The sequence below is a fragment of the Stenotrophomonas sp. YJH_SMC_40 genome, from assembly GCF_059368615.1.
The window spans coordinates 281613-503135 of the sequence record NZ_JCAFRX010000001.1; the positions used below are offsets into that span (position 1 = coordinate 281613).

Annotated in this window: 221 protein-coding genes, 9 tRNA genes, 1 other RNA gene, 2 pseudogenes and 1 riboswitch (2 of these 234 running past the window's edge); of the genes and pseudogenes, 130 read left to right on the top strand and 103 right to left on the bottom strand. The window is 65.9% G+C overall.

The window, feature by feature from the left end; genetic code table 11:
* From AC5P6X_RS01325 to AC5P6X_RS01340, 4 genes are all read left to right on the top strand, one after another.
* On the top strand, positions 1–554 hold the 3' end of the coding sequence (locus AC5P6X_RS01325; protein WP_329756919.1) for a Z1 domain-containing protein. 2107 nt of this gene lie to the left of the window's left edge; only the last 554 of its 2661 coding nucleotides appear in the window; its start codon lies off the left edge, out of view; its stop codon occupies positions 552–554.
* Complete coding sequence (locus tag AC5P6X_RS01330; protein ID WP_329756920.1) at positions 547–1512, top strand: PD-(D/E)XK motif protein; 966 nt, start codon at positions 547–549, stop codon at positions 1510–1512. Before AC5P6X_RS01325 ends, AC5P6X_RS01330 begins: the two co-directional genes overlap by 8 nt.
* Positions 1512–3584, top strand: a complete 2073-nt coding sequence (locus tag AC5P6X_RS01335; protein ID WP_432230955.1) for an AIPR family protein — start codon at positions 1512–1514, stop codon at positions 3582–3584. The genes AC5P6X_RS01330 and AC5P6X_RS01335 overlap by 1 nt, the downstream gene beginning before the upstream one ends.
* A gap of 110 nt (positions 3585–3694) precedes the next feature.
* Positions 3695–6322 carry an AAA family ATPase gene (locus tag AC5P6X_RS01340; protein ID WP_329756922.1) on the top strand — a complete coding sequence of 876 codons (2628 nt, stop codon included), beginning with the start codon at positions 3695–3697 and terminating at the stop codon, positions 6320–6322.
* 89 nt (positions 6323–6411) lie between these two features.
* Here AC5P6X_RS01340 and AC5P6X_RS01345 read toward each other — a convergent pair.
* Positions 6412–6816 (bottom strand): annotated as a pseudogene (locus AC5P6X_RS01345) (TIGR03747 family integrating conjugative element membrane protein); the annotation flags it as partial.
* A gap of 213 nt (positions 6817–7029) precedes the next feature.
* Between AC5P6X_RS01345 and istA the strand changes: the two are divergent.
* Together istA and istB are read left to right on the top strand one after the other, a co-directional pair.
* Positions 7030–8574, top strand: coding sequence for an IS21 family transposase (gene istA, locus AC5P6X_RS01350; RefSeq protein ID WP_086250723.1), 1545 nt, complete (start codon positions 7030–7032; stop codon positions 8572–8574).
* Positions 8575–8610: 36 nt separating this feature from the next.
* On the top strand, positions 8611–9348 hold the full coding sequence (istB, locus tag AC5P6X_RS01355) for an IS21-like element helper ATPase IstB (protein WP_011805003.1): 738 nt from the start codon (positions 8611–8613) through the stop codon (positions 9346–9348).
* Positions 9349–9502: 154 nt separating this feature from the next.
* Here istB and AC5P6X_RS01360 read toward each other — a convergent pair.
* The 14 genes and pseudogenes from AC5P6X_RS01360 to AC5P6X_RS01425 form a co-directional block, all read right to left on the bottom strand.
* Positions 9503–9823, bottom strand: a pseudogene (locus AC5P6X_RS01360) (IncC plasmid conjugative DNA transfer DtrJ family protein); the annotation flags it as partial.
* Positions 9820–11982 carry a type IV conjugative transfer system coupling protein TraD gene (gene traD, locus AC5P6X_RS01365; protein WP_329756923.1) on the bottom strand — a complete coding sequence of 721 codons (2163 nt, stop codon included), beginning with the start codon at positions 11980–11982 and terminating at the stop codon, positions 9820–9822. The gene traD and the pseudogene AC5P6X_RS01360, both read right to left, overlap by 4 nt.
* A 10-nt stretch (positions 11983–11992) precedes the next feature.
* Positions 11993–12544: an integrating conjugative element protein gene (locus tag AC5P6X_RS01370; protein ID WP_329756924.1), complete on the bottom strand. Its 552-nt coding sequence runs from the start codon at positions 12542–12544 to the stop codon at positions 11993–11995.
* Positions 12541–13119 (bottom strand): lysozyme family protein, encoded by a 579-nt coding sequence (locus AC5P6X_RS01375; RefSeq protein WP_329756925.1) that lies wholly within the window; start codon positions 13117–13119, stop codon positions 12541–12543. Before AC5P6X_RS01375 ends, AC5P6X_RS01370 begins: the two co-directional genes overlap by 4 nt.
* On the bottom strand, positions 13104–13850 hold the full coding sequence (locus tag AC5P6X_RS01380; protein ID WP_329756926.1) for a TIGR03759 family integrating conjugative element protein: 747 nt from the start codon (positions 13848–13850) through the stop codon (positions 13104–13106). Before AC5P6X_RS01380 ends, AC5P6X_RS01375 begins: the two co-directional genes overlap by 16 nt.
* Positions 13851–13864: 14 nt before the next feature.
* The gene (locus AC5P6X_RS01385; RefSeq protein WP_329756927.1) at positions 13865–14512 is read right to left on the bottom strand and encodes a hypothetical protein; all 648 of its coding nucleotides are present in this window, start codon (positions 14510–14512) and stop codon (positions 13865–13867) included.
* Positions 14509–15093 carry a PFGI-1 class ICE element type IV pilus protein PilL2 gene (gene pilL2, locus AC5P6X_RS01390; RefSeq protein ID WP_329756928.1) on the bottom strand — a complete coding sequence of 195 codons (585 nt, stop codon included), beginning with the start codon at positions 15091–15093 and terminating at the stop codon, positions 14509–14511. Before pilL2 ends, AC5P6X_RS01385 begins: the two co-directional genes overlap by 4 nt.
* 138 nt (positions 15094–15231) lie before the next feature.
* Complete coding sequence (locus AC5P6X_RS01395; RefSeq protein ID WP_495215292.1) at positions 15232–17505, bottom strand: helicase-related protein; 2274 nt, start codon at positions 17503–17505, stop codon at positions 15232–15234.
* Between the two features lie 100 nt (positions 17506–17605).
* Positions 17606–17911, bottom strand: a complete 306-nt coding sequence (locus tag AC5P6X_RS01400) for a hypothetical protein (protein ID WP_329756930.1) — start codon at positions 17909–17911, stop codon at positions 17606–17608.
* 102 nt (positions 17912–18013) lie between these two features.
* Positions 18014–19123 carry a DUF6094 domain-containing protein gene (locus AC5P6X_RS01405; protein ID WP_329756931.1) on the bottom strand — a complete coding sequence of 370 codons (1110 nt, stop codon included), beginning with the start codon at positions 19121–19123 and terminating at the stop codon, positions 18014–18016.
* 65 nt (positions 19124–19188) lie between these two features.
* The gene (locus AC5P6X_RS01410) at positions 19189–19839 is read right to left on the bottom strand and encodes a hypothetical protein (protein ID WP_329756932.1); all 651 of its coding nucleotides are present in this window, start codon (positions 19837–19839) and stop codon (positions 19189–19191) included.
* Positions 19840–19923: 84 nt separating this feature from the next.
* Positions 19924–20289, bottom strand: coding sequence for a hypothetical protein (locus tag AC5P6X_RS01415; RefSeq protein ID WP_329756933.1), 366 nt, complete (start codon positions 20287–20289; stop codon positions 19924–19926).
* A gap of 89 nt (positions 20290–20378) precedes the next feature.
* Complete coding sequence (locus AC5P6X_RS01420; RefSeq protein WP_329756934.1) at positions 20379–20990, bottom strand: DUF3275 family protein; 612 nt, start codon at positions 20988–20990, stop codon at positions 20379–20381.
* Between the two features lie 55 nt (positions 20991–21045).
* Entirely contained in the window at positions 21046–21597 is a 552-nt protein-coding gene (locus AC5P6X_RS01425) for an STY4534 family ICE replication protein (RefSeq protein WP_004255052.1), read from the bottom strand.
* A gap of 566 nt (positions 21598–22163) precedes the next feature.
* Between AC5P6X_RS01425 and AC5P6X_RS01430 the strand changes: the two genes are divergently transcribed.
* On the top strand, positions 22164–25529 hold the full coding sequence (locus tag AC5P6X_RS01430; protein ID WP_329756935.1) for a hypothetical protein: 3366 nt from the start codon (positions 22164–22166) through the stop codon (positions 25527–25529).
* 148 nt (positions 25530–25677) lie between these two features.
* Here the strand turns inward: AC5P6X_RS01430 and AC5P6X_RS01435 are convergent, their stop codons facing one another.
* From AC5P6X_RS01435 to AC5P6X_RS01500, 14 genes are all read right to left on the bottom strand, one after another.
* On the bottom strand, positions 25678–26070 hold the full coding sequence (locus AC5P6X_RS01435; RefSeq protein WP_329756936.1) for a hypothetical protein: 393 nt from the start codon (positions 26068–26070) through the stop codon (positions 25678–25680).
* Positions 26071–26095: 25 nt separating this feature from the next.
* The gene (locus AC5P6X_RS01440) at positions 26096–26422 is read right to left on the bottom strand and encodes a hypothetical protein (RefSeq protein WP_427916876.1); all 327 of its coding nucleotides are present in this window, start codon (positions 26420–26422) and stop codon (positions 26096–26098) included.
* A gap of 732 nt (positions 26423–27154) precedes the next feature.
* A complete protein-coding gene (locus AC5P6X_RS01445) occupies positions 27155–29191 on the bottom strand; it encodes a DNA topoisomerase III (RefSeq protein ID WP_329756937.1) in 2037 nt (678 codons plus the stop codon).
* Positions 29192–29485: 294 nt separating this feature from the next.
* Positions 29486–29869 carry a single-stranded DNA-binding protein gene (locus tag AC5P6X_RS01450; protein ID WP_095377268.1) on the bottom strand — a complete coding sequence of 128 codons (384 nt, stop codon included), beginning with the start codon at positions 29867–29869 and terminating at the stop codon, positions 29486–29488.
* On the bottom strand, positions 29866–30414 hold the full coding sequence (locus AC5P6X_RS01455) for a DUF3158 family protein (RefSeq protein WP_329756938.1): 549 nt from the start codon (positions 30412–30414) through the stop codon (positions 29866–29868). Before AC5P6X_RS01455 ends, AC5P6X_RS01450 begins: the two co-directional genes overlap by 4 nt.
* Positions 30411–31199, bottom strand: coding sequence for a PFL_4669 family integrating conjugative element protein (locus AC5P6X_RS01460; protein WP_329756939.1), 789 nt, complete (start codon positions 31197–31199; stop codon positions 30411–30413). Before AC5P6X_RS01460 ends, AC5P6X_RS01455 begins: the two co-directional genes overlap by 4 nt.
* Positions 31200–31387: 188 nt before the next feature.
* Positions 31388–32140, bottom strand: coding sequence for an OST-HTH/LOTUS domain-containing protein (locus AC5P6X_RS01465; RefSeq protein WP_329756940.1), 753 nt, complete (start codon positions 32138–32140; stop codon positions 31388–31390).
* A 237-nt stretch (positions 32141–32377) separates the two neighbouring features.
* The gene (locus AC5P6X_RS01470; RefSeq protein WP_329756941.1) at positions 32378–33571 is read right to left on the bottom strand and encodes an STY4528 family pathogenicity island replication protein; all 1194 of its coding nucleotides are present in this window, start codon (positions 33569–33571) and stop codon (positions 32378–32380) included.
* 3 nt (positions 33572–33574) lie between these two features.
* Positions 33575–34135 (bottom strand): DUF2857 domain-containing protein, encoded by a 561-nt coding sequence (locus tag AC5P6X_RS01475; RefSeq protein ID WP_019372857.1) that lies wholly within the window; start codon positions 34133–34135, stop codon positions 33575–33577.
* A gap of 17 nt (positions 34136–34152) precedes the next feature.
* A complete protein-coding gene (locus AC5P6X_RS01480) occupies positions 34153–35811 on the bottom strand; it encodes a ParB family protein (RefSeq protein WP_329756942.1) in 1659 nt (552 codons plus the stop codon).
* Complete coding sequence (locus tag AC5P6X_RS01485) at positions 35804–36052, bottom strand: hypothetical protein (RefSeq protein WP_048939778.1); 249 nt, start codon at positions 36050–36052, stop codon at positions 35804–35806. The genes AC5P6X_RS01480 and AC5P6X_RS01485 overlap by 8 nt, the downstream gene beginning before the upstream one ends.
* On the bottom strand, positions 36036–36902 hold the full coding sequence (locus AC5P6X_RS01490) for a ParA family protein (RefSeq protein ID WP_048939779.1): 867 nt from the start codon (positions 36900–36902) through the stop codon (positions 36036–36038). The genes AC5P6X_RS01485 and AC5P6X_RS01490 overlap by 17 nt, the downstream gene beginning before the upstream one ends.
* Positions 36903–36943: 41 nt before the next feature.
* Positions 36944–37162, bottom strand: a complete 219-nt coding sequence (locus AC5P6X_RS01495; RefSeq protein ID WP_009461157.1) for an AlpA family transcriptional regulator — start codon at positions 37160–37162, stop codon at positions 36944–36946.
* Positions 37163–37272: 110 nt separating this feature from the next.
* Entirely contained in the window at positions 37273–38034 is a 762-nt protein-coding gene (locus AC5P6X_RS01500; RefSeq protein ID WP_329756943.1) for an ATP-binding protein, read from the bottom strand.
* Positions 38035–38817: 783 nt separating this feature from the next.
* Between AC5P6X_RS01500 and AC5P6X_RS01505 the strand changes: the two genes are divergently transcribed.
* The 8 genes from AC5P6X_RS01505 to AC5P6X_RS01540 all read left to right on the top strand — a co-directional run bounded on the left by AC5P6X_RS01505 (position 38818) and on the right by AC5P6X_RS01540 (position 46498).
* Positions 38818–39195 (top strand): helix-turn-helix domain-containing protein, encoded by a 378-nt coding sequence (locus tag AC5P6X_RS01505; protein ID WP_495215293.1) that lies wholly within the window; start codon positions 38818–38820, stop codon positions 39193–39195.
* Positions 39196–39317: 122 nt separating this feature from the next.
* Positions 39318–40118: a TIGR04255 family protein gene (locus tag AC5P6X_RS01510; protein ID WP_329756945.1), complete on the top strand. Its 801-nt coding sequence runs from the start codon at positions 39318–39320 to the stop codon at positions 40116–40118.
* Positions 40119–40132: 14 nt separating this feature from the next.
* Entirely contained in the window at positions 40133–40777 is a 645-nt protein-coding gene (locus AC5P6X_RS01515; RefSeq protein WP_329756946.1) for a hypothetical protein, read from the top strand.
* A 15-nt stretch (positions 40778–40792) separates the two neighbouring features.
* Positions 40793–41647: a hypothetical protein gene (locus tag AC5P6X_RS01520; protein ID WP_329756947.1), complete on the top strand. Its 855-nt coding sequence runs from the start codon at positions 40793–40795 to the stop codon at positions 41645–41647.
* 595 nt (positions 41648–42242) lie between these two features.
* On the top strand, positions 42243–43706 hold the full coding sequence (locus AC5P6X_RS01525) for a TolC family protein (RefSeq protein ID WP_164222325.1): 1464 nt from the start codon (positions 42243–42245) through the stop codon (positions 43704–43706).
* The gene (locus tag AC5P6X_RS01530; RefSeq protein WP_005412828.1) at positions 43703–44842 is read left to right on the top strand and encodes an ABC transporter permease; all 1140 of its coding nucleotides are present in this window, start codon (positions 43703–43705) and stop codon (positions 44840–44842) included. The genes AC5P6X_RS01525 and AC5P6X_RS01530 overlap by 4 nt, the downstream gene beginning before the upstream one ends.
* Before the next feature lie 10 nt (positions 44843–44852).
* Positions 44853–45581 (top strand): ABC transporter ATP-binding protein, encoded by a 729-nt coding sequence (locus AC5P6X_RS01535; RefSeq protein WP_049402552.1) that lies wholly within the window; start codon positions 44853–44855, stop codon positions 45579–45581.
* Positions 45578–46498 (top strand): HlyD family secretion protein, encoded by a 921-nt coding sequence (locus AC5P6X_RS01540; protein WP_088436350.1) that lies wholly within the window; start codon positions 45578–45580, stop codon positions 46496–46498. The genes AC5P6X_RS01535 and AC5P6X_RS01540 overlap by 4 nt, the downstream gene beginning before the upstream one ends.
* 2 nt (positions 46499–46500) lie before the next feature.
* Here the strand turns inward: AC5P6X_RS01540 and AC5P6X_RS01545 are convergent, their stop codons facing one another.
* Complete coding sequence (locus tag AC5P6X_RS01545) at positions 46501–46950, bottom strand: hypothetical protein (RefSeq protein WP_005408902.1); 450 nt, start codon at positions 46948–46950, stop codon at positions 46501–46503.
* Positions 46943–47344: a hypothetical protein gene (locus AC5P6X_RS01550; protein ID WP_088436351.1), complete on the bottom strand. Its 402-nt coding sequence runs from the start codon at positions 47342–47344 to the stop codon at positions 46943–46945. The genes AC5P6X_RS01545 and AC5P6X_RS01550 overlap by 8 nt, the downstream gene beginning before the upstream one ends.
* Positions 47345–47474: 130 nt before the next feature.
* On the opposite strand from AC5P6X_RS01550, the gene AC5P6X_RS01555 reads away from it, so the two are divergent.
* The 4 genes from AC5P6X_RS01555 (at position 47475) to AC5P6X_RS01570 (ending at position 48367) form a co-directional block, all read left to right on the top strand.
* Positions 47475–47550 (top strand) — tRNA-Gly (locus tag AC5P6X_RS01555).
* Positions 47551–47692: 142 nt separating this feature from the next.
* A tRNA-Gly gene (locus AC5P6X_RS01560) sits at positions 47693–47768 on the top strand.
* Positions 47769–47835: 67 nt separating this feature from the next.
* Positions 47836–47909 (top strand) — tRNA-Cys (locus AC5P6X_RS01565).
* A gap of 104 nt (positions 47910–48013) precedes the next feature.
* Positions 48014–48367 carry a nuclear transport factor 2 family protein gene (locus AC5P6X_RS01570; RefSeq protein WP_049449119.1) on the top strand — a complete coding sequence of 118 codons (354 nt, stop codon included), beginning with the start codon at positions 48014–48016 and terminating at the stop codon, positions 48365–48367.
* A gap of 49 nt (positions 48368–48416) precedes the next feature.
* On the opposite strand, the gene AC5P6X_RS01575 is transcribed toward AC5P6X_RS01570, so the two are convergent.
* The gene (locus AC5P6X_RS01575) at positions 48417–48821 is read right to left on the bottom strand and encodes an NUDIX hydrolase (protein WP_049449121.1); all 405 of its coding nucleotides are present in this window, start codon (positions 48819–48821) and stop codon (positions 48417–48419) included.
* Between the two features lie 107 nt (positions 48822–48928).
* On the opposite strand from AC5P6X_RS01575, the gene AC5P6X_RS01580 reads away from it, so the two are divergent.
* From AC5P6X_RS01580 to AC5P6X_RS01590, 3 genes are all read left to right on the top strand, one after another.
* Positions 48929–49426 (top strand): GNAT family N-acetyltransferase, encoded by a 498-nt coding sequence (locus tag AC5P6X_RS01580; protein WP_049449123.1) that lies wholly within the window; start codon positions 48929–48931, stop codon positions 49424–49426.
* A gap of 43 nt (positions 49427–49469) precedes the next feature.
* Complete coding sequence (locus AC5P6X_RS01585) at positions 49470–50018, top strand: GNAT family N-acetyltransferase (RefSeq protein WP_495215294.1); 549 nt, start codon at positions 49470–49472, stop codon at positions 50016–50018.
* A gap of 74 nt (positions 50019–50092) precedes the next feature.
* Entirely contained in the window at positions 50093–50638 is a 546-nt protein-coding gene (locus AC5P6X_RS01590; RefSeq protein ID WP_049449127.1) for a DUF4124 domain-containing protein, read from the top strand.
* Positions 50639–50648: 10 nt separating this feature from the next.
* Here AC5P6X_RS01590 and AC5P6X_RS01595 read toward each other — a convergent pair whose 3' ends face one another.
* Complete coding sequence (locus AC5P6X_RS01595) at positions 50649–51290, bottom strand: flavin reductase family protein (RefSeq protein WP_329755911.1); 642 nt, start codon at positions 51288–51290, stop codon at positions 50649–50651.
* A gap of 103 nt (positions 51291–51393) precedes the next feature.
* Between AC5P6X_RS01595 and AC5P6X_RS01600 the strand changes: the two genes are divergently transcribed.
* Both AC5P6X_RS01600 and AC5P6X_RS01605 read left to right on the top strand, forming a co-directional pair.
* Positions 51394–52098, top strand: a complete 705-nt coding sequence (locus tag AC5P6X_RS01600; RefSeq protein WP_108270451.1) for an ArsR/SmtB family transcription factor — start codon at positions 51394–51396, stop codon at positions 52096–52098.
* Between the two features lie 124 nt (positions 52099–52222).
* Positions 52223–52492 carry a hypothetical protein gene (locus tag AC5P6X_RS01605; protein WP_005408911.1) on the top strand — a complete coding sequence of 90 codons (270 nt, stop codon included), beginning with the start codon at positions 52223–52225 and terminating at the stop codon, positions 52490–52492.
* Between the two features lie 259 nt (positions 52493–52751).
* On the opposite strand, the gene AC5P6X_RS01610 is transcribed toward AC5P6X_RS01605, so the two are convergent.
* Positions 52752–53828: an alpha/beta hydrolase family protein gene (locus AC5P6X_RS01610; RefSeq protein ID WP_108270450.1), complete on the bottom strand. Its 1077-nt coding sequence runs from the start codon at positions 53826–53828 to the stop codon at positions 52752–52754.
* Positions 53829–54089: 261 nt separating this feature from the next.
* Between AC5P6X_RS01610 and AC5P6X_RS01615 the strand changes: the two genes are divergently transcribed.
* On the top strand, positions 54090–54608 hold the full coding sequence (locus tag AC5P6X_RS01615) for a P-loop nucleotide/nucleoside kinase family protein (protein ID WP_123958401.1): 519 nt from the start codon (positions 54090–54092) through the stop codon (positions 54606–54608).
* 10 nt (positions 54609–54618) lie between these two features.
* Here AC5P6X_RS01615 and AC5P6X_RS01620 read toward each other — a convergent pair whose 3' ends face one another.
* Positions 54619–55536 carry a LysR family transcriptional regulator gene (locus tag AC5P6X_RS01620; protein ID WP_065183382.1) on the bottom strand — a complete coding sequence of 306 codons (918 nt, stop codon included), beginning with the start codon at positions 55534–55536 and terminating at the stop codon, positions 54619–54621.
* A 103-nt stretch (positions 55537–55639) separates the two neighbouring features.
* Here AC5P6X_RS01620 and AC5P6X_RS01625 point away from each other — a divergent pair, with 103 nt between their 5' ends.
* The gene (locus AC5P6X_RS01625) at positions 55640–56659 is read left to right on the top strand and encodes an aldo/keto reductase (RefSeq protein WP_005412841.1); all 1020 of its coding nucleotides are present in this window, start codon (positions 55640–55642) and stop codon (positions 56657–56659) included.
* A gap of 20 nt (positions 56660–56679) precedes the next feature.
* Positions 56680–57090 carry an SRPBCC family protein gene (locus AC5P6X_RS01630; RefSeq protein ID WP_329755910.1) on the top strand — a complete coding sequence of 137 codons (411 nt, stop codon included), beginning with the start codon at positions 56680–56682 and terminating at the stop codon, positions 57088–57090.
* 58 nt (positions 57091–57148) lie between these two features.
* Here the strand turns inward: AC5P6X_RS01630 and AC5P6X_RS01635 are convergent, their stop codons facing one another.
* Positions 57149–57643: a DUF6265 family protein gene (locus tag AC5P6X_RS01635; protein ID WP_164223036.1), complete on the bottom strand. Its 495-nt coding sequence runs from the start codon at positions 57641–57643 to the stop codon at positions 57149–57151.
* Positions 57644–57777: 134 nt separating this feature from the next.
* Here AC5P6X_RS01635 and AC5P6X_RS01640 point away from each other — a divergent pair, with 134 nt between their 5' ends.
* The gene (locus AC5P6X_RS01640) at positions 57778–58611 is read left to right on the top strand and encodes an AraC family transcriptional regulator (RefSeq protein ID WP_024956612.1); all 834 of its coding nucleotides are present in this window, start codon (positions 57778–57780) and stop codon (positions 58609–58611) included.
* A gap of 3 nt (positions 58612–58614) precedes the next feature.
* Here AC5P6X_RS01640 and crcB read toward each other — a convergent pair whose 3' ends face one another.
* Together crcB and AC5P6X_RS01650 are read right to left on the bottom strand one after the other, a co-directional pair.
* Positions 58615–59007 (bottom strand): fluoride efflux transporter CrcB, encoded by a 393-nt coding sequence (gene crcB / locus AC5P6X_RS01645; protein ID WP_005412844.1) that lies wholly within the window; start codon positions 59005–59007, stop codon positions 58615–58617.
* Positions 59008–59089: 82 nt separating this feature from the next.
* Positions 59090–59153: riboswitch (Fluoride riboswitch) on the bottom strand.
* Between the two features lie 22 nt (positions 59154–59175).
* The gene (locus tag AC5P6X_RS01650; protein ID WP_005408921.1) at positions 59176–59577 is read right to left on the bottom strand and encodes a transcriptional regulator; all 402 of its coding nucleotides are present in this window, start codon (positions 59575–59577) and stop codon (positions 59176–59178) included.
* A 111-nt stretch (positions 59578–59688) separates the two neighbouring features.
* On the opposite strand from AC5P6X_RS01650, the gene AC5P6X_RS01655 reads away from it, so the two are divergent.
* Positions 59689–59898 (top strand): helix-turn-helix domain-containing protein, encoded by a 210-nt coding sequence (locus AC5P6X_RS01655; protein ID WP_005408922.1) that lies wholly within the window; start codon positions 59689–59691, stop codon positions 59896–59898.
* Between the two features lie 352 nt (positions 59899–60250).
* Positions 60251–60487: a hypothetical protein gene (locus AC5P6X_RS01660; RefSeq protein ID WP_005408923.1), complete on the top strand. Its 237-nt coding sequence runs from the start codon at positions 60251–60253 to the stop codon at positions 60485–60487.
* Position 60488: 1 nt separating this feature from the next.
* Here the strand turns inward: AC5P6X_RS01660 and AC5P6X_RS01665 are convergent, their stop codons facing one another.
* The gene (locus AC5P6X_RS01665) at positions 60489–61532 is read right to left on the bottom strand and encodes a 4Fe-4S dicluster domain-containing protein (protein WP_049449142.1); all 1044 of its coding nucleotides are present in this window, start codon (positions 61530–61532) and stop codon (positions 60489–60491) included.
* The gene (locus tag AC5P6X_RS01670) at positions 61529–61816 is read right to left on the bottom strand and encodes a hypothetical protein (RefSeq protein ID WP_005408925.1); all 288 of its coding nucleotides are present in this window, start codon (positions 61814–61816) and stop codon (positions 61529–61531) included. The genes AC5P6X_RS01665 and AC5P6X_RS01670 overlap by 4 nt, the downstream gene beginning before the upstream one ends.
* 178 nt (positions 61817–61994) lie before the next feature.
* Between AC5P6X_RS01670 and AC5P6X_RS01675 the strand changes: the two genes are divergently transcribed.
* Entirely contained in the window at positions 61995–62432 is a 438-nt protein-coding gene (locus AC5P6X_RS01675) for a group III truncated hemoglobin (protein WP_033834669.1), read from the top strand.
* Between the two features lie 44 nt (positions 62433–62476).
* The gene (hemN, locus tag AC5P6X_RS01680) at positions 62477–63886 is read left to right on the top strand and encodes an oxygen-independent coproporphyrinogen III oxidase (protein WP_043034401.1); all 1410 of its coding nucleotides are present in this window, start codon (positions 62477–62479) and stop codon (positions 63884–63886) included.
* Positions 63887–63909: 23 nt separating this feature from the next.
* Here the strand turns inward: hemN and AC5P6X_RS01685 are convergent.
* Positions 63910–63996, bottom strand: a tRNA-Leu gene (locus AC5P6X_RS01685).
* Positions 63997–64124: 128 nt separating this feature from the next.
* On the opposite strand from AC5P6X_RS01685, the gene AC5P6X_RS01690 reads away from it, so the two are divergent.
* From AC5P6X_RS01690 to AC5P6X_RS01705, 4 genes are all read left to right on the top strand, one after another.
* Positions 64125–64559, top strand: a complete 435-nt coding sequence (locus tag AC5P6X_RS01690) for a BLUF domain-containing protein (RefSeq protein ID WP_005408981.1) — start codon at positions 64125–64127, stop codon at positions 64557–64559.
* Positions 64560–64701: 142 nt separating this feature from the next.
* The gene (locus AC5P6X_RS01695) at positions 64702–65988 is read left to right on the top strand and encodes a nucleotide sugar dehydrogenase (protein ID WP_005408982.1); all 1287 of its coding nucleotides are present in this window, start codon (positions 64702–64704) and stop codon (positions 65986–65988) included.
* Positions 65989–66043: 55 nt separating this feature from the next.
* Positions 66044–67666: an FMN-binding glutamate synthase family protein gene (locus AC5P6X_RS01700; protein ID WP_109813829.1), complete on the top strand. Its 1623-nt coding sequence runs from the start codon at positions 66044–66046 to the stop codon at positions 67664–67666.
* A gap of 126 nt (positions 67667–67792) precedes the next feature.
* Positions 67793–68254 carry a GNAT family N-acetyltransferase gene (locus tag AC5P6X_RS01705; RefSeq protein WP_164223042.1) on the top strand — a complete coding sequence of 154 codons (462 nt, stop codon included), beginning with the start codon at positions 67793–67795 and terminating at the stop codon, positions 68252–68254.
* A gap of 53 nt (positions 68255–68307) precedes the next feature.
* Here the strand turns inward: AC5P6X_RS01705 and AC5P6X_RS01710 are convergent, their stop codons facing one another.
* Together AC5P6X_RS01710 and AC5P6X_RS01715 are read right to left on the bottom strand one after the other, a co-directional pair.
* Positions 68308–69555: a TIGR03862 family flavoprotein gene (locus AC5P6X_RS01710; protein WP_111108377.1), complete on the bottom strand. Its 1248-nt coding sequence runs from the start codon at positions 69553–69555 to the stop codon at positions 68308–68310.
* Positions 69542–69976: an FKBP-type peptidyl-prolyl cis-trans isomerase gene (locus AC5P6X_RS01715; protein WP_049449157.1), complete on the bottom strand. Its 435-nt coding sequence runs from the start codon at positions 69974–69976 to the stop codon at positions 69542–69544. Before AC5P6X_RS01715 ends, AC5P6X_RS01710 begins: the two co-directional genes overlap by 14 nt.
* Before the next feature lie 70 nt (positions 69977–70046).
* Between AC5P6X_RS01715 and AC5P6X_RS01720 the strand changes: the two genes are divergently transcribed.
* From AC5P6X_RS01720 to AC5P6X_RS01735, 4 genes are all read left to right on the top strand, one after another.
* Positions 70047–70412 (top strand): DUF6164 family protein, encoded by a 366-nt coding sequence (locus AC5P6X_RS01720; protein WP_108270445.1) that lies wholly within the window; start codon positions 70047–70049, stop codon positions 70410–70412.
* Positions 70413–70705: 293 nt separating this feature from the next.
* Positions 70706–71473, top strand: a complete 768-nt coding sequence (locus tag AC5P6X_RS01725; protein ID WP_033834118.1) for a sulfurtransferase — start codon at positions 70706–70708, stop codon at positions 71471–71473.
* 223 nt (positions 71474–71696) lie between these two features.
* Entirely contained in the window at positions 71697–72692 is a 996-nt protein-coding gene (locus AC5P6X_RS01730; protein ID WP_049449161.1) for an LLM class flavin-dependent oxidoreductase, read from the top strand.
* A 68-nt stretch (positions 72693–72760) separates the two neighbouring features.
* On the top strand, positions 72761–73258 hold the full coding sequence (locus AC5P6X_RS01735) for a pyridoxamine 5'-phosphate oxidase family protein (RefSeq protein ID WP_049449163.1): 498 nt from the start codon (positions 72761–72763) through the stop codon (positions 73256–73258).
* Between the two features lie 92 nt (positions 73259–73350).
* Here AC5P6X_RS01735 and AC5P6X_RS01740 read toward each other — a convergent pair whose 3' ends face one another.
* Positions 73351–74010: an exopolysaccharide biosynthesis protein gene (locus tag AC5P6X_RS01740; RefSeq protein WP_049449166.1), complete on the bottom strand. Its 660-nt coding sequence runs from the start codon at positions 74008–74010 to the stop codon at positions 73351–73353.
* Positions 73994–75298, bottom strand: a complete 1305-nt coding sequence (locus AC5P6X_RS01745; RefSeq protein ID WP_032966609.1) for a hemolysin family protein — start codon at positions 75296–75298, stop codon at positions 73994–73996. Before AC5P6X_RS01745 ends, AC5P6X_RS01740 begins: the two co-directional genes overlap by 17 nt.
* A gap of 292 nt (positions 75299–75590) precedes the next feature.
* On the opposite strand from AC5P6X_RS01745, the gene AC5P6X_RS01750 reads away from it, so the two are divergent.
* Positions 75591–76217: a DUF47 domain-containing protein gene (locus AC5P6X_RS01750; protein ID WP_004152833.1), complete on the top strand. Its 627-nt coding sequence runs from the start codon at positions 75591–75593 to the stop codon at positions 76215–76217.
* A 13-nt stretch (positions 76218–76230) separates the two neighbouring features.
* A complete protein-coding gene (locus AC5P6X_RS01755; protein WP_005408993.1) occupies positions 76231–77352 on the top strand; it encodes an inorganic phosphate transporter in 1122 nt (373 codons plus the stop codon).
* Positions 77353–77722: 370 nt separating this feature from the next.
* On the opposite strand, the gene AC5P6X_RS01760 is transcribed toward AC5P6X_RS01755, so the two are convergent.
* From AC5P6X_RS01760 to parE, 3 genes are all read right to left on the bottom strand, one after another.
* Positions 77723–79219: a S10 family peptidase gene (locus AC5P6X_RS01760; RefSeq protein ID WP_329755909.1), complete on the bottom strand. Its 1497-nt coding sequence runs from the start codon at positions 79217–79219 to the stop codon at positions 77723–77725.
* Between the two features lie 110 nt (positions 79220–79329).
* A complete protein-coding gene (locus AC5P6X_RS01765; protein WP_024956351.1) occupies positions 79330–79908 on the bottom strand; it encodes a GNAT family N-acetyltransferase in 579 nt (192 codons plus the stop codon).
* A 172-nt stretch (positions 79909–80080) separates the two neighbouring features.
* The gene (gene parE / locus AC5P6X_RS01770) at positions 80081–81970 is read right to left on the bottom strand and encodes a DNA topoisomerase IV subunit B (protein ID WP_005408996.1); all 1890 of its coding nucleotides are present in this window, start codon (positions 81968–81970) and stop codon (positions 80081–80083) included.
* 172 nt (positions 81971–82142) lie between these two features.
* Between parE and AC5P6X_RS01775 the strand changes: the two genes are divergently transcribed.
* The 10 genes from AC5P6X_RS01775 (at position 82143) to truD (ending at position 90036) form a co-directional block, all read left to right on the top strand.
* Positions 82143–82376, top strand: coding sequence for a hypothetical protein (locus AC5P6X_RS01775; RefSeq protein ID WP_005408997.1), 234 nt, complete (start codon positions 82143–82145; stop codon positions 82374–82376).
* 400 nt (positions 82377–82776) lie between these two features.
* The gene (gene pyrG / locus AC5P6X_RS01780) at positions 82777–84441 is read left to right on the top strand and encodes a CTP synthase (protein ID WP_005408998.1); all 1665 of its coding nucleotides are present in this window, start codon (positions 82777–82779) and stop codon (positions 84439–84441) included.
* A gap of 89 nt (positions 84442–84530) precedes the next feature.
* Complete coding sequence (gene kdsA, locus AC5P6X_RS01785; RefSeq protein ID WP_005408999.1) at positions 84531–85361, top strand: 3-deoxy-8-phosphooctulonate synthase; 831 nt, start codon at positions 84531–84533, stop codon at positions 85359–85361.
* Positions 85358–85705: a hypothetical protein gene (locus AC5P6X_RS01790; protein ID WP_329755908.1), complete on the top strand. Its 348-nt coding sequence runs from the start codon at positions 85358–85360 to the stop codon at positions 85703–85705. The genes kdsA and AC5P6X_RS01790 overlap by 4 nt, the downstream gene beginning before the upstream one ends.
* Positions 85705–86034, top strand: coding sequence for a hypothetical protein (locus AC5P6X_RS01795; RefSeq protein ID WP_049448394.1), 330 nt, complete (start codon positions 85705–85707; stop codon positions 86032–86034). Before AC5P6X_RS01790 ends, AC5P6X_RS01795 begins: the two co-directional genes overlap by 1 nt.
* Positions 86035–86130: 96 nt before the next feature.
* A complete protein-coding gene (eno, locus tag AC5P6X_RS01800) occupies positions 86131–87423 on the top strand; it encodes a phosphopyruvate hydratase (RefSeq protein ID WP_329755907.1) in 1293 nt (430 codons plus the stop codon).
* A gap of 4 nt (positions 87424–87427) precedes the next feature.
* Positions 87428–87781 (top strand): cell division protein FtsB, encoded by a 354-nt coding sequence (ftsB, locus tag AC5P6X_RS01805; RefSeq protein ID WP_005412924.1) that lies wholly within the window; start codon positions 87428–87430, stop codon positions 87779–87781.
* The gene (ispD, locus tag AC5P6X_RS01810; protein ID WP_005409004.1) at positions 87778–88476 is read left to right on the top strand and encodes a 2-C-methyl-D-erythritol 4-phosphate cytidylyltransferase; all 699 of its coding nucleotides are present in this window, start codon (positions 87778–87780) and stop codon (positions 88474–88476) included. Before ftsB ends, ispD begins: the two co-directional genes overlap by 4 nt.
* 34 nt (positions 88477–88510) lie before the next feature.
* Positions 88511–89008, top strand: a complete 498-nt coding sequence (gene ispF, locus AC5P6X_RS01815; RefSeq protein WP_005409005.1) for a 2-C-methyl-D-erythritol 2,4-cyclodiphosphate synthase — start codon at positions 88511–88513, stop codon at positions 89006–89008.
* Positions 89005–90036 carry a tRNA pseudouridine(13) synthase TruD gene (truD, locus tag AC5P6X_RS01820; protein WP_149500908.1) on the top strand — a complete coding sequence of 344 codons (1032 nt, stop codon included), beginning with the start codon at positions 89005–89007 and terminating at the stop codon, positions 90034–90036. The genes ispF and truD overlap by 4 nt, the downstream gene beginning before the upstream one ends.
* A gap of 123 nt (positions 90037–90159) precedes the next feature.
* On the opposite strand, the gene AC5P6X_RS01825 is transcribed toward truD, so the two are convergent.
* Positions 90160–90699, bottom strand: coding sequence for a Smr/MutS family protein (locus AC5P6X_RS01825; RefSeq protein WP_005409007.1), 540 nt, complete (start codon positions 90697–90699; stop codon positions 90160–90162).
* A gap of 209 nt (positions 90700–90908) precedes the next feature.
* Here AC5P6X_RS01825 and surE point away from each other — a divergent pair, with 209 nt between their 5' ends.
* The 5 genes from surE to AC5P6X_RS01850 all read left to right on the top strand — a co-directional run bounded on the left by surE (position 90909) and on the right by AC5P6X_RS01850 (position 94951).
* Positions 90909–91688 (top strand): 5'/3'-nucleotidase SurE, encoded by a 780-nt coding sequence (surE, locus tag AC5P6X_RS01830; RefSeq protein WP_010485979.1) that lies wholly within the window; start codon positions 90909–90911, stop codon positions 91686–91688.
* Positions 91685–92362 (top strand): protein-L-isoaspartate(D-aspartate) O-methyltransferase, encoded by a 678-nt coding sequence (locus AC5P6X_RS01835; protein ID WP_005409009.1) that lies wholly within the window; start codon positions 91685–91687, stop codon positions 92360–92362. The genes surE and AC5P6X_RS01835 overlap by 4 nt, the downstream gene beginning before the upstream one ends.
* 18 nt (positions 92363–92380) lie before the next feature.
* Complete coding sequence (locus AC5P6X_RS01840) at positions 92381–92995, top strand: YqaA family protein (RefSeq protein ID WP_005409010.1); 615 nt, start codon at positions 92381–92383, stop codon at positions 92993–92995.
* Positions 92992–93783 carry a peptidoglycan DD-metalloendopeptidase family protein gene (locus AC5P6X_RS01845; RefSeq protein ID WP_005409011.1) on the top strand — a complete coding sequence of 264 codons (792 nt, stop codon included), beginning with the start codon at positions 92992–92994 and terminating at the stop codon, positions 93781–93783. The genes AC5P6X_RS01840 and AC5P6X_RS01845 overlap by 4 nt, the downstream gene beginning before the upstream one ends.
* Before the next feature lie 637 nt (positions 93784–94420).
* Positions 94421–94951 carry a hypothetical protein gene (locus tag AC5P6X_RS01850; RefSeq protein ID WP_099605596.1) on the top strand — a complete coding sequence of 177 codons (531 nt, stop codon included), beginning with the start codon at positions 94421–94423 and terminating at the stop codon, positions 94949–94951.
* On the opposite strand, the gene AC5P6X_RS01855 is transcribed toward AC5P6X_RS01850, so the two are convergent.
* Both AC5P6X_RS01855 and yhbY read right to left on the bottom strand, forming a co-directional pair.
* Positions 94935–95309 (bottom strand): Mth938-like domain-containing protein, encoded by a 375-nt coding sequence (locus AC5P6X_RS01855; protein WP_005409013.1) that lies wholly within the window; start codon positions 95307–95309, stop codon positions 94935–94937. The two genes, AC5P6X_RS01850 and AC5P6X_RS01855, sit on opposite strands and share 17 nt — an antisense overlap.
* Before the next feature lie 13 nt (positions 95310–95322).
* Positions 95323–95628, bottom strand: a complete 306-nt coding sequence (gene yhbY, locus AC5P6X_RS01860) for a ribosome assembly RNA-binding protein YhbY (protein ID WP_004152868.1) — start codon at positions 95626–95628, stop codon at positions 95323–95325.
* Positions 95629–95693: 65 nt separating this feature from the next.
* On the opposite strand from yhbY, the gene rlmE reads away from it, so the two are divergent.
* The 15 genes from rlmE (at position 95694) to AC5P6X_RS01935 (ending at position 110959) form a co-directional block, all read left to right on the top strand.
* The gene (rlmE, locus tag AC5P6X_RS01865; protein ID WP_005409014.1) at positions 95694–96326 is read left to right on the top strand and encodes a 23S rRNA (uridine(2552)-2'-O)-methyltransferase RlmE; all 633 of its coding nucleotides are present in this window, start codon (positions 95694–95696) and stop codon (positions 96324–96326) included.
* Between the two features lie 69 nt (positions 96327–96395).
* Positions 96396–98330: an ATP-dependent zinc metalloprotease FtsH gene (ftsH, locus tag AC5P6X_RS01870; RefSeq protein ID WP_005409015.1), complete on the top strand. Its 1935-nt coding sequence runs from the start codon at positions 96396–96398 to the stop codon at positions 98328–98330.
* A gap of 102 nt (positions 98331–98432) precedes the next feature.
* Complete coding sequence (locus AC5P6X_RS01875; protein ID WP_021202558.1) at positions 98433–98618, top strand: hypothetical protein; 186 nt, start codon at positions 98433–98435, stop codon at positions 98616–98618.
* Positions 98619–99202: 584 nt separating this feature from the next.
* The gene (folP, locus tag AC5P6X_RS01880) at positions 99203–100099 is read left to right on the top strand and encodes a dihydropteroate synthase (RefSeq protein WP_099606054.1); all 897 of its coding nucleotides are present in this window, start codon (positions 99203–99205) and stop codon (positions 100097–100099) included.
* Positions 100099–101052 carry a tRNA (adenosine(37)-N6)-dimethylallyltransferase MiaA gene (gene miaA, locus AC5P6X_RS01885; protein ID WP_005412933.1) on the top strand — a complete coding sequence of 318 codons (954 nt, stop codon included), beginning with the start codon at positions 100099–100101 and terminating at the stop codon, positions 101050–101052. The genes folP and miaA overlap by 1 nt, the downstream gene beginning before the upstream one ends.
* A gap of 96 nt (positions 101053–101148) precedes the next feature.
* Positions 101149–101424, top strand: coding sequence for an RNA chaperone Hfq (gene hfq, locus AC5P6X_RS01890; RefSeq protein WP_004152891.1), 276 nt, complete (start codon positions 101149–101151; stop codon positions 101422–101424).
* Between the two features lie 14 nt (positions 101425–101438).
* A complete protein-coding gene (gene hflX, locus AC5P6X_RS01895) occupies positions 101439–102749 on the top strand; it encodes a ribosome rescue GTPase HflX (RefSeq protein ID WP_005412934.1) in 1311 nt (436 codons plus the stop codon).
* A 120-nt stretch (positions 102750–102869) separates the two neighbouring features.
* Complete coding sequence (locus AC5P6X_RS01900; protein ID WP_005409020.1) at positions 102870–103364, top strand: CinA family protein; 495 nt, start codon at positions 102870–102872, stop codon at positions 103362–103364.
* A gap of 34 nt (positions 103365–103398) precedes the next feature.
* On the top strand, positions 103399–105081 hold the full coding sequence (gene ubiB / locus AC5P6X_RS01905; RefSeq protein WP_088436848.1) for a 2-polyprenylphenol 6-hydroxylase: 1683 nt from the start codon (positions 103399–103401) through the stop codon (positions 105079–105081).
* A 118-nt stretch (positions 105082–105199) separates the two neighbouring features.
* Positions 105200–105835, top strand: a complete 636-nt coding sequence (gene lexA / locus AC5P6X_RS01910) for a transcriptional repressor LexA (protein WP_005412936.1) — start codon at positions 105200–105202, stop codon at positions 105833–105835.
* Positions 105836–106039: 204 nt separating this feature from the next.
* Positions 106040–107077, top strand: coding sequence for a recombinase RecA (gene recA, locus AC5P6X_RS01915; RefSeq protein WP_005412937.1), 1038 nt, complete (start codon positions 106040–106042; stop codon positions 107075–107077).
* Between the two features lie 110 nt (positions 107078–107187).
* Positions 107188–107679, top strand: coding sequence for a recombination regulator RecX (recX, locus tag AC5P6X_RS01920; RefSeq protein ID WP_005409024.1), 492 nt, complete (start codon positions 107188–107190; stop codon positions 107677–107679).
* A 109-nt stretch (positions 107680–107788) separates the two neighbouring features.
* Entirely contained in the window at positions 107789–110437 is a 2649-nt protein-coding gene (alaS, locus tag AC5P6X_RS01925; RefSeq protein WP_033834136.1) for an alanine--tRNA ligase, read from the top strand.
* Positions 110438–110584: 147 nt separating this feature from the next.
* Complete coding sequence (gene csrA / locus AC5P6X_RS01930; protein ID WP_004152909.1) at positions 110585–110788, top strand: carbon storage regulator CsrA; 204 nt, start codon at positions 110585–110587, stop codon at positions 110786–110788.
* Positions 110789–110866: 78 nt separating this feature from the next.
* Positions 110867–110959, top strand: a tRNA-Ser gene (locus AC5P6X_RS01935).
* A 74-nt stretch (positions 110960–111033) separates the two neighbouring features.
* Here the strand turns inward: AC5P6X_RS01935 and AC5P6X_RS01940 are convergent.
* Both AC5P6X_RS01940 and AC5P6X_RS01945 read right to left on the bottom strand, forming a co-directional pair.
* The gene (locus tag AC5P6X_RS01940) at positions 111034–111495 is read right to left on the bottom strand and encodes a DUF4189 domain-containing protein (RefSeq protein WP_080353081.1); all 462 of its coding nucleotides are present in this window, start codon (positions 111493–111495) and stop codon (positions 111034–111036) included.
* Between the two features lie 120 nt (positions 111496–111615).
* On the bottom strand, positions 111616–113946 hold the full coding sequence (locus AC5P6X_RS01945) for a TonB-dependent receptor (protein ID WP_495215295.1): 2331 nt from the start codon (positions 113944–113946) through the stop codon (positions 111616–111618).
* Between the two features lie 226 nt (positions 113947–114172).
* Here AC5P6X_RS01945 and AC5P6X_RS01950 point away from each other — a divergent pair, with 226 nt between their 5' ends.
* Entirely contained in the window at positions 114173–114655 is a 483-nt protein-coding gene (locus tag AC5P6X_RS01950; RefSeq protein WP_033834139.1) for a hypothetical protein, read from the top strand.
* Positions 114656–114713: 58 nt separating this feature from the next.
* On the opposite strand, the gene aceE is transcribed toward AC5P6X_RS01950, so the two are convergent.
* Together aceE and AC5P6X_RS01960 are read right to left on the bottom strand one after the other, a co-directional pair.
* Complete coding sequence (gene aceE / locus AC5P6X_RS01955; protein ID WP_049449790.1) at positions 114714–117386, bottom strand: pyruvate dehydrogenase (acetyl-transferring), homodimeric type; 2673 nt, start codon at positions 117384–117386, stop codon at positions 114714–114716.
* 245 nt (positions 117387–117631) lie between these two features.
* Positions 117632–118030 (bottom strand): hypothetical protein, encoded by a 399-nt coding sequence (locus tag AC5P6X_RS01960; protein WP_043035001.1) that lies wholly within the window; start codon positions 118028–118030, stop codon positions 117632–117634.
* Between the two features lie 38 nt (positions 118031–118068).
* Between AC5P6X_RS01960 and AC5P6X_RS01965 the strand changes: the two genes are divergently transcribed.
* From AC5P6X_RS01965 to AC5P6X_RS01980, 4 genes are all read left to right on the top strand, one after another.
* Positions 118069–118584 carry an RNA polymerase sigma factor gene (locus AC5P6X_RS01965; protein ID WP_005409031.1) on the top strand — a complete coding sequence of 172 codons (516 nt, stop codon included), beginning with the start codon at positions 118069–118071 and terminating at the stop codon, positions 118582–118584.
* Positions 118581–119603 carry a FecR family protein gene (locus AC5P6X_RS01970; protein WP_049449792.1) on the top strand — a complete coding sequence of 341 codons (1023 nt, stop codon included), beginning with the start codon at positions 118581–118583 and terminating at the stop codon, positions 119601–119603. Before AC5P6X_RS01965 ends, AC5P6X_RS01970 begins: the two co-directional genes overlap by 4 nt.
* Before the next feature lie 141 nt (positions 119604–119744).
* Positions 119745–122678 carry a TonB-dependent receptor gene (locus AC5P6X_RS01975; RefSeq protein ID WP_495215296.1) on the top strand — a complete coding sequence of 978 codons (2934 nt, stop codon included), beginning with the start codon at positions 119745–119747 and terminating at the stop codon, positions 122676–122678.
* 10 nt (positions 122679–122688) lie between these two features.
* Complete coding sequence (locus AC5P6X_RS01980; RefSeq protein ID WP_108270679.1) at positions 122689–124284, top strand: alkaline phosphatase D family protein; 1596 nt, start codon at positions 122689–122691, stop codon at positions 124282–124284.
* Between the two features lie 23 nt (positions 124285–124307).
* On the opposite strand, the gene AC5P6X_RS01985 is transcribed toward AC5P6X_RS01980, so the two are convergent.
* The 4 genes from AC5P6X_RS01985 to AC5P6X_RS02000 all read right to left on the bottom strand — a co-directional run bounded on the left by AC5P6X_RS01985 (position 124308) and on the right by AC5P6X_RS02000 (position 131193).
* Entirely contained in the window at positions 124308–126416 is a 2109-nt protein-coding gene (locus AC5P6X_RS01985; protein WP_329755904.1) for a phosphocholine-specific phospholipase C, read from the bottom strand.
* Positions 126417–126424: 8 nt separating this feature from the next.
* Positions 126425–128803 carry a TonB-dependent receptor gene (locus AC5P6X_RS01990; protein WP_329755903.1) on the bottom strand — a complete coding sequence of 793 codons (2379 nt, stop codon included), beginning with the start codon at positions 128801–128803 and terminating at the stop codon, positions 126425–126427.
* Positions 128804–128923: 120 nt separating this feature from the next.
* On the bottom strand, positions 128924–129850 hold the full coding sequence (locus AC5P6X_RS01995; RefSeq protein WP_329755902.1) for a c-type cytochrome: 927 nt from the start codon (positions 129848–129850) through the stop codon (positions 128924–128926).
* Positions 129847–131193 (bottom strand): c-type cytochrome, encoded by a 1347-nt coding sequence (locus AC5P6X_RS02000; protein WP_329755901.1) that lies wholly within the window; start codon positions 131191–131193, stop codon positions 129847–129849. Before AC5P6X_RS02000 ends, AC5P6X_RS01995 begins: the two co-directional genes overlap by 4 nt.
* Positions 131194–131376: 183 nt before the next feature.
* Here AC5P6X_RS02000 and AC5P6X_RS02005 point away from each other — a divergent pair, with 183 nt between their 5' ends.
* Positions 131377–132495 carry an alpha/beta hydrolase gene (locus AC5P6X_RS02005; protein ID WP_164223061.1) on the top strand — a complete coding sequence of 373 codons (1119 nt, stop codon included), beginning with the start codon at positions 131377–131379 and terminating at the stop codon, positions 132493–132495.
* Positions 132496–132576: 81 nt separating this feature from the next.
* On the opposite strand, the gene AC5P6X_RS02010 is transcribed toward AC5P6X_RS02005, so the two are convergent.
* Complete coding sequence (locus AC5P6X_RS02010) at positions 132577–133716, bottom strand: MFS transporter (RefSeq protein ID WP_012479749.1); 1140 nt, start codon at positions 133714–133716, stop codon at positions 132577–132579.
* Positions 133717–133900: 184 nt separating this feature from the next.
* On the opposite strand from AC5P6X_RS02010, the gene AC5P6X_RS02015 reads away from it, so the two are divergent.
* Positions 133901–134596 (top strand): alpha/beta hydrolase, encoded by a 696-nt coding sequence (locus AC5P6X_RS02015; protein WP_495215297.1) that lies wholly within the window; start codon positions 133901–133903, stop codon positions 134594–134596.
* Positions 134597–134727: 131 nt separating this feature from the next.
* On the top strand, positions 134728–136932 hold the full coding sequence (locus tag AC5P6X_RS02020) for a TonB-dependent siderophore receptor (RefSeq protein ID WP_329753307.1): 2205 nt from the start codon (positions 134728–134730) through the stop codon (positions 136930–136932).
* Positions 136933–136976: 44 nt separating this feature from the next.
* Here AC5P6X_RS02020 and AC5P6X_RS02025 read toward each other — a convergent pair whose 3' ends face one another.
* Positions 136977–137678, bottom strand: a complete 702-nt coding sequence (locus tag AC5P6X_RS02025) for a pirin family protein (protein ID WP_005409043.1) — start codon at positions 137676–137678, stop codon at positions 136977–136979.
* Positions 137679–137818: 140 nt separating this feature from the next.
* On the opposite strand from AC5P6X_RS02025, the gene AC5P6X_RS02030 reads away from it, so the two are divergent.
* Entirely contained in the window at positions 137819–138739 is a 921-nt protein-coding gene (locus AC5P6X_RS02030; protein ID WP_108270684.1) for a LysR family transcriptional regulator, read from the top strand.
* 703 nt (positions 138740–139442) lie between these two features.
* Here AC5P6X_RS02030 and AC5P6X_RS02035 read toward each other — a convergent pair.
* The 10 genes from AC5P6X_RS02035 to AC5P6X_RS02080 form a co-directional block, all read right to left on the bottom strand.
* Positions 139443–139519 (bottom strand) — tRNA-Arg (locus tag AC5P6X_RS02035).
* Between the two features lie 32 nt (positions 139520–139551).
* A tRNA-Arg gene (locus AC5P6X_RS02040) sits at positions 139552–139628 on the bottom strand.
* Between the two features lie 58 nt (positions 139629–139686).
* A tRNA-Arg gene (locus tag AC5P6X_RS02045) sits at positions 139687–139763 on the bottom strand.
* Entirely contained in the window at positions 139754–140680 is a 927-nt protein-coding gene (locus AC5P6X_RS02050; RefSeq protein WP_088437125.1) for an alpha/beta hydrolase family protein, read from the bottom strand. Before AC5P6X_RS02050 ends, AC5P6X_RS02045 begins: the two co-directional genes overlap by 10 nt.
* Positions 140677–141486, bottom strand: coding sequence for a bifunctional hydroxymethylpyrimidine kinase/phosphomethylpyrimidine kinase (gene thiD, locus AC5P6X_RS02055; RefSeq protein WP_049451020.1), 810 nt, complete (start codon positions 141484–141486; stop codon positions 140677–140679). Before thiD ends, AC5P6X_RS02050 begins: the two co-directional genes overlap by 4 nt.
* Before the next feature lie 64 nt (positions 141487–141550).
* Entirely contained in the window at positions 141551–142219 is a 669-nt protein-coding gene (locus tag AC5P6X_RS02060; RefSeq protein ID WP_049451022.1) for a YoaK family protein, read from the bottom strand.
* A 12-nt stretch (positions 142220–142231) separates the two neighbouring features.
* Complete coding sequence (locus AC5P6X_RS02065; protein WP_329757258.1) at positions 142232–142738, bottom strand: hypothetical protein; 507 nt, start codon at positions 142736–142738, stop codon at positions 142232–142234.
* Positions 142735–144135 (bottom strand): PhoH family protein, encoded by a 1401-nt coding sequence (locus AC5P6X_RS02070; RefSeq protein ID WP_005409049.1) that lies wholly within the window; start codon positions 144133–144135, stop codon positions 142735–142737. The genes AC5P6X_RS02065 and AC5P6X_RS02070 overlap by 4 nt, the downstream gene beginning before the upstream one ends.
* Positions 144136–144219: 84 nt before the next feature.
* Positions 144220–144699, bottom strand: a complete 480-nt coding sequence (locus AC5P6X_RS02075; protein ID WP_088437122.1) for a peroxiredoxin — start codon at positions 144697–144699, stop codon at positions 144220–144222.
* 92 nt (positions 144700–144791) lie between these two features.
* Positions 144792–145352 (bottom strand): glycine cleavage system transcriptional repressor, encoded by a 561-nt coding sequence (locus AC5P6X_RS02080; RefSeq protein ID WP_005409051.1) that lies wholly within the window; start codon positions 145350–145352, stop codon positions 144792–144794.
* Between the two features lie 164 nt (positions 145353–145516).
* Here AC5P6X_RS02080 and dapA point away from each other — a divergent pair, with 164 nt between their 5' ends.
* Together dapA and AC5P6X_RS02090 are read left to right on the top strand one after the other, a co-directional pair.
* Positions 145517–146410: a 4-hydroxy-tetrahydrodipicolinate synthase gene (gene dapA, locus AC5P6X_RS02085; RefSeq protein WP_088437121.1), complete on the top strand. Its 894-nt coding sequence runs from the start codon at positions 145517–145519 to the stop codon at positions 146408–146410.
* 32 nt (positions 146411–146442) lie between these two features.
* Positions 146443–146958, top strand: a complete 516-nt coding sequence (locus AC5P6X_RS02090; RefSeq protein ID WP_005409053.1) for a hypothetical protein — start codon at positions 146443–146445, stop codon at positions 146956–146958.
* A gap of 228 nt (positions 146959–147186) precedes the next feature.
* Here the strand turns inward: AC5P6X_RS02090 and fdxA are convergent, their stop codons facing one another.
* Positions 147187–147510, bottom strand: a complete 324-nt coding sequence (fdxA, locus tag AC5P6X_RS02095) for a ferredoxin FdxA (protein ID WP_123958416.1) — start codon at positions 147508–147510, stop codon at positions 147187–147189.
* A gap of 192 nt (positions 147511–147702) precedes the next feature.
* Between fdxA and AC5P6X_RS02100 the strand changes: the two genes are divergently transcribed.
* Positions 147703–149127 carry a sugar porter family MFS transporter gene (locus tag AC5P6X_RS02100; RefSeq protein WP_088437120.1) on the top strand — a complete coding sequence of 475 codons (1425 nt, stop codon included), beginning with the start codon at positions 147703–147705 and terminating at the stop codon, positions 149125–149127.
* 365 nt (positions 149128–149492) lie between these two features.
* Here AC5P6X_RS02100 and AC5P6X_RS02105 read toward each other — a convergent pair.
* A tRNA-Glu gene (locus tag AC5P6X_RS02105) sits at positions 149493–149567 on the bottom strand.
* Positions 149568–149619: 52 nt separating this feature from the next.
* Here AC5P6X_RS02105 and pcnB point away from each other — a divergent pair.
* The 7 genes from pcnB to pgi all read left to right on the top strand — a co-directional run bounded on the left by pcnB (position 149620) and on the right by pgi (position 155717).
* Positions 149620–150999, top strand: coding sequence for a polynucleotide adenylyltransferase PcnB (gene pcnB / locus AC5P6X_RS02110; protein WP_032965757.1), 1380 nt, complete (start codon positions 149620–149622; stop codon positions 150997–150999).
* Between the two features lie 3 nt (positions 151000–151002).
* Positions 151003–151488: a 2-amino-4-hydroxy-6-hydroxymethyldihydropteridine diphosphokinase gene (gene folK, locus AC5P6X_RS02115; RefSeq protein WP_033833062.1), complete on the top strand. Its 486-nt coding sequence runs from the start codon at positions 151003–151005 to the stop codon at positions 151486–151488.
* A 34-nt stretch (positions 151489–151522) separates the two neighbouring features.
* Positions 151523–152338, top strand: coding sequence for a 3-methyl-2-oxobutanoate hydroxymethyltransferase (panB, locus tag AC5P6X_RS02120; protein ID WP_033833063.1), 816 nt, complete (start codon positions 151523–151525; stop codon positions 152336–152338).
* Positions 152335–153174: a pantoate--beta-alanine ligase gene (gene panC, locus AC5P6X_RS02125; RefSeq protein ID WP_005409059.1), complete on the top strand. Its 840-nt coding sequence runs from the start codon at positions 152335–152337 to the stop codon at positions 153172–153174. Before panB ends, panC begins: the two co-directional genes overlap by 4 nt.
* 66 nt (positions 153175–153240) lie before the next feature.
* Positions 153241–153738, top strand: a complete 498-nt coding sequence (locus AC5P6X_RS02130) for a hypothetical protein (protein ID WP_285309353.1) — start codon at positions 153241–153243, stop codon at positions 153736–153738.
* An 87-nt stretch (positions 153739–153825) separates the two neighbouring features.
* A complete protein-coding gene (panD, locus tag AC5P6X_RS02135) occupies positions 153826–154206 on the top strand; it encodes an aspartate 1-decarboxylase (RefSeq protein WP_005409061.1) in 381 nt (126 codons plus the stop codon).
* Complete coding sequence (pgi, locus tag AC5P6X_RS02140) at positions 154203–155717, top strand: glucose-6-phosphate isomerase (protein ID WP_329757257.1); 1515 nt, start codon at positions 154203–154205, stop codon at positions 155715–155717. The genes panD and pgi overlap by 4 nt, the downstream gene beginning before the upstream one ends.
* Positions 155718–155892: 175 nt before the next feature.
* On the opposite strand, the gene AC5P6X_RS02145 is transcribed toward pgi, so the two are convergent.
* Both AC5P6X_RS02145 and AC5P6X_RS02150 read right to left on the bottom strand, forming a co-directional pair.
* Positions 155893–156456, bottom strand: a complete 564-nt coding sequence (locus AC5P6X_RS02145; RefSeq protein ID WP_005409063.1) for a response regulator transcription factor — start codon at positions 156454–156456, stop codon at positions 155893–155895.
* Positions 156453–157679, bottom strand: a complete 1227-nt coding sequence (locus tag AC5P6X_RS02150; RefSeq protein WP_049451033.1) for an ATP-binding protein — start codon at positions 157677–157679, stop codon at positions 156453–156455. The genes AC5P6X_RS02145 and AC5P6X_RS02150 overlap by 4 nt, the downstream gene beginning before the upstream one ends.
* A gap of 114 nt (positions 157680–157793) precedes the next feature.
* On the opposite strand from AC5P6X_RS02150, the gene ispG reads away from it, so the two are divergent.
* From ispG to AC5P6X_RS02165, 3 genes are all read left to right on the top strand, one after another.
* Entirely contained in the window at positions 157794–159059 is a 1266-nt protein-coding gene (ispG, locus tag AC5P6X_RS02155; protein ID WP_005409065.1) for a flavodoxin-dependent (E)-4-hydroxy-3-methylbut-2-enyl-diphosphate synthase, read from the top strand.
* Positions 159040–159789 (top strand): phosphatase PAP2 family protein, encoded by a 750-nt coding sequence (locus AC5P6X_RS02160; protein WP_005409066.1) that lies wholly within the window; start codon positions 159040–159042, stop codon positions 159787–159789. Before ispG ends, AC5P6X_RS02160 begins: the two co-directional genes overlap by 20 nt.
* A gap of 200 nt (positions 159790–159989) precedes the next feature.
* Positions 159990–160637 carry a response regulator gene (locus AC5P6X_RS02165; protein ID WP_445394655.1) on the top strand — a complete coding sequence of 216 codons (648 nt, stop codon included), beginning with the start codon at positions 159990–159992 and terminating at the stop codon, positions 160635–160637.
* A 332-nt stretch (positions 160638–160969) separates the two neighbouring features.
* Here AC5P6X_RS02165 and eda read toward each other — a convergent pair whose 3' ends face one another.
* The 5 genes from eda to zwf form a co-directional block, all read right to left on the bottom strand.
* A complete protein-coding gene (gene eda / locus AC5P6X_RS02170) occupies positions 160970–161629 on the bottom strand; it encodes a bifunctional 4-hydroxy-2-oxoglutarate aldolase/2-dehydro-3-deoxy-phosphogluconate aldolase (protein ID WP_005409068.1) in 660 nt (219 codons plus the stop codon).
* Positions 161630–161835: 206 nt separating this feature from the next.
* Entirely contained in the window at positions 161836–163752 is a 1917-nt protein-coding gene (edd, locus tag AC5P6X_RS02175; RefSeq protein ID WP_005409069.1) for a phosphogluconate dehydratase, read from the bottom strand.
* Positions 163753–163810: 58 nt separating this feature from the next.
* Entirely contained in the window at positions 163811–164533 is a 723-nt protein-coding gene (gene pgl, locus AC5P6X_RS02180; RefSeq protein ID WP_005412970.1) for a 6-phosphogluconolactonase, read from the bottom strand.
* Positions 164530–165537, bottom strand: coding sequence for a glucokinase (gene glk / locus AC5P6X_RS02185; protein ID WP_005412971.1), 1008 nt, complete (start codon positions 165535–165537; stop codon positions 164530–164532). Before glk ends, pgl begins: the two co-directional genes overlap by 4 nt.
* Complete coding sequence (zwf, locus tag AC5P6X_RS02190; RefSeq protein ID WP_005409072.1) at positions 165534–166970, bottom strand: glucose-6-phosphate dehydrogenase; 1437 nt, start codon at positions 166968–166970, stop codon at positions 165534–165536. Before zwf ends, glk begins: the two co-directional genes overlap by 4 nt.
* A gap of 352 nt (positions 166971–167322) precedes the next feature.
* Here zwf and AC5P6X_RS02195 point away from each other — a divergent pair, with 352 nt between their 5' ends.
* Entirely contained in the window at positions 167323–168405 is a 1083-nt protein-coding gene (locus AC5P6X_RS02195) for an ABC transporter ATP-binding protein (RefSeq protein WP_005409073.1), read from the top strand.
* 127 nt (positions 168406–168532) lie between these two features.
* Here the strand turns inward: AC5P6X_RS02195 and ygfZ are convergent, their stop codons facing one another.
* The gene (gene ygfZ / locus AC5P6X_RS02200) at positions 168533–169408 is read right to left on the bottom strand and encodes a CAF17-like 4Fe-4S cluster assembly/insertion protein YgfZ (RefSeq protein WP_329757256.1); all 876 of its coding nucleotides are present in this window, start codon (positions 169406–169408) and stop codon (positions 168533–168535) included.
* Positions 169409–169447: 39 nt separating this feature from the next.
* On the opposite strand from ygfZ, the gene AC5P6X_RS02205 reads away from it, so the two are divergent.
* The 10 genes from AC5P6X_RS02205 to AC5P6X_RS02250 all read left to right on the top strand — a co-directional run bounded on the left by AC5P6X_RS02205 (position 169448) and on the right by AC5P6X_RS02250 (position 176514).
* The gene (locus tag AC5P6X_RS02205; RefSeq protein ID WP_495215298.1) at positions 169448–169618 is read left to right on the top strand and encodes a DUF1674 domain-containing protein; all 171 of its coding nucleotides are present in this window, start codon (positions 169448–169450) and stop codon (positions 169616–169618) included.
* 56 nt (positions 169619–169674) lie between these two features.
* Positions 169675–170067, top strand: a complete 393-nt coding sequence (gene sdhC / locus AC5P6X_RS02210; RefSeq protein WP_005409076.1) for a succinate dehydrogenase, cytochrome b556 subunit — start codon at positions 169675–169677, stop codon at positions 170065–170067.
* A complete protein-coding gene (gene sdhD, locus AC5P6X_RS02215) occupies positions 170064–170450 on the top strand; it encodes a succinate dehydrogenase, hydrophobic membrane anchor protein (protein WP_005409077.1) in 387 nt (128 codons plus the stop codon). The genes sdhC and sdhD overlap by 4 nt, the downstream gene beginning before the upstream one ends.
* Before the next feature lie 31 nt (positions 170451–170481).
* Positions 170482–172272 (top strand): succinate dehydrogenase flavoprotein subunit, encoded by a 1791-nt coding sequence (gene sdhA, locus AC5P6X_RS02220; RefSeq protein ID WP_005409078.1) that lies wholly within the window; start codon positions 170482–170484, stop codon positions 172270–172272.
* Positions 172273–172338: 66 nt separating this feature from the next.
* Entirely contained in the window at positions 172339–173124 is a 786-nt protein-coding gene (locus AC5P6X_RS02225) for a succinate dehydrogenase iron-sulfur subunit (RefSeq protein WP_005409079.1), read from the top strand.
* A 99-nt stretch (positions 173125–173223) separates the two neighbouring features.
* Positions 173224–173472, top strand: coding sequence for an FAD assembly factor SdhE (locus AC5P6X_RS02230; RefSeq protein ID WP_049451040.1), 249 nt, complete (start codon positions 173224–173226; stop codon positions 173470–173472).
* Positions 173423–173872 carry a hypothetical protein gene (locus AC5P6X_RS02235; RefSeq protein WP_049451041.1) on the top strand — a complete coding sequence of 150 codons (450 nt, stop codon included), beginning with the start codon at positions 173423–173425 and terminating at the stop codon, positions 173870–173872. The genes AC5P6X_RS02230 and AC5P6X_RS02235 overlap by 50 nt, the downstream gene beginning before the upstream one ends.
* A gap of 23 nt (positions 173873–173895) precedes the next feature.
* Complete coding sequence (locus AC5P6X_RS02240) at positions 173896–175137, top strand: lipoprotein-releasing ABC transporter permease subunit (protein WP_005409082.1); 1242 nt, start codon at positions 173896–173898, stop codon at positions 175135–175137.
* Entirely contained in the window at positions 175130–175843 is a 714-nt protein-coding gene (gene lolD, locus AC5P6X_RS02245; RefSeq protein WP_005409083.1) for a lipoprotein-releasing ABC transporter ATP-binding protein LolD, read from the top strand. Before AC5P6X_RS02240 ends, lolD begins: the two co-directional genes overlap by 8 nt.
* A 221-nt stretch (positions 175844–176064) precedes the next feature.
* Entirely contained in the window at positions 176065–176514 is a 450-nt protein-coding gene (locus AC5P6X_RS02250; protein WP_049451042.1) for a DUF6491 family protein, read from the top strand.
* A gap of 74 nt (positions 176515–176588) precedes the next feature.
* Here the strand turns inward: AC5P6X_RS02250 and AC5P6X_RS02255 are convergent, their stop codons facing one another.
* The 3 genes from AC5P6X_RS02255 to ftsY form a co-directional block, all read right to left on the bottom strand.
* Positions 176589–176858, bottom strand: coding sequence for an oxidative damage protection protein (locus tag AC5P6X_RS02255; protein ID WP_005409085.1), 270 nt, complete (start codon positions 176856–176858; stop codon positions 176589–176591).
* 5 nt (positions 176859–176863) lie between these two features.
* Entirely contained in the window at positions 176864–177988 is a 1125-nt protein-coding gene (mutY, locus tag AC5P6X_RS02260; protein ID WP_495215299.1) for an A/G-specific adenine glycosylase, read from the bottom strand.
* 84 nt (positions 177989–178072) lie between these two features.
* A complete protein-coding gene (gene ftsY, locus AC5P6X_RS02265) occupies positions 178073–179389 on the bottom strand; it encodes a signal recognition particle-docking protein FtsY (RefSeq protein ID WP_012479774.1) in 1317 nt (438 codons plus the stop codon).
* Between the two features lie 129 nt (positions 179390–179518).
* On the opposite strand from ftsY, the gene AC5P6X_RS02270 reads away from it, so the two are divergent.
* On the top strand, positions 179519–179818 hold the full coding sequence (locus tag AC5P6X_RS02270) for a hypothetical protein (protein ID WP_108270159.1): 300 nt from the start codon (positions 179519–179521) through the stop codon (positions 179816–179818).
* A 197-nt stretch (positions 179819–180015) separates the two neighbouring features.
* Here AC5P6X_RS02270 and htpG read toward each other — a convergent pair whose 3' ends face one another.
* A complete protein-coding gene (htpG, locus tag AC5P6X_RS02275) occupies positions 180016–181908 on the bottom strand; it encodes a molecular chaperone HtpG (protein ID WP_088437110.1) in 1893 nt (630 codons plus the stop codon).
* Between the two features lie 658 nt (positions 181909–182566).
* Here htpG and rsmD point away from each other — a divergent pair.
* The 6 genes from rsmD (at position 182567) to AC5P6X_RS02305 (ending at position 187382) form a co-directional block, all read left to right on the top strand.
* The gene (rsmD, locus tag AC5P6X_RS02280) at positions 182567–183175 is read left to right on the top strand and encodes a 16S rRNA (guanine(966)-N(2))-methyltransferase RsmD (protein ID WP_495215300.1); all 609 of its coding nucleotides are present in this window, start codon (positions 182567–182569) and stop codon (positions 183173–183175) included.
* Positions 183172–183681 carry a pantetheine-phosphate adenylyltransferase gene (coaD, locus tag AC5P6X_RS02285; protein ID WP_005409091.1) on the top strand — a complete coding sequence of 170 codons (510 nt, stop codon included), beginning with the start codon at positions 183172–183174 and terminating at the stop codon, positions 183679–183681. Before rsmD ends, coaD begins: the two co-directional genes overlap by 4 nt.
* Positions 183682–183741: 60 nt before the next feature.
* Entirely contained in the window at positions 183742–184233 is a 492-nt protein-coding gene (locus tag AC5P6X_RS02290) for a hypothetical protein (RefSeq protein ID WP_005409092.1), read from the top strand.
* A gap of 132 nt (positions 184234–184365) precedes the next feature.
* The gene (locus AC5P6X_RS02295) at positions 184366–184647 is read left to right on the top strand and encodes a YfhL family 4Fe-4S dicluster ferredoxin (protein ID WP_004153175.1); all 282 of its coding nucleotides are present in this window, start codon (positions 184366–184368) and stop codon (positions 184645–184647) included.
* Positions 184644–186374 (top strand): gamma-glutamyltransferase, encoded by a 1731-nt coding sequence (ggt, locus tag AC5P6X_RS02300; protein ID WP_049449194.1) that lies wholly within the window; start codon positions 184644–184646, stop codon positions 186372–186374. The genes AC5P6X_RS02295 and ggt overlap by 4 nt, the downstream gene beginning before the upstream one ends.
* Positions 186375–186494: 120 nt before the next feature.
* A complete protein-coding gene (locus AC5P6X_RS02305) occupies positions 186495–187382 on the top strand; it encodes an MBL fold metallo-hydrolase (protein WP_005412984.1) in 888 nt (295 codons plus the stop codon).
* A 307-nt stretch (positions 187383–187689) separates the two neighbouring features.
* On the opposite strand, the gene AC5P6X_RS02310 is transcribed toward AC5P6X_RS02305, so the two are convergent.
* A complete protein-coding gene (locus AC5P6X_RS02310; protein ID WP_005412985.1) occupies positions 187690–187983 on the bottom strand; it encodes a PsiF family protein in 294 nt (97 codons plus the stop codon).
* A gap of 128 nt (positions 187984–188111) precedes the next feature.
* On the opposite strand from AC5P6X_RS02310, the gene AC5P6X_RS02315 reads away from it, so the two are divergent.
* Together AC5P6X_RS02315 and AC5P6X_RS02320 are read left to right on the top strand one after the other, a co-directional pair.
* On the top strand, positions 188112–188471 hold the full coding sequence (locus AC5P6X_RS02315) for an ArsR/SmtB family transcription factor (RefSeq protein ID WP_012479781.1): 360 nt from the start codon (positions 188112–188114) through the stop codon (positions 188469–188471).
* Complete coding sequence (locus AC5P6X_RS02320) at positions 188452–188931, top strand: SRPBCC family protein (RefSeq protein WP_005409098.1); 480 nt, start codon at positions 188452–188454, stop codon at positions 188929–188931. Before AC5P6X_RS02315 ends, AC5P6X_RS02320 begins: the two co-directional genes overlap by 20 nt.
* 63 nt (positions 188932–188994) lie before the next feature.
* On the opposite strand, the gene upp is transcribed toward AC5P6X_RS02320, so the two are convergent.
* The gene (upp, locus tag AC5P6X_RS02325; protein ID WP_005416149.1) at positions 188995–189627 is read right to left on the bottom strand and encodes a uracil phosphoribosyltransferase; all 633 of its coding nucleotides are present in this window, start codon (positions 189625–189627) and stop codon (positions 188995–188997) included.
* 216 nt (positions 189628–189843) lie between these two features.
* Here upp and AC5P6X_RS02330 point away from each other — a divergent pair, with 216 nt between their 5' ends.
* The 4 genes from AC5P6X_RS02330 to AC5P6X_RS02345 are packed head-to-tail and all read left to right on the top strand — an operon-like array spanning position 189844 to position 195485.
* Positions 189844–192378, top strand: coding sequence for a TonB-dependent receptor (locus AC5P6X_RS02330; RefSeq protein WP_407073042.1), 2535 nt, complete (start codon positions 189844–189846; stop codon positions 192376–192378).
* 29 nt (positions 192379–192407) lie between these two features.
* On the top strand, positions 192408–193493 hold the full coding sequence (locus tag AC5P6X_RS02335; RefSeq protein WP_088435621.1) for a phytase: 1086 nt from the start codon (positions 192408–192410) through the stop codon (positions 193491–193493).
* 14 nt (positions 193494–193507) lie between these two features.
* Positions 193508–194857 (top strand): purple acid phosphatase family protein, encoded by a 1350-nt coding sequence (locus AC5P6X_RS02340; RefSeq protein ID WP_217482223.1) that lies wholly within the window; start codon positions 193508–193510, stop codon positions 194855–194857.
* A 13-nt stretch (positions 194858–194870) separates the two neighbouring features.
* Positions 194871–195485 carry an inorganic diphosphatase gene (locus AC5P6X_RS02345; RefSeq protein WP_012479786.1) on the top strand — a complete coding sequence of 205 codons (615 nt, stop codon included), beginning with the start codon at positions 194871–194873 and terminating at the stop codon, positions 195483–195485.
* Between the two features lie 19 nt (positions 195486–195504).
* Here the strand turns inward: AC5P6X_RS02345 and AC5P6X_RS02350 are convergent, their stop codons facing one another.
* Positions 195505–196089 (bottom strand): hypothetical protein, encoded by a 585-nt coding sequence (locus tag AC5P6X_RS02350; protein ID WP_123958422.1) that lies wholly within the window; start codon positions 196087–196089, stop codon positions 195505–195507.
* Between the two features lie 109 nt (positions 196090–196198).
* Between AC5P6X_RS02350 and AC5P6X_RS02355 the strand changes: the two genes are divergently transcribed.
* Both AC5P6X_RS02355 and AC5P6X_RS02360 read left to right on the top strand, forming a co-directional pair.
* Positions 196199–197614 carry a cryptochrome/photolyase family protein gene (locus AC5P6X_RS02355; protein WP_329756967.1) on the top strand — a complete coding sequence of 472 codons (1416 nt, stop codon included), beginning with the start codon at positions 196199–196201 and terminating at the stop codon, positions 197612–197614.
* Positions 197615–197753: 139 nt separating this feature from the next.
* The gene (locus AC5P6X_RS02360; protein WP_005409106.1) at positions 197754–198449 is read left to right on the top strand and encodes a YiaD family glycine zipper/OmpA-like lipoprotein; all 696 of its coding nucleotides are present in this window, start codon (positions 197754–197756) and stop codon (positions 198447–198449) included.
* A 179-nt stretch (positions 198450–198628) separates the two neighbouring features.
* On the opposite strand, the gene AC5P6X_RS02365 is transcribed toward AC5P6X_RS02360, so the two are convergent.
* Positions 198629–199660, bottom strand: a complete 1032-nt coding sequence (locus AC5P6X_RS02365) for a LysR family transcriptional regulator (protein ID WP_005409107.1) — start codon at positions 199658–199660, stop codon at positions 198629–198631.
* A gap of 147 nt (positions 199661–199807) precedes the next feature.
* Between AC5P6X_RS02365 and AC5P6X_RS02370 the strand changes: the two genes are divergently transcribed.
* From AC5P6X_RS02370 to AC5P6X_RS02395, 6 genes are all read left to right on the top strand, one after another.
* On the top strand, positions 199808–200035 hold the full coding sequence (locus AC5P6X_RS02370; RefSeq protein ID WP_088435616.1) for a hypothetical protein: 228 nt from the start codon (positions 199808–199810) through the stop codon (positions 200033–200035).
* Positions 200032–200802: an SDR family NAD(P)-dependent oxidoreductase gene (locus AC5P6X_RS02375; RefSeq protein WP_005409109.1), complete on the top strand. Its 771-nt coding sequence runs from the start codon at positions 200032–200034 to the stop codon at positions 200800–200802. The genes AC5P6X_RS02370 and AC5P6X_RS02375 overlap by 4 nt, the downstream gene beginning before the upstream one ends.
* A gap of 91 nt (positions 200803–200893) precedes the next feature.
* Entirely contained in the window at positions 200894–202117 is a 1224-nt protein-coding gene (locus tag AC5P6X_RS02380) for an efflux RND transporter periplasmic adaptor subunit (protein ID WP_049449210.1), read from the top strand.
* Positions 202118–202229: 112 nt separating this feature from the next.
* Entirely contained in the window at positions 202230–205400 is a 3171-nt protein-coding gene (locus AC5P6X_RS02385) for an efflux RND transporter permease subunit (protein WP_005409111.1), read from the top strand.
* 64 nt (positions 205401–205464) lie between these two features.
* Complete coding sequence (locus AC5P6X_RS02390; RefSeq protein WP_005409112.1) at positions 205465–206202, top strand: SDR family oxidoreductase; 738 nt, start codon at positions 205465–205467, stop codon at positions 206200–206202.
* Positions 206196–207617, top strand: coding sequence for an efflux transporter outer membrane subunit (locus tag AC5P6X_RS02395; RefSeq protein WP_169448731.1), 1422 nt, complete (start codon positions 206196–206198; stop codon positions 207615–207617). Before AC5P6X_RS02390 ends, AC5P6X_RS02395 begins: the two co-directional genes overlap by 7 nt.
* Before the next feature lie 41 nt (positions 207618–207658).
* Here the strand turns inward: AC5P6X_RS02395 and AC5P6X_RS02400 are convergent, their stop codons facing one another.
* Positions 207659–208036 (bottom strand): VOC family protein, encoded by a 378-nt coding sequence (locus AC5P6X_RS02400; RefSeq protein ID WP_005409114.1) that lies wholly within the window; start codon positions 208034–208036, stop codon positions 207659–207661.
* Positions 208037–208175: 139 nt separating this feature from the next.
* Between AC5P6X_RS02400 and AC5P6X_RS02405 the strand changes: the two genes are divergently transcribed.
* Complete coding sequence (locus tag AC5P6X_RS02405; protein ID WP_049395953.1) at positions 208176–208439, top strand: hypothetical protein; 264 nt, start codon at positions 208176–208178, stop codon at positions 208437–208439.
* 50 nt (positions 208440–208489) lie between these two features.
* Here AC5P6X_RS02405 and AC5P6X_RS02410 read toward each other — a convergent pair whose 3' ends face one another.
* The 7 genes from AC5P6X_RS02410 to AC5P6X_RS02440 all read right to left on the bottom strand — a co-directional run bounded on the left by AC5P6X_RS02410 (position 208490) and on the right by AC5P6X_RS02440 (position 214874).
* Entirely contained in the window at positions 208490–209446 is a 957-nt protein-coding gene (locus AC5P6X_RS02410) for a toll/interleukin-1 receptor domain-containing protein (RefSeq protein ID WP_088435613.1), read from the bottom strand.
* 35 nt (positions 209447–209481) lie between these two features.
* Positions 209482–210333, bottom strand: a complete 852-nt coding sequence (locus AC5P6X_RS02415; protein ID WP_088435612.1) for an endonuclease/exonuclease/phosphatase family protein — start codon at positions 210331–210333, stop codon at positions 209482–209484.
* Positions 210334–210488: 155 nt separating this feature from the next.
* On the bottom strand, positions 210489–210731 hold the full coding sequence (locus AC5P6X_RS02420) for a hypothetical protein (RefSeq protein WP_005409117.1): 243 nt from the start codon (positions 210729–210731) through the stop codon (positions 210489–210491).
* 133 nt (positions 210732–210864) lie between these two features.
* The gene (locus AC5P6X_RS02425; protein ID WP_006433851.1) at positions 210865–211098 is read right to left on the bottom strand and encodes a hypothetical protein; all 234 of its coding nucleotides are present in this window, start codon (positions 211096–211098) and stop codon (positions 210865–210867) included.
* 87 nt (positions 211099–211185) lie between these two features.
* A complete protein-coding gene (locus AC5P6X_RS02430; protein ID WP_049449221.1) occupies positions 211186–211890 on the bottom strand; it encodes a PA1136 family autoinducer-binding transcriptional regulator in 705 nt (234 codons plus the stop codon).
* Between the two features lie 5 nt (positions 211891–211895).
* Positions 211896–212768 carry a glyoxalase III HchA gene (gene hchA / locus AC5P6X_RS02435; protein ID WP_049449252.1) on the bottom strand — a complete coding sequence of 291 codons (873 nt, stop codon included), beginning with the start codon at positions 212766–212768 and terminating at the stop codon, positions 211896–211898.
* A gap of 84 nt (positions 212769–212852) precedes the next feature.
* Positions 212853–214874: an esterase/lipase family protein gene (locus AC5P6X_RS02440; RefSeq protein WP_088435611.1), complete on the bottom strand. Its 2022-nt coding sequence runs from the start codon at positions 214872–214874 to the stop codon at positions 212853–212855.
* Positions 214875–215027: 153 nt separating this feature from the next.
* Here AC5P6X_RS02440 and AC5P6X_RS02445 point away from each other — a divergent pair, with 153 nt between their 5' ends.
* Positions 215028–215489 (top strand): methyltransferase family protein, encoded by a 462-nt coding sequence (locus AC5P6X_RS02445; RefSeq protein WP_043035469.1) that lies wholly within the window; start codon positions 215028–215030, stop codon positions 215487–215489.
* A gap of 13 nt (positions 215490–215502) precedes the next feature.
* Here the strand turns inward: AC5P6X_RS02445 and AC5P6X_RS02450 are convergent, their stop codons facing one another.
* The 4 genes from AC5P6X_RS02450 to AC5P6X_RS02465 form a co-directional block, all read right to left on the bottom strand.
* A complete protein-coding gene (locus tag AC5P6X_RS02450) occupies positions 215503–215985 on the bottom strand; it encodes a hypothetical protein (RefSeq protein ID WP_043035468.1) in 483 nt (160 codons plus the stop codon).
* A gap of 81 nt (positions 215986–216066) precedes the next feature.
* The gene (locus AC5P6X_RS02455; RefSeq protein WP_133050682.1) at positions 216067–217557 is read right to left on the bottom strand and encodes a hypothetical protein; all 1491 of its coding nucleotides are present in this window, start codon (positions 217555–217557) and stop codon (positions 216067–216069) included.
* Positions 217558–217618: 61 nt separating this feature from the next.
* Positions 217619–217972, bottom strand: a transfer-messenger RNA (tmRNA) gene (ssrA, locus tag AC5P6X_RS02460).
* 141 nt (positions 217973–218113) lie between these two features.
* Positions 218114–218875: a hypothetical protein gene (locus AC5P6X_RS02465; RefSeq protein ID WP_229302634.1), complete on the bottom strand. Its 762-nt coding sequence runs from the start codon at positions 218873–218875 to the stop codon at positions 218114–218116.
* 408 nt (positions 218876–219283) lie between these two features.
* Between AC5P6X_RS02465 and AC5P6X_RS02470 the strand changes: the two genes are divergently transcribed.
* A complete protein-coding gene (locus AC5P6X_RS02470; RefSeq protein WP_049397837.1) occupies positions 219284–219691 on the top strand; it encodes a type II toxin-antitoxin system HicB family antitoxin in 408 nt (135 codons plus the stop codon).
* Between the two features lie 292 nt (positions 219692–219983).
* On the opposite strand, the gene AC5P6X_RS02475 is transcribed toward AC5P6X_RS02470, so the two are convergent.
* Positions 219984–221168 carry an Arm DNA-binding domain-containing protein gene (locus tag AC5P6X_RS02475; protein ID WP_251103680.1) on the bottom strand — a complete coding sequence of 395 codons (1185 nt, stop codon included), beginning with the start codon at positions 221166–221168 and terminating at the stop codon, positions 219984–219986.
* On the bottom strand, positions 221111–221314 hold the full coding sequence (locus AC5P6X_RS02480; protein WP_495215301.1) for an excisionase: 204 nt from the start codon (positions 221312–221314) through the stop codon (positions 221111–221113). Before AC5P6X_RS02480 ends, AC5P6X_RS02475 begins: the two co-directional genes overlap by 58 nt.
* A gap of 139 nt (positions 221315–221453) precedes the next feature.
* Between AC5P6X_RS02480 and AC5P6X_RS02485 the strand changes: the two genes are divergently transcribed.
* Positions 221454–221523 carry the 5' portion of a hypothetical protein gene (locus AC5P6X_RS02485; protein WP_495215302.1) on the top strand. 665 nt of this gene lie beyond the right edge of the window, so the window shows 70 of its 735 coding nt (coding positions 1–70); it begins with the start codon at positions 221454–221456; its stop codon lies beyond the right edge, outside the window.

Consider the following 221523-nt stretch of genomic DNA (forward strand, 5'->3'; position numbering starts at 1 on the left):
AGGTGATCGACGATTTTCTCACTAGATTCGAATGCCATTCGACCTTTGCGGGACAGAAATCAGACGTGGTGAGCTATCTCGAACGGATCGCGACGAAGCGTCCGCTTGCTGATGTCCTGCTGATTTCTCCCCCGGGTGGGTCGGGCGGCGAACGCCCATACACCTTGAGGAATCAGGTGCGTGTCGTCGGGAAGAATCAGCCGAATGGCACTGCGTGGCGCCTGAACAAGGACAGGGTTGCTTCGCGTGGTGACGAGAAGCTCGGGCTCAGCGACGAGCAACGCGCTGAGGCGAGAATGGTCGCAGGCGACGACGACGGCTCGGGGGCGGTATCCGACACACATTACCGGATGGTGAGGGACAGGCCCCTCCTCATGATTCACAGTCTGGAGCCCAAGGGCGATGCCGTGATGGGGCCGATCGCTGCCTTTGGCATGAGCTTCCCATACGGGGACTACTCGACAACCATCAATGTCGTCGTCAACAAGGTCTGGCTCCAGCAGATGCAGGGCTATGTGGACGATCCTGACGAGGAGGAAGACTACGATGCCTGAAACCTCGCCATGGGATGAAATTGCCGTTCCTGGCACGGACTTCAATGTCCGCCAGGTTGCGGCGAAAACGGCCGTGCCCTGCTTCTGGGGACGTGATGTCAGTGGTGCCTGCCTGTTCATTGTGGAGCTGCACGGCGACCACACAGCCCAGTACCGGAAGAACGCGGTCACGGTGAACGGCGTCGATGTCGATCTTCGTGCCGGAGATCAGGGGCAGCAACACCTGGTCCTCGCTCTTGAAAGACAGGTTGATCGCGATCTTTTCGAGGGACTGTGCCGTACCCTTGCATTCGCGCTGGAGCACGCCACCGATTCGGCCAGCTCTCTGGCAGTCTCGCTGGCGCACATCCGTCGTTGGAAGACGTTCCTCTCGGGCCGAAGTCAGTATCTGTCCGCAGAGGATGTTCGAGGCCTCTTCGCCGAAATCGTCTTCCTGACGGAACTGATCGATCGGGAAATGTCGAGCAATGCCGTCGTCGAAGCCTGGCTCGGCCCGGAACGGTCACATCAGGATTTCATCTTCGGGAACACGGCTGTCGAGGTCAAATCGCTCTCGGGTGCCGAACGGAGCAGTATCCGCATTTCGTCGGAAGACCAGCTCGAATCCCTGAACGATGCACTGTTCCTGCGCGTGTACCGGCTGAGCAATCTGACTGACGCGGCAGGTGCCCGCTCGCTCAACGAGCTTGTCGCCGCCGTCCAGGCGCGGCTCGGCAAGGCAGAGGCCGTCGAGGCCTTTGACCAGAAGCTGGTTGCACACGGCTACGCGCCGCTCCCTGACTACGATGAACCGCGTTTTGTCGTCAGCGACGTGCGCAGCTATCGGGTCGCCGGTGATTTTCCGCGTCTCATGCGATCACAATTGCCGACAGGGATTGCCAAGGTAGCCTACGACATCAGACTGGAAACAATTGCTCAATACGAGTGCGACGGGGCTGCTGTCTTCGGAGGCGAGTGATGGAGCAAACCGGCGAAGAGTTCTTCCACGACTTCCGGCAGGAACTGCTGGCGGGAGCCGAGGCCAATGGCAGATTTCAGCTCGACGAGTTCATGGAAACCATCGCTGCAGAGCTTGTCGAAACAGGCTTCACGGAAGGCTTCGAACTTTGTCATTTCCGGGCGCAACGTGGCATGCGCGTGGACGGCTACTGGTTCAATGATGAGGGAGTCCTGCACCTCTTCATCGCAGACTTCGAGTCCCGCAACGAACTGGCGTCCCTGACAAAGACGGACGTGGATGCGGCATTCAAGCGTGTTGCCAACTTCTTCGATGCAAGTATCGACAGGAATCTGGCTGACGATCTGGAAGTCACTTCGCCGGAATACGGCCTTGCCAGACAGATTGTCGATCGCAGAGGTGCCATCGGCTCGCTCAACCTTGTTCTGTTCTCCGAGCGCACGCTCAGCGGGGCAGTGCAGAGCCTTCCGGATGGAGAAGTTGCTGGCGTTCCCACGAGTTATCACGTATGGGATATTTCGCGTCTTCATCGTCAGCGAAGTTCACGCAGCCACAAGGAACCACTCGATCTCGACTTCGAGCAGATGTTTGGCCAAGGCATCGCCTGCCTTCCCGCTCACTTGACAACCGATGCCTATCAGTCCTACCTCATGGTCATGCCAGCAGATGTGCTGGCGACCCTGTACGGAAGTTTCGGAGCGCGCCTGCTGGAGCAGAACGTCCGGACATTCCTGCAGGCTCGTGGCAATGTGAACCAGGGCATACGGGCAACGATCCTGAATGAGCCGGGAATGTTCTTTGCCTACAACAATGGGATCACGGCCACTGCGCAGAGTGTCGAAACCGAGGCAACGGATTCCGGTCTGGCGATCACAAGGATTGTCGATCTTCAAATCGTCAATGGTGGGCAGACCACTGCATCCCTGTTCCATACGCGGAAGCGGGACAAGGCGGACCTTTCCCAGATATTCGTTCAGATGAAGCTGTCCGTCATTGACAGCCAGCAAAGCGAGATGGTTGTGCCGAAGATATCGGAGTATGCGAACACCCAGAATAGGGTGAATGCTGCCGACTTCTTCTCGAATCATCCGTTCCATGTCCGGATGGAAGGGTTCTCGCGGCGCATATGGGCGCCGGCGCAGAAGGGGTCCCCCCGCGAGACGCGCTGGTTCTACGAGCGCGCACGCGGTCAGTATGCCGATGCACAGTCAAAACTGACACCAGCAGAGCAGCGTCGCTTCAAGGCCGAGCATCCCAAGCCGCAAATGTTCACCAAGACAGATCTCGCAAAGTTCGAAAATGTCTGGGATGACCATCCGAGATGGGTCAATCTTGGCTCGCAGAAGAACTTTGCGCGCTATGCTGCGAGAATCGGCAGCGAGTGGGAAAAATCGTCCGATGCCTTCAACGAGTTCTACTTCAAGAGAGCCGTCGCGCGCGGACTGATCTTCCGTGCCACCGAGCGCATCGTTTCTGCGCAATCTTGGTACAACGGTGGGTATCGAGCAAACATCGTGGCCTACACGCTGGCGGTATTGGCCGATATCACGAAGCGAAGAAAGGCGAGCATCGATTTCCTGGGCGTCTGGAATGCACAGATGGTTGATACCGTGTTGGAGGATGCCATCGCTGTCGTGTCTGGCGTGGTGAACGATGACATCACCAAGCCACCACACGGTATCTCGAACATTTCCGAATGGTGCAAGAAGGAGGCATGCTGGACGAGGATACAGGCTCGTACCGACGCCATTGCCAATCTTCTCCCGCTGGAGTTCTACGATCGACTTGTTCCGCAGGATGATCAGGCAGCGATCGTGAAGACTGCGAAGCAGACGCAGAGGATTGACAACGGCATCGAGGCGCAGCGAAAAGTGCTGGCTGTTCCCGCTGCGGAATGGGCTCGCATCCATCAGTTGCTGCTTGAGAAGGATCTGCTCACGCCAAAGGAAGACGGCGTGCTTAGGGTTGCCATGCAGATTCCCTCCAAGCTCCCGACAGAGAAGCAGAGCGTGGTGCTACTAGAAATTCTGGAGAAAGGTCGTCCTGAGGGCGTGGTTGTGCGTGATTCCTAAGTGCCGCAGGTTGGCTGTCATGGGAACTTTTTGAAGGTCTCCATAGAGAATCGAATCGGGCGCTTAGAGACACTTTGCCATCATCTTGGAGCCCGACGAAGGAGCAAAAAATGCAGAAGCCCGCCGCACAGCAGAAGACCGTCCTGGAGACGATTCTGGACTGGTCAAAGGATCGTCCACTCTGGCAGCGTGATGCCCTGCGCCGCATCATCGCAAACGGCCGTCTGACGGACGCCGATATCGGCGAACTCGTGGACCTTTGCAAACAAGGCAAAGGTGCACCCGTTGGCGCGCTGAAAGCGATACCGCTGGAGAAGGACCACCTTCCGGCCAACCCCGGTCAGACCGCCGCGGTATCGCTTCTGTCGATCGCCGACGTGACCGGCGTGAACAACCTTGCCGCCGGTCAGACCCTCGGCTTCGAGCCGAATGGAATCACGATCATCTACGGCGACAACGGTGCGGGCAAGTCCGGCTACGCACGCATCCTGAAGCGCGCATGTCGTGCAAGGCATGCCGGAAAGATCGAACCCAATGTGTATGCCGATCAGCCCCCAAAGCGCGTCGGCGCGAACATCGCGTACGAGGTCGGCGGTGTGCCGCAGCCGGCCGAACAGTGGCAGAACGGCGCAAATCCGCATGCAACGCTGTCAGCGGTGAGCGTGTTCGATAGCGACTGCGCCTCAGTCCATATCCGCGAGAAGAACGAAGTTGCATTCCGGCCCTTTGGCCTGGACGTGCCGGATGAGCTTGCTGCAGCCTGCCAGGCGGTAAAGGACGCCCTCGCAGCTGAGCAGAAGCAGCTTGAGAAGGCCCGCCATCCGATCTTTGCGGCGCCGACCTGGAAGGCCACCACGGCCGTGGGAAAGGCGCTGGCCGCGCTGAACGCCAATACTGACGCAAAGAAGATCGAAACCCTGGCGGCGCTCTCGGCAGACGAAAGCGCCCGTCTTGAGCGTCTGCGGGCAGACCTGTCGAAGAATCCGACCAAGGCAGCGGCGGAACAGACCGTCAAAGCCGACAACGTCATGCGGCTGATTACCGCGGTGAACAGCATTGCAGCCAGAACCACCGATGAGGAGCTGCTGGCGGCCGCTGCCCTCGCCAGGGACGCACGGTCGAAACGGGACGCCGCACGTCTTGCCGCGGAGAAGGCCTTCACGGGCGAACCCCTTGCCGGCGTCGGCGGCGAGACATGGCGGGCGCTTTGGGATTCCGCTCGACGCTACTCGACGGAGATTGCATACCCCGGACAGCCGTTTCCGCCGTCGGCCGAAGACGCGCATTGCATGCTTTGCCAGCAGCCATTGGAAGCTGAGGCACGTGCACGGATGGCACGCTTCGAGGATTTCATCCAGAAGGACACGGAACAGCTGGCACGCGAGGCAGAGAAGGCAGCTCAGACCGCACGTCAGGCCATAGCTGCCGGGGCAATCGGCACGCGGGCTGTGAAGGCCAGTCTTGATGAGCTGGGCCTCCAGAATGAGGCGCTGCAGCAGCAGACGCGCCGCTTCATCGCCGCAGCCCGGCTGCGGCGCCACGTTCTGCTCAAAGCCCTGGGCGGAAACGGCGAGGTACAGCTTCCGCCCGTTCCAATGTCGCCGCTACCTGATCTCGACCAGCTTCAGACCACGATCCGCAATTACGCCGCCGAGCTGCGCAAGTCCGCTGACGCGGATGAACGCAAGAAGCTCGAAGCCGATTTCACCGAGTTGAGCGATCGAGCGCTGCTCGCCGGCATGCTGCCGGTCGTCACCGACGAAATCCAGCGACTGAAGACCATCCGGTTTCTGACCGAGTGTGCGGGCGACACGGCGACGAACACCATCACCAAGATGGGCAATGACATTGCCGACACCGTGATTACGCCTCGGCTGCGCGACAGGTTTCAGGAAGAGATTGTCCGGCTTGCGGCCTCGAAGGTTCGCGTCGAAATCGTGCGCTCCGGCGGCAAGTACGGCTCACCGCAGTATCAGGTGCGCCTCTTCGCCAAGCCGGATGCCAAGGTCCACGAAATCCTGAGCGAAGGGGAAAAGACCTGCGTGGCGCTGGCCGCCTTCATGACCGAGCTTGCCACTGCGATGCACCGCTCTGCTCTGGTCTTCGATGACCCGGTGTCCTCATTGGACCATCGCTGGCGCGGGCAGGTGGCCAAGCGTCTCGTGGAAGAAGCGGAGAACCGTCAGGTCATCGTCTTCACGCATGATCTGGTGTTCGTGAACGATCTGAATGACCACGCGACGAAGACCGGGCGGGCCGTGCGGCTCACGACGCTCAGTCGTGGCGCCGCGGGAGCCGGTATGGTGGCCGACGGCCTGCCCTGGAAGGCCCAGAGCGTCGAAGATCGCATCGACAAGCTGGAGAAGGCGGCACGTGCGGCAAAGCTGCTGCATGACAACAACCAGGAAGACGAGTACGCGGTCGAGGTGGCAAAGCTCTACAACTCGCTGCGCGCCACATGGGAGCGCGGCCTGGAGGACATCGCTTTCGTCCGCGTTATTCAACGCCACAGGGACTACATCAACGCCAAGGACCTGAAGAAGGTCAGTGCGCTCAACGAGGCTGACTGCGATGCTTTCGCCGCCGGATTCAAGAAGTGCTGCGACATTGTTGACGCACACGATCCATCCAGCGGCAGGAATGCCGCGCCACCACCACCTGCAGATCTCTTTCAGGACATCCAGGCTTTGAAAGACTGGGCCGTGTCTCTGCGTGACAGGCAGAAGAAGGTTTCCTAACCCGAAGTCTCTCGCACACATGCTCACGTTGTTTGCGCAGAGAGGTATCGGTAACTGAGTCATGCGTACTGTTTCGCACGGCGTATTTTCTACAGGTACTTCTTGAAACTACTGGCGGCGATATTCATTGCCACCCCGAGCATTGCTGCACTCGGCAGCAGGATCACCAATGGGTGCAAGGAAACCGGCAAAGCCAGGTAAGTCACCCACGGTAACACCGCCAGCGGCATCAAGGCCGCCTTCGCCCGGTGGTAGACGAAGCCCGATTCCCGCCCGGCGCCGAACTTGCGGATGTCGCGGCGAACCAGTCCATCGACCAGGCCGACGAAGGCCGCGAGCAGGAACAGCGGCAGCGTGAGCACCAAGACCAGCAGGCGGACGATGAACGTCAGTACGGTGAAGCCGGCGGCAATCAGATAGCGCTCGGTCCAGACATAGACCTGGGCGAGGTAATAGCGGAAGTCTCGGTGCGCGCCTTGACTGGGTGCGCTGGCCTGCGCCGAGGCGTCGCGCATCCAGTCCAGTGCGTATTCCACGCGATGGCGGACACGATTCCATGCTGATGGCGGACAGTGTTCCAGCGTGATGGCGGACAGTGTTCCACGCTGAAGGCGGACAGCATTCCAAACTGATGGCGGACACCTGCGGGGTGTTCTGAGTGACCCGAACGCGGCATACGCTGCCCGGTTTTTTGACCGGAACCAGCGATGCCCACACCCAGGGTCACCATGAGCAAACTACGACACACACTGCAACTGCTGCACCGCGGGGCCTTGAGCACCCGTCAAATCGGTGCCGCCCTCGGCATCTCCAAATCCACTGTCAGCGAGATAGCCAGCTACGCGCGCGTGGCCGGCGTGGACTGGGCACTGGCCCAGAGCCTGAACGACGACGAACTCCAGGCCCGGCTCTACAAGCCACCCGTGGCGCGCGAGTCCCGGCACCTTGAACCCGACCACGCCCACATCCACCGCGAACTGCGCCGACCTGGCGTGACGCTGCAGTTGCTTTGGGAGGAATACCAGCAACAGCACAGCGGGCAGGCGTACAAGTACAGCGCCTTCTGCGAGAAGTACAAGGCCTGGGCCCGGCGCCTGCAGCGCTCCATGCGCCAGACCCACACGGGCGGTGACAAGCTCTTTGTGGACTACGCCGGCCAGACCGTTCCCGTGGTGGATGCCGACACTGGCGAGATACGCCAGGCCCAGGTCTTCGTGGCCGTGCTGGGCGCATCGAACTACACCTACGCCTGCGCCACCGCCAGCCAGAAGGCCACCGACTGGGTGGCCAGCATCATTAGCGCGCTGGAGTTCATCGGCGGCGTGCCCCGCCTGCTGGTGCCTGACCAGCCGCGCGCCCTCATGGCCCGACCCGACCGTTACGAGCCCACCGCGCACCGCCTGCTCGAAGAGCTCTGTGCGCACTACAGCCTGGCCGTGATGCCCGCGCGCCCGGCCAAGCCACGCGACAAACCCAAGGTGGAGGTCGCTGTGCAGGTGGTCGAGCGCTGGATTCTGGCCAGGCTGCGCCACCAGACCTTCTTCAGCCTGGCCGAGCTCAACCGGGCGATTGCCGCCTTGCTGGTGGACTTGAACCAGCGCGCGTTCAAGAAGCTGCCGGGCAACCGCACCAGCGCCTTCGCCGAACTCGACCGGCCAGCCCTGCGCCCCCTGCCGCCGGTGCGCATGCCCATCGCGCGCTTCAAACCCGCCCGCGTCAACATCGATTACCACGTTGAGCTCGATGGCCACTACTACTCGGTGCCCCACGCCCTGGTGGGTGAGCCGGTGGAGTTGCGCATCACGGCCGGCACGCTCGAAGTCCTGCACGGCAGCAAACGCGTGGCCGCCCACGCCCTCAATCCCCGACGGGGTGCACACACCACCACGCCCGAGCACATGCCGGCCTCGCACCGGGCGCACCTGCAGTGGACGCCGGCCAAGCTCATCGCCTGGGGTGAGCGCGTGGGCGCGGCCACCGCCGCCGTGGTGCGCTGGCAGATGGAGCACCGCCAGCATCCCGAGCAGGGTTACCGCTCCTGTCTGGGCCTCATGCGCCTGGGCCGTGAGTACGGGGCTGACCGGCTGGAGGCCGCCTGTGCGCGGGCGCAGTCGATTCGCTCACCGTCCTACAAGAGCATCGCCTCCATCCTGGGCTGCGGCCTGGACCAGCGGCCGCTGGATGCGCCGATGGCCGCACAGGCGAGCCTGCCGCTGCACGAGAACGTGCGCGGGCCGGGCTACTACCACTGAACTCCAACGTGCAAGCAAACCTAACAAGGAAGAACCATGCTCAACGAACAGACCTTGAACCAACTGCGCGCCCTGCGCCTGGACGGCATGGTGGCCGCCCTCAGCGACGCGGCCACCCACATCACGGCCAGCGAGCTGCCCTTTGAACAACGCCTGGCGCTGCTGGTGCAGCGCGAGGTGGACTGGCGTGACAGCAAGCGCCTGGAGCGCCTGTTGAAGGCGGCCCGCCTGAAGGTCTCCAGTGCCTGCCTGGAGGACATCGACTGGCGCGCCAGCCGGGGCCTGAGCCGAGAGGTCATCACCAGCCTGGCCGGCGGGGACTGGCTGCGCCATGGCCACAACGTGCTGCTCACCGGCGCCACCGGGTGCGGCAAGACGTGGCTCGCCTGCGCACTGGGGCAGCAGGCCGCGCGCCTGGGCTTCTCGGTGCTCTACACCCGCGCGCCACGGCTGCTGCAGGAGCTGCACGTGGCCCACGGCGATGGCAGCCTGGGCAAACGGCTGGCGCAACTGGCGCGGCTGGACCTGCTCATCCTGGACGACTTCGGCATCGCGCCGATTGCCGCGCACGAGCGAAACGACCTGCTGGAATTGCTGGACGACCGGGTGGGCACGCGCTCGACGCTCATCACCAGCCAGTTGCCGGTGACGGCCTGGCACGCCTGGCTGGACGAGCCCACGCTGGCCGACGCCATCCTGGACCGCATCGTGCACGGCTCGCACAAGATAGCCCTCAAGGGCGAGTCGATGCGCAAGCTCACCAAGGCCGTCTGAGCCGGCCGCGCCGACCGCCATTCCACGCTGATGGCGGACACTTCGGCTACGATTTGAGCGTCACTCAGGACACCCGCGCAACGTGTCCGCCATCGCCTGGAACGCTGTCCGCGATGGGAATGGAATCACTGTCCGCCATCAGTGGAATGCGCAAGTCCAGCAAGCCCGTCTTCACGAAAACCCACTCGTAGGTGCCCTCCACCAGCCAGCGCGCGGTGCGTCCCGGCTCCTGCACGACGGCGCTCCGGGTGAAATGGGTGGAGAGCTGGTTCAGTTCGTAGTCGAGCATGCCCTGCGCGTGGCGCCAGCCCTGGTCTGGCCAGAACAGGTGCATACCAACGCATTCAATGACGATGGACAGCAGCAGCGAGGCGACCAGCACGCCGAACAGGCGCCATGGCAGCGTGACCACGCTGGCGACCAGGCCGCGTTGGCGTGCCTGCTGTCGCTCGGCGGTCGCGGCGGGCTCTTTCACGATGGGGCCTCGTCATCCGGCGTGCCTTCTTGCCCTTCCTCCGCCAGATTCGCTGGCAACGCGTCGTCGTCGTCGTGCAACGGGGGCTGCCCGTTGCCCTCCCACCATTCGCCCGCCTCGGCGTAGTGCTGGCGCATGTAGCCGGCCAGTTGCTGCAGGTCCCGGGGCATGGCTTCGTCCGGATCGGGCGCCGGCAACGGCATGCGAACCTTCCACAGGTTACCGCCTTCGATGAGGGCGAAGCACTGCCCCTTGGGCAGGCCGACCACGTGCGCAGGCTCGATGAGCGGCACGCTCGACGTGCTGATGCGGTCCTGCGCGTTGCTGGTGAAGTCGGTCGGGCCGTGGATGTCGGAACTGTCGGTGGCGCCGCTGACCAGGGTGGTGGTGTAGACCTCCACCTTCGGCAGTTGTCGTGTCAGCAGTTCGGCGGTGGCGGTCTCGCGCACCCGCAGCATGAACAGGTTGTTGAAGTTGCCGATGACCTGGCCGGCCTTGGCGCGGTTGCCGATGCGCGCCTCGATGTCCGAGAGCGTCTGCGTATAGGCCGTGACCTGCATGCCCGCACCGCCACCCTTGTTGATGAGCGGGATGAACTCATCGCCCATCAGTTCGTTGAATTCGTCCGCATGAACGTTGATGGCGACCTTGGCATTGGCCGATGCCTCCGGCAGGCCATCGTCGATGCCGTGCTTGTAGATGTGCCCCGCCACCGACACCAGGTCGCTGAACATGCTGTTGCCGACGGCCGCCGCCACTTCGGCGTCGGACAGCGCATCCAGTCCCACATAGACCACGGCCCGCTTCCTGATGATCTGCATCCAGTCGAAGATCGGGCGCGGGTCGGACAGGTCGGAATAGTTCGGCGCGAGCAGTTGTGCGATCTTGCCGGTGGTGAGCTTCTCCAGCAGCGGCAGCAGCGAAGCGACGATCTTGTCGAAGTAGGTGCGGTCGTAGCGCACGGCGGAGCGCAGGCCGTCGAGCACCGCGTCATAGGTTCGCGTCTGCGACAGATACTGCTCCAGTGCCACCACCCGCTTCTCTCGCCCGACCATGTGGCGCGGGATGGTCTTGTCGTTGAGGCGTCCTTCGAGCTGGACGATCACCTCCCAGGCCTTGGGCTCGGTTCGGGCGAAGAAGTGCTGGGCGTACTCGATGAAGAGCGCGTCGATATTGACGACGTGCCGCTGGATCAGCAGGTAGTCTGGCCGCTGCCCCAGTTCCACCAGGGCGCGCGCGATGATGTTGACGAAGCGCCAGGCGAACTCGCGGAACGCGGCGCTGTTGCCCTCGCCGGAAAGCTGCCCCGCAATGCGGGTGGCGACTTCCGAGATGCGCCCGAACCGGCCGACGGCGTTGTAGCGTGCCGAGATGTCGGGCCAGCCCAGGTGAAACACGTACATCTCGCCCTCGCGTCCGGCGCGCCTGGCCTCGACATACATGCGCTTGAGCAGGTCGGCATCGCCCTTGGGGTCGAAGACGATCACCACCTCGTGCTCGCCATGGACCTTGCGACGGATGTCCTGCGTGATGAACAGTTCGGCCAGGCGCGTCTTGCCCACGCGCGTGGTACCGAGCACCAGGGTGTGGCCCACACGCTCGCCCAGCGGCAGGGTGACGTCGGTCTCGTGCGGCTCGATGCCATGCAGGCGCGGCATGCCACCCACTGGCGGCAACGGCCGGACCGGGTTGAGCGGGCTGTCCCAGGCCAATGCCCGCGCCAGCCTGGGCAGCGGCGGCGACGCGAATTCCAGCCGCTCCTCCAGGCGGCGCGCCAGCCGGTAGAACGTCGTCGGTTCGGCATAGCGCCGGAACTCGGGCTTGTAGGTCTGCGTCAGCCGATGGGTGTGTCGTTGTTCCCAGCGAAAGCCACGCCCAACGAACAGGCGGTACTGGCTCACCGGCACGTCGCGGCTCGTCATCACGTAGCGTGGCAGACGACGGATGTGGCGGCGGTAGCGCAGGATGGCCCAGGCGTCGCGCAGGCGGACCGCGCCGAAGGCCAGGAAGGCCAGCGCGCTGCCGAGGCCGAGTACCGGATTCAACGCGAGCGCCCACGGTGCCACCACGCACACCACCGCGGCGCCTGCGCATACGGCAACGGTGTATAGCTCCACCGCTGGCCGCAGCAGGACTTCGACGGCGTGCGGCTGGGCCATCGGGCGGTCCTCACTGTTCGATGCCGGTGGCGGTCACCAGCACCGGGTAGTGGCGCAGGCCCAGGCGCCTGGCCAGTTCGTCCCCGGACGCCGGCGCCAGCATCAGCCCGGGCGCCAGGGAACGCAGTGCCGCAAGTGCCTGCGGTGACTCGACCTGGACCACCAACCCCACAGCCCCGAGCTCGCGCAACGACGGGGCACGCTGGCGCAGCCAGGCATGGGAGCGCTGGTCATCACCAACCAGGAACATCGGCGTGAGCCCCGGCGCCTGGATCGCCCGGGGAGCCACATCGCCAGGGGCCAAATGGGCAGAACGCACCGGCAGCATGGCCGCCTCGCCGGAAGGCCCTTCGGGCAGGCGTGGCATCTCGATCCTGGGAGATGGCCTGCTTCCGGTGCGCGGTTTCAGGTCCAGGGCTTGGTAGTAAGGCAGCGCGGAGGCACCGCCGTGATCCTCGACGACGATCAAGGGCGGCGATTGCGCGAAGGCGGCTGGCACGGACACGAGCGGCAGCAAGCCGACCAGCCACAGTGCAGCCGGACGGAAGGTTCGAGGCTTCATGGCAGGGTTCTCCGGGGATCCTCGCCCCGCGCTGGCTCGCCCAGTAGGCGGGCCAGGTGACGGCCAACGCTTTGGCGGTAGCGCGCAGCGGGTGCGCCACCAGCGGGGCGGTGGTAGCGGCCGATCGTGATCAGCCAGTCCTGGCCCGGCGCGTGCTGCTCGCGCAGGATCTGCGCGGCCAGCGCCAGGTTCCGATAGGGATCGAGCAGTTCGCAGGGGTGGTCGTAGCGGTGGCGCTGGTAGCCCAGGTTGATCTGGCTCAGGCCGGCGTCGATGCGGGTGCGCGGCACGTTGCGCAATGCCCGTTGCAGGCCGGCGCAGGCCTCGGCACGGGTGGCGAACCGATGCGATGCCCCGGCCACGTTGAGCGTCCAGGGCCAGGGCACGAGGCGGTCGTGGTACCGGGTGCCACTCTCCTGCAAGGCCACCGCGTACAGCACCGCAGGCGGGATGCCCGCACGCTGCGCTGCGAGTTGGTAGGCCGGCGGCGGGACTTCCTGCGCCTTCGCCTGGCCGAGTGACCAGCAGGCCAGCAGCGCGAGCGCGAGACGCCCCAGGCCTACTGTCGCTGCCATTGGCCGCCGACCTGGCGCACGATGGCGGGCAGTTCGCCTTGCAGGCCAAGGGACAGCCAGCGCCCACCATCGTGGTTGAGGGTGATGTGCCGGGCGCGCACTTTCGCCGGGTCGATACGGGCCCGGCGTGCCCATTCACGGATGCGCGCGTCGTCGGCGCGACTGCCGACGACATAGACATCGAACTCGACGCCCGACGCCTGCAGCCGCTGCACGGCCTGGTCGCAGGCGGTGCATCCGTCCTTCACGAAGACGGCGGTTCGGTCGGTGCCCGATGCGATGGAGGTGCCCACGCCGGCCGGCTTGGCACCGGGCAGGTTGACCCGCGCCATGCCCGGCGCGATCCGCTGCCAGGCGGCGTCGTAGGCACGCTGGTAGGCCAGCGTCTTCTCGACCCGCCGGGCTTCGGCCCGAACCTGCAATTCCGCGTAGCGGCGGCGCTCCTCGTCGGAGCGTGCTTCGATCCCGAGAGCCGTGAGCGGGTCGAGGCTGGGCGAGTAGACGCCCAGCGGCCCCTGCATCAACTCGCGATAGCGCGTCCATTCGTCCGTGCGCAGCCCCCAGTCCTGCGCCCGCTGTTCGTCGCTGCGAGCGATGGCCGCAGGCGCCTCGCGGCTCGGCGCCGTCCTGGCCGCGGTGGTTGCGCTGGTGTGCTGGGCAAGCGCCGCCTGCGCGGCGGAGGCGGCCAGCAACGCAGCCAGCAATTGCGGGATCAAGTGGCGCGGGACCATTGGCGTGGACCTCCCTATCGGGGTGGGATGGGCAGCCGGCGGATCTCGTCGCCCCGCCGGAAGACGGCGCCATCGCGCGCGATGCCGTCCAGTCGCCAGCCGCCCTCCGACTCTCCGGCGCGCAGCAGGCGGACATCGGCCATCCCGCTGCCACCGACAGGCATCACCGACACGAAATGTTCTTCCGCACGCAGTTCCACTCCGATCAGGCGGAATGCAGGCTCAGCAGGCTGGGGTTGGGCCGGCACGGGTTTGGATGGCCGTGGTGCGGGCGGTTTGGGCTGGTGCGAGACCGGGCGGGCTTCCAGTCGCGTGACTCGGGTTTCCAATGCGTGCAGCGCATCGGTGGCGGCGTAATAGGCCTGCGCCAGCTCGATCGCCGCCAGCCGTTGGTCCAACGCCGCAGTGTCCTGCTCGTAGCGCGCCTGCGGCAAGGCGGCGGGCTGAGTATCGCGTTGTTCGATCCGATGCGAGAGGCCATCCACTCGGGATTCGAGCAGGGACACCTGCGCGGTGGGCGCGAAGGCCTGGGTCTGTTCCGCCAGCCCGGACAAGGCCATGTGATCCACCAGCACCACCGCGCTGACGAGCAACAACCAGGTTGCGGCCGCGACCCGCAGCAGCGTCGTGCGCTGGCCCGTCGCCGAGTCCCGGATGGTCATGGCGAAACCTCCCGGATCAGCGGAGGGGGCTCCGCCGAACGGTTGATTTCCGGTGGCTTGGGCTCGTGCGGCGTACGAGCCTCCCTGAGCCTGCGGATGAAGCACACCTTCCGATCGCCGTCGTCAACCTGCAGATCCCAGGCGGGGCCGGCCAGGGTCAAGAGCGCGTCGCGCAGCAGGACCGGGCCGAGCCGGTAGTGAGCCGCCGGCAGCGGCAAGGCCAGCAGATCGGCGGACTGCTCATCGCACAGCCGGTAGCCGGAACGCAGGACGAGGTGCCGGAGGGCATCCCCGACGGTGGCGCCCAGCGTGCCGGGGACCTCCACATCCACCACTTGCAGCAACAGGTCGTGCTGGGCCGCCGTCGGCGCGAGTTCGACCAGGGTGTAGCGGCCATACCGTGTCACCGGCACGAACTCCGTCACGGCTTCGGGCGCGATGTCGGTGGCTTCGGATGCGGGCGTCGGTGGCACGGCGTTCGTCATCGCGCAGCCGCTGGCCATGGCGGCCAGGAGCAAGCCGGGCAAACAAATCAGATGGCTGCGTCCGGCGATACGGAAGGGCTGGCGGGATGGGCGCATGGATCGGTGTCCTGAACAACGAGCCATCACCATCGCCGCGCCGGCCCTCTGCCGCAGCAAACAAAGCGAATCCATCGGCTCCCGATTTGCCAGGAAAAATGCCGGCGACCATAGGGCCGCCGGCATGCAACGCATGGATCATGCCGCCACGAGTTGTCGTGCCAATGCCACCTCGACGGAATCACCGTCCTGGTTCAGGACATCGAGCCCGGACTCCGGCACGTCGCCCGACGTGCTTTGCGACACCATGATCTTCCGGGCCATCAACCCCAGGCAGGTCATCTGCGAGGAGTTGGCGTAGCCGAGGTAGATCACGCGCACCGGCTGCTTCTGGCCGATGCGCCATGAGCGCCGGGCGGCCTGTTGCAGCGAGTACACGTTGTACCCGCTCTGGAGGAACACGATGGTCGGGAACTCCAGCAGGTCCAGGCCGGTTTTCACCAGTTCGGGATTGGTGATGAGCACGTCGATGCCTCGGTCGAGCTGCTCGGCGATCCAGTCTTCCCGGCGGGAGGCATCCACGCTCGCGCGCAGTACCGCCACCTTGAAGCCTTCCTGCTCCAGCAGCACCTTCAAACGCGACGTGGTGTCGCGCGTGCCGGTATAGACCGAATAGACCAGGGTCTTGCGACCTTCTGCCTTCTCCCGCTTGCAGATCTCGATCAGTTCGCGCTCCTTGGGCATCACCTCCAACTCGTTGAACTGAGCCGGTACGAACGCCAAGGTGTTGCGCGTGCGTGGATGCACCACGGTTTCCGACCGGAAGCACGTGTCTGGCCAGGCCAGCAGAACGTTGAGGACCACGCCGAGCAGCGTCGTGTCGCGCTTCGCCAGGGCCTGCTTCAGCTCCTGGGTCAGCCGACCCGCCAGATCGCGGTAGGCCGCGGCTTGCGCCGTGTCCATGGCGACTTCGCGGAACTCCTCGTCGTAGGGCGGCAGCACGTTGCCACCGATGTCCTTCAACTTGAGAAAGACGGTGAACGGCAGGACGCAACGCAGCACGCCCTTCGGACCGAAGCCCGGCGCCTTGACCGTGCGCACCGATACCTTGGTGCCCTTGGCCGTCTTGTGCGCCGTGCCCGTGCTCTCGGAATAGATGTCCTTGAGCACGCCGTGATCGCGCATGAACGCCATCGCCGCCGACGTCATGCTGCCGCTCTTCGTCGGCCGGTAGCCGTCTTCGATCATCCGCCCCGGCAGGGCTCGGAACAGCAGGTGGAACAGGTCGTCGCCGTAGCCACCCATCAGCGTGCCGGTGAGCAGCAGCGTCTTGCGCGCCTTGGCCGCCAACACCCCCATGGCCTGGCCCTGGGCGGAGCCGCCGTTCTTGTACTCGTGCGCCTCGTCGGCGATGAGCAGGTCGAACGTGCCTTGGGGAAGCTGTCTCTTGATGAACTCGGACGGCTGGTAGCCGCCTCCGCCGAAGCCGAACTCCATGTTGGCCATCGCACGTTCCATCCGGTGGGCTTGCCGGTCCGAGAAGACCAGTTCGCCGTTGCCATCCATCAGGTTGATGAACTCGTGGATGTTGTCCCCGAGCATCGACGCGAGGAAGGCGTCACCGAACTTCTGCATCAGCTTCTGCGCTGTCACTTCGCCAATGGTTGGAATACGCTTCAGTGCCTTGAGCACGGTCGAGGACTGGTCGCTGGCGGACAGGCCTCTGGGACGGATCAAGGACCACAGCGGTGCACGGCAGTGGCTGCACTTGCGGCGGAACTCCTCGGCTTCCAGCTCGGCCGGGTTGATCGGCTCACCGTCAAGGTCGGTGATGACATGCCCGCAATCCGGGCACGCCCCCACGTCGCCATGAGGCGTGCGCCGGCGAACGAAGACAGGTTTCCAGTGGAACCCCATCCGCATCCGCACGCGCCCCAGGACGAAGAACTCCTGGCCCTGCGCCGGCACGCCCAACTGCTCGCGCAGTTTCAGGAGCTTGACCAGCGTGTCCGGTCCATTGAGCACCCAGACCTTGGCGCCGGCCACCGTCTCCTGGATTTCGCGCCGCCACTTGTAGACCAGGTGGGGTGGCGAGAGCACCAGGGTACGGCGGTAGCCTTCGGCGTTGAGCACGGCGGCGGTGGCAATACCCACTGTCGTCTTGCCGCAGCCCATCTCGCCATTGACGATCGCGGCACGTTCGCCGCGGTCGACCAACAACTCGGTGACGGCGTGGACCACATCGGCTTGCGCCGGGAACAGCTGGCGCTTGAGCGCGGTGAGGATCAGTTGCCGATGCACCCGCACCTGGCCGGTGTAGACCGGAGGATTGGCGCGGTTGAGCGAATCGAGCAGTTCGTCGCCGAACTCCGATACGAAGTCCTGCAGGCTGAGCGTGAGGGGTGAAGCGGCCGCTTCGAGCAGGTCGCCCTGCACAGCGGTTTCGGGAACGGTTTCGAGATCGAGGGACATGGTGATGCTCCAAAGAAGATGGGGCATGCACCTCCCCCACGGGGCGTTGACATGCCCCTGGGTGGGAAGAAAGTAGCGGCGCGAGACCGCTGGATGCGGATCAGTACTCGCTGGGCAGCAGCAGCGTGGTGACGCTGCGATCCCATTCGGTGATGATCCAGAGCTTCAGGTCGCGCGTGACCTGGTAGGACGAAAACAGGCGATCCTCACTGGACTTCAGCGCGGCGTCGTTCTGCCGCCGATCGCTGTCGTCCAGGTCGCCCCAGTCGCCATGAAGATGGCGGCGCAGGTACGGCGTGGGGTTGAGCCGGCCCTGTCGGACCAACTTGTCGACGCCGGCGGTCATGACGACCTGCCCTGGCGAAAAGCGGGCTTGTGATGCGAGGTGGAGGATTGCGAGTGCCATGGTGGTTTCTCCTTGTGGACGAAGGGGCCACGGCACCCCCATCGGGGCAACGTGATCCCGGTGGGTGGATGAAAGCGACGGCGAACCGTCAGGGAACAGGGATCAGCGGATGGTCAGCACCTCGCCCCGCGTGGCGGAGCCCGGCGTCAGATCCCATGCACGAATGACCGGCACGAACTTGTCGGTGAGGATGCGCGTCTCGGCCACGGAGCCGTCGTCGCGTTCGGTGTATTCCGTCTGGAGGGTCTTCTCCTTGTGGGTATCACCTTTGACGACGAGCACGCGCCCGCTCTTGGACTTCACCACGCCGGAGATCGCGCCTGCGGCCAAGGCCAGGGCGAGATGCCAGTGCGACAAGGCCCGCGCGGGCGGACGCAGCGATTGCTGCGCGGCGCCCAGGTGCGTATCGAGCGCCGGCCAGAGACCTTGCAGCCGGCCGACTTCATCGGCGAACTGCTCGGGCTCCATCGTCACGCGATAGAAGTGCTCCGGCTCGGCCGGGCTGGCAGGGACGGTGTACGGCAGGAACGGCCATTCGAGCGGCAGTTCCTCGGCCTCGGCGTCGCCCTGTCCGATCTGCAGCAGCAGACCGCGCACGGCCTTGACCGACTCCGACGCCTGGTCGCGCTGGCGAATCCGACGGCCGAAGATCACCACCTGCTTGAACTGCGTCTCCACCGCACGGTAGATACGCAGGTCGGCGAAGTGGCGCGTCAGCCATCCGACCAGTTCGGCGTCGAGCACGTAGGACGGCACGATGAAGACCAGCACGCCACCGTACTGCAGCAGCGGCAGCGCACGCTGGTAGAACAGCTTTTCCAGCCGCGCACGGCCCTGGCCCTGATAGCCGATGTTGCCGTTCACGTCCTTGCCCAGGTCGCCATACGGCGGGTTCAGCCACAGCAGCCCGAAGGACTGGCGCGAGATCAGCGTGTCCATCAGGTCACCTTGGATGCAGCGATCGATCAGTTGCCGTGCGTGGCGGGCACGCTCGGCGTCGTACTCGACGGCGAAGGCCTGGACCTGCTCGCGCCCGAGGGCGTGGGCGGCTTCGGCGATCGCCACGCCTTCGCCGGCGCAGGGATCGAGGATGGCCATGGCGCCGGGAGACGGCGCCAGTGCGGACAAGGCCCGCTCCAGCGTCTGCTCGTCGGTGGGGAAGTGGCCGTTACGGATGAAATTGCGCGCCAGGCGCGGAAACATGAGTGCCATGGATTTCTCCTGGTGATGGATGAGGGAAGGCGGGCACGCGCGGCGCGCATGCCCGTGGGGATGGCTCACGCCACACGCCGAAGCGGTGCGTTCGCGGCCAGTTCGTACTGCGTGGCGCCGAGGGTGCCGTTGCGGATCAGCTCGCCCAGCGCCTTCGTCAGCGCCGGGACATCGAGGGCCAGCCGATGGCCTTCCAGCGGCCCGAGGGCCAAGGGAAGACCGGTCAGCATCCGTCGTGTCTGCAACAGCTCCAGCACGGTGTCGCGCCAGTGGTCGAGCAGTGGCAGCGGGCAGGTGTCCTGCACCAGCGTCCACAGCCGGTCAAGCCGGCGGGCGGAATCCCTGGGCAGAAGCGCCAGCGCGCTGGCGTTGGCCTTGTCTGGCTTCACGCAGCGACGATCGAACAGCCACACATTCGTCAGCGAACCGAACAGCGTTCGCCGATAGGCGCGGGTGATGCGCTTTTCCAGGTTCTCGACGTTGCCGACGAAGACCGGGATGGATGCGCCCTGCTCGGTGATGACGTGGAACTGGTCCAGCCCCTGTTCGTCCCGGCCGAGGGTCAGGCGGGCGAGGAACTCCTGAACGGCGGTGTCGCGCGCCCAGATCGAGAGAAAGACGAGATTGCCCTGCTCGTCACCGACGCAACCGTCGGCCATGAGGTCGGGGCATTCGTCGATGCGGTACAGCGGTTTCGCGGAAGAAAGTGCAGGCATGGTGATGTCCTCTTGGAGATGAAGGAGCGACCACAGCCCGCGGGGCCATGCTCGCCCCGGTTGGGTGAAGGAAGGTGCGTGCCGCTAGACGGCGCGCCCCGTGTGGAAGCGGCGAACCCGCTCGCGCCACTCGGGGCTTTGCACCGGCGCCATGTCGAGATAGCGCAGCGGGCACGAGTAGTAGTACGGATGCACGGACTCATCGAGGGACTTGTAGCCCCAATCGCCTCCCGAGCTTTCCAGCAGATGGCAGCCGATGTAGCAAGCGGACTCACCGGCCGCGAGGCCCATGACGCCCGCCTGCCTGGCGGTGATGCGAACCACGGTCCACAGGACGTCGCCGTCCAGTGTGTGGTCGATGACTTCGCAGCAAGCGCGTTCGGACGCCTGCGGAGCGAGCAGCTCGCGGATCAACTGATCGCGCGTCTGACGAACGAAGGTCCAGCCCATGAGGGTCTCCTTGAAGAAAAGGCCGGAGCCCTCCCCGTCGGGGGAGAACCCCGGCGGGTGGCGGAATGCCGCGCAAGGCGGCGGATGGATCAGGCAGCTTGGAGGTGCCAGTCCTGGGACAACGGAGCGAACTCGTAGCCCAGCTTGTCGAGACGGTCGCGCTGCTGACGCAGCACACGACGATCCACGGTCGCATCGAGCTTCACGGTCTCGCCCAGGGGCCACAAGGCACCGAACAGCGCCGCGTCGTCTGCCTCGGCCGAGGCCGCAGCGGACACGGGAGCCGGTTCGCTGCCGAACGGCGTGGTATCGACCAGGGGATCGCGCGGACTGCGCGGCTTCGCCTTCGGCTTGGCCGGGGGCGTCGCCGGCACGGGCGCCTGCGCTTCCTCGTCGATCGGATCGACTTCCTGCGGACTCAGCCAGCGGGCTTCGTCGCGGCTCAGGGCGTCGATGTTGGACAGCGTCATCCCGCCCAGATGGGCGCGGATCTCGATGACCATGCGGCCGTTGGCGTTGTACGTGGAGGGGCGAATCTCGACGATGACGAAATCACCGTCGTACTTGCCCTCGCGGTACTGATCGAGTTCGGCGTTCTTCACGACGAACTCGCCGATCGAGGTCGCCAGGCGGCCGACGTTGAAGTCGCCGTTCCTGCCGTGGATGGTCTTGATGGCCAGTTGGCCGGGGATGGTGATCATGAAGGTCTCCTGCTGACGAAGAGAAGACAAGGCCCCGGGGATGGGGCCTTGCGGATCAGAACGACTCGGCAACGGCCAATGCGGGGGCATCGGCTGCGTCGTCGGCAGCATCGGCGACGGGCTCAGAAGGCTCCGGTGCCGAGGCTTGCTGCGCAGCGGGCGCGTCGGACGTCACAGGGACTTCCGGCTCGCGCTCGTCGGTCTCGGTCGGCTTGGGTTCGGCCTTGTAGACGAGCTTGCCGTCGACCTTGATCCAACTGACGAACAGCAGGCGGGCCTTGAGGCTCACCCCCTGCTCGCCGGCACGCTTGCCCTTGGAGTAGGTGAAGGTGTCGGTCCACAGGTCGCCCAGGCGGAAGCCGATCATCACCTTCTTCTCGGCGTCGACCGCCTGAATGCAGCGGCGCACCAGGTGCTGCGCTTCCGATCCCGATACGCGCGTGTCGAAACGCACATACGAGACGTCATCGCTGGGACCGTTCAGGGCTGCGATGTCGCAGGCCAGGAACGCATCGCCTTTCTTGGGCTTCACTTCGCGGATGCGATTGAGATACCCGAGGCCGGTGATGTGCAGATCGAAGTAGGACTTTTCGGTGGAAGTGGTCATGGTGAATCTCCTGAGAACAATGAGGCGGAGACACACCCGACCCAAGGCGGGGAAGGTGTGGAACCCCCGCGTGGGTTGATGGAACAGCTTGGTGGCATCGCCATCGAGAACCGATGGCCGTTCGCGCATGGATGCCGGTGCGAACTGGAGTGATCAACGCGGTCGGAACCGCGTCGCAGCCTTGAAGATCGTGGCTGCCTGGGCATGTTGCTGACGGACGTCAGCGGAACATGGCCGGAAGCGTGGCGCCGGGGCGGCGCAAGCGTTAGCGAAAATTGGTACCCCTAACTGCCCGCATTCTCAAAGAAGGACCCTGTAAAGGCTTGCACGGTCGAGGAATCGTCCTTAAGTGCGCTACCGAGAATCACATTGGCTCAGGCTTGGTGGCCGTGGTCAAATTCATGTAGTCGTACTTTGCCCCTTCCCGACCGACAGGTAAGAGCCCAAAGAGCCCGTGAGCAATGAATCGAATTCCAAGCCTGCGCTACTCATCCTTCCATGCACGAGCTGTGCTGCGCGCAAGACTCGCTGCATTGCCTTCGATGCGCCGTCCTCATATGGGCTTGATGTCCGACGAACAGGAGGCGCCTGGCGACGTAGATCTGCTCAAGCTTTTGCTGGATACGACTTCGAGCCGAAACGATGATGAAGCGACGGCACGGCAGGAGTACATGCGCATTCGCTTGGAGGTGGGAGCCGAGCTGCCGGACTTCGATGAAGCGCTGGCGAGGGGATGGTTTCGGCTCATTCAGGGACGGGTAGTTCCTGCTGCTGCGTTGAGCGACTATTACCTTCGGCACGATGTGCCGTATGCAGAGGCGCTACGGTCTTTCGTCTACTGGCTGAGCGACGTGAAATATCAAATCGCGCAGCCAGGCGCCCATGCCAGTGCAAGTACCTTTGAGGACTACTTCGTCGCTGGAGCCCAATCGGGGCACAAGCCGCCCGTCCAGACGCCGACCTGGATTGCGGCGCGACTTTGGGATGACCCGCCACCAGTCGATATCGCAACGTGGGCCATGCGCTGGGAATTGCTCGATTGGGTCCCCCTGATTCCTTCTGCCGTTTGGTCTGAGCAGGATGCACAGCGGTTCAGGGAGGCTTCACTTCAAATCCTACGCAATGCCAATCTCCCCACATGGGACCATGTGTCCGTTGCCGAAAGCCTGCGGGCCTCCGGGGACATGCGAGAGCTGGCACCTATCGAAGTGAAGCCTGATCTGCTGGGGCGCGTCCTCGCTCGTACGCGCTCTCACTACGGAACCGACCTCTATGAGGCGCATGCGCTCTGTGCGCTCATGAGGGTACTGGTGCTTGAGCTGGCGCATGTCGAGGCTGGGCCGGTCCCTTCCAAGATGGCGCAGGAACTGGTCGCGCTGGCGACGTGCCATCCTGAGCTTTGCGACGTGCTGACCGACTGCTGCTTGCAAGCGCCGCAGGTCCTTGCCGACCTCATTTTCTGTCCATCTGCAGCGGGCCTCGTCTGTCTCCTGGTCGCTACATGGCATGTGCAGTTCCAGATCGACCGGGACTATCGCAATGAGGCTGCCGACTCGGTGCAAGCGTCATTGTTGGCGGACTGTCTGGAGGTTCTCCGGTATCACCTTGTTCAGGGCGACGTAGCTCCGACTGAATCCGCGCGCTTGCTGATCGTGATGCAGGAGCACGATTGCGGGGGGAGTGATGGCGTGCCTTTGCTGCCCATCGGCCTCGACCACCTGCGTGGACTGCCCGTGGATATCAAGCGGCAAGTTCGCCAGTCACTTATAGAAATGGCAAGCGCCCAGGCCACCTCCCTGGAGTTTGCGGTCATGCTGAAGGCCGTTGCCGTGGTGGGTGAGTCGTTGCCTCCTGCAGAAGCGGAGACCGTGGCTTCTGTTTATCGAAAGGCATTCCATGCAAAGGAACGGGCCGATACACGATGGGTAGACGTTACGGGCGCGGCCGCGCTGGCCCGGCTGGCAATGGATCACGGCCACCTCCAACCCAGGATCTTCTATCCCCTCGACTTGCAGGCCGAACTGGCTCGTCGACCGGACGATGTCGTGGGTCTGGGTTTGTCCATGCGTGAGCAGATACGAATGCTGAGCCGTGCGGTGGTGGGCTACCCCGAAAGCGTACCTGGCGACCTCGTCGAAGCATTGGCTGTGGCGATCCAGGCTGGGGCGAGTAATCGCCCAGACAGGGGCCGGGTCGACGCCTTCACATTCCAGCTGGACAACCAGGTCCGAGGTCGGCAAGGGCCGCGCCTGGAGTCAGATTTGATCGAGGCCGTGAATCGGCCGGAGGTTCCTGCTCAACAAGAGCGCCTCGTAAAGGCGCTCCTGCTGGTCGAGGATCCTCTGATACTGGCCATGTTGTTGCCCCGTGTGCCGGCGGTGTACCGAGAGCGCATTGTTGCCCGGTTGCGGGTATTGACACCCGACGAAGCTAGCCGTGCAGCATTCGTCACACAAGCGTCGGAGCGCGGGCAAGCGCTTCTGGATGCAGGGCTTCCTGAGCTTGCCAGTGCATATCTGCGAGAGGCCCAAGAAGCGCAACGTGGAAGAAATCTTCCCGCGTTGGCCGTGCAGACCCTGAATCAGCAATTGCAGATCCACTACCTGAGCGGCACGTTTGATGCGGTTGCATCCGCCAAGATTCCAGACGGTCTGCGGCCGGAACACCAGGCCGAGGCGCAGAGAACACTGGATTTCTTCCGCGCGCTGGTGTGCCTCAAGAACGAGCCACCCGAAGCCTTGAAAGCTGCAGGGATTTTTCACAGCCTGTATCGGCAGCACCCGTTGCCTGCATACGCGATCAACCTGCTCGCCGCACGTGTGGTCAAGCTCCTCGGGGAGAACCTGTTTCGTGTCGTGGTCGGGGAGGATGCTGAGATGGCCCGCCTCGCAATCGATGAGGCTGACCGGGCCATTCCTTCTATCAAGGGACTCAGCGACATGTCCCGCGCCATCCATGTGCCAAATTGCGCAGCCATGCTGCTAGCCGTTGGGCGCCCCAGGGAGGCCATGAATCGCCTCAAGGAACTTGCGTCTGCGGAGCGCACCGCCGAGAGCACGGCATTCGAGGCGGTGGCCAGCGCGAGGCTTGGCGAGCCGGATCGTGCCCGTGCGTTGATTCGGTCGGGCAGGGAGCGCTACGGCGACGCATCGCTGCTCGTCGGGGCCGAGAGCCACATCGATCATTCGGCCGGCTTTGGCGCGCCTCCCCTCTTGCTTTTCAAACAGGAGGCGGCGGTCCAGTTGCGCGCAGCCATGCGTTCATTCATGGAGCTCCCCGCTTCGGAGCAGGCAGAAGTTCTGATGGGGCCACCCTTGGCATTGGAGAAGCTGCTGACGGCAGCCTTTCAGGACGCGCTCGCCGCTTTTCAGCGAACGCTGTCATTCCTCAAGCTCGACAGGCATACGGAATTCGATGAAGACGACTTCAATGGCATTGTCGCCGAGTTGGTCGAAGCGCGACTCGAAGGAAGTTTGGGTTGGCAGGCGCACGAGCAGTCACCGGGCGGTTACACAGAGAAGGGCAATGCCGGAAGGCGTGACTTCGTGGTCCGTCGCCGAGGCGTAGACATTACCGTTTTCGAGGCGCTGAAAGCATCGCAGCCAAACGACAAGCGGATTTCTGCACATCTCCACAAGCTCTTTGGCTACTCTTGGGCCGACATCCTCTTCCATGTCACCTACAGCAATCGCAAGGACATCTCAGAGATGCGCACTGCAGTCGAAGAGGTGGCACGGCAGCCACCTCCGGGCACAACGTATCAATGCCAATCGGCGATACCCGCCGACGGGGCAAGGCCCGGCGCTGTCAGGGGAAGCTATCGTAGGAATGGAGAAGATGTCACAGTCATTTTCTTTGTGATCGACATGCGGCAGGAAGGCCAGCGCGCGGCGGTGGGGGCGCCAGCATTGATCGAGAACGCTGATCAGTGATGACGAGAGCCGGCGCCGGTGAAGGTCAGTGGCTGGGAAGATTCCGGTCATGGCCGCTCCAGCGAAAAGAAGGAGGGACATGGCCCCGCGTGGGGACGCATGTCCCTCGTGGGGTGGGATGAAAGGACGGTGGTGTGCCGGGTGTGGCTCACCAGCCGCTGTAGTGAAGCGTCAGGTCGGCGATGACCTTGCGCCGCTCTAGGTCGAGACCGCCGAGGTCGGACAGCCCCTCGAAGCCGCAACGCTTGAGCATCGCGCCGCCCTCGCGGGCGTTGTAGAAGCTGACCATCGCGGATAGGAACATCCGCTGGCCGCTGCTCAGGACGCCGAGGGCGTCGTTGAGCATCAGCAGGTTCGGGCGCAGATCCCACTTGGTGGTGGCACGCCGCAGGCCTTCGCGTGTGCCGTCGCCGAACCATTCGGCACCGGCGATGTTGACACCGCGCTTCCACGCCTCGAAGAAGGCTTGGGGCGCGGCGGCGAAGTGCTGGTGTTCCAGCTCGATCTGATCAATTACCTCTTGAGGCAGAGCACGGTTCATGACGGGGGCTCCTGGTGTTTGGACATCACGGGTTGAGGCGCTGCTGCCAGCGGCCAGTTTGCAGGGCGTGCTCGGCAGCGTGGTGCGATCGGAAGTAGCTGACCGACTCGCGCGAGACCGGACCATCCGCGTCGGCGGTGCCGATGTAATGGCCGGCTGCGCTGCAGAGCACCTGCAGGGGCAGGCGCTTGCCGACGTAGGCCAGGGCTTGGTAGCCGATGGATTCGGCGCGGGCCTGTTCAGCACTCGAAAGTGCCGATGCGAACGCAAGGGACATGGTTTTTTCCTGGTGGTTGAAGACCGAGAGCACCACGCCCTGACGGGAGCGGAGACCTCCCGAAAGGTTGAACATCGAAAGCATCCGCGTCGTGGCGACGCGCGTCCGCGGTGGTCGGTGCGAGACGGACTGGATCGGTCAACGCGGCGAACCGCGTTGCAGCCTTGAAGACCGGGGCTGCCAGGGCATGGTGCTGACGACCGTCAGCGACACATGCGAGAAGGATGGAAGCGCGGCGCCGCGCCGTCGCCGATCAAACGGAACCGCTCGCCGTCCGGTTTGCCCCGAGTGCTGGGTGCAGGAACCGATGCACCTTCCGGCTGCCCACGACCAAGGCGCCGAAGCCCCGCAGGGCTTTGGCTGGAGAGAAATCAATCCACCTGTGGGCTGCAAGCAGGCCAGGTCGTCGTCAAAGCCATTCGCTGCTTCAGCAATCTCACCCGACCCGTTTCGTGGCTGGGGCCGGCATCCTCTGGCATGTATCCACACACAAAGGGAGCCCGTTGTTCCGCCGGCGGGCACCGGCACCGAATACCGTCGACCGAAAGCGGTCTCCTGGCACCTCGCAGCCTTGCGGGCCAAGGCGTCAGGAGACCGCTCGCGGATGGGCGGAAGCACGTCGATCAGCGGAATCGCGGCGAGCGCGACTCGACGAAGCAATGACCTTCTCGCCCTGCCAGCCGTGATCGGCCTGTGCAGGACGCGCACACCGTTGCAGAAGGGAACGCGCGCTGGGGAGTCCCGCGGGGCGCGGGAGGTTTGCCCCGCCGTCGGCAAGAGCCGGCGTGGCAGAGGGAGACATGGGCGTCAGTTCGCCTTGGGGCGCCGACGCGGTGTGCTGGAGGTGCGGCTAGATGCGCCGCGCTTTCCTGCCGGGGCATCTTCGACCGGCTGCGTACCCTTGCAGTCCGGGTAGCGGCTGCACGACCAGAACGCGCCGCTCTTGCCGCCGCGCTGGCGCATCGATGCGCCGCACTGCGGGCAGTCCGGCGGAGGCGACAGCTTGATGGCGAGCGTGGCGCCGCGGTACTGCTGCACGAGCTGGGCGACCCAGCTCGATTGCTTGGCGATGAAGGTGTCCAGCGTCATCTGGCCGGCCTCTATCATGTCCAGTGCCTGCTCCCACACTGCCGTCGTGCCTGGGTCGGCAATGGCTGCCGGCACCGCGTCGATCAACGTGAAGGCCGCATCCGATGCACGGATGGCACGGCCTTTCTTTAAGAGATAGCCGCGGGCCAGCAACCCGCTGATGATGTTGGCGCGCGTCGCCTCGGTGCCGATGCCCGTGGTGTCCTTCAGCTTCTGCTTCAGCCGCGGGTCGGTAACGAGCTTGGCGACGCCCTTCATGGCCTTGACCAGCTCGCCCTGCGTGTAGGGCTTGGGCGGCAGCGTCTTCAACGCCTTCAGTTCGACTTGGGCGACTTGGCAGTAAGTTCCAGCCTGTAGCACCGGCAACACCTGCCCGCGCTGCGCGTCCTCTCCGTCACCGTCACCGTCCTCGGGCTCCGACGCCGCCTGTACCTGGCGCCATCCAGCCACCGCGATCTGCTTGCCGACCGCGACCAGCCGCTGGCCGCCGCACGTGAGCTGCGCCACCGTCCGGTCGAACTCGTGATGCGGCAGGAACTGCGCGAGGTAGTGGGCGCGGATCAGTCGGTAGACAGCCAGCTCCTTGTCGCTCATCGCCGAGACATTGGCGGGTTCCAGCGTCGGAATGATGCCGTGGTGCGCCGTGACCTTGCCGTCGTTCCAGGCGCGCGAGCGCTGCTGGCGGTCCAGGCGGTCGATCAGCGGCCGCAGGCTGGGGTCGGTCTTGACCAGGCTGTCGAGTACGGCCGGCACCTCGGCCAGCATGCTCTCGGGCAGGTAGCCCGAATCTGAGCGCGGATAGGTCGTTGCCTTGTGCGTCTCGTACAGCGCCTGGGCAATGTCCAGCGTCTCCTGCACGTCGAGGCCCAACTGCTTGGAGCACACCTCCTGCAGAGTGCCCAGGTCGAACGGCAGCGGCGGCCCTTCGCGAACGCGCTCGGTTTCTACTGACAGCACCTGGGCGGAGCCGGCCGTGCGCAGGCGCTTGGCGGTCTGCTGCGCCACCGGCTGTTGCAGGCAGCGGCCCGCATCGTCGGTGCTGCCTTGCGGCGGCGTCCAGCTTGCGACGAAGGACTGGCCTGCATGCGAAAGCGCAACCTCGATAGCCCAGAACGGTACGCAGACGAAGCGTGCGATCTCGCGATCACGATCGACGACCAGCTTCAGCGTCGGTGTCTGCACGCGCCCCACCGACAGCACGCCGGTGTAGCCGGCCTGCCGACCTAGAAGCGTGAACAAGCGGCTCAGGTTCATCCCGATCAGCCAGTCGGCGCGCGATCGGGCGAGTGCGGAGAAATACAGCGGCAGCGTCTCGGCGGACGGCTTGAGCGCACCCAGCGCTTTGCGGATCGACGCATCGTTGAGCGCCGACAGCCACAGGCGCTGAATCGGCCCGTGGTAGCCGCACAGGTCGATGATCTCGCGGGCGATCATCTCGCCCTCGCGGTCGGCGTCGGTCGCTATCACCAGCTCGCCCGCCTTGGCGACGAGCTGCTGCACGACCTTGAATTGCGCTGCGGTCGCCGCTTTGGGCTCGACGCGCCAACGCTCGGGAAGAATGGGCAGTTGCTCGATGGCCCAGCGCTTGTATTGCTCGCCGTAGCCTTCGGGCGGAACCGCCTCGACCAGATGACCGATGCACCAGGTCACGACGACACCCGCGCCGCTGTAGCAGCCGTTGCCGCGTTGACCGGCACCCAGCACAAGGGCGATGTCCTTGCCCTGGGACGGCTTCTCGCACAGGAACACGCGCATGAAGCCTCCTTGGAAATGTGCGGTTCATTGGATGGGCGTCAGCTTGGCGGGGCCAGGAGATGCCGGCAGCAAGGAAGCCGATTGATGCAGACACCGCTTTGTGATCGGCAGGCGGTCCGTTGCCGCAGCGGTGTGCATAGACCGCAGGAGCTGGCACAGCAAGAGCGTCGTTTTGGGAGGGCGGCTGGAACTCCGTGGACGAGCTTGGAGCTATCCCCTGGGGATAGCTCGCTGGTGCATCGCGGGCGTATGACGGTTGCTACAGCCGCCCTCGGGGGAACGGCGATGGGCGAATTACTGTCCGCCGGTCGGCTTGGTGCTGAGCGCCACCGACTCGATGCGGTACGGCAGGATGCCCACGCGCCGCGCCTCGACCTTGAACGTCACGCGCTCGTTCTCGTCGGCGTCCTCCCATTCGTCGCGCACGGTGCGGCCCTCGACCAGCACCCGCATACCTTTCTGGTACAGCGTCTTCCAGTGCTCGGCGTCGCGGTGCCACACCTCCACGGGCGCCCAGAAGCCGCCGCGATCTTCGTACTCGCCGTCCTTCTTCGGGATCGGGTTGTCGAAGTAGACGTTCAGGCGAAGCAGCCGGCGCGGCTCGTCGTTGCCGTTCGGAAATTCGCGGTAGTCCGGCGCAGAACCGATGTTGCCCTCGCCGACGAAGTGCGTGCTCATGGTGACTCCTTGGTGGTGGGTGGAACGGACGCGGTATGCCCGTGGACGCGCCGCAGGTAAGCCGCTTCGGCCTGCGCGGCCTTGTTGGCGCATTCCAGGGCTTGGCGAGCGATGCTGTGGGTCAGGCTGATCTGCATGTTCAGCACGATGCGCTGCAGTTCGATCGCGTACAGCTCGTCGATCAGCGAGGCCGGCGTCGCGGGGTTGGCCAGCAGGGCCTCCCACAACGCCACGCCCATGGAGGAACGGTCGAGGTTGCGCCAGCGCAGGAAGGTCGTCCCTGCGCCAGTGGCCTGCTGGGCCAGTTGCACGTCGAGCAGGCTGAAGGGGTAGGCGCGCGCCTGGGGCAGCACGCGCCGCTGCGCCAGGCCAATCACGTCGTCGCGCAGCGCAGCACATTGCCTGGCCCAGGTCTCCAGACTCCCCTTACCCTTAAAAGGCTGTAAAAGGCCCTTTAGGTAGCCTGCGTGTTCCAGCCGCTGGAAGTCCGCCTGTTCCAGCGCCACGAAGCGCGTGGAGTGGCTGATGGGGGGCGATGCTGTCATGCGCCAGCATCCTCATCGCCCGCAGCACCATCGGCTGCGCCACCCGTGGGAGCGTGCGCATCGGGCACAATGGCAGGCGCAGCAGGCGGCGTGCCGGGCTTGGTTGTCCGCCGCGCGATCGGTGGCGCAAAGCGCGAACGGTGTGTGCCTTCGAGCACATCCAGCGGCAGCTCGCCGAATTTCTCCAACGCCGCCCGCGCCGCGGCATTCTTCGCCGCGAAGTCGTCGCGCGTCGTGCCCGAGTAGCGGTACTGCTGGGCCAGCGAGAACAGGCTGCGCAGCGCGTGCGCACCATCATTGAGCCAGCGCTCCAAGGTGCTGCGATCGATCAGCGCCGTGTGGTGCGCCAGGATGAGTTTGCGTGCCAGGTCGTCGTAGTCGGCCAGCAGATACACCGCCATGAAGCCGAGCTGGGCGTTCACGAACAGCGGCAGCTTCACCGGCTGCACGTTCATGTTCTCGCCCAGCGACAGCGCCGCTGGCACGTCGGCCAAGGCCTGATCCACCTGGTCGCGCAGGGTCTGCAGACGGGTCTTGGTGTCGGCGAGCTTGTCCTCGATCCGCAGCATCCACCAGTCCGAGTACGGGTCGTCCTGCTCGGCGCCGCGCTTCATCTTGTTCATGGCGCCGATGAAGCCGTTGAGACCGATGATGCCTGGGCGCCCCTCGGTCGGCGCGCGGCCGTGCCAGATGCGCGATGCGTGGTGTGTGTGCAGCGTCAGCGACATCGCGCTGCGCAGCGATCCGAGATTCAGTTGCAGGGGTTCTGTGCGTTCGTTGGCCATGAGAGCGACTCGCGGTGAAGGGGCGAGTCGCCAGCATCGGCATCGACCGGAAGGCCGTCAGTCAACAAACCGCAGCCCATGCGCGCCCGGTTTGTTCCGCACGGAAGGCTGTGTGTGCCGGCTATCCCCTGGGGATAGCTCGGCGGAGTCGTTCGCGGCTCGCGCGGAGGTGAGACCGCGTCGCGGGGTTATGCCTCGCGAGGTCTGTACCAGGCGGCCCGTTGACCCTCCACCTCACGGTAGCGAAGCTCGAACAGGCGGCACTCGTGCACCACCTGACGCCAACTGCTGCAGCCGTACTTGGCTGGAAGCTGCTCTGGATGCCGGCCCGCGATCCAGCGGCCAGCAGCGGCGATGGGTGTCCAGCCCTCGACGGCCAACTGCGCGGCGGCCTCGCGCAGCGCGCGGACGATGCCGGCGGCCGGCCAGTCCACCGTGCCGTCCGGCGCGATGCCATTGACCACCAGGTCGTGGAACACATCCGACTGGACGAACTCCGCTGCCAGGCGCCGCGCCTGATCCATGTGCTCGGCCCAGCCGCGCAACTGCTCGAAGTGTTGATCGATGCGCGTGTAGGCGGAACCGAGTTCGTCCTGTGCGGTGCGGCACCCGTCCACGGTCCATAGATCGTGCTGGTCGATGAAGTGGTGCACCAGGGTGTTGCGCAGCGATACCAGGTCTTTGAGGTCGGCCTGGGTCTTGGCGTAGTCCTGTGCAGACAGGCTCAGTTGCACGCGCGTGCGAAAGGAAATCACATCGCCGGGAAGATCGTCGTCGCGTTCCTCGCCGCCATTTTCATCGGTGACGACATACGAACCAAACAGTTGTCCGACCAACGTGCCCAGGGTCTTGGTCGCGGCATCTTCAATCCGCGCTGCGCGAATGGCCTCCAGCGAATGCGCTGGGCCTGAAATCTCGTGGTGGGCCACGATGGCTTTCATGAGGCGCTCGTATTGTTGAAGGCGCAACAGGCATCTGCCCAGCAAGCGCTGAACGTCTCGCTGTAGTGGTTGCAGTGCGTTTGTGGCGGGGGAAGTCGTCATGTCCATCGTCGGCCGGGCTCGTGCGTGGCTGTCCTCGTCTGATTCACAGGCGACAGTTTCGCCTGTCATTCGGCGGGCGACAATCGAGCGCTGCGGAAAGATGTCTGTTCCAGCTATCCCCTGGGGATAGTCAACTCAGCGATCACGCAAGGCTTCTCGGAGCTGCGCCAGGTAGGCACGTGCCACCTCGGGGTCAGCCGCACGGGATGCCGGCGGTGACGATGGCGCAGGTGGCGGGGGCGCTGGCGGTGCCGATGCACTTTCTCCGGCCCAGGCCTTGAACTCCCCGCGCAGTGCCTTCTGGATGATGCCAAACAGGTAGCCGGCTGGGTTGCGTACCGCGCTGTTGTGGCAGCGTGCCACCCACTCGTCGAGAACAGCCTGCCTCTGCGCCTCGTCCACCTGCTGCAGCGCCACCAGCGCGCCGGCCTGCTGCTCGTCCTTCAAGCGCAGGAAACGCTCGGGCAGCCGCAGGTTCTGCAAGGCCCTCGCGCGCGGTACTGTACGTACTTCATTTATACGATCATTACGTACTGTACGGTCCTCCTTTGGAATCCGAAGAGAGCCGTCCGGCGCGGGTTTCGGCCCTGCTTCGGATTCCGAAGACGGGCGCGCAGCATTCCGAAGAAGGGCTTCCTGGCCTTCTTCGGATTCGTGGTCGGCACCCTCCTGTGGATAACCTGGCGTCGTCCAGCCATGTCGCGCCATGCGCTGCGCCAGCACCTGCAGGCGGGTCGGCAGCGTGCGGCCGCTGAGCAGCGGGTCTTCGGCAATCTCCTTGAGCGTGTTCATGCCCACGATCTGCACCGCCTTGGCGGCATGGGTCAGCGCCTGACTGACCAGGCCGAGGTAGTCGGCATCGAGCTGCATCGCCTCGAAGGGCGACAGCGGTTCGTCGTGCAGCACGTAGAGGTTGCCTTGAATGCGGCCGGTCTTCGGGTCGCGCCGTCGTCGCACCAGGCTCAGCCAGCGTGTCAGCCGCAACAGCGTCAGGGCGCGCGCCACGGTCTCGTACGAGGCTTGTGCCGCGCAGGGCATCGAGGCCAAGTAAGGGCGCAATTGGTCGTAGGTGGGAAAGGCGGTCACGCCGTCGTCGTTGAGCTGCAGGCGGAACACCTGCCAGGCGTTGCGCTCCAGCGGCGTCAGGCGTCGGTCGAGGAACAGCCTGCGCGGCACGCTCTCATGGCGGTTGCCGCTGTAGAGGAAACCGTCGGCGGCCGGCGCCGTGCCCTGCGCCGCTTCCTTCGACTCAAGGTGCCGCAGCGCCTCGTCGAACAACGCCGACAGCGCAACGGGGCCTTCGCGCCGTGGTGCGCCGCCCGTGGTCATGGCCTACACCAGCCCCTGGTCGATCCAGTTGCGTATCGCCGACCAGATCACCGACATGGGCAGGGTCATGGTCTCGGCCAGGTCCATGGTCAGCGCCAGCATCGCCATGTCGTCGGTCAGGGCGACATGGCGCTCGGCGACGCCGGCCTTCCAGCGCTCCCACAAGGCCACGTCCTGCGCCTCGTCGAGTACCGGATGCCGGCCCTTGCGCTTGGGCAGCCCGAGGATGTCGCGGCGCAGCGCCACTTCCTGATGCGTGAGGCCGTAGAACTTGCTGACCATCTCCGTGCTCGCCCCCAAGCGCAGCATGCGGTCCACCGTGGCGATCTCCCGCTCCACGTCGTGCACCTGGCTCAGCAGCCGCTTCAACACTTCCCGGTTCACCGATACCGAACACCACGACACCGTGGCATTCACCAGCATGCTCACGAGCTCGGGGTGTTTCAGCGCATCCAGCTCCTCCTCGCCGAAGCCCATGGCCTTGCAGCGGCGCAACTGGCCGTTGCGCAGGTCATGCAGGGCCTGGGCGATCACGGCCTGGTTGAGCGGGTGCGGTGCCGACATACGGGAGCCTCCTGCGCTCAGGAATCCTGGCTCGCTACGCCGGCTTCCAGATCCAGCAGCCGGCGCGCTAGGCGCAGCAGACGGAACAGCTTCACCAGCGCAGCATCGCTCAGGCGTGTGGCCGAGCCGCCATGGCCATGGAGCAGCGCCGCCAGCTCGTCGGCCAGCCGCGCGCGGTCCAATCCGTTCGCGGCGGGCGGCGCTGCACTCAGCGCATGCAGCAGGGTCAGCACCGCCCGCGCGAACACCGGCAGCGCCTTCGCCTGGCCCACGGCCGGCGCCACGCAGACGAAGCCGATGCCGCCGTCGCTGGCCTCGATGTGGTCGGCAACCGCCGCTTCCTCGCCGATTTCGCGCGCGAACTGCGCGATGTGCACGCGCAGGCGATCCGGCGCGTCCAGCCCCGGCTCGACGTACCAGACGTCCGAGATGGGATAGAGCCCGCCGACCTGTACGGGGATCGCACGCAGCGCATCGGCCTCGAAGTCGGGCAGCTTGTCGCCAAGCTGGTCGGCGACCATCCGCTGGATGGACTGCAGGCGCTCGGTGGTCGGTGCCGGTGTCACGATGTGCCCTTGCAGGCGCTCGTCGCGTTGCTGGTGCTGGTCCTCCGGCGCTTCGAGCGGTGCAGGCGGTGTCGCTGCTGGCGCCGAAGGCGTGACCGGCGTGGTGTCGCGCGGCACAGACGAGACGGGGGGCTGCCGAGGCGTGGAGACCGCCGGGGGAGGACCGGCAGGCACGACAGGTGCTGTCGGTGGCTTCGGCGCCGCCGGTTCGCTGGTCAGCGCACGCTGGCGGCTTTCGCTGTCGTCGATCTCCAGCGCCAGCGTGTCGTAGTCCGCCTCCAGCAACTCGGCCATCTGGCCCACCAGTTCGTCCTGCACCCGCTGCGGCGAGAAGTCGTCCGGCTGTGTGTCGAACTGCGTCAGCACGTCCTGAAACAAGGTGGCGAAGTCCACGGCCACGGTGCGGCCCAGCGCACGCCGCTCCCAGGTGCGCTCGCACGCCTTGCGCAGCACCGCGAGCCGGTCCACCTGGTGCCGGCCCAATCCGCCGTAGAGCAGGTTCGGTATCGCCGGCAGCAGGTAGCGCACCGCATCGTTCATGCGGCTGATGTGCGACTGCGGCACCGGATAGCCGTCGGCGGTCAGCCGCCGCGCGAGTTCGCTCTGCGACAGCGCCTGGCCGCTTTCCTGCTCGTAGAACTCGCGCGCCTTCTCGATGCCCAAGGCCCGCTCGATGAAGGTCAGCCCGCCGCGCAGCTCGTTCTCGGCCAGATGCCCGGTCAGCGCCACGATTTCTCCGCGCGCCGGCCACGGGCGGAACACGCACGCAATGCGGAAGAAGCGCTCATCCTTGGTTTCGCTCCACAGTTCGCGCAGGATGGCGAGCCGCGTATTGCCACCGTTCCTGATGATGTAGTGCGCCTCGCCCGGCCGGCGGGTGATCGCGGGCGGTGCGTCGAGCCCGCGCTCGCGGATCGAGGCCTTGATTTCCTCGTAGGCCGGGTTGCGCGTCACGCGTGGGTCGTGTTCATAGGGGCGCAGCTCGTCCAGCGTCACCACCATCGGCGTGTCGGCGATGGGGTCGCTCAAGGTCGCTGCCGACGGGCCGCTGCGGTCGAAGCCCTTGGCCAGCAGCTTGGCGGCCATGTCCTGAGGCGTCGGCTCAGCCATCGCTGCTCTCCCGAGATGCCGCTGGTGCCTGACGATCGGCGCGGCGAAGCTGCGCGCGAGCGTTGCGGCTCGCGCGGTGATCGCTCGCGGTCGAGCTGGTGTAGATCGCGGCGCAGCCGGGCTTGGTGAACACTAGGTGCCCGCCGCGCGTGCGTTTTACGTGCCAGCCTTCGCCCAGCGCGAACTCGATCAGGGTACGCAGCCGCGCATGGCCGCGCGCCAGTTCATGCGCGTTCGCCATGACTGGCTCCCGCTGCGTGACCTCTGCCGGTAACGCACGCAAAGCGTTCCCGCCAGGCCGGGAACAGTTCTCCCGCCAGCGCACGCATCGTCTCCAATGCCGCAGGCGCGTTGCGGCCCACTGGTTGCCGATACTCGACGCGATGCACCGGCAGTCCCCGTGTTGCGGCACGTGGGTAGGCTTCGATGGCCGGAACGTCGGTGTCCAGTACCTGTATGCCAGCGTGCGCCTGGAACATCTGGCGCAGGGCCTGCTGGATCAGTCGGGCGTTCGACGACACCGGATGCACGCGGTTGATGAGCAAGCGCAGCGGCGGTGGCTCGATGCCGAGGTGCCGATACGGAGCGATGTCCTCGATCAGTTGCAGCGTGCCGCGCCTCAGCTCACGCGCCGCCAGGATTTCCGGCGTCACCGGTGACAGCGCCAGGCTGGAGGCCAGTACCGCCATCTCCAGCAGCACGCTGCGCGCTCCCTGGGTATCGATCAGCAGCAGGTCGTAGTGCGACGCCAGCGCGGGGAGCAGGTGACGCAGGCGAAGCCTGCCGTCGGGCGCGTGCAGCAGCAGCGTGTTCAGTTCGCCGCGGTGGTCGTTCGAGACCACCAGGTCGAGACCCGCCACAGCGGTCTGCGAAGCCAATTGCTCGATACGCTGCTCGTTGAAGGCCAGCATCTCGTAGATGCCGGCGGGCGCTTGCGTACCGAGCGTGAAGTAGCTCGACAAGGTGGGCTGTACGTCCAGGTCCAGCAGCAGCACGCGCAGCCCCGCATCGGCGATGAAGCCGCCCAGGTTCGCTGCCGTGGTCGTTTTGCCGACGCCACCCTTGGTCGAAATAACAGATACCACCTGCATGGCGCGACTCCTCGTGGAAGGAATTCCGGCGCAGCGCGGGCTCACGCCCGTTCCCTGAGGCGATCGGTGATCCACTGATCGATCTCCACCGAATCCCAGCCGATGGCGCGTACCCCGAGGCGCAGGGGCTTGGGAAACTTGCCCTCCTTGATCAGGTTGTAGATGTGGGCGCGCTTGAAGCCGGTCTTGGCCTCGACTTCCGCGCGGCGCAGGATGCGGTGTTCGTTCGGCGTCGCGGTGGCGATGGTCTGGGCAGTCACGAGGGTCACTCCTTGGCGCTGTGTAGCGACGGTGATGGACGTGCCCCGTATTCAATAGCGCTGTTCTCGCGCAGTCACCGCAAGTGCAGGCTCGCCATCTGCACTTGCAGTCAGCGGTCCTGGGTGGCGAGATGACGCTTGGCTGCCGAAAACTTCGCCCACAGCGTTCGCTCGCTGATTCCGGACTTGTCGCCGTAGTGGGCAACCAGCGCACTGATGACCGATTCCAGCGTCTCGAAGGACGAATAGGGAACGCCATTGGGCGACTTGCCCAACAGCAGGGTCAGAAGGCCGCCAACGATGTTCAGGTAGGTGGACTCACTGCGGGCGCCCGGCATCCCGGAGCGCTTCTCGCGTTCCGCGCGTGCCTGGTGCTCCTGGCTGAGCGTCTGGAACTGGGCATAGAGCGCATCCCAGGCCTGCACCCTGTCGGCAAGCTGGAGCTTCAACGCCTCGCGATCCATGATCAGTGCCTGCACGGCATCGACACTGACGGCCGGATGCAGGTGGCGCTCGAAGGCATCGAACAAAAAGGCCGGTCGCTGGTCGGGATAGAAACGGGTCATCCAGGCCTTCAGGTCGACATGGCGGATCGTGAGGCCGGGGTCATCAAGCAAGGCGGGGTCGTTGCTCGTGATGCCGTCCTTGCCGTAGGGGAGGTCGAAGTGCACCAGTGCGTCATAGATCCGTTCCGCGTTGAGACGAAGCTGTGGCCAGCGTGCCAGTTCGGGGTGCTCAGGCAAGCGGTTCATCCCCTTGGCGACACCGAGGATGCGGCGCTCGAAGCGCGACAGCCCCGCCCACTGGATGGCCGCCTCGATCGGACGGTAAAAGACCTTGGCTTGGGGGCCGGATGAAGGTGGCTTTCGCATGGCTGCTCCCAGGTAACCGGAATCAGGACATCTGTTTCCCTCGTTGATTGGAATCGCTGCCGGGTGCGCCTTCACGTCGCGAGACGGTGGCGGCTTGGCTTGTGGGAAAGGCCGGGATGACGGATGTTCAGCAGAGCAGCCGCCTGTCGATATGGCGCTTGTCCACCAGCACCGAGCCTCTGCGTGGCGGTATGCTCAAGCGGTTGACTGCACATGGCAGGATGGCTCGATAACGAGGTTTTGCTACAGACGCCATCGCGGCGAAAGACGGATTCGGTCTTCTCGCGTTCGAGCCAGGGCGATACCGGCGTGCAAGACAGCGACGGTCTATCAGCAGACGCAGTGCAGGCGGAAACAGGTGTGGCGATGCCGCCTCGACGGGGTGCGGCGAGGTTTGGGGCAAGACCCGAGGGGTCTGCCTACAGATCGACAAAGCATGACAGTCCGGTTCCGCACTCATGGGAAGGAGCGATTGAGTGATTCCGACGACAGGACTAGCGATGACTAGGGGATTGCTTGTCGGTGCTCATTGGGCATTGGTGGCCTGATCGTCGTGCAAGATCAGGACAGCACGATGGCGTAGCGCGGTCCCCAGAACTGCAAGCAGGGTAACGGACCGAGAGCAGCCAGCTTTTTTCATGGCCTACTGATTCCAAGCTTGGGCTTGTTGACCAGACCATACTTATGCATTCAAATTTGAATGCTTATTAATGAATTAAGTTCATATCTGAGGCTTAAGCTATGTCCTCTTCCGGTCAGAAGCGCTCCGGTGCCCAGGTAGCCATGCCGCAGCCCGTTGCGCGTGCGCTGCGTCGCCTGGGGCAGGACATCTCGGCGGCACGGCGCATGCGCCGCTTGAGCCAGGAAGACCTTGCTCAGCGCATCGGCACGTCCCTGAGCACCGTCAGGCGCATGGAAGACGGCTATCCCGGCACCGCGCTGCACACCTTCCTGCGCGCGCTGCACATGCTGGGCCGGCTCGATGACCTGTCAAGGGCGATGACCCTGGAGAAGGACGCCCTTGGCATGGAACTGGTGCGGGAATCGTTGCCACAGCGGGTGCGCAGCGTTTCCCGCAGGCAAGGGCAGCCGGCTGGGCGAACGTCGGGAGCCGGCGATGGTGACGCGAGCGGGAGTGTCGACGTAATGGAAGGCTTTTGACGGCGCCTTCTCCTTAGCTTGCGTCCCCCTGATCCAGCCGCATTGAGCAAGTCCCCTGGAATGGATGTCAACCATGGTGTAAACTGGCAACTGAAGTGTCAACCGAGAAGATGGAGCGGCCTGTGAGCGAACGAATGTCCAATGCGCCGGTGTACTACGCGCTGGCACAGGCGCATTTCAATCCGGTGGCGGCCATGGTCAAGTATGTCGACCAAATACAAGATCGACTGCGTCGTGAAGGGTACCCCTTGTTCGAGCCGCAGCAGGTCACTCACTTGGTCGTGTCCGGGCCAGGCCAGGCACAACAAGCCGAACCAAAGATCCAGCAAACGGTATCCTGGCTCCTGACCAGGAGCGATCGATCTGCGGGCTTTATCCTGTCCCCTTCGACAATCACGTTTCATACGACGCATTACGACACCCACAAGACATTCATTCCGGAATTACTGCGGGGGTTGGATGCCGTGCATGAGGCAGTCAGCCTTGACCATGTGGGTCGGCTTGGGTTGCGCTACCTGGATGCGGTGGTGCCGGCAGGCGGGGAGTCCGTCGAACAGTACCTTGTCGGTGGAGTCCATGGGGTGGGATTCGACGCGGTTCGCCGGCACGCAATGAGCGAATCCGTATTCTCGACTGATGTTGGTCCACTCGTTCCCGGCGGAACCTTGGTTGCAAGGGTATACAGGGCAGCGGCGCAGCTTGGTTTCCCTCCCGATATGTTGCCGAACGGGCTGGCACTGAATCCGCGTTTCGCCATGACTGCGCCACGCGAGCATGGTGTGCTCGATACCGACCATTTTTGCGAAGGTCACATGCCTATCGACCTTGGCAAGATCGAAGAACAACTGCGCTCGTTGCATGCCCCGATCAAGTCCGTGTTCGAGGCGACCACCACGGACCATGCGCGCCGGGCATGGGCGTAGCACTGGAGACCCACATGTACACCGAGACGCTCCCAACAATCAGGACTTCGCCGTCGATCGTGCCCGTTCGGGTCGCGGCCACGGCCGCCTTCGCCCTGATGGGGATCACGCAGTTGGTTGGCGGTACTGGCAGTGTGTTCGATGTGACCCGGGCGGGGGAATGGCGCAGGCTGGTGGAGGCGCGGACTCCCCTTCACGTCGAAATCGAGGTGGATGGCGAGGAGGCAGCTCGTCCCGATCTGCGAAGCGCTTCGGAGCATCTGGCCAACATCCGTGAGGTGCTCAATCCAGCAATCGCTGATCTCGCCGGGACCTTTGGTGTTTCCCGGCAAGCGATCTACAAATGGCTGGGGGGAGAGTCGACGCCAGAAGCGGACAATTTCGCTCGGATACAGGCACTCAGCCAAGTGGCCGACGCCTTTCGCGAAGCAGGCGTCAAACGGGCACCAATGATGCTGAAGATGAAGGCGTTTGACGGCAGGTCTCTCCTGGATCTCATCGCTGCAAACCAGACTGTCATGGAGCATGTCCAAACGCTGATCTCAGAGGCCCAGGCCATGGATGCGGCATACGAAAGCTCGGGGCTGGCCAAGAGCAAGGCCGCGCCAACGGATGATTGGCGTTCCGCTGCTTCCATTCCTGGTTATCCCGAGCAGTGATTCGGGGATCGCGCGATGCTGGACCGGGAGACGTCATGGCGGCAGGGAGATTTGCTGACCAGCGATGGATCGCTGCAACTGGGATTGGTCGAGTCACTGGAGGATGGCCGCTTCGCTGTCGTGATCTCCCACGACTGTGACATCCCCCACCCGCACGAACCCTGCATTGAGGTCATCGTGGCGGACTTGATCGGCGATGCCCGTGGGGATCCGCAACTGTCCCATGCCAAGAACCCCCGGCGGCTGCATCTTGCGTATGACAAGGCGGATGGAGGCTCGATGGTGCTGGAGTTGCGGCATGCAGAGAAGAGGTCCATCCCGAGAGTCGAGTTTGGCCAGAGTGCGTCTCGGTTTCTTGATGCGTCGCTTTCGGATGAATCGAAGCGCACCCTGAAGCAATGGCTGGCGGCACGCTATGGCCGGCCCGCGTTCCCCAACGCCTTCGAGAACCGGCTTGCGAAGCGTGTCGGCAAGAGGGACGTCAAGAGCCGGATCGCCCGCATCCTCGCTCCGGAAGCCAGACATCTGGTGGGATTGTTCTTCGATCTGGGCGAGCAGCGGGGCATCGAGGCTTCTGATGGTGAACCCTATGCGTTGTCCATATCGGTGGCCTATGACGCCATCGAAGGTGGGCCAGGTGCGCGTGAGTCCGCCGAGAGCGTAGTACAACAATTGCGAGAGCTTTTCATCGAAGCGTACGGCCCTCCCGATGCGGCAACGGAAATCGCCCTCGACGCCTGCGAGCCAGTCCCGGATACACACATGACCCTCGCCGACCTTCGACGTGTGGATCAATGGCGACTTGAGTACCTCAGCCTGCATGACGATGAACATGGTGGCTTCCTGCCGGACGGCGTTGCCCCTGCGTGAGACGTGAGGTGGCTGGATGAGCCTGGGATTGGCTGGGGGCTCTTGCATCTGGCACAGGGCAGCGTCTGACGGCTCTGGGTAGGCCAATGCGGCAGTAGCGGGCACGCCGAGTTGCCGAGGGCTCGCTACAGGTACATAATCTGGCCTGATTCCGTAGCGCCAACGGAATAAACCCGTTATCAATCAACGATTTGAGTGCGGCGTGATGTTCCCATCGCCCGCTCCAGATTCAAGAAGAACGCTCCCGAAAGGGGGCGTTTTTCGTTTGTCATGACGTTGGCGGCACGGGGCGCTACAGTCGCGCCATGGCATCGTCATGGCGGGCGTGATATCGACGGCCTGGCGGGACGATTCCAGCGTTAGTGTCGCAATCGGAATGGCGGGGCGTATCGGTCGTGGGGATGACCGCAGGCGCGGGGCTCGGGGAAGGTGGCAACAAGACGCAATGACCCGGATGTCGCACCAGCGTTCCGTGCGTCGCATGCAGTGAAAGGCTGGCGAAAGGCCAACGCCATCGTTGCCTGAACCGCATGCGTGCTGTGACCTTTTTCGGACCATTTCTCCATGTTCGCTCCACAATCGCACGGTAGCCTTCATGCTCCTTCTACACGTTGGCGGGCTGGTGGTCAGGCGTATCACTTCAGTGGCAGTGCCCAGGACAGGGCGCGGACTCTCCCTGCAGGCAGTGCTGCGCCCCGGTGCGTTGTTGGCAACCCTTGCCCTGGCCGGCTGCATGTCGGTGCCCGTCCCGGGCCTGCCTGATCGCACACCCAGCGCCTGGACCCAGGTACCGCAGGGCCAGGGCGTGGCGGTGGACGCCAGGCAGTGGTGGAAGGTGCTGGCCGACCCGGCGCTGGATGGCCTGGTCGATCAGGCGGTCGCCGGCAATCTCGACCTGCAGCAGGCCACCTTGCGCCTGCAGGCCGTTCGGATCGTCTCTGGCACGTCCGACTCGCGTTTCCTGCCGGAAATCTCCGCCAGCGCCAAGCAGGTGCAGGACGCCGCTGCGGTCGATACCTACTTCCATGCCGGCATTGAAGCGATCTGGGACCTGGGCCTGTTCGGCGCCGCCGAGAGTGCGCAGCTGAGCGCGCAGGCCTCGGCCGGCAATGCCGAGGCGCTGCGCAATGCCGCGCAGGTCGCGGTGATTGCCGACGTGGTGCGCAGCTATCTGGACCTGACCGTGGCGCAGGCCCAGCAGGATCTGCTGATGCGCCAGCAGGCCGTGGATGACCGCGGCGAACAGTTGGCCCTGGTCCGCCAGCGTCTGCGCCTGGATGAGCCGGGCGAGCTGGAACGCCTGCGTGCGCGCCAGGCGGCGACCCGCGCCGCCACGGCACAGGCCCGGGAAAACGCCGACAACGCGGCCCGCGCCCTGGCATTGCTGCTGGGCCGCGATGGCCCGGATCCGGCCTGGCGTGCGTACCGAACGCCGCCGACGCTGGGCACGTTCTCGTTGCAGCAGGTCCCAGCGGACCTGTTGCGCCATCGTCCGCAGATCCTGCTGGCCGAATCGGAGGTGATGCAGGCCGCCGCCAGCAAGGGCTCGGCGCGCGCCGCGATGTACCCGCGGATCAGCCTCGGCGGCTCCATTCTGTATGCCTACAACCTCACCCAGAACGCGCGCTCCAATTCCGACTCCAGTCCGTCGATCGGTCCATACGTCGATATTCCGCTGTGGGACTGGGGCCAACGCCGTGCGCGTTTCCATGCCGATGAGAAGCAACTGGACGCCGCGCTGCTCGGGTATCGCAAGGCCGTGCTGGAAGGCGTGAGCGAAGTGGAAGGCGCGCTGGGCAGCCTGGCGCGCCAGGACAGCAGCATCCAATCGCTCCGTGCGGCCAATGATGCCGCCAACCAGCAGGTCAAGCGCCAGGTGCGGCAGGTGCAGCTGGGCCTGTCCAGCGAGTTCGATGGGCTGGACACGCAACGTGCCGCGCTCGCTTCGCAGGCGGATCTGATCGGTGCGCAGGGCGCGCGCGTGCTGGCGTTTGCGTCGCTGTACCGCGCCCTTGGTGGCGCACCGCTGCCGGTCGAGGCTGAGGGCGAACCGCAATGATCGCGCTGGCCCGCAAGACCCTGGCCTATGAGTGGCGCCGGTTCCTGCCGGTGGTGCTGGCGATGTGCTTCGCCGGCGTGCTGTTGATCGTGCAGGCGGCGCTGGTGCTGGGCATCTTCGGTACCGCCGCGATCTATGTGAAGGCATCTTCGGCCGATATCTGGGCCGGTTTCCCCGGTACCCAGAGCGTCAACTACGGCCATGCGATCAGCGCCGATGTGGAAAGCCACCTGCGCATGGATCCGGATGTCACCCGCGTCGAGCCCTACGAATGGGTCGATGGCGAATGGCGCTCAGGCGCGCAGGGCACCGGCAACGTGTCGGTGTACCTGTCCGGCATCTCCACCCAGGACGACGCGATGATGTTCGCGCGCATCCTGCCCGCCGACCTGCGCGCGCAGTTGCGCGAGCCGGGTGCGGTGATCGTCGACAGTGCCGATCTGGATACGCTCGGCGTGGACCTGCAGAACAACCGTGCCTGGATCAATGGCAAGGCGGTGCGCGTGGTCGCCGCGCAGCCAGGCCTGCGTGGCCTTGGTGGTGTCAACGTACTGGCTTCGCTGGATACCGCGCGCGCCATCGCCGGTACCGACCCACATGAGGGCAGTACCTACTTCGTGGCGGGCCTGCGCTCGCCGGACCTGGCCGACCGCGTGCGCGATCGCCTGGCCGCGTCAATGGGCCAAGCTACGCCGGTCGAGTTCTGGACCGCGCCGGAGTTCGCCAGCCGCTCGCAGCAGTACTGGCTGTTCGACACCGGTGCCGGCATCGCGGTGTTGTTCATGGCCGTCATCGTCTGCTTCGTCGGCGCGGTGATCACCAACCAGTCGTTCGCGTCGGTGGTGGCTGGCTCGGTTCGCGAGTACGCCACGCTCAATGCACTCGGTGCAGGCCGCTATGCGCTGGCACGGGTGGTGTTCGAGCAGGCGTTGCTGATCGGTGGCGTGGGCATGTTGCTGGCGGCGGCCTTCAGCACGGTGGTGCTGTTGATCGCGCAGACCCAGCGCGTGCCGGTGCAGCTGACGCCGATGGTGATCCTCGGTTGCGTGGCGCTGGTTGCGGTGATGGCCATGCTGTCGAGCATCATGGCAGTGCGCAGCGTGGTCCGTTCCGATCCATCGTTGCTGCTGCGTTGAGGACCGGCCGATGACCTCCAAACATGCCGTCGCCCCCACGTTGCAGGCCGACGCACTGGAAAAGGGCTTCATGTCCGGCGATGTGCAGGTGCCGGTGCTGCGTGGCCTGTCGCTGGACATCTATCCCGGCGAGCTGACCCTGGTATCCGGCCCATCCGGCTGCGGCAAGAGCACGCTGTTGTCGCTGCTGTCCGGCCTGTCCGCGCCCGATGGTGGTCGGGTACACGCACTTGGCCAGGATGTGGGGCACATGACCCGCAGCGAGGTGGAGCGCTTCCGCCTGCACCATGTCGGTTTCGTGTTCCAAGGCTTCAACCTGTTCCCGGCACTGACTGCGCTGGAACAGGTGCAGCTGCCGCTGGGCTACCGCGGCATGCGCAATCGCGAAAGCGAACCGCTGGCGCGCAAGGCACTGGAAGAAGTGGGCCTCAGCCACCGCAGCCACATGCGCCCGGCGCAGCTGTCCGGCGGCGAGAAGCAGCGTGTGGCCGTTGCCCGCGCCTTCGCCAAGTCGCCGACGCTGATCTTCGCCGACGAACCCACCAGCGCGCTGGACGCCGAGAACGGCCAGCGCGTGATCGACATCCTGCATCGCTACGCACGTGCGCATGGCGCCACCGTGCTGTGCGTGAGCCACGATCCGCGCCTGATCCGGCATGCCGATCGGGTGATCGCCATGGAAGACGGCATGGTCCGTGACGACCGCCGCCAGAACGAAACTGTAGAGTCCGCCCCATGACCAAGACGTCGCACCTGCTTCCCCTCAGCCTGGCCCTGTCCGCGGCACTGCTGCTCGGCGCCTGTTCCAGGGACGCGCCTGCGCCTGCACAGTCGCCTTCGGGCAAGGCCGGTGCAACCGCCGTCGGCAAGGTCGCGGTGGCGCGCGGCATCATCGACGTCGAGGGTGGCCTGATCGCGCTGGCACCGCCGGTGGATGGCTCGATCACCGCCGCACCGGTGAAGGAAGGCGCCACGGTGAAGAAGGGGCAGCTGCTGCTGTCGCTGGATGGTGCCTTGCTGCAGCAGGAGGTGGCGATGGCCAGCGCCGATCTCGCCCTGGCCAATGACCGCCTGAAGGGCAGTCAGGCGCAGCTGCGCGAACTGGAGCGCAACGCTACTCGCCTGTCCACGGGGGCCAGCGAAGGCGTGTCGTCCAATCAGCAGGCCGATGCGGCCAAGCAGCAGCTGGCGGGTGTGCGCGCCGATGTCGACGTGGCCAGTGCGCAGGTCGACATGGCCCAGCACAAGTTGGAACACGCCAGGCTGAAACTGCAGCAGATGTCGCTGAGCGCGCCGGAAGCCGGCACCGTGGTCGGCCAGGTGCCGGGCGTTGGCGCGTTCGTGCAGGCCGGCAAGCCGGCAATCTCCCTGCTGCCCGCGCGCCCGCTGCAGGTACGTGCCGAACTCAGCGCGGCCTACGCCGATGCCGTGCAGGTTGGCATGCAGGCCACCGTGGTGCCGGACAGCGACGGTGCCGAAAACACCAGCACGCTGCCGCCTGCACGCGTCGTACGCATCAGCCCGGTGTTCGCGCAGGCGCGCCTGCCTGAAGATGCAGGGCGTGGCGTGGCCAAGGTGGTGGAGTGTGTACTGGAGTTCGATGGCGAGGCCAAGGCGCGCTTCGGCCAGCATGTGCGGGTGGAGTTCCGGAAGTAAGCCTAGTGCTGCGGCGGGGGCGCATCCGCGCGCCCTCGACGCCTGAGCACCCGCCATGCGCTAACCGCCGACACCATGCATAGCGCCAGCAGCAGTCCCACGTCCAGCAGCAACAACCACAGCAGATGCATGCCGTGTACCGGCGGCTGGTGCATGGCTGACAGCATCCACGGCACCGACCATGCCAGCAGCAGGGCGAAGGCGATCAGCAGGCGCAGCCACAGTCGTTTCAGTCGCCACGGCCGCACGATCAAGGCGGCCACCACCAGTTCGACGGTGCCCAGCAACGCGAACACGATGACAGTGCTGGTCGGGTAGGGCAGTTCGGCGCCCTCCAGGTGATGCAGCAGCCAGTAGTCCGGGGTGAAGCCGGCATTGACCAGTGCGGCGATCAGCGCCAGCCAGGTCAACGCAACCAGCAACCAGAACAGGCGGACGTAGCGTCTAGGCATCGGCGGTGTCCGTGGCGGCAGGCAGGCGCTTGCGTGATGCATACCACGCGGAAATGGCGATCGCGGCCAGTGCCAGCAGGCCGGGCCCGAGGGTGAAGTACAGCAGGCGCAGCGGATGGTTGTGCATCAGTGTCCAGCTCGCGAACGCCAGGGGAATCGCCAGCACCAGCAGCTTGGCAAACAGTGGCCGCAGCACCGCGATCAGCGGCTGGGCGCCAATGAACATCCAGAACAGATAGAACTGGGCGATGCCCAGGCCGATGTCACGATGTGAAGCAAAGCCGAAATGGTCGCGATACCAGTTCATTCCTATCGGCATCAGCGCCCAGTACAGCAGGGCCACCAGCAAATGCAGCAGCAGGGCGATCAACAGAGGCGTGCCGCGAAGGAGCATGGGCGAACGGGGCCGGGCGGGGCAGCGTACCCCACTGCGGACGCCCGTGACCGCATGATGTGAAGACTGTTGACGGCGTGAAGGAATTTGGACACAATAGCGCTCCTTCGACGCAGGTCGAACGGAATCTGCGGGAATAGCTCAGTTGGTAGAGCGCAACCTTGCCAAGGTTGAGGTCGCGAGTTCGAGTCTCGTTTCCCGCTCCAGATTCTACAGGGCCCCGGCAGGGGCCTTGTTTTTCTCCCGCCATGGCAAGGCGGGGCACGTTGGGCCACAAGGCTTTGCGCGCAGTCAGAAAGGTGAAATCGCTGGTGTGTTTTCCGGATTTCCGGTAGCATGTCGGCTTACGCGGGAATAGCTCAGTTGGTAGAGCGCAACCTTGCCAAGGTTGAGGTCGCGAGTTCGAGTCTCGTTTCCCGCTCCATGTTCCGACAGGCCCCATCTTGGGGTTTTGTCTTGTCAGGGCGCCAGTTCCTGGCGCGCAGTACGTTGGCCTCATGGCAGAGTGGCTATGCACCGGATTGCAAATCCGTTTACAGCGGTTCGATTCCGCTTGAGGCCTCCAATTGAAAAGCCCTGACTCCGGTCAGGGCTTTTTGTTTTTCTGCGATCTGGAATGTGCTGTACGAGCGCTATGATCGGGTCTGGGCCTTAGCGGACTTCATGCGGATGACTCCCCGACGCATCGTGGAAACCTGGATCGAGCGCTTCAACGCAGGCGATGCTGCTGGCCTGGCGGAGCTGTATCACCCCGACGCGATCAATCACCAGGTCACCCAGGACCCGATCAAGGGCCGCGATGCGATCCGTGCCACCTTCGAGCGTGAATTCAGCACTGCTGAAATGGTCTGCATTCCCGAAGTCATCCATGAGGCCGGCAATGTCGCTGCGCTGGAATGGCGCGACCCTCTTGGCCTGCGTGGATGCGGCTTCTTCACGGTTGACGGAGGATTGATCACGTTCCAGCGCGGCTACTGGGACAAACTCTCGTTCCTGAAGATGCACGGTCTTCCGATCGAGTGAGCCGCAAGGCCGGGCGGCATCCGTGCCGCCTTGGTCGTGGCCTGATGGGCTACAGCCTGGCCAGCGCCTGCACCGTGGCCTGCGTGAGCGGCTGGGGCAGGGCATCCAGCGTGAACCAGTCCAGGCCAGTCTGCACACCCGGCTCCTGGATGGAAGCCTCGGCACCCGCAGGTGCCCGTGCCTCGAAGATCGGCGCGACCCAGTGCTGCGCAAGCGCCGGCTCGAAATGATCGGCAACGCACAGCAGGCGCAACAGCGTCACTTCCAACGCCGTCTCCTCGCGGACTTCGCGGACCACGGCAGCCTCCACCGTTTCCATCCAGTCGACTTTGCCGCCAGGCAGGCCCCAATACCCGCGCTCCGGATCGCGTCCGCGCTGGATCAGCAGGATGCGGCCGCCGGCATCACGGACGACGGCGCCGCATCCAAGGCGGGGAATCTGCAGTTCAGTCATGGCGGTGAATGAAGAAGGGGTTGTCTTCATTCTTGCATGCACGCCGTGTCAAGCGAACCCGCGCTAGGCTGGGCACCTGCGCATCAACAACTTCACGGGTGTGTCGCATGCTTATCCGGCAACTCAGCGCTGACGACGCCGATATTCTCTGGCAAGCACGGTTGCAGGCGCTTCGCGAGTCGCCCGCTGCGTTCCTGTCCACGCTGGCCGAAGCGCAGAATGACTCGGCGGACGTGATGCGCGCCCAGCTTGCTGATCCTGGTACGCGCTACTTCGGCACGTTCGTTGACGGCATGCTGGTGGGTTTCCTGCGTTTCGTGCGCCCGGTGCGAATGGCGCGACGGCATACGGCGGAAGTGCACAGTGTCCACGTGGGCACCGGCCACCGTGGCCAGGGTATCGCCCGCCAGCTTCTTCTTGCTGCGTTTGCATTTGCGCGCGCCGAGGGCATTGAATCGCTCACCCTCACGGTGCTGGAGGACAATGCTGCTGCGCGCGGGCTGTATGAATCGCTGGGTTTCAGCGTACTCGGCAGGGAGCCGCGCGCAGTCAAGCGCGAGGGCATCTACACGGATATCGTCTCGTACTGGATCACATTGCACTGACAGTGAAACGTTACTGCGAGCCCGGTCATGTTTCCTTGGCACGATGGGCCTGGACACACATTCATTCGACGAAGATAGGGCAATGCACGTTCAGGTATGCCGCTGGCAAAGCGTAGGGCCGCAACACCGTCAGCAGGCGGTGGATCTGCTTCGCCAGGCTTTCCCGGACATGCAGGGCGAGGGCTACGCCATCCCGGGGCCGGTCGCTCTGGTCCTGGCGATGGGAGGTGATCACGTTGTCGCACATCTCGCGCTGTACGAACGCAACGTACTGCTGGACGGCGAGCCGGAACGCATGGGCTTGATCGGCGGCGTGGTGGTGCGTGCCGACGTTCGCCGGCAGGGCATTGCCTCGCGGTTGCTCGAAGCGGCCCATGCAGAGCTGCGCCGGCACGGTATCGATTTCGCCGTGCTGTTCACCCTGGATCATCGGCACTATGCCTCTGTGGGCTATGTGCCGATGCAGAACGAGACCTGCTTCATTGAAGACGGCCACGTACGCAGGTTCGTCTATCGCGGCGGCATGGTGGCCACGCTGGGAGCGCGCCGCTGGACCACGGCCTTGCTCGATCTGCAGGGCGAAACGGTCTGAACGGCGCCAGCGTGCAGTCGCCACCAAACCACCGTATCGTGGCGGTTGTCCAATGAACCAGGGAGCGGTGCAGGATGAAGGGGAAGGTAGTGATGGCGATGATGCTGCTGGGGTGTTTCCCGCTGGCATCGGCCCAGGTCTACAAGTGCAAGGGCGCTTCCGGTGAAACGGTATACAGCCAGAATCCCTGTGCTGCCGGCGCTGAACCCATGAAGCTGCGTTCCAGCCGTTCCTCCATGGAAACGGCGGGGGAGGCATCGAACCGCGCGGCGGTGTACCAGAACACCGAACTGGCCGACGCCGGTATCGCCGAGCGCAACTGCGTGCAGGGCGAGCGCTCGCGCATCTACGGTCCGCTGGAGTCGCGCAGCCAGCAGATCGGTCGGCAGATCGCCGAGTTGAACCGGCAGATGGCCGCGTCGAGCAACAACCTGGCCGGCGCAACCCGTGACTCGGGCATCCGTACGCAGATTGCCAGCCTGCAGCAATCGTTGAGTGCCGAGCGGATGGCGGCGGATACACAGATGGCGAGTGCGCGCGAACAGTGCGCCTCGACCCGGCGTGAACGCGAGCGTTCGGTGCGCGACAAGTTCAGCAACGTACCCGCGGGTACGCCATGAGTCGTTCCCGCTAGGCGGGAAGGCGCATGGGTGTCTCCGCACGGAAGTTGCGCCCGACCGGCGCGCTCACGCCCAGGTAGTGCCGGAACAGGTAGATCAGCGGTTTCCAGCGCGCCACATCGATGTGCTGGGTGCCGTCCACCGCGATGTCTTCGTGCGCATGCACGCAGCGGATGCGGCCTTCGACGATCACGAAGCCCTGGCCATCATCCTCGCCGGGTGGATGCATCGCCATGACGGTGGCCTCCACCTGCAGCGGGCACTCGGCAATGGCCATCGGAGCAACGTGCGTCGACACGACGGCAGTGAATCCGCCCAGTGCGAACTTGTCGCGCACGTGCACGTAGCCCATCGCCTGCTTGGCGGTCGGCACTGGGTTACAGCCGGTTGCCCGCGCGATTGCCTCGACCTGTGCGGCCTGCGCGGATGAGGGGAAGTTCAGCACGCACTCGTTGCGCAGCTGCAGGTTGCGATAGCCCTGGCCCTGCGTACCGAGACCCAGCACTACCCGGTTGCCCAGTGCCCAGAACGAAGAAAGCGGGCTGATGTTGCTGCTGCCGTCGTCATTCAACGTGGTCATCAGCAGCACGGCCGTGCCTGGGTACAGGACCGAAGGGGTGATGCGGCGGCGATGGATCGAAGCGGTCTTCACGGCAGGTCTCGCGGTTGCGGGCGAGCACTGTGCCGCGCAGTCGGCTGCTGACGCTTCGGCCTGCATCGAACTGTTGGCAGATGACGGCATGCCACAATGGGGCATGGTCCACACCTCCGGTTCCCTTGTCAGTGTCGGTGCCCTGGTCGGGGACCAGGCGCGTGCCGCCATGCTGCTGCAGTTGATGGATGGACGGGCCTACACCGCGATGGAGCTGGCGCGCGTGGCCGGGGTAACGCCGCAGACGGCGAGCACGCACCTGCGCAGGCTGGTCGAGGGCGACCTGCTGGTGGCGGTGGCGCAGGGGCGTCATCGCTACCACCGGCTGGCATCAAACGAGGTGGCAGAGATGCTCGAAGGCATCCTGCGCGTGGCCGACCGTACCCCTTCGTGTACCGCTGCGGCCGCGCGCAGCATGCCTGCACTGCGCGAGGCGCGTTCCTGCTATCGGCACCTGGCCGGCGTGCACGCGGTCGCCATCACCGATCGCTTGCTGCAGGCGGGGCATGTACTGCCATGCGAAGGGCATTGGCAGATCAGCGCTGGAGGCGCCGCATTCCTTGCCGGACTGGGCCTGCCGTTGCGCGAGCTCCTGCAGCAGCCGGTGACGGCCAAGCCGGCGCGCTACTGCCGTGGCTGCCTGGACTGCACCGAACGGCGGCCGCACCTGGCAGGGCTGGTCGGTGAGGCCATGCTGGACAGTTTCGTGAACAACGATTGGCTGCGGCGCGTCGAGGGCCGGCGCGAACTGCGGCTGACGCCACCCGGGCGCGAGGCGTTGTGGCGGCTCTTCAACCTGGCGACCTGAGCGGCGCGGCCAGTCTCAGCCACCCGCGACATGGCAAGGCGTTATGGTCGAGTTCCACGTCTCAGGGAGCTGCAATGGCGAGCAAGGACATCACGGGTCGCTTCGGGCACGGAGCGAATCGGAAATGAGCAAAATCATGGCAGATGTGCGTTGGCTGACCTTTCGGTTGAAGAACGGGCAATCCATCGGGCCGGAGCGGCTGAAGGACGGATGGGTGATTGCCTCGGAAACCGCCCGCTGCGAGGTCCGCCGCGAGCATATCGAGGGATCAGGCCTGGTGTACGCCCTGTATGCGCCGGCCAACCTGGCCTCACCGCGGCGCGCGGAAATGCGCATGCGCGAATTCCTGATGAGCTCGGGCTACACCTTCACGATGGGCACGCTGGGCGGCTGATCCCCGCCTGCTGCGGCTGCGGGCGCACGGCCAAGACCTGGCCGATCGCGCCGATCTGACCGCGCGCATCGAACGGCACTGTGCTGGTCGGCCGACACCCGGGTGGCCAAACGGCACCGACATGTCGAAGCCCAGCCACTCGCCTTCGGACATGCCGAACAGGTGCGCGGTCAGATCGAGGGGAGGCGGCACATGCTGCGCGGGTCCCTGCACCGTAAGCGTTGCCAGCGTGGCGGACGCGTTTCGCTATGCGATGGACTCAGTGTTGCACTGTCTTCAAGGCATCGACAACCTGTGCCTCAGAGAAGCCACAATGTCCTTCGCCCACCGATGGCAGTACCCGTGGCGCTGGCCGCGCACCGGCGTGTGCGGCCAACTGCGGATACACCGTCTGCATGTGCGGCACGATGGTCGGGTCGTTGTGGTTGAACTGGATCACCAGCGGGCGCTGCAGTGCGCCGGTCAGCGCCAGCGTCGCGCGCACCCTGGCCTGCGCGGCAGGTACAGCATCGATGCGCCGCACCCCGGCGTTGAATGCGGCGTCATCGCCGAAGCCGCTGTAGACCATGCCCCTGTTGCCGACCGGCATGCCACCGCTGCGTGTGGCCAGCTCGTGCAGGACCAGGGCGTGCAGGCTGATCGTGCCGGCCACTTCATCGGGGGAAACCTGCAGCCGCTGCGCCAGCAACGCGGCATGCGCCGGGTCGCGTTGCAGCGCGGTGGCGATGCCCTGGTAAAGCTCACTCTGGGGCAGCGTGGCTGCTTCGCGCGACGCCAACCCGGTGACCGGCAGCCCCTCAGCCTTGGGGAAGAAATAATCGAACGCGACCAGTGTGGTCAGCAGGTCGGCCGCGATCTGTTCGCCACTGAGATTGGCGCCGCACAGCGACACACCACCGGCATAGTGCTGCGGGAAACGCTCGAGGCTGCCAATGGTTACGGCACCACCCATCGAGAAGCCCAGCATCCAGGTGTGTCGCACGCGCTTGAGTTCACCCAGCGCATGCTGTCGCAGGTGTTCCATGTCGGTGATCGCCTCGGCCACCGCCCAGCCTTGGCTGGAATACGCGCTCTGCGCGACGGCGTAGCCCGCGCCCAGCAGTGCTGCGGTGCTGTCACCGGCGGCCATCGGCGTGGTGCGTGGCACGCCCACGGGCTCATAGCCATGGGCCAGCATCACCAGGTCGCCGTTCCAGTCTGCCGGTACATCCAGCCGCCAGGGGGCGCCCTGCAGCTCGCCGCTGAGCGTGCGTGGTGCCGAGGTTGGTGCTGCCAGCGATGCCGTCGAAGCATGCAGCAGGCCAAGGGCGAGGGCACATCGAAGCAAGGGGCGCATCGTGGTCATTCCATGCGGGAATGGCGCAGAGCATAGATGCCAGCGGAATGTTGCGCGCGCTGCACTGCCGCAGGGGATTGCGGGCCGTACAGGCGGCGCTCTACGCTGGTGGCATGGCTCCGCACGTCACCGCGTCGATTATCCGCATTCCCCAAGGGAAGGCGGGGTAGCGCGCGGTCGTCACGGCCCTGCAACCCGCCCGGGAAGGCGGATTGCATGCAGCGCTCTCCCGGGAACTGGAATCCACCGAGGAGATCGCAGATGCAACACCCTTCATCCGCCGATGGCGGCGCAACCCTGCACCTGCTGTGCGGCAAGATCGGCGCAGGCAAATCGACGTTGTCGCAACAGCTGGCGGCCAAGCCTCGCCACGTATTGATCAGCGAAGATGCCTGGTTGGCCACGCTGCACCCGGGCGAAATCCACTCCGTCGCCGATTATCTGCAGCGCGCAGCCACGCTGCGCAGCGTGCTGACCGATCATCTGCGTGCGCTGCTGCAGGCCGGCGTCTCGGTGGTGCTCGATTTCCCCTTCAACACGCCCGCCACCCGCGGGTGGGCACGTGCGGTGTTCTCGCCAGTGGGCGCCGCGCATCAACTGCACTTCCTCGATATCGCCGACGAGGTCTGCAAGGCGCGGCTGCGTGCACGCAATGCATGCGGCGAGCATCCCTTCCAGGCCAGCGATGAGGAATTCGAGCAGATCACCCGCCACTTCGTTGCACCGGCAGCAGAAGAGGGTTTCATGGTGATGCGCTACACCGAGGCAGGCTCGGCATAGCGGGGTCGGCTCAGTCGCCGAATGCCGGCTTGCCTTCGGTGGCGGTGCGCACGAGCGTCCTGCGGAAGGTCTCGACCAGGGGGCGCAGGTTGATGCGGTGCCAGGCCGCCCACAGCGGTGTGCGGTAGCTGAACCACGGCAGCTCGCGCAGCACCACGCCGTCCGGCGCCTGGTGATCCAGGCTCTGCTGGACGGTGGTCAGGCCCAGGCCGGCGGCAACCAGGCCAAGCGCGGCCAGTGGCTCGGTCGCTTCCATGGCGATGGTCGGGGTGAACCCGGCTTTCGCACACGCGGCGATGAAGGTGTCGTGGCGCAGTGCGTTTTCCCTGTGCATCACGCCGATCCACTGCTGGCTGGCCAGATCCTCTGGCGTGATGGTCTCTGCACTGGCCAGTGGGTGGTCGGCCGGCACGGCCAGCAGCATCGGGTCGTTCAGCACCTGCGTGGCCTCCAGGTCCGGATCGTCGAATGCCGGTGGTTCGCAGACCAGGGCGATGTCCAGGCTGCGTTGTCGCAGGCCTTCCAGCTGCACGTCCGACTGCTGGTTGTAGAGCGCGATATGCACCGCCGGGCGATCGCCGCGCAGTTCGCGCAGGGCGGTGGGCAATACGCCGGAGTGCATCGCGTACTCCAGATAGCCGATGCACAGGCCGCCTTCGTCGCCGCGGCCGAGCCGGCGCGCCAGCGATTCCAGCCGGTTGGCATGGGTCAGCAGGGCCCGCGCCTCGGCGAGGAAGGTACGGCCATCGGCGGTCAGCCGGATGCGCTGCTGGGAGCGTTCGAACAGCTGCAGTTCCAGCCGTTCCTCCAGCTGGGCGATCTGCCGGCTGAGCGGGGATTGGGAGATGTGAAGGCGCTCGGCAGCGCGGCCGACGTGTTCATCTTCGGCGACGGCCACGAAGTAGCGCAGTTGGCGGAGGTCGAGCATAAGACCTTGTGGGACTTAAGATAATTAAATTATGTCTTGGACAGTCTTATCGGGCAAGCCTAGCCTGTGCCTCAACTTCAACAACCTCCCCAAGGGGGAATCCATGAGCATCAACACGCTGCTGGCTGGCAAGACCCTCGGCTTCGGTACCGCGCCGCTGGGCAACATGTTCCGTGACATCCCGGAAGCCGAGGCCCAGGCCACGGTGGACGCGGCCTGGGAACAGGGCACCCGCTACTTCGATACCGCCCCGTTCTATGGCGCAGGCCTGGCCGAGATCCGCCTTGGCGACGCGCTGGCCAAGCGCAACCGCGATGACTTCGTGCTCAGCACCAAGGTCGGCCGCCTGATCCTGGACGAAGTGGAAGACACCAGCGCCCGCGACCTTGGCGAGAAGGGCGGCCTGTTCGTCGCCGGCCGCCCCAACAAGCTGGTCAACGATTACTCGGCCGATGCCACCCTGCGTTCGATCGACGACAGCCTCAAGCGCCTGAAGACCGATCGCCTGGATATCGTCTGGGTGCACGACATCGCACAGGACTTCTACGGCGATGAGTGGCTGTCGTACTTCGAGACCGCACGCCGCGGCGCCTTCAAGGTGCTGACCCGCCTGCGCGAGGAGGGCGTGATCAAGGCCTGGGGCCTGGGCGTCAACCGTGTCGAGCCGATCGAGCTGACCCTGGACCTGGACGAAGCCCGTCCGGATGGCTTCCTGCTGGCAGGCCGCTACTCGCTGCTCGACCACGAGCGTGCGCTGCAGCGGGTGATGCCCAAGGCGGCCGAGCGCAACACCGGCGTCGTGGTCGGCGGTCCGTACAGCTCCGGCGTGCTGGCCGGTGGCAGCCACTTCGAGTACCAGAAGGCGTCGCCGGAGATCCTGGCCAAGGTCGAGCGCATCAAGGCCATCGCGGCCGAGTACGGCATCAGCATCAAGGCGGCCGCGTTGCAGTTCTCGCTGGCCAACCCGGCAGTGGCTGCGGTGATCCCGGGCGCCAGCCGTCCCGAGCGCATCGCCGAAGACTACGCCGCACTGAAGGAAATCATCCCGGCCGGGTTCTGGCAGGCGCTGCGCGCCCAGGGCCTGGTCGCGGCCAACGCCCCGCTGCCGATCGACAACATCTGAGTCCCGAAGGAGACATTCCCATGGCAACTGCTTCTGTATCCATCACCGTGCCGACCCCGGCCGACCAGGTCTGGAACCTCATCGGCGGCTTCGATTCATTGCCCGACTGGCTTCCGTACATTCCCCAGAGCACGCTCAGTGAAGGCGGTCGCGTGCGCCATCTGGCCAATCCCGATGGCGATGCCATCGTCGAGCGCCTGGAAGCCTTCGACCAGGCCGATCGCAGCTACACCTACTCGATCCTGCAGGCCCCGTTCCCGGTCAGCGGCTATCGATCCACCCTGCGTGTGGTCGAGCAGGGCGACGGTTCGCGGATCGACTGGTCCGGTGACTTCACTCCGGTGGGCGTCAGCAACGAAGAAGCGTCCGCGCTGTTCGAGGGCATCTATCGCGATGGCCTGAAGGCCCTGGAAACCACGCTGGCCGCGTGAATGCCCGTGTGGCGTTGACCGCATGCAGGCGCCCCGGCCGGCCCGGGGCGTCTGCGTGTCAGGGTGCGGGCGTCGGTCCACCGCAGGCGACGCGATGCATGGGAAAGTCCATTGCCTGCTTCGGATTGTCCTGCGCGATCTCGATGCGCGCATGTGCGCGCTGGTTGTCGAGGCGCCGGTAGTGGATACGCTGTGGGAAGTCGTTGGCAGGATTCTCGAAGACCGCCTCGTTGGCATCGACCCGGGTGGCGTTGAAGTCCGTGGCGTTCTGGCCAGAGGGCAGGGCAGTCAGCACCAGGCGCCCATCATCGTGCTGGCGCAGTTGCATGAACTCGAAGCCGACGGTTCGCCCGTCACGCAGGCTGCGGCTGCTGCCGAACAGAGTGTTTCCAGCCAGGCTGGTCCATTGCTCGCCGGCACCGGGTGGCTGCCCATCAAGCTGCCAGCAACCGGCCAGCCAGGCCAGGTGTTCGATCTTCGAGGGTGAGGCGGATAGCGCGTGCGGGGCCGCGAGCAGCAGCGACAACAGGGCCAGGGCGATGCGGAGTGACATCGGTGCCTCCATGCGCGGGAATGTGCGGCCTGTATAGCGCCCGCCAGATCACACGGCCAGTGCCGTCCTTTCCAGTGCTGATTCCGATACGATCTGTCACATTGAGCTTGTCTCGTTTGACCCGAAGTCCCGTCATGGTCGACCGTCTCGCCATTCTGCTTGAACGCTTCGCGGTCACCGCCTCGGTGTTCCATGCCGGTGCGCTGTGCGGCATCAACACGCTGGAGGGTGAGGATGAAGCCGGGCAGCTGCACCTGGTGCGACGTGGCCCGCTGCAGGTCAGTCATGCCCAGCAGACCGTACAGGTGGATGTGCCCAGCCTGCTGCTGTATCCGCGGCCGATGCCGCACCGCTTCAGTACCGACCCACAGCAGGGCGCCGACATGGCCTGCGCGAACCTGCATTTCGAAGGCGGCCGGCTCAATCCGATCAGCGCCGCGTTGCCGGATTTCATCTGCCTGCCGCTGGCTGGGCTGTATGGCGGCAACGCAGCGCTGGAGTTGTTGTTCGAAGAAGCGTTCGAGCAGCGTTGCGGGCGCGCGGCGATGGTCAACCGCCTGTTCGAGGTGGTGATGATCCAGGTGCTGCGCCAGCTGATGGAAGGTGGCGAAATGCGCGGCGGTCTGTTCGCTGGGCTTGGCCACCCGCGATTGCGGCTGGCGCTGGTGGCGATGCACGAAGCCCCGGCGCAGGGGTGGACGCTGGAAGATCTGGCCGAGGTGGCCGGCATGTCACGCAGCGTGTTCGCCGCCAGCTTCCGCGAAGCGATGGGGACCACCCCGGGCCAGTACCTGCAAGGCTGGCGGGTCGGGCTGGCACAGCAGGCGCTGCGCCAGGGCCGGCCGCTGAAGCGGATTGCCGACGAGGTGGGCTATGGCAGCGAGGCGGCACTCTCGCGCGCGTTCAAGGCGCACACGGGGCAGTCACCACGCGAATGGCGCGGACAGGCGCGTGCTGGCACGGCCTGAGCCTTAGCCCAGCACCAGCCGGGCCAGCTTCATGCCACCGAACAGGCCGGCCAGGCCCAGCGCCACCGAGCCACCGGCATACAGCGCGGCCAGTCCGTGCTGCCCGCGCTGCAGCAGCAGGCCGATCTCCAGCGCATAGGTAGAGAACGTGGTGTAGCCGCCAAGGATGCCGGTGGCGAGCAACAGGCGAAGCTGCGGCGAGGCACCATTGCGCATCGCGAAGACCTCGACCACCACGCCCATCAGCAGGGCGCCGCTGATGTTGATCAGGAAGGTCGACCACGGCCAGGGGCTGCCGACGGCCACTCGGGCGCCGATCAGGTTGCAGGCGTGGCGCAGGCAGGCTCCGATACCGCCGCCGACGAAGACCAGGAAATAGTTGTTCAATGCTTGCATGGCGTGCCTCGAATGCGGGTTCGCAGGGTCAATGGCGAACGCCGAGGGCAGGCACGACCTGCCGTCGACGAACACCGGGTTCGTCCTGGCAGGAGCCATCAGCCTTCTCAGGCGGTTATCGGGGGAGCCCCATCCCCATCGCGGTCCATGCTACCAGCGGCGGTGCATTCACGTCATCGAGGTCGTCAGCACGCGGGCCACCTTGCTGCGGCTGAAGCCATCCATCAGCAGTTCGAACGCGAGCAGGTCCAGCGCCGCGTGGCGGCGGTGGTCGATCTCCAGGCCATTCTCGGCCACCAGGTGACTGACCAGCTCATAGGCGTCCTGCCAGACGTCAAGGTGGGCCTGGCTGGGAATGTAGGCGTTACCCGGCTCCCCGACGCCACGCCCGTTCACTCCATACAGCAGCTCGCGTGCGTCCAGCTTGGCCGCATCGGCGATGCGGAACAGCTGCTCGGCTTTCACATGGGACGCACTGACATGGTCGTTGAGCCAGTTGCTGATGGTTGCCGTGGTGGATTTGGCGGCGCGGGCCAGATCGGCCGGGCGGGGGTGCCCGGCTTTCTTCATGGCGGCGGCGAGTCGTTGGCCGAGAGTATTCATCTATGCAAGCCAGCTTAACGCGTGGAATGCGAAGAATCCTTGCCGCAAGAATAAGTCTGGTTAACAAAAGGGCAGACCATGACCGAATTCTGGAACAAGCGGCAGGTGCGTACGCGGCTGGGGTTCCAGACCGATGCGGAGCTGGCGCGCTTCTTCGGCATCAGCCGTTCCGCGGTATCGCAATGGCCGAAAGACTTCCCGATCCCCGCTCTGCGGCAGTACATCCTGCATCAGCGCTACCCGAACCTGTTCCCCGCAACGGGCGCCGCCGAAGTCGAATCCGCCTGAATTGCGCCGCCTTTTGTCGCATTTAGCATGCTAAGCGCATTCTGTTAAGTTCATTTAGCAAAATAGGAAAAACTGATCGTTTTGGCAGTACCTATTGTCGAGGCCTACCGGCTGCCGGACAGGTGCCTGGGGCGCGTTGTCGGCTTCACCCCATCCGCGAGGGGCGGAGTCCCGTATGTGGTTTCGTGAACGATTAATAATTTCAATCGCGAAAGTCGCTGCATGTAATTGACCTGTCGTGAAATCTGTGACTAATTTGAATCAACCGGGCGTGAAGCCTGGGAGTCTTTCAGTAGCACGCAAGTGAGTCGGTAGACCGTCAACGATGCAGAACAAGTCCAACGGAGGTCGTATGGAATACGGCATGCATGGCTTGGCTGAACGGGTACGCCGCGAACTGGAAGCCAGCTATCACAAACACGGATGCGGTCCGGCGTTCTGGGATACCTACCAGCAGGTGCTGGACCGGCTCGTCCCGCAGGGGACCGAGCGTACCGAGTTCACCAACGAAATGGCGCTGATCATCGAGCAGCTGGGCATTGTCCGACGCGCGCAGCTGGTACCACCGCACGCCGACGGGCCGCGTTGATTCAGAGCAGGCGCCAGGCGCCGCAGGCAAGCAGCGCCAGCAGCAAAGACAGCAGGGCCAGGGTCCGGGGTCGCCACCAGCGCTTCGGTTGTCCGGCCATCGCCTGCGGACTGCAGTAGCGCACCAGCCCCGGACCGAACCCGGCCCGGTGCTGTTGCTGTGCGCAGGCTTCCAGACAGGCGCCGCAGGCCAGGCAGTCGGCCTGCGGCCCCTGGCGGATGTCCAACTGCATCGGGCAGGCGCTGATGCAGGCCGCGCAATCGGTGCAGTCGCCAAGACGGTCGGCGCTGAAGGTCGGCATTGGTCCGGCCAGCAGCGGATGCGCGGCGCGGAACACGTAGTCCTGTGCAGTGGTCGGGTCGAGCAGGCCGCGGCCACGGCCCAGCACGCCGCCCAGTCCGGATGGGCGAGGTCCGCGTGGCTCGCCGCGGCGGGCGTCGTACAGCATGCGCGGCGTATGTGGATCGGTCAGCAGCGGCTGCATGCGTGCGAACGGGCACAGCGAACGGCAGACCTGCTCGCGCAGGAAGCTGGCGTTTGCCCAGGTGGCGGCGGCATAGAACAGCACCCAGAACGTTTCCCAGCCGCTCCAGCCGGCGCGCGGCGCTGCGATCACCAGCTCGGCGATCGGGCTGAACAGGCCCACGAAGGTGATGCCGGTCCACAGCGAGAGCAGCCCCCAGGCCAGCTGTGTGGCCGCGCGCGCAACGCGTGCCGGAAGCGCGCGGGCCACGCCGTCGGCGATCCAGTCGAAGGCACGGCGCCACAGTGTCTGCGGGCAGGCGTGGCCGCACCAGATGCGCCCGGCGAGGTGGGTGAGCAGTGCCAGCCCCACCGCGAGCACCGCCAGCAGGCCGACCAGCACCCCGACGTCTCCCGGCCACAGCGTCCAGCCGAACAGATCGAAGCGGCGGGCGTTGATATCCAGCAGCAAGGCCTGGCGGCCGTCCCAGCGCAGCCATGGCAATGTGTAGAACAGCACCAGCAAGGCGGCGCTGAGCGTGCCGCGCCAGTGCCGTGGTCTCGGTGTGCAGGTCGTACTCATCCCAGCGGCAGCTCGTCGTCGTCGCCGCTGGGCATCGGTCGCTGCAAGTACCAGGTGATCGCGCTGGACAGCGCCGTCACCGTCCAGAACATGAAGAAGCCGGCCGTGTAGCCCATTTCACGGCTGATCTGCGTGCCCGGGAAACTGATGGCCTGCAACCGCAGCGGGTCGACGAAGGCGAAGAACACCACGCTGGCCAGGCCGGCAGCGATGAAGCTGGGCCAGAGGATCGCGCCCCATTGCTGGATCAACTGCTGGCGACGGTTGGGAGAGGGTCTGTTCATGCTGTCCCGGATCGAAAAGTGGGCGGCGCGTATACTCGCCTGGGTTGGCGCGGCATCCGCAGGGCATGCTTCCTGCAAGCGTGCCAGCCTAGGTGCAGCGGACTGCGCCGACATTGATCTGGATCAACGGTGGTGCCGGCCGGCTGCGGCACACTGCCGGCACGCTTTGGGTACCCCGATGAACGCAACGCCGCCTGTCCTTCCTGTCGCCTCGCCCGAGCTGTGCACCGAGCAGGAAGTGACCCGCTTGGTCCACGACTTCTACGCCCGCGTGCGCGGGGAGGAGCGATTGGGGCCGGTGTTCGAGGCCCACGTCCACGACTGGCCGGAGCATCTGGCCCAGCTGGTCGACTTCTGGTCGGCGATGCTGCGCGGCACCCGGCGCTTCAAGGGTTCGCCGATGTCCAAGCACATGGCCATCGAGCTGGACAAGGATCTGTTCGACCGCTGGCTGGTGCTGTTCCGGATCACCACCGCCGAATGCAACAACCCGCCGATGCAGGAGCTGGCCAACGACGTGGCCGCGCGCATCGGTGACACCTTCTGGAAGCGCTACCAGATGCTGCGATGGCCGCAGGTCGGCCTGCCGGTGCTGGGGATGCCCGCCAAGGATTGATCTGGGTCAAGGCGGCGCAGGCCGCCCGGCGCGATGCTGGCGCCATGGACACGTTCTCTCCCGCCGCTGGTGGCCTGGCCTGGACCTTCGACCCCGACCTTCTGCGCCGGCACGACCGGCCGGGCCCGCGCTACACCTCGTACCCGACCGCGCCGCATTTCCATGATGGGTTCGACGCGCCGGCGCTGCGCCAGGCGATCGCCGACAGCAACCAGCTGGCCCGCGCGCTGTCGCTGTACGTGCATGTGCCGTTCTGTTCCAGCCCGTGCTTCTACTGCGGCTGCAACCGGGTGATCACCCGCGATCGCGGCCGTGGCCACAGCTATGTGTCGCGCGTGCTGGCCGAGGCCGATCTGCTGGCACCACAGTTCGAGGACGGTCGCGAGGTCATCCAGCTGCATCTGGGCGGTGGTACGCCGAACTTCCTCGATGCCGAGGCGATGACCACACTGGTGGAAGGGTTGCGCCGGCGCTTCGATTTCAGCGATTCACCGCAGCGCGATTTCTCGATCGAACTCGATCCACGCTTCATCGACACCCGTGACGTCGCCATGCTGGCGCGCCTGGGCTTCAACCGGGCCAGCCTGGGCGTGCAGGATTTCGACCCGCAGGTGCAGGAATCGATCAACCGCATACAGGGCGTGCAGCAGACACTGGACATCCTGCGCGCCTGCCGCGACAGCGGCATGCGTTCGGTCAACGTCGACCTGATCTACGGCCTGCCCGGGCAGAGCCTGGAAGGATTCGGCCGCACCCTCGAACGGGTGCTGGCGCTGCGCCCGGACCGCCTGGCGGTGTATGGCTATGCGCACCTGCCGCATCTGTTCCGGGCGCAGAAGCAGATCGACGAAAGCCGGTTGCCGTCGCCGGAAGACAAGCTGGCGCTGCTGGGCCTGGCGGTGGAGAAGCTCTCTGCGGCTGGCTACCAGTACATCGGCATGGATCATTTCGCATTGCCGGAAGAGGATCTGTCACGCGCGCAGCGTGCCGGCCAGCTGCATCGCAACTTCATGGGTTACACCACCCACGCCGATACCGATCTGCTCGGCCTGGGCGTAAGTGCGATCAGCCATATCGGCGCCACCTACAGCCAGAATCCACGTGACCTGGCGTCTTGGGAGGACGCGGTGGACCAGGGGCAGTTGCCGGTCTGGCGCGGTGTCGCGCTGAGTGCCGACGACCAGCTGCGCGCGGAGCTGATCCAGCAGCTGATGTGCCAGGGCGAGGTGGATGGTGCGGTGCTGGGGCAGCGCCACGGCGTGGATTTCCAGCAGTACTTCGCCGAGGACCTGCGTTCGGTACAGCGGCTGCAGGAAGATGGCCTGGCCGAATACCGCGATGGCGTGGTGCGTGCGAGCGAACCCGGGCGACCGTTGCTGCGGTTGCTGGCAATGTGCTTCGACCCGTATCTGCGTGCCGCACATGAGCAGCCACGTTACTCGCGGGCGATCTGAAAGCCGGATGTGCTGCGTGCGTGTGGTGCCCGGAGCCGGAATCGAACCGGCATGGGGTTGCCCCCGGCGGATTTTAAGTCCGATGCGTCTACCAGTTTCGCCATCCGGGCCTGCAGCGCGGCGCCGATTGTAGCCTACCCGTGTCGCTGCAGCCGGATTGCGCGTGAGCGACGTGCTTAACTGTTATCCCTGTTCATGTCATAGTCCCAGCCACCGTTCCCAGGGGGGGAGCCACCCGATGTCGCTGCACGCGATTGCCTATGCCAGTGAGGCCCGCGCCGATCTGCGGACAACCGATCTTGATCGCCTGCTGGCCGACGCCACGGCATTCAATCGTGTAGCCGGTGTCACCGGTGTCCTGATGTTCGACGGCAGCCGCTTCCTGCAGTATCTGGAAGGCCCCGAAGATGGCATCGATTCGGTGTTCCAGCGCATCTTCAATGCACGCAGCCACGCGCAGATGAGGCTGTTGTGCCGCGCGCCGGTGGTGCAGCGTGCGTTCCCGCGCTGGTCGATGGGGACGCGGCGGATCGATGCGGACCTGCTGACCCAGATCGTTGACGCGGCGTGGCCGGGTTTCCTGCTTGGCAGCGGTGGTTTCGAGCGCCTGCTGCAGGCCTGGACCGGTGCCGACGGCGAGCTGGAACCCGCTGCGGTCGCGCTGGGTTCCTGAGCCCGCCTTGGCGGCGGGGTACCGGGGCCGGTAGGCTGTAGCCTTTCTGGTGCGGGTTTTCCGGAGTGGTACAGCGAATGAGTGGGTTGGCCCAAGCCATGGCGGCACGCATCCGGTTTCACCCGGTGCACGGGACATGCCGATGAGCGTGCCCGTTGCGGCGGCGGTGACGCCGCGTTTCGCCGTGATCGGCTTGGGTTACGTCGGCCTGCCATTGGCGGTGGCGTTTGGCCGGCACTGGCCGACACTGGGCTTTGACATCGATGCCGGCCGCATCGCGGAGCTACGCGGTGGCCGCGATCACACGCTGGAGATGGAGGCCGACGAGCTGGCCGAAGCCACGCATCTGCAGTACGGCAGCGATCCTTCGCTGCTCGATGCCTGCAACGTCTATATCGTCACCGTGCCGACCCCGATCGATGCATACGAGCAGCCCGACCTGGAGCCCCTGCGTTCGGCGACACGGCTGATTGCCAGTCATCTTCGCGCCGGCGATCTGGTGATCTACGAGTCCACGGTGTACCCCGGCACCACCGAGGAAGTGTGCGTGCCGCTGCTGGAACAGGGTTCGGGCCTGGGCTTCAACGAAGACTTCTATTGCGGCTACAGCCCGGAACGGGTCAGTCCAGGTGACCGCCAGCGGCGCCTGGCCGACATCCGCAAGATCACGTCTGGTTCGACCCCGGAAGTCGCTGCGGTGATCGATGGTCTCTACCAGCGCATCATCGACGCCGGTACGTTCCCGGCGCCGTCGATGCGCGTGGCCGAAGCAGCCAAGGTGGTCGAGAACATCCAGCGCGACGTCAACATCGCGCTGGTCAACGAGCTGGCGCTGATCTTCGACCGGCTCGGCATCGATACCCAGGACGTACTGGACGCCGCTGGCAGCAAGTGGAATTTCCTGCCGTTCCGGCCAGGCCTGGTTGGCGGTCACTGCATCGGCGTCGATCCGTACTATCTGCTGCACAAGTCCGAAAGCGTGGGCTACCACCCGGACCTGATCCACACCGCGAGGCAGGTCAACAACCGCGTCGGCGAGCACGTGGCGGCGCGCGTGCTGGCGATGCTGGCCGAGCGTGGCCGTGCACCGGCGGAGGCACGCATCCTGGTGCTGGGCGTGACCTTCAAGGAGGATTGCCCCGACCTGCGCAACAGCCGCGCGCTGGAACTGGCCCAGCGCCTGCGCGATGCGGGGGCGCAGGTGGAGGTGAGCGACCCGTGGGTCGGCCCGGCGGCATTGACCGGCGAGGGCCTGGATTGGCTGGCCGAACCCGGGGCAGGGCGCTACGACGCGGTGGTGCTGGCGGTGGCCCACGCCCGTTTCAAGGCAATGGATGAAGACGCAATCCGGGCGCTGCTGGCGCCAGGCGGCCTGGTCTACGACGTCAAATCGGCCTGGCCGCGCAACGTGGTTGACGATCGTTTGTAAGCCTTGGCAGCGAGCGGCGCGGTAGACTCGGGAACAGTTGCAACCGAGGAAAGCCATGCACCGGTACATCGTCTACCTGCTCGCCATCCTGATGTTCCCGATATGCCTGTGGCTGGCCACGATCTGGCCGGCCTGGTACTGGGGCGTCGGCCTGACTGCCGCGATGGTGGCATTGGGGACCTGGGACCTGCTGCAGAAACGCAGCACGCTGCGCCGCAACTATCCGGTGATGGCGCACTTCCGCTACGGGCTGGAATCGATCGGCCCGGAGATCCGCCAGTACTTCGTGCAGAGTGACCTGGAGGACGTGCCGTTCTCGCGCCAGCAACGTGCACTGATCTACCAGCGCGCCAAGAACGAGATGGACACGGTACCGTTCGGCACCCTGCGCAGCACCTATGCGGTGGACTACGAATGGATCAACCATTCACTGGCGCCGACCGCCATCGCCAAGCATGACTTCCGCGTGCTGATCGGTCCGAACTGTGCCAAGCCCTATTCGGCCAGCGTGTTCAACATCTCGGCGATGAGCTTCGGTTCACTGTCGGCCAATGCCATCCGCGCACTGAACGAAGGCGCACGGCGTGGTGGTTTCTACCACGACACCGGCGAAGGTTCGATCTCGCCCTATCACCGTGAGATGGGCGGCGATCTGGTCTGGGAAATCGGCTCGGGCTACTTCGGTTGCCGCGACGAGAAGGGTGGTTTCAGCGAGGAACGCTTCGTTGCCAATGCCGCCCATGACCAGGTCAGGATGATCGAGATCAAGCTGTCGCAGGGTGCCAAGCCGGGTCATGGCGGCGTGCTGCCAGCGCCGAAGGTGACTGCCGAAATCTCGGTGACCCGTGGCGTGCCGATGGGCGTGGACTGCGTGTCGCCGTCGCGTCACTCGGCGTTCTCGACACCGGTCGAGCTGCTGCAGTTCGTCGCCCGCCTGCGCGAGCTGTCCGGTGGCAAGCCGGTCGGTTTCAAGCTGGCGATCGGCCACCCGTGGGAGTGGTTCGGCATTGCCAAGGCGATGCAGGAAACCGGGTTGCTACCGGATTTCATCGTGGTGGACGGTGCCGAAGGGGGCACCGGCGCGGCGCCGGCCGAGTTCGTCGACCATGTCGGCGTGCCGATGCACGAAGCGCTGCTGCTGGTGCACAACACCCTGGTCGGCCTCGATCTGCGCGAGCGCATCCGCATCGGTGCAGCCGGCAAGATCACCAGTGCGTTCGACATCGCGCGCACCATCGCGCTGGGTGCCGACTGGTGTAATGCCGGCCGCGGCTTCATGTTCGCGCTGGGCTGCATCCAGTCGTTGAGTTGCCATACCGACAAGTGCCCCACCGGCATCGCGACCCAGGACCCGGCGCGCTGGAAGCATCTGGATGCACCGGACAAGGCCACCCGTGTGTACAGCTACCACGAGCACACGCTGCATGCCTTGAAGGAACTGCTGTGTGCTGCGGGCCTGAACGACCCGGCGGAACTGGGCCCGGAGCATATCCTGCGTCGGGTTTCGCCTGTTGAGATCCGTTCGCTGGCCTCGCTGTACCGTTACCTTGAACCGGGCGAGCTGCTGCACAAGGTACCGGATCACGCCGTGTTCCATGCGTTCTGGGCCGATGCGCGCAGCGATTCCTTCCAGCCGCCGCCGAAGATCCAGGCGCTGCGCGCCAGCAAGTCGCGATAAGGTGTTGCTGTAGATACCGTGTCGCCCTCGTCTGGGCAAGGGCCGAGCCCATGCTCGGCTGCTTCTCTCATCGCGATGTTGGAACGAAGAACCGTCGAGCATGGCTCGACGCTGCAAGGAGATGCCATGCGGTTCAGGACCGGCACCACGGATGACGTGGCCACGCTGTGGGCGTTGCGCACGCGTTGCGTGCGCGGGACCTGCAGCAGCCATTATCCGCCCGAAGTGATTGCGCCCTGGTCGGCCTCGCCACCGCCGTCGCAGTACGCGCGGTTGCTGGGGCAGGGTGGCTGCGTGGTGGCCGAGGATGGGCAGGGCGGCCTTCTTGGCTTCGGTGTGTTCGATGCCGATGCCAATGAAGTCGACGCGTTGTTCGTTGATCCTGATCGTGGCGGCCAGGGAATCGGCCAGGCGCTGATGCAGCGCCTGCTGGCAATGGCCGATCGTGAGCGTGAGGTGGTGCTGTCGGCCTCGCTCAACGCGGTGCCGTTCTACCAACGGCAGGGATTCATCAGCGTGCGCGAAGAGGTCTATCCGCATCCCAGCGGCGTGGCGCTGGCTTCGGTGAGCATGCGCAGGCCATGGTGAGCACCCGGGGACTGTAAGGCAGTCGAGCATGGCTCGACTCTACAATGCAGGCGTCACCGCCCGGCCAGCCACCTGATCACGCCCTCGGCGGCGCGCAGGCCACTGGCGTAGCACGCGGTCAACAGGTAGCCACCTGTCGGCGCCTCCCAGTCCAGCATCTCGCCGGCGCAGAACACGCCGGGCACGGCCCGCAGCATCAGGCCATCATCCAGCGCATCCAGGCGCACGCCACCGGCGGTGCTGATCACCTCGGCCATCGGCCGGGGACGCAGCAGGCGCAGCGGCAGGCGCTTGAGCGTAGCCGCCACGGCAGGCAGGTCGTTGCCGGCTTCCTTACCCAGAATCTCGAACACCAGTGCGGCCTTCACCGCATCAAGGCCCGCCTGGCGACGCAGGTGCTCGCCGAAGCTGCGGCCCTTGCGCGGGCGTGACAGATCGGCCAGCAGGCGCGCCTCGTCGCGGCCCGGCACCAGATCCAGCCACAGCATCGCGTGGCCATCGCGGTTGATGGTCTCGCGCAGGTCCGCCGCCAACGCATAGATCAGGCTGCCTTCGATGCCGTACTCGCTGGCCACGCATTCGCCCTGCAGCGACTGTGGCTGTCCGGCCAGGTCGATCCAGTGCGCGACGACCGGCTTCAACGGTGCACCGGCATTGCGCTGGGCGAAGAACGGGGTCCAGTCCACGTCGAAGCCGCAGTTGGCTGACTGCAGTGGCGCGATGTCCACGCCACGGGCCTGCAGTGGTGCAACCCAGGCGCCGTCGCTGCCCAGCTGCGGCCAGCTGCCGCCGCCCATCGCCAACACGGTGGCATCGGCGTGGACATCGATCTCGCCGGCTTCGGTGGCGAAGCGCAGCGCGCCGTCGTTGCTCCAGCCGATCCAACGGTGGTTGGCATGCAGGCGCACGCCCTGTTCCTTCAGCCGGCGCACCCAGCCACGCAGCAGCGGCGCGGCCTTGCGGTCGACCGGGAACACGCGGCCGGAGCTGCCCACATAGGTCTCCACGCCAAAGCCGCCGGCCCAGTCGCGCAATGCCTGCGCATCGAAGCCATCCAGCCAGCGGCCCACGGTCGTGGACTGCTCGCGGTAGCGGCTGTCGAACAGCGGACGCGGATCGGAATGGGTGAGGTTGAGTCCGCCCTTGCCGGCGATCAGGAACTTGCGGCCGGGCGAACCCTTGGCCTCGTACAGGTCCACCTCCAGACCGGCGGCGCGCAGGCGCTCGGCGGCGAACAGGCCGGCCGGGCCACCGCCGATGACGGCGACCCGCGGAAGCGGTGCGGCATTACGGTTTGACATCGAGCAGCTCGACATCGAACACCAGCGACGAACCGGCCGGAATCGGGCCAACCCGGCGGTCGCCATAGCCGTAATCCGGCGGGATCATCAGGGTGCGCTTGCCACCGACCTTCATGCCGGCCACGCCCTCATCCCAGCCGCGGATGACCTGGCCGGCGCCGAGCGCGAAGGTGAACGGTTCGCCGTGCTTGAAGGAGCTGTCGAAGGTCTTGCCGTGCTTGGTTTCGGTGCGGTTGTCGTAGATCCAGCCGGTGTAGTGCACGGTGACCTTGCTGCCGGCAACGGCTTCGGTGCCGGTGCCGGGCACAGTATCGATGCGCTCGAAGCTGGTCAGGGTGCCGCCGGGCGGTGGGCCGGACGGTTCGGTTGTGCAGCCAGCGGCGGCGAGGGACAGCAGCAGGGGAAGCAGCAGGCGGCGCATCGGGCGTCTCCGGAAGGGCGCAGGGCGAGGGCGGCAAGGGTAGCGCATCGGCGCCGGGTATCATGGGGGCATGGCAAAACTCCTGCTCAATCTGCGCAATGTCGGCGACGACGAATATGCCGATGTCTGCACGCTGCTCGACCAGCACGGCATCGCCTGGTATCGCACCGAACCCAGCCCTTGGGGCATCTCCAATGGTGGCCTGTGGCTGCGCGAGGACGCCGATCATCCACGTGCGAAGGCGCTGATGGCGGAATACCAGGCCGAACGCGGGCCGCGCATCCGTGCCGAGCGTGAGCAGGCATTGCGTGATGGCACGGCGGAGACCTTCGGCAGCCTGTTCCGGCGGCGGCCGGTCTACGTGGTGCTGGTGCTGCTGGGGATGGTGGCTGCGGCGGCGCTGGTACTGCTGCCGTTCGTGTTGTTGCGGGGGTAATGGGGCTTCTGGCCGGGTTGCACCCGGCACCCGCAGACGCAACGGCAACAGCAACGACAAAAGCCGGGCTTCAGTGGGAGGGCGGGGCGGTGTGGACAGGCGGGGGACGGCAAAAGCTGCTCCTGCGTGCCTCGTAGAGCGCCATCCATGGCGCTCTGCGCCCCCGCCTGCCCACACCGCCCCCCCTGACAGATTCCGGATGTCTGCCGGGCTTGGGGTCGGGTCCCTCTGCTGCGCAGAGGGCTCTGACCCCTGAATCTGCCCGGAGGGGCGGGAGGCGCTAAAATGGCAGGATGATCGCCAATACTGCTGCCTACCATTTCGCCGTCATCGACGCTCCCCAGGCCCTGTGCGACCAGTTGCTGGCGCGTGCCGAGGCGGCGCAGTTGCGGGGCACGATCCTGGTGGCGGGCGAGGGGCTGAACCTGTTCCTGGCGGGTGCGCCGGAGGCGGTCGAGGGTTTCTACGCGGCGCTGCGTTCTGACGCGCGGTTTGCCGATATGCGGGTCAAGACCAGCTTCAGTGAACATCAGCCGTTCGCGCGGCTGAAGGCCAAGGTGAAGGACGAGATCATCAGCTTCCGCCGTGACGACGGTCAGCCGCTGGACTATCCGCGCGCGCCGGCGGTCGATCCGGCCACGCTGCAACGCTGGTTGCGGCAGGGGCATGACGACGCCGGCAAGCCGGTGGTGATGCTCGATACCCGCAACCTGCAGGAAGTGGAGTACGGCACCTTCAAGGATGCGCTGGTGCTGCCGATTCACAAGTTCACCGACCTGCCCGAGGCGCTGGCGCCGCACCGCGAGGCGCTGAAAGACAGCACCGTGGTCAGTTTCTGCACCGGCGGCATCCGCTGCGAGAAGGCGGCGCTGTGGATGGTCAACGACGGCATGGACAACGTGCTGCAGCTGGACGGTGGCATCCTCGGCTACTTCGAGGAGGTGGGCGGCGAAGGCTACGAAGGCCGCTGCTTCGTGTTCGATGAGCGCGTGGCGCTGGATGCCGAGCTGAAGCCGATGGTCGACCAGCCGCTGCCGGAGCCGCGCCCCAGCGCGTTCTGACGTTTCCGCGGTAGAGCCGGCCGCTGGCCGGCTGCGAAGCCATCTACCTGTATGCCGGCCAGCGGCCGGCACTACCAATCGCGCTTGGCGCGGACCAGGGCACCCCGGATCGGCCCGGTCAGCCCTGAACCCGCCACACGGGAATCAGCATCCCGCCACCGTCACTGGCCGCGGCACCCGGCCGACCCCATGCATGGGGGATCCTGTGACGGAAAAACGCCTGATGATCCCGTTGTCGATCCTTGACCTGGCCCCGGTCTGCGAGGGCAGTGACACCACCGCCGCTTTCGCCAACATGCTGGAGCTGGCCCAGCATGCCGATGCGCTGGGCTACCGCCGCTACTGGCTGGCCGAACACCACAACATGCCGGGCATCGCCAGTGCGGCCACCGCCGTGCTGATCGGCCACGTCGCCGGTGGCACAAAGCGCATCCGCGTCGGTGCCGGCGGCATCATGCTGCCCAACCATGCCCCGCTGCAGGTGGCCGAGCAGTTCGGCACGCTGGCTTCGCTGTATCCGGACCGCATCGACCTCGGCCTGGGCCGTGCACCCGGTACCGACCAGCCGACCGCGCGTGCGCTGCGCCGCTACTTCGACAGCGCCGACCAGTTCCCGCAGGACGTGCGCGAGCTGCTGCATTACTTCGAGCCGGTACAACCCGGGCAGGCGGTGCAGGCGGTTCCGGGTGGCGGCCTGCGGGTGCCGACCTGGATCCTCGGTTCGAGCCTGTTCGGTGCGCGCATGGCCGCCTCGATGGGCCTGCCGTATGCGTTCGCCTCGCACTTCGCACCCGACGCGATGGATGAAGCCCTTGCCGTGTACCGCCGCGAGTTCCGCCCCTCGGCCACGCTGAAGCAGCCGCACGCGATGCTGGCCCTGAACGTCGTTGCCAGCGACAGCGAAACCGAATCGCGGCGCCTGTTCACCAGCCAGCAGCAGAGTTTCGTGAACCTGCGTCGCGGCCGACCGGGCAAGATTCCGGCACCGATCGACGACATCGAGTCCTTCTGGGAGCCGCACGAAAAACTGGGCGTGGAGCGGGCGCTGGCCTGCACCGTGCTGGGCGATCCGCAGCAGGTGGCGGAGGGCATCGCCGCGTTCGTCGAACGGCACAAGCCCGACGAGCTGATGCTCACCGCCAACCTGTACGACCACCGCGCGCGCCTGCGCTCGTTCGAACTCACCATGCAGGCCTGGCACGCCCGCCACGCGGGCTGAACAATTGCGTCACGGCCCATTGCGGCCGAACCGCGTCTGATGGGGCCTCATATCGAAGGAGCCCCCACATGGCCGATACCCGTGCCGAACACATCGCCCAGCTGGCCGAACTGATCAAGGACGTGGAGGTGGCGATGTTCACCACCACCGGCGTCGACGGCCGCCTCTACAGCCGGCCGTTGGCCACCCAGCAGGTCGCCTTCGACGGTGACCTGTGGTTCGTGATCACTGGCGACAGCCCCAAGGTGGCCGAGATCGCGCTCGACCCGCGGGTCAACGTGGCGTATGCCTCGCCCTCGAAGAACACCTATGTGTCGGTGGCGGGGCGGGCACGCGTGGTCGACGATCGCGCGAAGATCGAGGCGCTGTGGTCACCGGCGATGAAGCTGTTCTTCCCCGGTGGCAAGGATGACCCCAACCTTCGCCTGATCCATGTGCGCGCCGACAGTGCCGAGTACTGGGACGGTCCGGGCACGCTGCTGGGCACGGCGCTGAGTTTCGTGCTGTCGGCAGTGCAGGACGAACCGGCGGCGCTGGCCGACAACGGTTTCATTGATCTTCGGTGATGACCGATGTCCGGTATTGGTAGTGCCGGGCGCTGGCCGGCAGCCCTGGAAACGTGGCAGCCGGCCAGCGGCCGGCTCTACCGGATTCCGGATCAGAACCAGCGCTGGAACAGCTCCACCGTATAACCCACCAGCTGCCCCGAACTGAAACCGAAGAAGGCGATCGCTGCCACGGCGGCGATCCAGTTGAACAGCATCAGCGCGCCATCGCGTTCCAGCAGCGCCAGCGAGAACAGCAGCAGCTGGAAGCCGAACAGGAAATTGGTGAAGGGAATCGGCAACGACAGCAGCAGGCCCAGCAGCACCAGCAGCAGGCCGGTGAAGGCGTGCGCCATCAGCGGTGTCAGCAGTTGCGGCAGGCGGGGTTTCAGCATCTTGTCCAGGCGCCGCAGCGGGCGGTCGATGCGGTCCAGGAAACGATGCATGGTGCCGCGCTTCGGCCCGCGGCGGGCAATGAAGCCGGGCAGCCAGGGCCGGCGCAGGCAGAACAGCATCTGCAGGCCGATCAGGACCACCAGTGGTCCGCTGACCGCGCCGCCCATGCCCGGGATCGGGATGAACGACGGCAGGATCGCCACGAACAGGAACACGCCGAACGCGCTCTGCTGCAGGTTGCCGAGGATCTGGCCCAGCGGCATGTGCTCGGCGGGATCGCCAGAGGCGAACATCTCCAGCAGGGTACGGATGCCCTCGTTACGGTAGGCCGGGCGCTCGTCGCCCGGACCCTTGCCGGGCTCAGGCGGTGAGCTCATCGGCCTGCTCGTCGGACAACGTGCGCAGCAGCAGCTTGTCCACGCGCGCACCATCCAGGTCAACCACTTCGAAGCGCCAGCCCGCCCAGTCGAAGTACTCGCCTGCGTGCGGAATGCGGCCGAAGTAATGGATGCACATGCCGGCCAGCGTGTAGTAGTCGCCGTCCTCGGCGTCGGGCAGGTCGTTGCTGCCGATCAGTTCGCGCACGTCTTCGATCGGCAGCGAGCCGTCCACCAGCAGCGAGCCGTCTTCGCGGGTCACCACCAGCGCGTCCTCGTCGGCGTTCTCCACCGCCTGCAGGCGGCCGACCACCGCGCCCATCAGGTCGCTGATGGTCACCAGGCCCTGGATCTCGCCGTACTCGTCCACCACCAGTGCCATCGACTGCTGTTCCTCACGGAAGATTTCCAGCAGCTTCATCGCGTGGGTCGATTCGGAGACGTACAGGGGTTCGCGCAGGGTCTGGAACAGCGCGTTGTCGCCGCGCGCCATGCGCGTGGCCAGCGATTTCAGTTCGAGCACGCCGACCACGTCCATGTCGTTGTCGCGGTACACCGGGTACCGGGAGAACTCGTGTTCGGCCATGATTTCCAGGTTGCGCTCCAGCCCGGCCTGGGTATCCAGCCACGCGATGCGGTTGCGCGGGGTCATCAGGCTGTCGGCGGTGCGGTCGCCGAGGCGCATGACGCGGTTCATCATGTCGCGCTCGTGGGCATCGATCACGCCGGCCTCGTGGCTTTCGGCGACCAGCATGCGGATCTCTTCTTCGGTCACCGAGGCGACTTCATCCTTGCCCAGGCCGAACAGGCGCAGCACCAGCTGGGTGGTCCTGGACAGCAGCCAGACGAAGGGCAGGGCGAGCTTGGCCAGCCAGCTCATCGGCATCGCGACCAGGCCGGCAATGGCCTCCGAACGGGTCAGCGCTAGGCGCTTGGGCACCAGTTCGCCGAAGATCAGCGTAATGAAGGTGATCAGGCTGACCGCCAGCGCGGTACCGATGTTGCCGGCATAGGCGAAGCCCGGCATCAGGCCCTGGATCCAGCCGGCGAAGGCTTCGCCCAGCGCTTCGCCGCCGAGGTAGCCGGTCAGCACGCCGATCACGGTAATGCCGATCTGCACGGTGGATAGGAAGCTCTCCGGCTTCTCGGACAGCTCCAGCGCCTTGGCCGCGCGCTTGGAGGTGGCGGCCATCTGCTTCAGGCGGCTCTTGCGCGAGGTCATGACCGACATCTCGGACATGGCGAAGAAGCCGTTCAGCAGAACAAGCGCGAAGACAATCAGGATCATTTCAAACACGGGCGTCGTCCCCGGTTGGTGGCAGGGAGGGCGGGTGCTTGCGATGGCGGCAGGCGCTCAGGAACGGGGTCCGGCGCGGCGCAGGGGGGTAAGGGTCGTCGTCCATAAGGTGCGCCCGAAGGCGCGCTGGCATCTTAGCAAAGGGGCGTGGCAGGGTGGCAACCGCCTGTTCAGGTTCGGGGTTCCGAGCCCCGGAAAGGGGGCGGGGATACCCGAGATGGTCATCTAGCCGTCATAATTCCGTCTGGTGCCGTCCTTCCCGCGACGGCTGACAGGTTTCTCAATGTTCTCTCTGCAGACCATTTTCGGTTCCGGCAAACAGTTCTACACCCTGCTCGATGAGGCTGCCGTCGCGGCCTCCGACGCCGCCAAGGCGCTGCATTCCATGCTGCGCGAGGCCGACCGCCAGCCCGCGCTGGACGCCTTCAAGCTGGCCCGCCTGCGCGAGCGCGCGGCCTCGGACAAGATCAGCCAGGCGCTGGTGGACAGCTTCATGACCCCGATCGAGCGCGAAGACATCGAAGCGCTGGGCTCGGCCCTGTACAAGATCCCCAAGCAGATCGAGAAATTCGCCGATCGCTATTCGCTGGCCACGACCCACCTGGAGCACATCGACTTCGCGCCGCGCGCGGCGATGCTGGAACAGGCCGCCGGCGTGGTGGTGGAGATGGTGGCCGACCTGCGCCACATGAACCTGGACCGGATGACCGCGCTGAACGAGAAGCTGCGCTCGCTGGAAAACGAGGCCGACCGCCTGATGCTCGAGCTGTACCGCGACATCTATTCCGGCCGCCTGGACAACCTGCAGATGTTCCTGCTGAAGGAATTCTTCGAGATCCTGGAAAAGGCCATCGACCGTTGCCGCGAGGCAGGCGTGGTTGCTTACCAGATCGTGTTGAAGAACAGCTGACGGACGCCGCCGCATGTTGACCCTTGTCCTGGTGGTGATCCTGGCCGCGCTCGTCTTCGAGTTCATCAACGGCTTCCACGACACCGCCAACTCCATTGCCACCGTGGTGGCGACCAAGGTGCTCTCGCCCGGCTGGGCGGTGATGCTGGCAGCCTTCATGAACCTCATCGGTGCGCTGACCGGCACCGCGGTGGCGCTGACCATCGCTTCGGGCCTGCTCAACACCAACGTGGTCGAGGTCACCCCGCAGGTGATCCTGTGCGCGCTGCTGGGCGGCATCATCTGGAACCTGATCACCTGGTGGAAGGGCCTGCCGTCCTCGTCCTCGCATGCGCTGATCGGTGGCCTCTGCGGCGCCGGCCTGGCGGCTGCCCACAACAACTGGGACGCGCTGATCTGGTCCGAGCGCCTGGGCAGCTGGGCGCAGAACAAGGGCCTGCTGTGGAAGGTGTTCGTGCCGATGATCACCTCGCCGATCGCCGGTTTCCTGCTCGGCATCGTGGTGATGGTGCTGCTGTGGGGCCTGATCGCCGGCCTGGCCAGGATCGGTGGCGCCATCGGTCGCCTGGCCCGCCCGCGCATCGTCAATGCCTTCTTCGGCAAGGCCCAGATCGCCTCGGCGGCCTACATGGGCTTCGCCCACGGCCACAACGATGCGCAGAAGACCATGGGCATCATCGCCATGACCCTGATCGGTGCCGAGGCCACCGGCGCACTGGATGACCTGCCGTCCTGGCTGGCCTTCATGCACCCGGACGCCCACGCCGGTGACGGCATCGCGATGTGGATCGTGCTGACCTGTGCGGTTGTGATGGCCGCCGGTACCGCTTCGGGCGGCTGGAAGATCATCAAGACCCTGGGCCACAAGATGGTCAAGCTGCACCCGATCCACGGCTTCGCCGCGGAGACCAGCTCGGCCACCATCCTGACCCTGGCCGCCCACTTCGGCATGCCGGTCTCGACCACGCACAGCATCTCCACCGCGATCATGGGCGTCGGCTTCGCCAAGAACCCGCGCTCGCTGAAGTTCGGCGTGATCGAACGCATCGTCTGGGCCTGGATCCTGACCATCCCGGCAGCCGGCGGCTGTGCGTACCTGATCCTGAAGCTGTTCGAGCTGTTCGGCTGGACCTGATCGCCACGCCAGGGTTGCAAACGAAAAAGCCCGCCGGTATCCGGCGGGCTTTTTCATGGGCAGAGAATTCTTCCGGACACATCGTGTCGACCAAGGTCGACACCTACCAGAGCAGAAGCAGGGATCCGATCCCGTGCCGACCAACGGTCGGACCCACCAACAGCAGCAGGAACCTGTCAGCGGCGGGGTGGGGTGGGGTTGCAGGACCGTTGGCGCCATGGATGGCGCCATCGAGCCCCCAGGGACGGGTTTACGGCGTGTCCTGCAACCCCACCCCACCTCGCCAGCCCACGGAAACCCTGCTTTTGCCGTTGCAGTTGCCGTTGCCGTCGATCCGGCGGGTGCCGGGCCGCAGGCCCGGCCGAACCCCTCAATTACGCTGGAACAGCGCCTGCACATCCTTGCGGAACGCCGCCTGGCTGTCCGCCCGGCTGTAGAACATGTGCCCGCCCGGATAGCTCCGCACCTGCACCCGGTCCGGGTTGCTGCCCATCGCCGGCATCTGGTCCACCGTCAGGATCGAACCCATGAACGGGCACGACAGGTCGTTCCAGCCATGCACGATCAGCACCTGCAGATGCGGATCGATCGCCACCGCCTGGCGCAGCTGGGTCACCGCACCCTGGCGCAGCTCGCCGTTGCGGTCCCACAACCGATTCACGTCGTAGTTCAGCGCCTGGTAGCGTGCATCCACCTTCCAGCCGACCACGCGCGTCACGAAGTCGACCATCGCCGTGGTGGTCGGCGCAATGATGCTGTCCAGCAGCGGATCATTGGCGCGCTGCTCCGGGTCATTCGGGAATGGATCGAACGCGGTCACATTGGAGTCGTAGCGGCTGCCCAGCGTGCCCTTGTCGCGGAATACTTCGCGCAGGTAGGCCTGGGTTTCAAGACGGCCACCGGCACGGCGCACGAACTGCGGGTCAAGCCCGGTCAGCTCGGTCACCCGGCGCAGCATCGCCTCGGTCGCCTGCGGATCGCTGCGGCCCTTCATCAACGCGGTGGCGTAATCGCCACGGGTGTACTCCACCACCTCGCGCATTGCCGCGTCGGTGAGCCTGCCCTGGCGCTCCAGGTGCGCCGCGGCGATCGACGGCAGCGTCTGCATCCATGCCATCGGCGAGACGTCGGCGTTGTCTTCCAGCGTCGGGCTCAGGTACGGCGAGACCAGTACCAGGCCGTTCATCGCCACGCCCAGCCGGGTCTGCAGGAAATGGGTGATGCGCGGGCCGCGATAGCCGCCGTAGCTCTCGCCGGTCAGGTACTTGCGTGACGCCATGCGCTGGTTGCGCAGCAGCCAGTCGTAGATCGAGCGCGACAGGTACTCGATGTCGGCGCCGGGGTTGTACAGCTGCTTCTTCGCCTCGTCATCGCCGATGCGCGCGCGGCTGAAACCGGTGCCGACCGGGTCGATGAATACCAGGTCGGTGAAATCCAGCCAGGTGCCCGGATTGTCATGCAGGGTGGCGGGCGCCGAGGCGCTGTCGCCTTCCGAACCGAAGGTGACCACCTTGGGCCCGATCGCGCCCATGTTGAGGTACACCGACGAGGCACCGGGCCCGCCATTGAGCGCGAACGTCACCGGCCGGTCCTTGCCCGGCATCGTGTACGCAGTGAACACCACATCGGCGATGACCTTGCCCTTCTCATCGCGCACCGGCAGGGTGCCGACGGTGGCGGTGTAGTCCAGGGTGCGGCCGGCCAGGCGCATGCTCTGGCGCGTCGACGCATCGGCGGGCAGCGCAGGCGCGTCGGTCCTGTCGTCTTTCGAATCGGGCTTGGTGTCAGCGGCGGGCGCGGCCAGCACGCTGGTGGGGGCGATGAGCAGGCCGACGCAGAGCGCGGCAGTGTGCAGCAGGGACTTCATGGCACCGGATCGGCAGCGGAAGGGGGTTCCGATGCTAGGCCGGTGGAGTGCCATGCCGTATGTGTCCAAAGGCATGGCCACGTTCTGCAGCGGCTTGCGGCCAGATTGGATCAAACGGGCAGGGCGGCTGCCGCTTCGTCGTTGGCCAGCAGGCCATAGACGGCCGAGTCCGAAAGCTCGCCCTGGATGCGCCAGCGCTGGCGCAGCACCCCCTCGCGGTGGAAGCCGAGGCGGTCAAGCACATGTGCCGAGGGTACGTTGCGTGGATCGATCTCGGCTTCGATGCGGTGCAGGTGCAGGGTGTGGAACAGATAGCCCAGCATCTGCTGCAGGGCCTCATGCATGTAGCCCTGGCCCTGGCGGTCGGGCGCCAGCAGATAGCCGATCTCGGCCCGCATAGCCTCACGATCAATGGCGAATGCGACGCAGACGCCCAGCAGTGGGCCGTTGGGTGATTCGCGCAGGGCCAGCTTCAACTGGGTGCCGATCGCGTGCGCGGCAAGGTCGTCGTCGATCTGTTCGCGGGCTTCGGCCGGTCGTGTCCAGGCCGGATGGTTCCACCAGCGCATCACGTCCGGATTGGATTGCAGCGCGAACAGCGCGGCCGCGTCGTCACGGCGGATCGGGCTCAGCACCAACCGCGCGCTGTGCAGCGGCAGGGCGGGGAACAGCAGCGAGTGGCTGGCCAATACGATGGTCCACACGGGTGGACGCGCATTATGCCGCCGCCGGGTTTGCCGATGGCGGCGTAATGCCAAGGGCGCATGAGCCGGTAGTGCCGGCCGCTGGCCGGCAGTCGAGGTTGCCGGCCAGCGGGTCAGAGCCCTTTGCCAGGCAAAGAGATCCGACCCCGTGCCAGGATCAGACCTCCAGCGAGGCCAGATCGCCCTTCGACTCCAGCCAGCCCTTGCGGTCGGAAGCGCGCTTCTTGGCCAGCAGCATGTCCATCAGCGAGCTCGTCTGCTCGCGATCGTCCACGGTCAGCTGCACCAGGCGGCGCGTATCCGGGTGGATGGTGGATTCACGCAGCTGCGGCGGGTTCATCTCGCCCAGGCCCTTGAAGCGGGTCACGTTGATGGCGCCCTTGATCTTCTCGCGTTCGATCTTGTCCAGCATCGAGCGCTTTTCTTCTTCGTCCAGGGCGTAGAACACCTGCTTGCCCACGTCGATGCGGAACAGCGGCGGCATCGCCACGAACACGTGGCCGGCATCGACCAGCGCCGGGAAGTGCTTCAGGAACAGTGCGGTCAGCAGGGTTGCGATGTGCAGGCCGTCGGAGTCCGCGTCGGCCAGGATGATGACCTTGCCGTAACGCAGGCCGCTGATGTCGTCCTTGCCGGGGTCGCAGCCGATGGCGATGGCCAGGTTGTGTACTTCCTCCGAGGCCAGCACGCTGTTGGACGAGACTTCCCAGGTGTTCAGGATCTTGCCGCGCAACGGCATGATGGCCTGGAAGTCCTTGTCGCGGGCCTGCTTGGCGCTGCCCCCTGCCGAGTCACCTTCCACCAGGAACAGCTCGGTGCGCGACAGGTCCTGGCTGATGCAGTCGGCCAGCTTGCCGGGCAGGGCCGGGCCTTGGGTGACCTTCTTGCGGACGACCAGCTTCTCGGTCTTCAGGCGTGCGCTGGCGCGCTCGATGGCGATCTGCGCGATTTTCTCGCCCAGCTCGACGTTCTGGTTCAACAGCAGGCTGAAGGCATCGTGGGCGGCGCCTTCAACGAAGCCCGCGGCCTGGCGCGAGGACAGGCGTTCCTTGGTCTGGCCACTGAACTGCGGGTCGGTCATCTTCAGCGACAGCACGAACGACACGCGGTCCCATACGTCTTCCGGGGCCAGCTTGACGCCACGCGGCAGCAGGTTGCGGAAGTCGCAGAACTCGCGCAGCGCCTCGGTCAGGCCGGTACGCAGGCCGTTGACGTGGGTGCCGTGCTGGGCGGTGGGAATCAGGTTGACGTAGCTTTCCTGCACCAGCTCGCCTTCCGGCAGCCAGGCCACGGCCCAGTCCACCACCTCGGTGTCCTTCTTCAGGTTGCCGACGAACAGGTCGGCCGGCAGCGATTCGCGTTCGCCCAGTTCCAGCTTCAGGTAATCGCGCAGGCCGTCTTCGTAGTACCAGGTGTCGACTTCACCGGTGGCCTCATCGGTCAGCTTGACCGTCAGCCCCGGGCACAGCACGGCCTTGGCACGCAGCAGGTGCTTCAGCGCGCGCACCGCGAACTTGGGCGTGTCGAAGTATTTCGGGTCAGGCCAGAAGCGCACGCGGGTGCCGGTGTTCTTCTTGCCGACGCTGCCGACCACTTCCAGCGGCGTGGCGCGGTCGCCGTTGCGGAAGGTGATGCGGTGCTCGGCACCTTCGCGCTTGATGTGCACTTCCACCAGGGTCGACAGCGCATTGACCACGCTGACGCCGACGCCGTGCAGACCGCCGGAGAAGGTGTAGTTGTTGTTGCTGAACTTGCCGCCCGCATGCAGGCGGGTCAGGATCAGCTCGACACCCGGGATCTTCTCTTCCGGGTGGATGTCCACCGGCATGCCGCGGCCGTCATCGCTGACCTCCACGCTGCCGTCCTTGTACAGGGTGATCTCGATCGAGCGGGCGTGGCCGGCGAGGGCCTCGTCCACCGAGTTGTCGATCACTTCCTGCGCCAGGTGGTTCGGGCGCGCGGTGTCGGTATACATGCCGGGACGGCGCTTGACCGGGTCAAGGCCGGACAGGACTTCAATATCGGCGGCGTTATAGCGGGCGTTCATCTGTCTTCGAAAGCTTGGAGCGACGGGCAAGTGTGGGGTCTGGCACCGGATTTTGCACGCCTGCGGTTCAGTCTCGGCGACGCAGAGGGGGTAAAATGGCAGCCGCTGGAATCTGAATGCCGGCGACCCCCGTTGGGTCGAAACATCCAAGCCATACCGCGAGGAGGACCTCATGAAGAAGTTGCTGACCATTGCGATCCTGGCCGCTGCCGCCGTTGCAGTGCCGCTGGTGGTGGCGCAGAACGCCGGCCAGCCGGCCCCGCAGCAGGGTGGCCAGGCCGACAAGGCGCAGGCCGAAGCCGATGCCAAGGCCAAGCGCCGCGCCCAGGCCAATGCCGAAATGAAGGCGCAGGGCCAGCCGGCCCCGCAGCAGGAAGAGGAAGAAGAGGCGCGGAAGAAGAAGTAATTCTTCCGCCCTCCGAAGCCCCTGCCGCAAGGGATTCGCCCCCCGACGCCCCGCCCAGCGGGGCGTTTCTTTTGGGTGATGGCCGCAACTGCCCCTTGGGTTGGCGGCCATCAATCTGTAAACTATGGCTTTCCGGGAGTAAGTGCGTGTCCACCCTTTGCGAATGGGCTGGCACGGCCATGCGTGGTCGCCAGCAATGCGGGTCGCAGGTGACGGTCGATTTGACCGGCACGGCCGCCCCGACCTCGCAGGGTGGTCCCCGTCCGGCGCCTGCCGCCGCACGGCCCAGCACCTCCCTCGCTGCCCCAGCGAACCGGAAAACCCCCTTCAAGCTCCATGCCCGCCCTCCGGGTGCGCGTGGTGCTGCCGTTTTCCATTTCCAGACAGGATGCTTGCAGCCATGACTCCCTTGATTTTCGTAACCGGCGGCGTGGTGTCCTCGCTCGGCAAAGGCATTGCCGCTGCGTCACTGGCCGCCATTCTCGAAGCCCGTGGCCTGAAGGTCACGATGATGAAGCTCGACCCGTACATCAACGTCGACCCGGGCACCATGAGCCCGTTCCAGCACGGTGAGGTCTACGTCACCGACGACGGCGCCGAGACCGACCTCGACCTGGGCCACTACGAGCGATTCGTGCGCACCCGCCTGAGCCGCAAGAACTCGGTCACCACCGGCCGCATCTACGAGAACGTGATCCGCAAGGAGCGCCGTGGCGACTACCTGGGCGCGACCGTGCAGGTCATCCCGCACATCACCGACGAGATCCGCCGCTGCATCGATGAAGCCACGGAAGGTTACGACGTGGCGCTGGTCGAGATCGGCGGTACTGTCGGCGACATCGAGTCGCTGCCGTTCCTGGAAGCGATCCGCCAGGTGCGCACCGAGCGTGGCCCGGAGAAGGCGCTGTTCATGCACCTTACCCTGGTGCCGTACATCGGCGCCGCCGGCGAGCTGAAGACCAAGCCGACCCAGCATTCGGTGAAGGAGCTGCGCTCGATCGGCATCCAGCCGGACGTGCTGCTGTGCCGCTCCGAGCAGGCGGTGCCGGATTCGGAGCGCCGCAAGATCGCCCAGTTCACCAACGTCTCCGAGCGCGCGGTGATCAGCGTGCCGGACGTGGACGTGCTGTACCGCATTCCGTCGGGCCTGCACGCGCAGGGCCTGGACGAGATCGTGGTCAACCAGCTGAAGCTGGCCGACAAGGCCGGCCCGGTCGACCTGTCGATGTGGGAAGATGCGGTCGACGCGACCCTGCATCCGCTGGACGAAGTGACCATCGCCGTGGTTGGCAAGTACGTCGATCACCAGGATGCCTACAAGTCGGTCGGCGAAGCCCTCAAGCACGGTGGCCTGCGCCAGCGCACCAAGGTCAACCTGAAGTGGCTGGAAGCACAGGACCTGGAAGGCACCGACATGGCCGCACTGGCCGATGTCGACGGCATCCTGGTGCCGGGTGGTTTCGGTGACCGTGGTTTCGAAGGCAAGGTGCTGACCTCGAAGTTCGCCCGCGAGCAGCAGGTGCCGTACTTCGGCATCTGCTACGGCATGCAGGCGGCCGTGGTCGACTACGCGCGCAACGTGGTCGGCCTGGAAGGTGCCAACAGCACCGAGAACGACCGCCAGTCGCCGAACCCGGTGATCGGCCTGATCACCGAATGGCGCACCGCGACCGGTGACGTGGAAAAGCGCGACGACAAGAGCGACCTCGGCGGCACCATGCGCCTGGGCCTGCAGGAACAGCGCCTGAAGCCGGGCACGCTGGCCCGCGAGCTGTATGGCAAGGACGTCGTCGCCGAGCGTCACCGCCACCGTTACGAGTTCAACAACCGTTACCGCACCCAGCTGGAAGATGCCGGCCTGGTGATCGCCGGCAAGTCGATGGACGACACCCTGGTGGAAGTGGTCGAACTGCCGCGCGACGCGCACCCGTGGTTCCTGGCCTGCCAGGCGCACCCGGAATTCCTGTCCACGCCGCGTGACGGCCATCCGCTGTTCATCGGTTTCATCCGCGCCGCTCGCGAGCGCAAGGCCGGCGGCAAGCTGCTTTCCGAAGCGCGCGCCTGACTTGTGAATGGGGGCTTCGGCCCCCATCCTGCATGCTTCAACCCCCAGCGCACCGGCCCGGCCGGTGCTGCGGACAACAAGGAAACGCCATGAAACTGTGTGGATTCGAGGTCGGGCTGGACCAGCCCCTGTTCCTGATCGCCGGCCCCTGCGTGATCGAGTCGATGCAGCTGCAGCTCGATACCGCCGGCAAGTTGAAGGAAGTCACCGACAAGCTCGGCGTCAACTTCATCTTCAAGTCCAGCTTCGACAAGGCCAACCGTACTTCGGGCACCGCGTTCCGTGGCCCGGGCATGGAAGAGGGCCTGAAGGTCCTGGCCGAGGTCAGGAAGCAGATCGGCGTGCCGGTGCTGACCGACGTCCACGAATACACCCCGATGGACGAAGTGGCCTCGGTGGTGGACGTGCTGCAGACCCCGGCGTTCCTGGTCCGCCAGACCGACTTCATCCGCAAGGTGTGCTCGGCCGGCAAGCCGGTCAACATCAAGAAGGGCCAGTTCCTGGCGCCGTGGGACATGAAGCCGGTCGTGGAGAAGGCCAAGGCCACCGGCAACGAGCAGATCATGGTCTGCGAACGTGGTGCCAGCTTCGGCTACAACAACCTGGTCAGCGACATGCGTTCGCTGGCGGTGATGCGCGACACCGGTTGCCCGGTGGTGTTCGACGCCACCCATTCGGTGCAGCTGCCGGGCGGGCAGGGCACCAGTTCCGGTGGCCAGCGCGAGCACGTGCCGGTGCTGGCGCGTGCCGCCGTGGCGGTGGGCATCTCCGGCTTGTTCGCCGAGACCCATCCGGATCCGTCCAAGGCGCTGTCCGATGGCCCCAATGCGTGGCCGCTGGACCAGATGGAAGCACTGCTTGAGACCTTGATGGAACTCGACGCAGTGACCAAGAAGCACGGCTTCTCGCGCTTCGCGTGAGTCGTGACCCGTGGCTGGCGCTGGAAACCCAGCGCCGCCGCCGGCATTGGAAACAGTGGCTGTGGGGCCTGATCGCACTGGGCCTGGCCGTGCTGTTCACTGTGGGCATGTTCGGGCTGGTGCTGATCGGTGCCGCGTCCGTGCGGCCGCCGGGTGATGGCAGCAGCGCACTCGATCTGCGCGCGTACTTCATTGCGCTGCTGGTGGCAGAGCTGCTCGGTGCAGTGGGATGCGTCGCTGCTGCTGTGCAGGCCTGGAGGCTGAATCGCGGCAAGGTGGCCGCCGGCCTGGCGATCATCCTGCTCTCGCTGTGGCTCGGCGCCCTGTTCTACGGAGTGCTTTGATGAATGCGACCACATCGGCGCGAGGCTGGCCCTGGGGCCTGATCGCCCTGGGGCTGTCCGTGTTGACCTGGATCGCCCTGGTGGTGGGCGTACTGGCCTTCACCGCCGGTTTCCGGCCGCCGGGGGACGGGAACAACGGCGTGCAGACCACGCAATGGTGGTTGCTGGGCGCACTGGTCACGATGGTGCTGTCCTTCCTGGGTAGCCCGGTTGCGATGGTGCTGGCCTGGCGACGGCGGCGTGGCCCCATCCTGGCGGCGCTTGCTGGTGCATTGCTGGTGATGCTGGTGTCGATGGTCCTGATCGTGATCGGGTCCAGCTGGGGCTGAAGCCGCCCACGCCATTTGGCAAGTGGCGGGCAGCCGGGGATAATCACGCGGCATTCGTTTTGTCGCCCCCTCTCCAGACAGGTAACCGGTCCGACCATGAGCACGATCCGCAGCATCCACGCCCGTGAAATCCTCGACAGTCGTGGCAACCCCACGCTGGAAGCCGAAGTCATCCTGGAGGACGGTTCGTTCGGTCGTGCCGCGGTTCCCTCCGGCGCCTCGACCGGCACCAAGGAAGCGGTCGAGCTGCGTGACGGCGACAAGACCCGTTACCTGGGCAAGGGCGTGCGCAAGGCCGTCGACAACGTCAACACCACGATTGCCGCCGCGCTGAAGGGTTTTGAGGCCACCGACCAGGCCGGCCTCGACCGTCGCCTGATCGACCTTGACGGCACCGAGAACAAGGGCCGCCTGGGTGCCAACGCGCTGCTGGGTGTTTCGATGGCCGCTGCGCACGCCGCCGCCGCATCGAACAAGCAGGCGCTGTGGCAGTACCTGGCCGCCAGGACCGGCGTGACCCCGTCGCTGCCGGTGCCGATGATGAACATCATCAACGGCGGCGCGCACGCCGACAACAACGTCGACTTCCAGGAATTCATGGTGTTGCCGATCGGCTTCACCTCGTTCTCCGAAGCGCTGCGTGCCGGTACCGAAATCTTCCATTCGCTGAAGTCGGTGCTGAAGGGCCACGGCCTGAGCACGGCGGTCGGCGACGAAGGCGGCTTTGCTCCGGACTTCCGCAGCAACGTCGAAGCGCTGGACACCATCCTTGAAGCGATCGGCAAGGCCGGCTACACCGCCGGTGAAGACGTGCTGCTGGGCCTGGACGTCGCCTCCAGCGAATTCTTCGAGAACGGCAAGTACAACCTGGTCGGCGAGAACAAGCGCCTGACCTCCGAGCAGTTCGTCGACTTCCTCGCCGACTGGGCCGCGCAGTACCCGATCATCACGATCGAAGACGGCCTGGCCGAGAACGACTGGGCTGGCTGGAAGCTGCTGACCGACCGCATCGGCAAGAAGGTGCAGCTGGTCGGTGACGACCTGTTCGTGACCAACCCGAAGATCTTCCAGGAAGGCATCGACTCGGGCACCGCCAACGCGATCCTGATCAAGGTCAACCAGATCGGCACCCTGAGCGAAACCCTGGAAGCGATCGCCATGGCCGACCGCGCCGGTTATGCCGCTGTGGTCTCGCACCGTTCGGGCGAAACCGAAGACACCACCATCGCCGACATCGCAGTGGCTACCACCGCCACCCAGATCAAGACCGGTTCGCTGTGCCGCAGCGATCGCGTGGCCAAGTACAACCAGCTGCTGCGCATCGAGGAAGCCCTCGGCGCCGGCGCGCGTTACGCCGGTCGTGACGCGTTCGTTTCGCTGAAGCGCTGAGCCGATGCGCGACTGGCGCTGGATGCTGCTGGTGCTGGCCCTGCTGCTGGGCTGGCTGCAGTACCGCTTCTGGTTCGGTCCGGGCAATTCGGGCGAAGTGATGATGCTCGAAGCCCAGGTCGCCAACCAGGAGCGGGACAATGAGGGTCTGCAGCAGCGCAACGATGCGCTCGCTGCCGAAGTGAAGGACCTCAAGGAAGGCCAGTCCGCCATCGAGGAGCGCGCACGCAGCGAGCTGGGCATGATCAAGCCCGGCGAGAAGTTCTATCGTGTGGTCGAGGATGCGCCGGTCCATCCGGCGCAGCCTGCGGCAGGTGTCAGTGCGCAGGTTGGCGACCACCCGGCGGACGTGCCATGAGTGCGGCCATCTGGGTCGTGGTTCCGGCTGCGGGTCGTGGCACCCGCTTCGGCGCGCCGTTGCCCAAGCAATACCTGCAGGCAGGGGGACAGATCCTGCTTGCCCATACCCTGGACGCCCTGCTGGCGCACCCGGCCGTGGCCGGGGCGATGGTGGTGATCGGCCAGGACGACGCCGACTGGCCCGGCTGGAACGAGTGGGCGGGCAAGCCGGTGCTGACCTGCATCGGTGGCGCGACCCGTGCCGCTTCGGTGCTGGCTGGCCTGCAGGCGCTGCCGGAGACGGTGCGCGCTGATGAGTTCGTACTGGTCCACGATGCCGCGCGGCCGAACCTGTCGCCGGCCGATCTCGGCCGCCTGCTTGAAGTCGGTCGTACCGACCCGGTGGGGGCGATCCTGGCCGCACCGGTACGTGACACGCTCAAGCGTGCAGGCGACGACGGTGGCATCGATGGCACCGAGCCGCGTGAGCGCCTCTGGCGTGCACTGACCCCGCAGCTGTTCCGCCGCCACCAGCTCAGCCGCGCGCTGTCCGACGCCGCTGCCGCCGGTGTTGAAGTCACCGACGAGGCGATGGCCATGGAGCGCCAGGGCCAGCGCCCGCTGCTGGTGGAAGGCAGCGAGGACAACTTCAAGGTCACCACCCCGGCCGATCTGGACCGGTTCGAATTCGTACTTTCCCGCCGCGCCGGCTGACCGCCCGCGTGGCCCTGCTGCAAGGGTTGCATCCATGAGCACCGCACCGTTCCCGCCCGTCCGCATCGGCCAGGGCTACGACGTCCATGCCTTCGGCGAAGGCGATCACATCATGCTTGGCGGCGTGAACGTTCCACACAGCTGTGGCGTGCTTGCGCACAGCGATGGCGACGTGATCCTGCACGCCTTGTGCGATGCGATGCTCGGTGCGCTGGCGCTGGGCGACATCGGCCAGCATTTCCCACCCAGTGACGACCGCTGGAAGGGCGCCGACAGCAGCGACTTCGTGCGTCATTGCGACAGCCTGCTGCGCGAGCGCGGCTGGCGCGTCGGCAACACCGACATCACCGTGATCTGCGAGCGGCCGAAGGTTGGCCCGCATGCGCTGGCGATGCGTGAGCGCATCGGCGGCCTGCTGCAGTTGCCGCTGGATGCAGTCAGCGTCAAGGCCACCACCTCGGAAAAACTGGGCTTCACCGGCCGTGGTGAAGGCATTGCCGCACAGGCGGTCGTGTTGCTGGTGGCGGCATGATTCCGCTGCCGTTGGCATTTGGTGCGCCGTTGTTGACGGCGCGCATCCGCACCACGCCAGACGATTTCCAGGTTGACGAGCTGCCGGCCTTCGAGGCCACCGGCGAAGGCGAGCACCTGTTGCTGCACATCCGAAAGCGCGGTGCGAACACCGTGCATGTGGCCAAGGTGCTGGCCAAGTGGGCGGGCCTGCCGGAAATGGCGGTGAGTTACGCCGGCATGAAAGACCGCCACGCGGTCACCACCCAGCGTTTCAGCGTGCACCTGCCCAAGCGCATTGCGCCGGACCTGGCCGAGCTGGCCAGTGACGAGATCGAAGTGCTCGAAGCGACCTGGCACAATCGCAAGCTGCAGCGTGGCGCACTGGCCGGCAACCGCTTCAAGCTGGTCCTGCGCGAGGTGCAGGGCGATGCCGCAGCGATCAGCGAACGCCTGCAGCAGATTGCCGGGCGCGGCCTGCCGAACTGGTTTGGCGAGCAGCGCTTTGGCCGCGACGGCGGCAACGTGCCGGCGGCACTGGCGATGTTCGGTGGCCGCCGCATGCGCAAGGACCAGCGTTCACTGCTGCTGTCTGCCGCCCGATCGGCGCTGTTCAACCGCGTGCTGGCTGCGCGCGTGGAGCAGGGCAACTGGGATCAGCCACTGGACGGCGAGGTGTGGATGCTGGACGGCAGCCGCAGCGTGTTCGGCCCGGAGCCGTACACCGACGTGCTGGCCGAGCGCCTCGCGCGGTTCGACATCCATCCCAGCGCACCGCTGTGGGGCGAAGGCGAGCTGCGCAGCACCGAAGCGGCACGCGAGCTGGAGCTGGCCGCGCTCGACGACGAGGAATCGAAGGTACTGCGGGCCGGCCTGGAAGACGCGCGCCTGAAGCAGGAGCGCCGCGCGCTGCGCCTGCGCCCCGCGTTGTTGCAGCACCAGTGGCTGGGCGATGACGTGCTGGAGCTATCGTTCGCGCTGCCGCCGGGCTGCTACGCCACCGCCGTACTGCACGAGCTCGGCCCGGTCGAAGACGCCTCGCAGGCCTGAGCAGGGCGCGCGGTAGAGTCGACTGTCAGTCGACTTGCGCGCGCAGCGCGGGGTATTCGCTTGCCGCTGGAAGAGCAGTCGACTGACAGTCGACTCTACCTGGACTCATGGCGTCCCCTTTTTTCAGCGCCGCGCCAGCAGCACCAGCACCGCGCCGGTGCCGCCTTGCCCGGTCGGCGCCGAATGGAATGCCAGTACGTCGTTGCGCAGCCGCAGCAGGCGGTCGACCAGGTTCTTCAGTACCGGTGCACCGCCGTCGGACTGCAATCCCTTGCCGTGGATGATGCGCACGCAGCCATACTCGTGTGCATGGGCTTCCAGCAGGAACTGGCGCAGCAGCGTCTCGGCCTGCGCGGCGGTGGCGCCATGCAGGTCCAGTTCGTCCTGCACCGAATACTGGCCACGCTTGAGGCGCTGGAACAGGCGTGGTGGCAGGTTGTCGCGGCGATAGCTGGCCACGTCGCCGGCTTCCAGTGGCGTGCTGTCGCGCAGCAGCCGGGCGAACTCGCCGGCGGCTTCGGCCTCGTCACGTTCGGCCATGCGCGCGCGCGGCTTCGGCCGGGGCGCAGCCGGTGCCGGCTCGGCATCCTTGCGCAGCGGCGTCACTTCGCCGATGGCCGCGCGGAACAACGCGGCCGGATCTTCGTCTTCAGGGTGCGACATGCGCACAGGGTAAACCGCTGGCGCAGGTCTGCCTATGACGGTTCGATGTCGGCCGTGACCGCCGGCAGGGTAGGACCGGCGGCTCGCATGCGGCACAATAGACGATGCCCTTGCAGGGTCGACGGCTTCCGCAGGGGAGTACGACGGTCCCGCCCACACTGCACGGTGATGGAATCGAATTCTTGGAAAATCAAGCGGTTAAATCGAAGATGCGAATCCTGGTCAGTAACGACGATGGCGTCGACGCCGCAGGCATCCGGATGCTTGCTTCGGTGCTGCGTGAGGCCGGTCACGAAGTCACGGTGGTCGCGCCCGACCGCGATCGCTCCGGCGCCAGCAATTCGCTGACCCTGGACCTGCCGATCCGCCTCAAGCGCATCGACCATTACACCGTCTCGGTGGCCGGTACCCCGACCGACTGCGTGCACCTGGCGCTGACCGGGCTGCTCGAGTTCGAACCCGACATTGTCGTGTCCGGCATCAACAACGCCGCCAACCTCGGCGATGACGTGATCTATTCCGGCACCGTCTCGGCGGCGATGGAAGGTCGCTTCCTCGGCCTGCCGGCGGTGGCGGTCTCGCTGGTCACCCGCAACCACGATCCGAAACACTTCGAGACCGCCGCGCGCGCTGCGGTGGAGATCGTCGCCCGGCTCAAGGCCGATCCGTTGCCGGCTGACACCATCCTCAACGTCAACGTGCCGGACCTGCCGTGGAGCGAGGTCAAGGGCTTCGAGGTCACCCGCCTGGGCAACCGCCATCGCGCCGAAGGCTGCATCGCGCAGAAGGACCCGCGCGGCAACGAGGTGTACTGGATCGGCCCGGCCGGTCGTGAGCAGGACTCCGGCCCCGGCACCGATTTCCACGCGGTACGCACCGGCCACATCTCGATTACCCCGATCCAGGTCGACCTGACCCGCTACCAGGCACTGGAGAAAGTGGCCAGCTGGGTCGGCGGCCTCAGCGCCGCGCTGGACCAGCCGGCATGAGCCCACGCCTGCGCCTGCAACCGGAAGCCGTCGGCATCGGCATGACCTCGCAGCGTGTGCGCGACCGCCTGGTCGATCGCCTGCGCGAGGCTGGCATCGTCGACGAGTCGACCTTGAATGCGATCCGGGTGGTGCCACGTCATCTGTTCATCGACGAAGCGCTGGCGTCACGCGCCTACGAAGACACCGCCCTGCCGATCGGCCACGGCCAGACCATCTCCCAGCCGTGGGTGGTGGCGCGCATGACCGAAGCCGTGCTGCAGGTCTCGCCAAAGAAAGTGCTGGAAGTCGGTACCGGCTCCGGCTACCAGGCCGCCGTGCTCGGCGCGCTGGGCCTGGAGATCTACACCGTCGAACGCATCGGCGACCTGCTGCGACAGGCGCGCAAGCGCTTCCGTGCGCTGGGCATGAATATCCGCACCAAGCATGATGATGGCCGCGCGGGCTGGGCCGAGCACGGCCCGTTCGATGCCATCGTCGTCACCGCCGCGGCGCCTGCACTGGTCGATGAACTGGTCGGGCAGCTGGCCGAGGGCGGCCGCCTGGTGGCGCCGGTCGGCGGGCCGGGTGGGCAGTCGCTGGTGCAGCTGGACCGCAGGGCTGACGGCAGCATCGAACAACGCGTGCTGGCGCCGGTCACCTTCGTGCCGCTGCTGTCCGGCATGCTCGACTAATCCACGGAGCAGGGTTGCATGAAGATTTTCGGGCCGCTGTACGAGCGGGCGATGAAGTGGGCGGCGCACGAACGCGCGCCGACCTACCTGACGGTGTTGAGCTTCTTCGAGGCGATCATCTTTCCGGTGATGCCGGAAGTGATGCTGGCGCCGATGTGCGTGGCCCAGCCGAAACGCGGCTGGTGGTTCGCCACCCTCAGCCTGGCCGGCTCGATGGTCGGCGCGCTGATTGGCTATGCATTGGGTCATTATGCCTTCGAAGCGATCAAGCCGTTGTTCGAAGCACTGGGCATGCTGCCGGCCATCGAGCAGGGCATCACCACCGTGCAGGCCAAGATGGCCGAGTCGCCGTGGGCGGTGTTCACCTTCCTGGTGCTGGGCGGCTTCATGCCCATCCCGATGAAGGTCTTCACGTGGGCATCGGGTATCGTCGGCGTGCCGATGCCGCAGTACCTGTTGAGCATGCTGATCGGTCGCGGCAAGCGCGTGTTCGTGCTGGCTGCGGTCATCCGTATCGGTGGTGCGCGTGCTGAAGCGGCACTGCGTCGCTGGATTGAACCGCTGGGCTGGATCGCCACCGCGTTGGTGGTGGTGCTGATCGCCTGGCTTGTATGGAGGTCGAAGTTCGCATGAATCCTGATCGTCTGAGCAAGGGAGTGCGCATCGGCGCGCTGGCGTTGCTGGTTTCCACCCTGGCCGCCTGCGGCACCGCCACCGTGGTTCGTCCTGGTGGTGGCAGCACCGGCGGTGGTGTGACCACGCCGAAGACCTCGGTGCCCAAGCCCGGGCAGACCGTGGTGGTGCGCAAGGGCGATACCATCTATGCGCTGGCCCGCATCCATGACATCACCCCGGCCGACCTGATTGCCTGGAACAGCCTGGACAACCCCTCGACCATCCATCCGGGGCAGGTGATCCGACTGTATCCGGCCGGTGCCAGCGGCGGCCGCGCGCCGACCACGGTGGTCACCCCGCCGCGCTCGGGTGGCAGCAGCGGCGGCAGTACCACATCGGCCCCGGCCCCGGCGCCGGTGGGTCCGGTGAAGAGCAACATCGCCTGGCGCTGGCCGGCCGATGGCGCGATCGTCGGCCGCTACGTGGCCGGTGACGCGACCAAGCAGGGCGTGGACATCGCCGGTACCAGCGGCCAGCCGGTCAAGGCCACCGCCAACGGCGTGGTGGTGTACTCCGGCGCCGGCCTGGTCGGCTACGGCGAGCTGATCATCATCAAGCACAGCGACCAGTGGCTGTCGGCCTATGGCCACAACCGCAAGCGCCTGGTGAATGAAGGGCAGAGCGTGAAGGCCGGTGAGCAGATCGCCGAGATGGGCCGCACCGGTGCGAACCGCGACATGGTCCACTTCGAGATCCGCTATAACGGCAAGCCGGTGGACCCGCAGCAATACCTGCCGGCACGCTGATCGTCGATTCGGCATCTGGGCGGATCCCCGGCCCGGCGCAGCGCGCCGGGCGTTCGCCAACGGTGCGGCCCATGGGCCGCAAACACCGCCGGCTCACCCGCTACAACGGCAAGCCGGTGGACCCGCAGCAATACCTGCCGGCACGCTGATCGTTGATTCGCCATCTGGGCGGATCCCCGGCCCGGCGCAGCGCGCCGGTCGTTCGCCAACGGCGCGGCCCATGGGCCGCAAACGCCCTCGGCTCACCCGCTACAACGGCAAGCCGGTGGACCCGCAGCAATACCTGCCGGCACGCTGATCGTCGATTCGCCATCTGGGCGGATCCCCGGCCCGGCGCAGCGCGCCGGGCGTTCGCCGACGGTGCGGCCCATGGGCCGCAAACACCGCCGGCTCACCCGCTACAACGGCAAGCCGGTGGACCCGCAGCAGTACCTGCCGGCGCGTTGAGGTCGTGGGGTCGGGTGGCGCCGGGCAATGCTCGGCGTTGCCGACCTGTAGCGTCGAGCCATGCTCGACTCGCTGTACGCTGGCTGCCGTGGGTGGCCATTTGCGACCATGAGTGGCGCATCTCAAGCTTCCCGGCAAGCCAGGGAAGCGGCATGCTTCAACGGAACCCGCCCCCCCAATCCGGTGCCGCATGTCTCGCCCAACAGCCCTTTTCGTGCTGCTCATCGCGCCATTGGCGGCCGCCGCCAGCAGCGATCCACGTGACGTGGTCACCCGCCTCTACGACGTCATCCAGGCGCCGACGTCGAACGAAACGGCCATTTCCCCGCTGCTGGGTGAGGCCCTCCGCTCAGCCATCGCTGCGCAGCGTGCATATGAACAGGCCTGCACCGCACTGGCGGCGCCCGATGAAAAGCCGCACATGCTGGACCAGAGCCCGTATCTGCTGGCGCCGGATCGACCGGAAACGATATCCATGGGAATGCCCGGATCGAGCGGTGACGCCACCTGGATCCATGTCGACATGGCCGTGGGCGACTACCGCTGGACCGACCGGGTCCTGCTGCAGCGGCAGGACCGGGACTGGAAGGTCATGGATATACGCTGGGGGCAGGGCGGCAACCTGATTGGCCGGCTCAAGGCGTTCTCGGCATTCCGCTGCACACCTTCGGGCAGCTGGCCGGGAGCCACCCGGCGACTCGACCTCAGCCTTCCAGAATGAAGGCGGCGGCGACCTTGCGGCCTTCGCCCGCCAGGATGTTGAAGGTGCGCGCGGCGGCTGGATTGTTCATCACTTCCAGGCCGATGCCGCGTGACAGGCAGGCGGCCATCACCACCGCCGGCGGGAACACCTGACGGTCACCCGTGCCGAGCACGATGAGCGCCGGATTCAGCGCCAGGATCGGCTCCAGGTCAGCGACCTGCAGCGCAGTGGCGCTCACCACTGGCCATTGCGTGACCAGCTGGTCCGGGGTCAGGAAGAAACTGCTGCCCAGCGCCTGGTCATTCACCTTGGCCGAGCGGCCATCGGCGGCACGGAGGCTATAGGCGTAATCCGGCGGTTCGTGGTTCAGCTGCATGGCAGTAGGGCGATCAGCCGCGCGGCAGCACGATCTGGCGCTGTTCCTTGCTCGGGCGGTACAGCACGGCGACGTGGCCGATACGCTGCACCAGCGCGCTTTCGGTGGCTTCGACGATCTCGCCGATCATCACGTCACGGGCGTCGCGGTCTTCAGCAGCGACCTTCACCTTGACCAGCTCGTGGCGCTCCAGCACTTCGTTCAGCTCAGCGATGAAGGCCGGGGTCACACCCTTGCCGCCGGTCTGCAGCAGGGCCTTCAGGTCGTGGGCTTGGCCGCGCAGGAAACGGGTCTGGGAGGCGGTCAGGGCGATGGACATGCAGGAAAACACGGTTGAATGGGGCGATCAGGGTATCATGAGGACCCCATCAGCCCCTATTTTCAATGGCTACCCGCAGCAAAAGCAGCCAGCGCTGGCTCAAGGAACACTTCTCCGACCCCTTCGTGAAGAAGGCCCAGGCCGAAGGCATGCGCTCGCGCGCCGCCTACAAGCTCGAAGAGCTGCTGGAACGTGACCGGTTGCTGAAGCCGCACATGGTGGTGGTCGACCTTGGCGCGGCCCCGGGTGGTTGGTCTCAGCAGGTGCGGAGACAGATCGGCGACACCGGCCGCGTGCTGGCCCTGGACATCCTGGACATGCCGCCGCTGGCTGGTGTGGAGTTCCTTCATGGTGACTTCAGGGAAGAAGCCGTTCTATCGCAGTTTGAAGCCATGCTCGGGGATCAGCCGGTAGACCTTGTGCTGTCGGACATGGCCCCCAATAAGAGTGGTGTAGGCGCGGTCGACCAGCCGCGGATGATGCACCTGGCGGAGCTGGCCCTGGATTTTGCCGACAATCACCTGAAGACCGGTGGGGCGTTCCTGATCAAGCTGTTCCAGGGCGAAGGCTTTGACGACTACGTGCGCGACATGCGCCGCCGGTACGACAAGGTCTCCATCCGCAAGCCGGAAGCGTCGCGCAAGCGCTCTCCCGAGGTGTATGCCTTGGGTCAGGGAAAACGCGCCCACATGAAGTAAGCTCGCAACGTACGCAAGTTCGACCCCAACGCAACGCCAGCACTGAGAGGAACACCGGAGCCAATGAGGATGAACGACTTGACCAAGAACCTCCTGCTATGGGTGGTCGTCGCCGTCGTGCTGATGGTGGTCTTCCAGAGCTTCTCGCCGAAGTCCTCCGGGGCCGGCGCGCAGGGCGCGTCGTACTCGCAGTTCCTGGACCAGGTGGACAGCGGCAACGTGCAGAAGGTCGCCTTTGGCGGCGACATGCGCGGCGGCACCAGCCAGCTGACCTACACCACCCGCGGTGGGCAGTCGTCCACCATCACCGCGCCGTTCGATCGTGACCTGATCAACGTGCTGCGTACCAAGAACGTGGAGATCGTGCAGGAGGAGCCGTCCAGCGGCATTTCCCTCGGCGCGATCCTGATGAATTTCCTGCCGGTCATCCTGATCATCGGCTTCTGGTTGTTCATCATGCGCCAGATGCAGGGCGGTGGCGGCGGTGCCAAAGGCGCGATGTCCTTCGGCAAGTCGCGCGCCAAGCTGCAGGGCGAAGACCAGATCAAGGTCACCTTCGCCGACGTCGCCGGCTGCGACGAGGCCAAGGAAGAAGTGGGCGAACTGGTCGACTTCCTGCGCGACCCGTCCAAGTTCACCAAGCTGGGCGGCAAGATTCCGCGCGGCGTGCTGATGGTGGGCCCGCCGGGTACCGGCAAGACGCTTCTGGCCAAGGCCATCGCCGGCGAAGCCAAGGTGCCGTTCTTCTCGATCTCCGGTTCGGACTTCGTGGAAATGTTCGTCGGCGTCGGCGCCAGCCGCGTGCGTGACATGTTCGAGCAGGCCAAGAAGCACGCGCCGTGCATCATCTTCATCGACGAAATCGACGCCGTCGGCCGCCACCGTGGCGCCGGCCTGGGCGGCGGTCACGACGAGCGCGAGCAGACCCTGAACCAGCTGCTGGTCGAGATGGACGGTTTCGAGGGTGGCGAAGGCGTGATCGTGATCGCCGCGACCAACCGTCCGGACGTGCTGGACCCGGCGCTGCTGCGCCCGGGCCGTTTCGACCGCCAGGTCGTGGTCGGCCTGCCGGACGTGAAGGGCCGCGAGCACATCCTCAAGGTCCACATGCGCAAGCTGCCGCTGGCTGACGACGTCGAGCCGATGGTGATCGCGCGTGGTACCCCGGGCTTCTCCGGTGCGGACCTGGCCAACCTCTGCAACGAGGCGGCCCTGTTCGCCGCGCGCGGCAACGAGAAGGAAGTCCGCATGGACCACTTCGACCGTGCACGCGACAAGATCCTGATGGGTGCCGAGCGCCGCTCGATGGCCATGAGCGAGGACGAGAAGACCCTGACCGCGTACCACGAGGCCGGCCACGCCATCGTCGGCCGCCTGGTGCCCGAGCACGACCCGGTCTACAAGGTCACCATCATTCCGCGCGGCCGTGCGCTGGGTGTGACCATGTACCTGCCGGAAGGCGACAAGTACTCGATGAACCGCGTGGCGATCCAGTCGCAGCTGTGCTCGCTGTACGGCGGCCGCGTCGCCGAAGAGCTGATCTTCGGCGAGGACAAGGTCACCACCGGCGCCTCCAACGACATCGAGCGTGCCACCAAGATGGCCCGCAACATGGTCACCAAGTGGGGCCTGTCCGAGCAGCTCGGCCCGATCGCGTATGGCGAAGAGGACGACGAGGTGTTCCTGGGCCGTTCGGTCACCCAGCACAAGAGCGTGTCCAACGACACGGCGCGCCGGATCGACGAGGAAGTGCGCAACATCCTCGACAAGGCCTACGCCCGCACGACCCAGCTGCTGACCGAGAACATCGACAAGCTGCACGCGATGTCGCAGCTGCTGCTGCAGTACGAGACCATCGACGCGCCGCAGATCGACGCGATCATGGAAGGCCGCGATCCGCCGCCGCCGGCGGGCTGGAGCAAGTCGAACAAGGATGGCGGCAACGACAAGGGCGGCGACGCCCGTCCGCTGCCGCCGATCGCAGGCCCGGCCGAATCGCACTGACGGCCCGCTGCAGGTGACACCAGACGAGGCCGGGGCAACCCGGCTTCGTCGTTTCCGGGCCACTGGCCCATCCCGAAGATCCGATCTGACGCTGGAGCCCGCATGTCCGCCCCGAAGCCCGAACCGATTTCCCACACTGCCGAAATGGTGATCGCCACCGTGGTCGGCGTGGGTGTGGGCCTGGGGGCCGACAACCTGCTGCTGGGCTGCGTGGTGGGCATCGGAGTCGGCATCGTGCTGAGCATCGCCAGGACCCTGTACGTGGACCGCAAGCGCCGCCGCCGTTGAGAGGGTGTCGGCAGGGCTGCGCCCTGCACCCGTGGTAGTGCCGGCCGCTGGCCGGCAACCTCAACAGCAACAGCAACAGCAACAGCAACAGCAACAGCGGGCTTTCCGTAGGATGGCGGGGCGGTGTCGGAGTGCGGGGGCGCTGCAAGTACGTCCCTGTAAGCTTGGCAGCCGCATCCATGCGGCTGACACCCCGCACTCCGACACCGCCCCACCTCTGACAGATTCCTGCTGCTGTTGGTAGGTGTCGACCTTGGTCGACACGGTAGATCCACGCCATGCGTGGATGCATTTCGATTCCAATTCGAAATATTCGATTCCGATGGAGATTCATCCACGCATGGCGTGGATCTACTGCAGATCGCGGAGATCTGTCGAAGGCGGGGTGGGTCCGGTTGCGGGGGCGTGAGCCGCATGGATGCGGCGACCGAGCCTACACGGACGTACTTGCGGCGTCCCCCGCAAACTGACCCACCCCGCCACCCCACGGAGAACCAGCTTCTGACGTTGACGTTGATTGCAGCGGGTGCAGGGCGCCGCCCTGCCGAACTAAACTACCCGCCGTTGTCCCTGCAGGATTGCCCATGTTCGATACCTCGCCCCAGCTCGATTGCGCCGGCCGCATCCTGCGCCTCGATCGTGCCCAGGTCATGGGCATCGTCAACGTCACCCCGGACTCGTTCTCCGATGGCGGCGCGCACGACACCACCGAGGCCGCGGTCGCCCATGGCCTGAAGCTGGTCGAGGAGGGCGCGGACCTGCTGGACATCGGCGGCGAATCGACCCGGCCGGGCGCTGCGCCGGTATCGGTGGAGGAGGAACTGCGCCGGGTGATTCCGGTGATCGAGCAGCTGGCCGCACGCACCCGGGTGCCGATCAGCATCGACACCTTCAAGCCGGAAGTGATGCGCGCGGCCGTGGCGGCTGGCGCCGGCATGATCAATGACATCTACGGCCTGCGTCAGGAAGGGGCGCTGGACGCCGCCGCTGCAACCGGCGTGCCGGTGGTGCTGATGCACATGCAGGGCGAGCCAGGCCACATGCAGGCCGATCCACATTACGACGACGTGGTCGCCGAGGTGCACGGCTTCCTGGTCCAGCGCCTGTTCGCTGCCGAGATGGCGGGCATTGCGAAGAAGAACCTGCTGATCGATCTCGGTTTCGGTTTCGGCAAGACCACTGCCCACAACATGACCCTGCTGGCACGCTCCGAGCGGTTCCTGGAGCTGGGCGTGCCGATGCTGGCGGGCCTGTCGCGCAAGCGCAGCCTGGGCGAACTGACCGGTCGCGACACGCCGTCCGAGCGCGTGGCCGCCTCGGTGGCCGCGCACCTGATCGCGGTGCAGCGCGGCGCACACATCGTGCGCGTGCATGACGTGGCCGCCACCGTTGATGCACTGAAGATCTGGCAGGCAGTCGAGGCCGTGCCAACGCCGCGCGCCGACGCCACGCCGACGATCCGCTGGCCGGACGAAGACTGATGGGCATCGACCGGCGGCCACTGGCGATCGCCGTGATGGGGCCGACCGCCAGTGGCAAGACCGCCACCGCGATCGCCCTGGCGAAGCAGCTGGATGGCGAGATCGTCAGCGTCGATTCGGCGCTGGTCTACCGGCATCTGGATATCGGCTCGGCCAAGCCGGATGCGGCCGAGCGGGCGCAGGCGCCGCACCATCTGCTGGACCTGCGCGATCCGTGGCAGACCTATTCGGCGGCCGAGTTCGCCGCCGATGCCGGCCGCGTCGTGGCCGACATCGTGGCACGCGGCAAAACGCCGATCCTGGCAGGTGGCACGGGGCTGTACTTCCGGGCCCTGCTGCAGGGCCTGTCGCCGATGCCGGAGGCCGACCCGGTGATGCGCGAAGCACTCAGCACCGAGGCGGCCGAGCGGGGCTGGGCGGCACTGCACGCAGAACTGGCCATGGTCGATCCAGCCGCAGCCGCACGTATCCATGCCACCGACCCGCAACGCATCCAGCGGGCGTTGGAGGTCTATCGCCTCACCGGCACGCCGATCAGTGAATGGCAGCGCCGGCCGGGCGTCGCGCCATTGCCGGTGCGCACCCTCAAGCTGATCCTCGCCCCGCGTGACCGCGCGGTACTGCACCAGCGCATCGAGGCGCGCTTCGACGCCATGCTGGCGCAGGGCTTCCTGGACGAGGTGCGGGCACTGCGTGCAATGCCGGAAATGGCCGCCGTGACGGCGCCGCTGGACCTGCCGGCGGTGCGTGCGGTTGGCTATCGCCAGGCCTGGGAATACCTGGACGGGGAGGGTGATGCCGCCCGTTTCCGTGACAAGGCGATCTTCGCCACCCGGCAGCTGGCCAAGCGCCAGCTGACCTGGCTGCGCGGCGAGCTTGATGCGCGCTGGTTCGACCCCCATGTCGATGGGGAGCGCCTGGCCGGCGCGGTGTCGACCTTCGTCGCACGCTGAACCCCCGCCAGCCGTGTAACATCATCGGTCGGCGGGCGGCTCGGGGGCCGTGGCAACCGTCGGCAACCCAATAAGAACAATAATCAGGAGTGTGCAATGTCCAAGGGGCAATCGCTGCAGGATCCTTTCTTGAACGCACTGCGGCGCGAACGCGTGCCGGTTTCGGTGTACCTGGTCAACGGCATCAAGCTGCAGGGCACGATCGAGTCGTTCGACCAGTTCGTGGTCCTGCTGCGCAACACGGTCAGTCAGATGGTCTACAAGCACGCCATTTCCACGGTCGTTCCGGCACGTAACGTGAAGGTCGGTCCGGGCGGTGGTTACGTGCAGTCGGGTGAAGGTGGTCAGGCAGGTGATGAAGCAGACGAGTAAGACCGGAGCGGTGAATGTTTGACCGCTCGAAAAAGGGCGAACACGCCCTGTTGATCCAGCCCCATTTCGGCAAGCTGGAAGACGATGTGCTGGAAGAATTCGGTGATCTGGCCCGCTCGGCTGGGGCCAGCATCGCCGCGACGATCACTGCGCGCCTGGACCGACCGAATCCGTCGACCCTGATCGGCAGCGGCAAGCTGGACGAGATCAAGGCCGCGGCCGACGCCAGCGGTGCCGACCTGATCCTGGTCAACCATGCGTTGAGCCCGGGCCAGGAGCGCAACCTGGAACGGTTCCTGGAGCGCCGGGTGATCGACCGTACCGGCCTGATCCTGGATATCTTCGCCCAGCGTGCGCACAGCCACGAGGGCAAGCTGCAGGTCGAGCTGGCGCAGCTGCGTCACCTGGCCACGCGGTTGGTGCGCGGCTGGACCCACCTGGAGCGCCAGCGCGGTGGTTCGATCGGTCTGCGCGGCCCGGGTGAAACCCAGCTGGAAACCGACCGCCGCCTGCTGCAGAAGCGGGTCGAACAGCTGCAGAAACGCCTGGAAAAGGTCGAAGTGCAGCGCACCCAGATGCGCCGTGCACGCGTGCGCAGCGAACTGCCGCGCGTGGCCCTGGTGGGCTACACCAACGCAGGCAAGTCGACCCTGTTCAACGCCATGACCGGCGCCGAGGCTTATGCCGCCGACCAGCTGTTCGCGACGCTGGACCCAACCGTGCGCCGCATTGCGGTTCCGGGTGGCAACGTGGTCCTGGCCGACACCGTCGGCTTCGTCCGCGACCTGCCACATGACCTGGTTGCGGCGTTCCGCTCGACCCTGTCCGAGGCGCGCGAGGCGGATTTCCTGCTGCACGTGGTCGACGCCGCCGATCCGCATCGCGAGGAGCGCATCGCGCAGGTCGACGAGGTGCTGACCGCGGTCGGTGCCGGCGACCTGCCGCAGCTGCTGGTATTCAACAAGATCGACCGCATCGACGGTGCCGACGTCCGCCACGACGGCCAGGATGGCATCCCGGACGAATCGCGCCGCGAGCGGGTGTGGATTTCCGCACGCGACGGGCAGGGCCTGGAGCTGCTGCAGGCGGTGCTGGGCAAGCGCCTGGGCCTGCAGCACGTCACCGGCGAACTGCGCCTGCCACCCGATGCCGGCCGCCTGCGCGCGCGCCTGCACCAGCTGGAAGTGATCCGCAGCGAGCAGGCCGATGAAGACGGCTGGCTGCTGCAGGTCGACCTGCCGATCGCCGAAGCCGAAAAGCTGGCTGCCAGTGCCGACGGCGCGCCGATCCGGGCGCTGCTGCCGGAGAAGCTGCCGGAGTGGTGAGGTAGCGGCCAATCCCCGATAGTGCCGGCCGCTGGCCGGCAACCACCGTGCTGGAGGGGCGCGACATCCGCCTGTGATCTGCGGTACAACGTGCAGGTTCTTCACCCCACCGTCATGCCGATGTCCATCCCCACCGACGCCGACCTCAACGCCCAGTCCGCCGCGCTCGGGCAGCGCCTGCAGCAGGCTTCGCTGCAGCTGGTGACCGCTGAAAGCTGCAGTGGCGGCTGGATCGCCAAGTGCATGACCGATATCGCCGGTTCCTCGGCGTTCTTCGACTGCGGCATGGTGGTCTACAGCTACGAAGCCAAGCAGCGCCTGCTGGGCGTGCGTGCGCAGACGCTGGAGCAGTTCGGCGCGGTCAGCCGCGAAACCGTGCTGGAGATGGTGTCCGGCGCACTGGTCAATTCCGGTGCCGGCATCGCCGTGGCGGTGACCGGCATCGCGGGTCCTGGCGGTGGCAGCCCGGACAAGCCGGTCGGCAGTGTCTGGATCGGCTGGAAGCGCCGCGGCGGCTACGCCCGCGCCGAACTGTTCCAGTTCGATGGCGACCGCGAAGCCATCCGCCGGCAAACCGTGGCGGCGGCATTGCGCGGTATCGACGCCCAGCTGTGACATGCTGCTCCGGTAATCGTCCGGAGCACGCATGATGTGGGAAACGCTGGGCACGGTCCGTGACCTGGGCCGACTGCAGGAAATCGCGGTTGTCCTGATCCGCTATGGCTTCGGCGACGTGGTGCGGCGCATCGGCCTGGCCAGCACATTGGAGCGGGCAGGGCGCCTTCTGCACTGGAACGAGGAGCGGCAGGAACTGTTGCGGATGACCGCACCGGTGCGCGTGCGCAGCGCGATGCAGGATCTCGGTCCCACTTTCGTCAAGCTCGGGCAGGTGCTGGCGACGCGCGTTGACCTGCTGCCGCCGGAATGGATCGCCGAGCTGTCCGAACTGCAGAACGCGGTGCCGGCGCTGCCGTACGCGGATATCCGTGAGCAGCTCGAAGCCGACCTTGGCGCCTCGCCGACGCAGGTGTTCGCCTTCCTCGATGAAACCCCGATGGCCGCCGCCTCGCTGGCGCAGGCCCATCGCGCGCGCCTCCATGACGGCCGTGAGGTGGTGCTGAAGGTGCGGCGCCCGGGTATCCGCGATGTGGTCGAGGCCGACCTGCGTCTGCTGGCCCGCCTGGCCGAGATCGTTGAAGCGCGACTGCCGGACCTGCGTCGTTACCGCCCGGCCGAGGTCGTGCAGCAGTTCACCGTGTCGCTGCGCCGCGAACTGGATTTCGCGGCGGAATGCCGCAATGCCGAGCGCATCGCGCGCAACTTCAGCGGCCGTGATGACATACTGATTCCGAAGGTGCACTGGCAGTGGACCTGCGAGAGCCTGAACGTGCAGGACTTCGTCGACGGCATTCCTGGCCGAGACCTGGCCGGCGTCGATGCGGCGGGCCTGGACCGGCGCGAGCTGGCACGGCGTGGCGCCGGCATTGTGCTGAAGATGGTGCTGGAGGACGGCAGCTTCCACGCCGATCCACACCCCGGCAACATCATCTACCTGCGTGACGGCCGCATCGGCGTGATCGATTTCGGCATGGTCGGCGCCTTGTCGGAAGTGCGGCGTTTCCAGGTGGCTCAGCTGCTGCACGGGCTGGTCGAGCAGGACCCGCAGGGCGTGGCCGACGTGCTGCTGGACTGGGCCGGCGGTGTTGAGGTGGACGAGAACCGGCTGCAGCACGACATCAGCCAGTTCGTAGATCAATACCGTGGCGTGCCGCTGAAGGACCTGCACATCGGCCTGATGCTGGGCGACATCACCCAGCTGCTGCGCAGCTACAGCCTGACCCTGCCGGCTGACCTGGCGCTGATGATCAAGGCGTTCCTGACCCTGGAAGGCATGGGCCGGCAGCTGGACCCGGATTTCGACATGGCCAGTGCCGCGCGCCCGTTCCTGGAGCGGGTGGTGCTGCAGCGCTATGCGCCCAAGGCGCTGCTCAAGCGCGGCCGCCGCAGCCTGCTGGGCCTGGTCGACTTCGCCGGTGAGCTTCCCCGCGACCTGCGCAAGCTGGTGCAGGCGGCGCGCCGGGGACGCCTGCAGTTGAAGGTGGAAACCACGGCGCTGCAGGGCTTCGGCGAACAGGTGAACCGCGCAGCGAACCGGTTGGTGATGGGCATCGTCACTGCTGCGCTGATCATCGGTTCCTCGATCGTGATGCACAGCGTCGGCGGCGTCTCCAGCCGCTGGCTGCTGGCGCTGGGCGTCTGCGGCTTCATCGGCGCCGGCTTCTGCGGCGTGTGGATCCTGTTCTCGATATGGAGAAGCGGTAAACACACGTGAGTGTGTTTACCGCGGAATCGCGCAGCGATTCCTGTAGAGCCGACTGTTAGTCGGCTGCATTTGCTTTTGTCGCCCCCGGCACTTGCAGTCCCGGATATTAGTAGTAATACTACTAACCATGGACCTGACCGACACCCAGCAGGCGATCCTGCAGTTGATCGCCGAGCGTATCGAGAGCGAAGGCGCGCCGCCCTCGCAGACTGAAATCGCACGTGCGTTCGGCTTCAAGGGCGTGCGCGCGGCCCAGTACCACCTGGAAGCCCTGGAGCAGGCCGGTGCGATCCGTCGCATCCCGGGCCAGGCCCGCGGCATCCGCCTGGTGCAGGCGCCGCCGGTCGAGAAGCTGGCCGAGCCGGGCCTGCCCGACAGTGTGCTGCGCCTGCCGGTGCTGGGCCGGGTTGCGGCCGGCCTGCCGATCGGCGCCGACATCGGCTCGGACGATTTCGTGGTGCTGGACCGGGTGTTCTTCTCGCCCGCGCCGGACTACCTGCTGAAGGTGCAGGGCGATTCGATGATCGACGAGGGCATCTTCGACGGTGACCTGATCGGCGTGCATCGCACCCGCGACGCCCATTCCGGGCAGATCGTGGTGGCCCGCATCGATGACGAGATCACGGTCAAGCTGCTGAAGATCGCCAAGGATCGCATCCGCCTGCTGCCGCGCAATCCTGATTACAAGCCGATCGAGGTATTGCCGGATCAGGACTTCGCGATCGAGGGCCTCTATTGCGGCCTGCTGCGGCCCAACCGTTGACCCGTTCCATAGCGCATTACCCCGCGGTCTTTTGTGGCGATTCTCTGGTTCCACTGAGGTTGGTACGGATGTCCGATAATTCTTTTCAGAGCGCCGGGCAGAATCTCAGCCTGTGCGATACGTCCGACTTAAAGTGAACCCATGGCAAAGAAGACCCCCAAAGACAGCACCTCCAACGACACGACCTCTGCAAGGACCAATCCGATGGACGAGAACAAGAAGCGCGCCCTCGCTGCAGCTCTGGGCCAGATCGAAAAGCAGTTCGGCAAGGGCTCGGTGATGCGCATGGGCGACCGCGTGGTCGAACCCGTCGAAGCCATCCCGACCGGTTCGCTGATGCTCGACATCGCGCTGGGCATTGGTGGTCTGCCGAAGGGCCGTGTCGTTGAGATCTACGGGCCGGAATCCTCGGGCAAGACCACCTTGACCCTGCAGGCCATCGCCGAATGCCAGAAGATGGGCGGTACCGCGGCCTTCATCGACGCCGAGCACGCGCTGGACCCGATCTACGCCGCCAAACTGGGCGTGAACGTGGACGACCTGCTGCTGTCGCAGCCGGACACCGGTGAGCAGGCGCTGGAAATCGCCGACATGCTGGTCCGTTCGGGTTCGGTCGACATCCTGGTGATCGACTCGGTTGCCGCGCTGACCCCGAAGGCCGAAATCGAAGGCGAGATGGGCGACCAGCTGCCAGGCCTGCAGGCCCGCCTGATGAGCCAGGCGCTGCGCAAGCTGACCGGCAACATCAAGCGCTCCAACACCCTGGTGATCTTCATCAACCAGCTGCGCATGAAGATCGGCGTGATGATGCCGGGCCAGAGCCCGGAAACCACCACGGGTGGCAACGCGCTGAAGTTCTACGCCTCGGTCCGCCTGGACATCCGCCGTATCGGCGCGATCAAGAAGGGTGACGAGATCATCGGTAACCAGACCAAGATCAAGGTCGTCAAGAACAAGCTGGCACCTCCGTTCAAGCAGGTCATCACCGAGATCCTGTATGGCGAAGGCATCAGCCGTGAAGGCGAGCTGATCGACATGGGTGTGGATGCCAAGCTGGTCGAGAAGGCTGGCGCCTGGTACAGCTACGGTGAAGAACGCATTGGCCAGGGCAAGGACAACGCCCGCGGCTACCTGCGCGACAACCCGACTGTCGCCGCCAAGCTCGAGGCCGAGCTGCGCGAGAAATTCCAGCCGGCCGAAGCGGCCCGCGAGGAAGGCGACGACGAAGGCGAAGACGAATAAGGCTTGCTGTGGGGCAGGGTGGCGCCGTCAGTGACGTCGCCCTGTCCCGCAGGTTCGAATCGCCCAAGGATGGGCTGGGCGCCACGGATGGCGCCACCCTTGGAGTACCCATGTCCGACGCCGAAGACATTCCGACCGGCCGCAAGCGCCGGCCGCGTGAGCAGACCCCCGTGCAACGGGCACTGGGCCTGCTGGTCCGCCGCGAGCACTCGCGCAAGGAACTCACCCGCAAGCTGACCGCCCGTGGCATCGAAGACGAAGCCGCGCAGGCCGCTGTCGCCAAGTTGACCGAGGCCGGCTGGCAGGACGACACCCGTTTTGCCGAGAACCTGGTGAGGATGCGCGCCAACACCGGTTATGGGCCGATCCATGTCCGCGCCGAGCTGGGGACCCACGGCCTGGACAGTGCCGCGATTGCCGCAGCGATGGACAGCTACGAAGGCGACTGGCAGGAAAACGCCCGTGATCTGGTCCGCCGACGCTTTGGCGAGGCCGGCCCGCAGGACCTGACACAGCGGCGCAAGGCTGCCGATCTGCTGGCCCGACGGGGCTTCGACGGCGACAGCATCCGCCGCGCGACCCGCTACGACCCGGATGACTGAGACTGGCGGCGTCGGGCCTGATACCCTTTAGGTTTTCGGCGGTCCCTCGCGACCCTGGCCAACGCGGCCGGTGGTCCGGGTCCGCCGGCCCGCAGACTGCCAGCCCCCAATGAACGCATCCGCCAAATTCACGACTTCCCAGATCCGCAGCGACTTCCTTGAATTCTTCAAGGGCAAAGGCCACACCATCGTGCCGTCGGCGCCGCTGGTGCCGGGCAATGATCCGACCCTGCTGTTCACCAACTCCGGCATGGTGCAGTTCAAGGACGTGTTCCTTGGCGCGGAAAAGCGCAGCTACGTGCGCGCGGCCGACGTCCAGCGCTGCCTGCGCGCGGGCGGTAAGCACAACGACCTCGACCAGGTCGGCTACACCGCGCGCCACCACACTTTCTTCGAAATGCTGGGCAACTGGTCGTTCGGCGACTACTTCAAGAAGGACGCGATCGCCTGGGCCTGGGAACTGCTGACCCAGGTCTGGAAGCTGCCGGCCGAACGCCTGCTGGTCACCGTCTACCAGACCGATGACGAAGCCTACGCGCTGTGGCGCGACATGGTCGGCGTGCCGGAAGAGCGCATCGTGCGCATCGGCGATAACAAGGGCGCACCGTTCGCCTCGGACAACTTCTGGCAGATGGCCGACACCGGCCCGTGCGGCCCGTGCACCGAGATCTTCTACGACCACGGTGACCATATTGCCGGTGGCCCCCCGGGTTCCCCGGATGAAGACGGCGACCGCTTCATCGAAATCTGGAACCTGGTTTTCATGCAGTTCGACCGCCAGCCCGACGGCACCCTGGTGCCACTGCCGGCGCCGTGCGTGGATACCGGCATGGGCCTGGAGCGCCTGGCGGCGATCCTGCAGCACGTGCACACCAACTATGAGATCGACCTGTTCCAGGCCCTGATCCGCAAGGCCTCCGAGCTGACCGGCACCGCCGACCTGGAAAACAAGTCGCTGCGCGTGATCGCCGACCACATCCGTGCCTGTTCGTTCCTGATCGTCGATGGCGTGCTGCCGTCCAACGAAGGCCGCGGTTACGTGCTGCGCCGTATCATCCGCCGCGCACTGCGCCACGGCTGGATGCTGGGCGTGCGCCAGCCGTTCTTCAGCAAGCTGGTGCCGACCCTGGTCGAGCAGATGGGCGAAGCCTATCCGGAACTGCCGGCTGCGGTGGACACCGTCACCCGTGCGCTGCAGGCCGAAGAAGAGCGTTTCGCCGAAACCCTCGATGCCGGCATGAAGATCTTCGAGGACGTCGCGGGCAAGGCCAGCAATGGCGTGATCCCGGGCGTTGACGCCTTCCGCCTGTACGACACCTATGGTTTCCCGCTCGACCTGACCCAGGACATCGCCCGCGAGCGCGACCTGACCGTCGACATTGCCGGCTTCGATGCCGCGATGGAGCAGCAGCGCGAGACCGCGCGCGCGGCCGGCAAGTTCGGTGGTGGCGTGACCCTGCCCGCTGAGCTGGTGGCGACCCTGAGCCCGACCCTGTTCCTGGGCTACGACCGCCTGCAGGCTGACGGCCTGACCGTGCTGGCCCTGCTCAAGGACGGCCGTCCGGTGCAGTCGGCCGATGCCGGTGACGCAGTCATCGTCATCACCAACCAGACCCCGTTCTACGCCGAGTCCGGCGGCCAGGTCGGTGACACCGGCGTACTGACCGGCAACGGCGTGCGCCTGGCGGTGGACGACACCCAGAAGTTCGCCGGCCAGTTCCATGGCCATGTCGGCACCCTGTCCGAAGGCGGCCTGAAGGTCGGCGACGTGCTCTCCGGCCAGGTCGATGGCGAGCGCCGTGGCGCCACCATCCTCAACCACTCGGCCACCCACCTGCTGCACGCCGCCCTGCGCGAAGTGCTGGGCACCCACGTGCAGCAGAAGGGCTCGCTGGTCGCTCCGGACCGCCTGCGTTTCGACTTCTCGCACTTCCAGCCGATCAGCGCGGAAGAGCTTGCCGTGATCGAGCGCAAGGTCAACCAGCAGGTGCGCGCCAACAACGCCGCCGAAGTACACAACATGGGCATGCAGGAAGCGCTGGACTTCGGCGCGATGGCCCTGTTCGGCGAGAAGTACGGCGAGCACGTGCGCGTGTTGAAGATGGGTGACTACTCCACCGAGCTGTGCGGTGGTACCCACGTCAACCGTACCGGTGACATCGGCCTGTTCAAGATCACCTCCGAGGGCGGCGTCTCCGCGGGCGTGCGCCGCATCGAGGCTGTTACCGGCCAGGGGGCGCTGGATTACGTGGACGCCGAAGAGGCCCGCCTGGCCGAGGCCGCTGAACTGCTCGGTGGCAGCGCTGCCGACGTGGTCGAGAAGATCCGTGCCCTCGGCCAGCGCCAGAAGCAGCTGGAGCGCGAACTGGAGGCCGTGAAGGCCAAGGTCGCCGCCGGTGCCACGGCCGATCTGTCCGGCCAGGCCGTCGAGGTTGCTGGCGTGAAGGTACTGGCTGCCCGCCTGGAGGGCTTCGACGCCAAGGCCCTGCGTGACGCCATGGACCGCCTCAAGCAGCAGCTGGGCGACGCGGTGATCGTGCTGGCCGGCGCCCAGGACGGCAAGGCCGCCTTGGTCGCGGGTGTGAACGGCAGTGCAATGGGCAAGGTCAAGGCCGGGGAACTGTTGTCCCATATCGCCAGTCAGATCGGGGGCAAGGGCGGCGGACGCCCGGACCTCGCCCAGGGTGGTGGCGAGGACGGGCCCGCCCTTGCCACTGCGCTGGCTGCAGTCGTCGAATGGGTCAGCCCCCGCCTGTGATGAACCTGGCCGTCCCCCTCCTTGTAGGAGCGGGACGGCTGACGGTACCATTGCGAATCTTTTCCCTTTGTCGTGGTAGCGCTTCTTGACGGAGCGTCAAGCCGGTGGGGGATACCCTTCCACACGGTTCCATGGAGACTTACAAAAATGTTGATCCTGACTCGCCGCGTCGGCGAAACCCTGATGATCGGAGACTCGGTGAGCGTCACCGTGCTTGGCGTCAAGGGTAACCAGGTGCGTATCGGCATCACCGCGCCGAAGGACGTTGCTGTGCATCGCGAAGAGATCTATCAGCGCATCCAGCGCGGTGACGAAGCCGGTGGCACCGGTAGCGAAAATTCTGCCGAATAACGCTTTACCTTCGCACTCGATTAACGTTATGATTCACGCCCCGCTGAGGTGCAACGCACCAGACGCGGAGAAAACCCCGGAGTGATGCCCGAGTGGCCGAAGGGGCTCCCCTGCTAAGGGAGTATAGGGTCAAAAGCTCTATCGAGGGTTCGAATCCCTCTCACTCCGCCAGATACAAAGAAGCGCCTGCAGATCCTCGATCTGCAGGCGTTTTTCTTTATCCGACACTCGCAGCGTGGAGCTGACTATCCTGGCTGATCGGTGCGGGAGGCAGGCGTTGGCATGGGCGCGGGTGTCGTCGCCGGTGCCGGAGCGGGTGTACCCGGCAGCTGTGGCGGTTCAATGTGGCGAGGTGGAATTTCCCGCCACAGCAACGCAAGCGTGCAGTCGTTGGCACGTTCCCTGCACATTCTTTCGGCCTTCCGCTGCGCGGCGTCCGCCGTCTTCTCACCCAGTGCAAAGCCCAACGCGATCGTGCCGGTCGCTATGGCCGAATAGCCTTCGCTGGTGGTGCTGGCGGACTGACCGCAATTGCGCGATCGCGCTGCGCAGTAGTGCAGCGACTGCTGCATCGCAGTGGTGAGGGAAGACTGGTTCATCGAATAGCCGTAGCGGCCATCCTTGTCGTAGGTGATCGCAGACGCAGCACTTGCGGCTGATGAAACGGACAACAACAGCGCCAGTGAAACCGCATGCTTCCAGTTCATCACGCTCTCCTCTTTTGCCGATGGTGAATCAACCGGTGAATGTGGCGCAACCCCGCAGGGGGGCGGGGGAGAACGCCTGCAGGCCATTTGCCCGCAGGCGCGTACCGACGCGTTCGATCCTCAGAGCTTCACCGTCACGCCCACCTGGAAACCGCGCCCGGGGAGCGGCGCGATGTACTTCAGCGGCGAGTTGTGCGGCCGTGCTTCTTGATTGAGCAGGTTGCTGCCGTTGACGAACACCTCCATGCCGGCGATGTAGCTGCTGCGTACCGGCAGCTCACGGCTGACCTGCAGGTCGACCAGGTTGAACGCATCCAGCGGCACTTCCTCGCTGACATTGCGGCCCACGTACTTCTGCGTGTCGTAGTAGGTGCTGGACAGCTGCGCCTTCCAGCCTTCGCGCTGCCACTGCAGGGTGGCACCGTAGCGGTTGGTCGGCATGTTCGGCAGGTACTCGCCGTCATTGTGGGCACGCAACGAATCGGGGTGATCGGCCTTGTTCTTCACCAGGTCGGCGAAGGCGGACACGTTCAACGTGCCGTAGCGGCCCAGGTCCAATGCCTGCGAGGCATCGATCTCGAAGCCCTTCACCGTGGTGTCGGTCTGCTTCCAGTACTTCAGCGGCAGGCGGTTGGCGGTCTGCACGCCCGAGTAACCCAGGTACAGATAGTTCTCGTACTTCATCCGGTACGCGGTGGCCGACAGTTCGAAACCACCAAGGTGGAACAGGCCGGTCAGTTCCAGGTTCTTCGCGCGTTCCGGCTCGAGGTTCTGGTTGCCTTCTTCCTGGGTCATCACCGAATAGTGGGCATTGCTCGCATACAACTCGTTGATCTCCGGTGCGCGCTGCGAGGACGAGTAGCGCACCTTGGCGGCGAACAACGGACCGAGCTCGACATACGATCCCAGGCTGTAGCTGTTGAGCCGGTAGTCGCGGTCCTGCAGTTTCGTGTTGGCGGCATTGCGCGCGGTCTTGAAGCGGCTTGGTTGCAGGTCATGGTCAACGCGCTCGTGGCGCACGCCAGCGTCGAAACTGGCCCAGCCGAAGTCCAGCGTCTCCTTCAGGAACACCGCGTTGCTGCGGGTGTCGACGTCAGGCAGGTAGCGCAGCGAGCCACTGCCGGTGACATCACGCGACTGGTGGCTGAAACCCAGCATGCCGCTGAGCGGACCTACGCGCTGATGGCTGAGCAGCAGCTCGGCCTGGGTGCTCTCGAAATCGTAGTCGTTGGCGCGGGTGGCACCCAGCCGCTCGCCCGAGGTGTTGTCCAGCTTGGAAACGCGCAGTTCGGCGCGCTCGAACCACGGCAGCGGATCGCGCAGCAGGGCTTCCAGTGCATAGCGTTCCTGCTTGATCACCACCCCCACCGGCAGCCCGTTGGCATAGTTGGAACCGAACGACAGGTTCTGCATCGAGAACCCCGGCACGCCGTACTCGCTGTCCTTGGCATCAATGCTGATACCCACGTAACCACGGTCGAAGAACAGGGTCGACCCGAGCGCCACCTGCGAATTTCTCGCGTAGCTGTTGCCCAACCGGTGATGGTAATCGGGCGTCACGTCGTTGTTGATCTGCTTCTGCACGTACGAAGGCGTGCCGGGGACGTAGGCCGGGTTGACCGGATTGATGTAGGTGCGGCGCTGCCAGACCGAAGTCGGATTGTTGGTGTAGAAGGAGAAATCGCCGTCGGCCCAGTCCGGGTTTTCGGTCATGAACTGGTCGATGTAGGGCTGCGACGCCTTGTTGTAGATCTGCTGGACGCGCGCTTCCTTCTGGCAGCTGTCGGCCAGCGCAGAGTTCACGCCACCGGTCGGCGGGAACAGGCGCGTGTTGCAGACACTGGCCTTGCTGTTGCCTGGAATATCGTAGTGCGAGATGCGCTGACGCGAGACCTGCAGGTTGGTCGAGAAGTTGCGCTGGTTGTTGAAGTTCATGCGGAAGCCCTGCGCGTCGGCGGCGTTGAAGCCCTTGCGCAGGACCAGTTCCATCGACTGGTCCTTGTCTTCCATGCGGCGCGAGATCAGGCCCGAATCGATCTCCACGCTGCCGCCGATCGCATTGCCGCCGTAGCGCACGGTGTCGGAAGACTTGTTGACGGTGACGCTGCGTACGAACAGCGGATCGAACGGGATGTTGATGTCGCCGCTGATCGCGTTCATCCCGAGGATGGACTGGCCGTCCTGCAGGATCTGCACGCGGTTGCCACTGAGGCTGCGGATGACCGGGGCACCCGCGTTCGGCCCGAAAGCACTGTTCTGCACGCCGGAGACGTGTTCGAGCAGGCCGCCCAGGGTGCGGTTCTGCGTCTGTGGGTTGTCGACGGTGACCCGGCTGTCGATACGGGAGGGCTGGCTGGCCTGGACCTGGAGGGTGGGGAGGGTGGGTTCGTCCGCGGCCTGGGCGCTGTGGACGGCGAACAGAAGGGCGGTAGCAAGGAGATGGCGACGCATGGCACGGTCCGTGAAATTGACGTGAAATGTTATAACGTAACTATTCAGGTCAACAAGAGCGGAAACCGCCTCGATTCAATGGGGCAGGGTGCTTTGGCCTCTCGGGATGGGACGGAGTCTCCCTCGTTCAGCGCACCGCCTTGCGCGTGCTGCTGGCGACCGGCACGATCTGGGCACTGCCCCGCAACGCCCCACGCAGAGCTTCCTCATTCAAACGGAGCCCCGTATGAAGCTGTTGTCCGCTGTGTTGTTGTCTGCGCTTTCGCTCTCCGCCGTTCCGGCGCTGGCGGTGGAAGCTTCGCCCTCGCCGCTGCTGGGGCGCTGGTCGCTGGATATCGCCACGTCTGCGTTACCCGAAGCACAGCGCCCGAAGCAGGTGGTGCTGGAGTTCAAGGACGCCGGTGCGGGTCGGTGGAGTTCACACGTCGACATCGTCCTGCACGACGGCAAGACCATGAAATCCGACGGCACGTTGGCGCTCGACGGTACGCCGGGGCCCTTGTCCGGCACCTACGGCGCGGACAAGGCCAACCTGAAACTGCCGGCGCCGAATACCCTGGTGATGCAGCTGGTGGACCACGGTACGCCGGCCTCCACCCGCATCTATACCGTGGCGGCCGACCGTACGACGATGACCGAGACCAAGGCGTTCTACGGCCACGACGGCACGCCGATCCTGCAGACCAACCTGTTCAAGCGGATACCGTAGCGGCGCCGCCTGCGCCATGCCCACGGGGAGGGAATCCGCGGGCATGGCACCGGCAGCCTTACACCGAGGCCGGGTCGCGCTTGCCGGTGTCGATGCCGTACTTGTCGATGGCCTCCTGCATCCGCGAGCGCTCGATGCGGCCTTCGTCGGCCAGCGACTTCAGGGCGGCCAGCACGATGAAGTGGCGATCCACTTCGAAGAACGTGCGCAGCGACTCACGCGTGTCGGAACGGCCGAAGCCATCGGTACCGAGTGCGATGAAGCGGCGGTCGTTGATGAAGGGACGGATCTGGTCGCCGACGATCTTCATGTAGTCGGTGGCCACCACCACCGGGCCATCATGGCCCTGCAGGCACTCCTGCACGTAGGGTACGCGCGGTTCCTCAGCCGGGTGCAGCAGGTTCCAGCGTTCGGCAGCCAGGCCATCGCGGCGCAGTTCGGTCAGGCTGGTCGCGCTCCACACATCGCTGGCGATGCCGAAGTCCTGCAACAGCAGTTCTGCCGCAGCTTCCACTTCGCGCAGTATCGAACCGCTGCCCATCAGCTGCACGCGTGGCTGCGAGTCGCTGTCGGCGGCCGCCGGGTGCAGCAGGTAGAGGCCCTTCAGGATGCCAGCCTCGGCGCCTTCGGGCAGTGCCGGCTGCGGGTAGTTCTCGTTGAGTACGGTGATGTAGTAGTAGATGTCTTCCTGGTCGACATACATGCGGCGCAGGCCGTCATGGATGATCACCGCCAGCTCGTAGTTGTAGGTCGGGTCGTAGGACACGCAGCTGGGAATCACCGACGACAGCACGTGGCTGTGGCCGTCATCGTGCTGCAGGCCTTCGCCCATCAGCGTGGTGCGGCCCGACGTGGCACCGAGCAGGAAGCCGCGGGTACGCGCATCGGCAGCGGCCCAGGCCAGGTCTCCGACGCGCTGCAGGCCGAACATCGAATAGAAGATGTAGAACGGGATCGTGGCCAGGCCGTGGTTGCTGTAGGCGGTACCGGCGGCGATCCACGAACAGATCGCACCGGATTCATTGATGCCTTCCTGCAGGATCTGGCCGTCCTTGGCTTCCTTGTAATAGCTCAGCTGGCCGGCGTCCTGCGGGGTGTACAGCTGACCCAGGTAGGAGTGGATGCCGATCTGGCGGAACAGGCCTTCCATGCCGAAGGTGCGCGATTCATCGGGCACGATCGGAATCACCAGCTTGCCCAGTTCCGGGTCCTTCAGCAGGCTGGTGAGGATGCGCACGAAGCCCATGGTGGTGGACTGACCGCGATCGCCGCTGCCCTGCAGCTGGGTGTTGAAGATCGACAGCGGCGGCAGCGGCAGCGGATCGACCTTGGCCAGGCGCGCCGGCAGCTGCCCGCCCTGGATGCGGCGGCGCTCGGCGAAGTAGACTGCTTCGGCGCTGCCCGGTTCCGGGCGCAGATAGGGCATCTCCTCCAGCTGCTCGTCGCTGACCGGCAGGTTGAAGCGGTCACGGAAGGCGCGCACCGCGTCGGCGCTCATCTTCTTCAGCTGGTGGTTGATGTTCTGGCCTTCGCCGGCTTCGCCCATGCCGAAACCCTTGACCGTCTTGGCCAGGATCACCGTCGGCCGGCCGCTGGTGTTCACCGCCTGCTGGTAGGCGGCGTACACCTTCTGCGGATCGTGGCCACCACGTGCCAGCGCCCAGATGTCGTCGTCGCTCATGTGCGCGACCAGCTCCAGCAGCTCGGGGTAGCGGCCGAAGAAATGCTCGCGCACGTAGGCGCCGCTCTGCGACTTGAAGGTCTGGTAGTCGCCGTCCACGCATTCCATCATGCGCTGGCGCAGCAGGCCGCTGTGGTCGCGGGCCAGCAGGTCGTCCCAGCCACTGCCCCATATCAGCTTGATCACGTTCCAGCCGGCCGCGCGGAAGGTGCCTTCCAGTTCCTGGATGACCTTGGCGTTGCCGCGTACCGGACCGTCCAGGCGCTGCAGGTTGCAGTTGACCACGAACACGATGTTGTCCAGCCGCTCGCGGCCGGCCAGGGAAATTGCCGCCAGCGATTCGGGCTGGTCCATCTCGCCGTCGCCGAGGAAGGCCCAGACCTTGCGGCCCTGGTGTTCTTTCAGGCCGCGGTATTCCAGGTAGCGCATGTAGCGCGCCTGGTAGGCGGCGGTCAGCGGGCCCAGCCCCATCGACACGGTGGGGAACTGCCAGAACTCCGGCATCAGGCGCGGGTGCGGATACGAGGACAGGCCTTCGCGACCGGCTTCGCGGCGGAAGTTGTCCATGCGCGCTGGATCGATGCGGCCTTCCACGTACGCGCGGCCGTAGATCCCCGGCGCGGAGTGGCCCTGGATGTAGATCATGTCGCCGTCGAAGGTGTCAGTACGGCCACGGAAGAAATGATCGAAGCCCACGTCGTACAGCACAGCCGCCGACTGGTAGGTGGCGATGTGGCCGCCGACGTTGGAGTGCTTGCCGGCACGCAGCACCATCACCATCGCGTTCCAGCGGATCATCGCGTTCAGGCGGCGCTCGATGGCCAGGTCACCCGGGTAGGCCGGCTGGCGCTCGGGCGGGATGGTGTTGACGTAGGCGGTCCAGGCACGGGTATGCAGGTCGCCGTGCTGCCGGGCGTCCAGATCGCTCAGCTGGTCGATCAGGTAGTGCGCGCGCGGCCGGCCGCCGGCCTGCATCACCGCCTCCAGCGATTCACGCCACTCCTGGGTTTCCAGTGGATCGGTATCGAAGGGAATGAGGGCTTGGTTCATGGCTGTCTCCAGAGGGCGCCGGTCGGACGTCTGCCTGGGCGACAACACCGGCAGGGCGCACAGCACTGGAGCGGGGTCGCAACGGCGGGCGCCGTGACGCGAAGGGCGACCGTGGCGGCCACCGAGAAGACAAGCGTAGGCCTGCCCCCCACGCTTCGGTAGGCGGGCGGGGCTTGGGTCTCTGGCAAGCAAGGGTTGGTGCCGCGCGCCGTATCATGGGCCGATGCGTTGGGCGCGGCCGCTGATCAGGCCGGGGACAGCCCCGGCAGGAACACCGGGATGATCGCCACGCCGACGCCCAGCAGGCACCAGGCGACGATGGGCAACCAGCGCGCCAGGCGTTGGGCGGGTTCCGGTGCACGACGACCGCCGATCCACAACAGCAGCGTGAGCACACCCAGCGCATAGGCGAGGACGACGATCACCGGATGCACATGGATGACCCGGCTGGGCGGCCACATCTGCTGCTGGTAGGCGGTGGTGTGGGCGACCAGCAGCAGGAACAGCAGGCTGCTGAGGGTGTTGATGGCGGTGCGTGCGTTGATGGGAGCACTCCTTGTGCGGGCTGCCGGGACATTGCAGGGGCCGCATTCTAGCGGCTGCCTGCCGGTCGTTGAAACGCCACTGTCATCGATGGCGGTCACCCTGCGTGGCTTTCCAGCCTCGGGGTGGTTGGCCGGCCGTGAACAGCGTGAGGATCTGGGAGAAGAGCTACGAACTGCGGCGCCGGCTGCTGCGTGGCTTCTTCCTGCGTCGCGGTTCGGCCAGCGAGGATGCCGAAGACCTGGCGCAGGAGGTCTACCTGCGCCTGCTGCGCAGCACCGGCGAGGATGCCGATGCTGTCGAGAACCCGGAAGCCTACCTGTTCACCGTGGCGGCCAACCTGGCGCGCGAGCATGCGCGCGCGCGGTCGTCGCTGCCGCCGCTGGAAGACGTCGACCTGCTGGCCGAAGTGCTGAAAAGCGAAGAAGACATCGAAGGTGAATTCGAGCGTGCGCAGCGCTGGAACGATATCCGCAGCACCATCGCACGACTGCCGGCGACCACGCGGCGGGTGATGGAGCTGCACTACCGCGACGGGCTGGACTGCCCGCGAATCAGCCAGCAGCTGCAGGTGTCGGTGCACATGGTGCGCAAGCACATCGGCAAGGGGCTGGAGGCCTGCAGGAAGGCGCTGGGCGCCAGGGAGCTCACATGAACCGGACCTCATCGCCCGTGGCCGACGACACGATCGCCTGCGAGGCCATGGACTGGTTCCTGCGCAATCGCGAGGGGGCGCTGGATGAGGCCGGGCGCCTCGCGTTCCTGGACTGGATGAAGCGCTCGCCGGAGCACGTGCGCGCCTACATGCACGCCCTTGCCTTGCACCGGCAGGTGGGCGAGGCGCTGCAATCGCCGTTGCCTGACGACGCGGCGGTTCCACCGCGGCAGGTCGCCGCCAAGGTGGTGCCGCTGTTCGGTAGCGTGCACGCGCCGCCGCGCGCTGTGCCGCGTCGCGGTCGTGCGCGCTGGTGGGTGGCGGCGGCCGCAGCCTGTATCACTCTGCTCGGCGTGGGCCTGGTTCCGCAGGTGATGCCCACCGAGCAGCTTTACAGTGCCGGACAGGGTGAACTTCGCGACCTGGTGCTGCCCGACCAGACCCAGGTGCGGCTCAACGCGGACAGCCGCCTGCGGGTACGCATGGGCTGGTTCAGCCGCAAGGTGGAGCTGCTGCAGGGTGAGGCAACGTTCGACATCGCCCGCGACCGCCGTCCGTTCGAGGTGGCGGTGAACGGCCTGGAGATCCGCGACATCGGCACGGTGTTCGATGTATCGCGACGGCTGCAGAGCACGCGCATCGGCGTGGTCTCCGGCGAGGTGGAGGTATGGAGCCAGGGTGCGGACCCCCGGCGTCTTGCGCAGCTGGGCGAAGGCCGGGTGGTGCAGGTCGACGCGCGCAGCCATGCGGTCGAGTCCTTGGACCTGCCATTGTCGATGCTGCTGGATTGGCAGCAGCGCAAGGTGTCCTTCCTCGACGAGCGGCTGGACGAGGTAGCCGCTGCCTTCAACCGGCACAACCAGGTGCAGGTGCGGGTGCTGGACGAAGGCGCGGCATCGGCACGGTTGTCCGGCAGCCTCGATGCGCATCGCATCGGTGCGCTGCAGGCCTTCCTCGAACGCGACCCGCGCTTCGTGGTGAGGCGCGAAGGCGACACGGTGCGGGTTGGCAGCCGCTGAGGCCCGTGCGGTCATGGACTGTCAGAAAAAATTCATCGAATCCGCGTTCTCCACTTCGGTGGATGCCGGCTCTTACTTGGGAGAAGCCGCTGCCGATCCGCGCAGTGGCACCTGCTGCCTTCTCTCTTCCAAGGACCCGTGATGCGCAACACGCTCTACCTGTCGATCATCCTCGCCCTGTCTCCCTGCAGCGTGCCGCTGGCCTTCGCCGCCGGTGCCGATGGCCTGGAGGCGCGTGTATCCACGCCGATCGCGGCGCAGCCGTTGGCGCGTGCGCTGGAGCAGCTGTCGCGCGGTTCCGGGGTGCAGTTCCTGTACTCGGCCGGCGGTGATGCCCGCATGGCCGGTGCGGTGCCGCGCGGTGCCACCGTCAGGCAGGCGCTGGACGCGCTGCTGGCCGGTACCGGCCTGGGGTACACCGTGGTGGATGGCAATGTCATCGCCATCGATCCGGCGCCAGCTCGCAACCAACCGAAGCCGGCCGCGCCGAAGCCGCGCGAGGCCGAGGCAATGGTGGCGCCGACCCTGGACACGGTGAAGGTGATTGCCGCACATGAGGTCATCGACCAGAAGAAGTCGTCGCCGGTGATCAAGGATTCGGTGGTGTATGACGAGATGGACAGCTACGGCGACGAGATCCTGGCCGAGAGCCTGATGGCCGCTCCAGGGCTGAGTGCGGTGGAGGATGCCGGCGAGCCACGTTACGTGACCGTGCGCGGCGTGCAGGCCAACCTCAACTACACCACCATCGATGGCATCGCGATTGCCAGCGTGGGGGGCAGTGGCTCGGGCGAGCGCATGAACAACCTGCAGCTGATTCCCAGCGACATCGGCACCCGTACCGACATCTACAAGAGCTTCAGTGCCGAGCAGGCACCGGATGCGATCGGCGGCGTGATCGACATCATCAGCCGCAGTGCCTTCGACCGGTCAGGCAAGTACGTGTTTGCCGATGTGGCAGGCATCTATTCCACCGCCGAGACCAACGTCGAGCGCAGCGCTGGCGGCAACCACGAGACCCTGGGCCACTTCGGCAAGAGCGCCAAGATGGTGTTCTCCAACCAGTTTGGTGTCGACCAGCAGTTCGGCATCGTTGCGGTGGCACGCTACGAGCAGCGTTCGCGCAACAGCGTCAAGCGCTGGGTGGAGTCGAACTACTACTACAACGACGCTGGCAAATACCTCACCGACGGTACCACGGGTCCGGACGAGGCCAAGGGCTGGAACGGGCTGCGTGCGCCTGGCAACTTCAGCACTGGCACCTATACCAACTTCATCACCAACTTCGGTGGCTCCGCCAAGCTTGAGTGGAAGCCGTCGGATGATCCGTTCTACGCATCGTTGCTGCTGTATTCGTACCGGTTCTACGAGAACTCGACGATGAACAAGACGGATCTGTACGGCAACGCCAAGTTTCCGGTCCGCAACCAGACCGAAGACAGCGGCACCACCCAGATCAACAGCATCTACATCAAGAACCGCCACGACCGCTGGGACCGCAGCAACCGTGGCGCCATCGCCAGCTTCAACTGGGACATGGGTGACCGTTCGCGGCTGACCCTGCGCGGTGGCCATACCGAAGAGACCTTCCACAACAGCCAGGTCTACTGGGGGGTACGCGCCTACCCGAGCAACCTGTTCGTCGACTACGAGAACGACAGCCACGGTTTCCCCAACGCGGTGGCCGTTTCCGATTCCAGCCTGCTGACCGGTTCCGCATTCAAGCTCAATCCGGCGCAGGCCTACGTCTCCCCGCGCGATGCCAAGGAGAGCATCGACAACCTGCGCGCCGACTTCAGCTACAACATCGACGCCGATGCGAGAGGTTTCGGCCTGGCCGCCGGCGCCGAGTACCGCCACCTGAAGATCTGGCAGGACATCGACTTCGACTATTTCAAGAGCAGTGCCACGCTCAACGACTACCTGTATCCGGGTTCGACGCTGCTGGGCAGCGTGCCGGGCTTCCCGCTGATCGACAACCGCAAGTGGAACGAGGAACTGCTGCCGAAACTGGGCAGCAACAATGCGGCGTATCCGAATGCCAACTTCACCAGCGACTACAAGTACGTGGAGGACATCACCAATGCCTATGTGTCCGCGCACTACGCCTGGGACCGGCTGCTGCTGATCGGCGGCCTGCGCTACGACCACACCCGCTTCGATGCCTACAGTCCGTTCAGCGATGACGGCGGCACTACCTATACCTCTGCGTTCCGCAACACGAGCGGTGGCTACAACAATCTGCTGCCCTCGTTGAACGCAACCTTCAAGCTCACCGAGGACCAGCGCCTGCGCTTTTCCGCCAGCCGCACGCTGGGCCGGCCGACGCCGAGCAACATCGCCCAGGCCACCAGCACCAGCTGTGGCGATGACGAGGAGGGCAGGGGCTTCTGCAGCATCAAGCAGGGCAATGCCGCCCTGCAGCCGCGCCGTTCCACCAACATCGACCTGGCGTGGGACCTTTATTTCAACGGCAACAACGGCCTGGTCTCGGTGGCGCTGTTCGACAAGGTGATCAAGGACGACATCTACACCCTGACCACCTTCGAGAACGTAGGTGATACCCGCTACCGGGTGACCCAGCCGATGAACACCGATGAGTCCAAGCTGCGCGGTGTCGAGTTCGCGGTGGCCAACCGCAACCTGCAGTGGGGCCGCCAGCGCTTCGACATGTACTTCAACGCCACGCGGCTGGAAGGCCAGACCAACTACCGCATCAGTGATGGCACCGAGCGCCGCCTGGACCGGCTGCTGTACCAGCCGGACTGGTCGCTCAACGGTTCGGTGATCTGGCGCATGCCGTGGAAGAGCGCGCAACTGCGCCTGTCCGGCACCTACCGCAGCCGGATGCTGGTCGACTTCGGCGACACCCAGTGGCTGGATTCGTACTACGACCCGTACATGACCTTCAACATGGGCTTCAGCCACAAGGTCAGCAAGCACGTGACGCTGAAGTACGAGGCCAAGAACCTGTTCAACACCCAGCCGACCTACAGCACCGGCCCGAACGGGCGCTTCCGTACCGAGATCGACGACTACGGCCGCTTCTTCTACTTCCACATCATCTACAACTGAGGCCACAGCCGTGGAGACGATCAATCGCAGGCGATTCCTCGCCCTGGCCGGCCTGTCCGCTGCCGGTGCCTGGATGGGCACGGCACACGCGCTGGCCGCGCAGGCCGATGCCACCGCGCTGAACCCGCGCAACCTGCTGGCCAAGCCGCGCTTTGCCAGCACACCCTTCACCCTGGGCGTGGCCTCGGGTGATCCCTCGGCCGATGGCATGGTGCTGTGGACGCGCCTGGCGACCGAACCGCTGGTGTTCGGCGGCGGCATGCCGACCCGGCCGATGCTGGTCGAGTGGCAACTGGCCGCAGACGAAGGCATGCGCAGGGTGGTACGCCAGGGGGCGGCGATGGCGCATCCCGAACTCGGCCACGCCGTGCACGTGGAGCTGGACGGGTTGGCGCCCGGACGGCCCTACTGGTACCGCTTCAGCGTCGGTGGCCACGCCAGTGCGGTTGGTTGCACCCGCACGCTGCCCGCAGCCACGGCGGCGGTGGATCGCGTGCGCTTTGCGGTGGCCGGTTGCCAGCACTACGAAGAAGGCCACTACACCGCGTGGCGGCGCATTGCCGAGGAACCGCTCGATTTCGTCTTCCACTATGGTGATTACATCTACGAAGGCGAAAGCCAGCCGGGCCTGCGGAAGATGAACGGCCAGCCGTTCACCAACCTGCGCAACCACGTCGGCCCGCAGATCTACACGCTGGATGATTACCGCCGCCGCTACGCCCAGTACAAGAGCGATGCGGACCTGCAGGCCGCGCATGCGGCGGCACCGTGGTTCGTCACCTTTGACGACCATGAAGTGGACAACAACTGGGCCGGCGCCGAAGACCAGGATGACACGCCCAGCGAAGTATTCCTGCTGCGCCGCGCACAGGCGTTCCAGGCCTACTACGAGAACATGCCGTTGCGCCGTTCGGCATTCCCGCGCGATGGGCACATGCAGATGTACCGACGTGCACGCTACGGCACGCTGATGGACCTGCACCTGCTCGACACCCGCCAGTACCGCAGCAAGCAGGTGAACATGGCGCTGCGTGACGAGGTGGAATCGCCGGAGCGCAGCATTGTGGGGGCGAAGCAGGAGCGCTGGCTGTTCGACGGCCTGGCCGATGCCGCACCGCGCTGGCACACCATCGCCCACCAGGTGGCGCTGGGCAACTACATGCGCGAGAAGGACGGGGTGGTGCAGTCGTCCGACGACCAGTGGTCGGGCTATCTGGACAGCCGCCGGCGCCTGCTCGACCACATCCAGAAGGTGGGCTTCGGCAACGTGGTGACCGCCTGCGGCGACGCGCATCGCCACTATGCCAGCGATCTGGTGCAGGACCACCGTGACTCGGGCGTGGTCTCCAGCGAGTTTCTCGCCACGTCGATCACCTCCGGCGCCGATGGCCAGGGTGTGGACGCGTATGCCAGGAACCAGCTTGCGCACAGCCCCTATCTGAAGGCGACCACCGACAAGCGTGGCTACGTGCTGTGCGATGTCACCCGCGATGCGTGGATCGGCGACATGAAGACGCTGGATACCGTGATGCAGCCGAATGGCGCGGTGCAGAGCTGGAAGCGCTATGCGGTGGAGCACGGCCGGCCGGGGCTGCAGGAGGCCTGAATCTACCGCTCTACAGAGATCCTTCAATCCTGCTCGAACCGCAGTGGTTCGCTGCCCATCGCCGGGTCACTCGTGCCGGGGCGCCCATCCTCGGCGCGACCGGCCAGGCGCAGCATGCTCTCGCCCGCGCCGATCTGCAGGTCATACCAGCCCGCCGTGGGCGTTGCGTCCCACGCCAACGCGGTTTCTGCGTGTGCGGGTAGTACCAGCGCCTGATCGGGCATGTGCCCGGCATAGGCACCAGGCTGCACACGCACCTGCTGCGCGCCGTCACCCAGGTTGCGCAGCCGCAGCCGCAGTTGGCCATCCGTGCGATCAATTGAAGCCTGCAGCGCAGGATCCTTGGCCGCCCCCTGGAAGTGGCGGTGGAAGCCGTTCGGGCCCAGCAGCCACAGGTCATAGCGGCCCTGGGCATCAAGCGGCCAGCGCTCGCGCAGCGCCATGCCCGGGAGCAGCGTGTAGCGGCGCGGCACCGCATCCAGCCGCAGCCGGTCGTAGACATGCAGCACTGCCGCCGCGCCTTCGCAGGATAGCGCCAGATCCACGCCCGAGGCGTCCACCGCAGCCATCGATGCCTGCGGCCGATAGGGCAGGGCGCGCGCCGGGCGTATGCCGACTTCCTGCTTCGCTGGTTTCAGCCCCTCCGGCAGCGCGGGCACGGTTCGCCCTGGCAACGCAGCGGCGCGTGCGGCCACCGCGCTCACGTCGGGCAGGCCGCGAACGAACGGACGGGTATCGCGCTGGGCGAAGTCGAAGGCGTTGGTGAGGTCACCGCAGACCGCGCGGCGCCACGGCGAGATATCCGGTGCGGTCACGCCAAAGCGGCGTTCGATCAGTCGAATGACCGAGGTGTGGTCGTAGACCTGCGAGTCGACCCAGCCACCCCGACTCCACGGCGAGATCACATACAGCGGCACGCGCGGGCCCAGTCCATACGGGCGGCCGCGCAATTCGGCGGCATCGTACTTCTCGTCGCCCGGTGCGGGATGGCGGTGGTATTCGCCCTCGGTACTGACCGAGGACGCACCCGCCCAGCCGCCATCCACCGGCGAAGGCGGTGCCGGTGGCGGCATGTGGTCGAAGAAGCCGTCGTTCTCATCGAACATCAGCAGCAGGGCGGTGCGGCTCCAGACTTCCGGATCGGCAGTCAGCGCATCCAGCACGCGCGCGGTATAGGCCGCGCCCTGCGCCGGACTGGAGGGTCCGGGGTGCTCGCTGCCGGCCGCGTCGGCGATGATGAAGCTGACCTGCGGCAGGTGCCCGTCGAGTACGTCCTGGCGTAGCTGTGGCAGGCCACGGGTACTGACCCCGCGTGCGCGCAGTTGCGGGTCATGCCCGGGTGCAGCACTGTACGCCCGACGGAACGCCTCGAAGCCGGCCAGCGGGTTGTCGGTGAAGTTGTCCGCCATGTCCTGGTAGATCTGCCAGGACACGCCGGCCTTCTGCAGGCGCTCGACATGGCTGGTCCAGCGGTAGGACGCCGGATGCCCGCCGTGTTCGGGGAAGTTGTCATGCGAGTTGGCGATCACCGGGCCGCCGGCGCGGGCCTGTGCATCGTTGTGGCCGGTCCACAGGAACACCCGGTTCGGATTGGTGCCGGCCTGCATCGCGCAGTGGTAGGCGTCGCAGATCGTGAACGCATCGGCCAGCGCGAACTGGAACGGCATGTCGCTGCGCTGGAAGTAGCCCATGGAGTGGTTCTGCTTGGCCTTCGGCCAGTGCCCCATGCGCCCGTGGTCCCAGGCACGCTGGGCGTCCGGCCAGGTGTGCGGCGTGCCTTCCACCCGCATGTAGCCGAAGTGCGCGGCGGTATCCAGCGGGAACGGTGCGATCGCCCGCGTGCCACTGGCATCGGGCTGCAGCCACAGGCTGCGCGCGCGGCCACCGGCCTGCAGCGCGGCGGCCGGGGCCACGAAGCGGTCACCGAAACCACGTACACCCGGCAGCGTGCCGAAGTAGTGGTCGAACGAACGGTTCTCCTGCATGAACACCACGATGTGCTGCAGGTCTTCGAGGCTGCGCGTCTGCGCGGCGGGGGCGATCGCTGCGGCCCGTGCGATGCTGGGCAGCAGCGGGGCAAGGCCGGCGGCAACGCCGGCCTGCAACAACCGGCGTCGGCCGATATCGGTCACGGGCTCACTCACAGGTCCACGCGGAAGGAGATGCCGACGGTGCGCGGGGCGCCGATGAAGGCGTTGTCGCGGCCGTCCACCCCCGCAAGATACCGCTTATCGGTGAGGTTGCTCACCACCAGGTTGGCACCCATGCCCTTCAGGCGCGGCGACAGGCCCTGCAGGTCGAAGCCGATGTTGGCATTGAACACGGTGGCCGAGGGCAGCTTGTTGACGTTGGCGGCGTCGAGGTAGCGGGTGCCCAGATAGCGGCCGGACAGGCCGAAGTTCCAGTTGGCGCCCTGCCAGTCGGCCGACAGCACCAGGATGTTCTCCGGCTGGCCGATCACCTTGGCACCGTCGACGATGCCCAGCTGCGTATCGCGTGCGGCATTGCCACTGCCCAGGTATTTGGAGCGGTTGTAGGTGTAGGCCGCGTTGATCCGCCAGCCATTGTCCCAACCATAGCCGAACGCCGCTTCCAGGCCGTTGCTTTCCACGCCACCGAAGTTCTCGTAGACGCCGTCGGTCTCGCCCAGGTAGTCGATGCCGCTGACGAAGCCCGCCGGCAGGTAGACGATGCGGTTGTCGAACTTGATGTTGTACAGGGTCACCGAGGCGGTCAGCGGCCAGCGGCTGATGCGCATGCCCACTTCGATGTTGTCGGCGGTCTCCGGTTCGACATTGCGGAAGCGCTGCGGGTCGGTCTCGCCAAGTACGCCTGAAGGAATGGCGGCGAAATTCTGCGAGAAGCCGGCGAACAGCTCCATGCCTTCCACGCCCGGTGCCCAGGTGAAGCCGGTGGACAGCAGCGGATCGGACCTGGAATCGGATTTCACGTGCTCGCTGGCACCGATCACGCGGCGGCGCGACTGGTCGACGAAGAACTGCTTCACGCCCAGGCGGGTACTGAACGGCCCGAAGCGGGCCACGTCCTCGACGTAGTACATCTGCTCGTCAACCTTGTACTTGTCCTCGAACTGCACCCAGTACGGCTGATGGTCGAAGGCGATGTCCTGGCCGACATTGAGCAGGCGGTGCCAGTCACGGCGTGCCGAACGGTCCAGCTTCTCTACCCACAGGCCGCCACGGATCGTGTTGTCGATCGCACCGAAGGTCTGCCGCCATTCGACGTCGGCGGTCACGCCCATGCGGTCGTTGTCGTAGTGGGTGTGGCGGTAGGACTGCGCGCCCAGCACGTTGCCCGCGTAGCAGTTCGGATCGTACTCGGCGGTGAAGCCCAGGCGCGGGGTGCAGCTGGCCAGGCGCTGCGCGGCGCTGCCATCGGGATTGACGAAGAAGATCTGGCCACGGTTGCTGCCGCCGTACACGGTCCTGCCACCGAGATATTCCGATTCGGGGCGGCCCGCGCCCTCATCGCTGACCTGCGCCAGGTAGGGTGGCAGCCAGTCGCCCCGACCTTGCATGCGGTGCCCGTAGGCGGCCACCGAGGCCTTGAACCCGTTGCCGCCGTCGAAGGCCGCTCGCAGGTAACCAAAGGTGTTCTCGCGCAGCGCACGCGAGCCGGAACGGTAGTTCTGGTCCAGATAGGGAATGCCGGTGAGGGTGCCAACCAGGTTGTCGCGATCCGGATTGGTGGCAAAGCCCTTCGGTGAGACGCTGGTGTATTCCGGCTCGTCGGCATCGTTGTAGGACAGGTAGCCGGTCAGGGTCCAGCGATCCAGTTCGGTGATGAACTTGCCGGCGATGTGGTCGTTGCTGGCGTGGCCGGTGCCGTCGATCCAGTCGTGCACCTTCGACGAGGAGGCGCTGATCCACGCGCGGGTGTGGCCGCCGAGCAGGCCGGTGTCGTAGCGCACGTAGTACTTGCGCGCCTCGTTGTCACCGGCACCGACCACGAAGCGCAGGCGGCTGTCCTGCATCGGGTCGCTGGTGAGGAAGTTGAGCGTGCCGCCGAGGGCTTCGTTCGAGCGCGAGGAGATGTCAGCGGTGCCCTGGCTGACTTCCACCGTTTCCAGGTCCAGGGTGTCGATGTAGCGGTTGGCCAGCGAGCCGCCGCCGTAGCCGGAGCCGCCGTTGGGCAGGCCGTCGATGGTGGTGCCGATCTGCTGGGTGTCGCGGTTGGTGACGAAGCCACGCATGCTGATCTGCGTACCCCACACCGACGAGCCGGTGGCATCGGCTTCGCTGACCACCACGCCAGGTACCTCGTTGAGCGCGTCGTTGACGCTGCTCATCACGGTCTGCCGGTTCAGCGTTTCCGCACGCACCGAAGTCTTCGCATAGCTGGTGGCCTGGCCGATCACCTGTACCTGGTCGAGGGTACGCGCATCGCTGCTGCGCGCTTCGCCCGTATCGCCCTGCGGTGCTTCTGCGAGGGCGTCCAGGGTGGGGGCGATCAGCAGGGCAAGCAGCGAAACACGGGGAAAGCGCGCAATCGTTCGCATTGATACCGGACCTTGGGGGGAGAGAAGCCCCCGAGTGTCGACAGCACCAATGACATCGACATGACGTAGAGATGCAGGAACCGTGTTGTGTGACGGCCGACGCCCCCGGCCGCCTGCCTGTCAGTACCGCGCGTCCTTGGGTTTCGGGTCGCGTGGCCAGTCCTTGGCCTTGTTGGCGAAGTCCGGGCGCGGCTGGTTGATGAAGTAGCTGGCGATGTCCACCGCATCCTGGTCGGGCATCACCTGCTGCCCAAGCGGGGGCTCGCGGGTCACCGCCGGTGGCATGTTGTGCTTGACGAAGCCGGCGGCCTTGTACAAGCGCGCCATGCCGGCGCCGATGTTGAAGCTGTGGTCGCCCCATAGCGGCGGGAAGGCGATGTCACCGCTGGCGTCGCGCCGACCTTCGCCGTTGTCGCCATGGCAGGCGGCGCACTGCACGGCGTACAGCGCCTGGCCGCGGACCGGGTCCGGGGTCAGCGTGCTGTCGATGGGCCCCTCACTGGGGGCGGCCACCTTTGCACCTTCTGGCACAGGACTGCTCAACCACGCCATGTAATCGAGCATCGCGCGCATCTGCGGCGAGTCCTTCGGCAGCGGCTTGCCGTTCATCGAACGCTGCAGGCAGCCGTTGATGCGCTCGGTCAGCCCGATCACCTTGCCCGGACGCGGCATGTAGCGCGGATAGGCGCCGCCGCCGGTATTGAAGTAGTGATTGCCGAAAGGCCGCTTGCCCTCGGCCATGTGGCAAGAGTTGCAGTTCAGATCGTTGCCGACATTGTCCGGCAGCAGCCGTGCGGTCTCGTTGAGGATACGGCGGCCGAGCATCACCGATTCGGCATTGCCGAGCCCGGCGATTTCTTCGGCGCTGGGCGCATGGTAGTGCCCGACCACCTTGCCCTGCGCATCGAGGATATCGATCGTGCTGGCCACGGCGGCATCCAGGTCCGGGTACAGATGACGGTAAGCGAGGGTACCGGCGCCGGCCAGCAGCACGAGGGTGATCGCACTGGCGATCAGCAGGCGGGAGCGTTTGCGCGAACGTTTCATCGTGCGGCCTCCTGCGGAACGTAGTGCACCGGCTTGTCGCGCACCACCCGGCGCATGCGCGCCACGTCGACCTCGCTCACTGCACTGGCGTGGTTGCCCCAGCTGCTGCGGATGAAGGTCAGGATCTGTGCCAGCTGCGCATTCGGCAGCTGCTCGAAGCCGGGCATGGTGAAGGCCATGCGGTCATGTGGGGTATGCGGCGTGCGGCCGCCGATCAGGGTCACCTGCACCAGCGAGCTGGGGTCATCGGCGAACACGATCGAGTTGCCGGCCAGGGCGGGATAGACGCGCGGCATGCCGCGCCCGTCGGCGCGGTGGCAGGCCTGGCAGTGCTCGGCATAGGCCAGCGAACCTGCCACGCGGTAGTCGCCGCTGCGCAGTGCGGCGGTGGTGGTGTCGGTACCGGGCGACCACTGTGCGCTGCGTCCTTCGCGGGCGGGCAGCTGCTTCAGGTAGCGGGCCATCGCCAGCAGGTCGGCGTCGGACAGGTACTGCGTGCTGTGCTCGACCACGTCGGCCATGCCGCCGAAGGCTGCCGAGCGATCGGTGCGACCGGTGCGCAGGAAGTCGACGATCTCGCCCTCGCTCCAGCTGGCCAGGCCGGTCGACTCGTTGCGCAGGTTCTTCGCATACCAGCCTTCCAGTACCGAGCCGGACAGGAACTGGCGGCTGCCATCATCGGCCATCGCCTTTTCCTGGAACGCCAACCCGCGTGGCGTGTGGCAGGCACCGCAGTGGGCCAGGCCTTCCACCAGTTCGGCGCCGCGCTGCTGGCTGGCATCCAGCGACGGATCCGGGTTGAACGTGCGCGGGCGTGCGAACAGCAGCTGCCACCAGGCCAGTGGCCAGCGCATGTTGGCCGGCCACGCTATCGTGCTGTCGGCGTTGTCCTGCTTCACCGGTTGCACCGAGCCCATGAAGTAGGCGTACAGCGCCTTGATTTCGGCGTCGCTGGCGATCACGTACGAGGCGTACGGCATGGCCGGATACAACGGCTGCCCATCGTGGCGGATGCCGCGACGTACCGCGCGCTCGAAGTCGGCGTAGTCGTAGGCGCCAATGCCGGTGTCCGGATCGGGCGTGATGTTGGTCGAGTAGATCGTGCCCATCGGCGTCTGCATGCCGAGGCCACCGGCGAACGGCTTGCCGCCGGGCGCGGTGTGGCAGGCCGCGCAGTCGGCCGCGCGCGACAGGTATTGTCCCTGCGCGATCAATGCCGGATCGTGGATGTCGACCTGCGCGGCCTGTCGCGGTGCGAACCAGTAGGGCGTGGTGCGGGCGACGCCGTAGGCGGCGGCCAGCGTGGCGGCCAGGGCAATGGCGAGCTTGAACGAGGTGCGCATGGCGGCACTGTGGGCAATCCCGCGCGCGCGTTCATTGATCCGAATCAATGACTGAACAGATACAGCTTGTACACCAAGCTGAATCGTTCCTGCGTTGTCATCAAGCCGTCATCCATGCGCGATAGATGGCCCACGCGCGCATCGCTAACCTGCCACGCTGTCGCACTTTTTCCCCGACTGCCCATGAAGCGCCTGCTGCTGTTGTTGCTGGCGTGCGCCGGCCTGTGGCTGGCTGCATGCTCGTCCTCGATCAATGCCTCGTCCACCTCGCTCGCCGATCGGCTGATCGCGCCGGGTGGCGTATCGACCCTGCTCGATCGTCCGCGCATTGCTGCGGCCATTGCCGAACTGCCCAATCGCCACGGCTTCGCGCCGGGCCGCGATGGCGTGCCGATCTTCTGGCGTGTGTTCGATCCTGGCGATTACGGCGCGCGTTACCACTACCTGCCGCAGCGCCACGAGAACGGCCTGCCGCTGGATACCGGCCTGAGCCTGGCAGTACCGCAGCCGTTCCGCGCGCAGGCGCCGCGCGGCACCGTGGTGGTGCTGCACGGCTGGATGATGAATGGTGATTCGATGCTGCCGTGGTCGTTGCAGTTGGCCGAATCCGGCTACCGCGTGGTCACGCTTGACCTGCGCAACCATGGACAGTCCGGTACCGGGCCGTCGGGCTATGGCACCTATGAATCCGACGATGTGGTGGATGTGATCGGCGAGCTGCGCGCGCGTGGTGAAGTCACCGGCCCGCTGTACCTGTTCGGCGTGTCCTATGGCGCCGCCACAGCGGTATTCACCGCCGACAAGCTCGGCGACCAGGTGGAAGGGGTGGTGGCGATGGAATCGTTCGCCAATGCCGGTGTGGCGATCCGCACGATGATTCCACACTTGATGGGACTGCAGCCGGAAGGCCTGAAGGCGCAGGCGATGGCGTCGTACGCGCGCTGGCGCTACGGCGGCCAGGACATCAACCAGGTGATCGCCGCCGCCAGCCGCCGTATCGACGTCGATCTGGACCGCGTGGATGTAGCGCGCGCGCTGGCCGATACCCGCGCCTGCGTGCTGCTGCTGCACGGCCAGGGCGACCAGCACATTCCGGTCAGCCAGGGCCGCGAACTGGCCCAGGCCAACCCGCGCGCGCACTACATCGAGATGCGCGGCGAGGACCACATCACCCTGCCGCTGCGGCTGGACCTGCTGGCCGGCGTGGTCGATGACTGGATGGCGCGCGACGAACACCACCCGAAGAGCGCCTGCCCGGCCCCACAGCTGCCGGCCCAGGCCGAGTGGCTGGCCCACCGCTGAAAAAAGGGGACGGAGGGGATTAAGTCGTTTCCCGCACAGCTGGGACATAAACGACTTAATCCCCTCCGTCCCCTTTTTCTGTCAGGCCACCCGTCGTGCCAGCGAGCGGGCAGACGCCGCGACGCCCAGCAGCAGCGCGGCCACGCACAGGAAGGCGAAGCCGAGGCTGGTGCCGTGTGCCAGTGCACCGATCGCTGCCGGACCGGCAAGGATGCCGGCGTAACCCAGCGTGGTGACTGCGGTGATGGCGATGCTCTCCGGCATCACCCGCTGCTGGCCGGCCATCGAGAACAGTGCCGGCACGATGTTGGCGCAGCCCAGCCCGACCAGTACATACCCCGCCAGCGCCACCGGGAACGAGGGCACCAACGTGGCCAGGGTGAAGCCTGCTGCGGCGGTGATGCCGCCGAAGACCAGGGTGCGCGTGCGGCCGAGGCGCTCGACGATGCCGTCGCCGAACAGGCGCATCGCGGTCATCGCCAGGGTGAACAGCGCGAAGCCGGCGCCGGCCTGGTCGCGCGGCACTTGCCGCACTTCGGCCAAGAACACCGCGCTCCAGTCCAGCATCGAGCCTTCGGCGAGGAACACCACGAAGGCCAGCACGCCGATGAACAGCACCACGCCGTGCGGCAGCGCCAGCAGTGGGCCGTCGTGCAGGATCCGTTGCGGGCGCCAGTGCGGCGCCGACAGCACCGCGACCAGCAGCAGTGCCGCCACCGAAACCAGCGCGGCCAGCCACAGCGGTGTACCCAGGATCAGCAGGCCGGTCATGCAGCCGGCGCCGACGAAGCCACCGATGCTGTAGAAGGCGTGGAAGCCGGACATCATCGCGCGCCCGGCGTCGCGCTCGACCGCGACCGCCTGCATGTTCATCGCACAATCCAGCGCACCGACGCCGGCGCCGAACACGAACAGTGCCGCACCCAGCGCCACCGGCGAGGGCGCCAGCACCAGCAAGGGCAGGGCGCACAGCATCATCGCGCAGGTGATCACCATCACCCGGCGGCAGCCCAGCCGCCCGGTCAGCGCGCCCGCCAACGGCATCGCCAGCAGCGAGCCGAGCCCAAGGCACAGCAGCACGGCGCCGAGGCTGGCGTCGGACAGCCCGGCCTTGGCCTTGGCGTAGGGCACCATCGGCGCCCATGCGGCGGTGGCGAATCCGGGAATGAAGAAGGCGGCGCGGGTGGCGTGCTGCTGGGCACGGGGGGATGAAGGCGTCATGCGCGATGCGAAGCTCCAGGGAACAGTCATGAAAACGATTTCAGACTGACTCGGCAAGTGCCATGCGTGACATCGGGCGACGCATACGATTGCAGTGACCCGATTGCGTCACCAGCGATTAACGCCACGCACGGACAGTGGCTGCACGGTCTGCATTCCGCCGGCCGCTGCCGGAGACCTCTACATGAGCACGACACCGACCATCCTCCTCGTCCATGGCTTCTGGGGCGGGGCCGCACACTGGGCCAAGGTGATCCTGGAACTGCATCGCAGCGGCCACGACCGTGTGCAGGCGGTGGAACTGCCGCTGACCTCGCTGGCCGACGACGCAGGACGCACCCGGAAAATGATCCGGCAGATCGACGGGCCGGTACTGCTGGTCGGCCACTCCTATGGCGGCGCGGTAATCAGCCAGGCCGGCAACGAGCCCAACGTGAAGGGCCTGGTCTACATCGCTGCCTTCGCGCCTGATGCAGGCGAAAGCCCCGGTGGGATCACCCAGCAGCACCTGCCGGAGGCGGCGCCGAACCTGGCACCAGACAGCGATGGCTACCTGTGGCTGCGTGCGGACAAGTTCCATGAGAGCTTCTGCCAGGATCTGAGCGAAGACGAAGGCCGGGTGATGGCCGTTACCCAGAAGGCACCGCTGGCCAGCACCTTCGGTGATGCGGTCAGCGACCCGGCGTGGAAGCACATGCCGAGCTGGTACCAGCTGTCCCGCCAGGACCGCATGATCGCGCCGGAAAACCAGAAGGCCATGGCCGCAAGGATGCAGCCCAGGCGCCTGCTGGAGCTGGATGCCAGCCATGCCTCGCTGGCTTCGCAGCCGAAGGAAGTGACCGCGCTGATCCTGGAGGCCTGCGCCGCCATCGGCGGCTGATCCCGCGCCAGCACTCCGCACGACAGCCGCGGCGCAGGGGAGTACACTCCTGCGCCGCGGCTGTCCGGCCGCGTCCCTCTCTTCCCTCCAGCCGCCGCCAGAGGATCCCACCCTATCGTGGAGGTCCCGCCGTGCTGCCTGTGCCTGTTGTCCATACGCCGTCCCCCTTGCCGCGTCGCCGCGCGTTGCCGCAGGCGCTGGCCCGAGGTTTGCTGATCGCTGCTCTGGGCAGCAGCGGTATTGCTGTTGCGCAGTCCAGTACGGATCCAGCCAAGGATTCGCAGGCGCCTGCATCACAGACCCTGCAGACCGTGCAGGTCACCGCCAACCTGCTCGGTACCATCACCGAGGGCAGCGACGCCTATACGCCCGGGACCATTGCCACCGCTACCCGCCTGGTGCTGACGCCACGGCAGACCCCGCAGACCATCAGCGTGATCACCCGCGCACAGATGGATGACTTCGGCCTGCACGGCATCGACGACGTGATGCGGGTGACCCCCGGCATCAGCATCGTCACCTACGACAGCGAACGCACCGAGTACTACGCGCGCGGCTTCGCGATCCAGAACTTCCAGTACGACGGCATTCCGATGTCGCGCAATTCGGCGTACTCCGCCGGCAACACGCTCAGCGATACCGCCATCTACGACCGCATCGAGGTGCTCAAGGGCGCGACCGGCTTGCTGACCGGCATGGGCGATCCGGGTGCGACCATCAACCTGGTGCGCAAGAAGCCGGGCAAGGACTTCGCCGGCAGCGCCTCACTGGGTGTCGGCCGCTGGGACGACTACCGCGCCGAGCTCGATGTCGGTGGTCCGCTGACTGCCGATGGCCGCCTGCGTGGCCGTGCCGTGGGGGCCTGGGAAGACAAGCACTCCAACCTGGACAACTACCAGCGCACCAGCAAGGTCGGCTATGCCGTGCTGGAAGCCGATCTGGGCGAACGCACGCTGCTGTCGGTCGGTGGCGACGTGATGGACAGCGACCCGAAGGGCTCCACGTGGGGCGGCATTCCGCTGCTGGACAGCGCCGGCAACTTCAACCGCATGCCGCGCTCGTTCAACAATGGTGCGCAATGGGCCGGCTGGCGCCAGTACGTGCGTACCGGTTTCGCCACGTTGGAGCACACGTTCGCCAACGATTGGATTGCCAAGCTGCAGCTCAACCACCAGGTCAATGGCTATGACGCCGCACTGGCCGGTGCCGCCGCCGGCAATCCTGATCCGTTGACCGGCGAGGGCGTCAGCCTGTGGCTCGGCAAGTACGTTGGCAAGACCGTCAGCAATGCCGCCGACTTCTATGTGAGTGGGCGTTTCGGCCTGTTCGGGCGGGAGCATGAGCTGGTGGTCGGTGGCAGTGCCTCGCGCAAGCGCTGGACCAATACCGGCTACGGCCCGCAGGCGAGGTTCCCGGATACCGTGCCGGACTACAGAAGCTGGAATGGCGACATTGCCGAACCGCAGTGGCAGCGCACCTATGACAACAATGAAGTGACCCGCGAGAATGGGCTGTACGTGGTTGGCCGCTTCGACGTGGCCGATCCGTTGAAGCTGATCGTCGGCAGCCGCCTGGCCAGTTACCGCTCGCCGGACACGCGCGAGACCGGTGTCCATGTGCCCTATGCCGGCGTGGTCTACGACCTCGGCGAGCATTACTCGGTGTATGCCGGCTACAGCACCATCTTCAAGCCGCAGGGCGAGCGTGACGAGCAGGGCAAGGCACTGGATCCACTGGAGGGCCGCAGCTACGAGGTTGGCCTGAAGGCTGAGTTCTTCGATGGACGCCTCAATGCCAGTGCGGCGCTGTTCCAGCTTGATCAGGACAACTTCGCCCAGCCCACCGGCGGCAAGACACCGGATGGCCAGGATGCCTACCGCGCCTTGATGGGCGTGCGCACCAAGGGTTACGAGCTCGAAATGTCGGGTCAGCTGGCCGAGGGCTGGCAGGTGCAGGGTGGGTTCTCCCACAAGATTGCCCGCCAGGCGGGCACCAAGGTGACCACGCTGGAACCGGAGAACCAGTTCAGCCTGCACACCCGCTACCGTCTGCGTGGCGCCTGGCAGGGGCTGACGCTGGGTGGTGGCGCACGCTGGCAGGATTCGACTTTCGGCGAGATCACCAACCCGGCCACGCGGGCCAAGGTGGTGCATCGCACGCAGCCGTACTGGTTGCTCGATGCGATGGCGCGCTACCAGTTCAACGATCGCCTGTCGGCCACGGTCAACGTCAACAACCTGCTCGACAAGCGTTACTACACGATCTTCAACTGGTACAGCACCTACACCTGGGGCGAGCCGCGCAACGTGCGGTTGAGCTTGAATTACAGGTTCTGACGCAGATGCGCCCGCGATGCTCTGCAGCATCGCGGGCGATGTGGTTACAGCGGCAGGTCGAACACCAGCACTTCGGCATCGTTGCCGTTTTCCAGCGTCAGCTGGGCTTCGTCGCTGACCTGCAGCGCATCACCGGCTTCCAGGGTGATGCCGTTGACCTGCAGCTGCCCACGGGCCACCTGCACATAGGCGCCACGACCGTTGCCAAGGGCATGGTGCAGCTTCTGGCCGCCGTCGAGGATGGTGGCGAAGATGCGGGCATCCTGGTGGATGCGCAGCGAACCGTCGGCACCGTCCGGCGAAGCGATCAGGCGCAGCTGGCCGCGCTTGGTCTCCGGCGCGAAGTGGGTCTCCTCGTAGGACGGCGTGATGTTCTCGGTGTCCGGGAAGATCCAGATCTGCAGGAAGTGCACGGTCTCGTCGGCCGAGTGGTTGAACTCGCTGTGGGTGACGCCGCTGCCGGCGCTCATGCGCTGCACGTCGCCGTAGCGCAGCACTGAGCCGGTGCCCATCGAGTCCTTGTGTTCCAGCGCACCGCCCAGCACGTAGGAGATGATTTCCATGTTGCTGTGGCCGTGGGTGCCGAAGCCCTGACCGCCGATCACCTTGTCTTCGTTGATCACCCGCAGCGGGCCGAAGCTGACGTAGCGCGGGTCGTAGTAGTTGGCGAAGGAGAAGGTATGGCGCGAGGACAGCCAGCCATGCTCGGCCAGGCCACGGGTAGCGCTCTTGCGGATCTGCAGCATGATGGAATCTCCTTGTTCGATGGTTTCGATGGGGCGGGGTGGGCTGGCAGCCGCTGTGTTTCCCCGTTGGAGAGAAGTATCCGCTTGCGCCTTGGGTTTGAAAAACGGATAGTTTTGACAGCCATCATCGAAAAATTCGAATGCTCAAGCTCAGCCTCGATGCCCTGCAGATCCTGGATGCCATCGACCGGCGCGGCTCCTTTGCCGGCGCCGGCAAGGCCCTGCACAAGGTGCCCTCGACCATCTCCTACACCGTGGCCAAGCTGGAGGAGGACCTGGGCGTTCAGCTGTTCGACCGGGTCGGTCCGCGCGCCGAGCCGACCGAGGCTGGCCGCGCGCTGCTGGACGAAGGCCGGCACCTGCTGCGCGCCGCCCGCGAGCTGGAACTGCGGGTGCGCCGGGTGGCGTCGGGCTGGGAGACCGAACTGACGCTGGCGGTGGATTCGGTGTTCCCGACCTGGCTGCTCGGCCCGGATATCGCCGCGTTTCGTGAGGCCGAGGCACCGACCCGGCTGCGATTGATCGGCGAGGCCCTGTCCGGCACTTGGGAGGCCCTGCTGGACCGCCGTGCCGACCTGCTGGTCGGCGCGCCGGGTGAGGGCCCCAGTGGCGGTGGTTACGTGGTCGAGCCGTTGGGCACGGTGGAGTTCGTGTTCGCGGTCGCGCCCGATCATCCGTTGGCCACAGTGCGGGGCGTGCTGGGTCGAGAGCAGCTGGTCGAGCACTGCGCGATCGCGGTCTCTGATTCCGCGCGCAGGTTGCTGCCGCGCACGGTCGGCTTGTTGATGGGGCAGGAGATGCTGACGGTGCCGGACATGGCCAGCAAGCTGAAGCTGCAGTGCGAAGGCGTGGGCTTCGGCTTCCTGCCCGAACCGTGCGCGCGCGCTGCGGTGGCGCGCGGCCAACTGGTGATCCGCGAGGTGGAGGAACACAAGCCGGAAGAGACCTTCTGGCTGGCCTGGCGCACCGGAGAGGATGGCGCCGCACTGCGCTGGTGGCGCGAGCGCCTGCGCAGGCCGGAGCTTTTGTCGCAGTGGTGGCAGGCGATGGCCAGGGGGTAAGGTTTGGCAGGGCTGCGCCCTGCACCCGCTACGATCCAGAGCAACAGCAACTGCAACAGCAACAGCAGAAGCTGGTTTCCTGAGGGATGGCGGGGTGGGTCCGGTTGCGGGGGCCGCTGCAAGTACATCCATGTAAGCTCGGTCGCCGCATCCATGCGGCTCACGCCCCCGCAACCGGGCCCACCCCGCCTTCGACAGTTTTCCGCGATCTGTCGGAACGGCGTACTGCTCTGGTAGGTGTCGACCTTGGTCGACACGGTAGATCCACGCCATGCGTGGATGCTCTTCGATCAATTATCGAAATACTCGAACTCGATGGAGATTCATCCACGCATGGCGTGGATCCATCAGATCGCGGAAATCTGTCAGAGGTGGGGCGGCATGGGCAGGCAGGACCGTTGGCGGCATGGATGCCGCCATCGAGCCCCCATGGGTGAGGGCGCTTTGCTTGCGAAGCATTGCTTCGCAAGCGCCCGAACGCACAGCCGCCAGCGGCTGGGCCGGACCGCGGAGCGGGGTTTACGGCGTGTCCTGCCTGTCCATGCCGCCCCGCCAGCCCACGGAATGCCAGCTTTTGCCGTTGCCGTTGCCGTGGCCGTTGAGGTTGCCGGCCAGCGGCCGGCACTACCAGGATGCAGGGCGCAGCCCTGCCGAAAAACACACATAAAAAAACAGCAGGCCGAGGCCTGCTGTTTCGGTGTAATGGTGCGCCCGGAGAGATTCGAACTCCCGACCGCCTGGTTCGTAGCCAGGTACTCTATCCAACTGAGCTACGGGCGCCAATTACATGAACTTGTTGTGCTGACTGTGTATGGTGCGCCCGGAGAGATTCGAACTCCCGACCGCCTGGTTCGTAGCCAGGTACTCTATCCAACTGAGCTACGGGCGCGCGGTACACAATCAAATTTTACTGCATTTCCAGCGGCGGATGCCGGAAACCTGTCGAGTGGTGCGCCCGGAGAGATTCGAACTCCCGACCGCCTGGTTCGTAGCCAGGTACTCTATCCAACTGAGCTACGGGCGCCCTGCGACAGGAGCGGAATTATGCGGATGTCGGCGCGTACCGTCAACAGTTTTGTGAAAATTTTCATCCAACTGAATGAAAAAGCTGTCAGCCACGGCATCAGGGGCCTTCAGCCACGCGAAATGATCGGCGCGCGTGCCCAGTTCCTGCGCGGACAGCACGCGCAGCTGCGCGTCCACATTCGGCAGCTTCGCCAGCAGCGTCTGCATCGATCCGGTGGGGGCCAACCAGTCGTGCTCCATCAGCACCGCCTGTGCGCTGCCATGCACACGCGCCATCTGCGCATCGAGGTCTTCGTCCATGCCGACGGCGGCGTAATGGTTGTTCAGGCCGACGCGCGCCCAGTCGGCGATCAGCCCGCGCGCTTCGGTGCCACCGAAGCCGAGGCGACGGCCATGCAGCACGCCCTGGTGCTGTGCGATCCACGGCAGGAAGCGGTAGACCAGCGGCAGCAGCCAGCCACGCGGTGGTGGGAATCCGCGCCAGAACGGTGAGCCGCTGGCGGCCAGCCACAGCCGGTTGAAGTGCTGCGGGTTGCGGCCGGCATGCACGCAGGCCAGCTGCCCGCCCAGGCTATGGCCGCCGATGATCCAGGGCAGGGCGTCGCCTTCGTCATCCGCTGCGGCCAGGACGGCCTGGCTGGTCGGCAGATCCTGTTCGAGTACCTCGCGATAGCCCCAGTCCTGCGTGCGCGATGGGCGCAGCGAACTGCTGCCGTTGCCGCGCCACTCGTGCAGGTACACCGCCACGCCCTTCGCCGCCAGCGCCAAAGCCAGTGGCAGGTAGTGGCGCGCCGCCACGCCCAGTGCCGGCAGCCACAGCAGGCGTGCGATGGGCTGTGCGGGCACGCAGGCGATCACTTCGTAGCGATGGCCATCAGCGCACTGCACGGCAAGGACGCCGGGTGTGAGGCTCATGCGTGTGGTGCCGCGCCGAAGTGATCCAGCACCAGCACCTCGCTGCGGCCGGGGGCATAGCCCTGCTGCAGGCCGCGTGCAACGTAGTCGATACCGGCTTCGCAGGCATTGGCCAGGCTCAAGCCGTTGCACAACTGCGCGGCGATGGCCGAGGCCAGCGTGCAGCCGGTGCCATGTGCGTCCAGCGGCAGGCGGGCATGGATGAACTCTTCGCTGCTCACGCCGTCGAAGTAGCGGTCGATCACGCGGTTGCCTTCATGCAGGTGGCCACCTTTCAGCAGCACCGCACCGGCCCCCAGGTCGAGCAGGGCGGAGGCGGCCTGTTCTGCGTCTTCACCGTTGCTGATCTTCCGGCCGACCAGTAGTTCCGCTTCCGGCGTATTGGGGGTGATCAGCGTGGCCAGCGGGATCAGGCGCTCACGCATGGCCTGCAATGCGCTGTCTTCCAGCAGGCGTGCCCCACTGGTGGCGACCATCACCGGGTCCAGCACCACATGTGGTGGGCGGTGGCGCTCCAACGCTTCGGCGACGGCATGGATCACTTCGGCGTTGGCCAGCATCCCCAGCTTCACCGCGTGGATGTCGAAGTCGTCGAAGCAGGCATCCAGCTGCGCGCGCAGGAACTCGATGGGTGGCACGTGCACGGCGATGACGCCGCGGGTGTTCTGCGCGGTCAGTGCAGCGATCGCCGAGAGGCCATGCACGCGGTGCGCGGCGAAGGCCTTCAGGTCGGCCTGGATGCCGGCGCCACCGCCGGAGTCGGAGCCGGCGATGGTGAGGGCGGAAACGGGAGTGGTCGGGCTCATCAGTTGATTGTGCCGTGGTCCCGGAGGGGAAGGTAGATCCACGCCATGCGTGGATGTCCTTGATTCAATGCCGCCAACGCGCCCACTGCTGGTACAGCACATAACCCAGCCCGGTCAGGCCGGTCAGCAGGGCCGGGGCGAGCAGGGCGTCGTACTGCCAGCGCATGAACAGCCAGGCGCCGAGGACGCCGCCGGCGAGGAAGCCGCTGATGATCAGGCCGCTGAGGGTCAGCCGTCGTACCTGCAGCGGCAGCCCACGCAGCAGGTGGCCCAGGCCGATGCCGAGGTCGGTGAACATGCCGCTGAGGTGGGTGGTGCGCACCACTGCGCCACTGAAGGTGGTGGCCATCGCGTTCTGCAGGCCGCAGGCCATGGCGGCGGCCAGCGCGCCCCAGATCTGGTGTTGTTCAAAGAGCGGAATGGCCACCAGCAGTAGCGCCGATTCCAGCGCCAGTGCCACGCCATAGCGCCGGCCCAGCTGCAGGGCGCTGTCCTGGATCAGCAGGCCGCTGAGCATCGCGCCCAGCGAGAACGCGATCAGCAGCCCCCACAGGTGCCCGACGGCGCGCCAGTCCCCCTGCGCCAGCGCCATGCCCAACTGGCTGGTACTGCCGGTCATGTGGCTGACCGCCTGGTGCTCGAAACCGAGGAAGCCGACCACGTTGACCATGCCGGCCACGCACGAGAGCGCGACCGCGCCGATCCAGACCCAGGTGGGCAGGCGTATTCCCATCGGCGGGGCCCCTCAGGGCCCGCCGAAGCCGCCGTTGAACTGCAGCTCGCTGAAGGTGTTGCTGGCCGGGTCGAACACCGCGCCCCAGAACTGCGTGCCGCCGTCGCAGACGCGGATCGCTTCGCGTGCCGGATTGATGCCGCTGTCGTCGGGCAGGTGGAACGCGTTGACGTAGATCAGCCGCTTGCCGGCGCTTTCGATGCCGACGTACTGGCGGTCGAAGTCCAGCACCTTCGGTACCTGTGCCTCCAGCGACGACAGCTGTGCCTCCAGCTGATCGATCTGCTGCCGGCTGGGTGCCCAGTAGCCGCTGACCCGCCCGGGCTCGCGGCCGGGGCTGGCGCGCGAGCAGGTGTCGAGCACCTGCGCGGCGATGATCGGGCGGGTGACCACCCAGGACTGCCCGGTGCGCTCGGCGGTCGGCACACTGGCCGGGCCGCGCGTGGTGGTGCAGGCGCCGAGCACGGCTGCGAGGGCGATCGCAGCCGTGGGCAGCAGCAGGCGGGTGCAGCGGTTCACAACACCTCCGAAGCGTAATCGGCCAGGCGCGAGCGTTCGCCTCGGCGCAGGGTGATGTGCGCACTATGCGGCCAGTTCTTGAAACGATCCACCGCGTAGGTCAGGCCCGAGGTGGTCTCGGTCAGGTACGGGGTGTCGATCTGCTCGACGTTGCCCAGGCAGACGATCTTGGTGCCTGGGCCGGCACGGGTGATCAGCGTCTTCATCTGCTTGGGGGTGAGGTTCTGCGCCTCGTCCAGGATCAGGTAGCGCGACAGGAAGGTACGGCCGCGCATGAAGTTCATCGAGCGGATCTTGATGCGGCTGGCCAGCAGGTCGTTGGTGGCCTGGCGACCCCAGGTGCCGCCTTCCTGGTTGTGCGTGAGCACTTCCAGGTTGTCGGTCAGCGCGCCCATCCACGGCGTCATCTTCTCCTCCTCGGTACCCGGCAGGAAACCGATGTCCTCGCCGACGCTGACCGTGGCGCGGGTCATGATGATCTCGCGGTAGCGCTGCTGGTCCATCGTCTGCGCCAGGCCGGCGGCCAGTGCCAGCAGGGTCTTGCCGGTACCGGCGGTACCCAGCAGGGTGACGAAGTCGATCTCCGGATCCATCAGTGCGTTGAGCGCGAAGTTCTGCTCGCGGTTGCGCGCACTGATACCCCAGACGGCGTGGCTGCCGTGGCGGAAATCATCGACCAGCGACAGCACTACCTTGCCGTCGCCGACCACGCGGCTGACGCGCAGTTCGACTTCGTCTTCGCCGGGCAGGTAGACGTACTGGTTCGGGTACCACTCCTCGCCGTCCTGCGCCTGGATTTCGTAATGGCTGCGGCCCTTGTCGCTCCAGCTGCGCAGGTCGTCACCGTGGCGCTTCCAGAAGTCTTCCGGCAGCTCGGTGGCGCCGGTGTAGAGCAGGCTGAAATCGTCCAGCGCGCGGTCGTTTTCGTAGTCCTCGGACACGATGCCGGCGATGGCGGCCTTGATCCGCAGGTTGATGTCCTTGGAAACGAACACCACCGGCAGGTCCGGCGTTTCTTCCTTCAGCGCCAGGATCGCGCCAAGGATGGCATTGTCGGGAATGACCTTTCCAAAGCTCTTGCCCGCGTCGAAGTGGCTGGTCTGGAAGCGCAGCTTGCCGGCGCTCTGCTTGCCGCGCAGCTGCAGGCCGTTGGGGCGCTGCAGCGGAATGCCGTCGGCCAGGTTGTCCAGGCCGGATTCCTGCACCAGCTCGTTGAGGAAGCGGCTCACCTGGCGGGCGTTGCGGCTCGCTTCGGAGGTGCCCTTCTTGCCGTTGTCCAGCTCCTCGATCACCTGCATGGGCAGGTAGATGTCGTGCTCCTCGAATTTGAACAGCGCGGTCGGATCGTGCATCAGCACGTTGGTATCCAGCACGTAGATGCGCTTGCCTCGGGTCATCGTCGATTCCTGGTTACGGACAGGGAAAAACCACCACGGCCTGCTGCGGGGCAGGGTGATGGCAGACACAGTAGGCAGTGGGACTCACTTGGACTGGGAGGCCTTCAGTTCGGCGAGAACGGCATCGGCATGGCCGGCAACCTTGACCTTGCGCCAGGACTGCACGATGCGGCTGTCGGGGGAAATCAGGAAGGTGCTGCGTTCGATGCCACGTACCTGCTTGCCGTACATGTTCTTCATCCTGATCACGTCGAAGGCGGTGCACAGCGCTTCGTCGCCATCGCTGACCAGCGGGAAGTTGAAGCCCTGCCTGGCACAGAAGTTGTCGTGCGACTTCACCGAGTCGCGAGAGACGCCGAGCACGACCGCGCCGGCCTTCTTGAACTTCGGCAGCAGGGCGTTGAAGTCGATGCCTTCGGTGGTGCAGCCGGGAGTGCTGTCCTTGGGGTAGAAGTACAGCACCAGCCACTGGCCGGCATAGTCGCCGAGAGTGGCCTGGTTGCCACCGGACAGCGCCAGCGGCAGGGAGAGGGTGGTGCTGTCCAGGGTATCGCCGTTGTTCATGAGGTCCTTCTGTCGAGCCTGGGTTGTTTCTACGACAATTGCATGAAACGCCACGCGCCCGTGAGAGGCGCGCGAAAAATCCGCACTCCCAATCAGAATTTCATCGGGTCCATGATCGCGTCCAGGTTCAGGTGGTCGCAGAACTCAAGGAAATCGTCGCGCAGCGCGGCGATGTGCATGTTGGCCGGCACGCCGATGGTGACCTGAGCACTGAACATTTCCGCACCGGTCTGCATGGCGCGGTAGCGCGTGCTCTGCAGGTTCTCGATGGTGATGCCCTGGCGGTCGAAGAAATCGGCCAGCTGGAACAGGATGCCCGGCTTGTCGGCGGCGATCACTTCGACAATGTACGGCAGCAGGTTGGACTGCGCCTGCTTGGCCGCGGTGCGGTACCACACCAGCTTCAGGCCTTCCTCGCGCTCCAGCCGGGTCAGCATCGCCTCCAGCTTGGCCACCGAGTCCCAGGAGCCGGTGGCCAGGGCGGTGACCGAGACATCGCGGCCGACCGTGGCCAGGCGTGCGTCCACCAGATTGCAGCCGCTGTCGGCGATGCGGCGGGTGACGGACAGCAGGGGGGACTCCGGATGCGTCGTATAGGCGTTGATCAGGAGGTGGTTTTCGCTCGGCGCGGGGCGCGGGGTGGTGTCGGTCAAGGCGATTCCGGGTAATGCATGCGTTAGTCTGAATGCCCGCCAGAGGCGGGGATCCACCGGTGTCCAGCATACTTGCCCGTGCTTTCGCGCCGCAAGTAACATTCAGGTCGCCCCCGGCCTTTCGTGGCGGGCGTTTTCCCTTTCCAGCCAAGAGCAGCACGTCCTTGTCCCTTTCCGGCCTCATCACCGCGCTGGCGACCCCGTTCCGGGCCGACGGCGCCCTCGATCCCGACGGTTGGCAGCGCCTGCTGCACCTGCAACTGGAAGGTGGCGTCCATGGCGTTGTCGTTGCCGGCTCGACGGGCGAAGCGGCAACCCTCACCGATGCCGAGTACGGCCTGCTGCTGGCCAGCGCGGTCGAACGCATTGGCGGCCGCATCCCGGTCATGGCCGGCACCGGCCTGTCCGGTACCGCCAAAACCATCGAACAGACCCGTCGTGCGGCCGCGCTTGGCGCCAGCCATGCACTGGTGGTCACCCCGCCTTACGTGAGGCCGACCCAGGCCGGCCTGATTGCCCATTATCGTGCGGTCGCCGACCAGGGCGGGTTGCCGGTCGTGCTGTACAACGTGCCCGGCCGTACCGGTTGCGACATGCAGCCGGAGACCGTGGCCGAACTGGCCAGCCACCCCAACATCGTCGGCATCAAGGAGGCGGTGGGCGACACCGGCCGGGTGCAGGCGCTGCTCGCACTGCGCAGCCCGCAGTTCGCCGTGCTCAGCGGCGACGACGGTACGGCCGCGCGTTCGATCCGGGCCGGTATCGACGGCCTGATCTCGGTCGGCTCCAACGTGCTGCCCGGCGCCTACCGCCGCATGTGCGAGCTGGCCGCCGCCCATGACCACGAAGCCACCGAGTCCTGGGATGCGCGCCTGCAGCCGTTCCATGATTTCTGCGGTGTTGAACCGAACCCGATTCCGGTCAAGGCGCTGCTGCGCCGTATCGGTATCGGCCATGACCTGCGCCTGCCGCTGCTGCCGCTGTCGGCGCCGCACCACGCGGCCGCCGACCATCTTGCCGGCGACATCGCCGCCCTTGAAGCCCTTTCCAGCCACTGACCTTTCGTCTTGGTCTGACCCAGGAGATTCACATGCGTCAATCCGTTTCCACTGTCCGCGTGCTGTCCTACGCCCTGCTTGCGGTGGCCGTTGCCGCCGGTACCACCGGCTGCTTCAAGCGTGGCGTCAAGGGCGACTATGCCCTGGCCCCGGAAATGCGTCCGCTGGAAGTGCCGCCGGACCTGAACCTGCCGGCCACCACCGGTGACAACAAGGTGCCGGCGCTGGTGTCGGCCACCAAGCCGGCAGCACCGGCGGCCGCGGCTCCGGCCGTTGGCAATACCGGTTTCACCATCGCTGGTGGCAAGGATGAAGCCTTCGCCAAGGTCGGTACCGCGCTGGAAGGCGTGGAGGGCGTGACCATCGCCAGCCGCGCCCAGCTGCTCGGCTCGTATGACGTGGCCTACGAAGGCAGCAACTTCCTGGTCCGCGTGGTCGCCGTCGATGCCGGCGCCTACATCTCCGCGGTCGACCCGCGTGGCCTGCCGGCCACCGCCGAAGCGCCGGTGAAGCTGATCGCTGCGCTGAAGGCGAAGCTGGCCCAGTAAGGGCTGCCTCTGGTAGAGGCTGACCTTGGTCGGCGCTTCTGTGCCAACCAAGGTTGGCACCTACCGGATCGCAAGGTTGGCATGCCGTATCGCGAGGTTGGCATGCCGGATCGCAAGGCTGGCATGCCGGATCGCAAGGCTGGCGTGCCGGGTCTTGCGGTTGGCGTTCACCGGAAAACAGAAAAGGGCGCCCGTGGGCGCCCTTTTCGTTGCCGCCGTGGGCGCTTCTCAGCGCTCCAGCAGCTTCAGCTTGTCCGGCTTGCCATCCCATTCGCCGGCGTCGGCGGGCGGGTCCTTGCGCACGGTCAGCACCGGCCACTCCTTCGCCAGCTCGGCGTTGAGGGCGACGAAGCCTTCCTGGCCGACGGGGACATCGTCCTCCGGGAAGATCGCATTGACCGGGCACTCCGGCTCGCAGAGGGTGCAGTCGATGCACTCATCCGGGTCGATCACCAGGAAGTTCGGGCCTTCGTGGAAGCAATCCACGGGGCACACTTCCACGCAATCGGTGTGTTTGCACTTGATGCAGTTTTCGGTGACGACAAAGGGCATGGGCTGGGGGTGGATCGATTCCTGAACCCGCCAATTCTAGAACAGGTTGGCCCCCGGTGTCGGCGCGGGGCGGAAATCGGGCGTCTGGCAGGCGCGACCGTGGCAGTCATTGGCGGCAGGGCGGGGCCTGTGCGACGCTGCGGGTCAGCCGGCTGCGTCGGGTGGCCGGCCCCCTTCCCAGCAGGATCGTCAATGTCGCCAGCCAAGCCCAGCATCGCACCCCATGGCGGTGAGAACACTGCATTCATCGTCCTGATCAGCTGCGTGGCCACGCTCGGTGGATTCCTGTTCGGCTTCGACAGTGGTGTCATCAATGGCACCGTCGATGGCCTGCGCCAGGCCTTCAACTCCAGCGAGGCGGCGCTCGGTTTCGAAGTCGCCTCGATGCTGCTGGGCTGCGCGATCGGTGCGTTCCTGGCCGGCTGGCTGGGCGACCGCCTGGGACGCCGCGGCGTCCTGATCGTGTCGGCGCTGATGTTCCTGGTCTCGGCGCTGGGCGCCGGCGCAGCCCACGCCTCGTGGCTGTTCATCGCGGCCCGCGTGCTGGGCGGCTTTGCAGTAGGGGCGGCCAGCGTGATGTCGCCGGCCTACATCGCCGAGGTGGCGTCGGCGCGCTATCGCGGGCGCCTGGCCACCGTGCAGCAGATGGCGATCATCTGCGGCCTGTTCGCGGCGTTCCTCAGCAACTACCTGCTGGCCCGCGCCGCCGGGGCGTCGACCGAGCCGTTGTGGCTGGGTCATGAGGCCTGGCGCTGGATGTTCTGGATGCAGGCGCTGCCGTCGGGGCTGTTCCTGCTGTTGTTGCTGGTGATTCCGGAAAGCCCGCGCTTCCTGGTCCTGAAGGGGCGCCAGCAGCAGGCGAGGGCGGTGCTCGCGCGGCTGTACGGCGAGGCCGCAGCGGCGGCCAAGCAGGCCGAGATCGAAGCCAGCCTGGCCCAGGACCAGCACAAGCCGCGCTTTGCCGACCTGCGCGACACGGTCAGCGGCAAGCTGCGGCCGATCCTGTGGGTGGGCATCGGTCTGGCCATGTTCCAGCAGCTGGTCGGCATCAATGTGGTGTTCTATTACGGCGCGGTGCTGTGGCAGGCGGTGGGCTTCTCGGAAAGCGACGCACTGCTGATCAACGTGCTGTCCGGTGGGCTGAGCATCGGTGCTTGCCTGCTGACGGTGCTGTTGATCGACCGCATCGGGCGCAAGCCGCTGCTGTGGATCGGCTCGGTCGGCATGTCGGTGGCGCTGGTGCTGATGGTGGTCGCGTTCGCCAGTGGAAGCCTGGCCGACGGTCGACTGCAGTTGTCCGACGGCATGGGCCGGCTGGCGCTGGTCGCGGCCAACGTCTACGTGGTGTTCTTCAACATGTCCTGGGGCCCGGTGATGTGGGTGATGCTGGGCGAGATGTTCCCCAACCAGATCCGCGGCCCGGCGTTGGCTGTTGCCGGTGCGGCGCAGTGGACGTCGAATTTCGCGATCACCGTGACCTTCCCGATGCTGCTGGCCGGCATCGGCCTGGCCGGCGCCTATGGCATCTACACGGTGGCGGCCATCCTCTCGATCTTCTTCGTGGTCCGCTACGTGCGCGAGACCAAGGGCAAGGAGCTGGAGCAGATGGAAGGCTGACGGCGACTGGCTTCGGTTGCGTTCCGTTGGCGCCTGCTTGTCCAGAGTGTGAGAGGGCGGCCTGCCCCCTCCTGACAGTTCATGGTGCGTGCGGATGCGGCGAAGCGCTGGTCGGTTGTTGCCGCAGCTCGCGGGAAACCGTCCAGAGCCGGTGGGGTCACCCAGGGCAGGACCGTTGGCGCCATGGATGGCGCCATCGAGCCCCCATGGATGGGTTTACGGCGTGTCCTGCCCTGGGTGACCCCACCGGCTCAAGCCGATTGCAGGGGGGGCGCCAAAGCGACCAACCCGACCGCAACCACTGCAATCCCGGAAAACAGAAAAGCCCGCACAAGGCGGGCTTTTTCGGTTCCTGCTGCGGCGACTGGCGCTCCCTAGGGGACTCGAACCCCTGTTTTAGCCTTGAGAGGGCCACGTCCTAACCACTAGACGAAGGGAGCGTAACTGTGTCGCTGCCGAGGCAGGAGCGCTAGTATATGCACCTCGATGCCATTGGGCAATCCCGAAACTTCAACCGGAAGCGCCAACATCATTTCCTCTGCTACATCACCGTTCAGCCTGCGCGTCATCCCGCGCGACCAGCACACGATCTCCCGCAAGGACATCAGCCCGAACGCCCTGCGCGTGCTTTATCGCCTGCGCGATGCCGGCTTCGGCGCCTACCTTGTCGGCGGCGCGGTGCGCGACCTGCTGGTCAATGGCCAACCCAAGGATTTCGACGTGGCCACCGACGCCACGCCCGAACAGGTCAAGCAGCTGTTCCGCAACTGCCGCCTGATCGGCCGCCGTTTCCGCCTCGCCCACGTTGTGTTCGGCCGCGAGATCATCGAAGTCGCCACCTTCCGCGCCAACAGCGATGACGGTAGTGGCGACCGCGAGATGGAAAACGGCATGCTTGTGCGCGACAACGTGTACGGCACCATCGAAGACGACGCCGTCCGCCGCGACTTCACCTGCAACGCCCTGTACTACGCCATCGAGGACTTCTCGGTGCGTGACTACACCGGTGGCTTCGAAGACGTGCAGGCGCGCCTGATGAAGCTCATCGGCGACCCGGTACAGCGCTACCAGGAAGACCCGGTGCGCATGCTGCGCGCCGTGCGCCTGGCGGCCAAGCTCGGCTTCCAGATCGAAGAGGGCACCGCCGCGCCGATCCCGCAGCTGGCTGGCCTGCTCAACGAAGCCGCGCCGGCACGCCTGTTCGAGGAAGTGCTGAAGCTGTTCCTGTCCGGGCACGGCGTGGCCAGCTTCGAAGGCCTGGAGCGCTACGGTCTGCTCGACGTGCTGTTCCCGGAAAGCGCCAGGGCGTTGAAGTCCAACCGCACCGGCGCGCTGCGCCGCATGCTGGTAGAGGGCCTGGCCAATACCGATGCCCGCGTGGCCAATGACGAGCCGGTCTCGCCGGCGTTCCTGTTCGCGCTGCTGCTGTGGCCGGCGTTCTGCCGCGCCCAGGCGACCCTGCTCAAGCAGGGCGTGGCGCCGGAAGAGGCGCAGCGTCGTGCCGCCGACCGCGTCACCGTGCAGCAGTTGAGCACCATCGCGCTGCCGCGCCGCTTCTCGCTGCCGATGCAGGAAATCTGGCTGCTGCAGTCGCGTTTCAGCTCGCGCCAGCGCAAGCGCGTGTTCCGCACGCTCACCCATCCGCGCTTCCGCGCCGCGTTCGACTTCCTCAGCCTGCGCCAGGTGGCCTCGGCCGAGCACGCTGCCGATGTTGAATTCTGGCGCGAGGCACAGGCCCAGTCCGGCCGCGAGCTGGAATCGTCGCTGGACGCGATGCACAGCGAAGAGGGCGATGACGAGAACGGAGCACCGCGCAAGCGTCGCCGTCGTCGTCGCCGCCCGGGTGCCTCGGCCGGTGCAGCTGGCGAATAAGCAATGACGCCAGCGTGGATCGGCCTCGGCGCCAACCTCGGCGATGCGGCCACGACTGTCGGCGCGGCGATCACTGCGCTGGACGGCCTGCCCGGGACCCGCGTGCTGCAGGCTTCGCGCCTGTACGCAACGCCGGCCTGGGGCAATGAAGACCAGCCACCGTTCGTCAACGCGGTGGCCGCGGTCGAAACGTCACTGGCAGCCGATGAACTGCTGCAGGCGATGCTGGCGCTGGAGCAGGGCTTTGGCCGCGTGCGCGATCCGGCGGTGCACTGGGGGCCGCGCGCGCTGGACCTGGACCTGCTGCTGTATGGCGCGCAGGTGCTCGACCAGCCCGGCCTGCAGGTGCCACACCCCTACATGCACGAGCGTGCCTTCGTGCTGGTGCCGCTGGCCGAAATCGCGCCGGATCTGGCCATCCCCGGGCATGGCCGCGTGCGGGATGCAGTGATGCGGGTGGATGCCTGCGGGATCGCGCCGATAGGGTGATAATGCCCGGGTTATCTCCCCCGGTTATCAGCACATGAGCACCCACGCAGACAGCAAGCCCTGGACCGTTCCCGCCCTGGCCGAGGCCAAGCGCAATGGCCAGAAGCTGGTCATGTTGACCGCCTACGACGCTGGCTTCGCCCGCACTTTCGACGCAAATGGCGTTGACCTGATCCTGATCGGCGATTCGCTGGGCATGGTCGTGCAGGGCCATGATTCGACCCTGCCGGTGACCGTGGCCGACATGGTCTACCACACCCGCGCCGTGGCCCGTGTGCTGCAGCGCGCGCTGCTGGTGGCCGACCTGCCGTTCGGTGCCGATGCCACTCCGGAGCGCGCGCTGGATGCTTCGCTGCAGCTGCTGCAGGCCGGTGCCGAGATGGTCAAGATCGAAGGTGCCGGCTTCAAGGTCGACATCATCCGCTACCTGGTTGAGCGTGAGATTCCGGTCTGTGCGCATCTGGGCCTGACACCGCAGTCGGTGCTGCGCCTGGGCGGCTTCAAGATCCAGGGCCGCGGCGATGCCGCGCGCCAGCTGGTGGAAGATGCCAGGGCCGTGGCCGCTGCCGGCGCCAGCATCATGGTGCTTGAGTGCGTGCCGACCCCGGTTGCCGCCGAGGTGACCGCTGCGGTGGAGGTGCCGACCATCGGCATCGGTGCCGGCCCACAGTGCGACGGCCAGGTGCTGGTGCTGCACGATTTCCTCGGCCTGGACAGTGGCCATCGCCGCCCCAAGTTCGTCAAGGATTTCCTTGCCGAAGGCGGTTCGGTGGCCGGTGCCACCCGCGCCTACGCCGACGCCGTGCGCGACGGCAGCTTCCCCGACGAACAGCACGCCTACGCCCAATGATCCAGACCTTCAACGAGCTCGGCGCACTGCGCGGGCAGATCGCCCAGTGGAAGCGCGAGGGCCTGCGCGTGGCGCTGGTGCCCACCATGGGCAACCTTCACGGTGGCCATCATTCGCTGGTGACCCTGGCCCGCCAGTACGCCGACAAGGTGGTGGCAAGCATCTTCGTCAACCCGACCCAGTTCGGGCCGAACGAGGATTTCAGTCGCTATCCGCGTACGCCCGAGGCCGATGTGGCCGGGCTTGAGCAGGTCGGCTGCGATGCGGTGTGGCTGCCCAGCGTCGAGGCCATGTACCCGCTGGGCGTGGACAAGACCACGCAGATGCACGCGCCCGGCGTGAGCGAGGTGCTGGAAGGTGCCAGCCGCCCGGGCCACTTCGATGGCGTCTGCACGGTGGTGGCGCGCCTGTTCCTGCAGGTGCAGCCGGACGTAGCCGTGTTCGGCCGCAAGGACTACCAGCAGCTGGCGGTGATCCGGCAGATGGTGGCTGAGCTGTCGTTCCCGATCCAGATCGTCGGCGCGGACATCGTGCGCGACGAGGATGGCCTGGCCAAGAGTTCGCGCAACCAGTACCTGAGCGCCGAACAGCGCCCGGTCGCGACCACCATCCACCGCACCCTGCTGGGCATGCGCGAAGGCTACGTGGCCGGGCAGGCGCGTGATCGCATCGAGGCCGACGCCACGGCGGCATTGCAGGCGGCCGGTTTCCAGGTCGACTATGCGGTGCTGCGCACCCCGGAGCTGGCCGAGCCGACGTTCGATGGCGGTGGCCGCGTAGCGCTGATCGCCGCGCGCCTGGGCTCCACCCGCCTGATCGACAACCTGGAGTTCTGAGCCGCATGCGGCCCGGGGGCGCCCACAATGGGCGCCTCGCACCTTCCCATGGACGGGAGAACGGCAATGAAGACACCCTCCACTGACGCTGGTCGGCTTGCGCAGGCGTTGATCCTGGCCGTGCTGCCTGCCGGCATGCTGCCGGCGCAGCTGTTTGGCGGCCTGTTGTTCGCGCTCGAATTCAGGCGCACGCCGATGCCCGCGCTCACCGGCGGTGGACTGATGTTCGGGCTGGGCGTCTGCAGCGCCATCGCGGTGTTCCTGCCGATGGCGCTGCTCCCGCGATCTCGGCGGCTCCTGCGCCGGACCCGCTTCGTGCTTGCAGGGGCTGCTCTGGGCGCGCTGGCCATGGCCATCCATGAATGGCCGGGCGCGATCCATGGGCCGCTGCTGCAGCGCCTGCGCTATGTGGATACATTCGATGTGATCAGCTATGGGCTGACGGTGTTGGCTGCAGGGGGCCTGGGCCTGGCCTCCGGGCTGGCCTTCCATACGGTGTTCAGGCTGTCACTGCAGGGCGGTGCCGTCCATGCCACGGCGCCGCCGCCGGGCGAGGGCGCCTGAACGGCCTTCAGCGTCCTGCCGCAGGCCCCTGACGACGGCCAAGCGGGTGCTAGAATCCGCTCTTTCCTTTGCCGTTGCAGCGCCCCCATGCACCTGTCCCTGCTCAAGACCAAGATCCACCGCGCCACCGTCACCCATTCCGAGCTGAACTACGAAGGCTCGATCGCCATCGATGACAACCTGCTGGCTGCCACCGGCATCCGCGAGTTCGAGCAGGTGCACATCTGGGACGTGACCAACGGTGCGCGCTTCTCGACCTATGCCATCCGCGCCGAAGCCGGCAGCGGCGTTGTCTCGCTCAACGGTGGCGCCGCGCGCCACGTGCAGGTCGGTGACATCATCATCATTGCCGCGTTCGCCAGCATGACCGAGCAGGAAGCCGACAGCTTCAAGCCGAAGCTGGTGTACGTTGATGGCAAGAACCAGATCACCCACACCAACGACACGATCCCGACCCAGGCCGCATGACAACGAACAACGGATTCGACTCGCTGCATTCCCACGCCCAGCGCCTGAAGGGCGCAAGCATCCCCGGCCTGCTCGCCGCCGAACCCGGCCGCGTGCAGGACCTGGCGCTGCGGGTCGGTCCGTTGTACGTCAACTTCGCCCGGCAGAAATACGATGCCGCGGCGTTGCAGGCATTGCTGGCGCTGGCTGCCGACCGTGATGTCGGTGGTGCCATCACCCGCCTGTTCCGTGGCGAGCAGGTCAACCTGACCGAAGGTCGCGCCGCGCTGCACACCGCACTGCGCGGCGACGTGGTCGATGCGCCGGTGGCGGCCGAGGCCTATGCCACCGCGCGCGAGATCCGCCAGCGCATGGGCGTGCTGGTGCGCGCGCTGGAAGACACTGGCGTGACCGATGTAGTCAGTGTCGGCATCGGTGGTTCCGACCTTGGCCCGCGCCTGGTCGCCGACGCGCTGCGTCCGGTCAGCGGTGCGCGCCTGCGCGTGCATTTCGTATCGAACGTGGACGGCGCGGCCATGCAGCGTACGCTGGCCACGCTGGATCCGGCCAAGACCGCCGGCATCCTGATCTCCAAGACCTTCGGTACGCAGGAAACCCTGCTCAACGGCCAGATCCTGCACGACTGGCTGGGTGGCAGCGATCGCCTGTACGCGGTCAGTGCCAATCCGGAACGTGCCGCCAAGGCCTTTGCCATCGCCGCCGATCGTGTGCTGCCGATGTGGGATTGGGTCGGCGGCCGCTATTCGCTGTGGTCTGCGGTCGGTTTCCCGATCGCGCTGGCGATCGGCTTCGAGCGCTTTGAACAGCTGCTGGAAGGTGCTGCGCAGATGGATGCGCATGCGCTGGATGCACCGCTGGAGCGCAACCTGCCGGTGCTGCACGGCCTGACCGACATCTGGAACCGCAACCTGCTGGGCCATGCCACGCATGCGGTGATGACCTACGACCAGCGCCTGGCGCTGTTGCCGGCCTACCTGCAGCAGCTGGTGATGGAAAGCCTGGGCAAGCGTGTGCAGCGTGATGGCCAGCCGGTCACCACCGATACCGTGCCGGTGTGGTGGGGCGGGGCGGGCACCGATGTGCAGCACAGCTTCTTCCAGGCACTGCACCAGGGCACCAGTATCGTTCCGGCCGACTTCATCGGCTGCGTGCACAACGACGATCCCTACACGATCAATCATCAGGCCCTGCTGGCCAATCTGCTGGCGCAGACCGAAGCACTGGCCAATGGCCAGGGCAGCGACGACCCGCACCGTGATTACCCGGGCGGCCGCCCGAGCACGCTGATCCTGCTCGACGCGCTGACCCCGCAGGCGCTGGGTGCGCTGATCGCCATGTACGAACACGCCGTGTACGTGCAGTCGGTGATCTGGAACATCAACGCCTTCGACCAGTTCGGTGTCGAACTGGGCAAGCAGCTGGCCAGCGGCCTGCTGCCGGCGCTGCAGGGCGAGGATGTGGCCGTTGCCGACCCGATGACCCGCGAGATCCTTGCGCAGCTGAAGGGCTGAGGCTCTGGTGGTGCCGGCCGCTGGCCGGCAACCTCATGAACGATTGAAGCATCACCTGGATGCCGGCCAGCGGCCGGCACTACCGGAGCGGATGGGTTGCCGGCCAGCGGCCGGCACTACCGGAGCGGATGGGTTGCCGGCCAGCGGCCGGCACTACCATGAAGGGCGTGGTGCCTCAGCGGCTCGGGTCGCGTTCCGGGCTGGGCCGCTTGGCCAGCTTGCGCTGCAGCGAGCGCCGGTGCATGCCGAGCAGGCGCGCGGCTGCCGACACATTGCCGCCGGTCTCGTGCATCGCCTGCTGGATGTGTTCCCACTGCAGGCGGCTGATCGGTGTCATCGCGTCGGGCACTTCCATTTCGCCATCGTCGGCCGGGCCGTCATCCTCCTCGCCCAAAGCGCGAAGGATCATCGGTACCGTGGCTGGCTTGGGTAGGTAATCGTCCGCGCCGAGCTTGATCGCTTCCACCGCAGTGGCGATGCTGGCGTAGCCGGTCACCAGCAGGATGCGCATGTCCGCGCGCAGCGCACGCAGCGGCTGGATCAGCGCCAGGCCGGAATCGCTGCCCAGCTTCAGGTCGATCAGGGCGAACGCGGGTGGGTGCTGGCGGGCCAGTGCCAGCGCGCTGGCGGCATCCTGCGCGGTCTGCGTTTCAAGTCCCTTGCGGGCCAGGCTGCGCTGCAGGGTGCGCAGGTACAGTTCGTCGTCGTCGACCAGCAGGCCGAGGGTTGAGGCGCTCATGGGGTTTCCTCGCGTGGGGCCAGCGGCAGGCGGAAGCCGACGCGGCTGCCGGCCCCCTGGGCCGGGCGCATCCACATCTCGCCGTCGAGGCGTTCGATCGTGGCATGGGACAGGGCCAGGCCGACCCCCATGCCTTCACTCTTGCTGCTGCCGAACAGCTTGCCCGGCAGCACCGCGGCGCGTGCGTTGAAGCCGTGGCCGTAGTCGCGTACTTCGCCGATCAGATCGTCGCCTTCGATGCGCAGGTCCAGGTCCACGCGCGGCCGGCCGGCCTGTTCGCCGGCATCGGCGGCATTGTTGAGCAGGACCATCAGCAGGTGGCCCACGCCCGGGTCGAGCGGCAGCCGCAGCGGCGCATCATCGTTGCGGTGCAGGTCGATGGTCGGTCGCACCAGGCGCCATTGCTCCAGCACCTGCTGCGCGCTGGAATGGCTGCGTCCGGGCGCATCGGCCGAGGCCGGTGCGGCCAGCGCCAGCACGCGCTCACGGCACTGCACCAGCAGCTCGCGCAGGGTTTCCATGTCCTCGCGCACTTCCGGCTCTTCACTGCGTTCGGCCACGTCGTCGGCGAGCAGGGTCATGGTTGCCAGCGGCGTGTTCAGTTCATGCGCCACCGAGGCGGCATGGGTGGCCAGGGCGACGATGCCCTCGTTGCGGGCGAAGCGTTCGCGCAGGGCCGAGAGTTCCAGTTCGCGCTGGCGCAGCGCCAGCGCCAGGCGGGTGGAGAAGGCCAGTACGACCGCCGCGGAAATCAGGAAATTGGCGACCACGCCCCAGCGGTTGAGGTCCTGCGCGCGGAAATAGCCGTCCGGCAGGGGCTGGCCGAAGATGCCGCTGGCGGCGTAGCCGAGCAGGCAGGCCAGCGCGACCGCCAGCGCCCAGCGCAGGGGCAGGGCGAACGCGGCCAGTGCGATCAGGATCAGGAACAGCGAGCTGAACGGATTGGCCATGCCACCGCTCCAGCCGACCATCCAGGTCAGGATGATCACGTCCACCAGGATGTGGCCGAATGCAGTCAGCGGTGCGGTGTCGGCCGCTTCCGGGCGCAGCTGGGTGTAGATGTTGAACAGGGTCAGCACCGCCACGCCGGCCCACAGCGGCAGCTGCGGCAACGGCAGCCCCAGCACCCAGGTGGCGACCAGGATGGTGGCGGCCTGGCCGCCTACTGCAAGCCAGCGCAGGCTGCACAGGGTTCGGAGAAACGGGGCGTCGGGACCGGTCATTCACGCTCATCGTATGCGTTCGCGCGTGACCGTGCCTGCGACAATCGGCCGCAGCCGTGCCGCCGGCTGAATGCGAGTCACCCCGAATGCAGGGCCGGGCGGTAGAATGCGCCCATGCACGACGCCGTCACCCGCCCGACTCCGCCCTCCGATGCCACTGCCTGGCCGCGCCGCCAGACCCATGCCGTCCAGATCGGCGGGGTCACCGTGGGCGGAGGCAAGCCGGTGGTGGTGCAGTCGATGACCAACACCGACACCTCCGACGTCGCCTCCAGCGTGAAGCAGGTGGCCGAGTTGTGGCGTGCTGGTTCGGAGATGGTGCGGCTGACCGTCAATACCGTGGAAGCCGCTGCGGCGATCCCGCGCATTGTCGACAAGCTGGCGATGATGGGCATCGACGTGCCGCTGATCGGCGATTTCCACTACAACGGCCACCAGCTGCTGACCGCCGAACCGGCATGTGCCGAAGCACTGGCCAAGTACCGCATCAACCCGGGCAACGTCGGCTTCGGCAAGAAGAAGGATCTGCAGTTCGCCCAGCTGATCGAATTCGCCATCCGTTACAACAAGCCGGTGCGCATCGGCGCCAACTGGGGCTCGCTGGACCAGGCCCTGGCGGCGAAGCTGATGGACGAGAACAACCTGCGCGAACAGCCCTGGGACGCCGGCCGCGTGCTGCGCGAGGCGCTGATCCGCTCGGCGCTGGATTCGGCCGAGCAGGCGGTGGAGCTGGGCCTGCCGCGCGATCGCATCGTGCTGTCGGCCAAGGTCAGTGGCGTGCAGGAGCTGATCGCGGTGTACCGCGACCTGGCGCAGCGCTCCGACTTCGCCCTGCACCTGGGCCTGACCGAGGCCGGTATCGGCAGCAAGGGCATCGTGGCATCGTCCGCGGCGCTGGGCGTGCTGCTGCAGGAAGGCATCGGTGACACCATCCGCATCTCGCTGACCCCGGAGCCGGGCCAGTCGCGCACGCAGGAAGTGATCGTCGCCCAGGAACTGCTGCAGACCACCGGCCAGCGTGCCTTCACGCCGCTGGTCACGGCCTGCCCGGGCTGCGGCCGTACCACCTCCGAGTTCTTCCAGGAGCTGGCCAAGGTGGTGCAGAACCACGTGCGCGAGAAGATGCCGCTGTGGAAGATCCACCACCCGGGGGCGGAGAACATGACCCTGGCGGTGATGGGCTGCATCGTCAACGGGCCGGGCGAATCGCGTCACGCCAACATCGGCATCTCGCTGCCGGGCACGGGTGAGACGCCTGCGGCGCCGGTGTTCGTCGATGGTGAGAAGAAGGTGACCCTGCGTGGCGACAACATCGCCCAGGAGTTCGTCGCCCTGATCGACGATTACGTCGAACACACGTATGTCCGAAGCGCCGGATAAGCCTGCGATCCTCGCCGCACCGGAGTCCGCCTCCGGCTTCCGCCACTGGATGGCGCGCAACGCCTGGCGCCTGGTCCTGTTGTTCGGTGGCGTGCTGCTGCCGTTGGCAGGCTTTGTTGCCCTGGCGGATGAAGTGCACGAGTTTGAATCGTTCCATTTCGACGCGCCCCTGCTGTGGCAGATGCATGGCCTGCATTCGCCGTGGCTGGACCGCTTCTTCGTGCTCATCTCGAAACTGGGCTACGAGTGGTTCCTGATCCCGGCCGACGTGCTGATCATCGGCGTGCTGCTGGGCTACCGGCGCTGGCGCGAGGCGACCTTCGTCGCGGTCAGCTTCGTAGGGTCGGCGCTGCTGAACATGGGCAGCAAGCAGTTCTTCCAGCGGCAGCGCCCCAGCCTGTGGGAATCGATCGCGCCGGAATCGACGTTCAGCTTCCCGAGCGGGCATGCGATGGGTTCGATGACCCTTGCCGTGACCTTGGTACTGCTCGCCTGGAACACCCGTTGGCGCTGGCCGGTACTGATGCTGGCACCCGCGTTCAGCCTGCTGGTAAGCGTGTCGCGGGTCTATCTGGGGGTGCATTACCCCTCCGACATCCTGGCCGGATGGTGTGCCGCGCTGGTTTGGGTGGTAGGGTGCTATCTGGTCATGTTCAGTCGCCGGCACCCTTGGCGACGTCACGGCCCGCCGCCAGCGAAGGCCAGCGAAGCACCAACACAGGGGGTTTGACGTGGATGGCCCTTGAGGGACGTCTACGTGATAGATCAGTTGTTTCGTTGCAGCAGGTTCTGCAAGACAGGGGGCAAGCACAACGCGCGGTACTGTGATGCGCAAGGCAGATCGCCGATGCCGCATTCCGGACGCGCTTGCAGGGTATCGGCACCCTGCCTAGCTTGACCTGCAATGGCCGCATTCGAAGAGGTACATGAATGACGATTCGAGTCTACCTGGTGGATGACCACGCGCTGGTCCGCACCGGTATGAAGATGATTCTGTCGGGGGAAACCGACATCGAGGTGGTGGGCGAAGCCGAGACCGGCGAAGACGCGCTGCGTGAAGTCCGCCAGCTGCTGCCGGATGTGGTGCTGTGCGACCTGCACCTGCCGGGCGTGAGCGGCATGGAAGTGACCGAGCGCATCGTCCGCAGCCACCGCAATACCCGCGTGGTGATCGTGTCGGTACTGGAAGACGGCCCGCTGCCCAAGCGCCTGCTCGAAGCCGGTGCGGCCGGTTACATCGGCAAGGGCTGCGATGCGCAGGAACTGCTGCGTGTGGTGCGTGATGTGGCGGCCGGTCGTCGCTACCTGGGCACCAGCATCGCGCAGAATCTGGCGCTGTCGACAGTGGAAGGCAATGGTTCGCCGTTCGACAACCTGTCGCCGCGCGAGCTTGAGGTGGCGCTGTTGCTGACCCAGGGCCTGCGCCAGGAAGACATCGCGCGGCGCCTGAGCCTGAGTGCGAAGACGGTGAACACGCACAAGGCGCGGTTGTTCGAGAAGATGGGGATCCACGACAACATCGCGCTGGCGCGGATGGCCAGCCAGTACGGGTTGGTGGATCCGGCACGGCCGCTGTAAGGGGTTCCGGCCAACGGCTGAGCCCCTCGCGGTGTGCGGCAGGATTCGTGGGGGTTGGCCCTGCGGAGGGATTGCGCAGGGGCGTAAGCGCCATGGATGGCGCGCCCGAGCCTCCAGGGATGGATTCACGGCGTCCCCTGCGCAATCCCTCCGCAGGGCCACGGACAGTTTCCGTGCGCCGCCACCGCGGAATGAAGAAGGAAGAGCAGGAGCGGGTCGCGCACTTTGCGCACTCGTCGCCCGGGGTCGGATCCCTTTCCCGGTGGGAAAGGGCTCTGACCCCTGATGATGCCGGAGCCGAGCACGGGCTCGGCTCTGCACCTTTGTCGGGCTCAGTGGCCGCGTACGCGCTGGATGATCTTGGCGGCGTCTGCGGCGCTGGCGCGCACCTTGTCCCATTCGCCGTTGGCGATCCAGTTGCCCGGCACCATCCACGAACCACCGATGCAGACCACGTTCTTCTGCTCGAGGTATTCGGCGGCGGTGTTCTCGGTGATGCCGCCGGTCGGGCACAGCTTCAGGTCCGCCACCGGACCGGCCAGTCCCTTGATCATTGCCAGGCCACCCACAGCCGTGGCCGGGAACAGCTTGCACACGCGGAAGCCGCGGGCGTAGAGCGACAGCAGCTCGGTCGGGGTGGCCGCACCCGGCACCACCGGCAGCGGTGCGGCGGCCAGTGCATCAGCCAGTGCCGGCGGCGTACCCGGGGTCACCAGGAAGTCCGCACCCGCATCGATCGACTGCTGCATCTGCTCCACGGTCAGCACCGTACCGGCACCCACCACCACGTCCGGCAGCTCGCGCTTGAGCATCGCCAATGCTTCCATCGCCACTGGCGTACGCAGGGTCAGCTCGATCGCCGGCAAGCCACCTTCCAGCAGCGCCGCACTGACCGCCCGCGCCTGGTCCAGCGTATGAATCGTCACCACCGGCAGGATGCCCGCCGCACGCAACAGCTCCGCCGCCTTCACCTGATGTTGTTCGATACCCATGCTTTTGCCCTTGCCTTTTGCTCTTCTTGATTCAGTGGCCGCAGCGCAAATGACGCGCCGGGAATTGTCCAAGGGCAGTAGAGCGCCCTGGCCGGGACCGTGAGCGGCATGGATGCCGCGACCGAGCCCCCATGGATGGGTTTACGGCGTGTCCCGGCCAGGGCGCTCTACTGCCCAGGCCGGGAAGCCTGCCGCGGCTTTTCGCTTCAGGCGTCCTTCGCCTCATGCGGCGCCGCCGCCGCCGCGGCATCGTGCCCCAGCTCATATTCCGCGTCGTACTCCCACGGCCCGCCATCAGCCGCCGCCGGCCCGCACGAAATCGAAATCGCACCCTGATCAGCCGGACCCACCACGCGACGGTTGATCGCGAACAGGTTGCGGCCCAGGTCATGCGCAGCCGGTGCTGTGTTCGGCGCCAGCGGACGTGCCGCCCATTCGGCCGCGTCCACCAGCACTTCCAGCGTGCCAGCCTCGCCATCCAGGCGGATCATGTCGCCCTCGCGGACCTTGGCCAGCGGACCGCCGCGTGCCGCTTCCGGCGTCACGTGGATCGCCGCCGGAATCTTGCCCGAGGCACCGGACAGGCGACCGTCGGTGACCAGCGCCACGCGCCGGCCCTGGTTCTGCAGCAGGCCCAGCAGCGGCGCCAGCGAATGCAGTTCGGGCATGCCGTTGGCACGCGGGCCCTGGTAACGCACCACCGCCACGAAGTCCTGCGGCAGCAGGCCACCGGCGTGCAGCTTGTTCAGCACCTGCGGTGCATCGACCACCACGGCCGGCGCTTCGATCGTGCGGTACTGCGGCTTTACCGCCGACAGCTTGATCAGCGACTTGCCGAGGTTGCCGCGCAGCAGGCGCAGGCCGCCCTGGTGCTCGAACGGATTGTCGACGCCACGCACCACTTCGTCATCGGCGCTGCGTTCCAGGCCCGGCAGATAGACCAGCTGGCCATCGCGCAGCTGCGGTTCGCGTGCGTAGTCGGCCATGCCGCCGCGCGCCACGCTGACCAGATCGCCGTGCATCAGGCCCGCCTTGATCAGCTCGCCGAACACGAACGCCGGGCCGCCAGCGGCCGCGAAGCGGTTCACGTCGGCCTCGCCGTTCGGATAGACGCGGGCCAGCAGCGGAATCAGCTGCGACAGTTCGTCGAAATCGTCCCAGGTCAGCACGATACCGGCGGCACGCGCCACTGCGATCCAGTGGATGGTGTGGTTGGTCGAACCGCCGGTGGCCATCAGCGCGATGACCGCGTTGATGATCGCGCGCTCGTCGATGATCCGGCCCAGCGGACGGAAGTCGTCGCCCAGTGCGGTGATGTCCAGTGCACGTTCGGTCGCCTCGCGGGTCAGCGCGTCGCGCAGCGGCGTGCCCGGATTGACGAACGACGCGCCCGGCAACTGCACGCCCATCGCTTCCAGCAGCACCTGGTTGGAATTGGCGGTGCCGTAGAAGGTGCAGGTGCCGGCGCCGTGGTACGAGGCGGACTCGGCTTCCAGCAGCTCTTCGCGGGTGGCTTCGCCGGCGGCATAGCGCTCGCGCACTTCCGCCTTCTGCTTGTTGGGGATGCCCGGGGTCATCGGGCCGGCCGGCACGAACACCGCCGGCAGGTGGCCGAAGGCCAGCGCACCGATCAGCAGGCCGGGCACGATCTTGTCGCACACGCCGAGGTAGACGGTGCTGTCGAACATGTCATGGCTGAGGCCGATCGCGGTCGCCTGCGCGATCACATCGCGCGAGAACAGCGACAGTTCCATGCCGCCGCGGCCCTGGGTGACGCCGTCGCACATCGCCGGCACGCCGCCGGCCACCTGTGCCGTAGCACCGAGCTCGCGGGCGATCTCGCGGATCTGCTCCGGATAGGTCTCGAACGGCTGGTGCGCCGAGAGCATGTCGTTGTAGGCGGTGATGATGCCCAGGTTCGGCGTCACGCCGCCGCGCAGGCGGCTCTTGTCGGTGCCGCCACAGGCGGCGAATCCGTGGGCGAGGTTGCCGCAGCTCAGGCGGCTGCGGAACGGGCCTTCGCGCAGGGAGGCGTCGATCGCGGCCAGGTAGGCGGCACGCGAGGCGGCGCTGCGGCGGATGACACGCTCAGTGATGGCTTGCAGTTGCGGATGGAGGCTCATTGGCTACCGGCGTTCAAGGTGGCGAGAGGCAAGCGGCGGCAGGGCGCCGCCGCCGACATCAATCAGCCCAGTGGACGCGCAGACGCGCGCCTTCCAGGTTGATCGCGTTGAGGATCGGGTACTGCTGGGCGTCGTTGCTGTCCAACGCCTGGCGCAGCACCTGCAGCTTCTGCTTGCCGCGCAGCAGCAGCAGGCGCTGGCGGCATTGGCGCAGCCCATGCGGGGTCAGCGTGATGCGCAGCGGCCACTGGTTCGCGCCCGGGCAGCCGGTGGCATCCAGCGCGGCGTAGGGCAGGGTGCTTTCCAGTGCGCGGGCCAGGTCCTTCGAGCCGGGGAACAGCGAGGCGGTGTGGCCGTCGTTGCCCATGCCCAGTGCCACCAGGCTCGGCGGCTGGCTGTGCTGGGCTTGCAGGTTGGCGGTGTACACACATTCCGGCAGGGGTTTGCCAATGCGCACCAGCGGATCGAAATGCGCACCCTCGGCGCGCTTGAGCAGGTGCTCGCGCACCAGCCATGCGTTGCTGTCGCGATCCTGCGGCGACAGCCAGCGCTCGTCGGCCAGGCTCACTTCAACCCGGTCCCAGTGCACGTCCAGTTCGGCCAGCGCCTGGTAGACCGGTGCCGGCGTGGTGCCGCCGGACAACAGGATGCGGGCGCGGCCCACTTCATTGATGTCGTGGTTGAGGGTCTGCGCCATCTCGGCGGCTACCGCTTCGATCCAGCCGTCGGCATCGCCGTGGTGGATGAACTCGACGCGGTCGTCGTGGAAGGTGGGGCTCATGCGGCAACTCCAGGTGCGTCACGTTCGGCATCGGCGGCATAGGCGGCGGCGCCCAGCAGTCCGGCATGGGGATGCATCACGGCCAGCGACGGCACCCGCGCCATGATCGAAGAGAACCGCCCCTTGTGTTCGAAGCGCTGGCGGAACCCGGAGTGCTGCAGCGAATCGAGCATCTTCGGGGTCAGTCCACCGGTGAGGAACACGCCGTCCCAGGCGCCCTGGGTCAGTACCAGGTCGCCGGCAATGGCGCCGAACACGGCGCAGAACACATCGACGGTGCGCATTGCCTGCGGATCGCCATGCAGGGCGCGGGCGGTCACGTCCACCGGCTGCAGCTGGCCCGGGTCGATACCGGCCATCTCGCACACCGCGCGATGGATGTTGACCAGGCCGGGGCCACAGATCAGGCGCTCATTGGAGACGCGGCCGAACTGCTCGGACAGGATCTCCAGGATGCGGATCTCCTCCGGCGTTCCCGGCGGGAAGCTGACATGGCCGCCTTCGGTTTCCAGCGGGTAGCAGCGGCCGTGGCGCAGGATCAGGCCCCCGACGCCGAGCCCGGTACCAGGCCCGATCACCGCATAGTTGCGTGGCTGGCCCGGCTTGCCCGGCACCCAGGCGGCGCCACCGACCTGGACCACGTCCTCGGGCTGCAGCAGCGAGATCGCCATTGCCTGTGCGGCGAAGTCGTTGATCAGGTGCAGCTCGTCGAAACCGAGCATCGCAGCGGTGCGGCTGCGCGAGATCACCCACGGATGATTGGTGATGCGTGCCTCGTCACCGTCTACGCGACCGGCCACCGCGAACACGCCGCGGCTGGCGGCAGCGCCGATCTGCTCAAGGTGATGGCGGGCGGCATCGCCAAGCGACGGGAACTCCGCCACTGCGTACTCGCGGATGCTCTCCTTCAGCAATGGCGCGTCCAGCGAGGTGTCGGCCAGGGCGAAGCGGGCGTTGGTGCCACCGATGTCGGCGACCAGCACCGGCTGCGAGTTGGCACTCATGCCGACGCCTCGCTGTCCGGTGCGTCCACGCCCTGCGGCAGGAACTCCGTTGCGTTGCTCGGGCCCCATTGGCCGGCGGGATAGGGTTCCAGCGGCAGCTTGGCCTCCTTCCAGGCGTCGGCCACGCTGTCGATCCACGCCCAGGCGGCGCGCACTTCGTCGTCACGCACGAACAAGGTGTGGTTGCCGTTGAACGCATCCAGGAACAGGCGTTCGTACGCGATTCGGCGATGCAGGCCGGTCGGCACCGACAGTTCCAGTTCCAGCGGATGCAGTTCCAGCGCGCCCCATTCCGGGCCGGCCAGACTGCTCATCAGGCCCAGTTCGATGTTCTCCTGCGGCTGCAGCTGGAACACCAGGCGGTTCGGTGCGGCCTGCGCGCGCTGCGGGCGCTCGAACAGCCAGTGGGTGACCGGCTTCAGCGTGACCACCACGCGGGTGGTGCGCTCGGGCAGGCGCTTGCCGGTGACCAGGTGGAACGGCACGCCGCTCCAGCGCCAGTTGTCGATGTGCGCGGTGACGCCGGCGAAGGTTTCCACGTCGCTGCCTTCCGGCGGCTGGTAGGCCTGCGCCGGCTGGCCGTTGATGGTGCCGGCGGTATAGCGGCCGCGGATGCTGTCACGCGCGGCGTGCCTGGCATCGAGCGGACGCAGCGCGCGCAGCACCTTGACCTTCTCGTCGCGGATGCGATCGGCTTCCAGCGAGGCCGGCGGCTCCATCGCCACCATGCACAGCAGCTGCAGGATGTGGCTCTGCACCATGTCGCGCAGCGCGCCGGAGCGGGCGTAGTAGGCGTCGCGGCCATCCACGCCTTCGCTCTCGGCCACCAGGATGTGCACCGATTCGATGTAGTTGCGGTTCCATACCGCTTCCAGCAGCGTATTGCCGAAGCGCAGGGCGATCAGGTTCTGCACCGCCGCCTTGCCCAGGTAGTGGTCGAGACGGAACACACGGTCCTCGTCGATCCACTGGCCGATGGTGCTGATGATTTCCTCGGCGCTCTCGCTGTCGCTGCCGATCGGCTTCTCCAGCATCAGGCGTGCCGGCGCGGCGAGGGCGCCACCCTTGGCCAGGCCTTCGCAGGTGGAGATGTACAGGCCCGGCGGAATGGCCAGGTAGCTGACGCACTTGCGATGCACCAGATCGGAGACGGCGGCGGCGACAGAGTCGACGTCGCGCAGGTCGACCGAACGGTAGTCGATGCGGCGCAGCAGGCCGTTGATGTCGTCCTGCGAGGCCATCGGCATGGCCTGCTGCAGGCGCGGGCGCAGGATGTCATGGAAGGCTTCGGTGTCATGCCCGGACAACGCCAGTGCGCGGATGCGGAAGTCCTCCGGCAGCAGGCCGTCGCCAAGCAGGCGAAGCAGCGAAGGGAACAGGTAGCGCTGGGCCAGATCACCTGTGGCACCGAACAGGAAGAGGGTGTCGTGCATCGCTCGAGTTTCAGATCCGGGTGACATCGTTGTCAATCGCTTCATGGCTGGGTTCGGGGGACATCCGCGCAACTGCCTGTCCGAGGTTCGTTGGGGGCGTTCTCCGGGGCACCGGAAGACCGTTCCATTCGAAACCACTACCCCGGCGGAACCTTCGTTCAACCGCCGACGCAGATCGGTGCGCACCGATCATCGGATAGTGCCACGTGAAAACGTTTACATGGCAGAATGGGCAACTGTATTCGATTGCAGTGCTCGCCGTCATGCGGCAAGCGCGCAATCATCACTGCCATCGGGAGGGCCGAGGCAGTCCCAAAAGACAGCCCGGCTTCGGGCGGACCGGATAGGTGATATGGCAAAAGTGCAGTTGCAGGGTGTGCGCAAGGTCTATGACAACGGCCAGGTCGCGGTGAAGGACGCCACCTTCGAGGTCGCCGACGGCGAGCTGATGGTGCTGGTCGGTCCCTCCGGCTGTGGCAAGTCGACCCTGCTGCGGATGGTGGCTGGCCTGGAAGAGATCAGCGGCGGCACGCTGACCATCGGTGATCGCGTGGTCAACGATGTGGCGCCGAAGGATCGCGACATCGCGATGGTGTTCCAGAGCTACGCGCTGTACCCGCACATGACGGTGGCCGAGAACCTGGCCTTCGGCCTGAAGCTGCGCGGCCATGACAAGGCCACCATCGACAAGCGCATCGCCGAGGCGGCGCAGACGCTGGGCCTCACCGAGATGATGGACAAGCTGCCCAAGGCGATGTCCGGCGGCCAGCGCCAGCGTGTTGCGTTGGGCCGGGCGCTGGTGCGCGAGCCGGCGGTGTTCCTGCTTGACGAGCCGCTGTCCAATCTGGATGCCAAGCTGCGCCACAGCGTGCGTACCGAAATCGCGCAGCTGCACCGCAAGCTGGGCACCACCATGATCTACGTGACGCACGATCAGGTCGAGGCGATGACCCTGGGCCAGCGCATCGTGGTGCTGAAGGACGGCATCATCCAGCAGATCGATACGCCGATGGCGCTGTACGACCGTCCGGCCAATCTGTTCGTGGCCGGCTTCCTCGGCAGCCCGGCGATGAACGTTCTGCGCGGCACGCTGCAGGGCGATGCCGGCGGCGTGACCGTGGTCGACGGCGACTGGCGTGCACCGCTGGGCCAGGCCACGATCGATCCGGCGTGGCTGCAGAAGCCGATCGCGGTGGGCGTGCGTCCGGAGCACCTGCAGCCGGCCAGCGCCGATGATGCGCATGCGTTCACCGCGCGCATCGAAGGCATCGAGCCGGTCGGCAACGAGATCTTCGTGAATCTGAGCAGTGGCCAGCACGCGCTGACCATGCGCGTGGCGCCGCAGGCGCTGCCGGCGGTGGGCGAGCAGATCCGCGTGGCGATCCACCCGCAGGGCCTGCATTTCTTCAGCGCGGAAACCGGCGAGCGCCTGTAACGGGTAGGGCCGGGCGCTGGTCGGCAGCCTCAACCGTGCTTGGTTGCCGGCCAGCGGCCGGCACTACCATTTCAGGCGTGCGGACCAACGGTCCGCACCCACCAGTGCAGATCCCCACCAACCTGCTTCAGCGTGCCAATCCATCCAGCAACGGCACGCGCTGCGCGATGGCATCACCCACCTGCAGGTCAGCATCACCGGCCTCCAGTGGCAGCACCGCCAGCGCCAGGTCGCCGGCCACGCAAGCGATTGTGCCCAGCGCCGCGCCGTCCTGCTGCACGCCATCGCCGGCCTGCGCCGGTGCCGCGGTATGCAGCAGCTGCACCGCGCGCTTGGCTTTGCCGAGGAAGTGGGTGCGGGCGACGATTTCCTGGCCTGGATAGCAGCCCTTCTTCACGCTGTAGCCGTTCAGGCGGTCCAGGCCCAGCTGCTGCGGGGTCCACACCTCGCGCTGGCCTTCTTCCAGTCGCGGCAGCCCGTAGCGCAGGTCGGCCTGGCGCCAGGCCAGGGCGAAAGCGGCCTCATCGGTTTCGCTGCCGGCCGCAAAGGCATCGGCGGCGCCGATGCGCAGGGTGCGCGGCAGGGCATCGCTGCCCAGGTCCAGTTCCCAGCCATCACCTGCGGCCTGCGCAATCGCGGCGCCGCTGGCGGCCTCGGGCGCAGTGAATGCCCCGGCCGCCGACAGATCATCGCGCACCAGCACCTTCACCTTGCGGCGGAACACGAAGCGCTGCAGTTGCGACGCAATCGCATCGGCATCGCCATCCGCCAGCACCAGCATCAGGTGGTCGTCGGCCAACCGCAGCAGCTGGAACACCGCCAGGGTGCGGCCCTTGGCGCTCAACCAGGCACTCCACTGCCAGTGCAGCAGGGGCAGGGCGGTGACATCGCTGCTGAACTGGGCGTGGGCAAAGACAGCCGCATCCGGGCCCTGCAGGCTCAGCAGCTGGTGGCCGGGCAGGCGCGGATATCCGACGAAAGCAGGGGGCAGGTTGTCAGGCACGTGAACGAGGTCTAAAATTTGTGCGTTGCGAGACCGAACATGATAGGCCAAACAACCCCCACTCCCGACGACGAATCTGAAGTCCCGCTGGTCCCCGCGGCACCCGTGCCCGTGGAACAGGAAAAAGCAGAAGAATTCGGCGGCCGCGGCGGACTTGATCCGGTGCGGTATGGCGATTGGGAGAAAAACGGACGCTGCATCGATTTCTGATCAGCATTGAGCCAACGCGGCCGCGTGCCGCCCAGCCGAGACAACGAGCCCAGCGAATGGCGACCAGACAACGCCCACTTTCCCCGCACCTTCAGGTGTATCGCTGGCAGATTCAGATGGCCACCTCGATCCTGCATCGAGCCACTGGCGTCTTTCTGTCTGTTGGTGCCCTCATCATCGCTGCCGGCCTGCTGGCCCTGATGATGGGGCCCGAGTCCTGGAACTGCTTCACCGGCCATGCCGGGGCCTGGTATGGCCGCGTGTTCCTGTTCGCGTGGACATGGTCGTTCGCCTATCACCTGTGCAATGGCATCCGCCATGTGGTGCAGGACTTCGCCATCGGCTTCAGCATCCCCGCCTTCATCCGCAGCAGCTGGCTGTCGGTCACCGGCAGCCTGGTGATCACCCTGCTGGTGTGGGCCTATGTGATGTTCGGAGGTGCCGCGTGAGCAAGTTCCGTACCCCGTTGAAGAACGTGCGTGGCCTTGGCTCGGCCAAGACCGGCACCGAGCACTTCGTGCATCAGCGCCTGACTGCCGCCGCGCTGGTGGTGCTGGGTATCTGGTTCCTGGTCTTCGTGCTGGGCCTGCTGGGCTCGGACTACGCGACCGCCGCCGCCGCCGTGGCCAAGCCGTGGAACGCAGTGCCGCTGATCGGCCTGCTGATCGCCATGTTCTGGCACGCGCAGCTCGGCATGCAGGTCGTGCTGGAAGACTACATCCACGAATCGCTGCTGGCCCTGGTGCTGCAGACCGCGGTGAAGTTCGTCGCCGTGCTCGGCATGATCGTCAGTGTGTTTGCGGTGGGCCGCATCGCCCTCGGCGTTGCCTGAGCCCAGGCACCAACACAGGAATCCAGATTAGATGTCCGCTTACAAGATCACCGAACACAAGTACGACATGGTCGTGGTCGGCGCCGGCGGCGCCGGCCTGCGCGCCACGTTCGGCCTGGCCGCCAAGGGCCTGCAGACCGTGTGCCTGACCAAGGTCTTCCCGACCCGTTCGCACACCGTTGCCGCCCAGGGCGGTATCTCGGCCGCACTCGCCAACATGGGCGAAGACGACTGGCGCTACCACTTCTTTGACACCATCAAGGGGTCGGACTGGCTGGGCGACCAGGACGCCATCGAGTACATGTGCCGTGAGGCCATCCCGGCCATCATCGAGCTCGAACACTACGGCGTGCCGTTCTCGCGCACCGCCGAAGGCAAGATCTACCAGCGTCCGTTCGGTGGCATGACCACCAAGTACGGCGAAGGCCCGGCGGCGCAGCGTACCTGCGCGGCGGCCGACCGTACCGGCCACGCGATGCTGCACACCCTGTACCAGCAGTCGCTGAAGCACGATGCGCGCTTCATGATCGAGTACTTCGCGCTCGACCTGATCTTCGACGACGAAGGCGCCTGCCGCGGCGTGCTGGCCCTGGACATGTCCGACGGCACCCTGCACCTGTTCCGCGCCCAGGGCGTGGTACTGGCCACCGGCGGCTACGGCCGTGCCTACTTCAGCGCCACCTCGGCGCACACCTGCACCGGCGACGGTGGCGGCCTGGCCATGCGTGCCGGCATCGCCATGCAGGACATGGAGTTCGTGCAGTTCCACCCGACCGGCATCTACGGCGCCGGCTGCCTGATCACCGAGGGTGTCCGCGGTGAAGGTGGCATCCTGCGCAACAGCAGCGGCGAGCGCTTCATGGAGCGCTACGCGCCGCACTACAAGGACCTGGCCTCGCGCGACGTGGTCAGCCGTTCGATGACCATCGAGATCCGCGAAGGCCGCGGCGTCGGCGAGCACAAGGACCACATCCTGCTCGACCTGACCCACCTCGGCCCGGGCGTGATCGACGACAAGCTGCCGGGCATCGCCGAAAGCGCCCGCATCTTTGCCGGCGTCGACGTGCACAAGCAGCCGATCCCGGTCATCCCGACCGTGCACTACAACATGGGTGGCATCCCGACCAACTACCACGGCGAAGTGGTGCAGAAGGTCGGCGACAACGACAATGCTGTGGTGCCGGGCCTGTACGCCATCGGTGAAGCGGCCTGCGTGTCCGTGCACGGCGCCAACCGGCTGGGCTCGAACTCGCTGCTGGACCTGGTGGTGTTCGGTCGTGCGGTGGCCAACCGCTGCGCCGAGACCATCAAGCCGGGCGCATCGCACAAGCCGCTGCCGGCCGATGCCTGCGACAAGGCACTGGGTCTGCTGGACAAGCTGCGCCACGCCAACGGCGATACCCCGACCTCGGTCATCCGCGATCGCATGCAGCGCACCATGCAGGCTGACGCGGCCGTCTTCCGCACCAGCCAGACGCTGAAGGAAGGCTGCGAGAAGATGGACAAGATCTTCGACTCGTTCCAGGACGTGAAGGTCTCCGACCGTTCGCTGGTGTGGAACTCGGACCTGATCGAGACCTACGAGCTGAACAACCTGCTGCTCAACGCGGTGGCGACGATCAACTCGGCCGAACAGCGCAAGGAAAGCCGTGGTGCGCATGCGCACGAGGACTATCCGGACCGCGACGACGTCAACTGGCAGAAGCACACCCTGGTCAGCGTCGACGAGAAGGGCAAGTGCAGCTTCGACTACCGTCCGGTGCACATGTACACGTTGACCGACGACGTGTCCGTGGTGCCGCCGAAGCCGCGCGTGTACTGATCCGACCCCGCCTACCATGCAATCCGCGCCCAAGGGCGCGGGCCGCCTGAGCCAACGAGAGCAGCCATGGCCGAGTTTTCACTCCCCAAGAATTCCAAGATCACGAAGGGCAAGCACTTCCCCGTCAAGAACGGCGGCAAGAACGTGCGCACCTTCAAGATCTACCGCTGGAGTCCGGACGACGACAGCAACCCGCGCACCGATACCTATGAAGTCGATCTGGACGCCTGCGGCCCGATGGTCCTGGACGCCCTGATCAAGATCAAGAACGAGATCGACCCGACCCTGACCTTCCGCCGCTCGTGCCGCGAAGGCATCTGTGGTTCGTGCGCGATGAACATCGACGGCACCAACACCCTGGCCTGCACCCGAGCCATCTCGGACTGCGGCAAGAAGGAAGTGCCGATCTACCCGCTGCCGCACATGAACGTGGTGAAGGATCTGGTTCCGGACCTGACCCACTTCTATGCGCAGTACGCCTCGATCAAGCCGTGGATCCGCACCCAGACCCCGGCACCGCCGGACCGTGAGCGCCTGCAGTCGCCGGAAGACCGCAAGAAGCTGGACGGTCTGTATGAGTGCATCCTGTGCGCCTGCTGCTCGACCAGCTGCCCGAGCTACTGGTGGAACGGCGAGCGTTACCTGGGCCCGGCGATCCTGCTGCAGGCCTACCGCTGGATCATCGACTCGCGTGATGAGGACACCGGTGCGCGCCTGGACGATCTGGAAGATCCGTTCAAGCTGTACCGCTGCCACACCATCATGAACTGCGCCCGGACCTGCCCGAAGGGCCTGAACCCGGCACTGGCGATCGCCGAGATCAAGAAGCTGATGATGGAACGCCGCGCCTGATCAGGCCCGGCGGTATCTGGTAGAGCCACGCGACGCGTGGCTGTGCCACCCCCAGTAGAGCCACGCCATGCGTGGCTTTGCTGTATCTGGAGAAACACGATGGAAGAAGATGTTCTGCTGAAGAAGCTGCGCTGGCGCTGCCGACGCGGCATGCGTGAGCTGGACCAGCTGTTCGGCCGTTATCTCGACCACGAATGGAGCACCGCGCCGACCGAGGAGCGCGAGGTTTTCCTGTTCCTGCTCGACTGCGAGGACGATAAGTTGTGGCGCTGGTTCATGGGCTATGAGGCCTGCCCGCATGCGCACGCGATCTCCCTCATGCAGAAGATCCTCGCCCTCAAGCCTTGAGTGGCGCCCCTCGCGGCTGCAGGCCGCCGCCCAGCTGGCGGTTCTGCTGGCCGCACCCTGGCTGCTGCGCGCATCGGATCTGCCGCCCAGGCTGCTGACGCCGGCGGTGTTGCTGGCCTGGGGCATCGGGTTGGCCGAACTGGCCTGGCGCCAGCGCAGGCCGCGCGTGCAGGTGCTTCTGCCGGTACCGCCCGAGCCGCTGCAGGTGGCCGGGCAGGACGTCGATGCACCACAACTGGTCGTGCGTGGGCCGTGGCTGTTGTTGCTCTGGCGTGAGGATCGGCGCCGCCGGCGCCTGCTGTTCTGGCCCGATGTGCTCGATTCCAGGCAGCGACGTGAACTGCGACTGGCCGTGGCCGCACGCGGCGTTTCCCGTAGGCCCCGGTCGATGGCACCATAAGCTGAATTGACCGGCGTGCCTGCATGTTCAAACCCATTCCCGTGGCCATTGGCCTGCGCTACCTGCGCGCCAAGCGCCGCAACGGCTTCATCTCCTTCATCTCGATGGCATCGATCCTGGGCATCGCGCTCGGCGTTACGGTGCTGATCACCACCCTGGCGGTGATGAGCGGTTTCCAGAAGGAAATCCGCAGCCGCCTGCTGCAGATGACCGCGCACACCACCATCAGCCGCGACGGCGAGCCGATGCCGGACTGGATGCGCGTGGTGGACGTCGCCCGCAAGGACCCGCGCGTGGCCGGTGCCGCGCCGTACATCGAGATCCAGTCGATGATCAGCGGCCCGCGCGTGCAGGGAGCAATCATCCAGGGCATCGATCCGGCGCTGGAGCCGAAGGTCTCGGTGATCGACAAGAAGGTCACCAAGGGCAGCTATGACAGCCTCAAGCCGGGCAGCTTCAACGTGCTGCTGGGCAAAGAGCTGGCGGTCTGGCTGGGCGTGGACGTTGGCGACCAGGTGCTGGTGACCTTTGCAGAAGTGCAGGGCACGCCTGCTGGCGCAGTGCCGCGGATGAAACGCTTCACCGTCAGCGGCATCTTCGAGGCCGGCTACAACGAGGTCGACCGCGGCGTCGGCTTCGCCAACATGCAGGACCTGGAGCGCGTGCTGCGTTCCGATGGCGCTACCGGCGTGCGGCTGAAACTGCACGACATGGACCGCTCGCTGGAAGTGGGCGTGGACCTGGCGCAGAGCCTCGGCGGCGCGTACCGGGTCAGTGACTGGACCCAGCAGAACGCCAACCTCTACCACTCGCTGCGCATGGAGAAGGTAGTGATGGGCATCCTGCTGTCGCTGATCATCGCCATGGGCGCTTTCAACCTGGTGTCGTCGCAGGTGATGCTGGTCACCGACAAGCAGGCCGACATCGCCATCCTGCGCACCCTTGGCCTGACTCCGGGCGGGGTGATGCAGGTGTTCATGGTGCAGGGTTCGCTGATCGGCATCTTCGGCACGCTGGCCGGCCTGATCGGCGGCATCACCCTGACCCTCAACCTGGAACGCATCCTCGGCGCCATCGAGAGCGTGTTCAACGTCAAGCTGCTGCCGGAGGATGTGTACTACATCACCGGCCTGCCGACCGACATGCAGACCGGCGACGTGGTGGCGATCACCGTGGTCGCGCTGCTGATGAGCTTCCTGGCCACCCTGTATCCCGCCTGGCGGGCAGCACGCACCCAGCCGGCGGAGGCCCTGCGCTATGAATAAGGTCTTCAACCGCGGCGACGAAGTGATCCGCGCCGAAGCACTGGGCAAGACCTACGCTGAAGGGCGCATGCAGACCCCGGTGTTCGATGGCCTGGACCTGACCGTGACCGCCGGCGAGACGGTGGCGATCATCGGTGCCTCCGGCGCCGGCAAGAGCACGCTGCTGCACCTGCTGGGCGGCCTGGACATTCCAACCGCCGGCGAGGTCTACGTGACCGGGCAGCGCATGTCGGCGCTGTCGGATACCGCGCGCGGTCTGCTGCGCAACCAGGCGCTGGGCTTCGTCTACCAGTTCCATCACCTGCTGCCGGAGTTCACCGCGCTGGAAAACGTGATGATGCCGGTACTGCTGGCTGGCACTGCGGTAGCAGAAGCGAGCAGCCGGGCCACCACGCTGCTGGAAGCGGTCGGCCTCGGCCACCGCCTGGATCACAAGCCGGGCGAGCTGTCTGGTGGTGAGCGGCAGCGTGCTGCGGTGGCGCGGGCACTGGTCAATCACCCGGCCTGCGTGCTGGGTGACGAGCCGACCGGCAACTTGGATGACCGCACGGCCGCCACGGTGTTCGAGCTGATGCTGGAACTGAATCGTGCGCGTCACACCAGCCTGGTGCTGGTCACCCACGACCGCAGCCTGGCGCGCCGCCTCGACCGGGTGCTGGAGCTGCGCGAAGGGCGCTTGCACGCACTGGCCCACGCCGACGTCTGAGGCGCCGGGGCCGCTTTGGTGGAAGCCGACCCTGGTCGGCTGCTCCTGCAGGGCAGGCGCCAACCAAGGTTGGTGACTTCCGGAATCCGGGGCCTTGGGTCTGCTTGGGTAGAGGTCGGCCTTGGTCCACCGCCGACCAGCGCCTGAATGGGGCTGTCGGTCGTCGCGCCGCCGTTGCCGGCCCGGGCGCATGATGGCGACAGTTCCCCGAGGAGATCGCCATGAAGACCCCGTTCCTGGTGGCCGGACTCTGCCTGGCGCTGGCCGCGTGTGCGACCACTGGCCGGCTCAGCAGCGCCGAGAAGCTTGACCTGTACCGTGCCCACGCCGGCGCGCCGCAGAACGACATGCAGTTCTTCGGCACCCTCAATGGCTGGACTGAGCTGGGTGACAGCGCGCTTGCGGTATGGACGCGTCCCAGCGAGGCCTACCTGCTGGAGTTGAGGGGGCCCTGCCAGGACCTGCCATATGCCACCGCCATCGGCCTGACCAGCCAGATGAATCGTGTTTCGGCGCGTTTCGACAAGGTGCTGGTGCGCGACCCTACCGGCGGCCCGCGCCTGCCGTGTTTCATCGACAGCATCCGCAAGCTGGATGTGAAGGCACTACGCGCTTCCGAGCAGGAGCTGCGCCAGGCGCAGGTGCAGGAGCGCGAGGACAACACGAAATAGCGCGGTAGTGCCGGCCGCTGGCCGGCATCGCGCAGATGCCAGGTTGCCGGCCAGCGCCCGGCACTACCTGTGCGTCAGGCTTCCGGAGTGAAGCCGGCCGGCTTTTGCGCGTCCTTCTCGAACAGGAACTTGACCAGTTCGCCTTCAAGGAACGCGCGATGTTCCGGCGTACGCGGCGACAGGCGGTTCTCGTTGATCAGCATGGTCTGGTGCGCCAGCCACGCAGCCCAGGCCTGCTTGCCGATGTTGTTGAAGATGCGCTGGCCCAGCTCGCCGGGATAGGGCACGAAGTCCAGGCCCTCGGCATCGCGTTGTTCGTACTGGCAGAAAACGGTTCGGGGCATGGCACTCACTCGTGGTTGCGGGGTTTCTTGGAAGTTCGTTTTGGCGTCTTGATCGTCGCGCCGTCGAGCAGTTTGCGGATCGGCGCGGGCAGGCCCAGCGCGCGCAGTTCATCGTAGGCGACCCAGCGCAACGTGGGTTCTTTCACGCGCAGGCCGTTCACCTGGCGCGACAGTACCTGCAGGTGCAGCCTGTAGTGACTGAAGGTGTGCTGCAGCACTGGCAGCTCCTCGGCGTCTTCCAGCGAACCTTCAACATGCGCATCGAACCAGTCCTGCAGGTCGCTGCCGGCCTCGGCCTGCGGCAGCGTCCACAGCTGCGCCCAGATGCCGGTGGCCGGCCGCTTCTGCAGCAGCACGCGCTGCTGGGGGTCGCGCAGCAGCAGGGCCACTGCTTCGCGCTCGGGCAGGGTCTTGCTGGGCTTGGGCGTGGGTAGTTCAGCGGTGCGGCCTTCGCGGCGCGCCACGCACGCGTCCTGCAGCGGGCAGATCACGCAGGCGGGTCTGGCGCGGCTGCATACGGTCGCACCCAGGTCCATCTGCGCCTGGGTGTAATCGGCCATGCGCCCGGTCGGCACCTGCGCCACGTGCGCCTCGGCGATCGCCCACAACTGCTTCTCGATGGCCGGAAGGCCCGGGAAGCCGTCGATGCCGTGGTAGCGGCTGAGCACCCGCTTGACGTTGCCATCGAGGATCGCGAACGGGTCGTTCCAGGCCTGGCTGAGGATCGCACCGGCGGTGCTGCGGCCGATGCCGGGTAGGGCATGCAGCGCGTCGAAGTCACGTGGCAGGTCGCCGTCGTGCAGTTCCACGCAGCGCTTGGCTGCCGCGTGCAGGTTGCGTGCGCGGGCGTAGTAGCCGAGCCCGGCCCACTGCGCCATCACCGCGTCATTGCTGGCGGCGGCGAGGTCGGGCAGGGTCGGAAAGTGCTGCAGGAACCGCTGGAAGTACGGGATGACCGTACTCACCTGGGTCTGCTGCAGCATGATTTCCGACAACCAGACCCGATAGGGGCTGCGCGGATGCTGCCAGGGCAGGTCGTGGCGGCCGTGGTCGTCGAACCAATGCAGCAGGTGGGCGACGAAGTCGTCGGTCTGCATGGTTCCGGCGCTGGCGTGCGGCTGGCGGGGCATCGGTATTCCGGAGGTGGGCAGCCACCCATGGGGTGGCTCTACCGGGCTGCAGTAGAGCCACGCCAAGCGTGGCTGCACGGTCTATCAGGCACCCAGCGCTTCGGGCAGCAGGGCGTCAACGAAGGCTTCCGGATCGAATACGCGCAGGTCTTCCGGGCGCTCGCCGATGCCGGCGAAACGGATCGGAATGCCGAACTCGCGGGCCAGCGCGAACACCACGCCGCCCTTGGCAGTGCCGTCCAGCTTGGTCACCACCAGGCCGGTCACGTTCACCGCTGCATTGAACTGGCGCAGCTGCGACAGCGCGTTCTGGCCGGTGGTGCCGTCGATCACCATCAGTACTTCGTGCGGTGCAGTGGCGTCGATCTTGCCGAGCACGCGGCGGATCTTGCCCAGCTCGTTCATCAGGCCGGACTGGGTGTGCAGGCGGCCGGCGGTATCGGCGATCAGCACCGAGGTGCCGCGGGCCTTGCCGGCCTGCAGCGCATCGAATGCCACCGAAGCGGCATCGGCGTTCTGCCCTTGGGCGACCACGGCCACGCCGTTGCGCTCGCCCCAGGCCTGGAGCTGTGCGACGGCGGCGGCGCGGAAGGTGTCGCCGGCGGCCAGCATCAGGCTGTGGCCTTCATCCTTGAAACGCTTGGCCAGCTTGCCGATGGTGGTGGTCTTGCCAACGCCGTTGACGCCGACGGTCAGCACCACGAAGGGCTTGGCATTGCGGTCGATCACCAGCGGCTTGGCCACCGGCTGCAGGATCGCGATCAGCTCGGCGCGCAGCGCGGCCAGCAGCGCATTTGCATCTGCGAACTCACGCGACTTCATGCGCTTGCGCAGGCCCTCGACCAGGTCGGTGGTGGCACCCACGCCGACGTCGGCGGTGATCAGGGCGGTTTCCAGCTCGTCCAGCAGGTCGTCGTCGAGTTTTGGGTTGCGCGAGAACAGGCCACCGAAGCTGCGCGCGATGACGCTGTTGCGCAGGCGTTCGCGCCAGCCGGGCTTGCCGGCAGGTGCCGGAGCAGCGTCGACCGAGGCGGCAGCAGGCAGGTCGTCGGTGACCGGTGCCGGGGTGGGCTCGGGCAGCGGTGCGGGTGCCGGTTCGATGGCCGGGGTCGCGATGGGGGCGACGTCGATCTGCGCCGTCGGCGCAGGAGCTGCCGGAACCGCTGCGGCTGGGGCCGGAATCGCCGGGGTGGGCTCGACAGCGACCGGAACGGCGGTTGCCGGGGGCGGCTCGACCGGTGCAGGCTCGGCCGGTACGGCTACCGGTGCCGGCTCCTTGTCCTCGACCGGCGCGGCCGACGGAAACGCCGCCGCCAGCTCTTCAGCCGAGTAGTGCTGGGTCTTGGGTGCCTCCGTTGCGGGGGCATCCTGGGGCTTCTTGCGGCGGAAAAAACTGAGCATTGGCAAAAGGCGCTGAAATCAGAGGGATATGCTACCACTCAGGCCTGTCGGGCCGATGTGGACTCAAGGTCGCGGCCGGCCGGCCGTTAACCGGTCCGGAGGGCTGCGCAGGGCGGTCCGGAGACCGCCATGAACAACGTGATGGGAATCGCCCTCGGCGGGATGCGTGCGGCCCAGCAGGGCGTGCAGGTGGCCGCGCACAACGTGGCCAACCTGGCGACTCCTGATGCCCAACCCCTGCAGCTGCAACGCAGTACGGTGGAGCAGGGCGGGGTGCAGGCCGCGGTGACCCCTACCGGCACCGATGGCAGTGCACCACTGGGTGATCTGCTGGCAGCGAAAGCCGAGGTGGTGGCTTTCGCTTCCAACGCCGCGGTGATCCGACGCCAGGACCAGATGCTCGGCTCGCTGCTGGATCGCGAGGCCTGAGCCTCCCGGCTTTCGCGGGTGTCAACCTTGGTTGACAGGCTCGACCCGCCTGGTAGATGCCAATCCTGGTTGGCACTCACCACCCGCCCCGGTAGGTGCCAACCTTGGTTGGCACGCTTTTTGGGCGCCAACCGAGGTTGGCCTCTACCAGAGCATCGCCGGGTAAGCCGGGCCATGCCCGGCGACCACCTTGTCGATCAGGCTGACAGCTCCAGCAGCAGCTTGTTCAGGCGCGCCACATAGGCGCCCGGATCCTTCAGGCTGTCGCCGGCGGCCAATGCAGCCTGGTCGAACAGCACCCGGCCCAGATCGTCGAAACGCGCGCCATCGGCTTCAGCATCCAGCTTGGCGATCAGCGGATGGCCCGGGTTGATCTCCAGCACCGGCTTGCTGTCCGGCACCTTCTGCCCGCTGGCCTCCAGGATCTGGCGCATCTGCAGGCCCAGGTCCTGTTCGCCGATGGCCAGCACCGCCGGCGAATCGGTCAGGCGGTGCGAGACGCGCACGTCGGCCACGTCATCGCCCAGCACCGTCTTCAGGCGCTCGACCAGGCCCTGCTTGTCCTTGGCCGCTGCTTCCTGTTCCTGCTTGTCCGCTTCGGTTTCCAGCGCGCCCAGGTCGAGGTCGCCGCGGGCGATGTCGACGAAGCCCTTGCCGTCGAAATCGGTCAGGTAGCCCATCAGCCACTCGTCGATGCGGTCGGTCAGCAGCAGCACTTCCACGCCCTTCTTGCGGAACACTTCCAGGTGCGGGCTGTTGCGCACCTGGCTGTAGCTCTCGCCGGTCAGGTAGTAGATCTTGTCCTGGCCTTCGGCCATGCGGCCGAGGTAGTCAGCCAGCGACACGTTCTGCGCATCGCCGTCGCCACGGGTGGAGGCGAAGCGCAGCAGGCCGGCCACCTTCTCGCGGTTGTTGTAGTCCTCGGCCGGGCCTTCCTTCAGCACCTGGCCGAATTCCTTCCAGAACGTGGCGTACTGCTCCGGCTTGTCTGTGGCCAGCTTTTCCAGCATGTCCAGCGAGCGCTTGGTCAGCGCGGCCTTCATCGAATCGATGACCGGACCGGACTGCAGGATCTCGCGCGAGACGTTCAGCGACAGGTCGTTGGAATCGACCACGCCCTTGATGAAGCGCAGGTACAGCGGCAGGAACTGCTCGGCCTGGTCCATCACGAACACGCGCTGCACGTACAGCTTCAGGCCCTTGGGCGCATCGCGGTGATACAGGTCGAACGGCGCGCGGCCGGGCACGTACAGCAGCGAGGTGTACTCCAGCTTGCCTTCGACCTTGTTGTGGCTCCACGCCAGCGGATCGCTGTGGTCGTGTGCCACGTGCTTGTAGAACTCGGTGTACTCGGCGTCGCTGATCTCGGTGCGCGGGCGGGTCCACAGCGCGCTGGCGCGATTGACGGTTTCCCATTCGACCGCGCCGCCTTCTTCGCCACCTTCCTTCGGCATCTGGATCGGCAGGCCGATATGGTCCGAATACTTCTTGAGGATGCCGCGCAGGCGCCAGCCATCGGCGAAATCGTGCTCGCCGTCCTTCAGGTGCAGCACGATGCGGGTGCCGCGCTCGGCCTTGTCGATGGTGGCCACTTCGAAATCGCCTTCGCCGCGCGAGGTCCAGCGCACGCCTTCGCCTGCACCCAGGCCGGCGCGGCGCGAGGTCACTTCCACTTGGTCTGCAACGATGAAGGCACTGTAGAAGCCGACGCCGAACTGGCCGATCAGCTGCGAATCCTTTTTCTGGTCGCCGGACAGCTGGCGGAGGAAATCGCCGGTGCCGGACTTGGCGATCGTGCCGAGATGGGCAATTGCCTCGGCGCGGCTCATGCCGATGCCGTTGTCTTCGATGGTGATGGTGTGGGCGGCGGGGTCGAAGCTGACGCGCACGCGCAGCTCGCTGTCACCTTCAAGCAGGGCCGGCTGGGTCAGGGCTTCGAAGCGCAGCTTGTCGGCAGCGTCAGCGGCGTTGGAGACCAGCTCGCGCAGGAAGATCTCCTTGTTGGAGTACAGCGAGTGGATCATCAGCTGCAGCAGCTGCTTGACTTCGGTCTGGAAGCCAAGGGTTTCGGTCTGGGTGGTCTCGGTCATCGATAGGGCTCCATGTGCAATGCCGCGCCAGCGCGTGCGGCCTCGCCAAGGGGTAGGGGTGATTGTCCCGAAATCAAGGGGTTGTTCGGCAGGGCTTGCAGCCCTGCACCTGCAGAGGCCGATGCAACAGCAACAGCAACATCAACAGCAGCAGCGGGCTATCCGTGGGATGGCGGGGCGGTGTGGGTTGGCAGGACACGCCGTGAACCCATCCATGGGGGCTCGATGGCGCCATCCATGGCGCCAACGGTCCTGCCAACCCACACCGCCCCGCCTCTGACAGGTTCACGCGGCTGTTGGCAGGTGTCGACCTTGGTCGACACCTCTGTCAGATATCGAAATAAAACTGGGGTCAGATCCGTTTTCCGCAGGAAAACGGATCTGACCCCAAGAGACCTTCCGGCAGATCGCAGGAAACTGTCGAAGGCGGGGTGGGTCCGGTTGAGGGGGCGTGAGCCGCATGGATGCGGCGACCGAGCTTACATGGACGTACTTGCAGCGTCCCCCTCGACCGGACCCACCCCGCCAACCCACGGATATCCGGCTTTTGCCGTTGCTTCGGCCGTTGCCGTGGCTTCGACGGGTGCCGGGCAAAGCCCGGCCGAACTACAATCCCGCTCATGCTGAAATTCTCGAATGAACCCCGCCGGGGGCGCCTGTGAGCGGCCGTGGGGGCAACGACGGCCAGGTCCGCATCATCGGCGGTCGCTGGCGCAATACCCGCCTGCCGGTGCCGACCCTGCCGGGGCTGCGGCCCAGCAGTGACCGCGTGCGCGAGACCCTTTTCAACTGGTTGATGCCCAGACTGGGCGGCGCGCGGGTGCTGGACCTGTTCGCCGGCAGTGGCGCGCTGGGCCTGGAGGCGGTCTCGCGCGGTGCTGCCCACGCCACCCTGGTCGAGCGCGACGCGCAGCTGGGACGCAATCTGAGCGCGGCCGTGGCGAAGCTCCAGGCCGCCGATCAGATCACCGTGGTGCAGGCCGATGCCCTGCGCTGGCTGCAGGGCGCGCCCGCGCAGCAGGCCGATCTGGTCTTCATCGACCCGCCGTTCGCCGATGGCCTGTGGCAGGACGTGCTGGCGCAGCTGCCGCGGCACCTGGCCGCCGATGCCTGGCTGTACCTGGAATCGCCGGCCGGCCACGTGCCGGTGCTGCCGCCGGACTGGCTGCTGCACCGCGAGGGCGGCACCCGCGAGGTGCGCTTTGCCCTGTACCGCCGCGCCACTGCTACACTTTGGCCTCATCTGAACATCCGCATCCGCCCATGACCGTGGCCAACCGCCGCATTGCCGTCTATCCCGGCACGTTCGACCCGATCACCAACGGTCATATCGACCTGGTCAGCCGGGCCGCGCCGCTGTTTGAAAAGGTCGTGGTGGGCGTGGCGCAGAGCCCGTCCAAGGGCCCGGCGCTACCGCTGGAGCAGCGCGTGCAGCTGGCGCGTGGCGCACTGGGCCACCATGGCAACGTCGAGGTCATCGGCTTCGACACCCTGCTGGCCCATTTCGTCCGTTCGGTCCAGGGCGGGGTGCTGCTGCGTGGCCTGCGCGCGGTGTCCGATTTCGAGTACGAGTTCCAGATGGCCAGCATGAACCGTCACCTGATCCCCGAGGTCGAGACCCTGTTCCTGACCCCGGCCGAGCAGCACAGCTTCATTTCGTCCTCGCTGGTCCGCGAGATCGCGCGCCTGGGCGGCGATGTGTCCGGTTTCGTGCCGGCCGCGGTGCTCGAAGCCCTGCGCAAGGTCCGCGAAGCGAAGGCGGCACAGTCGTAAGTCCTGCTGTACCCGCACCCCATTACGCACAACACCACGCACCATTCCGGGAGGAAACCCATGAACACCACCATGCGCGCGATGCTGATCGCTTCGTTGGCCCTGGCCTTCACCGCCTGCAAGAAGGAAGAGGCCGCTCCGGTCGACGAGGCCAAGCAGGCCCTGGTCGCCCCGGCCAAGGACGACGATGCAGGCTGGAAGAAGTACCTGCAGGAAGTGGCCATCCAGAACATGGGCAACATCACCAACAGCCCGTTCCTGTACTACCTCTCCCCGGAATCGGACCCGGACTTCCAGGCCAAGTACGAGCGCCAGACCGAGAGCGCGACCCAGGCCGTGGCCCGTGGCGTGCAGCCGGGCAACATGCTGGCCTTCGGTTCGTCGGCCTCGGGCAAAATGGCTGACATGATCCAGGCCGTGTTCAAGGACGTGTCGCCGGATTCGATGAAGGGCGTGCGCGTCGTCTTCATCGGCCAGTCGGCCGACAACGCCCGCGTTCAGGCTGCGATCCAGCCGACCGGTGCCGAGTACATTTTCGTCGAAGCCAAGTAAGACCGAGCCATGGCGGCCATGCTCCGGCATGGCCCGGGCGGCGTCCTGCAAGGGCGCCGCTGATGACCTGACCGGCCCGCGCGCCCGCGCTGGCCGGTCCTTTGTCCCAAGGCGCGGGCGAGGAGTATCGCCGTGTCGCTGAAAATCAACGAGCTCTGCGTCAACTGCGACGTATGCGAGCCGGCCTGCCCGAACCAGGCCATTGCGATGGGTGAAACCATCTACGTGATCGACCCTGCGCGCTGCACCGAATGCGTGGGCCATTTCGACGAGCCACAGTGCGTGGTCGTCTGCCCGGTCGAGTGCATCGATCCGGACCCGGAGATCGTGGAAACGGAAGACCAGCTGCTGGCCAAGCTGCGCCAGCTGCAGCACGATCACCCCGAACTCTATGCGGAGCCCCCATCCGAATGAAGACGCTGATCGTCCGCCGCCTGTTGCTGCTCGGCCTGCTGCTGAGCCCGATTGCCTGGGCCGACAGCCCGGCCCGTGCCGAGCGCCCCGACGGCGCGGCCATTGCCAGCGGCCACGCGCTGGCCACCCAGGCCGGCATCGACATCCTGGCGCAGGGCGGCAACGCCTTCGACGCCGCGGTGGCGGTATCGTCCACGCTGGCGGTGGTCGAGCCGATCAGTTCCGGGCTGGGTGGCGGTGGCTTCTTCCTGCTGCACGACGCGGCCACCGGCAAGGACGTGATGCTGGACGCGCGCGAGACCGCGCCGGCCGCGGCAACGCCGCAGGCCTTCCTCGACAAGCAGGGCAACCTCGACCGTGACCGCTCGGTCAACGGTGCGTGGTCGGCCGGTATTCCGGGCCTGCCTGCGGCGCTGGTCGAGCTGTCGGCCAAGCACGGCAAGCTGCCGCTGTCTGCATCGCTGCAGCCGGCGATCCGCATCGCGCGCGAAGGCTTCCCGGTCTACGACCGCATGGCCAAGGGCTATGCCTCTCGCCGTGAGGTGATGGAGCGCTATCCCGGCACCCGTGAGGTCTACCTGCGCAACGGCAAGCCGATCGCCAGCGGTGACCTGTTCAAGCAGCCGGAGCTGGCACAGACGCTGGAGCGCTTGGCCGCAGGTGGCTTCGATGGCTTCTACAAGGGCCAGACCGGAAAGCTGTTGCTGGCCGGCGTGAAGCAGGCCGGCGGCAAGTGGACCGCTGAAGAGCTGGCCGGCTATCGCGTGAAGCAGCGCGAACCGATCGTGTTCAACTACAACGGCTGGAAGATCACCACCGCGCCGCCGCCGTCGTCCGGTGGCATCGCGCTGGCCAGCATGCTGCAGATCCTGGAAGGCTGGGACATCAACAAGATGGACCCGGCGCACCGCACCCACCTGGTGGTGGAGTCGATGCGCCGTGCCTACCGCGACCGCACCTTCTTCCTCGGCGATCCGGACTTCGTGCAGATCCCGCAGAAGGTGCTGACCAGCAAGGACTACGCACAGGGCCTGCGGGCGACCATCCATCCGGAAAAGGCCACGCCCAGCGACCTGCTGTCGGGCAACCCGACGCCGCTGGAAGACGACGAGACCACGCACTTCTCGATCATCGATCGCGACGGCAACCGCGTCGGCGCGACCCAGACCGTCAACCTGCTGTACGGCTCGGGGCTGATTCCGAAGGGCACCGGCGTGCTGCTGAACAACGAGATGGACGACTTCGCGCTGAAGCCGGGCACGCCCAACGCGTTCGGCGTGATGGGCTACGAGGCCAATGCGCCGAAGGCGGGCAAGCGCATGCTCAGCTCGATGACCCCGACCTTCATGGAGAACGCCGACAAGGTGGTGGTGCTGGGCACCCCGGGTGGCAGCCGCATCATCACCATGGTGCTGCTGGGCATCCTCGGCTACGACGCCGGCCTGGACGCGCAGCAGGTTGCCGCGCTGCCGCGCTACCACCACCAGTGGCTGCCGGACCTGATCGAAGCAGAGGACGATGCATTCGACGCGGCCACGGTGAAGCAGCTGCAGGCGATGGGTCACAAGATCGACCTGCCGGGCAATGTGGCCGCCGGGGGCCGCGGGTCCAGCCACGTGTGGGGCAACCTGCAGACCGTGGAATGGGACCGGAAGGCCAACAAGCTGTTTGGCGGCAGCGACCCGCGCAACCCGGTGGGCAGCGCCCTGGTCGCGCCGGCACGCTGATCCAGTCGTGCCGGCCGCTGGCCGCCAATCTGGCTGTTTACCGAAACCCCGCCCTTGACGGCGGGGTTTTCTGTTTCCTTTCTAGCGATTATTTAACGAGCCGGCGCCGATAATCGACACATGAAACTCTGGTCTATTCGTGGAAACTCGCAGCGCCTCGACGGCGGCGCGATGTTCGGCAACGCGCCGCGCGCGTTGTGGGAAAAATGGGCGGCACCGGACGAGCTCAATCGCATCGAGCTGGCGTGCCGTGCGCTGCTTGCCAGCCCGCTGGAAGGCAAGACCGTGCTGTTTGAAACCGGTATCGGGGCGTTCTTCGATCCGCGCATGCGTGAGCGCTATGGCGTGCAGGAAAGCCAGCACGTACTGATCGATTCGCTGCGCGAAGCAGGTTTCGAGCACGAGGACATTGATGTCGTCGTGCTCAGCCACCTGCATTTCGATCATGCCGGTGGCCTGCTGGCGGCATGGAGCGAAGGGCGTGAGCCGGAACTGCTGTTCCCCAATGCGACTTATGTGGTCGGTGCGCAGCATTGGCAGCGCGCCATGCAGCCGCATCCGCGCGACCGTGCCAGCTTCATTCCGGAGCTGCCTGGCCTGCTGCAGGCCAGCGGTCGCCTGGAAGTGGTGGACGGCGAGTATTCGAAGGTTCTGGGTCGCAGCGTTCGCTTCAGCTACAGCGATGGCCACACGCCGGGGTTGATGCTGGCCGAGATTGTCGGCCACGCGCACGCCGGCGAAGATGCGCACGGCGGGGTGGTGTTCTGTGCCGACCTGATCCCGGGGCGCTCATGGGTACACGTGCCGATCACCATGGGCTACGACCGCAATGCCGAGCTCCTGATCGACGAGAAGCGGCAGTTCCTTGAGGACAAGCTGGCGCGCAACGTGCATCTGTTTTTCACCCACGACCCGCAGGTGGCGCTGGCGCAGCTGGGTCGCGATGACAAGGGGCGTTTCGTGACCCTGCACGAGCAGGGTGAACTGAAGGCGCGCGCGCTGGGGTGACGGGTGTTCGGCAGGGCTGCTCCCTGCACCTGCAGAAGCCGAAGCAAGATCAAGAACGGCATTCCGTGGGATGGCGGTGCGGTGCGGGTGGTCAGGACACGCCGTAAACCCACCCATGGGGGCTCGATGGCGCCATCCACGGCGCCTGCCCACCCACACCGCCCCACCTCTGACAGGTGGCCGGTGGCTATTGGTGGGTGCCGACCGTTGGTCGGCACATCTGTCAGATATCGATATTCAGATGGGGTCGAATGCCATTGCCGTGCAACGGGCTCTGCCCCCATTCGATTGAACTGGACGAGCGATGCTACGACGCCTTCAGGCAGCTGCTCATGAAGGTCTTGCGCGCGTCACCGGCCAGCTTCTTGGCACCCGCGTCAGCGTTGCACTTGCGCATGCGTTCCTGTTGCGCGTTGGCCGGCTTGGCTTCGGCGGCGTGGCCACTGAGGCAGGAACTCTGCGCGGTCTTGTAGGCGTCACCCTTCAAGCCCTTGTTCTTGGCCGAGCAGTCGGCCATGCGCTGCTGCTGCGGCGTGGTGGCATTGGCAGCCAGGGGCAGGCCGACCAGCAGGACAGCGGCCAGCAGGAAAGAAGCTTTCATCGAGAGCACTCCAGGCGGTGGCGGGTGCGCGGAGCATTGGCCTGCAGGCAGCAAGGCCACGTGAAGAATCGTGCCTCGGCAGCGACCGCTTGCAGGGGGGCATTCAGATCGGCGTATTACTTAGCCAGATGGGTAAGTATGATCCCGCCATTCAAGACGTGTTCCAGGCACTGGCCGACCCCACCCGATGCGCGATCGTGGCGGCGCTGGGGCAGGGGCCGCGCACGGTGTCGACCTTGGCCGAGCCTTTTGAGATGGCCTTGCCCTCGCTGATGAAGCATCTGGCCGTGCTGGAGCGCAGTGGCGTGGTGCGCAGTCGCAAGCAGGGGCGTGTACGCACCTGCGAACTGGTGCCGGAACGGTTGGGCCAGGCCGAGCAATGGCTGGCCGCGCAGCGCGTCGTGTGGGCAGCGCGCGCCGACCGCATGGTCGAGTTTGTCGAAACCCTTCACCGACAGGAGCAGGCCCATGGCCGTAGACGCAGGTAGCAACCCCGAGACCGATCTGGTCATCAGTCGCGTACTGAACGCACCGCGCGCCGCCCTGTGGCGGGCGTGGACCGACCCGGAGCTGCTGCGCCAGTGGTGGTGCCCGAAGCCGTGGTCCACCGAAGTGCGTGCCTTCGACCTGCGCCCGGGCGGCGCCTTCCACACCTTCATGCAGGGCCCCGACGGCGGCAGCAGTGACAACCCGGGCAGCTTCCTGGAGATCGTGCCGCAGCAGCGTCTGGTGTTCACCTCGATGCTGGGCCCGGGCTGGCGGCCGCAGTCACCGTGGCTGGGCTTCACCGCCATCATCTCGATGGAGGATGAGGGCCAGGGCTGTCGTTACACCGCGCAGGTGATGCACCCGGACAAGGCCCTGCGCGACCAGCATGAGCAGATGGGCTTCTTCGACGGCTGGAACACCGTCATCGGCCAGCTGGAAGCGTTCGCGGCCGGCCTGTAGGCCGGCATCCGGGGTGGGGTCAGAGCCCTTTCTGCGAAAGGGATCCGACCCCGGTTCACCGGATCAACCGACGCGGGTACCGAAGATGCGGTCACCGGCATCGCCCAGGCCGGGCAGGATGTAGCCCTTGTCGTTGAGCTGGGCATCGATGGCCGCGGTGTAGATTTCCACGTCCGGATGCACGGCCTTGACTGCTTCGATGCCTTCCGGCGCGGCCACCAGGAAGATGCCCTTGATGCGGCGGGCGCCGGCACGCTTGAGCATGTCGATGGTGGCGATCAGGGTGCCGCCGGTGGCCAGCATCGGGTCCAGGATCAGCGCGTCGCGCTCTTCCAGGCGGCCGGTCAGGCGCTCGAAGTAGGGCACCGGCTGCAGGGTTTCCTCATCGCGCTGCAGGCCGACCACGCTGACGCGTGCCGCCGGGATCAGCGACAGCACGCCGCTGAGCATGCCCAGGCCGGCGCGCAGGATCGGCACCACGGTGATCTTGGCGCCGGCGATGCGCTGCACGGTGACCGGGCCGGCCCAGCCGGCCAGGGTGTGCGGCTCGGTGTCCAGGTCGGCGGTGGCCTCGTAGGCCAGCAGCGTGCCGAGCTCGTTGGCCAGTTCGCGGAAATCCTTGGTGCTGAGCGCAGCGTTGCGCATCAGGCCGATCTTGTGCTGCACCAGCGGGTGGCGCACTTCGACGATCTTCATGGTCGGGAAGGGGGATAAGGAGAGAGGACGCCATTTTGCCGGATTGGGCGCCCAACCCCAAACCGGGGCCGGAGACGGCCTGCATGAAATGTGCAGATGCATGTCATTGCCATGCAACCTTGCGGACATACCGTGCAGACCCATTCTTAACAGGAATGGGGATTCCCAGTGCATATCAAGACTCCGTTGGCCGTTGCCATCACCCTGACCCTGGCGATGGGGGCTGCTGCACCACTGCAGGCCGCCGGGCAGCAGGCGGTCGCCGCCACCGGTGCAGTGGCCGCCGATGCGGTCGACCTGGACCGCATTGAAGTGCGCGCCCAGCTTGAATCGCAGATCCGCGCGGTGGACCTCAAGCGCAGCAGCAACGCCATCGAGGATGCGGTGTCGTCCGACGCGCTGGGCCAGTACCCGGACAAGAACGTGGCCGAGTCGCTGCAACGCCTGCCGGGCATCAGCGTGACGCGCGACCAGGGCGAGGGCCGCTACGTGGTCGTGCGCGGACTGGATGCCAACCTCAACAGCGTCAGCGTCGACGGCATCGCCATCGGCACACCGGACAACTCCAGCCGCGCCGCACCGATGGACGTGATCCCGTCCGATTCGACCGAGCGCCTGCGCGTGATCAAATCACCGACCCCGGACATGCCGGGCGACGCCATTGGCGGCGCGATCCTGGTCGAGACCGCCTCGGCGTTCGACCGCGAGGGCCGCAGCCTGCGTGGCAAGATCGAAGGCAGCCACCAGCAGCTTTCGGGCGAGACCAGCCCGAAGGCCGCGTTCAACTACAGCGAAGTGTTCAACGACACCTTCGGCATCGCCGCCGGCGTGAACTACCAGAAGCGGACGTTCGAATCGGACAACAGCGAAGTGGAGTACGGTGATGTCAGCGGGAACAAGGATCCGACCACCACCCGCCCGGGCGAAATCACCGCGCTGAACCTGCAGAACCGCAAGTACGAGATCGAGCGCAAGCGCATCGGCGCCAACCTCAATTTCGACTGGCGCCCGAACGAGGACAGCCGTTACTACCTGCGCACGCTGTACAGCCAGTTCGACGATGCCGAAACCCGCCAGCGCGTGATCTTCAACTTCAACAGCGCCGACATGATCGCCACCGGCACCGACCAGTATCGACTTGCCGGAATGCCGAAGGATTCGATCGACAAGCGCATGCGCTACCGGACCAAGGAAGAGAACACCTTCGCCGCCAGCCTGGGTGGCGAGAACAAGCTGACCGACGCGGTACTGGACTACAAGATCGGCTATACCCGTACCGAAGAACGCGTGGACGACGAGATCGAGTCGCGCTTCAAGCTCAACGGCAAGGCCTTCAATGGCACGTTGGACCAGCGCAGCCGCCTGCCCACCTACACCTTCGACAACGATCAGTGGCTGGACAACGCCAACTACAAGTTCGACCGTGTGGTGGCCAAGCCGAAGAAGGTGGACGACGAGGAGCGCAGCGCGCAGGTCAACATCCGCTTCGACGGCGACAACAGCAGCTACAAGTTCGGCCTGCTCGGGCGCTGGCGCGACCGTGACGTGAATGTCGATGAGGCGTCGCTGCGCGTGGGTCCGGCGATCAAGCTCAGTGACTGGACCACCGGCTCGCCGGAACATCGCCACGGCCCGATGGGGCAGGGCATGGACTCGTCGGCGATGCGCAGCTACTGGTCGCAGCACGGTGGCGAATACAGCGCGCGTCCGCAGGATGTCGGTGGCAACGCCGCGACGTCTCTGGAAGGCGACTACACCGCGCGCGAAGACGTGTTCGCCAGCTATGCGATGGGCACCTGGGACATCGGTGCGCTGCGCGTGATCGGCGGCGTGCGTGTGGAGAACACCCGCTTCAGCGCCACCGGCAATCGCGTGGACGTGGCCAAGGACGGACGCTCCTACACCGCGACCCGGGTCACCGCCAGCAAGAGCTACAACAACGTACTGCCGGGCCTGCACCTGCGTTACGACGCCAGCGACGACTGGGTATTCCGCTTCGCCGCCAACAAGACGGTGGCGCGCCCGGGCTTCGGCGATGCCTCGCCGCGCATCGGCCTGGCCCGCAACGACAATGAAGTGCGCCTGGGCAATCCGGAGCTGGATCCGTACGAGTCGACCAACATCGACCTGTCGGTGGAGAAGTACATCGGCGACAGCGGCATCCTCTCGCTGGGCGTGTTCCACAAGTCGATCGACGGCTACATCGTGCAGGTCCGCCAGGCCGGCGCCGACGGCATCTACGACGGCCTGCCGGTGGTGACCTCGGTCAATGGCGACAAGGCCAAGGTGCGTGGCGCCGAGTTCAACTGGCAGCAGCAGCTGTCGTTCCTCCCGGCTGGCTGGGATGGCCTGCTGGTGGGTGCCAGCGGCACCTGGCTGGACACTGATTTCGACCCGGGCCTGGCCAAGCGCGCCGGTGAGGACTTCACCCTGCCGCGCGCCTCGAAGAACGTGTACAGCGCGCACATCGGTTACGAGAAGTACGGCCTGAGCACCCGTGTGGCAGCCGTGCACCGCAGCGAGTACCTGGATACCCTTGGTGCCGGCCGTGCCTTCGACATCTACGTAGCGCCGAACACCCAGCTCGACTTCTCGCTTGACTACAGGTTCACTCCGCGCGTGAGCATGTATTTCGAGGCACAGAACCTGCTGGACAAGCCGCTGGAGCTGTACCAGGGCACGCGCTCGCGCACCCTGCAGATGGAAGAATATGGCCGCACCTACGCACTGGGCCTGAAGGTGGCACTGTGAGCGGGCCTCGCATCACCCTGCTGGCCACCATGCTGGCCGTGACGTTGGTGGCCGGCTGTACGCCGGCCAACGGCAATGATCCAGCCGTGGCCAAGCCCGGAGCGAAGACCACGAACGAGCGTGCGGTGACCACCATCGCCGAGGCATTCCTTTCACCGATGACGCCGGCTGACAACATCGATTCGCCTGCCGCCTGGCGTGCACCTGACGGAAAGCTGTGGCTGATCGCCACTGCCAAGGCCACCGACAAGCTGGTGGTCTACGACGGCAGCAGCGGCCAGCACCTGCGCGACGTAGGCAGCAGCGGCACCGCGCCAGGGCAGTTCGATCGCCCAAACGGCATCGCGGTGACCGACGATCTGCTGTGGATCGTGGAGCGCGACAATCACCGCGTGCAGGTACTGAGCCTGCCGGACTTCACTCCACTGGCGACCTTCGCTGCGGACGACCTGCGCAAGCCGTACGGACTGTGGGTCGACCGCCGTGCCGATGGCTACAGCGTCTACGTGACCGACTCCTGGGACAACGGCGAGGATGCACAGGGCCGTGACATCCTGCCGCCGCTGACCGAGCTGGACAAGCGCGTGCGCCAGTACCAGGTGACCCGCGATGGCGCGAAGGTCGAAGCGAAGCTTGTGGCCAGCATCGGTGATACCACTGAGGCGGGTGCCCTGCGCGTGGTCGAGTCGATCTGGGGCGACCCCGAGAACGATCGCCTGCTGATCGCCGAAGAGGACGAGGGCTACGCCAGCGAGTTCAAGGTCTACACGCTGGCCGGGCGTTTCACCGGCACCACCTTCGGCCGCGACGTGTTCAAGGCGCAGGCCGAAGGCGTAACCCTGCGCACCTGCGGCAAGGATGGTTGGTGGATCACCACCGAACAGGGCAAGCAGCGCAGCGTGTTCCACCTGTTCGACCGCCACACCCTGAAGCCGGTCGGCGCGTTCCAGGGCAATACCGTGGCCAACACCGATGGCATCTGGATGATGCCGCAGCCCAGCGCGCGCTTCCCGCACGGCGCGTTGTATGCGGTGCATGACGACCAGGGCGTGGTGGCGTTCGACTGGGAGAGCATTGCCAAGCAGTTGGCATTGCCGCTGGAGTGTGGTTCGTGAGCGGTCGTTGCCTGATGCGTACGTTGGCGCTGGGCCTGCTGCTGGCGGTGCCGTCGTTGTGCTTCGCGGCGGCTGAAGCGAACACCCAGGTGCCGGCGGGCAGCCGCCACTACGCAGCGACGACGGTGCCGGACCGCATTGTCGCTTCGCCGGCAGTCGATCCCGGCCATGGGTTCGCCGTGGCCTGGCGCACCGACGGCAGCGTGCAGGCGCCGCTGCTGGAGATTGCCCTTGCCGGTGATTCACCGGCCATCGAGGGCATCCGCCAGGTGCGCGCCACGACCCGCGCGCTGCAGACCGAGAACGGGCTGTCGCACCACCACCGCGCTGATGTCAGCGGCCTGCGGCCCGATACCCTGTACGTCTACCGCGTGCAGGGCAACGGCAGCTGGAGCGCCTGGAACCAGCTGCGCACGCTGGCTGCGCCCGACCAGCCGCTGACCCTGCTGTACTTTGGAGATACCCAGAACAAGAACGTGAGCCATGTCAGCCGCGTGGTGCGCGCCGCGCAGAAGGCCGCACCCGAGGCGCGCCTGAGCCTGTTCGCTGGCGATCTGGTCAGTGGGGGCGATGGTGCCGATGACAGCGAGTGGGGCGAATGGTTTGCCGCCACCGGTTGGCTGGCGCAGGAAACCCTGGTCGCGCCGGCGATCGGCAACCACGAGTATGTCGAGGAGTTCGAGGACACTCCGCAGGAACGCCGCGTGCTGGGCAGGCACTGGCCGGTGACGTTCGCGCTGCCGGGCAATGGGGCATCCGCCGCACAGCAGACCAGCTACTGGTTCGATGCGCAGGGCGTGCGCGTCGCCGTGGTCGATGGCACGTCGGCACTCGACCTTGGCACGGCCAAGGCGCAGGCGCAGTGGCTGGACAAGGTACTGACCGGCAATCCGCAGCCGTGGACGCTCGTGCTGCTGCACCAGCCGTTCTATTCGCCGCGCGAAGGGCGCGAGAACGCCGCATTGCGTGACGTGCTGCTGCCGGTGGTTCGTCGCCACAACGTCGATCTGGTGCTGCAGGGCCACGATCACACCTATGGCCGCCGTGGTGAAGGACAGGCCGCGACGCCGCAGTATGTGGTGACCGTGGCGGGGCCGAAGCAGTACCGTCTCTCCGACGAGGCACGTAGGACGATGGATCCGGTGGCCGAGGACACCCAGCTGTTCCAGGTGTTGCACATCGATCCGCAGCACTTGCGCTATGAAGCCCGCACGGTGACCGGGCGACTCTACGATGCCTTCGAGCTGCGTCGCGACGCCAAGGGCGGCAAGCAGCGCACGGAGCTGACCGAAGGCCGCATCACGCCGCGTGACTGCCCGCGCGCGCAGACTGCCAAGGGCCGCGCCGATCGCTGCTGGGAATGAGGAGGAGATCCAGATGAAAACCGTGCACCGTCTTGTCCCCATGGCTGCCATCGGCGGGGCCCTGCTCCTGCTCGCGACCGCGGTGGCCGCCGCCGATGGCGTGCTGCACCCGTTCCTGGTGGCGCAGCCGAAGCAGGCGCCGCAGGAAGTGAACCTGGCGGTGGAGATTCCGGCCGGCAGCTTCACCAAGTACGAGATCAAGGAGGACGGCCTGGTGCACGTGGATCGCTTCCAGTCGATGCCGGTCGCCTATCCGGCCAACTACGGTTCGATGCCGCGCACGTTGGCTGGCGACAACGATCCGCTGGACGCGCTGGTGCTGACCCGTGAACCCCTGCATCCGGGCGTGATCGTGCGCTTCCGGCCGATCGGCTACCTGAAGATGGTCGACGGCGGCGAGCACGACGAGAAGATCATCGGCGTGCCGACCGACAAGGTTGACCCGACCTACGCCAACATCCGCGACCTGGCCGATCTGCCGGAGATCGAACGACAGCGCATCGAAGCGTTCTTCCGGGTCTACAAGGACCTGCCGGCCGGGCGCAACCCGGTGCAGCTCAACGGTTGGGGCAACGCTGCCGAGGCGCGGACGCTGATCAGCGAAGCGATGAAGCGCTTCGAAAAATAGATCCACGCCATGGCTGGATTCAGTCCAGCAACGTCTCGATGAACGACTCGGCCTGCAGGCGGTCGCCCAGTACCCGGGCCACCGCCTGTACGGCTGCGTCCTGGTGTTCAGGACGGATGCCGCCATCGTCATCGTCGTTGTAGAGGTCATCGCCGGCATCGAGGTACACCGTGCCTGCAGCAGCCAGAGCCGCCATCAAGGTTGGCACATCGGCAGTGATCTCGCCGGCATCCAGCAGGCCGGCACCGTGGTGGCTGAACAGCACACGGCCGTCGTCCAGGTCGAGGATGAACGGATCAGCGCCGCGATCGGCAATCACCAGCCAGTTCGATGGCCAGTCGTTGATCCGTTCGCCGCTGACGCCATGCCATCGATAGCCGGCCTGCTGGCTCCACAGGCGCTGCAGTGGCGGTATCCAGACATCAAGGCCGGGAACGGTGATGCCGGCGCGGCCAACCCTGGCATTGATCTCTTCGCCCAGCGGCCCGACCTGCGCGTAGAACGACGCCAGTGCCGTGGGCAGCGGGAACGGGCCCTGCCAGTCACGCTCGTGCTGCGCATGCAGCGGCCCGAAGCGGGCGAATGAGGCGTGCAGATCATCCATGTCAGAGTCCAACGGGTAGCGGCCGTGCAGCCTAGCAGACGGCGTCTGCGCGCATCTCCTTCACCACCGCTGGCTATCATGTGCGCCTTCCACAACGAAGGCAGTGCCTGTGTCGGTAGCGTTGGTATGGTTCCGCCGTGATCTGCGGCTGCAGGACAATCCGGCCCTGCAGGCCGCGCTGGATGCCGGTCACGACGTGGTGCCGGTCTACATCCATGCGCCGCACGAAGAAGGTGAGTGGGCGCCGGGTGCTGCCTCCGATGCGTGGCGCCACCCTTCACTGGCCGCGCTGGATGCGGACCTGCGCACGCGCGGTTCCTCGCTGGTGCTGCGCAGTGGTGACAGCCTGCCGGCCCTGCAGTTGCTGATCGCGCAGACCGGCGCCGAGGCGGTGTACTGGAACCGCAAGTACGAACCGGCCACCCAGCCACGCGACGCCACCATCAAGCGCATGCTGCGCGAGCAGGGCATCGACGCGCAGAGCTGCAATGGCAGCCTGTTGTTCGAGCCTTGGGACATCGCCACCCAGCAGGGCCAGCCGTACAAGGTATTTACGCCGTACTGGCGCAATGTACTCAGTCATTGGCGCCTGCCGGCACTGCAGGCCGCACCGGAAGCACTGGCGCCGCACGCGGCCGACAGCCTGGCATTGGATGATCTCCAGCTGGCGCCGACGCTGGACTGGGATACCGGCTTCTGGGAGCACTGGCAGCCGGGTGAAGCCGGTGCGCTGGAAGCACTGTCCGTCTTTGAAGACGGTGCCCTGCGCGGATATCGCGAGCAGCGTGACCTGCCGGACCGTGTCGGGACCTCGCGGCTGTCGCCGCACCTGCATTTCGGCGAAATCGCACCCTGGCGGATTGCCCATGCGCTGGAAGGGCTGCGTAGCGCCGGCACCGACGCCGACATCGACGGCTACCTGCGCCAGCTGGGCTGGCGTGACTTCGCCTACCACCTGCTGCATCACTTCCCGAAGACGCCCACCGACAACCTCAACCCGCGTTTCGATCGCTTCCCATGGGCAACGCCCAGTGAGGCGCAGCTGTACGACTGGCAGCGCGGCAACACCGGCGTGCCGATCGTCGATGCCGGCCTTCGCGAGCTGTGGCACACCGGCTACATGCACAACCGGGTGCGGATGATCGTGGCCAGTTACCTGTGCAAGCACCTGCGCGCGCACTGGCTGCATGGCGCACGCTGGTTCTGGGACACCCTGGTCGATGCCGACCTGGCCAACAACACCATGGGTTGGCAGTGGGTGGCCGGGACCGGTGCCGACGCGGCACCGTACTTCCGTGTGTTCAACCCCGTGACCCAGGCCGAGAAGTTCGATCCGCAGGCACGGTACATCAGCCGCTGGGTGCCCGAACTGGCCGCGCTGCCGGTGAAGGCCCGGTTTGCGCCCTGGCAGCATCCGCTGCTGCTGGCGGCACATGCCCCGGGGTATCCGCCTACGCCGCTGGTGGACCTGGCCGCGGGCCGCGACGCCGCATTGGCGGCTTACCGGCAGTCGGGGGTGGGGTAAAGGGCGACCTGAGCGATCTGGTCAGTTAGCTGAACGCGGCCCTGTCGGTGTGCCCGATCATCATTCCGGCATCGCATCGGGCTGTTTATTCTCTTTGCGCCCGCAGGCCGCCGGCCGACCGGAAACCAAGGAGAACCTCATGATCCGCAACACCACCCGCAACGTCGCACTGGCCCTGATGAGCGCGGCCGTCCTGTCGGCCTGCGCCACCGGCGGCTCCTACGTACAGAGTGACCAGTACGGCAACCCCACCGAGCAGCAGAACCGCACCGGGCGCAACGCCCTGATCGGTACCGCCATCGGCGTGGCAGCCGGCCTGCTGACCGGCGACAGCGCCACCGAGCGCCGCCAGCATGCCCTGATCGGCGCCGGTATCGGTGCGCTCAGCGGCGCCGCCGTCGGCCAGTACCAGGATCGCCAGGAACGCGCACTGCGCGAGCGCACTGCCAACACCGGCATCGATGTGCAGCGCCAGGGCGACAACATCATGCTGAACCTGCCGGACGGCATCACTTTCGACTTCGGCAAGTCGACCCTGAAGCCGCAGTTCTACGGCGCGCTCAATGGCGTGGCAGGCACCCTGCGTGACTACAACCAGACCATGATCGAAGTGGTCGGCCACACCGACAGCATCGGCAGCGATGCGGTCAACAACCGCCTGTCGAAGGAACGTGCCGACTCGGTCGCGCAGTACCTGATCGGCCAGGGCGTGCAGAGCGTGCGCATCGAAACGCTGGGCGCCGGCAAGTCGTACCCGATTGCCGACAACAGCACCGACGCCGGCCGCGCCAAGAACCGCCGCGTCGAGATCCGGGTGATTCCGCTCAAGCAATAACGCGTAGCGTTACTGCTTGAGCCGGTCCGGCCATCGGCCGGATCGAAAATGCCGCCCTTGCAGGCGGCATTTTTGTGGGTGCCGAGCGTTGCTCGGCACGCCGATAGCGCATCCCTCTGTAAGCCATGCCGACCAAGGTCGGCAACTACCAGGAGATGGGTAGGCGCTCTTGTTGCAGGCTACGCCGCAGAAGCGGCCACCTTCTCCAGGATCCGCTTGCCGCTGCTTTCCAGAGCGGCGTCTTCCTTTTCCTTCTGCTGCTGCGCCAGCTTAGCGCCCGGGCACTGCGCCAGCATGTAATTGGCGTCAAAGTTGAGCTTTTCGACCAGGAAGTCGACGAACGCACGCACCTTCGGCGAGACCAGGCGGCCGCCGGCGAACACGGCGTTGAAGTCCACTTCCGGGCCGGTCCAGCCGGCCAGCACGCGGCGCACCATGCCCGATTCAACGAACGGCTTGGCCATCACGTCGCCGGTCAGCAGCAGGCCTTCGCCACAGACCAATGCACCATTCAACGCAGACATGTCGTTGGCGGTCATCAGCGGGGTGACCGGGAAGTCACGCAGCTCGCCGCCGTTCTCGCCCAGCTGCCAGGTGAAGCGCGGCGAATTTCCGGTGTGGTACGGCTTGCGCATCGCCAGGATGCGATGGAACTGCAGCTCCTCCGGATGCAGCGGCTCGCCGTAGCGCTCGATGTAGGCCGGGCTGGCGAATACCTGCGTGCGCAGGCTGCCCAGCTTGCGCGCGACCAGGTTCGAATCGGGCAGGGCACCCACGCGCAGCGCAAGGTCCGCTTCGCCGGCAATCAGGTCCAGCTTTTCGTTGCCCATGTGCATGTCCAGGCGGATCTCCGGATACTGCGCATGGAACTGGCCCAGCAGCGGGGCGATCCAGGTGATGCCGATCGAATAGGGCACGGTGAAGCGCAGCCAGCCGCGCGGGCCGGACTGCAGCTGGCTTACCGCGCTCTCGGCCTCTTCCAGTTCGCGCGCGATGCGCTGGCAATGTTCGTGGTAGATCGAACCGGCTTCGGTCAGGCCGAGGCGGCGCGTGGTCCGGTGCAGCAGGCGCGCGCCCAGGCGCGTTTCCAGCTCCTGCACTTTGCGGCTGACCGTGGTCTTGGGCAGGCCGAGCGATTTGGCAGCGGCAATGAAGCTGCCTTGCTCGACCACTTTGACGAAGATCAGCGTCTCGTTGAGATCGTGGGACATGGTCGGGGATCCTGGACGTCGGGGATGGGACAATCGTGACAGAACGATTGGACCGGGAGCGGGATGATTATTCCCCTTAATCAGGACTAATCAAGTAAAGGTTTGAGGTCTATCGTGGCGCCATTCGTTAATTGGAGCCCGTCCGCCATGAGCCTGCGCAACATTCTTGCCCGACTCCGGAATGCCGGCCAGAACACCCTGGACCTGGCGATGACCGTCGAAGCCCGTCCGAGTTCCTTGGTACACAAGGACTTTCGTGAGTTTACCGCGCCCATGCGTCAGCAGCGTGGCGGTGCCATCCGCCTGGCCGCTCACAAGGGTGACCGCCTGCGCCGAATCGGGACTATCCCGGATTTGGGAGGAAATGTCCCGTGAATGGGATGCTGACGCCTGAAGTCCTGGTCCTGGGCGGCACCGGTGCCGTCGGCCAGGGTGTGGTTGGCGCGCTGCTGGAGGCCGGCAGCCCGGTGCTGGTTGTCGGCCGCGATCCGGGCCGGCTGGCGGCGCTGCACGAGCAGTTCGCTGACGAGCCGGGCCTGGAGACGCTGCTGGGGTCGCTCAGCGACGACGGATCGGCGCGCGCGCTGGCCGAACGCATCGCGCAGCGCCCGCGCCCGTTGGCGGCGGTGATCGCCGCAATGGGTGGACCGTACCGCCGCGGTCGCGTGGTCGACCGCAACGGTGACGAACTGATGGGCGCGATGCAGGCCGATCTGATGCCGCACGTGCACGCGGTGCGTCACCTGCTGCCGCTGCTGCAGGACAACGTGCATGCGCGCCGCTACGTGATGATCGGCAGCCCGGCCAACGCCAAGCCATGGGCGGGCTACGGCGAGACCTCGATCACCACCGCCGCGCTGCGCATGTACGCGCAGGTCGTGCACCAGGAAGCGCAGGCGCTGGGCGTGCGCGCGCAGATGCTGGAAGTCTGCAGCCCGGTGTGCACCCCGGCCAATGCGGCCAATGCCTGCATCGAGTGGCCCAGCTCGCTGCTGGTGGGTCGCCGCGTTGTGTCGCTGCTGGATGGTTGCCGCGACAACCGTGCCATCGTCCGCTGTGACAGCAGCGATGCCGAACTGCCGCGCGGCCTGCTGCACCTGGAAGTTCCCCCTTTGTGGCGCGATACCGCAGGCGTCGCTTGACCTCGACCATGGTTGAGGTCGCAGGATACGCCGCCGATTTTTGCAACACGTTCTCATATAGCTGTACCACCCCTCCGTACGGATGCATGCCATGACTTCCCCCAATACCACCCCACATCGTTTCGGCCATCGCATTGCGATGGTCGGCGTGTCGATCCTCGCCGCAGCCGTGCTTGCGGCCTGCAGCGGCGGCCACGCCGAAGAAGCCGGTGCACCGCCGCCGCCGCAGGTCAGCGCCGCGCCGGTACTGGTCAAGCAGGTCAGCCAGTGGGACGAGTTCAGCGGCCGCGTCGAAGCGGTGCAGAGCGTTGAACTGCGCCCGCGCGTGTCCGGCTACATCGACAAGGTCAACTACGTCGAAGGCCAGGAAGTGAAGAAGGGCGAAGTGCTCTTCACCATCGACGCGCGCAGCTACCAGGCCGAGTACGATCGAGCGGCTGCCGAGCTGGCCCGCGCCCGCACCCAGGCCACGCTGGCCCGCAGCGAGTCCGAGCGCGCCAAGCGACTGTCCGAGCAGCAGGCGATCTCCACCGAGACCGCCGAACAGCGTCGCGCGGCCGCCGACCAGTCCGGTGCCGCCGTGCAGGCCGCGCAGGCTGCGCTGGACGCGGCCCGGCTCAACCTGGAGTTCACCAAGGTGCGTGCACCGATCGACGGCCGTGCCGGTCGCGCGATGGTCACCGCCGGCAACCTGGTCACCGCCGGCGACAGTGCCAGCGTACTGACCACGCTGGTCTCGCTGGATACCGTCTTTGTCTACTTCGATGCCGACGAAAGCACCTTCCTGCGCTACGCCCAGATGGCACGCAAGGGCGAGCGCCCGAGCGAGCGTGACAGCGAACTGCCGGTGAAGGTTGGCCTGTCCGGCGAAGAGGGCTACCCGCACTCGGGCAAGGTCGACTTCCTCGACAACCAGGTCGCCCGCAGCACCGGCACCATCCGCGTCCGCGCACTGCTGGACAACGCCGACCGCCAGTTCACGCCGGGCCTGTTCGCCCGCGTGCAGCTGCTCGGCAGCGGCCAGTTCCAGGCGCTGCTGATCGATGACAGGGCCGTGCTGACCGACCAGGACCGCAAGTACGTCTACGTGGTCGACAAGGATGGCAAGGCCCAGCGCCGCGACATCCAGCTCGGTCGCACCGCTGATGGCCTGCGCATTGTCGAACACGGCCTGGCCGCGGGCGACAAGGTGATCATCGACGGCGTGCAGAAGGTCTTCATGCCGGGCATGCCGGTGCAGGCCAAGGCGGTGGCGATGCAGCCACAGCCGGCGCCGGCACCGGGCCGCGATGCCACCGCCGCCCTGAAGCACTGATCCGCGTCCCCGCTTAGCTGCCGGCGCCAGCGGCAGCCTTCCCTGCCTTCGTCATTTCGGCGAGGGGCAGGGTGGCTGTTGCCCGCCGAATGCCTTTCCCAGGAATTCCTCCATGGACTTTTCCCGTTTCTTCATCGACAGGCCGATCTTCGCGGCGGTGCTGTCGATCGTGATCTTCGCCGCAGGCCTGATCACGATTCCAATCCTGCCGATCAGCGAGTACCCGGAAGTGGTGCCGCCGTCGGTGGTCGTGCGCACGGTCTATCCGGGCGCCAACCCCAAGGTCATTGCCGAGACCGTCGCCACGCCGCTTGAAGAAGCCATCAACGGCGTCGAAGGCATGATGTACCTGAAGTCGGTCGCCGGTTCCGACGGCGTGCTGCAGATGACCGTCACCTTCCGCCCGGGCACCGACCCGGACGCAGCGGCGGTGAAGGTGCAGAACCGCGTGGCGCAGGCGCAGGCGCGCCTGCCCGAGGACGTGCGCCGGCAGGGCGTGACCACGCAGAAGCAGTCGCCGACCTTCCTGATGGTGGTGCACCTGACCTCCCCGCAAGGCAAGTACGACACCCTGTACCTGCGCAACTACGCCCGCCTGCACGTCAAGGATGCGCTGGCGCGCATTCCGGGCGTCGGTGATGCGCAGATCTTCGGTGGTGGCGACTACGCCATGCGCGCCTGGCTGGATCCGGACAAGGTGGCTTCGCGCGGCCTGACCGCCAGCGACGTGGTGCGCGCCATGCGCGAGCAGAACGTGCAGGTGTCGGCCGGCCAGCTCGGCGCCGAACCGCTGCCGGACAGCAAGTTCCTGACCCTGATCAATGCCCAGGGCCGGCTGAAGACCGAAAAGGAATTCGGCGACATCGTGCTCAAGAGCGGCACCGATGGCGAGATCGTGCGCCTGTCCGACGTGGCCCGCCTGGAACTGGGTGCGGGCGACTACACCCTGCGCTCGCAGCTGGACGGCAAGAACGCGGTCGGTATCGGCATCTTCCAGTCGCCGGGTGCGAACGCGCTGGAAATCCGTGACCAGGTCATCTCGACGATGGACGAGATGCAGAAGACCATGCCGGCCGACGTGAAGTACGAAGCGGTGTATGACACCACCATCTTCGTGCGCGACTCGATCAAGGCCGTGGTCTCCACGCTGCTGGAAGCGATCGCGCTGGTGGTGCTGGTGGTGATCCTGTTCCTGCAGACCTGGCGTGCCTCGATCATCCCGTTGATCGCGGTGCCGGTGTCGGTGGTGGGTACCTTCGCCGCGCTGTACCTGCTGGGCTTCTCGATCAATACGCTGAGCCTGTTCGGCCTGGTGCTGGCGATCGGCATCGTGGTCGACGACGCGATCGTGGTGGTGGAGAACGTCGAGCGCAACATCGAGGAAGGTCTGTCGCCCACCGCCGCGGCCCACCAGGCCATGCGCGAAGTGTCCGGCCCGATCGTGGCGATCGCGCTGGTGCTGTGTGCCGTGTTCGTGCCGATGGCGTTCCTGTCCGGTGTCACCGGCCAGTTCTACAAGCAGTTCGCGGTCACCATCGCCATCTCCACGGTGATCTCGGCGATCAACTCGCTGACCCTGTCGCCGGCCCTGGCCGCGCGCCTGCTGAAGGCCCACGGCGCACCGAAGGATGGCCCGAGCCGCCTGATCGACCGCCTGTTCGGCTGGGTGTTCCGCCCGTTCAACCGCTTCTTCAAGTCCAGCTCGGAGAAGTACGAGCGTGGCGTGGCCCGCATCCTCGGCCGACGTGGCGCGGTGTTCGTGGTCTACGCGATCCTGCTGGTCGGTACCGGCGTGATCTTCAAGCTGGTGCCGCCGGGCTTCATCCCGACCCAGGACAAGCTGTACCTGATCGCCGGCGTGAAGCTGCCGGAAGGTTCGTCGATCGCGCGTACCGATGAAATGCTGCGCAAGGTGGCCAAGATCGCCCAGGAAACCGATGGCGTGGCCCACACCATCTCGTTCCCGGGTTTGAACGCGCTGCAGTTCACCAATACGCCCAATACCGGTGTGGCGTTCATTCCGCTCAAGCCCTTCGCCGAGCGTCATGGCCGTACCGCTGCGCAGATCAATGCCGAGATCAACCAGAAGATCGCCGGCCTGCAGGAAGGCTTCGCCTTCGCGATGATGCCGCCGCCGATCCTCGGCCTGGGCAACGGCAACGGCTACCAGATGTTCATCGAGGACCGCGGCAACCTGGGCTACGGCGCGCTGCAGAATGCGGTGCAGGCGATGCAGGGCACCGTGGCGCAGACGCCGGGCATGGCCTTCCCGATTTCCAGCTACCAGGCCAACGTGCCGCAGCTGGATGCCGAGGTCGACCGCGTCAAGGCCAAGGCACAGGGCGTGCAGCTCACCGAACTGTTCGACACCCTGCAGACCTACCTGGGTTCGGCCTACGTCAACGACTTCAACCAGTTCGGCCGTACCTGGCAGGTGATCGCCCAGGCAGACGGTCCGTTCCGCGAGACGGTCGAGGACATCGGCAAGCTGCGTACCCGCAACGACCGCGGCGAGATGGTGCCGATCGGTTCGATGGTCACCATCAAGCAGACCTTCGGCCCGGACCCGGTGCTGCGCTTCAATGGTTACCCGGCAGCGGACCTGGCCGGTGAAGCCGACCCGCGTTTGCTGTCCTCGGCCGAGGCGATGACCAAGCTGACCGAGATCGCCGGCAAGGTGCTGCCGGTGGGCATGACCACCGAATGGACCGACCTGAGCTACCAGCAGGCGACCCAGGGCAAAGCCGCCTTCATCGTGTTCCCGGTGGCGATCATGCTGGCCTTCCTGGTGCTGGCCGCGCTGTACGAGAGCTGGTCGCTGCCGCTGGCGGTGATCCTGATCGTGCCGATGACCCTGCTGTCCGCGCTGTTCGGCGTCTGGCTGACCGGCGGTGACAACAACGTGTTCGTGCAGGTCGGCCTGGTGGTGCTGATGGGCCTGGCGTGCAAGAACGCGATCCTGATCGTCGAGTTCGCCAGAGAACTGGAGATGGGCGGCAAGGGAATCGTTGAAGCTGCGCTGGAAGCCTGCCGCCTGCGCCTGCGCCCGATCGTGATGACCTCCATCGCATTCATCGCCGGCACCGTGCCGCTGGTGCTGTCGCACGGTGCAGGTGCCGAGGTGCGCTCGGTGACCGGTATCACCGTGTTCGCCGGCATGCTGGGCGTGACCCTGTTCGGCCTGTTCCTCACCCCGGTGTTCTACGTGGCCCTGCGCAAGTTCGTCACCCGCAACGGTGGTGGCCAGCTGGTGCAGCACGGCGAGCCGACCATCCACCACTGACATGGAACCCCGTCGCCGCCGGTCAATGGCCGGCGGCGGCTTCCCCCTCACAAGGCATGCATCCATGAATACCCATCAGAACAAGATCGCGCTGGTCACCGGCGCCACCCGTGGCATCGGCCTGGAAACCGTGCGCCAGCTGGCCCAGGCGGGCGTGCACACGCTGCTGGCCGGTCGCAAGCGTGAGACCGCCGTTGAGCTGGCGCTGAAGCTGCAGGCTGAAGGCCTGCCGGTCGAAGCCCTGCAACTGGACGTGACCGACGCGGCCAGCATCGCCGAAGCGGTCGAGCAGGTACGCCAGCGCCATGGCCGCCTCGACATCCTGGTCAACAATGCCGGCATCATGATCGAGAATCCCGCGCAGGCGCCGTCGGAGCAATCGCTCGAGACCTGGAAGCGCACCTTCGACACCAACGTGTATGCGCTGGTGGCGGTCACCCAGGCATTCCTGCCGCTGGTCAAGCAGGCCAAGTCCGGCCGCATCGTCAATGTGTCCAGCATGCTCGGATCGCAGACCCTGCACGCGGATCCCTCCTCGGGCATCTATGACTTCAAGATTCCGGCGTACAACGCCTCCAAGGCCGCGGTGAACAGCTGGACCCTGAGCCTGGCCTACGAACTGCGCAACACGCCGATCAAGGTCAATACCGTGCATCCGGGCTACGTCAAGACCGACATGAACGGTGGCAACGGCGAGATCGAAATCAGCGAAGGTGCACGCTCCAGCGTGGAAATGGCACTCATCGGTGAATCCGGTGCCAGCGGCAGCTTCACCTACCTGGGTGAGGTGCTGCCATGGTGATCCGCACGTTGGCGATGGCCGTCTCCAGCCTGGTGCTGGCGGGCTGTGTCAGCGTCGGCCCGAACTACAAGGCGCCGGTGCAGGAACCGGTGGTGCTGCAGGGGGCGCAGCAGCCGGTGTTCAGCACTACCTCGCCGGTGGCCAGCTGGTGGGCGCAGTTCGATGATCCGGTGCTGGAAGAACTGGTGCACGGCGCACTGTCGGACAACCTGGACCTGCGCGTGGCCGTGGCCCGCGTCAGCCAGGCCCGCGCGGTGTTCGTCGAAAGCCGCTTCGACCAGGCCCCGCACATCACCGCGGGCGGCAGCTACGACCGCCGCAAGCAACCCGATCCGCAGCTGGGTGGGCAGCGGGTGTTCAGTGAAAGCTACCAGCTCGGCTTCGATGCCGGCTGGGAGCTGGATCTGTTCGGCCGCAAGCGCCGTGCAGCAGAAGCCGCGCGCGCCGACCTGGACGCCGAGCAGGCCAACCTGGCCGATGCGCAGGTACTGGTCGCCGCCGAAGTGGCACGCAACTACTTCGAGCTGCGCGGTACGCAGAAGCGCATCGCGGTGGCCCAGCACACCCTGGTCAACCTGCGCGATACGCAGAAGCTGACCGAGGCGCGCTGGGAGCTGGGCGCCGGCAGCGAGCTGGACGTGCAGAGCAGTCGCGCCCGGCTGAAGGCGATCGAGGCCGATATTCCGCTGCTGGAAGTGGCCGAAACGCAGTCGCGCAATCGCCTGGCGGTTCTGCTGGGCCAGCGTCCGGAAACGCTGACCGCCATGCTTGCGCCGCACGACGTGCCGGCATTTGCCAAGGCGCTGCCGCTGGGCGATACCCGCGAGCTGCTGCGCCAACGCGCCGACGTGCGCGTGGCCGAGCGTCGCCTGGCCGCTGCCACCGCGCGGGTGGGCGTGGCCACTGCGGACCTGTTCCCGCGGCTGTCACTGTCCGGTTTCGTCGGCTTCCTTGGCGGCGACGCCAGTGGCCTGGTCAATGGCAACAACAAGGCCTGGTCGCTGACGCCGTCGCTGAGCTGGGCCGCGTTCGACTTCGGCACCGTGCGTGCACGCCTGCGTGCCAGCAAGGCTGAAGCCGAGGGCGTGGCGGCGCAGTATGAGCAGGCCGTGCTGCTGGCGCTGGAAGACACCGAGAACGCGCTGACCCGCTATTCCAAGCAGCAGGCGCGGCTGGCGATCGTGGTCGAGCAGGCGCAGGCGGCACGCCGGGCTGAGTCGCTGGCGCAGATCCGCTACCGCGAGGGCTCGGAAGACTTCCTGACCCTGCTGGATGCGCAGCGCACGCAGCTGGCGGCCGACGATGCGTTGGCGGCGGCTGAGTCCGAGGTCAATGTCAGCGTGGTGGGCGTGTACAAGGCGCTGGGTGGCTGGGGGCAATCACCGCAGCCGCCGAGCGTGGCGAAGGTGCAGTAACCGCAGGGGACGGAAGCAGTGGCTTCCGTCCCTTTCTTCTGTCAGGGCCAGTGATTGGCCGGTGTGTCGCGCTCGCGCATGCGCACGATGCAGAAGCGATGGCCGGTGGGTGCTTCCATCACCCACCAGCGTTTGACGAAGCCGATCCGGCGCGCGCCGAGTTTTTCCAGTCGATCTGCCTCGGCATCGATGTCGTCGCTCTCGATGTCCAGGTGCACCCGTGAGGGGTGAGCGACACGTTGCACTTCCACGTTCAGGCCCGCGGGTGCGCCCTGCAGGTCGGCGTACTCGGCGCCATCTTCGCCATACGATGGCTGCGCCTGCAGGCCGAGGGCGGCCGCCCAGAAGCGTGCGCCTTCGTCAGCGGGCGTGTCCTGGCAGTCGATGATGAATCCGGCCAGACGGCTCTGGTGCGCCATGACGTCCTCCGCAGATCGGGAATGGAGGGAGGGTAGCGCGTCGCTTGCTGTGGACGTTGTCACAGTCATGACGTTTCTGACTCTGCCAGAACCGGGGCCTGCGGTGTAACTAGTGGGGCAGATTCCGGGAGGGATGGCGATGAGCGACGACAAACGTGATACCCAGCGCATGCTGTTTGGTGATCCGGGACCGCCTGGCGCAGGGCTGTCGGTAGCGGTCGTAGTGCTGATGGTGTTGGCTACCATGGCGGCTGCGATCGGCTTCATGCGCCTGCCGGACCAGATGCTGGGGCTGGGCCTGATCGGCATCTCCGTGTTTCTGGCGGTCGGTGCCCGCATCTGCCAGGCACGCAACCAGCATCAGGCGCTGTACCGGCTGATGTCGCGACAGCCGCGGCATTGAGATTGCACCGCATTGAGATCCTGAACGAAGCAATGGCCACACTTCCAGAATTACACTTGGCCTGCAGGTGGGAATAGACGCGACATCACGCGGTAGCCATCGGAACTATTCAGTAACGTTCTAATGATCTCTTCTCCATCAACATGAAATGATTCATGGGACTTGATGTAGCAGAAAAATTCTTCAGCAAGAACGGAGCCGGCTGAATTGAATGCTCCATGCAGCTCCGGCCTTGAACGGTCAAGGAACAGCACCGAAGCAACAGCAGTTCCCAGGGCCCGCATCGCGAGAGAAGGACCGCTATGGTCCCAGAGCCAGCGACCCTTTGCCGGACAGAAGTCCTCGTTGTCATCGTGAATCATGTAGTTCCAGTCGGGGCTCTCGTACATCCAGTCTGGTGGCGTAAGGAGCCTGCCGTTGTAGAGAACTTCATGGGTTCTCGCTGAGCCGGTAAATCTCACTCCGTGGTGCTGAAGCCAGCAAAGTGCACGTTTGCTCAGTGCGTGATACTCGAGACGCTGCTGTACCCCCTGTGTAATCTGGGCTTGCGTGGATCCATCGGTTGCCGCGAGCAGAAATTCACCCAATGGAATGCTTTCCGAATGCAGTTCGGTGAGATCCAGGTATGCTCGTCCTTGTAGAACAGGAGGGAGTGCTGTGCGGGCTTCAGCATCGAGGATGACTGGGACGATTCGCACGTCGGACTGATCCACGTGCTTCTCCAGCATAGCCAGTTCGCGATTCAATCCTGAGCCGGGTCTCGACATGGCCGAGAGAAAGTCGCTGTCACAAAGGCAGAAAACGATCAGTGGGCGTTCCGCAAACGCGCGTTCAATCAGCTTGTCGATGTTTTGACCAAAACCGACGCTGTCCCTGTCCCAAAAGACTCGATACTTCCAATCCAAGTTGCGGACAATGTCGCTACGGATCCATTCCTTTGCATGAAATTGCCCGCCCCAAGCGTAAGAAATGAAGACAGATGCATCTTCGCGCCAAGGTGTGTCCATTCAGTCAGTATGATTGTTTTGGATTCGACCGGATTCTACTCAGGCCAGTCCAGCTCGACCACCAGCGGGAAATGATCCGACGGCAGCACGCCGTCGATGCGACGGTCATCGGTCAGGAAGCTGCGTGCATGGAAGCCACGCACCAGCACCCAGTCCAGCTGCACGGTGGCCTTGCCGGTGAAATCGTGGAAGGTCAGGCGTGGCCCCTGCGGAACCTTCACCTGAGTACGGGTGTCCTGCAGCAGGCGGGTGAATGCCTTGTAGGTGTCACCACCGGGCTCGCTGTTGAAGTCACCCGTCAGGACCACCGGCAGATCGGCCGGCAGGGCTTGCACGCGCTTGCCGATCAGCTCGGCACCCTTCACCCGGCGCGGTTCATCCTCGTCGCGGTAGGGCAGGTGGGTATTCATGAAATAGAAACGACGGCCATCGTCCAGGCGGCGGAACAGGGCCCAGGTGACCATGCGCGGGTACAGGTTGCCCCAGGTGATGCTGCCGGGTACGTCGGGCGTATCGGACAACCAGAAGTTGCCGGACTCCTCGATGGCCAGCACCTTGCTGTCGTAGAACACGCCCATGTGTTCGTCACCGCTGCCACCACGGCGGCCTTCGCCGAACCAGCGGTAGCCGGGCAGGTGTCCGGACAGGTAGTCGGCCTGCTCCTTCACCAGTTCCTGGGTGCCAATCACAGCCGGGTGCGCATCGAGGATGACCTTGACCATGGCATCGCGGCGGTCGGGCCAGCGCTTGCCCGGTTCGGTATCGGCCGGGGTGCGTACGTTGAACGACATCACTTTGAGTGGCGCCGGTGCAGCAGCCCAGGCGACGGCAGGCAGCGCAAGCGCCAGCAGCGCACACAGCGCGGGGCGACGGAAACGCGACAACATCGTGGAATCCCTCCATTCCATGAAAACGGTTTCATGGAGCATGCCATGGAAGGTGGGGGCAGCGGTATGCCGGGATGGGCGGATGCAGGTGCCGGGCGGGCGGTGAAAGCGCCGCCCGGCGGATCGCGCGGGCGCGATCAGGAGGTCATGGGTGCTCAGTCGGCAGGCAGGTACCACTGGCCATTCTGGTCAATCCAGTACACCCGGATGTAGGGAGTGCCGTCCTCGTCGAAGTACGTCACTTCGCAACGTTGATGGTAATAGGGCCCCATCTTGACCCGGACGCAGTTCGTGTTCTCCGGACCACCGCCACCACCGCCGGCGGTGGCCTGGGACGGCGTGGAGAGAGCTCCCACGGCAAACATCAGTGCGGCCATCGAGGCCAGGTGCAGTTTCATGGGCATCATCCTTGTGTCTGCAATCGCGCATCTGCGCGGTGTCGTGCAACTACCCCCGATAGCGCATGCGATCAAGCGGCAGCTGCTGCATGCGCGCCGGCCTGGCGGGCGGTCCGGCGCAGTCCCCCCTGGCTCAGTCGCGCAGGTAAGGGTTGCCGTACTCGTCAATCCAGTATTCGGCGGTGTAGACGTTGCCGAATTCATCGGTGTAGGTTTCCGTGCAGTGGTGGTGGACGCGGTTGCGGTCCACATTCACTGGCACACAGGAAACATTCTCTCTCGGGACCCCTGTGTTGGCGTCCGCCACCGGAGCCAGGGTTGCAGTTGCCACCACCAACGCGGCCATCGCGGCCAGTTGCAGTTTCATAAGCATCATCCTTGCTTTCTGCAATCGCGCACATGCGCATGGCGTGTGTAACACGCGAGCCAAACCGCCGGAAGTGCCTCGCCGCGATCAGTCCTCGATCTCGCCGCGTCGATTGGCAGCACGTACCGCCTGCGCGGTGGTTGCCACCCCCAGGCGTTGGCGCGCGTGGCGCAGATGGTTCTCCACCGTGCGCGTGGAAAGCCCAAGCGTGGCCGCGATCTCAGCCTGACGGCGCCCGGCGGCAACCCAGCGCAGCACTTCGCGCTCGCGCGTGCTCAACGCGCTTCCCGAAAGCTCGGCAGGCGATTCGACCAGATGGCGTGCGGCTCGGAATGCTGCGGTTGCAGCAGCCGCCAGCTGCAGGCGCGCGCTGGCCGACGCGTCGATCGACGTACCGGCAACGCTGATCGCGCCCTCCAGGCCGGTGGTGCCGAACACCGGCACCTGCAGACCATGCAGGCCTTCGCCGCGTGGCTGCTTCACTATCTGGTAGCGTTCGCCGCGAACGCCCTGGCGCTTGCTCCAGAAGAACGGCGCGTCGCTGTCCAGCACGTGGCGATTGACCGGGCAGGCGTGGAGGTAGCCCGCAAGGTCGGTATCGCTGCCATCGCCGAACCAGTCGCCCTCGATCCAGTACACGCGTTGTGTACCGCGCTCCAGCCCGGTGCCGGTGGCGAACACCAGCACGCGGTCGTAGCCGAGTGGTGCCGCGATGCCTCGCAGGACCGCACCCACCGCGCTCAGCGAACGGGCGCGTTCCATTTCCAGCAATGCCTGCACCAGCGCGGTCATCCGGTTCAGCGCCCGGCCAGGGCGTCGAGCAGCGTGCGCGCGGCCAGCTTGCCCAGCGCATTACCGGCCAGCGGGCTGTCGCCGGTCAGCAGCAGGCGGTCCTGCAGCACGCTGCCATCGATGCCGTCATTGACGATCTGCACGCCCTGCTGCGCCAGGCGCTCACCGAAGAACCACGGCAGCTGCCCGGGCATGTAGCCGATCTCCGGCGTCTGCCGGTCCATCGCATCGGGGAAGGCACAGATGCGGTAGCCGCGGAACAGCGAACCACCATCGGCCTCGTCCACGCCTGCGGCCAGCAATGCGGCCGGGCCGTGGCAAAGGGTGATGATGTGACGTTGCTCGGCCATCGCCCAGTGCAGGGCTGCCTTTACCGCGCGACTCTGCGGCAGTCCGATCAGGGCGCCATGGCCGCCGGGGATGAACACTGCGGCATAGTCCGAATCCGCAGCAAGCCCGGCGACCACCTCATCCAACGGCAGTGGCTGGCGGAAACGCGACGCGTAACGTTCGTACAGTTCGCCGATCTCCGTGTCCTCACGCGGGAACGCCCACCACTCGAACTTGGCGGCGTTGCCGGACAGCGTGGCCACATCGATGTCGAAGCCGGCCTTGTCCAGGTGGTACATCGGCAGCAGGGTTTCCACCGGATGGTTGCCGGTGGAGAACAGGTGGCCGTTGGCAGTGGGCAGATAGCGTTCGTCCGCAGCGATCATCAGCACCTTCCAGCGGCCATCGCGGCGTGCGTCCGGATAGTCGGCACCTGACAGGTTGCTCTTGGGCGATGTGAACTGCGACAGCGAGTAGGGCGACGGGAAGAAGGCATCGCGCTCGGCCGGGTCGGGGCTGGGCTGGCGGCTGGGCTCTTGCGTGTTCATGCGGACCTCCAGTGGGGTGGTGGGATCCAGCATAGAAGGGCTGATGCGTACGTGCGATGAGGGTTTTCCCTCAGCCGCGCGCAGCTACTTCACCGTGGCCGAATGCTGCTGCATGTCTTCATGCAGGATCCGCCGCAGTTCGACGATGGCCGGCGTGGCTTCCTGCACGCTGTGCCCGGATACGATTACCTTCTCCGAATCCGCGTGCGGCAGGTGCGAGCTCCAGTAGGGCACCAGCCCGTCGTCGGTTTTTTCCAGCGGCCCATCGGCCTTGGCGCGCGCGATGATCGAGTGGTAGTGCACCTTCGGCGACATCGGCAGGTCGGCCACCGCGCGGACGAAGGGATCGTCCTTGTCCAGATTCTGGATGCTGTTCATCTGGTAACCGTGCTTGCCGTCATTGCGGTCGATCTGACCATCGTTGGCAATGGTGGCCACGTCTTCCAGCACGGTCAGCGGCAATCGCACCAGGCGACCGATCCAGCGGCCCAGGCGGGTGCCCGCCACGTCGGTGCCGCGGTGTGGCGTGGCGATGAATACCACGCGCGATACTTCCGGTTCCGGCAGGAAAGACAGCACCGGTGCGCCCTTGGTACGCAGCAGTTCACGCTGTGCCGGCGTCATCTGCGCAGTCTCCAGCAGGGTGTCGACCAGATGATCGCCGGAAGAGGAGATCATCAGCCGCGCGATCACGCCACCCATGCTGTGCCCGACCAGCACCATGTCATGCGAAGCCTGCGCCTTGCCGCTGGGGTCGAAATGCTTGAGCACTTCGGACAGTGTATGACGCATCGCATCGTGGCTCATCGCGATGGGCATGTTGGTCGGGTAGTAGAACTGCCAGACCTGGAAGTCCTGGCGGATCTCGTCGTCGCGCATCAGTTCGTTGGCGACGTTCACCCATGCTTCCGGGCTGCTGGCCAGGCCATGGATCATCAGCAGCACGCGACGGTTCGGATCGTAGGGCTGCATCATGTACAGGTGCGGCGTGTCGATGCCGCCCTTGCCACCGAACAGCGAGCGCAGCGACTGGTGGCTGAAGTTGGAACGGGCCAGCCACAACGCATAGCCGGCGGTGAAGTTCGCGGCCAGCGGAACCTGTTGGCCATGCAGGGTGACTTCCGTGACCTGGTAGGGATCGTGGATCTCCAGCTCCGGCTCGTCGTCGTGCAGCACTTCCCACAGGTTCTTTCCCGAGAAGCGCAGCAGCACCGTCATTGAAGGGGAGGGCATCTCGCTCCAGCTCTGCGCGGCCGAGGTGCTTGCCTGCGCGGCGGGCGTCGCTGCCGAAGGCGGGGTGGCCGTGCTGCCAGCCGGATCGTTCATCACCGCCACCAGCTCGGCACCGAAGCCATCGCGGCGATGCACGCTGCGCAGCGTGCCAGTGAACGACAGCGAGGCCGCCGGTACCAGTTCGGTAGGGGTACGCGTATCCAGCGGTGATGCTTCGCCTGAAGGGGCCAGCACGAAGGTCCAGCGGCCCAGCTGGAAGTGGCTGGCCTGGCCGTGCACGCGGCCCGTGGCATAGGCGTCGTACAGCTGTACCGAGGCTTCCTGCACGGCCAGGTTGTAGTAGTCGCGCACCTGGGTCTGGCGATCTTCGAAGCCGCGCTGGTTGGCGGTGCGCTCGGTGAAGAAAAGATAGGCATAGGCCTGGCGCGCGACCTGCATCCACGCATCCAGGCGCGGTTGGAAATCGGCATCCAGTTCGGTGATCGCGCTCTTGGCGCGGCCGGATGCCGAGTACTCACGCTTCGGCGCCGGCAGGGTCATCGCATACTGCAGCCACAACTCGGCCAGGCTGGAGCGCTTGTCCTCCTCGCGCACCACGATGCTGCCTTCCATGGCCTCGATGCAGGGCAGGCCCGGTTTGGCGCAGACGCCTTCGTCGAGGCCGGCCACCCGCAAGGTCTCCGTGGTCGCCGCGCTGAGCTTGCCGGAAGTGAGGATGTCACCGCGCTTGAGCGCGATGTACTGGCCGGGCGTGACCGAGGCCACCTGCACCGACGGCCCGAACTGGCGCAACGTGGCGCAGCCGCCCAGGGTGAGCAGCACAGTGATGATGAGGGTCGTGCGGCCGATGAAGCCCAAGCCCGTGGTTGCCATACGATCCTCCTGCGCGGTGGCGCCACTCTAGCGGTCGGCATGTCAAAGCGGAAGATACCGGGCGGTCGGTTTGGGGGGCTAAGGCGCTGCCATCCAAGCGATTCAGCCGGTTCCGTGTGACACTGGGGTGAATGGAGCGATGCAGGGACTGCGATGACGTGGCTTGAGACCCGGATCCCGCCGCCGCTGGTGATGCTGCTGTGCGCGGGGATCGGCTGGCTGGGGAGCCGACTGTGGCCGGAGGCGGTGTTGCCCCTGCCGATGCGGGCGCTGATGTCAGGCGGGGTGATGGCGATCGGTGTGGCGCTGAACCTGCTGCCGAAGCTTGCGTTCCAGCGGGCGCGCACCACGGTCAATCCGCTGCGCCCTTCGGCATCAAGCGCGCTGGTCACGCGCGGCATGTACCGTTACACGCGCAATCCGATGTATCTGGGCCAGGCAACGATCCTCACTGGCGCAATGTTGTACCTGCAGAACACGATCGCGTTGCTGGCTGTGCCGTTGTTCGTGCTCTACATCACCTGGTTGCAGATCATGCCGGAAGAGCGGGCGTTGCTGGCCCGCTTCCCCGACGTGTATCCGATGTTCCGCCAACGAGTGCGGCGTTGGCTGTAGCGGGCATCACCCATTATCGAGAGATCTGGCACTTCACGGCAGCGGAATAGCCTTCGTAGTCATCGCCTGCGATCACGTGCAGGGTGTGGCGCTTGTCAGTGGTCTTCACGTATGAAGGTTCCTGCGTGTTGGCGTGTTCGTTGACCGTGTTCACTGACCACGCTTTGGCCAGATGCGTGGCGTCAACGCCGTTCAAGTAGACGAAGAGGCTCTTCTCGCCCTCGGCCACGTTCACATCGGCACTGGTGACGGTGCCGCCGAACAGGGCGACCGGCTTGTCTTCCGGCTCGAAGGTGCCACCCGGTTTCCTGGCCAGGCCAGCGGCCTGCAGTGCATCGATGGCGTCGGCCTCGCTGAAGTCCGAGCCGGCCTTGCAGGCCAGCAGGGCTTCCAGCGTGGCGGTGCCGGGGGGCGCGATGGCCGGTGCCGCGGCGTGCGTGGCTGGGGTTGCGGCGAGGGTGACGAGGAACAGGGTGAGAGCGACGGGAGCTTTCATGGCAGATCCTTTAATGTGTCGCGGGATAGCCGGTGGCGGGGCGAACAGATCCCGGCCACCGGCCACATTCGGCGTGATGGGTCAGTCGAACCAGACCAGCGGCATGTCGGCATTGAGCGACATGTGGCGGAAATCTCCTAGCACCTGGGCCACGGCCTGCACGGTGTGGCAGCCCGTTCCCAGCGCGGACGATCCCGCGCTCAGGTAGCTGGCGGAGATGGTACGGGTGCTGACCGAGTCCGGTCTGGAGCCCAACTGCTGGGTGCCGAGGCTGCCCACCTGCTGGCCATCGATCTTCAGGAACAGGAACACGCTTCCGCCACCGTCGTTCGGGTCACCCTGCACGCGGGACTTTGTCGAGAAAAGCACCACGCCGTTGTGCCCCTGCGGAATGCAGACCTGGCCCTCGCCAATGACCACCTGCGAGCCCGCTGACGGACAGCCCGGCGCGAAGCCATTGGTCCCGACGCAGACATAGGCGAAGCGGCGGTAGGGGCCTGCGGCGGCGTAGTTGAATCCAGGATTCAACCCCTTTCCGACCACGCCAAAGCCGTTGGACAGCGTCACCAGTCGGGAGTTGGCGCCGAACTTGTACTTTACGTTGTTGGTGTTGGCGTCCTGCGGCTGGTAGTACGGCGATTCGGACGCGACGAAGCTGACAGTGCTGTAAGCCGGCGGATTGACGAACAGGCCTTGCGAATAGAAGGGAGCCTGCGTTTCTGCGCCACTGAAGATGTCATTGATCGACCAGGTCATCGATTCGATGCCGGGCTCCTGCTCGTTCAGGAAAATTCCCATCATGCCATCGCCGTAGTTGCCCCATGCGAACGCGCGGCCGGAAGCCATGGCCACGATGGGGCCACCGGGATTGCCGGCCTGGGCAGTCATCAGCAGCTTGCGGTCCTTGGCCTGCAACGCCATTCCTTCAGGACTGCCGACGGTATTGAAGTCCAGCTGCGCGGTGTCACTCGGAAGGCTGCTGTTGGTTACCGAGCCTGCAGATGTGATGAGCACGGAAAGGTTGCTGGCGGAGCCGAAATTGACGGCCGAACCGATGGCCTGTCCGGCCAGGTTGACCGTATGGTGTCCGGCGGGCAGGTACTTGGCACCGATGACATTGAAGGAGTGCTGTTGGGCCGATGTCGACTGCCGCCAGTCGATGTAGCTGTCGTTGGAGACCACCTCACCGTTGATGGTGATGTAGGCGTTGGCGGCAGAGCGGCCGCCAGGGAAGTACCGTCCATCCGACTGCACGTATACCCATCCAGGGGCGTTCAGATCGATGGTGCTCGAAAGCAGGGTTGCCGTGCCGGGTTGTACGCGCTGGTCAGCGGCCAGCTGCAGATAGCGGGAGCCTGGCGTGGCAGCGGAAGCCTGCCCCAGTGCCAACGCCACGGCCAAGCCCACAAACAGTGTGATGCGCTTCATCTGATGTCCTTTCAGGTTTCGGGTCACGTCGTGTGACGCAGGGACTCTACTGGATCCGGATCTCAGCTTCTGTGACTGGCTCCCGATGCGGGTGGCATCGGGGAATGTCGGGACAGCAGAGGAAGCGCCATCCTCGGAAAACAAAAAAGCCGGAACTCCATTGACGGGAGATCCGGCTTCTTGCGGCCTCGACAGGCCATACAGATGGTGGAGGTGGGCGGAATTGAACCGCCGTCCGAAGGCACTCCATCCCCAGCACTACATGCTTAGCTCACCGTTGGATCTCGTCCCCGAACAGCACGGCGTGCAAAGCGCATCCGGGAACCAGCCTGTTGTGTTCTAGTGCCGGACTGACAGGCAGCCACCCAGCGCGATTCCATGATAGTGACTCTACACCGCGAGCATGGACACAAGCGGTTTCGAGGCTTAGGCCTTAAGCGGCCAGAGCGTAGTTGTCGTCGTTGGCAACTAGAGTTTTGCAGCTGGATTTACGAGGAAAGCTACCCCCTCGGCATGCGCCAGGCGACTTCACAACCCCCGTCGAAACCAATGCACCCCCGGTTTCTTCAAGTATTGCAAGGCTTTTGGGGTCAATGCTGGCAAAAAGCTGGCACTAACCCTGCCCAACGAGCCGAATAGTACGGCAATCTTCCTGAACAGTCACGCGCAAGCCTCACTTACTCGGCTGCACGGCGCTGAGCTAAGGATGGCTGTTCAGGTAGTCAACCACCTCGTCGCTCAGGTATTGACCCCGGTAGTACCGATGTGGGGCGTTGAGCGCGACGAGCTCCGCCAGATGTCGTCGGGTGGAGACACGGTTGACGATGAACTGATGTTCGATCAGCAAGACTCTGTCGTGGGGCTCTGCCGATGCGTCTATTACCCGGCCTGGGGGTGGCTCAGGCAAAGGGGTGTCGCAGGGGGCCTTATCGCTGTTGATCTCGATCAATCGACCACGGTGAGCAGCAGTTGCGTCCGTACTTAGGATGTACTCGCCTCCCTCCATGAAACCCATGAACCGGAACGTACCCAAGGGCCCCACGTGCTGGACCATAGGGATGTGGCCTTCCTCGTGAAGGCGGCCACGAACCAAGCCGCCGCTGCGAGCGTCGACAATCCAACCCGCCAATAGAAGAGATGTGAACTCTTCTGGGGAGCGAATGAAGAGCATGTCCTCCTCATCGGGGTAGTTCTTCTGTGGGGCCGCACCATTTCCTGGATCAATTGAGTCGCCGTCCATTCCAATGCTCCGGTCATTCAGATTGCTAAGAATAGCCCGCTTGACGAGAGATGACGGTATCCAAGCGGCCGTCGCCTTCGCGCCGGCATCGGTGACCATCGAAGGGATCCACCGGCCGTACTTCCTGGCGGTGATCGTCCAGTCTCGGAGCCCCATCTGCCTCGAGACCCGCATGACGTTCTCGCCGGCGCTGAGCGCCTGGGGGGCGAAGGTGTGGCGCATCTAATGCAGATGCCGAAGCGATCGATCAGTGCGCTTCCTGGAGCGTCATCGAGGCGCTAGCGCGAACGCAGTTGGCATCAAATTCCAAATTTGTGATGAGTGTCACAGGTTAATTAAAAGTGAATACGTCATTTCGTTCAGGCATGCGGGCTCGAAGGGAAATTTTGTTCATAAATATACCTTTGAAAAATAAAGAATTTTTTTCCTTATCAACAGATTTCAGCCTTTCTGAATGTTTTCCACAGAGTTGTCCGTTGAAGCGATTGTGCACTTGTGCTAGCGGTCTCCGGGAGACTAAGATTTCCCCAGATCCAGAGGCTGTGGTGGCCGAACTGATCTGGCGGCCGGTCAAAGTGATCGGCCCTTTTTTGTCTCAAAGACTAAGGATAGTGAGACGAGGTTACGCATATGAAGAGAGACAATTTCCCCGTGCTACGTCATCGAAAGTCTGAGGACGGCCGACATGCAGTCGACGCCTCGCTACGCGTGCTCATCCTCCCGTCTGAGGACGGTGGGTACGTTGCTCAGGGCTTGGAGATCGACTACTTGAGCACAGGTCGCACTGTTGACGAAGTTCGTCAGAACTTCGCCGATGGCCTTCTTCGAACCATCGAAGCCTACTTGAGGCGTAATAGGCCGCTGACGGCTCTCTTTGCGAAGGGAAAAACGCCGCCAGAGGCGTGGAACCTTTGGCTTCAAAGCGATAACCACGATGTGCTGACCTGCGGGACTGTTGTTGAGCTCGACATCCCTCAGGACACTGGATTCTTTACATCACTCGCTTTCCGCGAGGCTGAGGTGGCTCACGCTGCATGAGGATTCGTAAAGGGCCATGGGACGGCGCTCAACCCAGAACACATGTGCTAGATGTGTTGAGAACGCACGGGGTTGAGGTGATAGCGCAAGGAAACGACTGGTACGAACTGGTCGATGCTGATGGCGACCCTGAGGTGTTGCTGATCACGAACCCGGTGTTTCCAGACATGGTGGTAAAGATCTGGGAGCGCTACGGTTCAATTCACCAGTTTGATATCACGGATCTAGTGCGAAGGCATTGAGGAAGCCCCGCTTTCAGCGGGGCACACTGCGTCGTTTGCTTAACGTTTGACTATGCGGGCTGCTTGATGCCCGTATGCATATGCTCTGGCTTCCAGACAGCCGCGGCCTTCGCGCCGGCATCGGGGACCATCGACGGGATCCAACGGCCGTACTTTTTCGCTGTGATTGTCCAGTCCCGATGCCCCATCTGCCGGGCCACCCACATGACGTTCTCGCCAGCGCTGAGCGCTTGCGAGGCGAAGGTGTGGCGCATCTGATACGGGTACCGGTACCTCACTCCGGCCTTGCGCAGCGCGCGCTGCCATTCGCCGGCGCGGATGCTCTGGTCCGACCCCCACCGGGCGTTCGTCCTGGGATCGTGGAAGACGAACTCGCCGGCGGTGGCGGTGTGGGCGCGCTGAGCCTTCAGGGCATCGATCGCCGGTTGCAGCAGCTGCACCTCACGCACGCCGGACTCGGTCTTCGGGGCCTTCATCTTGCCCATTACCCAGGCGCGCCGGATCTTGACCGTTCCCTTTCGCCAGTCGATGTCCGACCAGCAGAGGCCGATCATTTCTGAGGTGCGCAGGCCCGTGGCGAAGTTGAACTGGCAGTAGTTGCGGACCTGGTCCTCGCGGCAGGCGGCCAGGATTGCCTGGACTTCCTCCGGCGTGAACGGGTCGACCTCTTCGCGCGCATTGGCCTTGGCGCGCCGCTTCACCCTGAATCCATCGAGGGGATTGCTGGGGATCAAATCGTCGGCGACGGCCTCGTCGAGGGCGCCGCGAAGCGGCCCCAGGACGTTGTTGATGCGCTTGGCCGACGTCGACTCGTCGAACGTGGCCACCAACTCCTTCAGGGCGATCCGGTCGAAATCACGCAGGGCGATCGCTCCGCAACGCGGCACCAGGATGTTCTCGACGATGCGCCGGTAGCCGATCAGGCTGCTGTGCTCGAGCTCGGGCTCTTTCTGCGCCAGCCACCGGGTCAGCACCTGCTCCAGGTTGTCCAGGGCTGCAGGGCGGATGGCCACCTGACGGGCACGCTTGCTGTTGGGAAAGTGGGTGGCGTAATCGAACGTGCCTTTCTCGATCTCAATCTTGATCTGGCCCAGCAGGTTTTCGCAGTACCGCAGATTCCGTGCGGTCGGGGGCAGCTTCAGCCGTTCGCGACAGCGCTTGCCGCGGTAGTGAAAGGTTATCTCGATGCTGCCTTGTGTAACTGGCCGGACGCCACTCTGCCTTGGACTACCCACTCTTCGTATCCCTCCAAATCAATCAGGTTTCTTCCATCTGGCGCCTTGATGAACACGGCGCCCTCCAGCCAATCGCCGCGCTTGATCTTCGAGTTGATGGCATGGACCGTGTAGCCGGTCAGCGCTTCGAACTGCTTGAGCGTCACGAATCGGACCAAGCGCAGGTTCGCGGGGGAGTTAACCCTCGGCAATCCTCGTGAGCTGAGGGGGCTAAATGGCATGCAGCAAGGCTCCGGCATCAGTCCGTGTGTCAGAATGAACCATGAACTTTGAGGGGGGAATTGAATGAGCTGGATGGATGGGTTTAGTCAGTGCAGTAGGCTTGGTGTCGATCGCTGTGTGGTTTGGTGGGATG

Coding starts and splice junctions, on each gene's coding strand:
- AC5P6X_RS01330 (WP_329756920.1), top strand. CDS start 547: ATGCCTGAAACCTCGCCATGGGATGAAATTGCCGTTCCTGGCACGGAC.
- AC5P6X_RS01335 (WP_432230955.1), top strand. CDS start 1,512: ATGGAGCAAACCGGCGAAGAGTTCTTCCACGACTTCCGGCAGGAACTG.
- AC5P6X_RS01340 (WP_329756922.1), top strand. CDS start 3,695: ATGCAGAAGCCCGCCGCACAGCAGAAGACCGTCCTGGAGACGATTCTG.
- istA (WP_086250723.1), top strand. CDS start 7,030: ATGCCCACACCCAGGGTCACCATGAGCAAACTACGACACACACTGCAA.
- istB (WP_011805003.1), top strand. CDS start 8,611: ATGCTCAACGAACAGACCTTGAACCAACTGCGCGCCCTGCGCCTGGAC.
- traD (WP_329756923.1), bottom strand. CDS start 11,982: ATGGCCCAGCCGCACGCCGTCGAAGTCCTGCTGCGGCCAGCGGTGGAG.
- AC5P6X_RS01370 (WP_329756924.1), bottom strand. CDS start 12,544: ATGAAGCCTCGAACCTTCCGTCCGGCTGCACTGTGGCTGGTCGGCTTG.
- AC5P6X_RS01375 (WP_329756925.1), bottom strand. CDS start 13,119: ATGGCAGCGACAGTAGGCCTGGGGCGTCTCGCGCTCGCGCTGCTGGCC.
- AC5P6X_RS01380 (WP_329756926.1), bottom strand. CDS start 13,850: ATGGTCCCGCGCCACTTGATCCCGCAATTGCTGGCTGCGTTGCTGGCC.
- AC5P6X_RS01385 (WP_329756927.1), bottom strand. CDS start 14,512: ATGACCATCCGGGACTCGGCGACGGGCCAGCGCACGACGCTGCTGCGG.
- pilL2 (WP_329756928.1), bottom strand. CDS start 15,093: ATGCGCCCATCCCGCCAGCCCTTCCGTATCGCCGGACGCAGCCATCTG.
- AC5P6X_RS01395 (WP_495215292.1), bottom strand. CDS start 17,505: ATGTCCCTCGATCTCGAAACCGTTCCCGAAACCGCTGTGCAGGGCGAC.
- AC5P6X_RS01400 (WP_329756930.1), bottom strand. CDS start 17,911: ATGGCACTCGCAATCCTCCACCTCGCATCACAAGCCCGCTTTTCGCCA.
- AC5P6X_RS01405 (WP_329756931.1), bottom strand. CDS start 19,123: ATGGCACTCATGTTTCCGCGCCTGGCGCGCAATTTCATCCGTAACGGC.
- AC5P6X_RS01410 (WP_329756932.1), bottom strand. CDS start 19,839: ATGCCTGCACTTTCTTCCGCGAAACCGCTGTACCGCATCGACGAATGC.
- AC5P6X_RS01415 (WP_329756933.1), bottom strand. CDS start 20,289: ATGGGCTGGACCTTCGTTCGTCAGACGCGCGATCAGTTGATCCGCGAG.
- AC5P6X_RS01420 (WP_329756934.1), bottom strand. CDS start 20,990: ATGATCACCATCCCCGGCCAACTGGCCATCAAGACCATCCACGGCAGG.
- AC5P6X_RS01425 (WP_004255052.1), bottom strand. CDS start 21,597: ATGACCACTTCCACCGAAAAGTCCTACTTCGATCTGCACATCACCGGC.
- AC5P6X_RS01430 (WP_329756935.1), top strand. CDS start 22,164: ATGTCCGACGAACAGGAGGCGCCTGGCGACGTAGATCTGCTCAAGCTT.
- AC5P6X_RS01435 (WP_329756936.1), bottom strand. CDS start 26,070: ATGAACCGTGCTCTGCCTCAAGAGGTAATTGATCAGATCGAGCTGGAA.
- AC5P6X_RS01440 (WP_427916876.1), bottom strand. CDS start 26,422: ATGTTCAACCTTTCGGGAGGTCTCCGCTCCCGTCAGGGCGTGGTGCTC.
- AC5P6X_RS01445 (WP_329756937.1), bottom strand. CDS start 29,191: ATGCGCGTGTTCCTGTGCGAGAAGCCGTCCCAGGGCAAGGACATCGCC.
- AC5P6X_RS01450 (WP_095377268.1), bottom strand. CDS start 29,869: ATGAGCACGCACTTCGTCGGCGAGGGCAACATCGGTTCTGCGCCGGAC.
- AC5P6X_RS01455 (WP_329756938.1), bottom strand. CDS start 30,414: ATGACAGCATCGCCCCCCATCAGCCACTCCACGCGCTTCGTGGCGCTG.
- AC5P6X_RS01460 (WP_329756939.1), bottom strand. CDS start 31,199: ATGGCCAACGAACGCACAGAACCCCTGCAACTGAATCTCGGATCGCTG.
- AC5P6X_RS01465 (WP_329756940.1), bottom strand. CDS start 32,140: ATGAAAGCCATCGTGGCCCACCACGAGATTTCAGGCCCAGCGCATTCG.
- AC5P6X_RS01470 (WP_329756941.1), bottom strand. CDS start 33,571: ATGACCACGGGCGGCGCACCACGGCGCGAAGGCCCCGTTGCGCTGTCG.
- AC5P6X_RS01475 (WP_019372857.1), bottom strand. CDS start 34,135: ATGTCGGCACCGCACCCGCTCAACCAGGCCGTGATCGCCCAGGCCCTG.
- AC5P6X_RS01480 (WP_329756942.1), bottom strand. CDS start 35,811: ATGGCTGAGCCGACGCCTCAGGACATGGCCGCCAAGCTGCTGGCCAAG.
- AC5P6X_RS01485 (WP_048939778.1), bottom strand. CDS start 36,052: ATGGCGAACGCGCATGAACTGGCGCGCGGCCATGCGCGGCTGCGTACC.
- AC5P6X_RS01490 (WP_048939779.1), bottom strand. CDS start 36,902: ATGCAGGTGGTATCTGTTATTTCGACCAAGGGTGGCGTCGGCAAAACG.
- AC5P6X_RS01500 (WP_329756943.1), bottom strand. CDS start 38,034: ATGCGAAAGCCACCTTCATCCGGCCCCCAAGCCAAGGTCTTTTACCGT.
- AC5P6X_RS01505 (WP_495215293.1), top strand. CDS start 38,818: ATGCCGCAGCCCGTTGCGCGTGCGCTGCGTCGCCTGGGGCAGGACATC.
- AC5P6X_RS01515 (WP_329756946.1), top strand. CDS start 40,133: ATGTACACCGAGACGCTCCCAACAATCAGGACTTCGCCGTCGATCGTG.
- AC5P6X_RS01520 (WP_329756947.1), top strand. CDS start 40,793: ATGCTGGACCGGGAGACGTCATGGCGGCAGGGAGATTTGCTGACCAGC.
- AC5P6X_RS01525 (WP_164222325.1), top strand. CDS start 42,243: ATGCTCCTTCTACACGTTGGCGGGCTGGTGGTCAGGCGTATCACTTCA.
- AC5P6X_RS01530 (WP_005412828.1), top strand. CDS start 43,703: ATGATCGCGCTGGCCCGCAAGACCCTGGCCTATGAGTGGCGCCGGTTC.
- AC5P6X_RS01535 (WP_049402552.1), top strand. CDS start 44,853: ATGACCTCCAAACATGCCGTCGCCCCCACGTTGCAGGCCGACGCACTG.
- AC5P6X_RS01540 (WP_088436350.1), top strand. CDS start 45,578: ATGACCAAGACGTCGCACCTGCTTCCCCTCAGCCTGGCCCTGTCCGCG.
- AC5P6X_RS01545 (WP_005408902.1), bottom strand. CDS start 46,950: ATGCCTAGACGCTACGTCCGCCTGTTCTGGTTGCTGGTTGCGTTGACC.
- AC5P6X_RS01550 (WP_088436351.1), bottom strand. CDS start 47,344: ATGCTCCTTCGCGGCACGCCTCTGTTGATCGCCCTGCTGCTGCATTTG.
- AC5P6X_RS01570 (WP_049449119.1), top strand. CDS start 48,014: ATGACTCCCCGACGCATCGTGGAAACCTGGATCGAGCGCTTCAACGCA.
- AC5P6X_RS01575 (WP_049449121.1), bottom strand. CDS start 48,821: ATGACTGAACTGCAGATTCCCCGCCTTGGATGCGGCGCCGTCGTCCGT.
- AC5P6X_RS01580 (WP_049449123.1), top strand. CDS start 48,929: ATGCTTATCCGGCAACTCAGCGCTGACGACGCCGATATTCTCTGGCAA.
- AC5P6X_RS01585 (WP_495215294.1), top strand. CDS start 49,470: ATGGGCCTGGACACACATTCATTCGACGAAGATAGGGCAATGCACGTT.
- AC5P6X_RS01590 (WP_049449127.1), top strand. CDS start 50,093: ATGAAGGGGAAGGTAGTGATGGCGATGATGCTGCTGGGGTGTTTCCCG.
- AC5P6X_RS01600 (WP_108270451.1), top strand. CDS start 51,394: ATGGTCCACACCTCCGGTTCCCTTGTCAGTGTCGGTGCCCTGGTCGGG.
- AC5P6X_RS01605 (WP_005408911.1), top strand. CDS start 52,223: ATGAGCAAAATCATGGCAGATGTGCGTTGGCTGACCTTTCGGTTGAAG.
- AC5P6X_RS01610 (WP_108270450.1), bottom strand. CDS start 53,828: ATGCGCCCCTTGCTTCGATGTGCCCTCGCCCTTGGCCTGCTGCATGCT.
- AC5P6X_RS01615 (WP_123958401.1), top strand. CDS start 54,090: ATGCAACACCCTTCATCCGCCGATGGCGGCGCAACCCTGCACCTGCTG.
- AC5P6X_RS01620 (WP_065183382.1), bottom strand. CDS start 55,536: ATGCTCGACCTCCGCCAACTGCGCTACTTCGTGGCCGTCGCCGAAGAT.
- AC5P6X_RS01625 (WP_005412841.1), top strand. CDS start 55,640: ATGAGCATCAACACGCTGCTGGCTGGCAAGACCCTCGGCTTCGGTACC.
- AC5P6X_RS01630 (WP_329755910.1), top strand. CDS start 56,680: ATGGCAACTGCTTCTGTATCCATCACCGTGCCGACCCCGGCCGACCAG.
- AC5P6X_RS01635 (WP_164223036.1), bottom strand. CDS start 57,643: ATGTCACTCCGCATCGCCCTGGCCCTGTTGTCGCTGCTGCTCGCGGCC.
- AC5P6X_RS01640 (WP_024956612.1), top strand. CDS start 57,778: ATGGTCGACCGTCTCGCCATTCTGCTTGAACGCTTCGCGGTCACCGCC.
- crcB (WP_005412844.1), bottom strand. CDS start 59,007: ATGCAAGCATTGAACAACTATTTCCTGGTCTTCGTCGGCGGCGGTATC.
- AC5P6X_RS01650 (WP_005408921.1), bottom strand. CDS start 59,577: ATGAAGAAAGCCGGGCACCCCCGCCCGGCCGATCTGGCCCGCGCCGCC.
- AC5P6X_RS01655 (WP_005408922.1), top strand. CDS start 59,689: ATGACCGAATTCTGGAACAAGCGGCAGGTGCGTACGCGGCTGGGGTTC.
- AC5P6X_RS01660 (WP_005408923.1), top strand. CDS start 60,251: ATGGAATACGGCATGCATGGCTTGGCTGAACGGGTACGCCGCGAACTG.
- AC5P6X_RS01665 (WP_049449142.1), bottom strand. CDS start 61,532: ATGAGTACGACCTGCACACCGAGACCACGGCACTGGCGCGGCACGCTC.
- AC5P6X_RS01670 (WP_005408925.1), bottom strand. CDS start 61,816: ATGAACAGACCCTCTCCCAACCGTCGCCAGCAGTTGATCCAGCAATGG.
- AC5P6X_RS01675 (WP_033834669.1), top strand. CDS start 61,995: ATGAACGCAACGCCGCCTGTCCTTCCTGTCGCCTCGCCCGAGCTGTGC.
- hemN (WP_043034401.1), top strand. CDS start 62,477: ATGGACACGTTCTCTCCCGCCGCTGGTGGCCTGGCCTGGACCTTCGAC.
- AC5P6X_RS01690 (WP_005408981.1), top strand. CDS start 64,125: ATGTCGCTGCACGCGATTGCCTATGCCAGTGAGGCCCGCGCCGATCTG.
- AC5P6X_RS01695 (WP_005408982.1), top strand. CDS start 64,702: ATGAGCGTGCCCGTTGCGGCGGCGGTGACGCCGCGTTTCGCCGTGATC.
- AC5P6X_RS01700 (WP_109813829.1), top strand. CDS start 66,044: ATGCACCGGTACATCGTCTACCTGCTCGCCATCCTGATGTTCCCGATA.
- AC5P6X_RS01705 (WP_164223042.1), top strand. CDS start 67,793: ATGCGGTTCAGGACCGGCACCACGGATGACGTGGCCACGCTGTGGGCG.
- AC5P6X_RS01710 (WP_111108377.1), bottom strand. CDS start 69,555: ATGTCAAACCGTAATGCCGCACCGCTTCCGCGGGTCGCCGTCATCGGC.
- AC5P6X_RS01715 (WP_049449157.1), bottom strand. CDS start 69,976: ATGCGCCGCCTGCTGCTTCCCCTGCTGCTGTCCCTCGCCGCCGCTGGC.
- AC5P6X_RS01720 (WP_108270445.1), top strand. CDS start 70,047: ATGGCAAAACTCCTGCTCAATCTGCGCAATGTCGGCGACGACGAATAT.
- AC5P6X_RS01725 (WP_033834118.1), top strand. CDS start 70,706: ATGATCGCCAATACTGCTGCCTACCATTTCGCCGTCATCGACGCTCCC.
- AC5P6X_RS01730 (WP_049449161.1), top strand. CDS start 71,697: ATGATCCCGTTGTCGATCCTTGACCTGGCCCCGGTCTGCGAGGGCAGT.
- AC5P6X_RS01735 (WP_049449163.1), top strand. CDS start 72,761: ATGGCCGATACCCGTGCCGAACACATCGCCCAGCTGGCCGAACTGATC.
- AC5P6X_RS01740 (WP_049449166.1), bottom strand. CDS start 74,010: ATGAGCTCACCGCCTGAGCCCGGCAAGGGTCCGGGCGACGAGCGCCCG.
- AC5P6X_RS01745 (WP_032966609.1), bottom strand. CDS start 75,298: ATGATCCTGATTGTCTTCGCGCTTGTTCTGCTGAACGGCTTCTTCGCC.
- AC5P6X_RS01750 (WP_004152833.1), top strand. CDS start 75,591: ATGTTCTCTCTGCAGACCATTTTCGGTTCCGGCAAACAGTTCTACACC.
- AC5P6X_RS01755 (WP_005408993.1), top strand. CDS start 76,231: ATGTTGACCCTTGTCCTGGTGGTGATCCTGGCCGCGCTCGTCTTCGAG.
- AC5P6X_RS01760 (WP_329755909.1), bottom strand. CDS start 79,219: ATGAAGTCCCTGCTGCACACTGCCGCGCTCTGCGTCGGCCTGCTCATC.
- parE (WP_005408996.1), bottom strand. CDS start 81,970: ATGAACGCCCGCTATAACGCCGCCGATATTGAAGTCCTGTCCGGCCTT.
- AC5P6X_RS01775 (WP_005408997.1), top strand. CDS start 82,143: ATGAAGAAGTTGCTGACCATTGCGATCCTGGCCGCTGCCGCCGTTGCA.
- pyrG (WP_005408998.1), top strand. CDS start 82,777: ATGACTCCCTTGATTTTCGTAACCGGCGGCGTGGTGTCCTCGCTCGGC.
- kdsA (WP_005408999.1), top strand. CDS start 84,531: ATGAAACTGTGTGGATTCGAGGTCGGGCTGGACCAGCCCCTGTTCCTG.
- AC5P6X_RS01795 (WP_049448394.1), top strand. CDS start 85,705: ATGAATGCGACCACATCGGCGCGAGGCTGGCCCTGGGGCCTGATCGCC.
- eno (WP_329755907.1), top strand. CDS start 86,131: ATGAGCACGATCCGCAGCATCCACGCCCGTGAAATCCTCGACAGTCGT.
- ftsB (WP_005412924.1), top strand. CDS start 87,428: ATGCGCGACTGGCGCTGGATGCTGCTGGTGCTGGCCCTGCTGCTGGGC.
- ispD (WP_005409004.1), top strand. CDS start 87,778: ATGAGTGCGGCCATCTGGGTCGTGGTTCCGGCTGCGGGTCGTGGCACC.
- ispF (WP_005409005.1), top strand. CDS start 88,511: ATGAGCACCGCACCGTTCCCGCCCGTCCGCATCGGCCAGGGCTACGAC.
- truD (WP_149500908.1), top strand. CDS start 89,005: ATGATTCCGCTGCCGTTGGCATTTGGTGCGCCGTTGTTGACGGCGCGC.
- AC5P6X_RS01825 (WP_005409007.1), bottom strand. CDS start 90,699: ATGTCGCACCCTGAAGACGAAGATCCGGCCGCGTTGTTCCGCGCGGCC.
- surE (WP_010485979.1), top strand. CDS start 90,909: ATGCGAATCCTGGTCAGTAACGACGATGGCGTCGACGCCGCAGGCATC.
- AC5P6X_RS01835 (WP_005409009.1), top strand. CDS start 91,685: ATGAGCCCACGCCTGCGCCTGCAACCGGAAGCCGTCGGCATCGGCATG.
- AC5P6X_RS01840 (WP_005409010.1), top strand. CDS start 92,381: ATGAAGATTTTCGGGCCGCTGTACGAGCGGGCGATGAAGTGGGCGGCG.
- AC5P6X_RS01845 (WP_005409011.1), top strand. CDS start 92,992: ATGAATCCTGATCGTCTGAGCAAGGGAGTGCGCATCGGCGCGCTGGCG.
- AC5P6X_RS01850 (WP_099605596.1), top strand. CDS start 94,421: ATGTCTCGCCCAACAGCCCTTTTCGTGCTGCTCATCGCGCCATTGGCG.
- AC5P6X_RS01855 (WP_005409013.1), bottom strand. CDS start 95,309: ATGCAGCTGAACCACGAACCGCCGGATTACGCCTATAGCCTCCGTGCC.
- yhbY (WP_004152868.1), bottom strand. CDS start 95,628: ATGTCCATCGCCCTGACCGCCTCCCAGACCCGTTTCCTGCGCGGCCAA.
- rlmE (WP_005409014.1), top strand. CDS start 95,694: ATGGCTACCCGCAGCAAAAGCAGCCAGCGCTGGCTCAAGGAACACTTC.
- ftsH (WP_005409015.1), top strand. CDS start 96,396: ATGAACGACTTGACCAAGAACCTCCTGCTATGGGTGGTCGTCGCCGTC.
- AC5P6X_RS01875 (WP_021202558.1), top strand. CDS start 98,433: ATGTCCGCCCCGAAGCCCGAACCGATTTCCCACACTGCCGAAATGGTG.
- folP (WP_099606054.1), top strand. CDS start 99,203: ATGTTCGATACCTCGCCCCAGCTCGATTGCGCCGGCCGCATCCTGCGC.
- miaA (WP_005412933.1), top strand. CDS start 100,099: ATGGGCATCGACCGGCGGCCACTGGCGATCGCCGTGATGGGGCCGACC.
- hfq (WP_004152891.1), top strand. CDS start 101,149: ATGTCCAAGGGGCAATCGCTGCAGGATCCTTTCTTGAACGCACTGCGG.
- hflX (WP_005412934.1), top strand. CDS start 101,439: ATGTTTGACCGCTCGAAAAAGGGCGAACACGCCCTGTTGATCCAGCCC.
- AC5P6X_RS01900 (WP_005409020.1), top strand. CDS start 102,870: ATGTCCATCCCCACCGACGCCGACCTCAACGCCCAGTCCGCCGCGCTC.
- ubiB (WP_088436848.1), top strand. CDS start 103,399: ATGTGGGAAACGCTGGGCACGGTCCGTGACCTGGGCCGACTGCAGGAA.
- lexA (WP_005412936.1), top strand. CDS start 105,200: ATGGACCTGACCGACACCCAGCAGGCGATCCTGCAGTTGATCGCCGAG.
- recA (WP_005412937.1), top strand. CDS start 106,040: ATGGACGAGAACAAGAAGCGCGCCCTCGCTGCAGCTCTGGGCCAGATC.
- recX (WP_005409024.1), top strand. CDS start 107,188: ATGTCCGACGCCGAAGACATTCCGACCGGCCGCAAGCGCCGGCCGCGT.
- alaS (WP_033834136.1), top strand. CDS start 107,789: ATGAACGCATCCGCCAAATTCACGACTTCCCAGATCCGCAGCGACTTC.
- csrA (WP_004152909.1), top strand. CDS start 110,585: ATGTTGATCCTGACTCGCCGCGTCGGCGAAACCCTGATGATCGGAGAC.
- AC5P6X_RS01940 (WP_080353081.1), bottom strand. CDS start 111,495: ATGAACTGGAAGCATGCGGTTTCACTGGCGCTGTTGTTGTCCGTTTCA.
- AC5P6X_RS01945 (WP_495215295.1), bottom strand. CDS start 113,946: ATGCGTCGCCATCTCCTTGCTACCGCCCTTCTGTTCGCCGTCCACAGC.
- AC5P6X_RS01950 (WP_033834139.1), top strand. CDS start 114,173: ATGAAGCTGTTGTCCGCTGTGTTGTTGTCTGCGCTTTCGCTCTCCGCC.
- aceE (WP_049449790.1), bottom strand. CDS start 117,386: ATGAACCAAGCCCTCATTCCCTTCGATACCGATCCACTGGAAACCCAG.
- AC5P6X_RS01970 (WP_049449792.1), top strand. CDS start 118,581: ATGAACCGGACCTCATCGCCCGTGGCCGACGACACGATCGCCTGCGAG.
- AC5P6X_RS01975 (WP_495215296.1), top strand. CDS start 119,745: ATGCGCAACACGCTCTACCTGTCGATCATCCTCGCCCTGTCTCCCTGC.
- AC5P6X_RS01990 (WP_329755903.1), bottom strand. CDS start 128,803: ATGCGAACGATTGCGCGCTTTCCCCGTGTTTCGCTGCTTGCCCTGCTG.
- AC5P6X_RS01995 (WP_329755902.1), bottom strand. CDS start 129,850: ATGAAACGTTCGCGCAAACGCTCCCGCCTGCTGATCGCCAGTGCGATC.
- AC5P6X_RS02000 (WP_329755901.1), bottom strand. CDS start 131,193: ATGCGCACCTCGTTCAAGCTCGCCATTGCCCTGGCCGCCACGCTGGCC.
- AC5P6X_RS02005 (WP_164223061.1), top strand. CDS start 131,377: ATGAAGCGCCTGCTGCTGTTGTTGCTGGCGTGCGCCGGCCTGTGGCTG.
- AC5P6X_RS02010 (WP_012479749.1), bottom strand. CDS start 133,716: ATGACGCCTTCATCCCCCCGTGCCCAGCAGCACGCCACCCGCGCCGCC.
- AC5P6X_RS02015 (WP_495215297.1), top strand. CDS start 133,901: ATGAGCACGACACCGACCATCCTCCTCGTCCATGGCTTCTGGGGCGGG.
- AC5P6X_RS02025 (WP_005409043.1), bottom strand. CDS start 137,678: ATGCTGCAGATCCGCAAGAGCGCTACCCGTGGCCTGGCCGAGCATGGC.
- AC5P6X_RS02030 (WP_108270684.1), top strand. CDS start 137,819: ATGCTCAAGCTCAGCCTCGATGCCCTGCAGATCCTGGATGCCATCGAC.
- AC5P6X_RS02050 (WP_088437125.1), bottom strand. CDS start 140,680: ATGAGCCTCACACCCGGCGTCCTTGCCGTGCAGTGCGCTGATGGCCAT.
- thiD (WP_049451020.1), bottom strand. CDS start 141,486: ATGAGCCCGACCACTCCCGTTTCCGCCCTCACCATCGCCGGCTCCGAC.
- AC5P6X_RS02060 (WP_049451022.1), bottom strand. CDS start 142,219: ATGGGAATACGCCTGCCCACCTGGGTCTGGATCGGCGCGGTCGCGCTC.
- AC5P6X_RS02070 (WP_005409049.1), bottom strand. CDS start 144,135: ATGACCCGAGGCAAGCGCATCTACGTGCTGGATACCAACGTGCTGATG.
- AC5P6X_RS02075 (WP_088437122.1), bottom strand. CDS start 144,699: ATGAACAACGGCGATACCCTGGACAGCACCACCCTCTCCCTGCCGCTG.
- AC5P6X_RS02090 (WP_005409053.1), top strand. CDS start 146,443: ATGCGTCAATCCGTTTCCACTGTCCGCGTGCTGTCCTACGCCCTGCTT.
- fdxA (WP_123958416.1), bottom strand. CDS start 147,510: ATGCCCTTTGTCGTCACCGAAAACTGCATCAAGTGCAAACACACCGAT.
- AC5P6X_RS02100 (WP_088437120.1), top strand. CDS start 147,703: ATGTCGCCAGCCAAGCCCAGCATCGCACCCCATGGCGGTGAGAACACT.
- folK (WP_033833062.1), top strand. CDS start 151,003: ATGACGCCAGCGTGGATCGGCCTCGGCGCCAACCTCGGCGATGCGGCC.
- panB (WP_033833063.1), top strand. CDS start 151,523: ATGAGCACCCACGCAGACAGCAAGCCCTGGACCGTTCCCGCCCTGGCC.
- panC (WP_005409059.1), top strand. CDS start 152,335: ATGATCCAGACCTTCAACGAGCTCGGCGCACTGCGCGGGCAGATCGCC.
- AC5P6X_RS02130 (WP_285309353.1), top strand. CDS start 153,241: ATGAAGACACCCTCCACTGACGCTGGTCGGCTTGCGCAGGCGTTGATC.
- panD (WP_005409061.1), top strand. CDS start 153,826: ATGCACCTGTCCCTGCTCAAGACCAAGATCCACCGCGCCACCGTCACC.
- pgi (WP_329757257.1), top strand. CDS start 154,203: ATGACAACGAACAACGGATTCGACTCGCTGCATTCCCACGCCCAGCGC.
- AC5P6X_RS02145 (WP_005409063.1), bottom strand. CDS start 156,456: ATGAGCGCCTCAACCCTCGGCCTGCTGGTCGACGACGACGAACTGTAC.
- AC5P6X_RS02150 (WP_049451033.1), bottom strand. CDS start 157,679: ATGACCGGTCCCGACGCCCCGTTTCTCCGAACCCTGTGCAGCCTGCGC.
- ispG (WP_005409065.1), top strand. CDS start 157,794: ATGCACGACGCCGTCACCCGCCCGACTCCGCCCTCCGATGCCACTGCC.
- AC5P6X_RS02160 (WP_005409066.1), top strand. CDS start 159,040: ATGTCCGAAGCGCCGGATAAGCCTGCGATCCTCGCCGCACCGGAGTCC.
- AC5P6X_RS02165 (WP_445394655.1), top strand. CDS start 159,990: ATGACGATTCGAGTCTACCTGGTGGATGACCACGCGCTGGTCCGCACC.
- eda (WP_005409068.1), bottom strand. CDS start 161,629: ATGGGTATCGAACAACATCAGGTGAAGGCGGCGGAGCTGTTGCGTGCG.
- edd (WP_005409069.1), bottom strand. CDS start 163,752: ATGAGCCTCCATCCGCAACTGCAAGCCATCACTGAGCGTGTCATCCGC.
- pgl (WP_005412970.1), bottom strand. CDS start 164,533: ATGAGCCCCACCTTCCACGACGACCGCGTCGAGTTCATCCACCACGGC.
- glk (WP_005412971.1), bottom strand. CDS start 165,537: ATGAGTGCCAACTCGCAGCCGGTGCTGGTCGCCGACATCGGTGGCACC.
- zwf (WP_005409072.1), bottom strand. CDS start 166,970: ATGCACGACACCCTCTTCCTGTTCGGTGCCACAGGTGATCTGGCCCAG.
- AC5P6X_RS02195 (WP_005409073.1), top strand. CDS start 167,323: ATGGCAAAAGTGCAGTTGCAGGGTGTGCGCAAGGTCTATGACAACGGC.
- AC5P6X_RS02205 (WP_495215298.1), top strand. CDS start 169,448: ATGATAGGCCAAACAACCCCCACTCCCGACGACGAATCTGAAGTCCCG.
- sdhC (WP_005409076.1), top strand. CDS start 169,675: ATGGCGACCAGACAACGCCCACTTTCCCCGCACCTTCAGGTGTATCGC.
- sdhA (WP_005409078.1), top strand. CDS start 170,482: ATGTCCGCTTACAAGATCACCGAACACAAGTACGACATGGTCGTGGTC.
- AC5P6X_RS02225 (WP_005409079.1), top strand. CDS start 172,339: ATGGCCGAGTTTTCACTCCCCAAGAATTCCAAGATCACGAAGGGCAAG.
- AC5P6X_RS02230 (WP_049451040.1), top strand. CDS start 173,224: ATGGAAGAAGATGTTCTGCTGAAGAAGCTGCGCTGGCGCTGCCGACGC.
- AC5P6X_RS02235 (WP_049451041.1), top strand. CDS start 173,423: ATGCGCACGCGATCTCCCTCATGCAGAAGATCCTCGCCCTCAAGCCTT.
- AC5P6X_RS02240 (WP_005409082.1), top strand. CDS start 173,896: ATGTTCAAACCCATTCCCGTGGCCATTGGCCTGCGCTACCTGCGCGCC.
- lolD (WP_005409083.1), top strand. CDS start 175,130: ATGAATAAGGTCTTCAACCGCGGCGACGAAGTGATCCGCGCCGAAGCA.
- AC5P6X_RS02250 (WP_049451042.1), top strand. CDS start 176,065: ATGAAGACCCCGTTCCTGGTGGCCGGACTCTGCCTGGCGCTGGCCGCG.
- AC5P6X_RS02255 (WP_005409085.1), bottom strand. CDS start 176,858: ATGCCCCGAACCGTTTTCTGCCAGTACGAACAACGCGATGCCGAGGGC.
- mutY (WP_495215299.1), bottom strand. CDS start 177,988: ATGCCCCGCCAGCCGCACGCCAGCGCCGGAACCATGCAGACCGACGAC.
- ftsY (WP_012479774.1), bottom strand. CDS start 179,389: ATGCTCAGTTTTTTCCGCCGCAAGAAGCCCCAGGATGCCCCCGCAACG.
- AC5P6X_RS02270 (WP_108270159.1), top strand. CDS start 179,519: ATGAACAACGTGATGGGAATCGCCCTCGGCGGGATGCGTGCGGCCCAG.
- htpG (WP_088437110.1), bottom strand. CDS start 181,908: ATGACCGAGACCACCCAGACCGAAACCCTTGGCTTCCAGACCGAAGTC.
- coaD (WP_005409091.1), top strand. CDS start 183,172: ATGACCGTGGCCAACCGCCGCATTGCCGTCTATCCCGGCACGTTCGAC.
- AC5P6X_RS02290 (WP_005409092.1), top strand. CDS start 183,742: ATGAACACCACCATGCGCGCGATGCTGATCGCTTCGTTGGCCCTGGCC.
- ggt (WP_049449194.1), top strand. CDS start 184,644: ATGAAGACGCTGATCGTCCGCCGCCTGTTGCTGCTCGGCCTGCTGCTG.
- AC5P6X_RS02305 (WP_005412984.1), top strand. CDS start 186,495: ATGAAACTCTGGTCTATTCGTGGAAACTCGCAGCGCCTCGACGGCGGC.
- AC5P6X_RS02310 (WP_005412985.1), bottom strand. CDS start 187,983: ATGAAAGCTTCTTTCCTGCTGGCCGCTGTCCTGCTGGTCGGCCTGCCC.
- AC5P6X_RS02315 (WP_012479781.1), top strand. CDS start 188,112: ATGGGTAAGTATGATCCCGCCATTCAAGACGTGTTCCAGGCACTGGCC.
- AC5P6X_RS02320 (WP_005409098.1), top strand. CDS start 188,452: ATGGCCGTAGACGCAGGTAGCAACCCCGAGACCGATCTGGTCATCAGT.
- upp (WP_005416149.1), bottom strand. CDS start 189,627: ATGAAGATCGTCGAAGTGCGCCACCCGCTGGTGCAGCACAAGATCGGC.
- AC5P6X_RS02330 (WP_407073042.1), top strand. CDS start 189,844: ATGGGGGCTGCTGCACCACTGCAGGCCGCCGGGCAGCAGGCGGTCGCC.
- AC5P6X_RS02335 (WP_088435621.1), top strand. CDS start 192,408: ATGCTGGCCGTGACGTTGGTGGCCGGCTGTACGCCGGCCAACGGCAAT.
- AC5P6X_RS02340 (WP_217482223.1), top strand. CDS start 193,508: ATGCGTACGTTGGCGCTGGGCCTGCTGCTGGCGGTGCCGTCGTTGTGC.
- AC5P6X_RS02345 (WP_012479786.1), top strand. CDS start 194,871: ATGAAAACCGTGCACCGTCTTGTCCCCATGGCTGCCATCGGCGGGGCC.
- AC5P6X_RS02350 (WP_123958422.1), bottom strand. CDS start 196,089: ATGGATGATCTGCACGCCTCATTCGCCCGCTTCGGGCCGCTGCATGCG.
- AC5P6X_RS02360 (WP_005409106.1), top strand. CDS start 197,754: ATGATCCGCAACACCACCCGCAACGTCGCACTGGCCCTGATGAGCGCG.
- AC5P6X_RS02365 (WP_005409107.1), bottom strand. CDS start 199,660: ATGTCCCACGATCTCAACGAGACGCTGATCTTCGTCAAAGTGGTCGAG.
- AC5P6X_RS02370 (WP_088435616.1), top strand. CDS start 199,808: ATGAGCCTGCGCAACATTCTTGCCCGACTCCGGAATGCCGGCCAGAAC.
- AC5P6X_RS02380 (WP_049449210.1), top strand. CDS start 200,894: ATGACTTCCCCCAATACCACCCCACATCGTTTCGGCCATCGCATTGCG.
- AC5P6X_RS02385 (WP_005409111.1), top strand. CDS start 202,230: ATGGACTTTTCCCGTTTCTTCATCGACAGGCCGATCTTCGCGGCGGTG.
- AC5P6X_RS02390 (WP_005409112.1), top strand. CDS start 205,465: ATGAATACCCATCAGAACAAGATCGCGCTGGTCACCGGCGCCACCCGT.
- AC5P6X_RS02395 (WP_169448731.1), top strand. CDS start 206,196: ATGGTGATCCGCACGTTGGCGATGGCCGTCTCCAGCCTGGTGCTGGCG.
- AC5P6X_RS02400 (WP_005409114.1), bottom strand. CDS start 208,036: ATGGCGCACCAGAGCCGTCTGGCCGGATTCATCATCGACTGCCAGGAC.
- AC5P6X_RS02405 (WP_049395953.1), top strand. CDS start 208,176: ATGAGCGACGACAAACGTGATACCCAGCGCATGCTGTTTGGTGATCCG.
- AC5P6X_RS02410 (WP_088435613.1), bottom strand. CDS start 209,446: ATGGACACACCTTGGCGCGAAGATGCATCTGTCTTCATTTCTTACGCT.
- AC5P6X_RS02415 (WP_088435612.1), bottom strand. CDS start 210,333: ATGTTGTCGCGTTTCCGTCGCCCCGCGCTGTGTGCGCTGCTGGCGCTT.
- AC5P6X_RS02420 (WP_005409117.1), bottom strand. CDS start 210,731: ATGAAACTGCACCTGGCCTCGATGGCCGCACTGATGTTTGCCGTGGGA.
- AC5P6X_RS02425 (WP_006433851.1), bottom strand. CDS start 211,098: ATGAAACTGCAACTGGCCGCGATGGCCGCGTTGGTGGTGGCAACTGCA.
- AC5P6X_RS02430 (WP_049449221.1), bottom strand. CDS start 211,890: ATGACCGCGCTGGTGCAGGCATTGCTGGAAATGGAACGCGCCCGTTCG.
- hchA (WP_049449252.1), bottom strand. CDS start 212,768: ATGAACACGCAAGAGCCCAGCCGCCAGCCCAGCCCCGACCCGGCCGAG.
- AC5P6X_RS02440 (WP_088435611.1), bottom strand. CDS start 214,874: ATGGCAACCACGGGCTTGGGCTTCATCGGCCGCACGACCCTCATCATC.
- AC5P6X_RS02445 (WP_043035469.1), top strand. CDS start 215,028: ATGACGTGGCTTGAGACCCGGATCCCGCCGCCGCTGGTGATGCTGCTG.
- AC5P6X_RS02450 (WP_043035468.1), bottom strand. CDS start 215,985: ATGAAAGCTCCCGTCGCTCTCACCCTGTTCCTCGTCACCCTCGCCGCA.
- AC5P6X_RS02465 (WP_229302634.1), bottom strand. CDS start 218,875: ATGCGCCACACCTTCGCCCCCCAGGCGCTCAGCGCCGGCGAGAACGTC.
- AC5P6X_RS02470 (WP_049397837.1), top strand. CDS start 219,284: ATGAAGAGAGACAATTTCCCCGTGCTACGTCATCGAAAGTCTGAGGAC.